At 71.1% G+C, this 227,848-nt stretch carries 210 protein-coding genes and 2 pseudogenes (2 of these 212 cut by a window edge); 108 read left to right on the plus strand and 104 right to left on the minus strand.

Annotated elements, in window-relative coordinates; genetic code table 11:
* The 4 genes from ACGFML_RS15955 to ACGFML_RS15970 all read right to left on the minus strand — a co-directional run.
* Positions 1–98, minus strand: the beginning of a protein-coding gene (locus ACGFML_RS15955; protein ID WP_393544045.1) for an NAD(P)/FAD-dependent oxidoreductase. It extends 1,171 nt beyond the left edge of the window; only the first 98 of its 1,269 coding nucleotides appear in the window; the start codon lies at positions 96–98; its stop codon lies beyond the left edge, outside the window.
* A gap of 213 nt (positions 99–311) precedes the next feature.
* Positions 312–1,058: an anti-sigma factor domain-containing protein gene (locus tag ACGFML_RS15960; RefSeq protein ID WP_393544047.1), complete on the minus strand. Its 747-nt coding sequence runs from the start codon at positions 1,056–1,058 to the stop codon at positions 312–314.
* Entirely contained in the window at positions 1,055–1,642 is a 588-nt protein-coding gene (sigK, locus tag ACGFML_RS15965) for an ECF RNA polymerase sigma factor SigK (RefSeq protein ID WP_393544049.1), read from the minus strand. Before sigK ends, ACGFML_RS15960 begins: the two co-directional genes overlap by 4 nt.
* A gap of 175 nt (positions 1,643–1,817) precedes the next feature.
* Positions 1,818–2,474, minus strand: coding sequence for a fasciclin domain-containing protein (locus ACGFML_RS15970; protein ID WP_393544679.1), 657 nt, complete (start codon positions 2,472–2,474; stop codon positions 1,818–1,820).
* An 803-nt stretch (positions 2,475–3,277) separates the two neighbouring features.
* On the opposite strand from ACGFML_RS15970, the gene ACGFML_RS15975 reads away from it, so the two are divergent.
* The 12 genes from ACGFML_RS15975 (at position 3,278) to ACGFML_RS16030 (ending at position 11,876) form a co-directional block, all read left to right on the plus strand.
* On the plus strand, positions 3,278–3,634 hold the full coding sequence (locus tag ACGFML_RS15975; RefSeq protein WP_393544051.1) for a hypothetical protein: 357 nt from the start codon (positions 3,278–3,280) through the stop codon (positions 3,632–3,634).
* 362 nt (positions 3,635–3,996) lie between these two features.
* On the plus strand, positions 3,997–4,869 hold the full coding sequence (locus ACGFML_RS15980) for an STAS domain-containing protein (RefSeq protein ID WP_393544053.1): 873 nt from the start codon (positions 3,997–3,999) through the stop codon (positions 4,867–4,869).
* On the plus strand, positions 4,866–5,273 hold the full coding sequence (locus ACGFML_RS15985) for an STAS domain-containing protein (RefSeq protein WP_393544055.1): 408 nt from the start codon (positions 4,866–4,868) through the stop codon (positions 5,271–5,273). Before ACGFML_RS15980 ends, ACGFML_RS15985 begins: the two co-directional genes overlap by 4 nt.
* Entirely contained in the window at positions 5,257–5,721 is a 465-nt protein-coding gene (locus tag ACGFML_RS15990) for an ATP-binding protein (RefSeq protein WP_393544057.1), read from the plus strand. Before ACGFML_RS15985 ends, ACGFML_RS15990 begins: the two co-directional genes overlap by 17 nt.
* A complete protein-coding gene (locus ACGFML_RS15995; RefSeq protein WP_393544059.1) occupies positions 5,718–6,725 on the plus strand; it encodes a SpoIIE family protein phosphatase in 1,008 nt (335 codons plus the stop codon). The genes ACGFML_RS15990 and ACGFML_RS15995 overlap by 4 nt, the downstream gene beginning before the upstream one ends.
* A complete protein-coding gene (locus ACGFML_RS16000; protein WP_393544061.1) occupies positions 6,722–7,999 on the plus strand; it encodes a PP2C family protein-serine/threonine phosphatase in 1,278 nt (425 codons plus the stop codon). The genes ACGFML_RS15995 and ACGFML_RS16000 overlap by 4 nt, the downstream gene beginning before the upstream one ends.
* 147 nt (positions 8,000–8,146) lie before the next feature.
* Positions 8,147–8,758 (plus strand): TetR family transcriptional regulator, encoded by a 612-nt coding sequence (locus tag ACGFML_RS16005; RefSeq protein WP_393544062.1) that lies wholly within the window; start codon positions 8,147–8,149, stop codon positions 8,756–8,758.
* A 1-nt stretch (position 8,759) separates the two neighbouring features.
* Positions 8,760–9,701: a hypothetical protein gene (locus ACGFML_RS16010; protein WP_393544064.1), complete on the plus strand. Its 942-nt coding sequence runs from the start codon at positions 8,760–8,762 to the stop codon at positions 9,699–9,701.
* A 293-nt stretch (positions 9,702–9,994) separates the two neighbouring features.
* Positions 9,995–10,348, plus strand: a complete 354-nt coding sequence (locus ACGFML_RS16015) for a PRC-barrel domain containing protein (RefSeq protein ID WP_393544066.1) — start codon at positions 9,995–9,997, stop codon at positions 10,346–10,348.
* A 221-nt stretch (positions 10,349–10,569) separates the two neighbouring features.
* Positions 10,570–10,962 carry an ATP-binding protein gene (locus tag ACGFML_RS16020; protein WP_393544068.1) on the plus strand — a complete coding sequence of 131 codons (393 nt, stop codon included), beginning with the start codon at positions 10,570–10,572 and terminating at the stop codon, positions 10,960–10,962.
* Between the two features lie 163 nt (positions 10,963–11,125).
* The gene (locus ACGFML_RS16025; protein WP_393544070.1) at positions 11,126–11,479 is read left to right on the plus strand and encodes an STAS domain-containing protein; all 354 of its coding nucleotides are present in this window, start codon (positions 11,126–11,128) and stop codon (positions 11,477–11,479) included.
* 52 nt (positions 11,480–11,531) lie between these two features.
* Positions 11,532–11,876 (plus strand): ATP-binding protein, encoded by a 345-nt coding sequence (locus ACGFML_RS16030; RefSeq protein WP_393544072.1) that lies wholly within the window; start codon positions 11,532–11,534, stop codon positions 11,874–11,876.
* An 82-nt stretch (positions 11,877–11,958) separates the two neighbouring features.
* On the opposite strand, the gene ACGFML_RS16035 is transcribed toward ACGFML_RS16030, so the two are convergent.
* Complete coding sequence (locus ACGFML_RS16035) at positions 11,959–12,309, minus strand: STAS domain-containing protein (RefSeq protein WP_393544074.1); 351 nt, start codon at positions 12,307–12,309, stop codon at positions 11,959–11,961.
* A gap of 388 nt (positions 12,310–12,697) precedes the next feature.
* Positions 12,698–13,456: a DeoR/GlpR family DNA-binding transcription regulator gene (locus ACGFML_RS16040; protein WP_393544076.1), complete on the minus strand. Its 759-nt coding sequence runs from the start codon at positions 13,454–13,456 to the stop codon at positions 12,698–12,700.
* 73 nt (positions 13,457–13,529) lie between these two features.
* Here ACGFML_RS16040 and ACGFML_RS16045 point away from each other — a divergent pair, with 73 nt between their 5' ends.
* Together ACGFML_RS16045 and ACGFML_RS16050 are read left to right on the plus strand one after the other, a co-directional pair.
* The gene (locus tag ACGFML_RS16045; protein ID WP_393544078.1) at positions 13,530–14,717 is read left to right on the plus strand and encodes an MFS transporter; all 1,188 of its coding nucleotides are present in this window, start codon (positions 13,530–13,532) and stop codon (positions 14,715–14,717) included.
* Complete coding sequence (locus tag ACGFML_RS16050) at positions 14,714–15,508, plus strand: alpha/beta hydrolase (RefSeq protein WP_393544080.1); 795 nt, start codon at positions 14,714–14,716, stop codon at positions 15,506–15,508. Before ACGFML_RS16045 ends, ACGFML_RS16050 begins: the two co-directional genes overlap by 4 nt.
* 111 nt (positions 15,509–15,619) lie before the next feature.
* Here ACGFML_RS16050 and ACGFML_RS16055 read toward each other — a convergent pair whose 3' ends face one another.
* Entirely contained in the window at positions 15,620–15,967 is a 348-nt protein-coding gene (locus ACGFML_RS16055) for a hypothetical protein (RefSeq protein ID WP_393544082.1), read from the minus strand.
* Positions 15,968–16,210: 243 nt separating this feature from the next.
* Here ACGFML_RS16055 and ACGFML_RS16060 point away from each other — a divergent pair, with 243 nt between their 5' ends.
* The 6 genes from ACGFML_RS16060 (at position 16,211) to ACGFML_RS16085 (ending at position 23,251) form a co-directional block, all read left to right on the plus strand.
* Positions 16,211–16,540, plus strand: a complete 330-nt coding sequence (locus ACGFML_RS16060; RefSeq protein WP_393544084.1) for a hypothetical protein — start codon at positions 16,211–16,213, stop codon at positions 16,538–16,540.
* A gap of 540 nt (positions 16,541–17,080) precedes the next feature.
* Entirely contained in the window at positions 17,081–18,295 is a 1,215-nt protein-coding gene (locus ACGFML_RS16065; RefSeq protein WP_393544086.1) for an EfeM/EfeO family lipoprotein, read from the plus strand.
* Positions 18,292–19,569, plus strand: coding sequence for an iron uptake transporter deferrochelatase/peroxidase subunit (gene efeB / locus ACGFML_RS16070; protein WP_393544088.1), 1,278 nt, complete (start codon positions 18,292–18,294; stop codon positions 19,567–19,569). The genes ACGFML_RS16065 and efeB overlap by 4 nt, the downstream gene beginning before the upstream one ends.
* 171 nt (positions 19,570–19,740) lie before the next feature.
* Complete coding sequence (locus tag ACGFML_RS16075; RefSeq protein ID WP_393544090.1) at positions 19,741–21,594, plus strand: phospholipase C; 1,854 nt, start codon at positions 19,741–19,743, stop codon at positions 21,592–21,594.
* Between the two features lie 182 nt (positions 21,595–21,776).
* A complete protein-coding gene (locus ACGFML_RS16080) occupies positions 21,777–22,328 on the plus strand; it encodes a cysteine hydrolase family protein (protein ID WP_393544091.1) in 552 nt (183 codons plus the stop codon).
* On the plus strand, positions 22,325–23,251 hold the full coding sequence (locus ACGFML_RS16085; RefSeq protein ID WP_393544093.1) for a GlxA family transcriptional regulator: 927 nt from the start codon (positions 22,325–22,327) through the stop codon (positions 23,249–23,251). The genes ACGFML_RS16080 and ACGFML_RS16085 overlap by 4 nt, the downstream gene beginning before the upstream one ends.
* Positions 23,252–23,358: 107 nt before the next feature.
* On the opposite strand, the gene ACGFML_RS16090 is transcribed toward ACGFML_RS16085, so the two are convergent.
* Positions 23,359–23,649 carry a hypothetical protein gene (locus tag ACGFML_RS16090; protein WP_393544095.1) on the minus strand — a complete coding sequence of 97 codons (291 nt, stop codon included), beginning with the start codon at positions 23,647–23,649 and terminating at the stop codon, positions 23,359–23,361.
* A gap of 217 nt (positions 23,650–23,866) precedes the next feature.
* Here ACGFML_RS16090 and ACGFML_RS16095 point away from each other — a divergent pair, with 217 nt between their 5' ends.
* Entirely contained in the window at positions 23,867–25,342 is a 1,476-nt protein-coding gene (locus ACGFML_RS16095) for a hypothetical protein (protein ID WP_393544096.1), read from the plus strand.
* A 135-nt stretch (positions 25,343–25,477) separates the two neighbouring features.
* Here the strand turns inward: ACGFML_RS16095 and ACGFML_RS16100 are convergent, their stop codons facing one another.
* Positions 25,478–27,580, minus strand: a complete 2,103-nt coding sequence (locus ACGFML_RS16100; RefSeq protein ID WP_393544098.1) for an AAA family ATPase — start codon at positions 27,578–27,580, stop codon at positions 25,478–25,480.
* A 251-nt stretch (positions 27,581–27,831) separates the two neighbouring features.
* Here ACGFML_RS16100 and ACGFML_RS16105 point away from each other — a divergent pair, with 251 nt between their 5' ends.
* Entirely contained in the window at positions 27,832–28,497 is a 666-nt protein-coding gene (locus ACGFML_RS16105) for a response regulator transcription factor (RefSeq protein WP_393544100.1), read from the plus strand.
* Positions 28,498–28,929: 432 nt separating this feature from the next.
* Positions 28,930–30,195 carry a sialidase family protein gene (locus ACGFML_RS16110; RefSeq protein ID WP_393544102.1) on the plus strand — a complete coding sequence of 422 codons (1,266 nt, stop codon included), beginning with the start codon at positions 28,930–28,932 and terminating at the stop codon, positions 30,193–30,195.
* 103 nt (positions 30,196–30,298) lie between these two features.
* Here ACGFML_RS16110 and ACGFML_RS16115 read toward each other — a convergent pair whose 3' ends face one another.
* Positions 30,299–31,306 (minus strand): mechanosensitive ion channel family protein, encoded by a 1,008-nt coding sequence (locus ACGFML_RS16115; protein WP_393544105.1) that lies wholly within the window; start codon positions 31,304–31,306, stop codon positions 30,299–30,301.
* Between the two features lie 1,972 nt (positions 31,307–33,278).
* Between ACGFML_RS16115 and ACGFML_RS16120 the strand changes: the two genes are divergently transcribed.
* From ACGFML_RS16120 to ACGFML_RS16140, 5 genes are all read left to right on the plus strand, one after another.
* Entirely contained in the window at positions 33,279–33,509 is a 231-nt protein-coding gene (locus tag ACGFML_RS16120; RefSeq protein WP_393544107.1) for a hypothetical protein, read from the plus strand.
* 153 nt (positions 33,510–33,662) lie between these two features.
* Positions 33,663–35,756: a bifunctional polysaccharide deacetylase/glycosyltransferase family 2 protein gene (locus tag ACGFML_RS16125; protein ID WP_393544109.1), complete on the plus strand. Its 2,094-nt coding sequence runs from the start codon at positions 33,663–33,665 to the stop codon at positions 35,754–35,756.
* Between the two features lie 17 nt (positions 35,757–35,773).
* On the plus strand, positions 35,774–36,982 hold the full coding sequence (locus ACGFML_RS16130) for an LCP family protein (RefSeq protein WP_393544111.1): 1,209 nt from the start codon (positions 35,774–35,776) through the stop codon (positions 36,980–36,982).
* A gap of 329 nt (positions 36,983–37,311) precedes the next feature.
* Positions 37,312–37,539, plus strand: coding sequence for a DUF5133 domain-containing protein (locus ACGFML_RS16135; RefSeq protein WP_393544680.1), 228 nt, complete (start codon positions 37,312–37,314; stop codon positions 37,537–37,539).
* A gap of 395 nt (positions 37,540–37,934) precedes the next feature.
* Entirely contained in the window at positions 37,935–39,164 is a 1,230-nt protein-coding gene (locus ACGFML_RS16140) for a PP2C family protein-serine/threonine phosphatase (protein WP_393544113.1), read from the plus strand.
* 112 nt (positions 39,165–39,276) lie between these two features.
* On the opposite strand, the gene ACGFML_RS16145 is transcribed toward ACGFML_RS16140, so the two are convergent.
* Entirely contained in the window at positions 39,277–39,873 is a 597-nt protein-coding gene (locus ACGFML_RS16145; protein ID WP_393544114.1) for a Type-2Aa cytolytic delta-endotoxin, read from the minus strand.
* Positions 39,874–40,006: 133 nt separating this feature from the next.
* A complete protein-coding gene (locus tag ACGFML_RS16150) occupies positions 40,007–40,210 on the minus strand; it encodes a hypothetical protein (RefSeq protein WP_393544115.1) in 204 nt (67 codons plus the stop codon).
* Positions 40,211–40,487: 277 nt separating this feature from the next.
* Here ACGFML_RS16150 and ACGFML_RS16155 point away from each other — a divergent pair, with 277 nt between their 5' ends.
* Entirely contained in the window at positions 40,488–41,705 is a 1,218-nt protein-coding gene (locus ACGFML_RS16155; RefSeq protein ID WP_393544117.1) for an AI-2E family transporter, read from the plus strand.
* Between the two features lie 65 nt (positions 41,706–41,770).
* Here ACGFML_RS16155 and ACGFML_RS16160 read toward each other — a convergent pair whose 3' ends face one another.
* Together ACGFML_RS16160 and ACGFML_RS16165 are read right to left on the minus strand one after the other, a co-directional pair.
* Positions 41,771–42,013 (minus strand): hypothetical protein, encoded by a 243-nt coding sequence (locus ACGFML_RS16160; protein WP_393544118.1) that lies wholly within the window; start codon positions 42,011–42,013, stop codon positions 41,771–41,773.
* 222 nt (positions 42,014–42,235) lie between these two features.
* Entirely contained in the window at positions 42,236–43,465 is a 1,230-nt protein-coding gene (locus ACGFML_RS16165) for an ROK family protein (protein WP_393544119.1), read from the minus strand.
* A gap of 364 nt (positions 43,466–43,829) precedes the next feature.
* On the opposite strand from ACGFML_RS16165, the gene ACGFML_RS16170 reads away from it, so the two are divergent.
* Complete coding sequence (locus tag ACGFML_RS16170; protein ID WP_393544121.1) at positions 43,830–44,813, plus strand: TauD/TfdA dioxygenase family protein; 984 nt, start codon at positions 43,830–43,832, stop codon at positions 44,811–44,813.
* A 535-nt stretch (positions 44,814–45,348) separates the two neighbouring features.
* Positions 45,349–45,936 carry a LuxR C-terminal-related transcriptional regulator gene (locus tag ACGFML_RS16175; protein ID WP_393544122.1) on the plus strand — a complete coding sequence of 196 codons (588 nt, stop codon included), beginning with the start codon at positions 45,349–45,351 and terminating at the stop codon, positions 45,934–45,936.
* Positions 45,937–46,036: 100 nt separating this feature from the next.
* On the opposite strand, the gene ACGFML_RS16180 is transcribed toward ACGFML_RS16175, so the two are convergent.
* The 4 genes from ACGFML_RS16180 to lanKC all read right to left on the minus strand — a co-directional run bounded on the left by ACGFML_RS16180 (position 46,037) and on the right by lanKC (position 52,474).
* Positions 46,037–47,728 carry an ATP-binding cassette domain-containing protein gene (locus ACGFML_RS16180; protein WP_393544681.1) on the minus strand — a complete coding sequence of 564 codons (1,692 nt, stop codon included), beginning with the start codon at positions 47,726–47,728 and terminating at the stop codon, positions 46,037–46,039.
* 68 nt (positions 47,729–47,796) lie between these two features.
* A complete protein-coding gene (locus ACGFML_RS16185; RefSeq protein WP_393544124.1) occupies positions 47,797–49,569 on the minus strand; it encodes an ABC transporter ATP-binding protein in 1,773 nt (590 codons plus the stop codon).
* 118 nt (positions 49,570–49,687) lie between these two features.
* Complete coding sequence (locus ACGFML_RS16190; RefSeq protein ID WP_393544125.1) at positions 49,688–49,825, minus strand: SapB/AmfS family lanthipeptide; 138 nt, start codon at positions 49,823–49,825, stop codon at positions 49,688–49,690.
* Between the two features lie 60 nt (positions 49,826–49,885).
* On the minus strand, positions 49,886–52,474 hold the full coding sequence (gene lanKC / locus ACGFML_RS16195) for a class III lanthionine synthetase LanKC (protein ID WP_393544126.1): 2,589 nt from the start codon (positions 52,472–52,474) through the stop codon (positions 49,886–49,888).
* 301 nt (positions 52,475–52,775) lie between these two features.
* Between lanKC and bglX the strand changes: the two genes are divergently transcribed.
* From bglX to ACGFML_RS16215, 4 genes are all read left to right on the plus strand, one after another.
* The gene (gene bglX / locus ACGFML_RS16200; protein WP_393544127.1) at positions 52,776–55,082 is read left to right on the plus strand and encodes a beta-glucosidase BglX; all 2,307 of its coding nucleotides are present in this window, start codon (positions 52,776–52,778) and stop codon (positions 55,080–55,082) included.
* 190 nt (positions 55,083–55,272) lie between these two features.
* Positions 55,273–56,775, plus strand: coding sequence for a sodium/proline symporter PutP (gene putP, locus ACGFML_RS16205; RefSeq protein WP_393544129.1), 1,503 nt, complete (start codon positions 55,273–55,275; stop codon positions 56,773–56,775).
* Positions 56,776–56,966: 191 nt separating this feature from the next.
* Positions 56,967–57,785 carry a lipase family protein gene (locus ACGFML_RS16210; RefSeq protein WP_393544130.1) on the plus strand — a complete coding sequence of 273 codons (819 nt, stop codon included), beginning with the start codon at positions 56,967–56,969 and terminating at the stop codon, positions 57,783–57,785.
* 352 nt (positions 57,786–58,137) lie between these two features.
* The gene (locus ACGFML_RS16215) at positions 58,138–58,452 is read left to right on the plus strand and encodes an STAS domain-containing protein (protein ID WP_393544132.1); all 315 of its coding nucleotides are present in this window, start codon (positions 58,138–58,140) and stop codon (positions 58,450–58,452) included.
* A 63-nt stretch (positions 58,453–58,515) separates the two neighbouring features.
* Here the strand turns inward: ACGFML_RS16215 and ACGFML_RS16220 are convergent, their stop codons facing one another.
* Positions 58,516–58,875: a PRC-barrel domain containing protein gene (locus ACGFML_RS16220; RefSeq protein WP_393544134.1), complete on the minus strand. Its 360-nt coding sequence runs from the start codon at positions 58,873–58,875 to the stop codon at positions 58,516–58,518.
* A gap of 328 nt (positions 58,876–59,203) precedes the next feature.
* On the opposite strand from ACGFML_RS16220, the gene ACGFML_RS16225 reads away from it, so the two are divergent.
* Together ACGFML_RS16225 and ACGFML_RS16230 are read left to right on the plus strand one after the other, a co-directional pair.
* Positions 59,204–59,608, plus strand: coding sequence for an ATP-binding protein (locus ACGFML_RS16225; protein ID WP_393544683.1), 405 nt, complete (start codon positions 59,204–59,206; stop codon positions 59,606–59,608).
* A gap of 148 nt (positions 59,609–59,756) precedes the next feature.
* Entirely contained in the window at positions 59,757–60,134 is a 378-nt protein-coding gene (locus ACGFML_RS16230) for a DUF6303 family protein (protein WP_393544136.1), read from the plus strand.
* Between the two features lie 9 nt (positions 60,135–60,143).
* Here the strand turns inward: ACGFML_RS16230 and ACGFML_RS16235 are convergent, their stop codons facing one another.
* The 5 genes from ACGFML_RS16235 to sfnG all read right to left on the minus strand — a co-directional run bounded on the left by ACGFML_RS16235 (position 60,144) and on the right by sfnG (position 65,687).
* A complete protein-coding gene (locus ACGFML_RS16235; protein WP_393544138.1) occupies positions 60,144–61,310 on the minus strand; it encodes an LLM class flavin-dependent oxidoreductase in 1,167 nt (388 codons plus the stop codon).
* A gap of 69 nt (positions 61,311–61,379) precedes the next feature.
* A complete protein-coding gene (locus ACGFML_RS16240; RefSeq protein ID WP_393544140.1) occupies positions 61,380–62,585 on the minus strand; it encodes an SfnB family sulfur acquisition oxidoreductase in 1,206 nt (401 codons plus the stop codon).
* Positions 62,586–62,617: 32 nt separating this feature from the next.
* Positions 62,618–63,172: an NADPH-dependent FMN reductase gene (gene ssuE, locus ACGFML_RS16245; RefSeq protein WP_393544142.1), complete on the minus strand. Its 555-nt coding sequence runs from the start codon at positions 63,170–63,172 to the stop codon at positions 62,618–62,620.
* 94 nt (positions 63,173–63,266) lie between these two features.
* Entirely contained in the window at positions 63,267–64,484 is a 1,218-nt protein-coding gene (locus ACGFML_RS16250) for an acyl-CoA dehydrogenase family protein (RefSeq protein ID WP_393544144.1), read from the minus strand.
* Between the two features lie 60 nt (positions 64,485–64,544).
* Positions 64,545–65,687 carry a dimethylsulfone monooxygenase SfnG gene (sfnG, locus tag ACGFML_RS16255; RefSeq protein WP_393544145.1) on the minus strand — a complete coding sequence of 381 codons (1,143 nt, stop codon included), beginning with the start codon at positions 65,685–65,687 and terminating at the stop codon, positions 64,545–64,547.
* Between the two features lie 541 nt (positions 65,688–66,228).
* Here sfnG and ACGFML_RS16260 point away from each other — a divergent pair.
* Positions 66,229–67,167: a LysR family transcriptional regulator gene (locus ACGFML_RS16260; protein ID WP_393544147.1), complete on the plus strand. Its 939-nt coding sequence runs from the start codon at positions 66,229–66,231 to the stop codon at positions 67,165–67,167.
* Positions 67,168–67,266: 99 nt separating this feature from the next.
* Here ACGFML_RS16260 and ACGFML_RS16265 read toward each other — a convergent pair whose 3' ends face one another.
* Together ACGFML_RS16265 and ACGFML_RS16270 are read right to left on the minus strand one after the other, a co-directional pair.
* On the minus strand, positions 67,267–68,829 hold the full coding sequence (locus tag ACGFML_RS16265; protein ID WP_393544149.1) for a hypothetical protein: 1,563 nt from the start codon (positions 68,827–68,829) through the stop codon (positions 67,267–67,269).
* A 256-nt stretch (positions 68,830–69,085) separates the two neighbouring features.
* Positions 69,086–69,923 (minus strand): annotated as a pseudogene (locus ACGFML_RS16270) (carbohydrate-binding protein); the annotation flags it as partial.
* Between the two features lie 402 nt (positions 69,924–70,325).
* Between ACGFML_RS16270 and ACGFML_RS16275 the strand changes: the two are divergent.
* Both ACGFML_RS16275 and ACGFML_RS16280 read left to right on the plus strand, forming a co-directional pair.
* Positions 70,326–70,646 carry a hypothetical protein gene (locus ACGFML_RS16275; protein WP_393544151.1) on the plus strand — a complete coding sequence of 107 codons (321 nt, stop codon included), beginning with the start codon at positions 70,326–70,328 and terminating at the stop codon, positions 70,644–70,646.
* A 227-nt stretch (positions 70,647–70,873) separates the two neighbouring features.
* Positions 70,874–71,197 carry an STAS domain-containing protein gene (locus ACGFML_RS16280; RefSeq protein WP_393544152.1) on the plus strand — a complete coding sequence of 108 codons (324 nt, stop codon included), beginning with the start codon at positions 70,874–70,876 and terminating at the stop codon, positions 71,195–71,197.
* Between the two features lie 82 nt (positions 71,198–71,279).
* Here ACGFML_RS16280 and ACGFML_RS16285 read toward each other — a convergent pair whose 3' ends face one another.
* From ACGFML_RS16285 to ACGFML_RS16315, 7 genes are all read right to left on the minus strand, one after another.
* A complete protein-coding gene (locus ACGFML_RS16285) occupies positions 71,280–72,140 on the minus strand; it encodes an RNA polymerase sigma factor SigF (protein ID WP_393544154.1) in 861 nt (286 codons plus the stop codon).
* Between the two features lie 187 nt (positions 72,141–72,327).
* Complete coding sequence (locus tag ACGFML_RS16290; RefSeq protein ID WP_393544156.1) at positions 72,328–72,699, minus strand: ATP-binding protein; 372 nt, start codon at positions 72,697–72,699, stop codon at positions 72,328–72,330.
* Positions 72,700–73,034: 335 nt separating this feature from the next.
* The gene (locus tag ACGFML_RS16295) at positions 73,035–73,208 is read right to left on the minus strand and encodes a CsbD family protein (RefSeq protein WP_393544157.1); all 174 of its coding nucleotides are present in this window, start codon (positions 73,206–73,208) and stop codon (positions 73,035–73,037) included.
* A gap of 262 nt (positions 73,209–73,470) precedes the next feature.
* Positions 73,471–73,641 (minus strand): hydrophobic protein, encoded by a 171-nt coding sequence (locus ACGFML_RS16300; protein WP_393544159.1) that lies wholly within the window; start codon positions 73,639–73,641, stop codon positions 73,471–73,473.
* A 190-nt stretch (positions 73,642–73,831) separates the two neighbouring features.
* Positions 73,832–75,565: a thiamine pyrophosphate-dependent enzyme gene (locus tag ACGFML_RS16305; protein ID WP_393544161.1), complete on the minus strand. Its 1,734-nt coding sequence runs from the start codon at positions 75,563–75,565 to the stop codon at positions 73,832–73,834.
* A 13-nt stretch (positions 75,566–75,578) separates the two neighbouring features.
* The gene (locus ACGFML_RS16310) at positions 75,579–77,144 is read right to left on the minus strand and encodes an FMN-binding glutamate synthase family protein (RefSeq protein WP_393544684.1); all 1,566 of its coding nucleotides are present in this window, start codon (positions 77,142–77,144) and stop codon (positions 75,579–75,581) included.
* Between the two features lie 156 nt (positions 77,145–77,300).
* Complete coding sequence (locus ACGFML_RS16315) at positions 77,301–77,846, minus strand: bacterioferritin (RefSeq protein WP_393544163.1); 546 nt, start codon at positions 77,844–77,846, stop codon at positions 77,301–77,303.
* A gap of 409 nt (positions 77,847–78,255) precedes the next feature.
* On the opposite strand from ACGFML_RS16315, the gene ACGFML_RS16320 reads away from it, so the two are divergent.
* Positions 78,256–79,302 (plus strand): cation diffusion facilitator family transporter, encoded by a 1,047-nt coding sequence (locus ACGFML_RS16320; protein WP_393544165.1) that lies wholly within the window; start codon positions 78,256–78,258, stop codon positions 79,300–79,302.
* 345 nt (positions 79,303–79,647) lie between these two features.
* On the opposite strand, the gene ACGFML_RS16325 is transcribed toward ACGFML_RS16320, so the two are convergent.
* Together ACGFML_RS16325 and ACGFML_RS16330 are read right to left on the minus strand one after the other, a co-directional pair.
* A complete protein-coding gene (locus ACGFML_RS16325) occupies positions 79,648–81,552 on the minus strand; it encodes a glycoside hydrolase family 15 protein (protein WP_393544167.1) in 1,905 nt (634 codons plus the stop codon).
* A 131-nt stretch (positions 81,553–81,683) separates the two neighbouring features.
* Positions 81,684–81,911, minus strand: a complete 228-nt coding sequence (locus ACGFML_RS16330; protein ID WP_393544168.1) for a DUF6458 family protein — start codon at positions 81,909–81,911, stop codon at positions 81,684–81,686.
* 677 nt (positions 81,912–82,588) lie between these two features.
* Between ACGFML_RS16330 and ACGFML_RS16335 the strand changes: the two genes are divergently transcribed.
* The 4 genes from ACGFML_RS16335 to ACGFML_RS16350 all read left to right on the plus strand — a co-directional run bounded on the left by ACGFML_RS16335 (position 82,589) and on the right by ACGFML_RS16350 (position 88,590).
* Complete coding sequence (locus ACGFML_RS16335) at positions 82,589–84,283, plus strand: purine-cytosine permease family protein (RefSeq protein ID WP_393544170.1); 1,695 nt, start codon at positions 82,589–82,591, stop codon at positions 84,281–84,283.
* A gap of 475 nt (positions 84,284–84,758) precedes the next feature.
* Entirely contained in the window at positions 84,759–85,718 is a 960-nt protein-coding gene (locus ACGFML_RS16340) for a carbohydrate kinase family protein (RefSeq protein WP_393544172.1), read from the plus strand.
* A 41-nt stretch (positions 85,719–85,759) separates the two neighbouring features.
* Positions 85,760–87,856 carry a trehalose-6-phosphate synthase gene (locus ACGFML_RS16345; protein WP_393544174.1) on the plus strand — a complete coding sequence of 699 codons (2,097 nt, stop codon included), beginning with the start codon at positions 85,760–85,762 and terminating at the stop codon, positions 87,854–87,856.
* 113 nt (positions 87,857–87,969) lie between these two features.
* Positions 87,970–88,590 (plus strand): L-threonylcarbamoyladenylate synthase, encoded by a 621-nt coding sequence (locus ACGFML_RS16350; RefSeq protein WP_393544176.1) that lies wholly within the window; start codon positions 87,970–87,972, stop codon positions 88,588–88,590.
* A 110-nt stretch (positions 88,591–88,700) separates the two neighbouring features.
* Here ACGFML_RS16350 and ACGFML_RS16355 read toward each other — a convergent pair whose 3' ends face one another.
* On the minus strand, positions 88,701–89,660 hold the full coding sequence (locus ACGFML_RS16355; RefSeq protein WP_393544178.1) for a GlxA family transcriptional regulator: 960 nt from the start codon (positions 89,658–89,660) through the stop codon (positions 88,701–88,703).
* 71 nt (positions 89,661–89,731) lie between these two features.
* On the opposite strand from ACGFML_RS16355, the gene ACGFML_RS16360 reads away from it, so the two are divergent.
* From ACGFML_RS16360 to ACGFML_RS16370, 3 genes are all read left to right on the plus strand, one after another.
* Positions 89,732–90,064: a cupin domain-containing protein gene (locus ACGFML_RS16360; RefSeq protein ID WP_393544180.1), complete on the plus strand. Its 333-nt coding sequence runs from the start codon at positions 89,732–89,734 to the stop codon at positions 90,062–90,064.
* A 472-nt stretch (positions 90,065–90,536) separates the two neighbouring features.
* Positions 90,537–92,162 (plus strand): TROVE domain-containing protein, encoded by a 1,626-nt coding sequence (locus ACGFML_RS16365; RefSeq protein WP_393544182.1) that lies wholly within the window; start codon positions 90,537–90,539, stop codon positions 92,160–92,162.
* A gap of 138 nt (positions 92,163–92,300) precedes the next feature.
* Positions 92,301–93,224: a PhzF family phenazine biosynthesis protein gene (locus ACGFML_RS16370; RefSeq protein WP_393544183.1), complete on the plus strand. Its 924-nt coding sequence runs from the start codon at positions 92,301–92,303 to the stop codon at positions 93,222–93,224.
* A 17-nt stretch (positions 93,225–93,241) separates the two neighbouring features.
* Here ACGFML_RS16370 and ACGFML_RS16375 read toward each other — a convergent pair whose 3' ends face one another.
* The 16 genes from ACGFML_RS16375 to ACGFML_RS16450 form a co-directional block, all read right to left on the minus strand.
* Positions 93,242–93,943 carry a haloacid dehalogenase type II gene (locus tag ACGFML_RS16375; RefSeq protein ID WP_393544686.1) on the minus strand — a complete coding sequence of 234 codons (702 nt, stop codon included), beginning with the start codon at positions 93,941–93,943 and terminating at the stop codon, positions 93,242–93,244.
* Positions 93,898–94,248 carry a PRC-barrel domain-containing protein gene (locus ACGFML_RS16380; RefSeq protein WP_393544185.1) on the minus strand — a complete coding sequence of 117 codons (351 nt, stop codon included), beginning with the start codon at positions 94,246–94,248 and terminating at the stop codon, positions 93,898–93,900. Before ACGFML_RS16380 ends, ACGFML_RS16375 begins: the two co-directional genes overlap by 46 nt.
* Positions 94,249–94,436: 188 nt before the next feature.
* Entirely contained in the window at positions 94,437–94,607 is a 171-nt protein-coding gene (locus ACGFML_RS16385) for a hydrophobic protein (protein ID WP_393544187.1), read from the minus strand.
* A gap of 132 nt (positions 94,608–94,739) precedes the next feature.
* Positions 94,740–95,105 carry a hypothetical protein gene (locus ACGFML_RS16390; RefSeq protein WP_393544189.1) on the minus strand — a complete coding sequence of 122 codons (366 nt, stop codon included), beginning with the start codon at positions 95,103–95,105 and terminating at the stop codon, positions 94,740–94,742.
* A gap of 255 nt (positions 95,106–95,360) precedes the next feature.
* Positions 95,361–95,780, minus strand: a complete 420-nt coding sequence (locus tag ACGFML_RS16395; RefSeq protein ID WP_393544191.1) for a gas vesicle protein K — start codon at positions 95,778–95,780, stop codon at positions 95,361–95,363.
* 85 nt (positions 95,781–95,865) lie between these two features.
* Complete coding sequence (locus ACGFML_RS16400; RefSeq protein ID WP_393544193.1) at positions 95,866–96,213, minus strand: gas vesicle protein; 348 nt, start codon at positions 96,211–96,213, stop codon at positions 95,866–95,868.
* The gene (locus tag ACGFML_RS16405) at positions 96,213–97,064 is read right to left on the minus strand and encodes a GvpL/GvpF family gas vesicle protein (RefSeq protein WP_393544195.1); all 852 of its coding nucleotides are present in this window, start codon (positions 97,062–97,064) and stop codon (positions 96,213–96,215) included. Before ACGFML_RS16405 ends, ACGFML_RS16400 begins: the two co-directional genes overlap by 1 nt.
* Complete coding sequence (locus ACGFML_RS16410; protein WP_393544197.1) at positions 97,061–97,528, minus strand: gas vesicle protein; 468 nt, start codon at positions 97,526–97,528, stop codon at positions 97,061–97,063. The genes ACGFML_RS16405 and ACGFML_RS16410 overlap by 4 nt, the downstream gene beginning before the upstream one ends.
* Positions 97,529–97,560: 32 nt before the next feature.
* Positions 97,561–98,757: an SRPBCC family protein gene (locus ACGFML_RS16415; protein ID WP_393544198.1), complete on the minus strand. Its 1,197-nt coding sequence runs from the start codon at positions 98,755–98,757 to the stop codon at positions 97,561–97,563.
* Positions 98,750–99,421, minus strand: coding sequence for a hypothetical protein (locus tag ACGFML_RS16420; protein ID WP_393544199.1), 672 nt, complete (start codon positions 99,419–99,421; stop codon positions 98,750–98,752). The genes ACGFML_RS16415 and ACGFML_RS16420 overlap by 8 nt, the downstream gene beginning before the upstream one ends.
* A gap of 27 nt (positions 99,422–99,448) precedes the next feature.
* Positions 99,449–99,706, minus strand: a complete 258-nt coding sequence (locus ACGFML_RS16425; protein WP_393544201.1) for a gas vesicle protein GvpG — start codon at positions 99,704–99,706, stop codon at positions 99,449–99,451.
* Positions 99,707–99,867: 161 nt separating this feature from the next.
* The gene (locus ACGFML_RS16430; RefSeq protein WP_393544203.1) at positions 99,868–100,581 is read right to left on the minus strand and encodes a GvpL/GvpF family gas vesicle protein; all 714 of its coding nucleotides are present in this window, start codon (positions 100,579–100,581) and stop codon (positions 99,868–99,870) included.
* 3 nt (positions 100,582–100,584) lie between these two features.
* Positions 100,585–101,025 (minus strand): gas vesicle structural protein GvpA, encoded by a 441-nt coding sequence (locus ACGFML_RS16435; protein WP_393544205.1) that lies wholly within the window; start codon positions 101,023–101,025, stop codon positions 100,585–100,587.
* Positions 101,026–101,097: 72 nt separating this feature from the next.
* The gene (locus ACGFML_RS16440) at positions 101,098–101,394 is read right to left on the minus strand and encodes a gas vesicle protein (RefSeq protein WP_393544207.1); all 297 of its coding nucleotides are present in this window, start codon (positions 101,392–101,394) and stop codon (positions 101,098–101,100) included.
* 589 nt (positions 101,395–101,983) lie between these two features.
* The gene (locus ACGFML_RS16445) at positions 101,984–103,411 is read right to left on the minus strand and encodes an MFS transporter (RefSeq protein ID WP_393544209.1); all 1,428 of its coding nucleotides are present in this window, start codon (positions 103,409–103,411) and stop codon (positions 101,984–101,986) included.
* A 348-nt stretch (positions 103,412–103,759) separates the two neighbouring features.
* Complete coding sequence (locus ACGFML_RS16450; protein WP_393544211.1) at positions 103,760–104,311, minus strand: YciI family protein; 552 nt, start codon at positions 104,309–104,311, stop codon at positions 103,760–103,762.
* Positions 104,312–104,605: 294 nt separating this feature from the next.
* Here ACGFML_RS16450 and ACGFML_RS16455 point away from each other — a divergent pair, with 294 nt between their 5' ends.
* The 3 genes from ACGFML_RS16455 (at position 104,606) to ACGFML_RS16465 (ending at position 106,812) form a co-directional block, all read left to right on the plus strand.
* A complete protein-coding gene (locus ACGFML_RS16455) occupies positions 104,606–105,565 on the plus strand; it encodes a DUF5996 family protein (RefSeq protein ID WP_393544213.1) in 960 nt (319 codons plus the stop codon).
* 5 nt (positions 105,566–105,570) lie between these two features.
* Positions 105,571–106,038, plus strand: a complete 468-nt coding sequence (locus ACGFML_RS16460) for a VOC family protein (protein ID WP_393544214.1) — start codon at positions 105,571–105,573, stop codon at positions 106,036–106,038.
* A gap of 114 nt (positions 106,039–106,152) precedes the next feature.
* The gene (locus ACGFML_RS16465; RefSeq protein WP_393544217.1) at positions 106,153–106,812 is read left to right on the plus strand and encodes an endonuclease; all 660 of its coding nucleotides are present in this window, start codon (positions 106,153–106,155) and stop codon (positions 106,810–106,812) included.
* Between the two features lie 75 nt (positions 106,813–106,887).
* Here ACGFML_RS16465 and ACGFML_RS16470 read toward each other — a convergent pair whose 3' ends face one another.
* From ACGFML_RS16470 to ACGFML_RS16525, 12 genes are all read right to left on the minus strand, one after another.
* Entirely contained in the window at positions 106,888–107,316 is a 429-nt protein-coding gene (locus tag ACGFML_RS16470) for a MarR family winged helix-turn-helix transcriptional regulator (RefSeq protein ID WP_393544218.1), read from the minus strand.
* A 27-nt stretch (positions 107,317–107,343) separates the two neighbouring features.
* Positions 107,344–109,188: an asparagine synthase (glutamine-hydrolyzing) gene (asnB, locus tag ACGFML_RS16475; protein ID WP_393544220.1), complete on the minus strand. Its 1,845-nt coding sequence runs from the start codon at positions 109,186–109,188 to the stop codon at positions 107,344–107,346.
* A 341-nt stretch (positions 109,189–109,529) separates the two neighbouring features.
* Positions 109,530–111,791, minus strand: coding sequence for an FUSC family protein (locus ACGFML_RS16480; RefSeq protein WP_393544222.1), 2,262 nt, complete (start codon positions 111,789–111,791; stop codon positions 109,530–109,532).
* A gap of 279 nt (positions 111,792–112,070) precedes the next feature.
* Positions 112,071–113,033, minus strand: coding sequence for an ornithine cyclodeaminase family protein (locus ACGFML_RS16485; RefSeq protein WP_393544224.1), 963 nt, complete (start codon positions 113,031–113,033; stop codon positions 112,071–112,073).
* Between the two features lie 366 nt (positions 113,034–113,399).
* A complete protein-coding gene (locus tag ACGFML_RS16490) occupies positions 113,400–114,623 on the minus strand; it encodes a carbohydrate-binding protein (protein ID WP_393544226.1) in 1,224 nt (407 codons plus the stop codon).
* A 185-nt stretch (positions 114,624–114,808) separates the two neighbouring features.
* Positions 114,809–116,890, minus strand: a complete 2,082-nt coding sequence (locus ACGFML_RS16495) for a SpoIIE family protein phosphatase (RefSeq protein ID WP_393544228.1) — start codon at positions 116,888–116,890, stop codon at positions 114,809–114,811.
* 291 nt (positions 116,891–117,181) lie between these two features.
* On the minus strand, positions 117,182–117,937 hold the full coding sequence (locus ACGFML_RS16500; protein ID WP_393544230.1) for a dienelactone hydrolase family protein: 756 nt from the start codon (positions 117,935–117,937) through the stop codon (positions 117,182–117,184).
* 212 nt (positions 117,938–118,149) lie between these two features.
* Positions 118,150–119,004 carry an alpha/beta fold hydrolase gene (locus ACGFML_RS16505; RefSeq protein WP_393544232.1) on the minus strand — a complete coding sequence of 285 codons (855 nt, stop codon included), beginning with the start codon at positions 119,002–119,004 and terminating at the stop codon, positions 118,150–118,152.
* Between the two features lie 246 nt (positions 119,005–119,250).
* A complete protein-coding gene (locus tag ACGFML_RS16510) occupies positions 119,251–120,942 on the minus strand; it encodes an ABC transporter family substrate-binding protein (RefSeq protein ID WP_393544234.1) in 1,692 nt (563 codons plus the stop codon).
* 90 nt (positions 120,943–121,032) lie between these two features.
* Complete coding sequence (locus tag ACGFML_RS16515) at positions 121,033–123,168, minus strand: dipeptide ABC transporter ATP-binding protein (RefSeq protein WP_393544236.1); 2,136 nt, start codon at positions 123,166–123,168, stop codon at positions 121,033–121,035.
* A 64-nt stretch (positions 123,169–123,232) separates the two neighbouring features.
* Positions 123,233–124,324 (minus strand): ABC transporter permease, encoded by a 1,092-nt coding sequence (locus ACGFML_RS16520; RefSeq protein WP_393544238.1) that lies wholly within the window; start codon positions 124,322–124,324, stop codon positions 123,233–123,235.
* Between the two features lie 100 nt (positions 124,325–124,424).
* A complete protein-coding gene (locus ACGFML_RS16525) occupies positions 124,425–125,405 on the minus strand; it encodes an ABC transporter permease (protein WP_393544239.1) in 981 nt (326 codons plus the stop codon).
* A gap of 717 nt (positions 125,406–126,122) precedes the next feature.
* Here ACGFML_RS16525 and ACGFML_RS16530 point away from each other — a divergent pair.
* Complete coding sequence (locus tag ACGFML_RS16530) at positions 126,123–127,934, plus strand: M28 family peptidase (RefSeq protein ID WP_393544241.1); 1,812 nt, start codon at positions 126,123–126,125, stop codon at positions 127,932–127,934.
* A 227-nt stretch (positions 127,935–128,161) separates the two neighbouring features.
* Positions 128,162–130,147 (plus strand): ATP-binding protein, encoded by a 1,986-nt coding sequence (locus ACGFML_RS16535; RefSeq protein ID WP_393544243.1) that lies wholly within the window; start codon positions 128,162–128,164, stop codon positions 130,145–130,147.
* Positions 130,148–130,224: 77 nt separating this feature from the next.
* Here the strand turns inward: ACGFML_RS16535 and ACGFML_RS16540 are convergent, their stop codons facing one another.
* The 10 genes from ACGFML_RS16540 to ACGFML_RS16585 form a co-directional block, all read right to left on the minus strand.
* Positions 130,225–131,775: a M4 family metallopeptidase gene (locus tag ACGFML_RS16540; RefSeq protein ID WP_393544687.1), complete on the minus strand. Its 1,551-nt coding sequence runs from the start codon at positions 131,773–131,775 to the stop codon at positions 130,225–130,227.
* A 611-nt stretch (positions 131,776–132,386) separates the two neighbouring features.
* On the minus strand, positions 132,387–132,572 hold the full coding sequence (locus ACGFML_RS16545; RefSeq protein WP_393544245.1) for a hypothetical protein: 186 nt from the start codon (positions 132,570–132,572) through the stop codon (positions 132,387–132,389).
* A 127-nt stretch (positions 132,573–132,699) separates the two neighbouring features.
* The gene (locus tag ACGFML_RS16550) at positions 132,700–133,821 is read right to left on the minus strand and encodes a PP2C family protein-serine/threonine phosphatase (RefSeq protein WP_393544247.1); all 1,122 of its coding nucleotides are present in this window, start codon (positions 133,819–133,821) and stop codon (positions 132,700–132,702) included.
* 277 nt (positions 133,822–134,098) lie between these two features.
* Positions 134,099–135,532 (minus strand): aminobutyraldehyde dehydrogenase, encoded by a 1,434-nt coding sequence (locus ACGFML_RS16555; RefSeq protein ID WP_393544249.1) that lies wholly within the window; start codon positions 135,530–135,532, stop codon positions 134,099–134,101.
* On the minus strand, positions 135,525–136,838 hold the full coding sequence (locus ACGFML_RS16560) for a flavin monoamine oxidase family protein (protein WP_393544251.1): 1,314 nt from the start codon (positions 136,836–136,838) through the stop codon (positions 135,525–135,527). Before ACGFML_RS16560 ends, ACGFML_RS16555 begins: the two co-directional genes overlap by 8 nt.
* Before the next feature lie 48 nt (positions 136,839–136,886).
* Complete coding sequence (locus ACGFML_RS16565; RefSeq protein ID WP_393544253.1) at positions 136,887–138,002, minus strand: ABC transporter ATP-binding protein; 1,116 nt, start codon at positions 138,000–138,002, stop codon at positions 136,887–136,889.
* A 3-nt stretch (positions 138,003–138,005) separates the two neighbouring features.
* Positions 138,006–138,851 carry an ABC transporter permease gene (locus tag ACGFML_RS16570; RefSeq protein WP_393544255.1) on the minus strand — a complete coding sequence of 282 codons (846 nt, stop codon included), beginning with the start codon at positions 138,849–138,851 and terminating at the stop codon, positions 138,006–138,008.
* Positions 138,848–139,669: an ABC transporter permease gene (locus ACGFML_RS16575; RefSeq protein WP_393544257.1), complete on the minus strand. Its 822-nt coding sequence runs from the start codon at positions 139,667–139,669 to the stop codon at positions 138,848–138,850. The genes ACGFML_RS16570 and ACGFML_RS16575 overlap by 4 nt, the downstream gene beginning before the upstream one ends.
* An 88-nt stretch (positions 139,670–139,757) precedes the next feature.
* Positions 139,758–140,891, minus strand: coding sequence for a spermidine/putrescine ABC transporter substrate-binding protein (locus ACGFML_RS16580; protein ID WP_393544259.1), 1,134 nt, complete (start codon positions 140,889–140,891; stop codon positions 139,758–139,760).
* 150 nt (positions 140,892–141,041) lie between these two features.
* Positions 141,042–142,193 (minus strand): aromatic ring-hydroxylating dioxygenase subunit alpha, encoded by a 1,152-nt coding sequence (locus tag ACGFML_RS16585; protein WP_393544261.1) that lies wholly within the window; start codon positions 142,191–142,193, stop codon positions 141,042–141,044.
* Positions 142,194–142,542: 349 nt separating this feature from the next.
* Here ACGFML_RS16585 and ACGFML_RS16590 point away from each other — a divergent pair, with 349 nt between their 5' ends.
* From ACGFML_RS16590 to ACGFML_RS16630, 9 genes are all read left to right on the plus strand, one after another.
* Positions 142,543–142,953, plus strand: a complete 411-nt coding sequence (locus ACGFML_RS16590; RefSeq protein WP_393544263.1) for a hypothetical protein — start codon at positions 142,543–142,545, stop codon at positions 142,951–142,953.
* Entirely contained in the window at positions 142,950–144,224 is a 1,275-nt protein-coding gene (locus ACGFML_RS16595; RefSeq protein ID WP_393544265.1) for an NADH-ubiquinone oxidoreductase-F iron-sulfur binding region domain-containing protein, read from the plus strand. Before ACGFML_RS16590 ends, ACGFML_RS16595 begins: the two co-directional genes overlap by 4 nt.
* Before the next feature lie 13 nt (positions 144,225–144,237).
* Complete coding sequence (locus ACGFML_RS16600; RefSeq protein WP_393544267.1) at positions 144,238–144,429, plus strand: ferredoxin; 192 nt, start codon at positions 144,238–144,240, stop codon at positions 144,427–144,429.
* 2 nt (positions 144,430–144,431) lie between these two features.
* Positions 144,432–146,519, plus strand: coding sequence for an acetate--CoA ligase family protein (locus ACGFML_RS16605; RefSeq protein WP_393544269.1), 2,088 nt, complete (start codon positions 144,432–144,434; stop codon positions 146,517–146,519).
* A 48-nt stretch (positions 146,520–146,567) separates the two neighbouring features.
* Positions 146,568–147,740, plus strand: coding sequence for an acyl-CoA dehydrogenase family protein (locus tag ACGFML_RS16610; RefSeq protein ID WP_393544270.1), 1,173 nt, complete (start codon positions 146,568–146,570; stop codon positions 147,738–147,740).
* 48 nt (positions 147,741–147,788) lie between these two features.
* Positions 147,789–148,961 carry an acyl-CoA dehydrogenase family protein gene (locus ACGFML_RS16615; protein WP_393544272.1) on the plus strand — a complete coding sequence of 391 codons (1,173 nt, stop codon included), beginning with the start codon at positions 147,789–147,791 and terminating at the stop codon, positions 148,959–148,961.
* A gap of 180 nt (positions 148,962–149,141) precedes the next feature.
* Positions 149,142–149,960, plus strand: coding sequence for a 3-hydroxybutyryl-CoA dehydrogenase (locus ACGFML_RS16620; RefSeq protein WP_393544688.1), 819 nt, complete (start codon positions 149,142–149,144; stop codon positions 149,958–149,960).
* Positions 149,961–150,109: 149 nt separating this feature from the next.
* Entirely contained in the window at positions 150,110–150,721 is a 612-nt protein-coding gene (locus tag ACGFML_RS16625) for a TetR/AcrR family transcriptional regulator (protein WP_393544274.1), read from the plus strand.
* A 234-nt stretch (positions 150,722–150,955) separates the two neighbouring features.
* Entirely contained in the window at positions 150,956–152,032 is a 1,077-nt protein-coding gene (locus tag ACGFML_RS16630) for a mechanosensitive ion channel family protein (protein WP_393544276.1), read from the plus strand.
* 86 nt (positions 152,033–152,118) lie between these two features.
* Here ACGFML_RS16630 and ACGFML_RS16635 read toward each other — a convergent pair whose 3' ends face one another.
* The 7 genes from ACGFML_RS16635 to ACGFML_RS16665 form a co-directional block, all read right to left on the minus strand.
* The gene (locus tag ACGFML_RS16635; protein ID WP_393544278.1) at positions 152,119–153,120 is read right to left on the minus strand and encodes a DUF1259 domain-containing protein; all 1,002 of its coding nucleotides are present in this window, start codon (positions 153,118–153,120) and stop codon (positions 152,119–152,121) included.
* A 356-nt stretch (positions 153,121–153,476) separates the two neighbouring features.
* Positions 153,477–153,653 (minus strand): hypothetical protein, encoded by a 177-nt coding sequence (locus ACGFML_RS16640; RefSeq protein WP_393544280.1) that lies wholly within the window; start codon positions 153,651–153,653, stop codon positions 153,477–153,479.
* A 50-nt stretch (positions 153,654–153,703) separates the two neighbouring features.
* The gene (locus ACGFML_RS16645; protein ID WP_393544282.1) at positions 153,704–153,877 is read right to left on the minus strand and encodes a hypothetical protein; all 174 of its coding nucleotides are present in this window, start codon (positions 153,875–153,877) and stop codon (positions 153,704–153,706) included.
* A gap of 279 nt (positions 153,878–154,156) precedes the next feature.
* On the minus strand, positions 154,157–154,318 hold the full coding sequence (locus tag ACGFML_RS16650) for a hypothetical protein (protein ID WP_393544284.1): 162 nt from the start codon (positions 154,316–154,318) through the stop codon (positions 154,157–154,159).
* A gap of 94 nt (positions 154,319–154,412) precedes the next feature.
* Complete coding sequence (locus ACGFML_RS16655) at positions 154,413–154,727, minus strand: sulfurtransferase TusA family protein (protein ID WP_393544286.1); 315 nt, start codon at positions 154,725–154,727, stop codon at positions 154,413–154,415.
* Between the two features lie 95 nt (positions 154,728–154,822).
* Positions 154,823–155,785, minus strand: coding sequence for a zinc-binding alcohol dehydrogenase family protein (locus tag ACGFML_RS16660; RefSeq protein WP_393544288.1), 963 nt, complete (start codon positions 155,783–155,785; stop codon positions 154,823–154,825).
* A gap of 107 nt (positions 155,786–155,892) precedes the next feature.
* Positions 155,893–157,428 carry a purine-cytosine permease family protein gene (locus ACGFML_RS16665; protein ID WP_393544289.1) on the minus strand — a complete coding sequence of 512 codons (1,536 nt, stop codon included), beginning with the start codon at positions 157,426–157,428 and terminating at the stop codon, positions 155,893–155,895.
* Between the two features lie 285 nt (positions 157,429–157,713).
* Between ACGFML_RS16665 and ACGFML_RS16670 the strand changes: the two genes are divergently transcribed.
* Positions 157,714–158,430, plus strand: coding sequence for a hypothetical protein (locus ACGFML_RS16670; protein WP_393544291.1), 717 nt, complete (start codon positions 157,714–157,716; stop codon positions 158,428–158,430).
* A gap of 215 nt (positions 158,431–158,645) precedes the next feature.
* On the opposite strand, the gene rpmF is transcribed toward ACGFML_RS16670, so the two are convergent.
* Positions 158,646–158,816, minus strand: coding sequence for a 50S ribosomal protein L32 (gene rpmF, locus ACGFML_RS16675; RefSeq protein WP_393544690.1), 171 nt, complete (start codon positions 158,814–158,816; stop codon positions 158,646–158,648).
* A 233-nt stretch (positions 158,817–159,049) separates the two neighbouring features.
* Positions 159,050–159,619, minus strand: a complete 570-nt coding sequence (locus ACGFML_RS16680; RefSeq protein ID WP_393544293.1) for a hypothetical protein — start codon at positions 159,617–159,619, stop codon at positions 159,050–159,052.
* Positions 159,620–159,853: 234 nt separating this feature from the next.
* On the opposite strand from ACGFML_RS16680, the gene ACGFML_RS16685 reads away from it, so the two are divergent.
* Entirely contained in the window at positions 159,854–160,015 is a 162-nt protein-coding gene (locus tag ACGFML_RS16685) for a hypothetical protein (RefSeq protein ID WP_393544295.1), read from the plus strand.
* A 42-nt stretch (positions 160,016–160,057) separates the two neighbouring features.
* Here the strand turns inward: ACGFML_RS16685 and ACGFML_RS16690 are convergent, their stop codons facing one another.
* Positions 160,058–160,984 (minus strand): hypothetical protein, encoded by a 927-nt coding sequence (locus ACGFML_RS16690; RefSeq protein WP_393544296.1) that lies wholly within the window; start codon positions 160,982–160,984, stop codon positions 160,058–160,060.
* Between the two features lie 59 nt (positions 160,985–161,043).
* Here ACGFML_RS16690 and ACGFML_RS16695 point away from each other — a divergent pair, with 59 nt between their 5' ends.
* From ACGFML_RS16695 to ACGFML_RS16720, 6 genes are all read left to right on the plus strand, one after another.
* Positions 161,044–162,258: a CapA family protein gene (locus tag ACGFML_RS16695; protein ID WP_393544298.1), complete on the plus strand. Its 1,215-nt coding sequence runs from the start codon at positions 161,044–161,046 to the stop codon at positions 162,256–162,258.
* Positions 162,259–162,470: 212 nt separating this feature from the next.
* A complete protein-coding gene (locus ACGFML_RS16700; RefSeq protein WP_393544692.1) occupies positions 162,471–164,717 on the plus strand; it encodes a HAMP domain-containing protein in 2,247 nt (748 codons plus the stop codon).
* A gap of 8 nt (positions 164,718–164,725) precedes the next feature.
* Positions 164,726–166,243, plus strand: coding sequence for a poly-gamma-glutamate synthase PgsB (pgsB, locus tag ACGFML_RS16705; protein WP_393544300.1), 1,518 nt, complete (start codon positions 164,726–164,728; stop codon positions 166,241–166,243).
* Positions 166,240–166,722, plus strand: coding sequence for a poly-gamma-glutamate biosynthesis protein PgsC/CapC (locus ACGFML_RS16710; RefSeq protein WP_393544301.1), 483 nt, complete (start codon positions 166,240–166,242; stop codon positions 166,720–166,722). Before pgsB ends, ACGFML_RS16710 begins: the two co-directional genes overlap by 4 nt.
* Positions 166,723–166,741: 19 nt before the next feature.
* Entirely contained in the window at positions 166,742–167,812 is a 1,071-nt protein-coding gene (locus ACGFML_RS16715) for an NlpC/P60 family protein (protein WP_393544303.1), read from the plus strand.
* Positions 167,813–168,084: 272 nt separating this feature from the next.
* Positions 168,085–168,993: a universal stress protein gene (locus ACGFML_RS16720; RefSeq protein WP_393544304.1), complete on the plus strand. Its 909-nt coding sequence runs from the start codon at positions 168,085–168,087 to the stop codon at positions 168,991–168,993.
* 12 nt (positions 168,994–169,005) lie between these two features.
* Here the strand turns inward: ACGFML_RS16720 and ppk2 are convergent, their stop codons facing one another.
* Positions 169,006–169,824 (minus strand): polyphosphate kinase 2, encoded by an 819-nt coding sequence (ppk2, locus tag ACGFML_RS16725; RefSeq protein WP_393544306.1) that lies wholly within the window; start codon positions 169,822–169,824, stop codon positions 169,006–169,008.
* A 190-nt stretch (positions 169,825–170,014) separates the two neighbouring features.
* Between ppk2 and ACGFML_RS16730 the strand changes: the two genes are divergently transcribed.
* Positions 170,015–170,206 (plus strand): CBS domain-containing protein, encoded by a 192-nt coding sequence (locus ACGFML_RS16730; RefSeq protein WP_393544308.1) that lies wholly within the window; start codon positions 170,015–170,017, stop codon positions 170,204–170,206.
* Positions 170,203–170,820 (plus strand): CBS domain-containing protein, encoded by a 618-nt coding sequence (locus ACGFML_RS16735; protein WP_393544310.1) that lies wholly within the window; start codon positions 170,203–170,205, stop codon positions 170,818–170,820. Before ACGFML_RS16730 ends, ACGFML_RS16735 begins: the two co-directional genes overlap by 4 nt.
* 145 nt (positions 170,821–170,965) lie before the next feature.
* Here the strand turns inward: ACGFML_RS16735 and ACGFML_RS16740 are convergent, their stop codons facing one another.
* The gene (locus ACGFML_RS16740; RefSeq protein WP_393544311.1) at positions 170,966–171,541 is read right to left on the minus strand and encodes a hypothetical protein; all 576 of its coding nucleotides are present in this window, start codon (positions 171,539–171,541) and stop codon (positions 170,966–170,968) included.
* Between the two features lie 182 nt (positions 171,542–171,723).
* Here ACGFML_RS16740 and ACGFML_RS16745 point away from each other — a divergent pair, with 182 nt between their 5' ends.
* A complete protein-coding gene (locus ACGFML_RS16745; protein WP_393544313.1) occupies positions 171,724–172,446 on the plus strand; it encodes a response regulator in 723 nt (240 codons plus the stop codon).
* A gap of 39 nt (positions 172,447–172,485) precedes the next feature.
* Here the strand turns inward: ACGFML_RS16745 and ACGFML_RS16750 are convergent, their stop codons facing one another.
* On the minus strand, positions 172,486–174,195 hold the full coding sequence (locus ACGFML_RS16750; RefSeq protein WP_393544315.1) for a GAF domain-containing protein: 1,710 nt from the start codon (positions 174,193–174,195) through the stop codon (positions 172,486–172,488).
* 396 nt (positions 174,196–174,591) lie between these two features.
* On the opposite strand from ACGFML_RS16750, the gene ACGFML_RS16755 reads away from it, so the two are divergent.
* The 3 genes from ACGFML_RS16755 to ACGFML_RS16765 are packed head-to-tail and all read left to right on the plus strand — an operon-like array spanning position 174,592 to position 177,427.
* Positions 174,592–175,488 carry a universal stress protein gene (locus tag ACGFML_RS16755; RefSeq protein WP_393544317.1) on the plus strand — a complete coding sequence of 299 codons (897 nt, stop codon included), beginning with the start codon at positions 174,592–174,594 and terminating at the stop codon, positions 175,486–175,488.
* Positions 175,489–175,544: 56 nt separating this feature from the next.
* Entirely contained in the window at positions 175,545–176,249 is a 705-nt protein-coding gene (locus tag ACGFML_RS16760; RefSeq protein WP_393544319.1) for a TetR/AcrR family transcriptional regulator, read from the plus strand.
* A gap of 14 nt (positions 176,250–176,263) precedes the next feature.
* The gene (locus ACGFML_RS16765; protein WP_393544321.1) at positions 176,264–177,427 is read left to right on the plus strand and encodes an FAD-dependent oxidoreductase; all 1,164 of its coding nucleotides are present in this window, start codon (positions 176,264–176,266) and stop codon (positions 177,425–177,427) included.
* A gap of 162 nt (positions 177,428–177,589) precedes the next feature.
* Here ACGFML_RS16765 and ACGFML_RS16770 read toward each other — a convergent pair whose 3' ends face one another.
* The 4 genes from ACGFML_RS16770 to ACGFML_RS16785 form a co-directional block, all read right to left on the minus strand.
* Positions 177,590–178,870, minus strand: a complete 1,281-nt coding sequence (locus tag ACGFML_RS16770; RefSeq protein WP_393544323.1) for an ATP-binding protein — start codon at positions 178,868–178,870, stop codon at positions 177,590–177,592.
* Between the two features lie 344 nt (positions 178,871–179,214).
* Positions 179,215–180,750 (minus strand): amino acid permease, encoded by a 1,536-nt coding sequence (locus tag ACGFML_RS16775; RefSeq protein WP_393544324.1) that lies wholly within the window; start codon positions 180,748–180,750, stop codon positions 179,215–179,217.
* Positions 180,751–180,821: 71 nt separating this feature from the next.
* Positions 180,822–181,685 carry a hypothetical protein gene (locus ACGFML_RS16780; RefSeq protein ID WP_393544326.1) on the minus strand — a complete coding sequence of 288 codons (864 nt, stop codon included), beginning with the start codon at positions 181,683–181,685 and terminating at the stop codon, positions 180,822–180,824.
* A 715-nt stretch (positions 181,686–182,400) separates the two neighbouring features.
* Positions 182,401–183,384: an Lrp/AsnC family transcriptional regulator gene (locus tag ACGFML_RS16785; protein ID WP_393544328.1), complete on the minus strand. Its 984-nt coding sequence runs from the start codon at positions 183,382–183,384 to the stop codon at positions 182,401–182,403.
* Between the two features lie 213 nt (positions 183,385–183,597).
* Here ACGFML_RS16785 and ACGFML_RS16790 point away from each other — a divergent pair, with 213 nt between their 5' ends.
* The 4 genes from ACGFML_RS16790 (at position 183,598) to ACGFML_RS16805 (ending at position 187,689) form a co-directional block, all read left to right on the plus strand.
* Positions 183,598–184,305 (plus strand): maleylpyruvate isomerase family mycothiol-dependent enzyme, encoded by a 708-nt coding sequence (locus tag ACGFML_RS16790; protein ID WP_393544330.1) that lies wholly within the window; start codon positions 183,598–183,600, stop codon positions 184,303–184,305.
* 163 nt (positions 184,306–184,468) lie between these two features.
* Entirely contained in the window at positions 184,469–184,705 is a 237-nt protein-coding gene (gene rpmB, locus ACGFML_RS16795) for a 50S ribosomal protein L28 (RefSeq protein WP_393544332.1), read from the plus strand.
* A complete protein-coding gene (rpsN, locus tag ACGFML_RS16800; protein WP_393544334.1) occupies positions 184,705–185,010 on the plus strand; it encodes a 30S ribosomal protein S14 in 306 nt (101 codons plus the stop codon). Before rpmB ends, rpsN begins: the two co-directional genes overlap by 1 nt.
* A gap of 1,041 nt (positions 185,011–186,051) precedes the next feature.
* Positions 186,052–187,689, plus strand: coding sequence for an APC family permease (locus ACGFML_RS16805; RefSeq protein ID WP_393544336.1), 1,638 nt, complete (start codon positions 186,052–186,054; stop codon positions 187,687–187,689).
* Between the two features lie 114 nt (positions 187,690–187,803).
* Here the strand turns inward: ACGFML_RS16805 and ACGFML_RS16810 are convergent, their stop codons facing one another.
* The 3 genes from ACGFML_RS16810 to ACGFML_RS16820 all read right to left on the minus strand — a co-directional run bounded on the left by ACGFML_RS16810 (position 187,804) and on the right by ACGFML_RS16820 (position 190,560).
* Positions 187,804–188,559 carry a PE-PPE domain-containing protein gene (locus ACGFML_RS16810; protein WP_393544338.1) on the minus strand — a complete coding sequence of 252 codons (756 nt, stop codon included), beginning with the start codon at positions 188,557–188,559 and terminating at the stop codon, positions 187,804–187,806.
* A gap of 178 nt (positions 188,560–188,737) precedes the next feature.
* On the minus strand, positions 188,738–189,502 hold the full coding sequence (locus ACGFML_RS16815; RefSeq protein WP_393544340.1) for a DUF6585 family protein: 765 nt from the start codon (positions 189,500–189,502) through the stop codon (positions 188,738–188,740).
* On the minus strand, positions 189,499–190,560 hold the full coding sequence (locus tag ACGFML_RS16820) for a BTAD domain-containing putative transcriptional regulator (protein WP_393544342.1): 1,062 nt from the start codon (positions 190,558–190,560) through the stop codon (positions 189,499–189,501). The genes ACGFML_RS16815 and ACGFML_RS16820 overlap by 4 nt, the downstream gene beginning before the upstream one ends.
* 161 nt (positions 190,561–190,721) lie before the next feature.
* On the opposite strand from ACGFML_RS16820, the gene ACGFML_RS16825 reads away from it, so the two are divergent.
* From ACGFML_RS16825 to ACGFML_RS16845, 5 genes are all read left to right on the plus strand, one after another.
* Positions 190,722–193,130, plus strand: coding sequence for a helix-turn-helix domain-containing protein (locus ACGFML_RS16825; RefSeq protein WP_393544344.1), 2,409 nt, complete (start codon positions 190,722–190,724; stop codon positions 193,128–193,130).
* Between the two features lie 292 nt (positions 193,131–193,422).
* A complete protein-coding gene (locus ACGFML_RS16830; RefSeq protein ID WP_393544346.1) occupies positions 193,423–195,744 on the plus strand; it encodes a hypothetical protein in 2,322 nt (773 codons plus the stop codon).
* A complete protein-coding gene (locus ACGFML_RS16835; RefSeq protein WP_393544348.1) occupies positions 195,741–196,160 on the plus strand; it encodes a hypothetical protein in 420 nt (139 codons plus the stop codon). The genes ACGFML_RS16830 and ACGFML_RS16835 overlap by 4 nt, the downstream gene beginning before the upstream one ends.
* Complete coding sequence (locus tag ACGFML_RS16840) at positions 196,157–197,650, plus strand: PrsW family glutamic-type intramembrane protease (protein WP_393544350.1); 1,494 nt, start codon at positions 196,157–196,159, stop codon at positions 197,648–197,650. The genes ACGFML_RS16835 and ACGFML_RS16840 overlap by 4 nt, the downstream gene beginning before the upstream one ends.
* A complete protein-coding gene (locus ACGFML_RS16845) occupies positions 197,647–198,063 on the plus strand; it encodes a hypothetical protein (RefSeq protein ID WP_393544352.1) in 417 nt (138 codons plus the stop codon). Before ACGFML_RS16840 ends, ACGFML_RS16845 begins: the two co-directional genes overlap by 4 nt.
* Before the next feature lie 198 nt (positions 198,064–198,261).
* Here the strand turns inward: ACGFML_RS16845 and ACGFML_RS16850 are convergent, their stop codons facing one another.
* From ACGFML_RS16850 to ACGFML_RS16865, 4 genes are all read right to left on the minus strand, one after another.
* Positions 198,262–198,672 (minus strand): VOC family protein, encoded by a 411-nt coding sequence (locus ACGFML_RS16850; RefSeq protein ID WP_393544354.1) that lies wholly within the window; start codon positions 198,670–198,672, stop codon positions 198,262–198,264.
* Between the two features lie 173 nt (positions 198,673–198,845).
* Positions 198,846–199,583: a flavodoxin family protein gene (locus ACGFML_RS16855; protein ID WP_393544355.1), complete on the minus strand. Its 738-nt coding sequence runs from the start codon at positions 199,581–199,583 to the stop codon at positions 198,846–198,848.
* A gap of 267 nt (positions 199,584–199,850) precedes the next feature.
* Positions 199,851–200,180, minus strand: a complete 330-nt coding sequence (locus tag ACGFML_RS16860; RefSeq protein WP_393544357.1) for a branched-chain amino acid transporter permease — start codon at positions 200,178–200,180, stop codon at positions 199,851–199,853.
* Positions 200,173–200,922: an AzlC family ABC transporter permease gene (locus ACGFML_RS16865; RefSeq protein ID WP_393544359.1), complete on the minus strand. Its 750-nt coding sequence runs from the start codon at positions 200,920–200,922 to the stop codon at positions 200,173–200,175. Before ACGFML_RS16865 ends, ACGFML_RS16860 begins: the two co-directional genes overlap by 8 nt.
* A gap of 62 nt (positions 200,923–200,984) precedes the next feature.
* Here ACGFML_RS16865 and ACGFML_RS16870 point away from each other — a divergent pair, with 62 nt between their 5' ends.
* Both ACGFML_RS16870 and ACGFML_RS16875 read left to right on the plus strand, forming a co-directional pair.
* Positions 200,985–201,443, plus strand: coding sequence for an Lrp/AsnC family transcriptional regulator (locus ACGFML_RS16870; protein ID WP_393544361.1), 459 nt, complete (start codon positions 200,985–200,987; stop codon positions 201,441–201,443).
* Positions 201,444–201,792: 349 nt separating this feature from the next.
* Positions 201,793–202,470, plus strand: a complete 678-nt coding sequence (locus ACGFML_RS16875; RefSeq protein WP_393544363.1) for an HdeD family acid-resistance protein — start codon at positions 201,793–201,795, stop codon at positions 202,468–202,470.
* A 391-nt stretch (positions 202,471–202,861) separates the two neighbouring features.
* Here ACGFML_RS16875 and ACGFML_RS16880 read toward each other — a convergent pair whose 3' ends face one another.
* Entirely contained in the window at positions 202,862–203,452 is a 591-nt protein-coding gene (locus ACGFML_RS16880; protein WP_393544365.1) for a TetR/AcrR family transcriptional regulator, read from the minus strand.
* 160 nt (positions 203,453–203,612) lie between these two features.
* Here ACGFML_RS16880 and ACGFML_RS16885 point away from each other — a divergent pair, with 160 nt between their 5' ends.
* From ACGFML_RS16885 to ACGFML_RS16940, 12 genes and pseudogenes are all read left to right on the plus strand, one after another.
* A complete protein-coding gene (locus ACGFML_RS16885) occupies positions 203,613–204,650 on the plus strand; it encodes an agmatine/peptidylarginine deiminase (protein ID WP_393544367.1) in 1,038 nt (345 codons plus the stop codon).
* On the plus strand, positions 204,647–205,627 hold the full coding sequence (locus ACGFML_RS16890) for a nitrilase-related carbon-nitrogen hydrolase (RefSeq protein ID WP_393544369.1): 981 nt from the start codon (positions 204,647–204,649) through the stop codon (positions 205,625–205,627). Before ACGFML_RS16885 ends, ACGFML_RS16890 begins: the two co-directional genes overlap by 4 nt.
* 130 nt (positions 205,628–205,757) lie before the next feature.
* On the plus strand, positions 205,758–207,404 hold the full coding sequence (locus ACGFML_RS16895) for an ABC transporter substrate-binding protein (RefSeq protein ID WP_393544370.1): 1,647 nt from the start codon (positions 205,758–205,760) through the stop codon (positions 207,402–207,404).
* Positions 207,401–208,351, plus strand: a complete 951-nt coding sequence (locus tag ACGFML_RS16900; protein ID WP_393544372.1) for an ABC transporter permease — start codon at positions 207,401–207,403, stop codon at positions 208,349–208,351. Before ACGFML_RS16895 ends, ACGFML_RS16900 begins: the two co-directional genes overlap by 4 nt.
* A complete protein-coding gene (locus ACGFML_RS16905; protein ID WP_393544374.1) occupies positions 208,348–209,232 on the plus strand; it encodes an ABC transporter permease in 885 nt (294 codons plus the stop codon). The genes ACGFML_RS16900 and ACGFML_RS16905 overlap by 4 nt, the downstream gene beginning before the upstream one ends.
* Positions 209,232–210,203: an ABC transporter ATP-binding protein gene (locus ACGFML_RS16910; protein ID WP_393544376.1), complete on the plus strand. Its 972-nt coding sequence runs from the start codon at positions 209,232–209,234 to the stop codon at positions 210,201–210,203. The genes ACGFML_RS16905 and ACGFML_RS16910 overlap by 1 nt, the downstream gene beginning before the upstream one ends.
* Positions 210,196–211,047 carry an ABC transporter ATP-binding protein gene (locus ACGFML_RS16915; RefSeq protein ID WP_393544378.1) on the plus strand — a complete coding sequence of 284 codons (852 nt, stop codon included), beginning with the start codon at positions 210,196–210,198 and terminating at the stop codon, positions 211,045–211,047. The genes ACGFML_RS16910 and ACGFML_RS16915 overlap by 8 nt, the downstream gene beginning before the upstream one ends.
* Positions 211,048–211,221: 174 nt before the next feature.
* A complete protein-coding gene (locus ACGFML_RS16920; protein WP_393544380.1) occupies positions 211,222–213,201 on the plus strand; it encodes a protein kinase in 1,980 nt (659 codons plus the stop codon).
* 65 nt (positions 213,202–213,266) lie between these two features.
* Positions 213,267–214,043, plus strand: a complete 777-nt coding sequence (locus ACGFML_RS16925) for an FHA domain-containing protein (RefSeq protein WP_393544382.1) — start codon at positions 213,267–213,269, stop codon at positions 214,041–214,043.
* A 140-nt stretch (positions 214,044–214,183) separates the two neighbouring features.
* Positions 214,184–215,032, plus strand: coding sequence for a right-handed parallel beta-helix repeat-containing protein (locus ACGFML_RS16930; protein ID WP_393544384.1), 849 nt, complete (start codon positions 214,184–214,186; stop codon positions 215,030–215,032).
* A gap of 89 nt (positions 215,033–215,121) precedes the next feature.
* Positions 215,122–215,391: pseudogene (locus tag ACGFML_RS16935) on the plus strand (aldo/keto reductase); the annotation flags it as partial.
* Between the two features lie 161 nt (positions 215,392–215,552).
* Positions 215,553–216,743 (plus strand): PP2C family protein-serine/threonine phosphatase, encoded by a 1,191-nt coding sequence (locus tag ACGFML_RS16940; protein ID WP_393544386.1) that lies wholly within the window; start codon positions 215,553–215,555, stop codon positions 216,741–216,743.
* A gap of 19 nt (positions 216,744–216,762) precedes the next feature.
* Here ACGFML_RS16940 and ACGFML_RS16945 read toward each other — a convergent pair whose 3' ends face one another.
* The gene (locus ACGFML_RS16945) at positions 216,763–216,945 is read right to left on the minus strand and encodes a pentapeptide repeat-containing protein (RefSeq protein WP_393544693.1); all 183 of its coding nucleotides are present in this window, start codon (positions 216,943–216,945) and stop codon (positions 216,763–216,765) included.
* Positions 216,946–217,378: 433 nt separating this feature from the next.
* Between ACGFML_RS16945 and ACGFML_RS16950 the strand changes: the two genes are divergently transcribed.
* Positions 217,379–218,638, plus strand: coding sequence for a sensor histidine kinase (locus ACGFML_RS16950; RefSeq protein WP_393544388.1), 1,260 nt, complete (start codon positions 217,379–217,381; stop codon positions 218,636–218,638).
* Positions 218,639–218,818: 180 nt separating this feature from the next.
* Here ACGFML_RS16950 and ACGFML_RS16955 read toward each other — a convergent pair whose 3' ends face one another.
* Positions 218,819–219,664, minus strand: a complete 846-nt coding sequence (locus ACGFML_RS16955; RefSeq protein WP_393544390.1) for an NAD(P)H-binding protein — start codon at positions 219,662–219,664, stop codon at positions 218,819–218,821.
* A 150-nt stretch (positions 219,665–219,814) separates the two neighbouring features.
* Positions 219,815–221,155, minus strand: a complete 1,341-nt coding sequence (locus ACGFML_RS16960; RefSeq protein WP_393544392.1) for an aspartate aminotransferase family protein — start codon at positions 221,153–221,155, stop codon at positions 219,815–219,817.
* Between the two features lie 90 nt (positions 221,156–221,245).
* On the opposite strand from ACGFML_RS16960, the gene ACGFML_RS16965 reads away from it, so the two are divergent.
* Positions 221,246–222,154: a LysR substrate-binding domain-containing protein gene (locus ACGFML_RS16965; protein WP_393544394.1), complete on the plus strand. Its 909-nt coding sequence runs from the start codon at positions 221,246–221,248 to the stop codon at positions 222,152–222,154.
* Positions 222,155–222,285: 131 nt separating this feature from the next.
* On the opposite strand, the gene ACGFML_RS16970 is transcribed toward ACGFML_RS16965, so the two are convergent.
* The gene (locus tag ACGFML_RS16970) at positions 222,286–222,825 is read right to left on the minus strand and encodes a MarR family winged helix-turn-helix transcriptional regulator (protein ID WP_393544395.1); all 540 of its coding nucleotides are present in this window, start codon (positions 222,823–222,825) and stop codon (positions 222,286–222,288) included.
* A gap of 40 nt (positions 222,826–222,865) precedes the next feature.
* On the opposite strand from ACGFML_RS16970, the gene ACGFML_RS16975 reads away from it, so the two are divergent.
* From ACGFML_RS16975 to ACGFML_RS16985, 3 genes are read left to right on the plus strand one after another with little or no spacing between them, the layout of a single operon-like run.
* Positions 222,866–223,045, plus strand: a complete 180-nt coding sequence (locus ACGFML_RS16975; RefSeq protein WP_393544397.1) for a hypothetical protein — start codon at positions 222,866–222,868, stop codon at positions 223,043–223,045.
* The gene (locus ACGFML_RS16980) at positions 223,026–224,282 is read left to right on the plus strand and encodes an MFS transporter (protein ID WP_393544399.1); all 1,257 of its coding nucleotides are present in this window, start codon (positions 223,026–223,028) and stop codon (positions 224,280–224,282) included. Before ACGFML_RS16975 ends, ACGFML_RS16980 begins: the two co-directional genes overlap by 20 nt.
* An 8-nt stretch (positions 224,283–224,290) precedes the next feature.
* A complete protein-coding gene (locus ACGFML_RS16985; protein WP_393544401.1) occupies positions 224,291–224,536 on the plus strand; it encodes a hypothetical protein in 246 nt (81 codons plus the stop codon).
* A gap of 132 nt (positions 224,537–224,668) precedes the next feature.
* Here ACGFML_RS16985 and ACGFML_RS16990 read toward each other — a convergent pair whose 3' ends face one another.
* A complete protein-coding gene (locus tag ACGFML_RS16990; RefSeq protein WP_393544403.1) occupies positions 224,669–225,271 on the minus strand; it encodes a DUF2867 domain-containing protein in 603 nt (200 codons plus the stop codon).
* A 95-nt stretch (positions 225,272–225,366) separates the two neighbouring features.
* On the opposite strand from ACGFML_RS16990, the gene ACGFML_RS16995 reads away from it, so the two are divergent.
* From ACGFML_RS16995 to ACGFML_RS17010, 4 genes are all read left to right on the plus strand, one after another.
* Entirely contained in the window at positions 225,367–225,927 is a 561-nt protein-coding gene (locus ACGFML_RS16995) for a TetR/AcrR family transcriptional regulator (RefSeq protein ID WP_393544405.1), read from the plus strand.
* Positions 225,928–226,192: 265 nt separating this feature from the next.
* The gene (locus ACGFML_RS17000) at positions 226,193–226,276 is read left to right on the plus strand and encodes a putative leader peptide (protein WP_355790684.1); all 84 of its coding nucleotides are present in this window, start codon (positions 226,193–226,195) and stop codon (positions 226,274–226,276) included.
* Between the two features lie 436 nt (positions 226,277–226,712).
* Positions 226,713–227,777: an ABC transporter substrate-binding protein gene (locus ACGFML_RS17005; protein WP_393544407.1), complete on the plus strand. Its 1,065-nt coding sequence runs from the start codon at positions 226,713–226,715 to the stop codon at positions 227,775–227,777.
* A gap of 4 nt (positions 227,778–227,781) precedes the next feature.
* Positions 227,782–227,848, plus strand: the beginning of a protein-coding gene (locus tag ACGFML_RS17010; protein WP_393544409.1) for an ABC transporter ATP-binding protein. It continues 806 nt past the right edge of the window; the window shows 67 of its 873 coding nt (coding positions 1–67); the start codon lies at positions 227,782–227,784; its stop codon lies off the right edge, out of view.

Raw genomic sequence — 227,848 nt, forward strand, 5'->3', positions numbered from 1 at the left:
TCGTACAGCGACACCTCACGGCCACCCTGCTGCAGGACGTGGGCCGCGGTCAGCCCCGCCACCCCACTGCCCACCACAGCCACCTGTCGAGGGACCACGGCCACTCCTCCCTGCCGTTCGGGCCCGCTCCGGTCCTGCGGAACCCGCCTTTTGACACGAGTTCGGAGCCGCACGACGCACGGATTGGTGAACGGATCCCGGAAGTTGCCGGCAGCTGCCGAAGGACCCGCCCGATGCGGGCATGCCGCGGCGGCGGGCCGCAGCCATGAAAGGCCGTGGCCCGCCGCCGTCCCTGCGGCGAGCGCGGGCGGTTACACGGGGAGCAGCGCCAGCGGCGGGCTCGTCGGCCGACTGGAGCCGCCCGGAGGTTCCGCCGTCACACCGACACCGTCCGCGCCGCGCGGCCCGCCGGTCAGCAGCAGCGCGCCGCCGGCGTGACCGGTCTCGACGAGCCCGGCGGGCACCATCGTGCCGTTGCGGCTGTACCAGAGTTGATAGACCCGGGAGCCGGGCAGCTTGGGCAGACCGTGGTAGACGAAGGCGCTGCGGTTCTGCTGCCGGGAGGAGACCACCGTTCCGTTGCCCCCGCCCTTGAGTGCGGTGCGGTGGAAGGTGGCGTCCGGCGCCGCCATCAGCGCGCTCAGCGCGCTCGCCCGTTCCTCGGCGCGGGTGTTCCGGTCGCGCTGCTGATCGGCCTCGTGCTGGGCGTGGACGGCCAGCCCGCCGGTGACGGCCGCCAGGACGAGGCAGGCGGCGGCGGCCAGATAGGGCAGCCGGTGCCGCAGCCGCCGGGTCAGGGGCACCACCGTCGCCTCCTGCCGCACCGGCGGCAACTGGCGGACCTCGGGCAGTGCCGCCATCACCCGGGTCCGCAGTCCGGCCGGCGGCACCTCGGCGACGGCCAGCGCCAGCCGGGCCGCGGTCTCCCGCAGCTCCCGGACTTCCTGCGTGCACGCCGGGCAGTGCGCCAGGTGACGGGCGAACTCGTCCGCCTCGCGCCCGGACAGCGCGCCGAGGGCGTAGGCACCGGTCAGCGTGTGCAGATCGACGGTGTTCATGCCGATACCCCCAGGCAGTCACGGAGCCGGATCAGGCCGTCGCGCAGCCTGGTCTTGACGGTTCCCAGGGCCGAGCCCAGCAGGTCCGCGGTCTCCCGGTACGTGTACCCGCGGTAGTAGGCGAGCGTCACGGATTCCCGCTGCAGTGCGGTCAGCTGCTCCAGACAGCGCCTCACCTGCTCCCGCTCCAGGCGCCGCTCGACCTGCTCACTGACCTCGTCGAAGGGCGCGGTGTACGAGCGCGCCCCGGCCCGGTGCTCGCGGTCGGCGGCCGCCTGCGCGGAGCGCACCCGGTCCACCGCGCGCCGGTGTGCCAGCGTCATGATCCAGGCCATGGCGCTGCCCTGACGGGCGTCGTAGCGGGCGGCGGACCGCCACACATCGATGAGGACCTCCTGGGCGACCTCCTCGGACTGGGCCGGGTCCCTCACCACCCGGCGGACCAGGCCCAGCACGGCGCCGGCCACCGCGGTGTACAGACTCTCGAACGCCTGCTGGTCGCCGCGGGAGACGCGGTCGAGCAGGGACTCCAGGGCGCCATGGTGCGGCGCCGGGGACTGGTCGCCGCGTGCTGCGACGGGCATGGACACCTCCGGACAGTGACCTACGTGGACACTGCCGATTCGGAACCGGGCGGGATACGGATGGGTCGGCGCGCACATTCTTGCCTGAGCGGCGCGCACTTCCCGGGTGAGGTGTGCCGTGGGGCGGCCCCGGAGTGCCGGGGCCGCCCCACGGCACCGTTCCTTCGGTGACCGCCTACTTCTTGGGCAGCAGGACGCTGTCGATGATGTGGACGGTGGCGTTGGAGCTCCGGACGTTGCCGCAGACGATCTTGGCCGAGTCGTCGACCTGGTACGACTCGCCGGAGCCGGAGGTGGTCAGCGTGGTCTTGGCGAGGGTGTCGTAGGAGCCGCCGGCCAGCTTGTCGGGGGAGACCTTCTCGCCGACGACGTGGCCGGTGAGGATCTTGGTGAGCATGGCCTTGTCGGCGAGGACCTTGTCCAGCCGAGCCTTGGGGATCTTGCTGAAGGCGTCGTTGGTGGGAGCGAAGACGGTGATGTTCTTGGCGCTGTTGAGCGTGTCGACCAGGCCGGCCTTCTTGACGGCGGTGACCAGGGTGGACAGTGCCGGGTTGTGCGAGGCCGCGGTGGCCACCGGGTCCTTGGCCATGCCGTCGAAGTTGCCCTTGCCGTCCTTGGGCACCGTCGAACACGCCGGACCGAACGGCTTGGCCATGGCGTCCGTGCCGCCCTTGCCGGCGCTGCTGTCCTTCGACGGCTCGGACGCGGACGAGGACGTGTCGGACGCCTTGTCCTTGCTGCCCATGTCGTCGGAGCAGGCGGCCAGTGCGATCGGCAGGACCGCGGCGGCGGTGACGGCAAGAGCGGTACGGCGGAAACGCAGGGTGCTCACAGGGATCTCCCCGGGGTCCGGTGCGGTCGACGGGGACGGCCTCGTGGACGTGCTCGGCCGTCGCGCGAGCAGATGGAGCACCACGGCCGCGAGGAGCGCCCCCACGACGGAGGGAACGGCGTCCAGCGAGCCGGTGGAGTCCGGCCGCCCGGTCGCGGCCAGCGCGCCCACGGCGCCGAGGACCAGCACCCCTGCGGGCGCCGCCCTCCGGAACCGCGGTGCCAGCGTACCCAGCGTCATGGCGAAGAGCGCGAGCACCACGACGATGCCCAGTTGAAGGACGAACTTGTCGTTGCTCCCGAAGTTCCGGACGGCCCAGTCCTTGACGCCCGCCGGCGTGCGGTCGATGGCCGCACCGCCGACGGCCGTGACCGGGCTTGCCTCGGGGCGTACCGCGGCCGAGACCAACTCCGCGACGGCCAGCGCCGAGTACCCGGCGACCAGGCCGCTCAGCGCGCCCAGTGCCGTGTGCAGAAGAGTCTTCCGTCGCGAGCTCATACCCGTCATTCGGGCCGTCTCCCGAGGTGGATTGGTCGGCCGGCGAAAGGATTTCCGCCGGGGCGTGCCGGCCGGCTCGGACTCCCCACGGCGCGCCCCGGGCTTCGGGGAGAGCCGAGTGGCAAGCTGGTGCGTCCCACCGGCCGGCGCGCGGCAGCCGGCCGGGCGCAATAGCCTTGGGAAGCCGGTTCACTTGGGCGAGGGCCCACCTCACCGCGCACTGCCTTTGGGTCGGCCGGCCGAACCCCTGCGGCAGCGGCACCGGGCCCGGACCCACCACGCCACCAAGGGACGAAAAGGTCGTTATGGGAACTCAGCAGCCGGATGCGCACGGCGAATCAGCGGTCGGCATCCGGTCACGCGCGGAGGTCGTCCACGCCCGCGAGGCGCTGGAAGGACTCCCTCCCGGTCACTCCCGGCAGACCCGGATCGCCCAGGGTGCGCTGGCGGCCTACCGGTGGGCGCTGGGAGTCGAGGCGGCCTCTCCCATCACAGGCGCCCGCGGTGGCGGGTCGCCCGCCCTGCCGCTGCTGACGGCCGAGGTCGATGCGGCGGCGGTACAGCTGGAAGGCACCGCACGCGACACAGCGGCACGCGACTACATCCAGGGCGTCCACACGGCACTGGCCTGGATCTGCGGGCACATCGACCAGCGTCCCTGAGCGTCGCCGCCTCCCCGGTGCTCCGGACCCGAGCCGCGGGACGGCCCGACGGAGGGCAGGTGCCCCGGACCGGCAGCAGGCCGCGGACGGCCGGCTCCCGCGCAGGTGCCGTTCCGTTCCCACCCCGAGCGGGACCGAATCGTGCCGTTCTCCGCATGCCGACCGCGGTCCGGTACCGGCGGTGTCACCCGCCCCGCCGGCCTGCCGTAACGTACGAGGGCTCGCGGAAGGCGCGAGCGCGGTGACGTCTGTGTGCGGAATGCGGTCCGGGGCAGGCTGAACCCTGTGGTCGCGACCTGTTCGCGACCACGACAGTGTGTCGAAGTGGGCAGTTCTGCCCGTACCAGTGGAAGGACTACGCAGTGAGCGGGACCGAGGATGCCGTACGGACGCGGGTGACCGATGTGCTGCGTGCCGATGCCGACGCGATCTCCGATCACTGGGTACGGCTGCAGCTCGGGCGTGCCTCGGAAGCGGAAGTCCGCGAGGCGGAGCTGCGCGAGGAGGCCGACGCACTGATCGTGGCGCTCCTGGCCGGCCTGGAGAGCGGCACGCCGGTGGAGCGGGTGGTGGCCTCCCGTCGCGAACTGCACCAGACCGTGGTGGAGTTCGCGATGCGACGCGCCCGCCGCGGGGCCACCCCGACGGGGACCGCCCTGGCGGTGCTGGCGCTGAAGGAGGCCCTGCTGGCGGCCATGAAGCGGCAGACCGGCGATGCCGAGCAGCTTCTGGACTGCGCCATGCTGATCAACCGGCTGCTGGACAGCGCCGGTGCGCTGACCTTCGAGACGTTCGTGGAGGGCCGGGAAGAGATCATCCGGCGTCAGAGCAGACAACTGCTCGAGGTGTCGACGCCCGTCGTACAGCTGTGGCGCCAGGTCGTGGCGGTCCCGCTGATCGGCACGCTGGACACCGCGCGGGCGCAGGTGGTGATGGAGAACCTGCTGGAGGCGATCCAGGAGAAGGAGGCGCTGGTCGCCATCATCGACATCACCGGCGTCCCCACGGTCGACACCTCGGTCGCGCAGCATCTGATCCAGACCGTCAACGCCGTGCGGCTGATGGGCGCCGACTGCGTCATCAGCGGCATCCGGCCGCCCATCGCCCAGACCATCGCCCAGCTGGGAATCGATCTGTCGACCATCCTCACCCGCGCGACGCTGGCCGACGCCCTCGCGGCCGCGGTCAAGCTCACCGGGCCGGGGGCGGCCCTCGACACGGTGGCGGGCCGGTGAACGCTCCTTCGTCCGGCGTGCCGATCCTGCGCCTGGGGGATGTGCTGGTCACCGGACTCCTCAACGAGCTCGACGACACCTCGGCGGTGGTGTTCACCGAGGAACTCACCAGGCGGATCACCGACGACGGGGCGAGCGGTGTGCTCATCGACATCTCCAGGATGGAGATCATCGACTCCTTCGCGGCCCGCATGCTGATGGAACTGACGTCGATGGCCCGGCTGTTGGGGGCCCGAGTGATCGTCGCGGGCATGCGCCCACCGGTGGCGATCACCCTTGTGGAGCTGGGACTGAAGCTCACCGGCGTGGAGACCGCACTCAACGCCGAACAGGGCATGGCGGCCCTGGGCTGGAGCCAGACCCCCCGACCCTCCGAGGAGGATCTGCGTGACCTTCGCGGGTGAAGTGAACGCAGTGGACGCAGAGCTCACAGTGAGCGGCGACAACGGCACCACCGTCCACGACGTGCGTACGCAGGAAGACCTCCTCCTGCTCCGCCACGCGGTGCGCGCGGCGACCGTCCGCGCCGGTTTCAGCATCGTCGACCAGACGCGGGTCGTCACCGCGGCCAGCGAGCTGGCCCGCAACGCCTACATCCATGGCGGCGGCGGCACGATGAGCGTCGAGCTGCTGGCCGGGTCCGAAAGGCGTCCGCTAGGGGTGCGCCTGACGGTCCGCGACGACGGCCCCGGTATAGCCGACGTCGCGACGGCCCTGACCGACGGGTTCACCACGGGCCCGGGGCTGGGGCACGGACTCGGCGGCGCCAAGCGCCTGATGGACGAGTTCGAGGTCGATTCCGTTCCCGGGCAGGGCACCACGGTGGTCGCGACGCGCTGGGCAGCCCGTTGACGGGCTCCCCGGACGTGATCACGGCGCTGGTCCCCATCGACCACTACAGCGCGGTGCAACTGGCGGCGGACACCGCGAAGTCGGCCGCCAAGCGGTGCCCGCTGCCCGGTTCGATGCCGGACCAGGCCGCCGTCGTCGCCTCGGAACTCGCCAGCAACCTCGCCAACCACGCCGTCCAGGGCGCCTTGTACATCCACCAGCTCGCGCTCGGCACCGGCATCGAGATCGTCGCCGTGGACCGCGGGCCGGGGATTCGCGACGTCCAGGAGTGCCTGGCCGACGGCTACACGACCAACGGCACGCTCGGGGCCGGGCTGGGGGCGGTGATGCGTATCGCCACGGCCTTCACCATCCGTTCGCAGCCCGGACACGGCACCGTGGCCGGTGCCCGGCTCGCCGTCCCGCAGCAGTCGGAGGTCGACGGGATCGGGGCGGTGTGCGTGGCGGCCGACCGGGAGCAGGACTGCGGTGACGGCGTCGCCGCCGTGGAGCACGAGGGGATGCGCACCGCGGTGGTCGTGGACGGCCTCGGGCACGGGCAACTGGCATCGGAGGCCGCCCGGACGGCGCTCCGGGCCTTCCACCGGGCCCCCGACGCCCCGGTGCCCGACATCCTCACCACGATGCACCGCGCTCTGCGGCACACCCGCGGCGCGGCAGTCGGTGTGCTGCGTCTGGACGCCGGCTCGGCGCAGTACAGCGGCATCGGCAACATCCGTGCCCTGACCCTGGACCGGCACGACGTCGGCCATCGGCTCACCGGACAGCCGGGAGTCGTGGGTCTGAACATGACCGCCCCCCGTATCCACCGCTTCCCGCTGCCGCCCGATGCGACCGTGGTGCTGCACTCCGACGGAGTCGACCACCGGTGGGCCAGGACACCCACGCCGTTCCTCCATCGCCTGCCGCCGCCCCTGCTGGCGGCAGCGGTCCTCCACGACCACCGCCTCGTCCGCGACGACGCCACCGTGCTCGCCGTCCGCCCCCTCCAGAGCCAGCCGTGATCCCCCACACCTTCCACACACTGCCGGCCGTCCGCAGCGCCGTGCGCCGGATCAGCTCCACGCACCAGCTGCCGGCCGAGACCCGGGCCCGGCTTGCGCTCTCCGTGAGCGCCCTCGCGGCTCCCGTGCTCCGGGCCGGACACCATGTCACCCTGCGCACCGCGTTGACGCCGGGGACGACCGACCACGAACTGCTGACCGTCACGATTCGGCCCGCCCGCCCCGACCAGAGGCTGCAACTGGACGGGCTGCCGCTGACCGCGCACGCCCTGGCCGACGGTGCGGCCGCCTGGCACATTCCCGTCACCGCGGAGCGGCCGAGCGTGCTGTCCGGGCCCCTGCCGCCCGCCGAAGCGCCGGGGGAGGAGGCGGACGCCACGGCCACCGGCGGACCCGAGGCGGAGATCAAGGAGCTGGAGGCGGAGCTGGCGGCGGCTCTGAAGAGCGTCGACTCCCTCACCTCCCAGCTGCAGCGTCTCCAGAGCGAGCTGAACGAGACCAACAGCGGGGTGCTCGCCCTCTACGTCCAGCTGGAAGAGCGCGACGAGCAACTACGGCTGGCACACGGCCAGATGCTGCGGGAACTCGAGGACGCCCTGCGGCCCTCGCCACCCGTCATCGACGGACTCGAACTCGCCGTCCACTACGCGCCCGCCGGCACCGACGCCCCCACCGGCGGAGATCACTACGACTGGTTCCGGCTGCCCGACGGCAGCGTCCACATCACCGTCGTGGACGCCCTCGGCCACGGGATACGGAGTACCGGCAGCGCGCTGAACGTCACCCACGCCGTGCGCACCCTCGCCCTGGAAGGCCACCCCCTGGCGTCGATCGTCGCCCGTACCGACGAAATCCTCGCCCCCTTCGATCCGGAGCTGATGGCCACGCTCGCGCTGGTCCGGATCGATCCCGGCACAGGGGAGATGCAGCTGGCCAACGGCAGCCACCCGCCCCCGCTGCTGCTGCGCGGCGACGGGAGCCACGAATACCTCACCGTCCGCGGACGCGGCGTGGGCTATCCGCTGCCGGGGAGCGACGCCGTACTGCGCAGGCGGCTCGCGGAGGACGATCTGCTGCTGCTCTACACCGACGGTCTCACCGAGAGCCGACGGGACCCGATCGAGGGCGAGAAGCGTCTCGTCCGGAGCGCGAAGGCGCATACGCAGCACCGCATCGAGGACATCCCCGGGCGTATCGGGCGGGATATGCACACCCTCATCCTGCACGCCGACGACACCCTCGCCCTCGCCGTCCGTCGCACCTGCGCTCGGTGAACCCCCTGGCGCCTTCGTGACCGGCGCGCGGTGGCCGCGGGGGCGGTAGCCCTCCTCGCGCCCGCCGCCGCCCGCTGCGGTGCCCCGGTGCGAGTGCAAAAACCAGACCGAGTTTGTTTTTGAACTCGGTCTGGTTAGTCTGGTGTCATGACAGGGCTTCGGGAACGCAAGAAGGAACAGACCCGGCAGCGGATCGGCGCGGTGGCCCGGCGGCTGTTCGTCGAGCGCGGCTTCGACGCGGTGACGGTCAACGAAATCGCCGAGGCCGCGGAGGTGGCCAAGGCGACGCTGTTCACGTACTTCCCCACGAAGGAGTCGCTCGCCCTACAGGGGGTGGGGGAGCACGACTTGGCCGAGATCGTCGCCCGGCGCCCGCCGGAACAGTCCCCCCTGGAGGCGCTGCGCGCCCACCACCGCGCTGTCGCCTCCCGGCACGTGTCGGCAGAGGAGACCGAGGCCCTGATCGCCTCGGTGCGGGTGATCTTCGACAGCTCCGTCCTCAGCAGCGCCGCCAACGGCCTGCGCTACCAGCAGCGCCAGGCCCTGGCCGAGGTGCTGGCCGAGGAGCACGGCCGGACGGCGGCTGCGCTCATGGCGGCGCAGATCGCCGCGTCCCTGCTCACCCTCCAGGAGTCGTACTTCCAGCGCCTGCTCGACGGCGGATCCCCGCAGCAAGCGGGCCGCGCGCTGGTCGAAGACGTCGAGCTCGCCTTCGACCTGCTGGAACACGGTCTCGACCCGGCACGAAAGAGGACATGACATGCGCGCCCGCGGCATCAACTACGACACCGGCATCTTCCCCGGCGACCACTTCACCCGGAAGACCTTCACCCCCGAGGCGGTCCGCGACGAAATGCGGGTGATCGCCGACGAGCTGCACTGCGACGCTATCCGCATCTCCGGCCGCGAGCCGGAGCGGCTGGGCACCGCCGCCCGCCTGGCCGCGGAAGCCGGCCTCGAGGTCTGGTTCGCGCCCTTCCCCGTGGACGTCCCGCCCGAGCAGGTGCTGCCGCTCTTCGCCGACTGCGCGCGGCGGGCCGAGGAGATCCGGCAGACCGGCGCCGAGGTGGTGTTCGTCGCCGGATGCGAGATGAGCGCCTTCTGCAGCGGCTTCCTCCCCGGGGACACCTATGTCGACCGGATTCGGTCGATGGTCTCCGCCGACCTGACGTGGTGGACCTCCCTGGGGCCGGTGCAAGAACGCCTCAACGAGTTCCTGGCCCAGGCGGCCGCCACCGTCCGCGCCCATTTCGGGGGCCGGATCACCTACGCCTCCGGCCCCTGGGAGTCCGTCGACTGGCAGCCGTTCGACCTGGTCAGCGTCGACGCCTACCGGACCGGCGACGACGGCGACAGCTTCCGTGGCCACCTGCGCGAGTTCTTCTCCCACGGCAAGCCCGTGGCGATCACCGAATACGGCACCTGCGCCTACCGCGGGGCCGGTGAACTGGGCGGCATGGCCTGGCAGCCGCCGGCGGGAGCGGTCCCGGACGAGGGCGAGCAGGTGCGCTACCTCACCGACCTGCTGGACCTCTTCGAGGAGGAAGGGGTGGACACCGCCCTCTGGTTCATCTTCGCCAACTACGACAAACCCGGCGACCGCGACATCGCCTCCTACGGCGTGGTCCGGATGCTCGACGAGACGCGCTGGGAGCCGAAGCAGGTCTTCCGGACGATGGCCGCGAGGTACGCCCGCGACTGAGGGGGGCGGACGCACCGTAGCGAGGCCGCATGCACGGTGGTGCCGTGGGCCGGCAACCACGCCTGGACCGCGGGAGTTTCCGGACGGCCGCGACGGCCGGCGGGGTCGGCGGCGCCCCGGCCGCAGAGCACCTTCGGCGGCATCGCCCTTTCGCCGGGCGTGCCGCGGCACGCCGCAGAGCGAAATCACCTTCACCGCTCCGCCGTTTTGGATACCGATGTCGGGGCAGCAGAGCTGTTGTCGGGACAACAGCTCACGACCTGCTTGTTCGCGCCGCACAGAAGGGATGTCTTATGAGCACCAATGTCTGGGGATACCTGCCGGATTCCGGATACATGGCGGGCACGGTCCTTCTGGGGTACGGCGTCGAGGCGCTCGACGGGAGTATCGGGAAGGTGGACAAGCATTCCGACGAGGTGGATTCCCAACATCTCGTCGTCGATACGGGCCCTTGGCTCATCGGTCGGCGTGTGGTGCTGCCGGCCGGAGTGGTGACCGGAATCGACGAGGACGAGAAGAAAGTCTTCGTCGGCCGCACAAAGGAAGAGGTCGAGGGAGCGCCGCCCTTCGAGAGCGGCAAGCAGGAGGTCGGCGCCGACTATCTGCAGCAGATCGGGACCTACTTCGGTGGATTTCCGCTCATGTGATGCCGAAAATTCCGGTGGCAGGTCTGGTGAGGCAAGAGGGGGGCGGGGGCGGGGCCGGCCGGTGGCCGGCCCGACGCCCGCACCGTGGGGCGTCGCCGCGCGATCCGGGTGAGGAAGAGTACGGCGTGAAATCCCCGAAAGGGGGAAGCCCCCGAAGGGAACGTCTCCGCACCCCGCGCAGGCGAATGCCGGGCACGAGTCGACAAGGGGAGGTGAGAGGTGTGACGGAAACGCAGCAGGTCCCGGTGAACGCGGCGGCCGACGGGCGGGACCACGTCCGGGATCTCATCGCCGCTCACCGTCCGCAGGTCGACGAACTCTCCGTGATGGACGCGCTACTGGTCACGTCGGAATTGGTGACCAATGCACAGAGGCACGGAGGTGGAATTGCCGGATTCTTTGCCCGGATTGTCGCCGATTGCCTGGAAGTGACGGTCATCGACTACAGTCCCCGTCATCCCAGCACGGTCGCCGGACGGGAAAAGTACGCGGTCGGGGGGTACGGGTGGCCGATGATCCAGCAACTCGCCACCGGCATCGCCATCGCCCGCACGGCGGACGGCAAGGCCATTACCGTGACGATGTCTCTCGCCGGTGACCGCTCGCCCGGCTGAGCCGTCACAGAAGGGAAAAGCCACCGCGCACGGACCCGAATCCGGGCAACCTGCGCCCGCCCCGCCGCAATGCCGGCCCCTTTCGAAGAACGTGGGAGAAGGCGAGGCCGCCGGGTGCCGGGGGCCTCGCGGGTTCATCCGGGGCCGTGGCATCCTGAAGGATATGATGATGGGGAATTCACCGGCCGAGGTCACTGCCTCCGTCGAGGGCGAGTGCCGCGTGATCCGGGTGTCCGGCGGCCTCGACTACGACAGCGCCTCACTTCTCGGAGCGGCGCTCACCGAATCCCTCCAGGGCGACACCGCGCGCACGGTGATCGATCTGTCGGCAACCGATTTCGCGGACTCCACCTTTCTCCATGTGCTGCTCAGCGCGCACCGCAAACACCAGCGAGCGCAGCGGGAATTGGTGATGGCCGGTCCTTTCCATGCGGTCGTCGACCGGCTTTTTGAGATCACCGGTACGGCCGGTCACTTCACATTCGTCGACAGCGTCTCGCGTGCGCTTCGTGCATGACGGTGCGGCCCTCGCGGCGGCGCCCGGGGCCGGACGGACGCACGGAGTGCCCGTGACGGCGGCCGAAGCGCGTCACCTGGTGTCCCATGCGCTGCAGCGGGCGAGCGCGGCGGTAGCCGAACGGGCCCTCGTCGATGCCCTCCTGGTGGCCACGGAGCTGTTCACCAATGCGCAGCGGCACGGCGGCGGCCTCGTCGACTTCACCGTCCGCGTCGTCCGAGGTCACCTGGAACTCTCCGTCGAGGACGGGAACGTCCTGGTGCCCGCCACTGCCGCCGCGCGCGCTCCCGACGCTCCGGGCGGCTACGGCTGGCCCCTCGTGCAGCGGCTCGCTCGCACCGTCGACGTCGCCGTGACCGCGACGGGCAAGACCATTCGGGTCACGCTGCCGTTGTGACCTAGCGGCCGGGCGGCATGCCCCGTCGCCGGAATCCTGGATTTCCCGGCCCTCTTGCCGTCCGTCCCGGAGGCTGTGCCGCTCAGCGGTTCACGGCGTCGAGCATGGTGTCGGCAAGTGTGAAGTATCCGGTGGTGCCGGTGACATCGAAGAGCCTGCCGATGATCTCGTGGAACGGGCCCGCGACGATCAGCTTGCGTGCCTCGCGGTGATGGGCACGCTGGGCGGCGAGCAGCACATGCAGCACGGTGGAGTCGGCGAAGTCGGTGAGCGACAGATCGACGACGGTACGGGGCGCACCGGAATCCTTTGCCAGCGCGCACGCCTCTTTGAGGAGGGCGGAACTGTCGTCATCGAGGGACCCGCTGACACGGATGACGAAGACGTCGCCCTCGACCGCATGGGTCACCACAACCGGCGTGTGAACGTGCATGGGCGACAGCATGCCATGAGGTTCGGACAAAGGTTCTGGACAGCCCACTGTTCGGCCATATCGACAACTCGTCAAGAATTCGACGACTCCCCCCGGCAATCGACAACTCCTCAGCCGGCGGGCGGGTGTTGCCGCCGCTTCGTCGAGCGCCGGGCCACCGGCCGGCGGGCCTCCTTCGCTCCTGGCTCCCGGACAACTCCCGTACGCATTGCCGGCCTTGTGCGCCCGTTCCGAGTTCCTTTATCCACACCTCCGGCGCGGGAAAGGCGCGGTATCGGAAGGCCGAAAAGGAACAGTCCGGAGTGCGGGAAGGAGTACGGCGTCGGCCTGCCCCGGTGTCGCCTCCGGGCATGACGGGAGCAGACCGAACCGGACGAGCCGCTGCCGGTCACACCCGCCGCACGGCCACCCCCGCGGCGGCCAGCGCATCGGTCTCCTGGCTCGGTGCGGCCTCGTCGGTGACGACGGCGTGCAGAGCGGCTGCGGGAGTGACGAACGCGAGGGCGGTACGGGAGAACTTCGCCGCCTCCGCGACGGCGATGACGCGCCGGGACGAAGCGATCGCGGCGCGCTTCACGGCAGCGTCGTCGAGGTCGTACGCGGTCAGACCGTCCGCCGCGGTCAGGCCGCAGCAGCCGAGAACGGCCGTGTCGAAGCGTAGGGCGCCCAGCGACGCATGGGTGAGCGGGCCGGTCAGCGCCAACTCTCCCGGCCGGGGCCGTCCGCCGGGCACCAGCAGCGTCAAGTGGGCCGCTCCGGTGAGGGCATTGGCCGCATGCAGGGAGAGCGGCATCACGGTCAGACGGCGGTGCTCCAGCGCGCGGGCCACCTCCAGGCAGGTGGTGCCGCTGTCCAGGACGACGGACTCGCCGTCCGCGATCAGCCCAGCGACCTCGGCGGCGATGCGCCGCTTGCGTTCCTGACCCTCCTGCACCCGTAGGGCGAAGGGGGGTTCGGCGCCGCGCAGCAGCAGGCTCCGCGCTCCGCCGCGGTAGCGCTCGAGGACACCCTGCTCGGCCAGGACCTCCAGGTCGCGGCGGATGGTCATCTCCGAGGCGCCGGTGAGCGCGGCGAGTTCCGAAACGCCGAGGCGGCCCGCCTCGCGCACCGCGTCGGTGATCTGTCTCAGTCGGTCTGTGCTCGCCATGGCCGGATTGAACATCGATCTCGCGTGAAAAGCAATCTTACGAACAAGAAACTTGTTCGCTATGTTCGTTCCCATGGAAAGATCACTGCGGATCGGCAGGCTGGCCACCTTCGCCTGCTTCGTCCTGAACGGCTTCCTCATGGGGATGTGGGTCGTCCACATCCCCGTCGTCGAGCACCGTGCCGGGATCAGCCACGCCGTGCTCGGCTGGCTCCTCCTGCTGCTCGGCGCGGGAGCCGTTGCCGGCATGGGAATCGCGGGTCCGCTCGCCGACCGCTTCGGCGCCCGCACGGTCGTCCCGGCCGGTGCGGCCCTGTGCAGCGCCACGCTCGTTCTGCCGGGCCTGGCGACCGACGTCTGGACGCTGGGGGCGGCGCTGCTGGCACTCGGGTTCGGCAACGGCTGCCTGGACGTCGGGATGAACGCCCACGCCGTGCAGGTGGAGCGCGGCTACCGACGGCCCGTCATGTCCGCCTTCCATGTCACGTTCTCCCTCGGCGGGGTCCTTGCCGCACTGGTCGGCGCCCGCGCACTCGACCGCGGCTGGAGCCCGACGGTGACCCTCGGCGCGGCGGCGCTCGCCGGCCTCGTCGTCACCGTACTGACCGCCCCCGCACTGCTGCGGCCCGAGCCCGCCGGGCAAGCCGCACCGGCGGCCGCCGGGCAGCGCACCCGGCGCCGTACTCCCCGGCGTATCTGGACGCTGGCCGCCTTGGCACTGATGCTCATGCTCTGTGAAGGCGTGGCGAACGACTGGAGCGTGTTGCATCTGCGGGACGTCCTGGGCGCGCCCGCCGCCACTGCCGCCCTCGCCTACGGGGCGTTCGCCACCGCCATGACCATCGGCCGTCTGCTGACCGACCGGGTGGCCGCGCGCTTCGGGCCGGTGGCCGTGCTCCGGCACGGCGCGTCGGTGGCCGCGCTCGGCCTGACGGCGGTCGCACTCTCCCCGTGGACACCCCTCGCACTGACCGGCTGGGCGCTGTTCGGGGCCGGGCTGTCCGGCTGCATCCCCCAACTCTTCAGCGCCGCGGGCCATGCCGACCAGGACGCGGCCGGCGCCAACGTCTCACGCGTCGCCGGCCTCGGCTACCTGGGCATGCTCGCCGGACCCGCCGTCATCGGACCGCTGACGCACGCCGTCCCGCTCAACCTGACATTCTTCCTGCCCGTGACGTGCTGCCTCGTCGCCGCCTGCGCGGCGGGCATCCTGCGGTCCGGGCGTCGCACCCCCACCCTCCTGGAGGCTGAGACCGTATGACCGACACGCACCGTGCGAGCGGAGAGCGCACCGTCTTCCGGTATTCCACCGTGGAGTGCGACGGCGAACGCCTCAGCTGCACCGTCGCGGTCCCGTCGACGGTCCCGTCGACGGACCCGGCGACGCCCTCCCCGCCCCTGACGGCCGTCCTGCTGCACGGCGCCGGCACCAGCGACTCGGCACGCCTGACCGGTCTGCTGGCCGACTTCGCCGCCCGCGGGCACCACGCGCTCGCCTTCGACTTCTCCGGGCACGGCGACAGCTCCGGCCGCCTTGGGGAACTGAGCCTGCAACGCCGGTTCACGCAGGCCAAAGCCGTGATCGACCATCATGCGGGGCCCGGGCACCGGCTGGCGCCGATCGGGTTCAGCATGAGCGGGCAGACCGTCGCCGACCTGGTGACGCACTACGGATCACGGGTCACCGCCATCGGGCTGTGCGCCCCCGCGGTGTACGCGGCCCAGGCGTGGTCCGTCCCCTTCGCCGCGGGCTTCACCGGGATCATCCGCACACCGGACAGCTGGCGGCGGTCCTCCGCACTCGACGTCTTCCGGTCGCTGGCCACCCGCTCGGTGCTCGTCACGCCCGGTACCGACGCGGTCATCCCCCCGGCCGTCACCGAGGCCGTCGCCGCCGCCCTCGGCGCCTCCCGCTCGCACCACACCCGGCTCGTCCACCACGAAGCCGATCACCGGCTGGGCCTGTGGTTCGCCGACCACGCCGTCCCACGCCGCCGCTTCGTCGACACCGTACTGCGCGGTACCCCGTACGAGACGGCGCGGACGACCTGACCGGAGACGGCACACGACGTGCGCTTCCGGTGAGGGCCCACGGCCCCGCCGAAGCACCTGCTGAGCGCCGCCCGGCCCGGACTCGCCCCGCACGGGCCCCGGACGACACCGCTACGCGGCCTCGTCGCCGACGCCGTTCCCTTCGCCTTCCTCCCCTTCCTCCTCGTCCGCGTAGAAGTACTCGTCGAGTGCGGCGATCGCGTCCTGGGCCCGCCGGGCCAAGTGGCGGGAGCAGAGCCACCGTTCACGGGCCGCGGCATCGGAGGGCGCGGGGAACTCGTCCGGCGCGTAGAGGTGGCCGAGCAGGGACGGCAGGGCGTCATCGCTCTCGGGGTGGCCGTCGTCGCCGTGCGGGCACTCGGCGTCGAGAGGGGCGGTGTCCACCGTGCGCAGGGCGGTCCGCAGCTCCTTGCCCACGCTGTAGGGCATCTCGTCCAGATCGTCCGCGTACCACGCCATCACCAACAGCAGAACGGCTCGTTCACGGGGGTCGTCGGCGGCGCCGCCGAGACACCGACGGGCCGCCCATGCGGCGTGAACGGCAAGCGCATACGCTCGGCGTTCGCCGCCGGGTAGGAAGTGAAGCCGGGCGCCGCCGCCGTCGACGCGGGTGGCGAGCGACCGTCCCGCGGTCGTTCTCGATCTGGCGGGCCCCGGACCCGGAGCCCTGGCGGGTCGCCCGGCCCGGAAGGCGGGTTGGAGGTGCTCAACGTGGTGCCGGCCCGGCGGCTGCCCGTCGAGTACCTCTCGGCTGTGCGGGCGGGCCTGGTGGCGGGGCTCGGCGGGGTGGCCGCCGCGGTGCTGCTCACGGACGGTGGCTTCCACGAGGTGGACTCCTCCGAGTACGGGTACGGGATCGCCGGACAACAGGCCGGCCGGGCCGCACTCATCGGCGCGGGGGTGCTGCCACCGGAGGCGGCCGACACGCTGCGTTGGGCGACCTGGCCGGGTCGACGCCGCCCCCGGCGGGGCGACCGTTCGGCCGGGCGGTCCGGAGAGCCGGGCGGCGGCGTACGGCGGACCGGCGGGTGAAGAGGCGGGTGCCGCGCGGCCTCCGGAGGCGGCCCGCGCGGGGTGAGCCGCTCCGCGGCGGTAGCGACACCCGGGCCGGACCGCGCCGTTGAGCCGTGTGCTCGGGCACCATGCACAGGTGGGGGCGCGGCTCGACTCCGTACTCGTCTGACCGGCCCTGTCCGGTGGATCACGAACGAAGCCAGCCAGCCAGACCCCGATCACGGCGAGTGTGAGGGCGAGGGCGAGTGCGAGTGCGAAGGCGGCGTTCCTGCGTTCCTCGACCCTCGGCCCCGAGGGATGAGCAGGGCGAGGGGCGGCGTCCACTCTCACCAGCGAGCCGTTGAACTGCCGAAAAATTCTCGGCATCTCCTCCAGAGGAAAGGGTGTTCGGGAGTTCCGGGCTGTCTAGCATGGACGCACTGATGCTGCCGGGCACGGTGCACGGACGCTGTGGCTGTGGCTGTGGCTGTGGCTGTGGCTGTGGCTGTGTCCGGGGCCGGACCTACGTCCCGCGCCAAGGGCTGCGGCCGCATTCCGAACGACCTCGGGAGGCGTGGAGTGCCGCGACCCGGCCTCAAGGAACTGTCCTCGCCCCGGGTGTGGGGGCCCGGAGGTGTTCTTCTCGCGGGCGGCCTGCTGGTGGGGCTGGTGCTGACCGGTGGACCGGAGGGCGCCGGCCGGTCCGTGCCGGCCACGGCGGACGGACTGCCGCACACCACCGTCGACGTGTCGCCGGGCGGTTGCGGCCGGGGGTGGGTGCATCCCCGGCCCGGCGCCCAGGTCTTCGACCTGCACAACACGTCCGCTACGGCTGCGGAGGTCTATCTCAAGGCCGCGGGAAGCGGGGCCGTGTACGGCGAGGCGGAGGGGATCGGCCCCGGAACCACGCGGCAGCTGCGGGTCCGGCTCGGCCGGGGTGCGTACGCCTTCATGTGTCTGCCGGACGATGCCGAAGCGGTCACCGGGCCGACGGTCCGCATCCACGGTGGCGGCCGCGGGGGACCGGCGGCGGCACCGGTCACCGAGCACGACCTCATCCCCCCGACGCTGGGCTACCAGAAGTGGGTCGCGCGCGGCCTCAACGGCCTCGTCGACCGGGCCGCGAGACTGCGGGACGCGATCGGGCGCGGGGACCTGCCGGCCGCTCGGCGGGACTGGCTGTCCGCGCATCTCGCCTACGAGCGGCTCGGCGCCGCGTACGGGGCGTTCGGTGACGCGGACCAGAAGATCAACGGCACCGGGGCCGGTCTGCCGGACGGCGACCAGGACCCGGCCTTCACCGGATTCCACCGCATCGAGTACGGGCTGTGGCACGGTCGTTCCGCCGACACCCTGCGCGGCCCGGCCGCCGCGCTCGCCGACGATGTGCAGCGGCTTCGCGACGATTGGGCGCAGGCGCGGATGGACCCTGCGGAACTCGGCCTGCGGGCGCACGAGATCCTGGAGAACACCCTGCAGTTCGAGCTGACCGGGCGCACCGACTACGGCAGCGGCACCAGCCTGGCCACCGCCCGCGCCAACCTCGACGGAACCCGGGCCGTCCTCGTCCGGCTGCGCCCCCTGTTGGTGACCCGGTACCCCGATGTCCCCGCGCTGGAGGACGAGTTGAGCCGGGCGCAGCGCATGCTCGACGGCTTTCGGCAGGGCGGGCGGTGGACTCCACAGGCCCGCCTCGACCGTACGCAGCGGGAGCGGACCGACGCGCTGCTCGGGGATCTGGTGGAGCGGCTGGCGTCGGTGGCGACGCTGTGCGATGTGCGGAGAATGGTGTGAGCGGTGTGAGCGGTGTGAGCGATCTGCACGGCGTCGGCAGGCGGCGGTTCCTGCGCGGTGCGGCCCTGGCCGGGGCCGGTCTCGCGGCCGGTGGTGCCGCGCCCGCCGACGGTACGCAGCAGGCCGGCGTGACGGTCCCGATGCCCGGCCCCGGCCTGGCCCCGAGGACCCCGACGCCGATTCCCTTCCACGGCGCCCGTCAGGCGTCGGTCCTGGCGCCGCCCTGCCGGGTCACCGCGTTCACCGCGTTCGACGTCACCGCCGAGAACCGCCACGAGCTGGCCGATCTGCTGCGTGGTCTCACCGCACGCGCGCGGTTTCTGACCGGCGGCGGTGCACCGGCTTCCGTCGGCATCACCGGCCCGCCCACCGACTCCGGCATCCTGGGGCCGCAGGTGCCGGCCGGTGCGCTGTCGGTGACGGTCGGCCTGGGGGCGTCGTTGTTCGACGACCGCTTCGCGCTGCACGGCCGCGCGCCGCGCCGCCTGAAGGCGATGCCCTCGTTCCCCGACGACGACCTGCGGCCCGAGTGGTGCCACGGCGACCTGAGCCTCCAACTGTGCGCCGATGACGCGGACACCGTGCTGCACGCCCTGCGCGACATCGCGCGGCACACCCGGGGCGGGATGCAGGTCCGCTGGCGGCTGGACGGCTTCAGCAGTCCGCCCCGGCCGTCCGGTACGCCCCGCAACCTCATGGGGTTCAAGGACGGCACGGCCAATCCGGACGGGCGCAGTGCCCGGGAGATGGACCGGCTGGTGTGGGTGGGACGCGGCGCCGGCGAGCCGGACTGGGCGGTCGGCGGCAGCTATCAGGTCGTGCGCCTGATCCGCATGCTGGTGGAGTTCTGGGACCGGGTCTCGCTGACGGAGCAGGAGCGGATGTTCGGCCGCGCCCGGGAGACGGGAGCGCCCCTCGACGGCGACGCCGAACACGACACACCCGACTATCCCCTCGACCCCAAGGGCGATGTGATCCCCCTGGACAGCCACATCCGGTTGGCCAATCCCCGTACCGCGGCCACGGCCGACCAGCGGATCCTGCGGCGGGCCTACAACTACGACAAGGGCGTGGACGGCAACGGCAACCTCGACATGGGCCTGCTGTTCTGCTGCTACCAGCGGGACCTGGTCCGCCAGTTCGAAACCGTCCAGCACCGGCTGGCCGGCGAGCCGCTGACGGACTACATCACGCCCTTCGGCGGCGGCTACTTCTTCGCGCTGCCGGGGGTGCGTGAGGCAGCGGACTGGTACGGCCGGGCATTGCTCGGCTGAACAGTGGGCGAGAAGAGTCACGAAGAGTCAATACACGGTCAAAGATTGACCTTGCATACCTGACTCGGTGTTCACTCCGGCGTCATGATGGCTCTGCCGGGCCGCCGTCCGCCCGGCAGAACATCCCGGCCGTACCGCACCACCACGTCCCTGTCCGGAGGGTGAACCAGCATGGCCAGTAGGGGAAGAACAGCAGCACTGAGGAGCCTGGGAGCCCTCACGGGCGCCGCGGCCCTCGCGGTCCTGGGCGCGGGGGCCCCCTCGTGGGCCGCCGACGGGCAGCACCCCGGCTCCTCGCCGGGCACAGCCACCCCGATCAAGCATCTGGTCGTGCTCTTCGACGAGAACATCTCGTTCGACCACTACTTCGCGACCTACCCCGAGGCCGCCAACACCGACGGCACCAGGTTCACCGCCGCTCCGGGGACGCCCCGGCGCATCGACAACCTGCGCACCGCCGGGCTGCTCAAGCACAACCCCAACCAGTACCTCCCCAAGCGGCTCACCCCCGAACAGGCCATGACCTGCGACCAGAACCACGACTACGGGCCCGAGCAGTACGCGTACAACGGAGGCAAGGCCGACCGGTTCGTCGAGAACACCGACTCCGGCAAGTGCTCCGGCGGTCTCTTCGGCGAGCCCGGGCTGGTGATGGACTACTACGACGGCAACACCGTCACCGGACTGTGGAACTACGCCCAGCACTACACGCTCAACGACCGTTCCTTCGGCTCGGTCTACGGCCCGTCCACGCCGGGAGCGATCGACCTGGTCTCCGGGCAGACCCACGGCATCGTCTCCATGGACCCGGCCTCCGGCACGGAGAACCCCCGGCAGACCGACAAGCCCGACCCGCACGTCGTGAAGTCGCCCGACGCGAAGGGCGTCGGCACGATGGTCACCGACCCGGAGCCGGCGTACGACGACTGCTCCAACAAGGACCACACCGGCAAGAGCGCGCTCGGCGCGATGCAGGGGCGCAACATCGGTGACCTTCTCAACTCCCGGAAGGTGAGCTGGGGTTGGTTCCAGGGCGGCTTCCGGCCCAGCACCCCGTGGGACGGCCGGCCGGACCACTTCGCCGAGTGCGGCGGGACCACCCACACCAACGTCGGGGGAGCGGCGGTCGTCGACTACAGCCCGCACCACGCGCCCTTCGAGTACTACCGGTCGACGTCCAACCCGCACCACCTGCCGCCGAAGAGCGTCGACGAGATCGGCCACGCCGGACCGGCCAACCACAACTACGACCTGACCGACTTCGACGCCGCACTCAAGGCGGGCAAGTTGCCGGCCGTCAGCTTCCTCAAGGCCCCCGAGTACCAGGACGCGCACGCCGGCTACTCCGACCCGATCGACGAACAGCACTTCCTGGTCGGCCAGATCAACCGCATCCAGCAGTCGCCGCAGTGGAAGGACACCGCCGTCGTCATCGCCTACGACGACTCCGACGGCTGGTACGACCACACCTACGCCCGGCCCCGCAACGGCTCCAAGGACACCTCGACCGGCTCCAACGGCAAGCCCACCGACAGCCCGGCCTGCCAGGCGGGCCCCGTGGCCGCCGGCGGATACCCGGACCGGTGCGGCCCCGGCACCCGGCAGCCGCTGCTGGTGATCTCCCCGTACAGCAAGGTCAACAAGATCGACCACACCCGGACCGAGCAGACCTCGATCATCAAATTCATCGAGGACAACTGGCACACCGGCCGGATCGGCGACGCCGCCTTCGACACCCGCGCCGGCTCGCTGGCGGGCATGTTCGACTTCCGGCACCCCAACAACCGTCAGGTGCTGCTCAACCCTGACGGTTCGGTGAAGTCGGTCGGTCCGGTCCGGCACGTCGATCCGGTCGTGACGAAGATCGCCCCCGGCCCCGCCATGCGGAACGTGGCGCTGGAGGGTGACTCCGCCGGCTTCCCGGTGCTCCCGGCCGGCGTCGGCGCGGCCGTGCTGGCGGGCGGCGTCACCGGCACCTTCTTCGTGCTGCGCCGCCGCAAGGAGCGAGGTGCCGCCCGCCCCTGAGGACGGGGGAACACCGGCGGAGCCGGGTGAACCGACAGGGACGATCCGCCGGGTGGCGCCGCGGTTGCGCGGAGGCGGTGCCCGGCCCCGGCCCGGGAGGTGGACGAGCTGCCCGGATCGTTCCGCCGGCTGCCCGGATCGTCCCTGCCGTTGCGGCATCACCCCTGGTCAGAATGGGTGACATGAACCGAGCGCTGATCGTCATCGATGTCCAGGAATCCTTCCGTGCCCGTCCGTTGTGGGAGCGGATCGCCAACCCGCAGATCGCGGAGCCCGTCAACAGGCTGGTCGGCCTGGCGCGTGCGGCCGGTGACCTGGTGGTCTGGGTGCTGCACACCGAGCCCGGCAGCGGGGACGTCTTCGATCCGACGCAGGGGCACGTGCGGCTGCTGGACGAGCTGGAGCGGCCCGAGCCCGGCGAGCCGGTACTGCACAAGACCTCCCACAACGCCTTCACCACCACCCCCCTGCAACAGCTGCTGACCTGGGCGGGGGTGCGGGAGCTCCGCGTCTGCGGCATCCGCACCGAGCAGTGCGTGGAGACCACCACCCGGTTGGGCAGCGACCTCGGATACGACATGGTCTTCGTCGCCGACGCCACCACGACGAACCCGGTCGGCGGGCTCAGCGCCGAGGAGATCATCGAGCGTACGACCACGGTCCTCCGCGACCGGTTCGCGCGCATCGCCACGGTGGCCGAACTGGAGGCACAGGTGGGAGCCTCAACGGCGTGAGCCACGTCGTCTTCCTGCTGCTGTCCGGAGTCCACCTGCTCGATCTGGCCGGTCCCGCCCAGGTCTTCAGCACCGCGGCGGACTTCGGGCACCCCTACCGGCTCGGCTATGTCGCCGAACAGGAGCTGGTGCCCAGCGCCCAAGGAGTGCCGCTCACCGCGCGCACCACCTGGCCGGAGCTGGGGCCCCGCGATCTGATCGTGGTGCCCGGCTGGCGGGCACCCACCCTGCGGAGGGCGCCGGAGCTGAGCCCGGACATACGGGCACGGCTGCGGGCCCATCACGCCGCCGGGGGCACCCTGGCAAGCGTGTGTGCCGGGGCGGAAGCGCTGGGCCAGGCCGGGCTGCTGGACGGGCGCCGGTGCACCACGCACCACCAGCTCCAGGAGGAACTGGCCGCCCGTCACCCCCGCGCGACGGTGGTACGCGACGTGCTGTTCACCATGGACGACGGGGTGGTGACCGCCGCGGGCATCGCCAGCGGCATCGACCTGGCGCTGCACCTGCTGGCCCTGCGGCACGGACCGGCCCTGGCCGCTCAGGTGGCCCGGAACATGGTCGTCTACGCCCGCCGCAACGGTCACGAACAGCAGGCCGGCGCCATGCTGCGGCACCGCTCACACCTGAACGACACCGTCCACCGCGTCCAGGACCTCATCGACGCCCGGTTCGCCGAACCGCTGCCCCTGGCCCGTCTGGCTGCTCACGCGGGCGTGAGCGAACGCACGCTGACCCGGCTGTTCAGCCGGGCCACCGGCGGCCTGACCCCGCTGCGCTACCAGCAGACACTACGACTGGAGCGTGCCGAACACCTCATCAGCCACGGCAGGATGAGGGAGGCCGCGGCCCGCGAGGTGGGCTTCGACGACGCCCGGATGCTGCGCCGACTCCGCGCCCGGAAGCCGTCCGCACCGCTGCCGTAGGACGCCGGACGGGGGCACGGTCGGCGGGGCGGCCCGGCGCAGCGCGGAGTGGCCGGTTTGTGCGACTGTGCCCGCAGCGCGTCCCCCCAGCTGCGCCCGCCGAACGGCTACCGGCGCCGGCGGATCAGACAGCCGCCGACACCCAGGCCGCCGGCCACCGCCAGCATGACCGCCCCGGCGAGGGTGGCCGGTCCGGGCGGGGTTTCGCGATCCGGTTCGTCCCGGGTGAGGACCGTCACCACCGTCGGGACGTGCTGCGGGGGCAGGCGGGGCAGTGGCGCGAACGGAGGCGGTGCGGCGTCCCGCAGCAGCAGTGCGGCACCGGCCGCGGCGAGCACCAGGACGGCACACGTCACCGCCAGCCTGGCGCGCCAGGGGCGCCGTAACCGGATCAGCATGCGGTCGACCCTATCCGTGCGCGGACCGTCGTGCGCCGTTACGCCTCCATCGCTTCTTCTTCACCATTTCACTACAACCATTCTCTTTCCCCGAAGGTCTCCTGACCGCCAACTGCCGTTCAGGCAACGGGAGAACACCCGCCCCGGACGCGCGGTTCCGGCACACCATTCCGCTGTGGATGCCCCGCGCATCCCACAGGCAGCAGGAGAGCCCCGCATGTCCAAGCAGCTCCGCACGACCCTGGCCACCGCGGCCGCCACCGCCGTGGCGGCCGGGCTGCTGACGGCCGTCCCCGGCACCGCAGCCGCCGCCGCCCCCGCCGGACCGGCCGCCAACGGCCGCCAGGGAGACTTCAACGGCGACGGCTACCGCGACCTCGCGATCGCCGCGCCGGCCGCCACCGTCGACGGCAGGAAGAGCGCCGGCGCCGTCACCGTGCTCTACGGATCGCCGCAGGGCCTGGACGCCTCCCGGCGGGCCACGCTGAGCCAGAACGCACCGGGAGTTCCGGGCGCGGCCGAGGCCGGCGACCTCTTCGGCGCCGCCCTCGCCGCCGGGGACTTCGACTCCGACGGCTTCGCCGACCTCGCCGTCGCCGCCCCGAAGGAGGACGTCTCGGGCGACGTCGACGGCGGCACGGTACAGATCCTGTGGGGCGCGGCGGGCGGCCTCTCCGGCAAGGGCGCCGCCACGCTCGCCGACCCGGCGCCCACGCAGCACGACCGCCTCGGGACGGCACTGGCCGCGGGCGACTTCGACCGCGACGGCGCCGCGGACCTGGCGGTCGGCACCTCGTCCTCGACACTCCACGTCTTCAAGCGGGGCATTGCCAGGTCCGGGGCACCGGGCGCCCACTCGGCCATCGGCCTGCCCGTCCTGGGCGGGGCCACCAACGGCATTCTCCAGATGACGTCGGGCGAGGTCACCGACCAGGGCTACGCCGACCTCGTCGTCAGCGCCTACGACAGCAAGACCCCGTACGCCAGCGTCAATTACTTCCTTCCCGGCACGGCGTCCGGCCTCTCCGGCACCCGCGCCGAGCGGCTGCCGGGCGGTTTCATCACGGCCATCGGCGACGTCGACGGCGACGGCTTCGGTGACCTGGTCACCGGCATGCACTTCGACGACGGCATCCCCGGCGCCACCAAGGGCGGCAAGGTGAGTGTCATCCACGGCTCGGCGGACGGCCCGCGGGTGGACCGTGTCGACACCATCACCCAGGAGTCCGGTGCGATACCGGGCAGCTCCGAGAAGGGCGACAAGTTCGGGTACGAGGTGTCCCTCGGCGACATCAACGGCGACGGCCGACAGGACCTGGCCATCGGCGTCGCCCACGAGGCGCTCGACGGGGTGAGCGAGGCGGGCGCGGTGACCGTGCTGCGCGGCTCGCCGTCCGGCGTCGACACCACGCACCAGGTGCAGTACTTCCACCAGAACACCCCGGGGGTGCCGGGCACCGCGGAGAAGCAGGACCTCTTCGGCGGTGAGGTCTTCCTCTCCGACCTCAACGGCGACAAGAAGGCCGATCTGACCGTCGGAGCCGTCTACGAGGACGGCGGCGACGGCGCCGTCATCACGCTCCCCTCGGACGGTACCCGCCTCACCACCACCGGTTCCCGCTTCTTCTCGGCGGCCTCGGCCGGCGTCTCCACCGCCGGCGCACCGGAGTTCGGCGCCATCATGGCCGGCTGAGATCCGGGCGAGTGCCACGGACCGGCTGCCACGGACGGCTGCCACAGAACGGGTGCCACGGACGGGTGCCGCGCCCCAGAGGGAGGCGTGGCACCCGTCGCCGGTCCCGCGTCGGATGACCGGCCGCGGGCCGGTTCAGCCGCTTCCGCCCCGCTCGCCGGGCGGTTCACGGTGCCACAGCAGCTCGCAGACCCGGGCGATGCCACGGGCGAGATGACGGCGGTAGGTGCCGTAGGGCAGGCCGAGCCGTTCGGCGGCGGCCTCCTGGGTCGGGGCGTCCGCGAAGAACGTCATTATCACCGCGCGGTGCGGCTTTTCCCCTTGGGGGTCGTCGCGCAGTCTGTCGACCGCTTCCGTCAGCGCCTTCTGCAGCGCCTCCACCGGGGTGGCGCGGCCGTCGGCCGCCACCGCCCCGCTGCGGACGAGTGGGCTGGCCGACAGCGCGTCGGGCCGGTGCCACGAGCGCAGCGCCTTGCGTACCGCCGCGTCGAACTCGGGCCGTGCCAGCGCGGCGGGCGCAGGCGGGGCGGGCGCAGGCGCCGCGGGGCCGCGCTCAGTCCGTTCCGCACCCCCGGCGTTCGGGAACTGTGCCAGCGCCATCTGCTCGAGGAACGACTCGGGCGGCATCACCCGCCGGTCGGAGCCGAAGAGTCCGTAGCGCCGGTCGCCGACGCCGACCGGAGGCAGCGCGACGAGGCGCGTGGCGGAGGAGGACTGTTGGAACGTCGCGAAATCCTCGATGACGACGAACGACCACGCCAGCCCGACGCTCGTGAAGACCTCGGACATGATCCGCGCGCTCATGAGATCTGCCGTGGGCGACGGGTCCGGAGCCCGACGCACCGTGAACCGGGCCACCGCCAGATGCTCTCCGGCCCGCAGCGGCGCCGTCCGGCGCTGATGTGCCCACGCCGCAGCCACCACGGGATCCGCCTCGGTGTCCGAGGCCCGGGGGGCGGCGAGCCGCAGCCACGACATGAAGCCGAGCGGCTCCCCGGAGACCGCATGCCGGTAGACGGAGAACGACTCGGGCTGTCGGTCCAGCCAGTGGCGCACGAGGGCCACGGACTCTTCGGGGCCGTCCTCGGCGGCCAACTCCAGCACCACGTCCCGGTCGCCGCTCCTGAGCGTGTCCTCGTAGACCTCGTGCGGTCTGTTGCTCCCGTTCCCGTCGCTGCCGAAGCCGTCGCGCTGGAGGTACAGCACCGCGGCCGACAGGGAGCGCGCGGCAGGGCCGGAAACCGGGTCGGGAGCCGCGCGTGCCTCTCGGATGCGCTCGATGAGATGGGCGTGGATGCCCTGGTGCATCGCCTCGTAGCGCTGCGGGTCGCGCCACCGCAGATCGGCGTCCAGGACCTCGCGCACCACGTCGTGCGGAAAGACTCCGAACGGGCCCGTCTCCATGAACGGCAGTCCGCGCAACCAGGCGAACAGCGTGCCCGCGTCGGCCTGCGGGAGGGTGGCCCGTAACAACTCCTCGGTCGTCATGTGGACATGGGCGCAGATCTCCAGTGCCTGCCCGTGCAGCCGCGAAGGCACCTCGCCGACCAGCCGCGACACCAGCGTGCCGATCACGTCCTGGGTCGGCGCCCAGGCGCCCGTACCGTCGAAGTCCCGTGGCCCGGCGAGCTCCGCGGCCAGGCAGAGGGCCAGCGGATTGCCGCCCGCGAAGGCCAGCACGGCGGGCTGTTCCTCCGGCGGCACGCCGCGGGCCGCGAGCATGGTGCCCGCATCGTCGGGACACAGCTCCGGCAGGCTGACGACCTGGAGGACCTCGTCCCAGCCGGGAGCGGCCCGCCAACTGTCCTCCGGGGGCTGCCGCCCCGCGAAGACCACCACCGCTCCCGCGGGCAGCCGGGGAAGGAAGTGGTCGCGTAGCCAGCCTTCGAGCGGCCGGTACTCCTCGAACGTGTCGACCAGCAGTACTGCCCGGTCGTCGGTGAAGACCTGTGCCGCGTCGGCCTCGAAGGCCGCCGGGCAGGGCTCGCCGCTCCGCGCGTCGATTTCCACCACGGTGCGCCCCGCCGCAGCGGCTTCGTCGGCGAAGCGCCGAAGCAGCGTCGACTTGCCGATTCCGCCCGGACCGGTGAGGAAGAGCACGGTGAAGGAGTCCGCGCCGCGCCCGAGCGCCGAGCGGAAAAGGGCCAACTCGTGGGCCCGCCCGACGAAGGCGCGCCGCCGTGCGATGCGCAGATGCTCACCGAGGCTGGTGGGTGAGCTTTTGTCCGTGTGAGCCATCTCAACCCCCTTGCTGACCTGCCCATTTGACCACAGGGGGAGGCGGGGCGGCGCCCGGGGGGTGGGGCGGAGGCACTCGTCCCGCAGCCACCGCGCCACATCGATCGAGCAGTTGCGCGGACATTTTCTGAGCATTTTCGTGGGCTATTTGTGAGCGGTATCCGGACAATGCAGAAATGGCAAAGAGAATTCCCTTCGCCCTGTCCTGATACGAATCTGCCGTACGATTCCACTCGATAGGGGGATGGAAATTGCATGGCTCTTGTCGCTCGGTGGCGACGGAAGTGGGAAAGAGAATTCCGGTAGTGGTGCACGCCCCGGACCCCATCTCACGAGAGGGAACGATCAGCCAGCTGCGGCGGCACCCCGAGGTCGAACTCATCGATGACGACGGTGCCCATCAGGGCGACGGTGTGGCCGTCCTGCTCGCCGAATCGCTCGACCGAACCATGCTCTCCTCGCTGCGCAGACTCGTACGGAGCGAGGGACTGCACGCCGTCCTGGTCGTGAGCCTGATCCGCGAGGCCGATCTCCTCGAAGTCGTCGAGTGCGGTGTCGGGGCCATCGTCTGGCGCCACGAGGCCACCGGGCAGCGGCTGTTGCAGGCGGTGCTCGCGGCCTCCCGCGGCGACGGCGACCTGCCCGCCGATCTGATCGGCCGGCTGATCAGCCAGGTCCGCACCTTGCGGCCCGGCGCGGTCGGGAGCTCCGACGTACAGGCATCCGGCCTGACGCCACGCGAGACCGACGTTCTGCGGCTGGTGGCCGACGGCATGGGCACCGGCGAGATCGCCACCAAACTCTCGTATTCCGAACGGACCGTAAAAAACATCCTGCAAGGACTGACAACCCGCATGGAACTGCGCAACCGCGCACACGCCGTGGCCTATGCCCTGCGCGAGGGATACATCTCATGAGGGCCGCGTCCAGGAGCGAGGAGCGAGGAGCGGCGGCGATGATTCACGAAGTGGACGAGGATCTGCGGCGGATAGGGAATGAATCGGCGGGAACGCGGCACGACCGCCGTCCGCGACGACCGCGGAACCGTCGTACGCCGCCGGCAGCCGCCCCGTCGGCAACAGCCGGTGGGCCCCGGGCGTCTCCCCGTCCGGTACCGGAGAACGGCAGGACCACGACCAAGGGACTCACCCCGGACCGGGCCGGCGGCTTCCAGCGGCGCACCTTCCGGTTCCCGCACGTCACAACGGTACGGTTCACTCTGCGTTCCGCCTGCGGCGTCGGGCCGAAGAGGCACGTGGCCACCGCCGAGATCGAGCTCTTCGGGCCCGCCCCGTCCGACGGCGCCTGACGACTCGCCCGTACCGCCAACTCCCACCTCAGGAAGGCTCATGCCAGGGAGCACCCACTTCCGCACCCGCCTGCGCAGCCCGGCTGCCATCGTGGCGCTCGCCCTCGCCCTCGCCGTTCTCGTCGCACTGGGCGTCGCGCTGCAGCTCCACCGTGCGGAGCCGCCGCGGCCCGGACACGCCGGCGCGCAGCCTCCGAAACCCGGACCACGCGGTACGCAGTCCGTGCGGGACACCGCCCCGGCCCCGCTGCGCGACGGCAGTGCCCTCTACCCCCGGGCGATCCGTCTGCAGCACAGCGGCAGCGCCAACGGGCGGGTGCTCGTCGCGACGGTCGTCCACCACGGCGAGGACGGCGTCGGCGCCGTCCAGGAAAGCACCGACGGGGGCGTGCGCTTCCACTCGGTGGGCTCCGCCACCGCACCCCAGTCGGCGGCCGGCCGGGGGCTGTGCTGTGCCACCCTCTACGAACTGCCGCAGCGCATCGGCGAACTGCCGGCCGGCACGCTGTTGTGGGCCGCGTCCTTCGGCCTGACGGAGCACGACCGCCGGATGACGATCCGGGTGTTCAAGAGCACGGATCTGGGACGGAAGTGGACCCGGCTGTCCACGGTCGCCGCCGCATCGGACACCCGGGGGCTGTGGGAGCCGGAGTTCTCCGTGGACCGCGAGGGGAACCTGGTCTGCCACTACTCCGACGAGACCGATCCACGGCACAGTCAGAAACTCGTCGCCGCGCGCTCACCGGACGGCGTGACGTGGCACGACCGCCGCGACACCGTCGCCGGCACGCCGGCTTCCGACCGCCCCGGCATGGCAGTCGTACGGAAGCTGCCGGACGGCACGTACGTCATGGCCTACGAAATCTGTGCCGCGGCGGGTCGGTTCTCCTGCGTGGTGCACTACCGCACCTCGTCCGACGGTTGGGACTGGGGCGACCCCGCCTACCTCGGTATCCGGCCCGAGACGGCCGACGGCAAGTACTTCAAGCACGCACCGAATCTGGCCTGGGCGCCGGAGGCCGGGAACCCGCGGGGCGAACTGCTGCTGATCGGGCAGGTGATGTACGACCGGGACGGCACCAGGGCCAAGGGCAGCGGGCGCACCGTCTGGGCGAACAGCAAGGGCGGTGCCGGTCCTTGGCGGGAGACCCGCGCGCCCCTCGCCGTCACGTCCGGCAAGGTCGACTTCTGCCCCAACTACAGCTCCAGCCTGCTGCCGTCACCCGACGCCCGCCGGGTCCTGGAGGTCGCGACCGACTACCACAAGGGAGTGTGCCGGGCGTACTACGCCACCAGCGGCCGGTGAACCGGTCGGCTGTGCCCGCCGGTTCACCGGCGGGCACAGCGGCGGGCACAGCGGCGGCGGCCCGACCGACGACCCTCCGTCGGCCGCGCCGCCGCGCTTCTCGCTACCGCGGCACCGGAACGTCGGAAGCGTGCCGGTCGTCGTCCTCCCTGGTACGCATCCACACGGTGCGCTGCGGCAGGGGGATTTCGATGCCGGCGGCGTCGAGGGCCTCCTTCACCCGCCGACGCAGCTCGCGGGTGATGCCCCACTGTTGGAGCGGGACGGTCTTGACGGCGAGGCGGACCACGATGCCGTCGGCGTCGAGCGACTGCACGCCCCACACCGAGGGGTCCTCCAGCAGGAGGCCGGCGAACTCCGGGTCCTCGCGCAGCGCCAGGCCGGTCTCCTCCAGGACCCGGTGGACGGTGTCGAGGTTCGATTCGTAGGCCACCGAGACGTCCAGGACGGCGCGGGCCCATTCCTGGCTGTCGTTGCGGACCCGCAGGATCTCGCCGTTGCGGATGTGCCACAGGCCGCCGTTGAGGTCACGGACCTGGGTGAGTCGCAGGCCGACGTGCTCCACCTCGCCGACGGCTTCGCCGAGGTCGACCGAGTCGCCGACCCCGTACTGGTCCTCGACCATGATGAGCATGCCGGACAGGTAGTCGGCAACCAGGCTCTGGGCACCGAATCCGATGGCCAGACCGACGACGCCCGCGCTGGCGAGCAGCGGGCCCAGGGCGATCCCGATCTGATCGAGGATCATCGCCAGTCCCATCACGGCGACGACGATGGTGACGATGCTGCTCAGCACCGAGCCGATGGTGCGGGCCCGCTGCTCCCGCCGTTCGCTGGCACGCGAACGGTCGCGTTGCCGTACCGCCGGCCCCCGGTTGGTGCGGCGGGGCTCCCGGTCCCCGTCCGAGGGCTGCAGGATGCGCTGAACGACCCGGGTGATGGCCCGCTTCGCCACCACCCGGACGAGCGCCGCCCCGACGATGATCAGCAGGATCCGCAACGGCACGCCGATCAAGGTGTCGGCGTTGTCCGGTAGCCGGCCCGGCAGGGCCATCGCCCGCGCGGCGGGGCCGGCGAGGGCGGTCGACGCGGATGCGTCCAGAGGTGACAAGGGGAAACTCTCCAGTTCTCTTCGGTGCAGGAAGCGTCGACGGCTCGGACGGCCGCGCACCGCTCGGTGAAACCGCCGTGCACCGCTTTGTGAGCGGGGCACGGGTCGCGGCAGCCGGTGCGCGGGCGTGGTGACGTCCCGGAGACGTCTGCCGGATGGCGTGAACGGTCTCTCGCCTCACCGGATTCGGCGCGCCTATGCCTGACCGGGCCGTACACTCCCGGCCGTTGTGGTGGCCGGCGCCCGTCGCGCGGCGTTGCCGGGGCGCCCTCCCGCGGCGGTGGGTATGCGGCGGGCCGGAGGGCGGCCGGACCCCACTCGTTGCGCAGGGAACCGCACACGTTGTGAACATGGATGACACGTGACGGTGACACACCAATTCCCGGTTATCGGACGGTCATCGGCCGCTTCCTGTCCCCTTCAGGGTGTATGGACCCACCGCCGAGAACAGCTCAGGCGTTCGGCAGACAGTGATATTGCCGGGACGCAGAGGAGAGGTTTGGGCGGGCGGTCGGTGGGAACTGTGGGACGGGTGGCAGGGCGGTCGTTCGGAATTCCGGGCCGTCGGGCCGCCCGGTCCCGACCGTCGATGGTGCACATCCCTCCGACCGGTGCGGAAATCCCGACAACGGCGGGCATCGGGTCGCCGAGTGCGCTTTCTTCCGGGCCGTCCACGACACCGGGCAAAACATCAGGAGAACAACGGGTAAACGATGCCGGGGCGGCGTTCGGTCGGCGGAACCGGAACCCCGTCGCGCCACGTCGGCGCTGCTCCGGGCCGCCTGCGGCGCTTACCGGAACATGCCGCATGACCTCGGCGGCAGGCTCGTCCCAGGCTGCCACGGCGGCGCCGGGACGGCCCGATCAAGGGCCGGCGCCCGGCTCGGCGGCCGACGGCCCGGGTGGCTTCCGGCGCTGTGCCCGACCGGCCACCCGTCGCGAAGGAGCCGCCGTCGAGGGGTGTCGTGGGCCGTACGCCGGGAAATGCTTCCCACGCGTCTCGGCCGGCTCGTTTCGGCATCATGTCGGTGACGGCATCGCTCGGCGCTTTCCCGATACTCCGGCCTTGCGGCCGGGCGGAGCGGGCCAGGGAGAAGGCGGTCGGAGAAGACGGTCGTACGGACACCCGAAACGTTCTGGCGACACCTGCCGGCGCCATGGGCCGAAGGGCGGCGGAAGTCGACTTTCCGGCGTTCACAAACGTAAAGACCCATGGGCTTTTTTGTGTCCGGGGAATCAATTGCGATATCCCGGATGCGGCTCGTGCTGCAGTTCATCGGGATGCCTTGCCGGGAATTCCTGGGTGTCTCATTTCCCCTTCCTCTGTTCCGTCAGGATGTCATCCGGGTTACGGGAGGGTGTATGCCGCCCGTGTCGCCGGGGGTGGCGCTCCGCGCCCCCGGGGGCGCCACCTCCCCGTATGGGGAGCGTCGCGGGGTGGGTTCGGTGCGGCCCGGCGGCGGGGTGGCGCGGGGGTCGGGGTCGGTGCTCGGGGCGAGGCGGCGCGAGGTCGGCGGCGTCGCGCGCAAGCGTCCCGTTCCAGGTCAGCTGGGGCGAAAACGAACACGGCTTGTAGTAAGCGCTTCAATTACTCGGCGCTAACACCGGGTCAAGTGAGTTACTTCACAGTACGAATCGGTCGTCGACGGCACCCCGAGGGTCTCGGGCGGGGCCTCGTGCCGGCCCGGTACCGGCCAGTGCGGTGCGTGAATAGGTATGTTGACGAGTGAGACGGTAATTGGCGGGTAGGAGCCACGCCTGGTCCTGTGGTCTTTACCACCGGCCGGCCGGAGAAGCCGCTGGCTCTTCTTTCCTATTCTCTTTCGTGGTTATCTGGTTACACTCACGCTCCATGCGAACCGCTACCCCCCACAGCAGTCGCCCCGGTAAGCAACGGAATCGTCCCGTATTCGTCGACGCCTCAGGCCGGCGCCGACGCTTCCTGGGGCACGCAGCCTTGACCGTAGGGTGCATGTGCACCGGATATCTCGTGCTCCTCGTCGTCGTGTTCGGCGGCCTCCTGCAACCGGCCCAGAAGCCGGTGCCGGGACGCGCCGACCCGCTCCCGGAGCACACCGCACCGCACCCGTCCGGCGACCCGGGTGACGCCCGCCCGCCGGCACCTTCCAGCAACCCCGGGGCGGCCATGCCCGTTGGCCACCACTCGTCCCCGGCTCCCGCGCACACCGCTCCTGTCCCGTGACGGACACCGGACCGGCAAGGCCACCCACCAGGTGTGAAGCCTCGCCGGCACGGATCCGAAGCGTGCCCGCCCGCGCCGGCCGCCATGGCGCGCCGGCGCGGGCGCACGCCGCACACGTGGCATGTCCCCCGACAGAAAGGGCCCATTGTGGCGATGTCAGGGCTGGGGCGGCACGCGCTACGTCGCCCCCCACGCTGGCACTGGTTACTGCTGCTGCTCATCCTCCCCATAGTCGCTACGTCGCTGCTCTTCGAGGGCTGGAACACCCACGAGGTCGACGGAGCCCGGACGAGACGCGCGTGCACCAGCCCCATACCCAAGTCCGCGGACAACGGAGACCCGGTCCTGCGCATCACGGCCCACGGCGCGGAGACCGCGCAGATGCCGCACCGGACCGCCGCGCTCACCTTCGACGGCGGGCCCGACGCGGTGTGGACCCCGCGGCTGCTCGACCTGCTGCGGCGACACCACGCGCACGCCACCTTCTTCCTCTACGGGAACCAGGTGGCACGCCACCCGGAACTGGTGCAACGGATCCGCGACGAGGGCCACGAGATCGGCTCGTACACCTACACCGGTGGCGACCTCGGCAGCGCCTCGTCCATTCGCTCCCAGCTGGAACTGTCGCTCACGCAGACCGCCTTGGCGGGCTCCGCGGACGTCACCACCCGGCTGCTGCGGCTGCCGCACACCACCACCGCCGACACGATGTGCGGCGCCGAGTGGTCGGCCGCGCGGCGCGCCTCGGCGCAGGGCTATGTGCTCGTCGCCGCCACCCACCACTCCCGGAAACCACCGCAGGGTGTGGTGCGGCAGTACAGCCACACCGCTCTGGGATACCAGGAGGCGTCGAAACTGCTCGCCGACCCGGACGTGGAGCGGTTCACCACCGTCACGGGCGGGCTCGGTCGGCCCTCGCTCACCACCCCTGCGGCCCTGCCCGAGCGCGCTCAGGGCAAGGCGCTGATCTGGACCCAGTCCATCGGGCACACCTTCGCGCGCTCCATGACGTGGGTGCTGGGGATCGCGGGCGGGCTGGGCATCCTCCGGCTGCTGATGCTCGCCGCCCTCGCCCGCGTACACGTGCGGCGAAGGCGCCGGCACCGATCCGGTGCGCCCTGGCAGTACGAAGTGAACGAACCGGTGACGGTGCTGGTCCCCGCGCACAACGAAGAGGCGGGCATCGAGGCCACCGTGCGCTCGCTCCTCGCCTCCACCCACCGGGACCTGCAGATCATCGTCATCGACGACGGGTCGACGGACCGGACCGCCGAGATCGCCCGGGGCATCCGTGACCCTCGGGTGTCCGTGGTGCAACAGCCCAACTCCGGTAAGCCGGGGGCGCTCAGCACGGGCTTGAACTACGCGCGTTGCGAGATCATCGTCATGATCGACGCGGACACGGTGTTCGAGCCGGAAGCCCTGCACCGGCTCATCCAGCCGCTCGCCGACCCGTCGATCGGTGCGGTCAGCGGCAACACCAAGGTCGGCAACAGGCAACGCCTGCTGGGCCGATGGCAGCACCTCGAGTACGTCCTCGGCTTCAACCTGGACCGGCGCATGTTCGAGGTGCTGGAGTGCATGCCGACGGTGCCCGGCGCCATCGGTGCCTTCCGCCGGGACGCACTGACGGCCATCGGCGGTGTCAGCGACGACACTCTCGCCGAGGACACCGATCTGACGATGGCACTGTGGCGGGTGGGCCGGCGCGTGGTCTACGAGGAGACGGCCATCGCCTGGACCGAAGTGCCCAGCACTTTCAGCCAGTTGTGGCGGCAGCGCTACCGCTGGTGCTACGGAACGCTCCAGTCGATGTGGAAGCACCGCCACGCCGTGGTGGAGACGGGGCCGGCCGGGCGCTTCGGGCGCCGCGGCCTGACCTATCTCGCGCTGTTCCAGATAGTCCTGCCGCTGTTCGCGCCGGTCGTCGACATCTTCGCCCTCTACGGAGTGTGTTTCGGGGAGACCGCGCAGGCGGTCGGGATCTGGCTCGGCTTCCTCGCCGTACAGGTGATCACCGCGGGATACGCGCTGCGGCTGGACCACGAAAGGCTCCGGGCGCTGTGGGCACTGCCGCTCCAGCTGTTCTTCTACCGGCAGCTGCTGTACCTCGTGGTCATCCAGTCCGTGGTCACCGCCCTGCTCGGCACCCGGCTGAAGTGGCATCGCATGCAACGCTCCGGCACCGCCGATCAGCACCTGCTCAAGGAATCCGTCCCGTACCCGACCGGCGTTCCGTCGAAGTGACCGAGGAGAGTGAGCACATGAGAGAACCGCGGGTCCCCTCGTGGGCCGTCCGCGACGCGGCGGACGACGGGGCGGATCGCGGGCCGGGGCGGGAGCGCCGACGGCGTCCCCGGCAGGGCGGGGACGGGCAGTCCCCGCCCCCGCCCGGGCCGGCGGAGCGCCGCCCGGGCCCGGGCCCCGCCGCCGACGGCGCCGCTCCCCGGCCGGCCGCCCGGCGGCGGGCCCACCGCGCCCGCCGCCGGCGGCCCCTGCGCCGGGCGGCCGTCGCCGTGCTCGTCACGCTCGTGGCCATTCCCGCCGGCACCGCGGCCTGGGCCGACACCGAGCTCAACAGCGGGGTCGATCTCGGCGCGTCGGAGCCACAGCTGCGTCCGGGCAAGGGGACCAACTATCTCCTCGTCGGATCCGACAGCCGCGAGGGCCTCACCGACCAGGAGAAGCGCGATCTGCACACCGGATCGGCCGGCGGCCGCCGTACGGACTCGATGATCCTGCTCCACACCGGCTCCCACGGCACCACGATGATGAGCCTGCCGCGCGACTCCTGGCTGACCATCCCGGGCTACACCAGCCCCATGACCGGCAAGCGGCACGCTCCGGCGAAGAACAAACTGAACGCGGCGTTCGCTCTGGGCGGCCCCAAAATGCTCGTCCACACCATCGAGCGCAACACCGGCCTGAGGATCGACCACTATGTGGAGGTCGGCTTCGCGGGCTTCGTGAACCTCGTCGACGCGGTCGGCGGTGTCCCGATGTGCCTCGACCGGGACCTCAAGGACAAGAAGTCGGGCGCCGATCTCAAGAAGGGCTGCCAGACCCTCAACGGCCCCGAAGCGCTCGCCTTCGTCCGGCAGCGCCATCAGGAGGCCCGCGGCGACCTGGGCCGCACCCGCAACCAGCAGAAGTTCCTGTCCGCCCTCGCCCACCGGGCGGGGGCGCCCGGCACCGTCCTCAACCCGCTCGCGATCTATCCCGCGCTGGACGCCGGGCTGAACACGCTCATCGTCGACCGGAACACCGGGCTGCTGGACCTCGCGTCGATGTTCCGTGCGGTCCATGGCGTCACCCGCGGCCGCGGAAAGCAGATCAACGTGCCCGTGGCCAGCGTCGGGTTTCCCACCTCGAAGGGCAGCGCCGTGCTCTGGGACAGGGCACGGGCCCGGCAGGTGTTCCACGACATCCGCGACGACCGGCCGGTACACCCCGGCGGGGGAGGGAGGAGATGAGCGCGTGAACCGCCCCCGATGACACCGCGCCCGGGCCGCGACCGGCGCCCACCGCGGTTCCGGCCGCCGGTCATCGGGACGGCTTCGGCCAACAGGCGTCGCACCGGCATCGCTTGCCGAAGTGCGACGCCTGCGCTGTGCCCGTCGTCGGACCCGGAACGGCGGCCACACCCGGCCCGGGTGTCCTCCGCCGCGCACCTGACCGGGCCGCGCGCCCGCCCGCACGGGGACGGCGGCGCCGGCCGTCCCGACCTCCCGTCAGGTGTAGGGAGGCGATCGCGGGGCAACCGCAGCGGTGAACACTCCGCTCGATGAAAGGGAACCGCACGATGCTGATGGCCCACCCCGCCGTGTTGCTGGAACTCATCGAGGAGTACGAGACGTTGGAGCTGCTGCACGCTCGGCAGGGCCGTCCCGAGGTGCGCCGGAGGATGGACGACCTCGCCTACACCCTGTGCGTTTCCACCGGCACCCGCGACGTGGACGCGGCGCTGATCGCCGGCCGCCATCGGCTGCCCGGCTCCCGCACGGCAGACGATTCGCTCCTGGCCGGCTGACGGGCCGCCTGCGCCCTCCGCTCCGGCACCGGCCGAAGTCCGGCGCCCACCCGCCCTCCCAGGGCCCCCTTCCTCTGGGAGGGCGCCTTCATGGGCGCCCGCCGCGCCATCTGACATGCCGCCGACGGCGTAATCATCGGGTGGGGCCGTTCGACTCGGTCAGGCTATGGCCCTTGGTCACGTTCGTACCAGGAGCCCGTGTGCGCAGGCCGCACGTAGGGCCTTGAGCGGATCTCCCGTGGTCGCCGGTGGCACCATCCGGTCCCGGGGCGGACGCCGGCGCGGTGGGACAAGGTGTCGCGGAAGACGGTGGTGAAGGCGTTGACGTGTCCTGTTCCTGCGACGCGGGGGAAGCCGCCGCCCGGACAGCGCGAGCCGGGGGCCACGAAGGGCCGGTGGCGTCCGGCACGTCCCGGCCCCCAGGGCGCGCCATGATGGGCGCCGGCCACAGCCCCGGCCCCGGTCACGGTCCGGCCACCGGTCACGGTCACCTGGCCGGGCGGCGGCCGGTGCTGGTGGACAACAACGGCTTCGAGGTGCTGCGCCCGCCCGCGTGGATGCGCTGGCTGCCGCCCGCCTACGTCGCGGTCGTCCTGCTGCTGGAACCGCTGACCCCCACACCGTGGCCGGTGAGCTTCCTGCTCGTCGCCCTGCCGGTGACCGCCGCCTACACCCTCGGTCCGGTGAGCGTCGCCGCGGTCACGGTCTTCGCCGTGGTGTTCGAAGGCGTCCTGGCGGGAACCCCGTGCTGTACCGGCCACAACCTCCATCAGCTGTGGGAGAGCCACCATGTCGCCGCGTACATCTCCACCACCCTGGTCGGTGTGCTCGGCGTGGCCCTGGCTGCCCACCGCCAGCGCCAGGAGCGCCACCTGGTACGCGCCAACACCGTGGCCGAAGCCCTGATGCGCACTCTGCTCAGGCCGGTGCCGCACCAGGTGGGGCAGGTGCTCGCGGCAGGGCTGTACCGGTCCGGCGAGGTCGGCACCATGGTCGGCGGCGACCTCTACGACATCCGCGCCACCGACGCCGGCGAGCGCGCCATCATCGGCGATGTCCGCGGCAAGGGGCTGAAGGCCGTACGCACCGTCGCCGACCTCCTGGGCACCTTCCGGGAGGCCGCCTACGAACAGGGGGACCTGCGGGCCGTCGCCCGGCGCATGGAACGGAGCATGGCCCGCGAGGCCGAAGAGATCCGGGACGACGAACTGTTCGTCACCGCCGCGCTGGTCGAGTACGACGCCCCCGCCCGACGGATCACCATCGTCAACCACGGACACATCGAACCGATCCTGATCGCCCACGGTGAGGTGACCGCACTCATCGGACCCCCCGCCCTCCCGCTCGGCCTGGGCACCCTGGCAGAGGAGGAACCCGTCGCCTACTCCCATCCCTTCACCCCCGGCGACGTCCTCCTGCTCTGCACCGACGGCCTGATCGAGGCCCGTGACCACACCGGCGCCTTCTACCCCCTCCTCGACCGGCTCCGCCACCGCTTCGCCGGCGAGTCCGCACCCGGCCCGGCCGATGTCATCGACTTCCTCAACACCGACCTGCCGCGCCACACCCACGTCTTCCACGACGACGTGGCCATCCTCGCCATCGCTCCGGGCGGAACCCCGTAGGACTGACTCTCCGGCGGGGCCGTCAGCTCCCGTGTGACGGCGGGGCGGGGCGGGGCCGGCGCCGCCGACGGGCCGGGGTGTGGAGCGGTCCCCTCCACACCCCGACCGGTGATCAGGCGGCGGGACGGAGCCCTTGGCGTACGGAGATCGCGTTCAGCCGGATCGCGCAGTGGACGACGTCGTCGAGGGTCAGCACACGGGCCTTCTCCGGGGCCAGCGCGATCGTCACATCGACGCAGAGGGCGACGGCGTAGAGGAAGCCGGCGGTCTCCTCGTCCTGGAGCGCGAACAGCAGGTTGTAGTAGTAGCTCGTGCTCTCGGCCGCGTCCCCGTAGAACGAGAGGTGTGTGCCCTCCTGCTCCCCGAGGCCGACGAACGCGTCGGCGAGCGCCGTCTCGGCCTTCTCCCAGAAGACGGGGTTGGTGAAGGGATGCGTCAGCGCCTGGCGGACGGCCTCCCTGAGCGAGAGCGCCATGACGCCGACGGGGGCCGTCTCCTGGAGCCCCCAGCCACGGATGATCTTCACCGTCGAGCTGTCGGGGACGGCGCCCGCCGCCCGGCTGATCTCACCGAAGTCGTGGTCCACGGTCGCCGGGGCGATCGCGTGCTGGAACTTCTCGGCCATGTCCTGCGTTTGTTCCAGTGCCGCGGTGTCCACCTCGAAGACCGTCCGGAAAGTCGTCTTCTCGGCGGCGGACTGCTCGGCCATGACTGCTCCTCACATGCGGGAAAGATCACGTCGCGCCGACGGGCAAGTATGCCGTCCGCCCGCCCGGCCGTGAGCGGCGGCTCGACATCGGTGCGAAACGGTGCCGCCCGCGCAGTTCGAAGAGGCGTGTCGGTCAGCCGTCCGCCGGCAACCGGCGGGCGAGGTTTCCCGCCAGGCGGCGGGCGGCATGGGCTCCTTCGCCGTCCCTGGAGCCCAGCAGCCGTAGGAGCTCAACCGCCGCACGCGCCTCCCGGAGCGTCAGCAGCGGTGCCCGCTCCTCGTCGAAATCCACCACGCCGTCCACCAGCGCCAACAGGCGGTCATCCATGTCGCTCATGCCCGGCACAACGGGGAGCGGTTCGACATGGTCACGGCGACGTGCGGCCGAGCATGCGGCGCTCCGTGCCGCGCGTGGTCCGGACGGGCGGTGGGCTCCGGCGCGCGGGTGCGCACGCCTTCGGGGGAATGCGCGCCCGCACGCGTTCGAAGAGTGCCGCCCGGTGATACGTCATCTCGGGTAGGCGCGCGTGGGCCGGAGCCTGCCTTTCGCGTGGCAGTCGTCCCCCGCCGGGCCCGGGCCTGGGTACGGCGGGGTGGGAGGCGGTGGCGGCCAGGTGCGGAACCGACTCGGCAAGGAGCGGGACGACGCGTCCGCCACCCAAGGAAGCCGGGCCCGGTGGCGCCGGCGCAGGGCGGCGCTCACGGCCCGGGTCGGCCCGAAGCCCGTCGGCGGGCGACGTGCGGTGAGCGGAGCGGGGGGCCGTCGCAGCGGCGCGGCCGTTCGTGTCTCCCCGGTGCTGAGTGCGGCGGCGGCCTACGCGTGGCGGCTGATCATCGTGGGTGCGGCCGTCTACGCGATCTTCGTGGCACTGGGGCGGTTCCACCTGGTCACGCTGGCGGTGTTCCTGGCCTTGGTGCTGACGGCTCTGCTGGGCCCGCTGACCGGCCTGCTCAGCCGCTGGATGCCCCGCTCGGCCGCGGTCGCCACCGGATTGCTGCTCGGTATCGTCGTTCTCCTGGGCGTCCTGAGCCTGATCGGCGCGAATGTCGCAGGTGAATGGGACGGACTCCGCCAGGAGTTCGACGGGGGCGTGGCGCGGATCGAGCGGTGGCTCGCGGAGCCGCCGTTCCACCTTCGCCGGGCGACGCTCTCGCATCTGCAGAGCTGGGTGCAGCGGTTCGTGACGAGCCATCGGTCGGCGCTGATCAGCACGGCGCTCAGCGGCGTGAACCGGGTGGTGGAAGTGCTGACGGTGGCGGTGCTGGCGTTGTTCTGCTCGATCTTCTTCCTGCATTCGGGTGAACGGATGTGGCGCTGGTTCGGCGACCAACTGCCCGCGGGCCGCCGCCGGCCCGTCCATGCCGCGGGATGCGCCGCGTGGACGACCTTCACCGGCTACACCCGCGGCATTGTGCTGGTCGCCGCCATCAACGCCGTACTCGTCGGGACGGCGCTGTTCGTCCTGGGAGTGCCGCTCGCCCTCCCGCTGGCCGTACTGGAGTTCTTCGCCGCCTTCATCCCGCTGGTCGGCTCACCCGTGGCGCTGGCCATCGCAGCCGTGGTGGCACTGGCCGCGAAGGGACCGCTGGTGGCCGTGATCGTCATCTTGCTGATCGTGGTCATCGGACAGATCGAGGGGCATGTGCTGCACCCCCTGGTGATGAGCCGGGCCGTCCGTCTGCATCCCGTCGTGGTGGCCCTCTCGGTCATCTGCGGTGCGGTCACCGCGGGGGTGTCCGGGGCGGTCGTCGCCGTACCCTTGGTGTCGGTGATCTGGTCCGTCCACTCCGTGCTCCGCGCCTTCCCGGCCCGGCCCCGGCGGGACCGCTGAGGCGGCCCTGCGGCACGCCGCGGCCCGGCCGGACCGGCGGCAGGGCCGGGGCCTGCCACCGCGGGTCAGCGACCGTGTGCCGCGCTCCGCTGCCGGCCGCGGTCGGGGCTCGGTTGCGGCTCCGGTGAGGGGTCCGGGACCGGCGGCGGCTGGGGGTCCGGGTGGACGGGATCGAGCGGCCCGGGCGGCGGCGGGTCCGGTGCGTCGGGGCGGGGCCGCAGCGGCGGTTCGCCGGGCGTGGGGACGGGCGGCGGCGCCGGTTCGGCCGGCGCGGTGCCGGTGGTGACGACGGTCGGGGCGAAACTCATGTTCCCTCCGGTGTGTCGGGGCGTCTGTCGCGCGGGCGTCTCATGAGCGGGCGCCTCACGAGTGGCCGGCTCTGCGGCCCGTCGACGTCGGTGCGCGTCCTGGCCGGCAGCTCGGCCGGGGTCCTGGCGTCCACCTCCAGTCTCCTGTTCAGGATCACCCTGTCCATCCCGCTACCCGGCTGCGGCTGCCGAATGCGCGAAAGTCCGCATCGAGGCCGGTCCTCAGGAAACGGATGTCGCTCCCGTGCCGCCGAGAGCTCGCAGCGGGTTTCCGAACAGCGGATTCAGCAGCACCGTGACGGCCGCCACGGGAAGGACCGCGGGCCCGGCATGCGGGCCCACGATCCGCTCCGGGTCGTCGCAGAGATGTGAATGCTCCGTAGCGGCCGCCCGGATCTCCTCCAGATACTCCGGGTTGAGCAGGCTCGACTGCTCGGTGACCACCACCAGCTCCGGGTTGAGCACATCGAGCAACAACCCCGTCGCGCGGCCCACCGCACGGGCCCGCTCCCGCAGCAGGGTGTCGGCACGCCGGTCCCCGGCAGCCGCCGCGTCCACCAGCAGCGCGGCGCTGGGTTCCGGCACGATGCCGCGCGCCGTGGCGAGCCGGGCGAGCACCGTGTCGGAGGCGGTCGCCTCCAGGCAGCCGATGCGGCCACAGGGGCACTCGACCGTGCTGTCGGGTACCGGCAGATGTGCCACCTCGCCCGCGCCCGACCGCGGACCGCGGTGTACCACCCCGGCGATGGCGAGCGCGGCGTCGACGACATCGCCGACGAAGAGGTGGAGCAGGGATCGGCGGGCCGCCGACCGCCCGAGGAGCAGCTCGGACTGCGCCACCGCCCGGGCGTGATCGTCGATCCGGACCGGGAGCCCGGTGTGCCGCCGCAGTTCGGCACCGAGCGGATACTGATGCCAGCCCAGCGCGTCATGACGTACGACCGTGGCGGAGCCGGGATCCACCCGGCCGCCGATGGCGGCACCCACCCCCAGCACCGGACCGCCCGTGGCGTGCCGCGCGAGGAACGCGGCCAGCCCGCGCCCCACTTCGCCCGGCAGGGCGCCCGGCGGCAGCCCGTCGTGCCGGAACGTCCGCCGGGCCAGTACCCGGCCCCTCAGGTCCGCCAGGCAGAAGGTGGACTGGGGTACGCCGATGTGCACACCCGCCGCCACCGGGCCGTCGGCGTGGCCCGGGGCCAGGTCCACCGGAATCTGCGGCCTGCCCACACCTTCGGCCGCCACCAGCTCCGGCATCTCCCGGACCAACCCGAGCCGCGCCAGGTCGGTGCACTGCCGGGAGACCGCGGCCGGGCTCAGTCCGGCCAGTCGGGCGATCCCGCTGCGGGCCACCGGCCCGTGGTCGAGCACGGCCCGCAGTACCGCGGCGGCATTCGCCTCGCGGCGCCCGTCACCGAAGGTGTGCGGAGGGGCCGGGGGAGGGGTGTTCCGCATGACGCCCTTTCTGCCTGCCTGACGTGGCGCGCACCAACCTGCCGTGGGGACAGGGGGTTTGGCGAGTACGCAAGGGCCTGGGGTGCGGTCGCGTGTCAACCGCATTGCAGGGTCCTGTAGTGCAACGGCTGGACCTTGACCCGTCTTCGGGCTTCAGGCCATGCTCCTGGACATGACACCCGTGCGGACGCGCCCGTCCCGCGGCACCCCTCCCGGCCCGGCCCCGGGAGAGCCCGGCGCCGCTCGGGCCGAGCCACCGCCCCTCGCCTCCCGTACGAAACTCGGCTGCGCGGACTTCATTCCGCTCCGAGAACAATTATTCCGAGAACATTTAATAGCCGCCCATCGAAAGGGACCAGACCCCATGACGTCCGCCCCCGTCACGGAAGCCGAAGCCGTCACCACTCCTCACGCCGCGCCGCTCACCCTCCGGAAGGTCGGCGGCCGGCTCGGCGCCGTGATCTCCGGAGTCCGCCTCGGCGGCGATCTGGACGACGCCACCGTGGCCGCCGTACGCGCCGCGATCCTCGAGCACAAGGTGGTCTTCTTCCGCAACCAGCAGCACCTCGACGGGGAGAGCCACGAGGCGTTCGGCCGGCGGCTCGGCGCCCTCGTCGCCCACCCCACCGTCCCCTCCGTCGACGGTCGTTACGCCTACGGCGTCGACAACGCGCACGGCGGCCGGGCGAACCGGTGGCACACCGACATCACTTTCGTCCCCGCCTATCCGGCGTTCTCCATCCTCCGCGCCGAGGTCGCCCCGCCGTACGGCGGCAACACCCTCTGGGCCAACACCGCGGCGGCCTACGCCGGGCTTCCCGAGCCGCTGCGGACGCTCGCCGACGGTCTCCGCGGTGTGCACACCAACGACTTCGACTACGCGGCGGTGCGCCCCAACGCCCCCTCGGCGGCGCTGGAGCACCACCGGAAGGTCTACGCCGCGGTCACCTTCCAGACGGAGCACCCGGTGGTGCGCGTCCACCCCGAGACCGGCGAACGCACCCTGGTCCTCGGCAACTTCGTGCAGAAGCTCACCGGCCTGGGCAGCCGGGACTCCCGCGGCTTGATCGACATCTTCCAGTCGCACATCGAACGCCCGGAGAACACCGTCCGCTGGCAGTGGAGTGCAGGCGACGTGGCGATCTGGGACAACCGCGCCACGCAGCACTACGGCGTGGACGACTCCGACGACCACGAGCGCACCCTGCGCCGCGTCACCATCGACGGTGAGGTGCCGGTCGGCGTGGACGGCCGACGCTCGGTGCTGATCGCACCGGAGTCCCTGCCGGAGCCCGCGTACGGCTTCGCCTCCGGCGCCTCCACGGACGGCTCGCCGGCCGCGTCCTGATCCCGAGGACCGGCCCGCATCCGGGTCCCGATGTCTGCCGCCCCGCCGTCCGCCTCCGCCCCGCCGTCCGCCTCCGCGCTGTCGGCGGGGCGGGGTCGTGTTCGGGGTGGCGGGTGGCTGTCCCCGGCGATGGCGCCCGGCCGGAGGCCGAGGTGCTCGCCCCGACGCATCGGCCTCAGGGGCCGCGGAGCCCCTCCACGACCCAACCTGCGCACCCGTCACATCCGCACCGGGACCCGGAAGCAGGGCGCTAAACGGCCAACGGCGGCATGGCGGGAAGTCACTGTTTGCGGTGGTGTGTCTTTGCCGGAAACAAGACCCGTGGGTGTGTGAAGTTCCTACCAAGCCGCCGCTGCCATCGACGGCTTGGCGTCGGCCTGCTTGTGGACTCCTGCCATGAGCCCGCCGGACACCCCCTGCGCCGGCGGGGCGGGCGGCCACCGTTTCCGGTCAGATACTCCGAAGCGACATCTGGCGAGAATGCCAGCCGTGACAATTCAGCAGTGCAAACCGCAGGCCGGCAGGAGGGGCGAGCGTGATCCGGGTCCTGGTCGTACATGAGACGCGGCTGATGCGTTCGGCGCTCGCCGCACTGCTGCGCGACGAGAGCGACATCGACGCGGTCGCCGCCTGCTGGGGGACCGCGCCCGGCCGCGCCCGCTCCTTCCGCCCCCAGGTATGCGTCGTGGACGGCGACTGCGCGGGCTCCGTCCAGGCGACGGGGCACCCGGGCGGGCCGGGCTGCGCCCTGCTCGTGCTCGTCAGCGTCTGCCGGCCGGGTACCCTCCGGCGGCCCGTCGCCGCCCAGGCGCGGGGGTTCGTGGACAAGGACGCCCCACCGGCCCGATTACGGCATGCCATCAGCCTGGTGGCGGCGGGCAAACGCTACGTCGACCACTCGCTGATGCCGGACTTCCTCCAGGCCGCCGACATGCCGCTGACCCCGAGGGAACTGAGCGTGCTCTCGCTCGCGGCGGGGGGCGCCTCCGTCCCCGAGATAGCCCGCGAACTGCATCTGAGCAGCGGGACCGTGCGCAACTACATGGCGGCGATCAACCGCAAGACCGGTGCCCGGAACCGCGTCGACGCCATCCGCATATCGCAGGGTGCGGGATGGGTGTAGTCGAGCGGGGCCCGGACCGCTCCCGCCGGACTCATGGCCGCTGCCGGTCTCACCGGCCCCATGGCCGCCGGTCTCACCGGCCGCACGACCCCGGCCGGTCTCACCGCCCGGGCGCCCCCCGATCCGGCTCCAGCGCATCCGGTTGCCAGTTCCCGGCCAGGTCGCGGTAGAGCGCCGAGCGTCCGAGCAGCTCGTCATGGCTGCCCCAGGCGGCCCGGACGCCGTCGAGCACCAGGATGCGATCGGCCCGCCGGGCAGAGCTGATCCGGTGGGCCACCACGATCAGCGTGCCGGGCCGCTCGGCGAAGGCCCGCTCGGCCCGCCGTTCCGCCGCCGGGTCGAGGTGGCAGGTGGCCTCATCGAGGATCAGCAGCGGCGCGGGGGAGAGGTGGGCCCGGCCGAGCGCGACGAGCTGGCGCTCCCCCTGGGACAGCGCCGCCGGGTCGATCCGTGCGTCCAGGCCGCCGAGCCGGTCCACCAGAGGGCCCAGGCCGACGGCGTCCGCGGACGTCGCCAAGGCCGCTGCCGACGCACCGTCAGGACAGAGGTAGAGCAGGTTCTCCCGCAGGGTCCCGGAGAACACATACGCCTGCTGCGGTATGAGGACCCGCCGCCGGGAAGGCGCCGCACCGGCTCCCGCACCGGCCGGACGGCCGTCCACCCGCACCTCGCCGGAAGTGGGTTCCAGCAGCCCGGCGACGAGCCCGGCCAGGGTCGACTTGCCGATGCCGCTGGGGCCGACGACCACGAGGTGCTCGCCCCGTTCGACGGTGAGATCGAGGTCGCGCAGCACCGGTTGGGCACCGGGGCCGTAGGCGAACGTCACCGCGCGCAGCGCGACCTCCGGCCCGGCCGGCGCGCCCTGGGCGGGTGCGGGCGGCTCCGGGGCAGGTGCGGCCGCCGGCGCCCCCGGGTCCCGGGTGAGGCGGTCCAGCACGATCAGGAGCCGGGTGCCCGCCGAGCCGAGCGCGTTCATCAGGGTGTGCAGGGCGGGCAGCAGGGACTGGGTCAGATAGGTCAGTGCGCCCAGCACTGCGCCCGCCGTGAGCCCGCCGCGCAGCAGCCAGGGGGTGGTGACCAGCAGTACGAGCACCGGCAACTGGCCGGCCACACCGAGTGCGAGACAGCGGACGGCGGCCCACCGCGCAAGCCGCCGCCCCGCTCGTGCCCCGTCCTCGATCAGGGCGTACGCCTGGGCGGCGACCGGCTGCCGCGCCCCGGACGCCGCGATGTCGCGCAGTCCCTCCGCGACGGCGCCGAACCGCGTCGACAGCGCCTCGTCGGCGCGCAGAAAGTCGCGCTGATGGTGCGCCATCGGCACGAGGGTGGCCGCGAACAGCAGCAGGCCCGCGACGAGGGGAGGCAGCACGATCAGCAGCAGCCGAGGGGCCAGCGAGAACAGGCCGAGCAGCGCGCCGGCCAGGGTGAACACGAAGGAACGGGCCACCAGCACCAGTCCGGCGAAGCTGTCCCGCGCGATCTCCGTCTGGTTGGTCAGCCGGGAGACCGCCGCGCTGTCCGCCGCTCGTGCCGGGTCCGCCAGCGCCCGGGCCAGCGACCGTGACACGACGGCCCGCACCAGACCGTCGCGGAGCGGCTCGACCAGGTCCGCCAGCCCACGGAAGACGCCGCGGCCCGCCGCTCCGCCGATGACGACGGCCACCGCGGCGACGGCCAGCCACGCCAGACCGGTGCCGGTGCGGCCCGCCAGGAAGCCGTCGTCCAGCGCCCTGGCCACGCCGTAGCCGCCGAGGAAGGTGTGCGCGGACTCCAGCAGCGACCAGCCGCCCATCAGGAGCAGCACACGGGTGCGGGCCCGCAGAAAGCGGACGGCGCGCGGCAGCAGCCGGGCGGTCGCGCTCACGGGACGGGCCGGGGGGCGTGGTCCGCCGGGGCGAAGACCGCTCGGTAGCGGGAGTCCTGCCAGAGCACGGCGTGCGGGGCGACGGCACGGATGCGGCCGCCCTCCATCCAGGCGACGAGATCGGCGCTGGCTGCGGTGGAGACCCGGTGGGCGATCAACAGCCGGCTGCCCGCCCGCACGTCCCGCAGCAGGGCCCGGCTCACATGGTGCTCGGTGACGCTGTCCAGGCTGGAGGTGGCGTCGTCGAGGACGAGCAGCCGACCGGCGTGCGCGAAGGCCCTTGCCAGACCGAGGCGTTGGAACTCTCCGCCGGAGAGCGGGGCGTCGGCCGGCGGCGTCGCATAGCCCTGGGGCAGCAGCCGGACGAACGCATCGGCGCCGGCCGCACGGGCGGCGGCCTCGATGGCGGGGTCCGGGGGTCGGAAGGGCCCGAAACCGATCGCCGCGCCGATGGTGTCGCCGAAGAGCACCGGCCGTTCGAAGGCATAGCCGATCTCGCGGCGCAGCCCGTCCGGCTCGGCCTCGTCGAGCGGCACCCCGTCCAGCAGTACCTGCCCGCTGTCGGGGTCGGTGAGCCGCCCCGCGACGGCGGCCAGCAGCGACTTCCCGGCGCCCGAGTGCCCGACTACCGCCATCGTCGTCCCCCCGGGTACGACCAGATCGACGCCGCGCAGCACCGGGGCGCCGCCGCGGGTGACGGTGACCGCGCGCAGTTCGAGCCGTCCGCGGCCGTCGGCGGGCAGCGGCCGGGTGCCGTGCCCCGCCGGGGGCAGCGCGAGCAGTGCGGCGGTGCGCCCGGCCGCGGCGCGGCTGCGCACCAGGGCGTTGAGCTGACCGACCACTCCGCCCAGGCCCGCGGTGAGCGCGGCGTAGCGGGCGGCCGCCAGCAACTCGCCGACGGACAGGGCGCCGTGGGCGAGCCGGAGCCCGCCGACCGCGAGGACCGCGGTGGTCAGCAGCGGCACCAGGATGCCGCTGCCGACCACCGCCCGGCCGTAGACCTCCCACATGCGGCGTCCCTGGGTGCCGAGTTCGGGCAGCGGTGCCAGGACGCGGTCGCGTTCGTGCTGCTCGGTGCCCGCCGCGGCGATCGTCCGGGCGCCGCCGAGCGCTTCGACGAGGCGGGTGGCGATCTCCGCCTGCACCCGCTGGTACTGCCGGACGCTGTCGGCGGAACCTCGGGCGAAGGAACGCAACAGCCGGGTCAGCAGGGGGAGTCCGGCGAGGAGGACGACCGCCGGCCAGATGTCGGTGAGCGCCAGTGCCACCAGCGCGCCGACCGGGGTGAGCAGTGCGGCCAGGCCGTTGGCGGCGGTGGTCGGGGCCGTTCCGGCCTCGGCGGCGTTCCCCGTCAGCCGGGTCACCAGGTCGCCGGGGGTGAAGTGGCCGGTGGCACGGTGCGGGGCGAGGGCGAGCAGATGGTCGATGCCGCGCCGGCGCAGCCAGGCGGTGCTGCGGGCCGTGGTGACGCCCCCGGTGAGTGCCACCAGGGCGTCGAGGAGTACCTCCGCCGTCAGGAGGGCGGCGCACAGGAGGACGGCATCGGCCACGCCGGGGTCCGCGCGGAGCACCAGGTCGAGGGTGTGCCCGAGCACTGCGGGCAGTGCGACGGCCGTGGCCGCGGCGGCCGCGCCGAAGAGGCAGACGGCGACGGTGTGCACGGGGCTGTGCCGGAAGGCGCCGGTCAGGACGGGACCGGCGCCGGCGTCCGGCGTCCGCTCGGCGGCCGGTGGCCGCGCGGGTGAGGAGGGCCCGGGTGGGGTGGACATGGGGGACCTCGCCTCCGTCGGACGGATCTGAGCGGGTTGGCGGGCCCCGGGCGAGGTGCTCCCGGGGCCCGCCATGACCTCGTCGCTACGGGGCCCGAGGGCCCGTGGCGTCCGGTGGTCAGTTACAGGTGGTGACGCTCAGGCTGCTGTCGCCGCAGAGGAGCAGGCTCGCGCGGCTGCCGCCACCACCGGTGTACGACTCCTCCGTGGTCTCGGGCTTGGGGGTCTCCAGCGTCTGCAGGTCGAGAATCGACATGATCGGTCCTTTCGTCATGGGGACGGGGGTGTTTCTCGTTCGGCCCCGGTGGGGCCGGCTTCAGGGCCGCCTGGGCGGCGGGAGGAAGGGCAGGTGCACGGGCTTGTCGTGCAGCGCGCTGCCCAGCGCGAGCAGGCATCCGGCGGTGCCGGTGCTCAGGTCCATGGAGAGTCGCATCATCTGCTCCCCGGCGAAGGCCAGATGCCCTTGGTAGGGGACGGCTCCCCAGGAGAGGGAGTCGATCTGGCGCCGCAGGTCGGCGGCGCCGGTGCCGGGCCCGGTGGCGGTGGTGCGGCCGAGGTGGAGCACCATGCCCGCCGCGCCGCGGAAGAGCCCGGGCTGGGCGTAGAACTTGGCCTGGGCGGCCTGCACGATCTCCCCCCGTGCCCGCTCGAAGTCGTCGTCCGGACGGTGGGCGAGGTAGTCGTCGAGCACCATGCCGATACCGACGCTGCCGGCGCCGAGGTAGGGCATGGTCCGCCGGCCTTCGTCGACCTGGAGAGCGCCGCCGACGGCGGTGACACAGCGCGCCAGGTCCCGGCGCAGGGCGTCGGCGGCCAGGTCCAGCAGTTGGGTGTCGCCGGTGCGTTCGTACCACCGCACGAAGAGCAGGGCGGCGCCGCTGTTGCCGTGCAGCAGTCCGGCGCGGGGCGGCGCCGCGGCGCCACCGGGCGGACGGGCGGCCCAGAATCTGCCGGCGACCAGCTCCACGCAGCGCCGGGCCTGGTCCAGCAGCCCGCTCTCACCGGTGGAGTCGGCCAGTTCGCCCAGTGCCAGGCCCAGGCCGGCCAGACCGCCGTGCAGATCCGGCGCGATGTCCTGCCAGCGCCGGGTGGCTGCCATGTCGACCAGATCCAGGGCGCGTTCGCGGTGCCCGAGCCGGTCCAGGACCCAGGCGACGCCGGAGAGGCCGTCGTAGAAGCCGACCGGGCTGCCGGACGGAGGGTTCTTCGTCCGCTGCAGTAGCCATTCCTCCGCCTCCGGGCATCGCTCGGCACCGGTTTCGGCCAGGGCGTAGAGGACGCCGGCCGCGCCGTAGGCGAAGCAGGTGCCGCCCCCGGAGGTGGCGAACTGGGCGATGTCGCCGGGGAAGAAGCGGTCCTCCCGGTCCGGGGTGGCCGAGGCGAGCACGGCGCGGACCGCGGAGTCCCGGCTGTGCGGCCAGTCGGCCAGGGAGACCGGCAGGTAGTCGTCCTCCGCGGTCGCCGGGGTGCTCGGGGCGGGCCGACCGCGCAGGATCTCCGTGACGGCGGCGTCGAGGAACTCCCGGGGGACCGGGAACTGTGCGGCGGCGATCCGCGCCAGATGCGCGGCCTTGCGCCGATCCACCGCGAACAGGCTGGTCAGCGGCAGGAACAGGGCCAGGCGCAGACAGGCCAGCGCGTAGCGGTCGACGTCCCGGCCGCGGCGGTCGGCGGGGGCGACGAAGCCGGGGTTGGCGATCACCTGCCGACTGGCGGGGTCGTCGACGGAGGCGGCCTCGAAGTCCAGCAGCACCACCGAGGATTCGTCCTCGGACATCATGATGTTGAACAGATGCAGGTCGTTGAAGAGCACGCCGCGCGAGTGGATCGCCTCGACCGCCTCCGCCACCAGCCGGTGGACGCGCAGGGCCCACGCGGTGTACTCGGCGAGCCGCTGCGGGCTCGGGTCGGCCTCGATCAGCGGATGGCGATGGGCGAAGAAGCTGTTCAGGGGCCGGCCTTCGATGTGTTCCAGCACCAGGAAGGTGTGCTCGCCGAGCGTGAACCAGTCGAGTACCTCGGGAGCGCAGCCCAGCCCGGACAGCCTTCGCAGGGCGTCCCGTTCGCGCTCCAGCCGGGTCACGGCGTCGGCTCCGTCGGCGGCCAGGCCGGCGTGGGGCCGTGCCTCCTTGAGCACCACCCGCCGGTCCGTCCGCAGCTCCCGGCCGAGGTAGACGCCGCCGCCGTTCGAGAAGTGCAGCGCCTGATCGATGCGGTACGGCAGGTCGGTGACGGTGGTGGCGGAACGCGCGGCCAGATGCGGTTCGAGGAAGTCGGGGAGGGTGATCCACTCCGGCACCCGGAACGCCGGCTCCCGGCGGTCGGGAACCAGCTCTCCGCGGTCGTTCTCGATCGCGGGGCAGAGCTCGCCCTGGTCGTCGTAGCAGTGCCGCTCGGTGAAACTGCCGTAGCGCACATGGACCGGACCGGCGCCCCAGCGGAGGTCGCTGAGGATGTACGGGCCGGGCTCGCCGGCGAGGAGTTCGGCCAGGTCCTCGGCGATGACGCGACATCGCTCCGGGTCGGCCGGGTAGAGGGTGAGGAACTTTCCGCTCGCGCCCCGGTCCGTGTACTTGGCGTTGCGGAGGTGCAGCAGATAGCGGCTCGGCATGCATTTGAAGGCGATCGACCGCGGTACGCAGTAGTCCCAGACCTTGGCGAGCACCCGCTCGGCGTTGTCCAGGCAGGCCGAGACGTGGATCTTCCATCCCTGGCTGGGCAGTTCACGGTCGAGCGGGCGGAACGCCAGCCAGTCGCCCGAGCGATGGCGCTGCCAGCCCTCGGGCAGTTCACGGCCGAGCGTGGCGTACGGGGTGTTGCGGCCCGTGGTGTCCGCCGACAGCCGGTGCGGAGCGTCGTAGAACTGGCGGTCGGCGTCGCAGAAGACCGCGTAACCCTTGTTCATCCCGCTCCCTCGTTCGTCCCACTCCGTCGGCCGCTGACACGCAGACGCTGTCACCTCGCGGAGTCGTGAAACAGTCATGAATGTCACGAAGGGGGCGTGAGAAATGCATGTTTTCTGTGAAGACACCCGTGCGTCGGCGGTCGGTACAGGCCATGAAGCGACCGGCGCCCGATTTGCCTGCCCCGTGTTCAATCTCTTGACGCCGTAACGCGTGGATGACTTAACTTCCGTACGCCATCAGCGGGTTGATCGGCCACCCCGGCCCACGTCGGCGGTGTGCCCACGCAGCGAGGAGTCGCCGGTGTCCGGTCCCGGATCCATCAGCCGCCGTCACATCTTCAAGGCATCCGCGGGAGCCGCGGTCCTCGCGGGTACCGGAGCGTCCGTGTCACTGCCGGCCCCCGCCGCCGCGGCCACCCCCACCAGGGCACGCCCGCCCCGCGATCCGAAGACCGAACGCCGGGTCCGCGCGCTGCTGGCCAAGATGACCGTCGAGGAGAAGTTCGGTCAGCTCCAGCAGCTGACCTGGCAGGCGGACACCGGACCGGGCGAGGGCCAGAACAAGAAGTGCGCCGAGCTCGCCGCGAAGGGCCTGCTGGGCTCGGTGCTCAACCTCGTCGGCGCCAAGAAGTGCAACGACCTCCAGCGCGCGGCCGTGGAGAAGTCCCGGCTGGGCATCCCGCTGCTCTTCGGCCAGGACGTCATCCACGGCTACCTCACCACCTTCCCGATACCCCTCGCCCAGGGCAGCAGCTTCGACCCGGCCGTGGCCGCCTCCGACGCCGAGACCAGCGCCCGCGAGGCCGCCTCCCAGGGCATCCACTGGACGTTCGCCCCGATGGCGGACGTGAGCCGGGAGCCGCGCTGGGGCCGGGTGGCCGAAGGCAGCGGCGAGGACCCGTATCTGACGGCGAAGCTCACCGCCGCCAAGGTCCGCGGCTATCAGGGCGAGGACTACGGAGCCAAGGACCGGCTCGCCGCCTGCGCCAAGCACTTCGTCGGCTACGGCTTCCCCGAGGGCGGCCGCGACTACAACACCGCCGACGTCTCCGAGCGGCGGCTCCGCGATGTCTGCCTGCCGCCCTTCAAGGCGGCCGTCGACGCCGGCGTCGCCACCGTCATGGCGTCCTTCAACACGGTGAACGGCGTGCCCGCGCACGCCAACCGACACACCCTGACCGACATCCTGCACGAGGAGTTCGGCTTCGACGGCTTCGTCGTCGGCGACTACACCGGCGTCCAGGAGCTCATCGCCCACGGCATCGCGGCCGACGGCGCCGACGCCGCCCGCCTCGCCCTGGGCGCCGGCGTCGACATGGAAATGGTCTCCACCACCTATGCGGAGCACGGCAGGCGACTGCTGGCGGCCGGGAAGATCAGCCGGCAGCGGCTGGACGACGCCGTCGCCCGCATCCTGCGTGTCAAGTTCCGCGCCGGACTCTTCGAGCACCCCTACGCCGACGAGGCCGCGGAGATCACCGAACCGAGCGCGGCGGCCCGAGCGGCGGCCCGGACCGCGGCCACCCGCTCCATGGTCCTGCTGCGCAACGAGCACAAGACCCTGCCGCTGTCACCGAAGACCCCCTCCCTCGCGGTCATCGGCCCGCTCGCCGACGACACCAAGGAACTCCACGGCACCTGGGCGAGCATCGGCGCCGCGCTCTTCCCCGCGGTCTCCGTACTGGACGGCATCAAGCAGGCCGCCCCCGAAGCCACCGTGCGCTTCGCCCGCGGCTGCGCCGTGGAGGGCGACGACACCAGCTCCTTCGGCGAAGCGGTCGCCGCGGCCAGGGCCGCCGATGCCGTGGTCGTCGTCGTGGGGGAAAAGGCCGCGCAGAGCGGCGAGGCCGCCGCCCGCAGCGACATCACCCTCCCGGGCGTCCAGGCCCAGTTGGTGGCGAAGGTCGCCGCCACCGGAAAGCCGGTGGCCGTCGTCGTCCTCTCGGGCCGCCCCCTGGTGCTCACCGCCATCGCCGACCGGGCCGACGCGATCCTGCAGGCGTGGCACCCCGGCATCGAGGGCGGCCATGCCGTCGCCGACCTCCTCTTCGGCAAGGTCAACCCCGGTGGCAAGCTGCCGGCGACCTTGCCCCGCTCCACCGGACAGCTCCCGCTCCACTACGCGCACGAGAACACCGGCCGCCCCTTCGACCCCGACAACAAGTACACCTCGAAGTACCTGGACCTCCCGCACACTCCGCTCTATCCCTTCGGGCACGGCCTCAGCTACACCACCTTCACCCTCACCGCCCCGAAGCTCGCCACCGAGGTGCTGCGCGCGAAGAGCGTCGCCGACGGCCGGGCCACGGTCCGGGCCACCGTCGAGGTCGAGAACACGGGCACGCGCGCGGGCGACGAAGTCGTCCAGCTCTACCTCCGCGACAAGGTCGCCAGCGTCGTCCAGCCGGTCCGCAGGCTGGTCGGCTTCACCCGGCTGCATCTTGAGCCGGGGGAGCGCCGAACGGTCGCCTTCACTCTCGGTCGCCGGGAACTGGGCTTCCACACCAACGACCCGCACGGTGAATTCCTCGTGGAGCCGGGCGAGTTCGACGTGTACGCGGGCAACAGCTCGGACGCCACGCTCAAGACCGGGCTCACCTTGACCTGACGGCGCCGGAGAGGTCGCGATCGCCAGGCACATCCGTCAAAGGGGTGCCGCTCCCGAAGGCGGATCCGTAGGGTCTGCTGGCACCGGAGCCTTCTCACCCGGGGCCTCCTCGAAGGAGGCCCCAAGGCCCCGCAATTCATGGCAGCGCCGCACCGTTGGAGCAGTGGTGACACTCCTGATCGTACCGGTCATGATCACATTCGGGATCTTCCTGCTCGCCCTGGTGGCCGTGGGCATCTGGAGCTATCAGGAAACCCAGACGTTCTCCGAGTTCGCCCTGGGCGGGCGCCGGCTGAGCGCCCCCCTGGCCGCCCTGTCCGCGGAGGCCAGCGACATGTCCGGCTGGCTGTTCCTGGGACTGCCCGGGGCCGTGTACGCGGCCGGCATCGGTGCCACGTGGATAGCCGTCGGCCTGGCCGTCGGCACCTACCTCAACTGGCGGCTGGTCGCGCCGCGCCTGCGCACGTACACCGAACTGGCCGGCGACGCCAAGACGCTGTCGGCCTATCTCGAAGAGCGCTTCGAGGACGGCAGCAGGATGCTGCGCCTGGTCTCGGCAACCGTCACCGTCGTGTTCTTCACCGTCTACGTCGCCAGCGGACTCCTGGCCGGGGGCGTGCTGTTCGAGGGGATCTTCGGGGGCGGCTTCGAGTTCGCGCTCACCGTCTTCGCCGTGGTGATCGTGGTCTACACCGTCCTGGGCGGGTTCCGTGCGCTGAGCGTGACACACACCGTGCAGGCCACCCTGATGTTCTGCGCGGCCGTGGCCCTTCCGACGATCGGGATCGGACTACTGGGCGGCTTCGGGGCCCTGCACCGGGTGCTCAGCCACAAGAGCCCGTCCCTCGTGGACATGGGAGTCCGGGCCACCTTCGACGGCAGCCGCTGGGTGACCGGCGCGCCGCTCGGCGCGGTGGCGGTGATCTCCCTGCTCGCCTGGGGCCTGGGGTACTTCGGCCAACCCCACATCCTGGTCCGCTTCATGAGTATCCGCAGCGCCCGCGAGATTCCCCTGGCCCGCCGCATCGGCGTGGGCTGGGTCGTCATCTGTCTGACCGGCGCCTCCCTGGTGGGGCTGGTGGGCATCGCCGCCCTCGACCACCCCCTGGAGAACCCGGAGACCGTCTTCATCGAGCTCTGCGCCCAGTTGGTCAACCCCTGGGTCGCGGGCCTCCTCCTGGTCGGCGTGCTGGCCGCCATCAAGTCCACAGCGGACAGTCAGCTGCTGGTCTCCGCGATGGCCCTGACCGAGGACTTCTACCGGGCGTTCGTCAAGCGGCGGGCCTCGGACGCGTCGATGCTGCTGGCGGCCCGCGCCACGGTGGTGGCCGTCGCGCTGGTGGCGTACGTCATCGCGCTCAGCGGCGGTGCCGTACTCGACATCGTCGCGTACGCCTGGGCGGGCTTCGGCGCCGCCTTCGGCCCGGTGATCCTGCTCTCGCTCTACTGGCCGCGCATGACCCGGGCCGGGGCGATGGCGGGCATCGTGACGGGAGCGGCCACCGTGGTCCTGTGGAAGCACATCGACCCCCTCCTCGGGCCGCTCCGGTCGGGCATCTACGAGATGGTCCCCGGGGTGCTCGCCGCCACGGCGGCCGCGCTGCTGTTCGGGAGGTTCGTCGGCCGCCCGCCCCGGCGCAACTGGTCGGGTTCCGGAGAGCGGACGGGGAGCGCCTCGGTGCCGGTCGCCTGAGCTCCCTGCCGCCCCGTCCGGGCGGTCGACGCCGGCGAAGCGTCTGCGACGTCGCGTTCCGGTGGCGCCACGCCTGGAGAAATGAGGGGCCGCACGAGGGGTGGGCGCTACGTTCTGTGGTCGACGGCAGCGCTGCGTGACCGCCGCTGCCGGTCGCCGTCGATCCCGCGTCGCCCCGAGGAGCCACCCCCATGACCGCCCCCACGATCGACCACCATGCCACCGGATACAGCCTCGGCCACGCCCTGTGCATGGCCCACGCCGCCGGTCTCGCCTACAAGGACGAGAGCACCATCGAGAGCACGGCCCGCGAGTGGGGCTTCGACCGGGTGCGCCACCACCACACCCGGTTCCGTCCCCCGTTCCCCCTGGAGGACACCCAGGCGTACACCATCGCCGGGGAGCGCATGATCATCACCGGCTTCCGTGGCACGGAGCCGGCGCAGCTGCGCGATTGGCTGTCCGACACCACCACCCCGCCCTGGCCCGGCCCCGGCGGCAAGGGATACATGCACTACGGCTTCGGCGAGGCGCTGGACTCCATCTGGCCGCAGGTGCACGCGGCCGTCGACGAGTTCCGTGACAACGGCCAGACGATCTGGTTCACCGGCCACAGCCTCGGCGGCGCCCTCGCGATGCTCGCGGGCGCCCGCCTCCACTTCGAGGCGCCCGGCCTGACGGCCGACGGCATCTACACCTTCGGTCAGCCACGCACCTGCGACCGCCTTCTGGCCCAGGAGTTCAACACGGCGTTCGCCGACCGGATGTACCGCTTCGTGAACAACAACGACGTCGTGCCCCATCTCCCGCCGGAGCCGGTCTTCCACCATGTCGACGCCCTGCGGTACATCGATTCCAAGGGCACCCTGCACGACGCCCTGCCCGTGATCGGCGGCCTCTTCGACCGTGCCAAGGGCTTCACCGCCGATGCGCTCGCCCCCGCCTCCGACGGGGTCCGCGACCATTTCATCGACAACTACATCGGTGCCCTGGAGAAGAACCAGCACTGAACCGGAGCCGGTTGTACGCCACCGGCCGGGCGCGTGCCGCTCGCGGCCCGCGCCCGGCCGGTGGCCTCCCGACGCCGCGTCACGTACACCGGGGACCGGCGGCCCGCCCGGAGTGGCCGGGTTTCGCCAAAAGGCCGGGGTGTGGGATGGTGAGGAATCGACCAGCCCGGGTCGGCGCGGGTGAGCCTCATACGATGCCTGGCGATCCGGGGTCTACGCCCCGGCACGAACGGGGCAATCCGGGTAGCTGGACCTATGTGGCCGCTGCCGCGTGCAGGGCAGCGCCACGGCTGCTGTTCGCTGCCCCCGATCGTCTGAGGACATTATTCTTTTCACCGTCAACACCCAGTACGTGGGTGACACTGTCCTGCTCGTGCTCAACGGAGAACTCGACCACGAGACCGAGCCCGCCCTGAGACGCACGCTCGCCGCGCTGCCGGGAACGCTGTCCAGCGTGGTCCTGGACATGCAGCATGTGCCGTTCATGGATTCCGCTGGGCTGCACTTCCTGCGCGGGATGCACCGGCACACCGCCCGCCACGGCATCAGCCTCTTCACCCGCGGCTGGCAGGCCCAGCCACGGTTCGTCCTGGAGGCGGCCCTCCATCTCGACCTGACGGGTGCCGACCTGAGCAGCGCCGTCCGCGCAGCCCTCGACCCGTTCTGACGGAGCGCAGAACGGGTCGAGGACGAGCGCGCCGGACAGCCGCCCGGACAGAGCCGCCGCTCCTCACAGGAGGGCAGGCGCCCCCAAGGCGGCGTAGTAGGCCCCGACCTCCGTGAGGTAGCCGGCCTCGGTGGTCTGACTGTCGAGGACGAAGCGGGGTGCGGCCTTGATCTCGTCCTTGGTGCGCGTGACGGTGACCGTTTTGGCGGATGTGTCGATGGCGTGCACGACGCCCGCCGGGATCAGAACGCTTTTGCCGAAGACCCATACTCCGGTGTCGACGACGAGGTGCTGCCTTCCGGGAACGTCCATCTGACGTTCCACCTGCCCGAGCGTCCCGTCGGGCGTCTCCACGCTGTACCCCGCCAGCGACGTGTGGCCCAGGTGGCCGATGTCTGCCGGGTAGGCCCAAATGCTCTTCATGACGGGTGAGTCCTTTCTCGCTCGGCTCTGTCGGGCCGGGGCGGGCCGCGAGGTTGACCGCCGCCGCTGCGCCGCCCCGGCACGTTCTGCCCGTACCCGCGTAACGGAGCGTCACACCACCGGATCCCGAGACCTCCGTCAGAGCGGCGCCGCTGCGACGTGCCCGGCGGCGTCGGACGGGGCCCCACCTGCGACGGTGTTCGCTCCCACGACCGCGGGCGGGGATCCGCGGTAGGCCGGAAGAGGTCGGATCCTTTAATGCCGGCGTGTCCGGGTAGGCGCGGCGTAACGCCAGTCGCCCGAAGGTTCCACTGATGGGGTGAAGGACATGCACCACCCGTACGCGGTCCAGGAGTACGAGCCGGCCCGGTACGTATGCCGACCACAGAGGGCCGCCGACGCCCGGGACGCGGCCGACGGCTTTCTCGCAGGTCTCCATCCGGCTCTCTCCGCGCCCGCCGCCCAGGACCTGATACTGCTGGTGTCCGAACTCGTCACCAACGCCCTGCGCCACGCGGGCGAGGTCACGGATCTACGGCTGACCGCGGACCGGCACAGCATCCAGGTCACCGTGCACGACCCCAGTCCCGCGCAGCCCCAGGACCGCAGCCCGGACCTGACCGGCCGCACGGGCGGCTTCGGCTGGCCGATGATCTGCCGGCTGGCCCGCACCGTCATCGTCCGCCCGCTGCCCGGCGGCGGAAAGGCCGTTCATGCGACCTTGCCCCGCTGACGGCCATTCGGCCGCGCCGCACGGGGGTGCCGGATCGGGTGGTTTGTGGTTCGCGGTTCGCGCGCCGGGCACGCTCACCGGCCACAGGCCACGCCCACGGCACGGACGAGGTGCCCGAGCCCCGTGCCGCCCGTAGTGAGGAGAACCGGTGACCGCTGAGTTTCCCGTCCCCCAGCCCGACATCCCCGAGCCCGAGGCCGAACTGCCCGGACCCCAGCCGGATCCGGTCGCCCAAGGCCATCCCACCCGCGCTCAGCTGACCCTCTCGCCGGGCGACACGAGCTGGGAGGTCGCCGTGGTGCTCTACGGCGTCCCCGCGGACGAGTGGCCCACCACGCAGCTGCCCGGCCCCGAAGCGCCGACCCTCGCGGCCCGCGGCGAGGCGCTCGCCCTCCTGGCGTACGTCCAGACCGGCCCCGGCCCGCACTACTGGGAATGGGCCGAGTGCCAGGACGGCGACCACGACGCCGTACGGCTGATGGCCCACACCGAAGTCCGGCCCGTCGGCACCCCCGAGGCCGGCTGAGGCCCGGGTTCAGGCCCCGACGGTGCTCTTCGTGGCGAAGGGGATCTGGTCGGGCGGTTCCGGTGCGGCCGGGCCGCCCGACGGGTGCGTCCAGAGGCCGTCCGCGGCCAGCAGCGGCAGCACGCCCTCGCCGAACCAGTACGCCTCCTCCACATGGGGGTGGCCCGACAGGATGAACTCGTCGATGCCGAGGCGGTGGTACTCGGCGATGCGGTCGGCGACCTCGCGGTGGCTGCCGACCAGGGCCGTCCCCGCGCCGCCGCGCACCAGGCCGATCCCCGCCCAGAGGTTGGGGGAGACCTCCAGGCCGTCGCTGCTGCCTCCGTGCAGGGCGAGCATCCGGCGCTGGCCCTCGGACTCGCTGCGCGCCAGCCCCGTCTGGACGGCTCGGACGGCCTCCGGGGAGAAGCCGCTGAGCAGCCGTTCGGCTTCGGCCCAAGCGGCGTCGGCGGTGTCCCGCGCGATGACGTGCAGCCGTATCCCGAACCGCACCGTGCGTCCCTCGGCCGCCGCCAGCCCGCGGATCCAGGCGATCTTCTCGGCCACCTTGGCGGGCGGTTCCCCCCAGGTCAGATAGACATCGGTGTGCCGGGCGGCGACGTTGCCGGCGGCCGGCGACGAGCCGCCGAAGTAGATCTCGGGCACCGGATCGGGCAGTCGCGCCAGCCGGGCGTCCGCGACCCGCAGATGCTCACCGGTGAAGTCCACCGATGCGCCCCGCCACAGCGACCGGACGATGGACAGGAACTCGCCGGTGCGGACGTAGCGGGCGTCCTTGTCCAGGAAGTCCCCGTAGGCGCGCTGCTCGTGGCTCTCACCGCCGGTGACCACATTGAGCAGGAGTCTGCCCTGAGAGTGGCGTTGGAAGGTGGCCGCCATCTGGGCGGCCAGGGTGGGAGCGATCATGCCGGGCCGGAAGGCCACCAGAAACTTCAGGCGCTCGGTCTCCCGGGCGAGCATGGCGGTCGTGAGCCAGGCGTCCTCACACCAGGCGCCAGTGGGCGTGAGGGCCCCGACGAACCCCAAATCCTCGGCGGCCCGGGCGATTTGCGTGAGGTAGCCGAGGGTGGCGGGCCGGTTTCCGCCGGCGGCTCCGGCGGGCAGGCCGTGGCCGCCGCCGACCACATGACGGCTGTCGCCGTAGGTGGGCAGGAACCAGTGGAAGGTGAGGGGCATGGGTGTCTCCGTTCGGCCGCGGCGGCAGGGGAGTGAGGGGAAGGGACGGGGCGTGGCGGGCGCGGCGGCTCAGAGCAGGCCGTGGCGGGGCGGCAGGGTGGCGTTGAGTACGTAGCGGCCGATGTGCTGGACCTTCCAGCGGGCCGGGTCGTGCAGGGTGTGCGTGCGGGCGTCGCGCCAGTGCCGGTCGAGGTTCAGTCCGCTCAGCGCCGACCGGGTGCCCGAGACCTCGAACACCGCGCTGCCGCTCTCCACGGCGACGTCGGCGGCGAACGCCCTGGCCGCCGCGACCGCGATCGAGGCATCGGCCGCGCTCTCGTCGGTGAGATCGGCCGCGGCCGCGTCCACCGCCCGGCCCGCGGACGTCAACAACGCCTCGGCGGCCCGTAGGCGAAGGGAGAGTTCGCCGAACCGCTGGATCAGCAACGGGTCCTGGTCGGCCCGCTCGAAGCCGCTCTCGAACCAGGGGCGGCTCTTGGTGCGGACGAACTCCACCGCCTCGGCCAGCGCGCCGCCGGCGATCCCGACGTCGATCGCCGCATGGAGCAACTGCGCAAGGGCGCCGTGCAGTTGTGGTCCGGTGAAGGTCAGATGATGGGGAACCACTCGGTCGGCGGGCACCACGACACCCTCCAGCCGGACGGAACCGCTGGCGGTGGTGCGCTGCCCCATCCCGTCCCAGTCGTCCACCACCGTCAGCCCGGGAGCGTCCCGCGGTACGTACGCCACGTGCAGTTCCTCGCCGGCCGTCCGGGCCAGCACCGGAATCCAGTCGGCGAACAGCGCACCGGTGGCGTAGTGCTTGACCCCGGTCAGCCGGTACGCGCCGTCGGGGAGCGGGTCGAGCCGGGTGCGGATGTCCTGGATGTGCTGGGTGCCGGCCTCCGACTGCGCGTTGCCGAACCGGCGGCCCGCCAGCAACTCGGCGAAGAAGAACTTCCGTTGTTCCTCGGTGCCCTGCCGGCGCAGCACGTTGACGTACGCGAAGTGGCTCTGCGGGATCTGCGCGAGGCTGGAGTCGGCCGTCGCCAGCAGCCGGAAGACCTCGGCCAGCGTCTCGGCCCCTACGTCGGCGCCCCCGTAGGCGGCCGGGACGGTGACGGCCAGCAGCCCACTGGCCGAGAGGCGGTCGAGTTCCGCGCGGGGCAGCCGCCGTGCCGCGTCCCGTTCGGCCGCGCCGGAGCGGAACTCGACGGCAAGTGCGGTGGCGGCGCGCAGCGCCTCGGCGTCGTCGGCGATCACCTGGGCGGGGGAGGAGGGGTGCGGAGTGCTCACAGCGGTTCTCCTGGGTGCGGGGCGCGGTCGGGTCAGTGGGTGCCGGCCAGCAGCGAGCTGCGGCCCAGGGCGGCGGAGAACGTGCCGAGCACCTGGTCGAGGGCGGCGGCGGTGCTCTCCTCGACCTGCACGGAGCCGTCCTGGGCGACGTCGATGTGCCGGTCCAGCACGAACCAGCCGGGGACGATGTGGTCCGCGCCCATCGACGACAGCACCGGGCGCAGTGCGTAGTCGATGGCCAGCACATGCGCGGTGGAGCCGCCGGTGGCGAGCGGCAGCACGGTCTTGCCGGCGAGCGCGTACTGCGGGAGCAGGTCGAGCAGCGACTTGAGCAGGCCGGAGTAGGCGGCCTTGTAGACCGGAGTGCCGATCACGACGCCGTCGGCCCGGTCGAACAGCTCGGCGGTACGCACGATGTCCGGATGGTTGAACTGGGCGCCCAGCAGGGCTTGCGGGGACAGCGTCCGCACGTCCAGCGGGACGACCTGGTGCCCTTGGGCCGTCAGCTCCTCGTCCAGGTGGCGCAGGAGGCGGGCGGTGCGCGAGGTGGGGGAGGGACTTCCGGAGACGGACAGGACGGTGGCCATGGATGCTCTCGCTTCGGGGGTGTCGGCGGGGTGTCGGCAGGGGAGGGCCCGGTGTGCCGCCCGCGGTGGGCGGCACACCGGGGACCTGGGCGGGTCAGGAGTACCAGGTCGGCTCGGGCAGCTCTCCGGTGAGCACATGCCGGCCGACCTCACGGCGCTTGTACGCCACGGGGTCGTGCAGGGTGTGGGTGCGCACATTGCGCCAGAAGCGGTCCAGGCCCTCGCTGCTCGCGGTGGCCCGCGCACCGGTCACCTCGAAGATCCCGTTGGTGATCTCCAGCGCGACGTCGGTGGCTCGGGCCTTCACCGCGGCCACCCGGACCTCGAACTCCCCGCGGGCGCGCGGGGTGACGTCGTCCGGGGCGTCGTGCAGCCGCTGCCCCTCCTCCGCCACCTTGTCGGCCAGCGCCTCGACCGCCCACAGCTTCGCGGTCAGGTCGCCGTAGGCGTCGACGACGTAGGGCTCGTCGACCGCCTTCGCGTGGCCCCCGTGCAGCCACGAGCGGGACTTGGTGCGGGTGTAGGTGGCGGCGGTCTCCAGCGCTCCCGCCGCGATGCCCAGATAGAAGCTGACGAAGACCAACTGGATGGTGGGAACGTTGAGGGTGTTGTAGACCCTCGGCTGGAACTCCTTGTCTACGAACCCGGCGGCATCGGTCCAGGGGACGCGGACACCGTCGAGGGTGACACTGCCGGATTCGGTCAGCCGCTGGCCGATGTTGTCCCAGTCGTCGTGGAAGGTCAGCCCTTCGCTGTCGGACGGCACGATGGCGAAGAGGTGCTTGTCGGTGCCCTCCAGCACCCCTTCCAGCACGGTGACGTCGGAGACCTTGCTGCCCGTGGAGAAGGTCTTGCCGCCGGTGAAAGTGAGGGTGTCGCCCTCGTCGCGGACCACGACGTCGTTGTCCCGGGGGTTCACCGCGCCCCCGAAGAACCAGCGGTTGCGGGCGGCCTCGGCCTCCACGTGCTCCCACTGCGCGCGGGTGGCGACCAGTCGGGCCGCCCAGTTCCACAGGTAGTGGTAGCCGAGCAGCTGCCCGAGGGAGCCGTCGGCCTTGGCGACCTCACGGATCACCCGGTACGCGGTCGTCCAGTCCTGGCCCGCGCCGCCGTGATCCACGGGGCCGAGCAGGGTGACCAGGCCGGCGTCCTTGAGCAGCTGGATCTCGGTGTGCGGAGTGGCGCCCGCCTTGTCGCGGGCCGCGGCGTCGGTGGCCAGGACGGCGGCGGCCTCGGCGGCCCGTTCGATCCAGCCCTGCGGGCCGGCGGGGGCCGGACGGGTCTGCCACTCGGACGGTGCGACGGTGCTCATGGATCCTCCTGAAGGGGTGCGGGGGAGGGGCGTGCGGAAGCGCACGCGGGGGCGGGAAGGTCAGGACAGTGCGGAGGAGGCGGGATGTCCGGCCGGTTCCCCGTCGGGCAGATCGGCCTCCAGTTCGCGGACGAGCGGGAGCACGCGCTTGCCGAAGTACTCCACCTCCTCCAGGTAGTGCAGAAAGCCGAGGAGGAAGAGGTCCACGCCGAGCCGCTTGTACGCGACGATGCGCTCGGCGATCTGTTCCGGCGTGCCGATCAGGCCGGTGCGGAAACCGTCGTTGTACTGGACGAGGTCTTCGAACGAGGAGTCCTGCCACATGCCCTTGCCGTCGGCGGACGACCGGCCGGCCTGTTTGACGGCGGCGCCGAACCCTTCGACCGCCTCGGTGTCTGCCTTGGCCACGATCTCCCGCAGCGTCTCGCGGGCCTCGGCCTCGGTGTCGCGGGCGATGAGGAAGCCGTTGAGCCCGAAGCGGGGCCGGGGCCGGCCCGCCTGCGCGGCGGATGCGGCGACGTCGTTCAGCTGCTCGGTGACGCCGGCGAAGTCCTTGCCGTTGCTGAAGTACCAGTCGGAGACCCGTCCCGCCATGGACCTGGCGGCGGTGGAGTTGCCGCCCTGGAAGATCTCCGGGTGCGGCCGGTCCGCCGTGTTGACCGGTTTGGGCTTGAGCGAGAAGTCCCGGATCCGGTAGAAATCGCCGGCCAGCTCGGCGTGGTCCTCGGTCCAGATGGTGCGCAGCGCGGTGATGAACTCCTCCGCGCGCCGGTAGCGCTCGTCGTGCTCCAGCCAGGGTTCGCCGAGCGCGGTGAACTCGCCCTTGAACCAGCCGCTGACCACGTTCACGGCGAACCGGCCGCCGGAGATCTGATCGGCGGTCGCCCCCAGCTTGGCCAGCACCCCCGGATGCCAGAGGCCGGGATGCACGGCGGCGATGACCTTGAGTTTCTGGGTTGCCAGCAGCAGGGCGAGGCTGAAGCCGGTGGACTCGTGCTGGAACTCGGCGCCGTAACTGGCCATGTAGCGCACTTGGCTGAGCGCGTACTCGAAGCCGTTGTTCTCGGCGAGCCGGGCCAGTTCGCGGTTGTACTCGTAACTCCAGTCGGTGCGTTGCTCGATGCGGCTGGTGACCAGGCCACCGCTGACGTTGGGCACCCAGTAGGCGAAGCGGGCCGGCTCTGTGGACGGCGGGACGGACATGGGGGACTCCTGGTACGTGTGCGAGAAGGCGGGCGCGGCGGAACGCGGCCCGGCGCTCGTGTGCGGACACGGCGAAAGGTGCCGAGGAGAAAGGTGCGAAGGAGGAAGGTGCGAAGGAGGGAGGCGCCTGGCGGGAGGCGCCTGGCGGGAGGGGGCTGCGGTCGGCCCTACGGCCGGTGGCCGCCCGCGCGGCGGCGATACACGGCCCGGTCGGGCCGGGCGGGCATCACGGAGGCGGGCACGTGGGACCGGTGGGAGATCCGGATCGTTCCGGTCGTCCGGGCGGCCGGACGGGCCGAGAGAGCGAAGGGGGAGTTGTCCCTCAGGCTTCGCAACAACAGAAGGCGCTGAAGACGCGCGCGAGGTCGATGTGACGTCGCTGCGTCAGAGGCCGTTGCGCCGTGATCGGTGCAGACTGGGAGATGCGCACGGCACCGAGGTTACGCACCGGGTGGCATCCGGGTCGAGTAGGCATTCACGAGGGACTGATAGGTTTTCCCTTCCACTCCGAGCCGGTTCCCCATCTCCTGCGAGGCGCACCGTGCGGATCGAACAGCTTCAGTACATCGAGGCGGTCACCCGCCTGGGATCGCTGCGCCGGGCGGCCGAGGAGCTGCACCTGTCCCAACCGGCCCTGAGCGAGACGGTCCGCAATCTGGAACGTGAGCTGGGTGTCGCACTGCTGGACCGGAAGCGGTCCGGGGCGAAGATCAGCGAGGACGGCCGGGAGCTGCTGCCGTACATCATCGACGTACTGGAATCGGTCGACAGGCTGCGCGGCGCCGCCGACCACCAGCACCACACCACGCGGATGGTCCGGCTCGGCACGGTCAACGCCGCGACCGTGCCACTGCTGGTACCGGTGGTGCGCGAGTTCCGCGAGCGGCACCCGGAGACCCAGGTCGAGGTGGTCGGAGCGCAGCAGGCCGACATCCATCGGGCACTGCTGGAGGGCAGCTACGACCTCGGGCTGGTGAACTACCTGGAGGGCGACGATCCCCCGCCGGACGTCGAGACGACCGAACTGCTGCGCGCCCGGGCGGTGGTGTGCATGCGCCCGGACAGCCCGCTGGCCGCACTGAGCACCGTCCGCGTCGCCGACCTCCTCACGGAGCCGCTGATCACGATGCGCTCCGGCTATGTCATGCACCGATACGTCCACCGGCTGCTGCGTGGCCGCACGCCCTCCTTCTCGTACTCCACGGACGGTGCCGAGATGGGCAAGCTGATGGTGGCCGAAGGTCTCGGCTCGACGGTGCTGCCCGCGTACAGCGTGGTGGGTGATCCCCTGGAGCGGCAGGGCTCCCTCACCTGGCGACCGCTGGCGGACGACGCCACGGACGTACTGATGGTGATCCAGCGCCGCCCGTCCGGTTCCGTACCGCGGGCGGTGCGCACCCTGCACCAGCTCTTCGTACGCCACGGCGCGGCGCACGGCGATGCGGCCGGCAAGCCGGGCCGGGTGACCGGGACGGCTTGAGCGGCGGGGCGCTCGCGGGACGCCGCGGATGAGGTCCGCCATGGCCGACGAGGTGCGCAGGCTGTCCAGGGGCCATCGGGCAGGCGTGTTCGGGGGTGATCACCGCGTCCGCTCGTACACGGTCACCCGGCGTCCCCCGGTCCCGGTGCCGGCGGACCGGGTGAAGTGGCTCCTGAGAACGGCGCGTTTGACCAGGTCGCGGGGTGTCGACGGCGCCGGCGAGGAGACGATGTCACTGACCACGACGATGCGCCGGTGGGCCAGCATGGCGGCCCGTATGCGTCCGGGTGCCGCCTCCACGCCGTACAGGGTCCCCGAGGCGACGGGGTCCTGGCCCAGCGCGAGATCGTCCAGTCCGCGGAAGGCGGCGGGCGTGACGAGTGCGGCGTCCCGTCGCTGGTCGGGCAGGAACACCAGGCCGTCTCCAGGGCGGGCGAGCGCCGCGACCGCGCGGGCCGTCACCCGGACGTCGTCCGTCCGGCTCGTCGGGGACCGCAGCCCCAGTTCCAGGGGCAGCAGCGCCACGAAGACGATGGCCACGACCCCGGCGAGCAGCGCTTCGCCGCGCACCCGCGTCCAGCCGCGGCCCCGGCAGTACGCCAGGGCCGCCTGCACCGTCCAGGCGACGGCGGGGCCGACGAGGAGCGCCACCCCGAGGTAGGCGAAGAGGACATAGCGGTCGACGTACAGCGGTTCGACGAGAAAGGAGGCGAGCAGCAGGCCGAGTTGCGGAACGGCCAGGAGCGGCAGCCCCACCGACGCCGGCGACAGTGTCGTACCTCCGGGGTGCGGCACCCGGGCACACACCAGCGCGATCACCAGCATCGCGGTCACCCCCAGCAGGGTGACCGCCGAGGCGGGCTCTATCCACGCCACCTGATCCGCCTGCGGACGGCTGGCGAGAACGAGCGGCAGCGTACCCGCCACCGTCACGATGCCGGCCGCCAACCACCGCTTCGCCGAAGAGCGTTCACCGGCACGCCAGGCGTGGGCGACGATCACGCCGTGCGCCGCCAACGCGAGGAGCGAGAGCCAGTTGAGCAGTCCGGTGACGAGCATGACAGCGGCATAGCCGGTCCAGCGCCGGCCCCATGTGGCCCGCCGCCCTCGGCCGCCGGTCGACGGTACGGGCCCCGCCGCCCCCACCGCGCCCACCAGGAGCCAGGTGGCCACCGCGACCCCCGCCGTCACCAGACCGAAGGAACGCCCCTCCTGTGCATACCGCTGCATCACCGGGAGCAGCGCCACGACCAGGCCGGCTGCGAGGCCGCCCATGGGCCCGGCGAGCCGGCGGCCGGTCGCCGCGGTGGCGGACGCGGCGACGACCACGCCGAGCACCGAGGGCAGCCGCAGGGCCGCCGGACTCGCTCCGAAGACCTCGAACACGACGTGCATCAGCAGGTAGTAGAGCCCGTGGACGATGTCCACATGGTCGGTCAGATGCCCTATCGCGGGTATGGACCGCTGGGCCGCTTCCCAAGTGGCCGCCTCGTCCCGCCATATCGCGCCCTGTCGGGACAGGCCCCACAGGCCCAGCCCGAGTGCCAGCAGTGCGGGCGTCCCGGGCACCACCCAGGCCGGCCACCGGTGTGCTCCGACGGCGGTCGGCGCGGCCCTTCGTGCGAGGGCGGTGGTGGATCCGGCATCGAGATCGAAAGACATGTCGGACACTCTATGCTTCATCTATACATCAGGTGTATAGGTGGAGTGCCGTTCGGTGTCGACGGCGACCGGAGCGGCGATGGTGCGGGGCGGGGCGGTGCAGGGCGGGGCGGTCGCATCATCGCGGCATCGTACGGCGGGACGGGCAACTTCCCCGATTCCGCTCGCCGTTGGGGTGCGGTTCAAGCACCTCTGCGGCCGACGTACGGTGTCCGGCCGGCGAGTTGCCCCGGTCGCCGCTCCGGAGGTGCCCGGTTCAGCAGGCGCCGAGGTCCTGCCAGACGCCCCATTCACCGGTGGTGCCGGGCTCCTCGCCCGTCGTCCACCACTTGGCCTGCCAGCCGTGGCCCTGGTGCGAGACCTTCTGGCCGCCGGTGTAGACCGTGCCGGTGGCCCACGGGGCGGCGGTGCACGGGTCGCCGGTCCCGCCCGTGACCGTCAGGGCGTAGGTCGTCGTATGACCGCCCGAGGGGCCCGTTCCAGGTGGCCCAGTCGTAGACCTCGGCCGCGTCGGCCGGTGTGAACGTCTCGGCCGGGCCGAAGTCGTCGACGCCGGGCATCTCGGTGACGCCGATCATGCCCCACAGCTGGGCGGCGGACCTGTTCGGGTAGAGCCGCGCGAGCTGGTCGTACAGCCCCTGGGCCGCGGTCCGGGTGTCGTCGGCCATGTCGTGGGTGGCGTTGTCGTAGTAGTCGAACGTCATGATGTTCGCGACGTCGACCCGCGCGCCGTTGCGCACCGCGTTCTCGAGTACGGCGAGCCAGCTGGAGGCGAGGCCGCGGGTGGTCGTCGGCAGCGTGTAGGAGATCTCGACCTTGCGCCCGTCGGCCGCCGCCCAGTCCTGGACGAGCTTGATCGCCTTGTTCCGCCGGTCGATACCGGCGGCGTTGTCCAGGGAGTCGACCTCCACGTCCATGTCGAGCCGGGAGACGTCGTAGGTCGTGATGACCTTCTCGTAGGCGGCGGCGATCCGGTGGACATCGGTGCAGCTGTCGGCGATCTCGGTGCCGGTGGTGTCCGCCGCGTAGCCGCCGAACGACGGGATGGCGTCGCCGCCGTTCGCCTGGAGGGTCTCGATGTCGCCGCCGAAGGCAAGAGAGGACTAGACCAATCGGTCTGAGGGGTGGTCGCGCTCCTGACCAGGGCACGCTCGGCGGACTGGACCACCCCGCTCGCGATCGGCGGCCGGCGGGCCCCTTCGCTCGGGTCGGACCGGAACAGGGACCGGGCCCGGACCGCGATGCGGTGGTTTCCCGGGATTCATGCCGCGTGCCCGGGGCAGACGAAGTTCACCCTCGACGGCGGGCAGAGACACCCCTGGAGGCACCGACGGACTCGACAACTGCGATACCGCGCATCGGGCGGCACGCCGCCCGGCGAGGCGCCCACCGCACCGCGGTCCGGCGTCGCGGGTACCCGACCCCGACCTGACCACGTACCACGTACCTCATACCTCCCACCCGACCGTGTACCTCGTCGAAGGGATCCCCACCGCATGACCGAGACCCGTCGCACCGCCCCGACAGCCCCCGTCTACCAGGCGGACGCCTTCCTCCGCGACGGCCGCTGGCATCTCGAAGTGTCCGGCCTCGAGAGCGAACTCGACACGGGCGACACCGAAGCGCTGCTCGTCACCCTCTGGCCCGCCACCGCGACACCCGACGGCGACGCCTTCCCGGCAAGCGCCCTCCGCGACCAGCTGCTCGACAACGGCTTCACCATCGCCGACCGGGACGAGGTCGACGCCGGCTGGAAGTCCACCGGTGACCAGGGGCGTTACACCGTCCGCTGCCGTCGCACACGCCGAGCGGCCTGAGCCGCTTCCCGCCGTCGGGCGCCGGCCCTGGCCGGTGAAGTCCTGGCCGCGTGCAGAAATGCGTGCGATGGTGGGGGGCAAATGAGTCTTTCCTGGCCCGTGACGATGCGGGTGCCAGGTCACCGGAGCTGCCGATCGCCCTCCCCGGGCCGTCAGCGCCGCCATCGTCGGCCGGCCCCGGAGCCGGTCGCTTTGGGCTCCCGAACCTCACCAAAGGGGGCGTCCACATGCTGCACCACACCACCACCGTTGAGGGCACCACGGCAATCGTCGCCGTGCACACCGACATCGACTACGACATGTGCGCGGAGCTCCAGAGCACCACGGCGGGCCTGCCGCCCGCGGTCACACAGATTTCGCTGCGGATGGACGACGTCTCGTTCATGGACATCTCCGGGCTGCACCTTCTTGAGGGGCTGCGGTCCCGCACCCGGGCACTGGACGGCCGGCTGGTGGTCGACGGGATGGGCCGTCAGCCCGTGAGCCTGCTGCGGCACGCCGCCGCCGCCTTTCCCGGCCACGGCTGGGAGGAGTTCCTCCGCGCCGGCTGACCCGAGGTGATCCCGGCCCGCCGGGAACGCCGACGGGCGCCGGGCCACGAACGCCCGGCGCCCGCCCGAAGCGGTCGGCCCGTCAGTACCGGTCGACGAGCAGGCCGTCGCGGAGCTTGGTCAGGGTGCGGTTGAGCAGCCGGGAGACGTGCATCTGGGAAACGCCCAGTTCGTCACCGATCTGGGACTGCGTCATCTCCTGCCCGAAGCGCAGCTCGATCAGATGGCGCTCGCGCTCGTCGAGCTTCTGCACCAGCGGCGCGAGGGCGTGGAGGTTCTCGACGGTCTCCATCGCCGGATCGTCCTCGCCCAGCACATCGGCGAGGGGGCGGCGCTGGTCCGAAGGGGAGGGGTCGGCGGGTGTGTCGAGGGAGCCCGCGGTGTAGCCGTTGGCCGCGACGACGCCCTCGATGACCTCTTCCTCCGACAGCTCCAGATGAGCCGCCAGTTCACGGACCGTCGGGTCGCGGTCGAGCTTGATGTGCAGCTCTTCCTTGGCCTTGGCCAGGTCGCTGCGCAGCTCCTGCAGGCGGCGGGGGACGTGCACGGCCCAGCCGGTGTCCCGGAAGAACCGCTTCATCTCGCCGAGGATGTAAGGGACGGCGAAGGTGGAGAACTCCACCTCACGCGAGAGGTCGAACCGGTCGATGGCCTTGATCAGGCCGATGGTGCCGACCTGGATGATGTCCTCCATGTCGTCGCCGCGGTTGCGGTAGCGGCGGGCCACATAGCGCACCATCGACATGTTCATCTCAATGAGGGTGTTACGTGCGTACTGGTACTCGTGGGTGCCCTCTTCGAGTACCTGGAGCCGGTCGAAGAACCGCTTCGAGAGCTCGCGCGCGTCCCGCGGCGCCACCGCGCTCGGGCACACGATCTCCGGGAGGCCCACGGCCGGTTCCAAGTCCTGCTCGATCACGCTGTCGTTCACGACGGTGGTCATCTCGCCCTCCTGCTCACCCGACACGCTCGGGTGTTGCAGCGCGCGCCTACCCGCAAAGTGCCGGGTAATGCACACGATGTTGTTCTTCGGTGATGTGATCTACCCCGCACTCGGCCGGACGGGCCTCCCGGGGAGGTGTTCCGCTCCGGGAGGCCGTGCCGTCAGCGGGCTGTGGGAGCGGGGCCGTTCACCACAGCCGAAGCGCGGCGTGGATGCATTTGCCCCCGGCCGTCGGCGTGATGGCGAGGGACGTCGCGAGTTGGCGCACCATCGGCCAGCCGTAGCCACCGATGGCCGCCACCGGGCGGTCGCCGGGAAGCGAGGGGTGGACGGGGCTGGCGTCCTCGACCGCTACTTCGAATCGGTCGTCCACGACGCGGGCCGTGAAGGCGGTGAGGCCACCGGCGTGGCGCAGGGCGTTGGTGACGAGTTCCGAGGTGATCAGCAAGGCGTCGGTGAGCACCACCTCGTCGACGGTCCGGAGGCAGATCTCCAAGAGGTCATGGACACGATCGCGCGCTTCGGCTGCCGTCGTGGGTATCTCCGCTGCCCGTGTCACCCTTCACCTCCTCCGCGGCGCATGCATCGGCCTCTGCCTGCTCGCCTACCCGCCCCATGGCGAATCCTGCACCGGCCACCAGCCTGCCACACGACCGAATCCGGATCGCGGTCGCGCCGAGCCGCCGCCGGGCCCCCGTGCGGTCGGTCGCGCCGCAACCTGATTCCGCTGGACAGGTCGCAGAGCCCTGGACACCCCCGGCGACCAGGGGCGGTCGGGGATGTCCAGGGCGACATATGTGCCTCCGCTTTGCGGAGTCGAGGCGGTGGGCGCCGGTCCGGAGACGGACGGGTGGGCCACAGCGTCACGCTGTGGCCCACCCGCACCTCTTACGGTCAGTCCTTGAAGGCGTCCTTGACCTTTTCCTTGGCCGCACGCAGATCCCCCTTGGACTTCCGGGCGGATCCTTCGGCGGTGGCGCTTTCGTTGCCGGCCGCGCGGGCCGCCTCCTTTTTGGCCTTGCCGGTGAGCTGCTCCGCCTTGGCCTTTGCCTTTTCTTCCGCGCTCATTTCTGAGTCCTTTCGCTGTCGAAAGTCTTCCGCCTCGAATGCTGTGGCTGACGGCCGGAACTCCGGAAACGACTGTGGAATCGGCCGATGGTGCACGCAGGGAACGGGGGGTTTTCCCGTCGAGCTGTTCACTGTGGAGCTCTCCGTGAGCCGGACGGCTCGCGGCGGCATCGGCTCCGCACCACATGATTCCCTATGTGCGCGGAATCGCAACCGCGGCGGGAGAGCACGCGCCGTACGGCGCCGCAATCGTCGCGCCCGGCTACCAGCGATACCAGCGGCCACGCTTCCCGCCGGCGCCGGCCGAGCGCATCACGAACCCCAGTGCCCAGATGACGAGCACCACCACGGCGACGATCCACAGGGCCTTGAGGGCGAATCCGGCACCGAAAAGCAGCAGTGCGAGAAGAAGAACGAGCAGCAGGGGAACCATGGTTATCAACCTCCAAGACCACGTGTGCCCCCCTTTTGAATTACCACACTGGCGAGGGGCGAGTGAGGTCCGCACTCGCCCGGGAGCGAAGACCATTTCAGCGCCGCTGCCGCTGCCGCTGCCGCTGCCGAATGCCGCGCCGCAGTGCGGTGCCGTGTCCCCGCCGCCGCCCCCGCCCGGCATCGGCCCCTCAGCCGGTGTCGCCCGCGCTGCGGATGAATTCCTTGGCCTTCGCTATGGCGAAACCCCAGCCCTGCTCCACGGTGGGTTTGGGCGGCAGGGAGATTTCGTCGGGGTTGGTGAGCACGTCCAGGAGCACCGGACCGTCGGTGGCGAACGCCTTCCGCACGCCGTCGGCGAGATGCGCGGGATCGGTCACGCTGATGCCCGTGATCCCCAGTGCCGTGGCGAGGGCCGCGAAGTCGGGGTTGTCGAGCTCCGTTCCGAACTCCGGCAGACCCGCCTGCTCCTGCTCCAGTTTGACCATGCCCAGGCGCCGGTTGTCGAAGAGCACGAGCTTCACCGGCAGGCGGTAGGTGCGGATGGTCAGCAGATCACCCAGCAGCATGCTCAGCCCGCCGTCACCGCAGAACGCCACGACCTGCCGGTCGCGGTCGAGGAACTGCGCCCCCAGCGCCTGCGGCATCGCGTTCGCCATCGACCCGAGGTTGTAGGAACCCAGCAGGCGTCGCGATCCGCGCATGCGGACGAAACGGGAGAGCCAGACGGTGGCCATGCCGGTGTCGGACGTGAACACGGCGTCGTCGGCGGCGACCTGGTCGACGGCCGACGCCAGGGCCTCCGGCCGGACCAGATGCCGGCGGTTGTCCAGCTTGGACCGCACCTTGCCGAGGAGCCCGTTGTCGTGGCCGGGCGCGGCCAGCTTCAGCTGCGACCGCTGCCACTGCTCGAAACGGCCTCGGGCCTGCTCCAGATGGTCCGCCGCCTTCCGCTCCGTCACCTGGCCGAGCAGGCCGCGCACGGTCGGCCCGACGTCCCCGACCAGCGCGACGTCCACGGGCACCCGCCGGCCTATGTGCTCGGCCTCGACATCGACCTGGATGACCTTCTTGCCCGTCGGATACCACTCCCGGTACGGAAAGTCCGTGCCCAGCATCAGCAGCACATCGGCGTCGTCCAGCGCCTTCGCGGCCGCGGGATTCCCGATCAGGCCGGTCTGGCCGACCTCGAACGGATTGCCGTCCTCGAACCCCTCCTTGGCCTTCAGGGTCAGCACCATGGGCGCGGCCAGCCGTTCGGCGAGCCGCAGTACGTCTTCGCGCGCGTCCCGGGCGCCGCGGCCGACCAGCAGGGTGACCCGGTCGGCCGCGTCCAGGAGACCGGCGGCCTCCTCGAGCACGGGGTCGTCGGGACGGCTGCTCGCCCGAGGCGACGCGAAGCGGGGCTCCCGGTCGTCCGGGACCTCCCGGTCGCCGATGTCCCCGGGCACGGTCAGCACCGCCACGCCCTTACGCGTCAGCGCCGCGCGCACCGCACTCTCCAGCAGGGCGGGCAACTGGTCCGGGGACGCGACCGTGGCGCGGAAGACGGCGACGTCCCGGAACAGCAGATCGTTGTCCACCTCCTGGAACGCGTCGCTGCCCAGTTCGGCCAGCGGCACCTGCCCGGCGATGGCCAGGACGGGGGTGTGGCTCTTGGCCGCGTCGTAAAGGCCGTTGAGCAGATGCACGGACCCCGGCCCGACGGTCCCCATGCACACTCCCAGGGTCCCGGTCAGCTGGGACTGCGCCCCCGCGGCGAAGGCCGCCACCTCCTCGTGCCGGCAGCCGACCCACTCCGGGCCGTCGGCACGCCTGATGGCGTCCGTCAGCGGGTTGAGAGCATCCCCGACCACCCCGAACACCTGCTGAACCTGCAGCTGGGCCAGTGCGTCGACGATGACCTGGGCGACGGTGCGAGGCATGGAAGGTCCCTTCTCAGACGGTGAAGCGATCGGGATGGGCCGCCGCCCAGTCCGCGGCCCAGGCCGGCGGCGGGCCGGCCCGCAACTCGCCGGGAGCCAGCCAGTCGTAGAGCTCCGCGTACGAGCGGACGGTGAGCGCGTCGATGCGGCGGCGCAGCATGTGCGGCCTGAGCTCGTCCGGGTGCTGGACACCCATGGACGCCATGATCCGTGCAGCGCTGTCCACCGTCGCCCGCTGGAACCTGTGGACGCGCGCGGATTTGTCACCGACGTCCAGCGCACGGGCCCGGCGGGGATCCTGGGTCGCCACGCCGACCGGGCAGGTGTTGGTGTGGCAGCGCTGCGCCTGGATGCAGCCGACGGCCATCATCATGGCTCGCGCCGCGTTGGTGTAGTCCGCACCCTGCACCAGGCGCTTGACCACGTCCGCGCCGGTGGCGACCTTGCCGCTCGCGCCTATCTTGATGCGGTCGCGCAGGCCGCAGCCGACCAGCGCGTTGTGCACCGTGATCAGCCCTTCGGTCAGCGGAGAGCCCAGGTGGTCGGCGAACTCCGGGGGAGCGGCGCCGGTGCCGCCCTCCGCGCCGTCCACGATGATGAAGTCGGGGGTCACGCCCTCCGCCAGCATGGCCTTGCAGACCGAGAGGAACTGCGCCCGGGAACCGACGCACAGCTTGAATCCGGTCGGCTTGCCGCCGGCCAGCTCTCGCATCCTGGCGAGGAAACGGACCAGCTCACGCGGGGTGGAGAAGGTCCGGTGGTAGGGCGGGGACACCACTGTCCGGCCCTGCGGCACCTCGCGCACCCGGGCGATCTCGGAACTGACCTTGCCGCCGGGCAGTACGCCGCCGATGCCCGGCTTCGCCCCCTGGGAGAGCTTCAGCGACACACACTTGATGTGCTCGTGGGCGGCCTTGTCGGCGAACTCGGACGGTGCGAACTCCCCGTTCCCGGTCCGGCATCCGAAGTAGCCGGTGCCGATCTCCCAGACGAGGTCGCCGCCGTGTCGCAGGTGGTACTCGGACAGACCGCCCTCACCGGTGTCATGTGCGAACCCGCCCATGGCGGCCCCGTGGTTCAGGGCGAGCAGGGCGTTGGCCGACAGCGACCCGAAGCTCATGGCCGAGACGTTCAGCAGCGCCATGTCGTACGGCTCGGTGCAGTCGGGGCCACCGATCCGGACCGTGGGCGGGGGATCGGGCACCGGCTTGGGAGCCATGGACGGCACCATGAACTCGTAGCCGGTGGCGTAGACGTCCCGTTCGGTGCCGAACGGCGCCTCCGCCTCGGTGCCCTTGGCGCGCTCGTAGACCATGCTGCGCACATCACGGTCGAAGGGGCGGCCGTCGAAGTTGCGCTCGATGAAGTACTGCTGCAGCTCCGGCCTGAGGGCCTCCAGCACGAACCGCAGATGGCCCAGAACCGGGTAGTTGCGGAGCACCGAGTGGGTGCGCTGCGTCAGATCGGCCACGCCGAGTGCACCGAGTGCCAGGAACAGCAGGGCCGGTGGCCACCACCAGGGCGACGCCTGCACCGACGCTGTCACCAGGACGGCGGCCAGGAGCAGCAGCGCACCCACCGCCGCCTGCCGCACCAGATGGGGAGCGCGGCGTATCGCCCGGCCGGGCCTCCGTATGCCGGAGGCGGTCGGGGCCCCACCGGTACCACCGTTGTCGGACACGATCGCTCCTGAGAAGTAGTACGGCGGCGGTGGCCCCGCCCCTCCGGCGCGGCGTCAGCCCTTCTTGTGCTGCGGCATCCGCTCCAGCAGGCCGCGCAGATCGTCGGCGTGCTCCTCCTCCTGGGCGAGGAGCTCCTCGAACACGCGCCGCGTGGTGGGGTCGCCGTCACCCAGCCACTTCGTGATCTCCGTGTAGGAAGCGATGGCCACGCGCTCCGCGACCAGGTCTTCCTTGATCATCGCTACCAGGTCGAGGTTCTCGTCGTACCCCGAGTGCGAGCGCTTCGTCAGCGTGTCCGGGTTGAAATCGGGCTCGCCGCCGAGCTGAACGATGCGCTTCGCCAGCTTGTCGGCGTGCTGCTGTTCCTCCGTGGCATGCTCCAGGAACTCCGCGGCGACCGGTTCGGAATAGAGACCGGAAGCGGTGTAGTAGTGCCGCTTGTACCGCAGGGTGCACACGATTTCGGTGGCCAAGGCTTCGTTCAGCACCTGTAGGACGCGCTTCAGGTCGGCGCCGTACGCGTCGGTGACCGGACCCTTTTCGATTTCGTGGCGCGCCCGCTCCCGAATGGTCTCGATGTCGGTAAGGAATTCAGCCATGACTCTCCATCCTTCTGCTTGGCCTGGTTTCCGTGATTTCACCGTCTCGGGCCTTCGCGTGCCCGGGATGACCTGGTGTCATGCCCCGACGAAAGGTCGTCGGACGTTTCGGTGGAATGGGACACCGGCAACGTACATCGCGTCGCGCCGGAGCGGCGATCAGCTCGCGGTGAGCGCGGCGCAGTGGTTCCGAATTCATGCCCAGGTGTTTCGGCCAGGCTGTGTCTGCTTCGTGTTCCACTTCGTGACGAGATGGCGTGCCACTCCGTGACGGAGTGTCGCCTGCCCCGATGGCATCCGAGTATTCCTGGTCCGCAGGAAGCGGCGGAGGAATGGTGCCGGCATTGCGGGGAACCCTTGCTGGGGACCGTAGTTCGGACCCGGAGCCGGGAAGGAGAACAGGTTTCACATGAGCCGTGACCGTGAGCGGGACCCTGCCGGATCGACATCCGGCGGGCGCGACGGGGAGACCCGGAAAACGGTGTGGGTGGCTCTCGCCGCCAACCTCGGAATTGCCGTGGCCAAGACGGTCGGTGGCCTGGTGGCCGCCTCCCCGGCCCTGCTGTCCGAAGCCGCTCACTCGGTGGCCGACAGTCTCAACGAGGTCTTCCTGTTGGCCGCCCTGAAACGCAGCGAGCGTCCGGCGGACCGCCTCCACCCGTTCGGCTACGGAAAGGAAAGGTTCTTCTGGTCCCTCCTCGCGGCCGTCGGGATCTTCGTGACGGGCGGTTGTTTCTCGTTCTTCCAGGGCATCGAGGCATTCGGTGCCGGGGAGTCGGAATCACGCGAGGGCTATCTCATCGGCCTGATCGTCCTGACCGTCGCCCTGCTGGCCGAGGGCACCTCGCTGCTCAGGGCCCTGACACAGGTACGGGCTCAGGCGAAGTCCCACCGGCGCGGCATGCTGGGCGAGATCCGGGCCACCGACGATCCGACCCTGCGCACCGTCCTGGCGGAGGACAGCACCGCCTGCCTCGGAGTCCTGCTGGCCATGCTCGGCATGGCACTCCACATGGTGACCGGTAACGGCGCCTACGAGGCGTGGGCTTCGCTGCTGATCGGCGCTCTGCTGGTCTACGTGGCGTACATGCTCGGCAAGAGCGCCCGGGCACAGCTGATCGGCGAGGCGGCCGCCCCCGAGCTGCAACAGCAGGTCATCACCTTTCTGCATACGCGGCCCGAGATCGACACCGTCACCGCGGCCATGACGATGCGGCTCGGACCGGACTCGGTGATGCTCGCGGCACGCATCGACCTGGTGGCCGGCCTCGACAGCGAGCAGGTCGAGGAGGCCCTGGTGCGGACGAAGGCCGAGCTCCGCGCGGACTGGCCGGAGCTCGACCAACTGTTCCTCGACGTCACGGACGCCTCCCCCGCCGACCGGAGTCGGGCCGGCCGCGCCCGTCGCCAACTGGACGACGTGGTGGCCGGCCGCCGGCAGGACGACGCCCGCTAACGGCTGTCGCTGGGCGGAGCGCTGCCCGGGGCCCTCCCCTGCCGGTGCCCACGGGTGAGCGGGGGCGTGCCCGAGCGGCGCCGGCGGCCGGGGGCAGGGCCGGTGGGTCAGAAGTTCAGAGCCGGTTTGGGGGGACTTGGAAGAAAGCCCCGGGAAGCGCCTCGGGCAGCCTCGTGCGGACCCCGTACGCCCCCACTGCCGGACACACCCGCAAACGGCCCCCCCCCCGCACGCCGCCGCCACTTTCCGAAGCCGCCGGGCCCATGGCCGCGCAGCGGCCGCAGGATCCGCCGGACGGTCCCTGGAGGCGCTCCCCGCGCCACGTCGGCGGGCCCCTGAGATGGGTTACTTCAGGAAACCGTCCAGGCTCGTGGCGGCACTGATCAGCGCGAGATGGGTGAGGGCCTGCGGGAAGTTGCCCAGGTGCTCGCCGGTCATCCCGATCTGCTCCGCGTACAGGCCGAGGTGGTTGGCGTAGGTGAACATCTTCTCCAGCGCCAGCCTCGCGTCTTCGAGCCGGCCGCTGCGGGCCAGCGCCTCCACCCACCAGAACGAGCAGATCGAGAAGGTGCCTTCCGTACCGTCCAGCCCGTCGGGCGACTGCTTCGGGTCGTAGCGGAAGACCAGGCTGTCCGTGACGAGATTCGCCTCGATCGCGCGCACCGTGGAACAGAACCGGGGATCCTCCGGCGACAGGAATTTGACCATTGGCATCACGAGCAGCGACGCGTCCAGGATGCTCGCAGGCGGTTCGTCGGCGCCGTCACCGAGCCGCTGGACGAACGTCCGGTCCTGCTCGCTCCATCCGTGCTCCATGATCTGGTGGTAGATCGTGTCGCGCACGGACATCCAGCGTTCGAGGTCACCGGGCAGCCCGCGCCGCCGGGCGATCCGGATCATCCGCTCGACGGCCACCCAGCACATCAACCGTGAATAGGTGTGACGCTGTTGTCCGGCGCGGGTTTCCCAGATGCCCGCGTCGGGGCTGTCCCAGTGCTCCAGCAGCCAGTCCAGGATCGTGCACAGATCCCGCCAGCTCTCGTGGGAGATGCCGGCGCCGTGTTTGTCGAAGAGGTAGACGGAGTCGAAGAGTTCGCCATAGATGTCCAGCTGGAGCTGGTCGGCCGCTCCGTTGCCCACCCGCACCGGGTGCGACCCCTGGTAGCCCTCCCAGTGGTCCAGGACGGTCTCGGGCAGGTCGGCATCGCCGTCTATGGAGTAGAGCACCCGCAACGGCCCGCGGTCGCCGTCGTGGGCGCCGCGCAGGCACGCGGTCAGCCAGCCGATGAAGGCTTCCGCCTCGCGGGTGAAGCCGAGGCGCAGCAGGGCGTGGAGGGAGAAGGCCGCATCGCGGATCCAGACGTAGCGGTAGTCCCAGTTGCGCTCGCCGCCGATCTGTTCGGGGAGGCCGAGCGTGGGGGCGGCCACGATGGCGCCGGTGGGTTCATGGGTGAGCAGTTTGAGTGTCAGTGCCGACCGGTGGACGCGCTCGCGCCAGCGCCCCGTGTACGTGGACCGGCTCAGCCATCCCCGCCAGAATCGCGTGGTGGACTGGAACAGCTCCTCGGCCGCCTGCGCATCGACCAGGTCGACGGCGGGGTCACCGCCGACCGTCTCCGCGGATTCCAGGACGAAGAGCACCGATTGCCCTTCGGCCAGGCCGAATTCTCCGACTGCATCCCGGCCCTCGACCCGCAGTGTCGCGCTGGCCTGGAGGGAGAGGGCCTGCGCGGCACTGGTGAAGCGCACGCCGTGCGGCTGGAGTTCGGCGGTGTGCTCGTCACGGCCGTAGTTCATCCGCGGGGCGATGACGGTCCGGATGCGGGTGCTGCCGCGGACGCTGATCACCCGTCGCACCAGGCGCTGCCGGTGGTGCCGGTCGTTTTCCCGGACGACCGGCATGAAGTCCTGGATCTCGACGATGCCGCTTCCGGTCAGCATCCGGGTGATCAGGATGTTGGTGTCGGGCAGGTAGTACTGCTGGTGCCTGGCGACACCGTCCACGGGGCCGAGGTGCCAGCAGCCGCCGTTCTCCGCGTCGAGCAGCGCCCCGAAGATGCTCGGCGAATCGAAGCGCGGGGCACAGAACCAGTTGATCCGGCCGTCCGTCCCCACCAGCGACGCCGTCCGCAGATCCCCGATAAGTCCGTGGTCGGCGATGGGCAGATAGCGCGCCCCGGGGGCGTCGTTCCGCCCTGCCTGCCGGTCACTCCCGTCGGCCCCGTCCGCTGCGGTGCGGTCGCCTGCCATCGTTCTGCCCTCCTCGGTCCCTGCGTGCCGTCCGCGGAGTCGAGCGGCGACGGCGGGGACCGCAGCTGCCTTCTTCGAAGCGGACGACGACGAAGTGAAGGCGTCCGCGCAGGTGCGGTGCCCGCCGTCGGTCAGCGGTAGGTCCGCGTCTCCTCGACGTCCACCACGGGCGCCCCGGGAGCCGGGGGCTGGACCCGGCGGCGCTTGAGGATGTTCACGTAGGCCGCGAGACCGATCACGCCGACGACCATCATGATGATCCCCACCAGGTCGACGTTGACCCCGGATATGTGCCAGTCGACGGCAAACGTCAAAATGGCGCCCACCGCGAGCAGTCCTATGCATCCACCGATACCCATGGCTTCCTCTCCGTCGTGGTCAGTAGGGAATACCTGCTGGCTTGGCGTATGCCCACGGGAGAGACGTTCATGGGCGGACGACGGGGCGTTGCGGACACCCCCTGGTCGTCCGACGCCGCTCAAGTCCGTCCCGTGCGGCTCTCGTTCGGTGCGCGGTAGTTCAACGGCGGAACACGCCGGCATGACGACCGACCCGCGTTCTGCACCGTGCCGGCGTGCGCAACCGGTGGCATCCCAGGCTCGGGGGCGGGCTACGCCCCGGGCCCGCTCCCTCGCCCGGCTCCAGGCCGGTCCGGCCGGAGCGCGGGCATGAGGCGCGGCGCCCGCCACCCGCCGCACTCGGTGAGACCCCGGAAACCTCCCGTTCACCGGGGGAGCGGGGGCGCGAAATACGCCGTGCCTAGCGTTCGTGTCACGGACACCGAAACGGACCCACCGGTCCGGCACGGTCCGTCCTGACGCAGGGGCCCCGGAGACCCGCACCGGTACGCGCCGCACTGCCGTCTTGAGCTGCCCGCGCCCGGATGTTCCCGAGCGGGCTTCCCCTCCCTCCCCTCCTGCCAACGGTGCCAAGCGGGGACGCGTACGGCCGGCGGCTGCCCGCCTCGCGCAGGCCCGTGGCTGTCTGCCCGGCCGTACGGCACAGCACAGGGCCGATCACCCCCAGGAGGCGCGGCATGAGTGTTTCACCACAACCGGCAGTGGACGACGTCCGGAGCGGTCCGGCGCCCGAAGAGCGGCCTGCCGCCGAGAAGCCGGCAGCCTCCGAGACGCTGGAGGACTACACCCTCCGGTTCGCTCCGCGCAGCTACCGCCGGTGGACCCCGATGGTGGTGGCGACCACCGCCCTCGGCGGCATCGCCTACATGGCCGATTTCTCGATCGGGGCCGGCATCGGTCTGGCCCACGGCACCGGCAACGCGCTCGCGGCGATCGCCGTCGCGGCCGCGGTCATCTTCGTCACCGGCTTTCCCCTCGCCTACTACGGCGCCCGCTACAACATCGACCTGGACCTGATCACCCGTGGCTCCGGCTTCGGCTATTACGGCTCGGTGCTGACCGGCGTCATCTTCGCCAGTTTCACCTTCATCTTCTTCGCGCTGGAGGGCTCGATCATGGCCCAGGGCCTGAAACTGGGCCTCGGGCTGCCGTTGTGGCTGGGATACCTGGTCTCCACCCTGATGGTGATCCCCTTGGTGATCTACGGGATGAAGGCACTCAGCACACTCCAGGTGTGGACCACGCCGATCTGGCTGCTCCTGATGGTGGGCCCCCTGCTGTACCTGATCGGCACCGACCCCGGCACGGTCGACCGTTTCCTGTCCTACACGGGTGGCGGCGACGGCGGTATCGACACCGCCTCGGTGCTGCTGGGTGCGGGAGTGTGCCTCTCGCTGATCGCGCAGATCGGCGAACAGATCGACTATCTGCGGTTCATGCCGCCCAAGACCCCCCAGAACCGCCGCAGTTGGTGGACCGCCGTGGTCATGGCCGGCCCCGGTTGGGTGGTGCTCGGTGCCGTGAAGCAGGCCATCGGGGTGTTCCTGGCGGTCTACATCCTCGCCGAGGTGGGCCCGGCCGCGGCCACCGAGCCGATCCAGCAGTTCCGGGGAGCGTTCGATGCGATGCTGCCCTCCTGGCTGGTGATCCCGCTGGCCGTGGTCCTGGTCGTGATCAGTCAGATCAAGATCAACGTGACCAACGCGTACTCGGGGTCGCTGGCGTGGACCAACTCCGTCACCCGCATCACCAAGCACTATCCGGGCCGTATGGTCTTCGTGCTGCTCAACCTGGCCTTCGCCCTGGCGCTGATGGAGACGGACATGTTCAGCGTCCTGAACTCCGTGCTCGGCTTCTACTCCAACTGCGCCATCGCGTGGGTCGTCACCGTCGCCACCGACATCATCGTCAACAAGTACCTGCTCAAACTCTCCCCGCAGGCGCCCGAGTTCCGACGCGGCATGCTCTACGCCGTCAACCCCGTGGGCGTGGTGGCCTTCGTCGCCGCCTCCGGCCTGTCGATCGCCATGTACTTCCATGCCCTCGGCGATGCCCTCCAGCCCTACTCGCCGGTCGCTGCGGCCGTGATCGCCTTCGTGCTCACCCCGGTCATGGCGGTGTTGACCAAGGGCCGGTACTACCTGCGCCGCGCCGACGACGGCATCGCGGAGCCGCTCCTCGACGACGACGGCAACCCGAGCGCCGGCCTCTACGCGTGCCATGTGTGCCACCAGACCTTCGAGCGGCCGGACCTGGCGGCCTGTCACACCCATGACGCGATGGTCTGCTCCCTCTGCCTGACCATCGACAAGACCGGCGACCACCTCCTGCCCGCGGCCCCGGCCGCGGTCGGCGCGCCGCGGGAGGCATGACGACGAGCCCGATCACGGCCGCTTCCCGGGACGCCTGCGGGCGGCGGGGAGCGGAACGGGCAGCGGAAGGGCAGCGGAAGGGCAGCGGAACGGGCTGCGGTCCGGGCACCACGGTGCCGGCCACCGTTCCCGATGCCTCCGATCGTGAGGCGACGGTGTCGCCGGGCCGCAGTGGGGGCGGGTCGGGCCGCAGCGGGGCGGGTCGAGCCGACCCCCGCTGCGGCCCACCGTTGTGGAGACGGCAGGAGCGGATCGCTTCGAGCCGCACGCGGTCATCCCTTTTCGGACATCCCTTTCCGTTATCGGCGTCGTTCACTGACTGTTTGCCTACAGTCCCGCCATGATGCACAGGCCTCGTGGCTCCCGGGCCCGGGAGCGCCTGGTGCTGACTGTTCGACCGCCGCCCGTCGGGAGTGGCGGCGAATCGGGGTGGGGGTGGCTGCTGGTGGACGTGAGCGGATCACATCGTGCGGCGGTGGCAGGGGTACCGGAGCCGGACGCGCCGGCTGACCCGGTGCGCTCGCCCGCGGCCGACGGCCGGGTACTGGTGGCCGGGGCGTACTCCGTCGACCTCGTGTTCCGCGGACTGGCAGGTCCGGTGGCGTTCGGCCACGAGGTGTGGGCCGACGGGTTCGGCATGGTGCCCGGCGGGGCGTTCACCTTGGCCATGGGGCTGCGCCGACTGGGACGCGCGGCGGTGTGGGCCGCGGACTTCGGCACGGACGTCTTCAGCCGTCAGGTTCTCGAGGTGGCCCGCGGGGAGGACCTGGACGAGCAGGGCTTCCGGCACCATCCTCGCCCGGTGCGCAATGTCACCGTCGCGCTGTCCCGCCCGGACGACCGGGCGATGATCACCTATGAGGACCCGGTGGCCGCGCGCCCGCTCGCTGAACTGGTCGAGACCTACCGGCCGGTGGCGCTGATGCTGCCGTACCTGCACTACGGCCCGGACGTCTCCGAGGCGCTGGAGGTCGCGGAGCGGCTGGGGGTGACGGTGTTCATGGACTGCCAGGACCACCCCGGCAGCGTCGCCATGCCCGCCGTGCAGAAGGTGCTCGGACAGGTCGACGTCTTCGCGCCCAACACGGCGGAGGCGCTGCGGATGACCGGGACCGCCACCGTCGACGAGGCCCTGGAGGTGCTGGCGGACCTGGTTCCCACGGTGGTCGTCAAACGCGGCAGCCAGGGCGCCGTCGCCGTGCACGACGGTGAGCGCGTGGCGCAGGCGTCGCCGCCGGTGGAGGTCGTGGACACCACCGGAGCGGGTGACTGCTTCAACGTGGGATTCCTGCACCGCCGGCTGGCGGGGGCCGGACTCGCCGGCTGCCTGGCCGCGGGCGTCGCCTGCGGAGCGGCATCGGTCACGGCCACTGGCTCCAGCGCGGCTCCGGACGCGACGGAGCTGGAGCAGTGGGTGGCGCGCCTTCCGGCGTGACCCGAACACCTTCCGACGAGGGCAGGGGAAGCATGGCTGGCGTGCTGACGAGCAAACAGGCGGCGTACGGGCCGGCGCCCGCGGACGGCGTCCGGGTACTGGTGACAGACCTGGACGGGACCCTCCTGGGCGGGGACCGCACCGACCGCCGGCGGCTGCGGGAGGCGCTGGACCGCCACCCGGAGATCACCGTGGTGTTCGCGACCGGCCGCGGGCTGCCCTCCGTCGAGGAGATCCTCGCGCGCGACCCGGTCGTTCCGCGTCCCCGGTGGATCATCGCGGACGTCGGTGCCAGCGTCATCGACGCCACCGACATGAGCCCCCTCGACGTCCTCCAGAACCAGCTGCGCACCGGATGGCCAGGAGGGGCGCAGGTACGGGCAACCCTGGGGCGCTTCCCCGAACTCGTCCACCAGGACGGGGTGGCTCAGGACGGGCGCTGCTCGTTCTATCTCCGCCCGGAGCTGCTGTCGCCGCGGATCACCGCCGCGGTGGCGGAGCTGGGCTGCGGCTGGGCCTACTCCGCCCACCGCTACTTCGACGTACTGCCCGCCGCGGCGAGCAAGGGCAACGCCCTCGCCCTACTGGCGGGCAAGCTCCAATGGCCCATGGGCTCCCTGCTGGTGGCCGGCGACTCGCTCAACGACCTCTCGCTGTTTCGACTGGGCGCCCACGGCGTGCTCATGGGAAATGCCGAGCCCGCCCTCCGCGAGCGACTGTCGTCCGTCCCCGCCGTGCACCGGCCGGACCGGCAGGGCGCGGGCGCGATCCTGTCCGCCCTGGAGCACCTGGGCTGGGTGGAACCCACCTTCGCCACCGTGGTCGGCTATCACCGACCGCCGGTGCGCTGGGCCGACGGAGCATGGCACCGGCCGGTCAGCCCCAACGGAATCCTGCCCAGCCTTCAGGGCCTGTTCCACGCCGGCGCCGACCGCCTGGACGCCGTCTGGACCGCAGCCCTGGTCGACGACGCCTCCGGCACCCGACCGGGCCCGCACGGCACCGGCCTGCCCCTGGCCCTGCTGCCGGTGACGCCCGCGCAATGGACCGGCTACTTCCACCGCGCGTGCAAGGAGACGCTCTGGCCCGCCCTGATGTCCCAGCCCGACCTCCTGCGGCCCGACCCCGCGGCCTGGGCCGCGTACGAGCGGTTCAACGCGGCGTTCGCCGACCACATCAGTGCCCACGCGGCCCGCGGCGCCACCATCTGGCTCCACGACTACAACCTCTGGCTGGTGCCCGGCATGCTGCGGGCGGCGCGGCCGGACCTGCGTCTGGGCCTGTTCCACCACACCCCCTTCCCGCCGCCGGAGGTGTTCGCCCGCATCCCCGCCGCCGAACGGATCCGCGCCTCCCTCGCCCATCTGGACTGGGCCGGATTCCACACGGCCGGCTTCGGCGCCCATTTCCGGCAGGCACTCGCCGGGAGCCGGCGCCCACCCCGCGTGGGCGTGCATCCCCTGCCCATCGACCGCCGCACGGTCGAGACCCTGGTGCGCGCCCGCCCGCACCGGCGCCCGGACGACGGCACCGCGCTGGTGCTGTCGGTGGAGCGCCTCGACTACACCAAGGCCCCCTGGCAGAAGGTGCAGGCCGTGTCGGCCCTGCTCTCCCGGCGTCCCGAGCTCCGCGGCCGGCTGCGCTTCCGCCTCGTCTGTCCGCCGCCGGAACCGGGAATCCACGCCTACGACACCACCCGCAGCCGCCTGGAACACGCCATCGGAGACGTCAACCGGTCCTGGAGGCAGGGGAGTTGGGAGCCCGTCGACTACATTCCCACGGCCCTGCCCTTCGCCGAGGTGGTGGACCACTATCTCGCCGCCGACGTCTTCTGGGTGACGTCACTGGCAGACGGCATGAACCTCACCGCCAAGGAGTTCATCGCCGCCCAGGCCGCCGCCGGCCTGTCCGGAGTCCTCGTCCTCTCCCGCCGTACCGGCGCCGCCGCCCAGTTCGGCGCCGCCGCCCTCCTCACGGACCCGAGCTCACCCCGAGACCTGGCAGACACCCTCGACCACGCCCTGGCCATGCCCCCCGACGAGCGACGGGCCCACCTCACCCGGCTCGCCGGCCTGCTCGACGACCACACCCCCGTCGAGTGGGCCCGTCGGATCATCGCGGCCATCCGGAACGCCTGACGCGTCCGGGGCGATCGCCCCGGACGCGGATGTCCCTCCGCCGTACGAGGCACCGCGTCTGATGCCGCGCGCTGACCCGCCAGAGATTTCCGGACACCCCGTAGACTCACCGGATGGCGAAGTATTTCGACGTGCACCCCGAGAACCCTCAGCGGCGCACCATCAGCAGCGTGGCTGACAGCATCCGCTCCGGCGCGCTCGTCGTATATCCGACGGACTCCTGTTTCGCACTGGGATGCCAGCTGGGCAGCCGTGACGGCATCAGCCGGATCCGGTCGATCCGGAACCTCGACGACCGCCACCACTTCACACTCGTGTGCCAGAACTTCGCCCAGCTCGGGCAGTTCGTGCACATCGACAACGACGTCTTCCGCGCCATCAAGGCCGCGACGCCCGGCAGCTACACCTTCATCCTCCCGGCGACGAAGGAGGTGCCGCGCCAGCTGCTGCACCCCAAGAAGAAGACGGTCGGGGTCCGCATCCCGGACCACACCGTCGCCCAGGCGCTGCTCACCGAGCTCGGCCAGCCGTTGCTCTCCAGCACCCTGCTGCTGCCCGACGAGGACGAGCCGATGACGCAGGGCTGGGAGATCAAGGAACGGCTCGACCACGTCGTGGACGCCGTACTCGACTCCGGTGACTGCGGTACCGAACCGACCACGGTCCTCGACTTCTCCGGCGGCGAACTGGAGATCGTACGCCGAGGGGCGGGCGACACCACGCGGTTCGAGTAGCCGCGCCGGTCGACCGGGCCGGACGGACCGGCCGGGCGGTCGAACCGTTTCGGCCGCTCCGGCGTCCCGGCGTCCCGGCAGCCCGAGCGACGTCGGCGCCGGACGGGCACTCATGCCTGCGGCGTTTCGCCGAACGCCCGTCGATACGCACCGGGTGTGGTGCCGAGGGCCGCCCGGAAGCGACGCCGCAGGTTGACGGCCGAGGCGAGCCCGACGCGGGTGGCGATGGCCTCCACCGGTAGGTCGGTCTGCTCCAGCAGTACCCGGGCCGCGTCGAGGCGCCGGCCGAGCAACCACTGTCCCGGGCTGGTGCCGAGCTGTTCGGTGAACCGCCGGGCGAGGGTTCGGCTCGACAGTCCGGCGCGTTCGGCGAGGCCGCCCAGGGTCAGTCGGGTGTCGAGCCGGGAGGTGGCCCACTCCAGCAGCGGTGCCAATGACTCGTCCGCCCTGGCGGGGGCGGGCTGTGCGGCGTACTGGAGTTGGCTGCCCTCCCTGTGGGGCGGCAGCACCATGTGCCGGGCGATCTGGGCGGCGTATGCCGCGCCGTGGTCGGAGCGCACGAGGTGCAGGCACAGGTCGATGCCCGCGCCGCTGCCGGCGCTGGTCGCCACGTCGCCGTGGTCGACGTACAGCACGTCCAGGTCCACCTGCACCTCGGGGAAGGCGGCGGCGAGTTGGGCGGTGCGGCGCCAATGGGTGGTGGCGCGGCGGCCGTCGAGCAGTCCGGCCTGGGCGAGGACGAACGCCCCCGTGCAGATGGCGACGATCCTCGCCCCGCGCCGGTGGGCGGCCCGCAGCGCCTCCAGGACGGTCGGCGGCACCGGTGTGCCGGGCGGCTGCCAACCAGGGACGATCACCGTGTCCGCGTCCTCCAGGGCCGGCAGCCCCGCGTCGACGAGCATCGCGTAGCCGAGGGTGGTCTGCAGCGGGCCGGGGCGCTCGGCGCAGACCAGGAAGTCGTAGTGGACCGGCAGGTCCTGCCGGGCGGTGCCGAAGACCTCGGCGGCGCAGGCGACTTCGAAGGGGGACTGGGGCGGGTTGAGGAGGGCCACCACCCGATGACGGTTCATGGCAGAAAGATACCCATGGATGTCCATCTGGACTCTCGGGCCGGGAGGCCGGCCCGGGCCACAGTGGTCCCATGAGTGAAACCACGGAAACGGGCGCGCTGAAGACCGCCGTCCAGGTCGATGAGGTCGCACCGGTCGAGGTCACCCCCGGCATCGTGCGCCGCAGGCTGCCGAGGACCGAATACGCCGGTGGCTGGCTGATCGACTTCGCCCCGGGAACCGAATGGCCGGAGGTCGACGTGCACGCCACCGAAGAGCGCTACTACGTGCTGAGCGGCGAGGTGATCGAAGGGGCGGAACGCCACGGGGCCGGCACGTACGTGGTGTTCGCACCGGGCAGCCGCCACCGGCCCCGTACCGAGAGGGGAGCACGGATGCTCGGGATCACCGTGCTGCCCCGCTGACCCGCACGGCTCCGCCGGCGGCGGAACCAGTGCAGGTGGGCGACCGCGCGCTCACGGCCCGGCGTCGGGTTTCCGGACCGGCTCCGTGCCCAGCGCCGCGGCCGGCGAGCGGCGGCTCTCCCTCGCGGAGAAACCCAGTGGCGTTGTCGGCAGGGCGAGTTACAGTGGATCCGCAACGTCATGCACCTCCCGGTGCGCAGGCCGCGGTTACTTCTTTTGGCAGAACCACTTAGGTGGGTGGGTTCGATCCCCACAGACCGCAGCCGTCTTGATCTCGGGAGGCACAGCATCGGGGTGCCCGGTGCGCGCAGGCAGGGGATACTTCCACTCCTAATGGGGCGGTCGCGGGTTCGAGTCCCGTCGTCGACTACCGGTCGGCGTAGCTCAGTTGGTAGAGCACCTTGTTTCCTCAGCCGATTCTGACCTCGGGCACCCCACTGCTGAGCTTCCCCTCCAGGTGAGGGGCTCTCTCTTGTCTCGCTTCAACTCCCGCACGGGCCGCCCGGCCGCCGGCTCGCCCGTGGCCACGACCGGGGAGCGCACCACCACCCACGAAGGCGGCGCCGGCCACCTGCGCGATGCCAAGTCGGAGCTCTTCCTCCTCGCTGTCGCCAACTTCGTCGGCACCGACACCTTCTACGAGAAGGCGACAGAGCGCGACGACCGCTACACCCAGCTCGTGCGGCGGCTCGCCGTCGAGGACCCGCAGTGGACCGCGGGTCTCCTGCGCTGGCTCCGCGGCGAGGGCAACATGCGCACCGCGGCGCTCGTGGGCGCGGCCGAGTTCACCAAGGCGCGACTCGATGCTCAGCTTCCCGGTCACTCCCGGCAGGTCATCGACGCTGTGCTCCAGCGCCCCGACGAGCCCGGGGAGATGCTGGGCTACTGGGCAACCCAGTACGGCCGCAAGCTGCCCAAGCCGGTGAAGCGCGGCATCGCCGACGCCGTGCAGCGCCTGTACAGCGAGCGGTCGCTCCTCAAGTACGACACCGAGTCGAAGGACTACCGGTTCGGCGACGTCCTCAACCTCGTGCACCCCACGCCTGCCGACGACAAGCCGTGGCAGGGAGACCTGTTCAAGCACGCCCTCGACCGGCGCAAGAAGCGCGACGAGGAGATTCCCGCCCGGCTCCTCACCCTGCACGCCCGAGACTCGCTCATGAGGATGCCGGTCGACCGGAGGCGTGCCGTGCTCAGCGACCCCGACGTCACCGATCTGCTCCGTGAGGCGGGCATGACGTGGGAGGCGCTGGCCGGCTGGCTCCAGGGGCCGATGGACGCCGCGGCATGGGAGGCGGTCATCCCGTCCATGGGCTACACGGCCCTGCTGCGGAACCTGCGCAACTTCGACGAGGCGGGTGTCTCCGACGAGGTCGCCGACACGGTCGCGCGGAAGCTCGCCGCTCCCGAGCAGGTCGCCCGCTCCCGGCAGTTGCCGATGCGCTTCTACTCGGCGTACCGGGCCGCGCCGTCCCTGCGCTGGGGCCACGCCATCGAGAAGGCCCTGACCGCGTCGCTGACGAACATTCCGAAGCTCCGAGGCCGGACGCTGGTCCTGGTTGACACGTCCAGCTCGATGGAAGCCGGATTCTCCCGCGACGGGACCCTGATGCGGTGGGACGCGGCAGCCCTGTTCGGCGTCGCGCTGGGGCAGCGGTGCGAGCGCGCGGATGTCGTCTCGTTCTCCTCCGCCCGCCGGTACGTGGGCGATGAGCCCGGCGCGGCCACGAAGAGGTTCCCGCTGGAGCGCGGCGAGTCGCTGCTGCGCGCGGTCGGCCGTTGGAAGGACGGCGGTTGGTTCCTCGGCGGTGGCACCGACACGGCCCTCGCGCTCCGGCAGAAGTTCAAGGGCCACGACAGGGTCGTCATCGTCACCGACGAGCAGGCCGGGCACGACGCCCGCGAGGTCACCGAGTCCGCACCGGCGACGGTCCCGATGTACACCTGGAACCTCGCCGGATACGAGGCCGGACACGCTCCGTCAGGCGGCCGGAATCGGCACACCTTCGGCGGGCTCACGGACCAGGCGTTCCGCATGATCCCGCTCCTGGAAGCCGGTCGGGATGCCACGTTCCCGTGGGCGGCTGCGAACGGCTGACCCCCAACGTGTTGGGTGACGTTCGCATCCGCCATCCGCCATCCGCCATCCGCCTTCCGCCTTCCGCCTTCCGCTTTCCGCTTTCCGCCTTCCGCCTTCCATCGTCCATCGTCCATCGTCCGTCGACAGGAGCAGAGCATGGCCGACAGCACTCCGTTCGCCTTGGTTGACGTCTTCACCGACCAGCCCCTGGCGGGCAACCCACTGGCTCTCGTGCCCGGCGCGGACGCGCTGCCGGAGGAGCTGCTGCCGCGCATCGCCCGCGAGTTCAACCAGGCGGAGACGACGTTTCTGCTGCGTCCGACACAGCCCGGGGCCACCTGGCGGCTGCGTTCCTTCACCGCGGCGGGCGTCGAGGTGTTCGGGGCGGGCCACAACGCGCTCGGTGCCTGGTGGTGGCTGGCCGCCACCGAGCTGCTCGGCCCCCGCCGTGGCGTGGGCCGCTGGTACCAGCAGCTGGGTTCCGCGGTGTTGCCGGTCGAGGTCACCGTGGACGGCAGCGGTCGCGTGGAGGTGGCCATGGAGCAACAGGCCGTCGAGTACGGGGGCCTCCTGGCGGATCGGGCCGCGCTTGCCGACGCGCTCGGAGTCGACGGCGAAGCACTCGGCGCAGCCGCCGAACTGCCCGTGGCGCAGGTCGTCTCCACCGGCGCCGCGCACCTGATGGTCGGGCTCCGCGACCGAGACGTGGTCGACGGTGCGCGTCCGGACGCCGCACGGCTGCGGACGCTGTTGACCGACGTCGGAGGACAGGGGGTGTACCTGTACGCCCTCGACCCGGCGGAGGCCGACGCCGATGTGCATGCCCGCTTCGTCAATCCGGTCGCCGGCATCACGGAGGACCCGGCAACCGGAAGCGCCGCCGGCCCCCTCGCGTGCCTCCTGAGCGACCACGGGCGGGCCGATGACCAGGTCACCATCGTGCAGGGGCACGTGCTGGACCGGCCCTCCCGCATCAAGGTCACCGTCGCCGACGGCATCCCGCGCCTCACCGGCCGAGCGGCCTTGGCCGCGACGGGCGAGCTCCGCCTGCCGACCACCCACCCCGTGGCAGCCCCCTGACACCACCGGACGAAGCCCTATGAGGCCCTGTCGAGTTGGTCGGCCAGGTCCGCCAGGCCGTCGGCGTGCAGGTCGAACCGGTCCGAGGAGGTGGGCGGGTCGCCGACGGGGCGGGCGACATAGGCGGTGCGCAGGCCGAGGCCCTGCGCACCGCGCAGGTCCCAGGCGTGGGCGGCGACCATCAACAGCCGCTCCGGCGGTCGTCCGGAGACGGCGACGGCCAGCTGGTAGACCGCTGGGTCCGGCTTGTAGGCCCGGGCGTCTTCGGCGGACAGGGCCTGGTGCCAGCGCAGTCCGGCGTGGGGGTTGAGTCCCAGCAGCGCCGTCCGGCTCGCGTTGGAGAGTCCGATCAGCGGGAACCGTTCGGCCAGTCGGGCGAGCCCTGCCACGGTGTCGGGCCACGGCGGCAGCCGGCGACCTGACAGGGCCAGCGCCGCTACGGCGGCCGGGTCGTCGACTCCGGCGGCGTCGGCGACGAGCCGGGCGGGCCGCATCGAGTCCGGCGCCACCACCGGCAAACTGGTTTTCGCGGTCGGGGCCGCCGAAACGGTCTGACCTGCTCGCGAGGCGGGCTCGAACGGGGGCTCCGACGGGGGCTCGAACGGCGGGACCCGGCTCTTCGGCCGGGCGGCCCGGCCAGTGGGGTGGCGCGGCTCGCGTCCCGGCGGCGCGGTCAGGAGTGCGGCGCGCCGTAGTAGCCGGCCAGCTGCTGATGGTATTCGTCGTTGTCCAGGTGCTTTTCCTGGTCGAACTCCGGGGCCTGCTCGATGTCGTCCTTGGTGAGGGCGAGGTAGATCGTGGTCTCTTCGAGGTCGATGGAGGAGATCGTCCCGGCCGGCACCAGAACATGCCTGCCGAAGATCCACACTCCGGTGTCGACGACCAGGTAGGCGGCGCCGACCTCGTCGGAGTGCTTGTCGACCGTGCCGATCCGACCGTCGATCGCCTCGACATGGAAGCCGATCAGGTCGGTACCCGCCTGGTAGCCCGTTTCTTCCTTGAAGCCCCACAAGTTGTCCGTCATGAGAAACCTCCGTGGTGCGGTGGGTGGTCCGGCGGCCGGAATTCTACGGAATTCCCACAGCCGTGTGGTGCGATATTGCCGGTGTTCTTCCTCTGTTCAACCTCTCTCGGTTCTTCTTATTTTCCTCCGGCGAACCGGAGCCCCGCCGTGTTGATCGGCGGGGCTCCGGCTGAGGGGATGCGAGACGGCTACCAGCGATACCAGCGCCCCCGTCGGCCGCCGGCGCCGGCGGACCGCATGACGAAGCCGAGAAGCCAGACGGCCAGCACGACCACGGCCACGATCCATAGCGCCTTCAAGGCGAATCCGGCGCCGAACAGCAGCAGTGCGAGGAGTAGTACGAGAAGCAGGGGGACCATAAGGATCAACCTCCGAACCGGGTATTCTCCGCGCGGCGGGGGTGTGTCCCACCGGCCGAGAGCGCCGATTGGTCTGATCGGGAATTGTCGTGTTCCTCGATGGGGGAGAAGGGGAGAGGGGGAGGGCAGGCCCTAGATACGCCCGTGGGCGAGCCGTGTCAGCGGCCCGGTTCGCGGCCTCGCGGTGGCGCGGCCTGCGGCGAACGCGGCGGAGACGATGCCGATCAGCCCGGCGCCGGCGCCCGCGGCGACGACCTTGCGGTTCTTGACGGCCGTCCATACGGTGCCGGCTGCGGCGGCGCACTTCTCCGACGCGGCCACCGCGGCCCGTCGACCGCTTTCGATGCTCGTCTTGGCCTGCCCGCCGGCCGCCGCGGTTTCCTCTGTGGCGACACCGCCCGAGCGCTCCACGCTTTTCCGGCCCTTGGAAGCGGTCTCCCTGGTATCGCGAGACAGCTTTCCGGCGGGGCCTTCGGAATTCTTGCGTTCGGTACTCATACCATTCGTCTCGCCGCTCAAGTCGCTTTGAAACCTCGGGAGTTTTCCTACCGTCAACAGCAGCACTCGACGGCGAAATCGTCGGGCACTGCCGGCGTCAGGCATCACAGGCTTCCTCACCAGCGTCGTCGGACATCCCCGAGCGTCCCCGGGCATGGGCATGGGCATGGGCATGGGCATGGGTAGGGGCACGGGCACGGGCATGAGAAATGGGCATGGTCAGGCGTCGAAAGCGTCATCTGTCGTCATCCACTGTCATCCGCCGCCATCAGCGACATCGGGTGTCGTTCGGGGCAGCAAGGAGCCCAGCGGGCCCAGATTCAGATTGAGGTCGTTCATGGTGAGCCCGTAGCGGCCGCAGAGTTCCGACATCCGGTCCTGGAGAATCATCAGCGTCAGCCCGACCCGTTCTTCCTGTTCCTCGCTCAGGTCGCCTTGGTCGACGCGGTGCAGAGCGGTGCGCTCCATGAGCTGCCGCAAGAGCTCGACGATGGTCAGCACCAAGGCGATGAGATCACGTTCGACGGATTCCGGATCGGTCCTCAGCCGCTGGGCCGGGTCACTGCCCGACCGCTGATCCTCTCCTTCGGCCGGCGCCACAGCGAATGCCTGTGCCGCTGCGCGGGCGACTTCCACCAAGGCGGGTTCCGGCACTGCGGGTTCGTCTTCCGTCACGAGGCCTCCTCCTGGGGGTCTTCTCGGCGTTGTGGCGAACTGCTGTGTCGTGCAGCGAAGTTCCCCTCGCTCCCTCGGCCTTGCATCACCACGGTGCCGGGTCGTCGGGCGTGATGGAGTGGATGACCGCCCGCAGGTTGATCCGGACCAGGTCCACATCGGCGACCGACAGGACGAGGTCACCGGTGAGGACGGCGCCGCCGTTGAGGAGTCGGTCCAGGAGGTCGATCAGTGCGACCTGCCGGCCGGCGAGAGACTCTTCCTCGGAGGGACCGGTGACGCCATGGTCACCAGGAACGCCGGAGCCACCAGGGAGGCCGAAGCTGCCCATGACGTCAGGGGCGTCAGGGATGTCAGGGGCACCGGGGGCGCCGGGGGCCCCGGCGGACTCGGTGGACTCGGTGAGGGCGCCCGCCGGTACGTCGTCGCCCATTACGCGCTCCCGCCCGCCGCGGGTGGCGTTGCGAAGGAGTACGGCGCCCACGGGCCGGTGATCTCGATACGTACGCCGGGTACGCCGTCAGCCAGGCCCGCCAACACCTGACGGAATTCCGTGGTCCGCTCGGCGGGAACCAGATAAGCATCGTTGGTGATGTTCTCGCCGGCCCCCGACGCCAGTTCGCCTTGCTGCGGACGGTGCGCGCACCTGGCCCGGGCGACGGCGGCCACCCGGCCCGGTATGTCGGCCGCGACCGCCCCCGCCGCGCGGTACACGTCCCGCTGGGAGCGCTGCTGCGCCCGACGTCGCTGCAGGTAGGCTCGGCCGGGGCTGACCGATGCGGGGGAGGGCGCCTCGGTGGCCGCCTCACGCGGATCCGCGTAGATCTTCACCCCCAGCTCGACATGCCCTTCGAGCCAGCTGAGCAGTTCGACGAAGGCCGCACCGCGTTCGCGGAGCATCGACCGGACCCGGGCGTCATCGCGGTAGACCGTCGCCAGCCGCATGGGCAGGGCGGTCGTCCTGGCGTAGGCAGCGTCGACCACCGCGTGGTGCGTGCGGGCGATGACCTCCAGGGCGGACAGATTCCCCAGCTGCGCCTTCATGCCCTCCTCGCTGTACATGCCGGCGGGCACCGAGGAGACAAGAGCCGCCAGCCCGCCCGAGACGACTGTCCGGAGGGGGCGACCTTCCAACCCGGTGAGCTGCGGGGCCGTCGTGTCGAGCGCGGTACCGGCGCGGCTGACGGCGTAGGCGTAGGAGACCGTGGCGCCTGGCGCCTCGGACGTGTCCGGCCGGTCGGGCGGCGTGTCGGCCGCTTCGGTGATCCGGGCTTGCGCGTTCACCGTTCCTCCTCGGGCGCCGTCCGCGGGGTGCCGTCGTGTCGGGTGTCGTCGAGTGGGGCGTCGTCGCGTGGGGCCGACCCCTTCGGCAGGCCGGCCGCGGCCCGTAGCTCGGCGAGTTCGGCGCGCAGCCTGGCGTTCTCCTCGGTCAGGCGGCCGTCGTCCGCCGCCGGGGGGCGCGCGTCGGCGACCTGCGTGCGCGCGCGGCCGCCCGAAGAGAGCGAGGGGTCGTGCTCCCACCAGTCGATGCCCATCTCCTTGGCCTTGTCGACGGAAGCGATGAGCAGCCGCAGTTTGATCGTGAGCAGCTCGATGTCGAGCAGGTTGATCTGGATGTCGCCCGCGATCACGACGCCCTTGTCCAGGACGCGTTCGAGGATGTCGGCCAGGTTGGCGGAGGAACCTTGCCCGCCGTACGGGGACGTCGCGGAGGACGGCCCCATACGGCCGGCCAGTGAATCGGACACGTGATCAGCCTCGTCTGTGCGGTGGGAACGGGTCAGCGCCGGGATACCGCGGGTCGGCGCCGGGGACGGCCGCCGGAGGGGGCGTCGTCGTCGACCGCGTCCGAGAACTCGTCGCTCTCGTCGCTCTCGTCCACGAGTGCGTCGTCGTCGGCCTCGTCTTCTCCGTCGGCCCCTTCGTCCTCCTCTTCGTCCGTCTCCTCTTCGAGGTCGGGCTCGTCGTCCCGCTCGTCCTCGTCCCGGTCGTCCGCGCGCTCGTCGTCGCCCTCATAGGCGTCCTCGTCCCCGAACGCCTCGTCCTCGTATGCCTCGTCGTCCGGGGCCTCGTCCTCGGCGACGGCGGGCTCGCGCTCGTCCGGTTCGTCGTCGCCGGTGTGCTCCTCCTCGGCTACGGCGTCCGCGTGCGCGACGACGACCTTGCCGTCCTGGATCTCGCCCCGCCAGCCGTCGGTGGCCTCGCCGCGCATCATGAGGAACTTGCGGTAGAGCTTGAGGTCGAGACGGGCGCGGCGGCCCTGGGCGCGCCAGATGTTGCCCGTCTTCTCGAAGAGGCCCTTGGGGAAGTACTCCAGGACCAGCAGAACGCGCGTCAGGTCGTCGGTGAGGCGGTGGAAGGTCACCACGCCCTTGACCGTGCCCTTCGCGCCCTCGGTGGTCCATGTGATGCGCTCGTCGGGCACCTGCTCGGTGACGTTCGCCCGCCAGCTCCTGGTGGATTTGGCGACCTTCACCTTCCAGTTGCTGGTGGTGTCGTCGGACTTCTCGACGCTGACGACGCCCTTGGCGAAGGTGCTGAAGTCCTGGAACTGCGTCCACTGGTCGTACGCCTCACGCACCGGCACACCCACGTCGATGTCCTCGACGATGGTCACGCTCTTGGACTTGCCGCCGCCGCCCTTGCGGCCCTTGCCGAACAGTCCCTTGACCTTGTCCTTGACCTTGCCCTTGAGGGTGTCCTTGAGGTGCGTGGTGCCGGTGACCAGTGCGGCCTGGGCCGGCGATGCCCCTTTGCCGAGCGCCTGTCCGCCCTTCGCCAGGCTGTTGACGAGCCCGCCCGCGCCCTGGCCGGGCTCGCCGAGTGTGGCGACGCGCTCGCCCAGCTTGTGTCCGAGGCTGGTGACGGCGTGCTGCGCACGTGCCTGGAGATACTTCTGGAACTCCTCCTTGAGCTCTTCGGTGGCCGGATGCTTCGCCACCTCGCCCTTCACCCGGCTGAACGTGGACTCAGTCATCGCGGCCTCCGCGGTCGGACGTCCGGCGCGCCGAGGGGGCCTTGCGCGCCGCGGCGGTGGCAGTCTTCCGGGCAGCGGACGTGGACGTGCGCGCTCCGGAGGCGGCCTTCCGGGCTCCTGAGGCGGACTTCCCGGCCCCCGAGGCGGACTTCCGAGCCCCCGAGGCTGATTTCCGTGCTGTCGACGTGGACCGTTTCCCATGGGGGGCCGACTTGGCCGGTGCCTTACGACGCGGCGGGTTTGCCTCGCCCCGAGGCTCATCCGCCTCATTCATCGCGTCCGCCTCGGCCGCCTCGTCCGCCTGGCCGTGTGGTTCGTCCTCCGTGCTCCTCGGTTCGTCGTCCTTCGTGTTCCCGGCCTCGGCCTCCGCGCCGTCGAGCTCCAGGGTCCGGTCGTGGAGGGAGTCGGCGAGAGCGGACATGCGCTGCGTGAGCGCGGAGGTGGCTGCCGACTTCGTGGCGTCCACGAGCTCCCGGCGCACCTGGTCGTTGAGGGGCCCGAGGACCGGTGAATTGGCCACCAGTTTGCCCAACTGCCTCGGGTCCAGGCTCAATCTCCGGCCGGCGAGATACATGCCCAGGCCGATGGCCATCTTCGCTTTCTTCGTGCGTCCCAGAAAGTAGCCCCCTACGAGGGCCACACCCAGTTTGGCGTTGTTCATCATCTGTCGTACACCTCGTTCTCCCCGTGATCAGGAGTCGGCGGGTAGCTGCTGCCGGCGGGCCTCCAGCCATTCCAGGCGATCGAGGAGTTCGTCCTCGCGTCGGTCGAACTCCTCGGCCTCGATGCTTCCGTCCAGCAACTGCTGCTCCAGTTGTGCCAGTTCCTCGCGAACGGGCGCCGGGTCGTAGTACTCCCGCTCCGCGGTGCGCAGGACCTGGTCGAGTACCCAGGCCGTGCCCCGCACCGGAGCGAGCGGGAGGGTCAGGATGTGCGTGATGAGGCCCATGGCGGAACTCCGCTCGGCGAGGTCGGTCGTCCGTATCGGATGTGTCGTCCGTGTCGTCCGCGTCGTCCGTGTCGTCCGTGTCGTCCGTGTCGTCCGCGTCGTCCGTGTCGGATGCGGACGACGCGTCGATGTGTCGGAAGTATCGGACGCGTCGGGACGCGTCAGACGAAGCTGTACGGCGGCAGTGGCCCGTTCAGGGTGAAGGTGTAGGCGTCACCGCGCTGCCCGGCTTCCTCATGGACCGCCGCGGAGAAGGCTCCGGCCTTCTCTCGTCGGACCAGAAACGACACGTTCAGGAAGTGGTTCTTGGTCGGGTCGGCGACCGCGGTACGTTCCGCGGCGGGTGCGAGACGGGCCACCACGTCGGTGCCCGTGCGGTCCTGGCGCGCCTGGACCTCCCGCGAGACCAGCTCGCCGAGCGCCATCCTGTCGTGGTGTGCACCGGGGTCCTGCCGGGTGCGGTCGTTGAGCCGCTGGATCTCGGCGGACTCCGCCACGATGTCCCGTAGCAGATCGTCCTCGTCGCGGGCGACCTTGAGGTTGTACTCCACACATCCACCGACCTCCGTGAGGCGCTCGGTGTAGGTGTCGCGCTGCTCCTCCAGGGCGGCTGCGACCTGGTCGTCGTCGGCGCCCACCAGGCCGAACCGCATCGGCAACGCGGCACCGTCGGCCAGCAGTCGCTCCTGCACGTTCTGGTGGGCGGCCAGGTCCCGGCGCTTGGCCCGCAGATGCGGCGGCGCGTCGCTGACCACCGCGCTCAGGCCCTCGGCCCTGACGGTGCGCAGCTCCGCCGCGGGGTCGCCGACCCCCTCGATGCCGTCCAGGCGGAGCGGATGGCCGGCTTCGGTGATGGCGTAGACGTAAGTCGGCATTCCCTACTCCTCCCGGCGGCGGGACGTACGGCGGCTGCTGGATGCGGAGGATTTGCGCGCCGGGCGGGCGTCTTCCTCCTCGGGTTCCTCGTGCCCCTTCTGGAAGGAGTCGGTGAAAGCCTCGACGGCGCCTGTCAGTGCACCTTTCGACTTTCCTTTGGCGCCGTTCTCGGTCACCTCGCCGACCAGGTCGGTGAGCTGGCTGGGCGCCTTTCGGCCCGATTCCAGATCCAGCCGGTTGCATGCCTCGGCGAAGCGCAGATAGGTGTCCACGCTGGCGACGACGACACGTACGTCGATCTTGAGGATTTCGATACCGACGAGGGAGACGCGGACAAAGGCGTCGATGACGAGCCCTCGATCGAGGATGAGCTCAAGGACATCGTAGAGATTGCCCGAGCCACTTCCCGTGTTCGGTGCGTTGGATTGCTGAACGACGGTCACGGTCTGTCTTCCCTTCCAGTTGGCTGGAGCGGGTACGGGGCCGTTCGTGACAATTGACGAGCGCGTTTCCGCTCATCGGTCGATCTGGCCCCTCGCATAGCGGCGAACCCGCTCGTATCCCACGAGTTCGCCCTGTTCGTCGAGATGGACACGGTACGAAGCCATGACGCTCGCGGTATCCGGGATCCTCTCGATCTCCACCACTTCCACGTCCGCCGACCAACCGTTGTCCGTGGCTTTGAGTGCGGATACCGAGCCGGGCTCGCATCGGAGCATCTGCGCGAGTTGTGCGGCTGCGAGGCGCATTGCCTTGGGAGCGCCCATGCGCGTCGATTCGGTTTTGCCTTCCTTGCTTTCCGCTGTCGCCATGATCCCGCCTGTGGTGCGTCGTAGCGATACCTATGAAAGCGCCAAGTACGGCTGGCCGTAACGGCGATGGAACTCCGCCTGCCCCTCGGAGTCGAACGTATGCGTGGTGGCAGTGCCGGAACTTTCCACCCTCCGGAAAAAGACCACCATCGATCAAGTACTCTTCTCGTTTCCCCAGTTCAGATGGTGTGAGTCGGCCCTGTTCCCGATCACCGAGAAATCGACAGGGCGAGAACTTCGGCGCAATGTGCGCTGGCGGGTGGAGCGTTGTGCGGCGGCGCGTGCATGATGGAGCTACAGATGGTGGAGTGTGCGGGAAGCCTGCGGGCCCGGAGCGTCAGGCGGCGAATGCCAGGAATCGGCGGCGAATCCGGGAGGGGCCGGAACGCCGGGAGAAGGAAAGTCCGCGACGGCAGAGAATCCGTGAAAGCGGAAGAGCGTGAGCGCGGAAAGGCGTGCGCAGGGAGAGCCCTGGACGACGCCCCACCGCCCGCTGGGAACGTCGCCCCGAACTCCACGATGCTTTCGTCTCCCTGGCCTGCAGCCCGACCTGTCGGCCATGCCGCAGGAGACACCACGCCTGGTCGTGTTACGCGTGCTGAGTCCTTCCGGGCTTTGCCGGAATGCACCGCCATGCGAGGACTGCGGCGATCAGGTAGGCGAGCGCGCCGATGGCCATGCTGAGGCGTGTCCCCGCGTTGTAGTCGGTGGCGGTGGCCAGCAGGGTGCCGCCCAACGCTACGCCGGTGGCGCTGCCGATCTGGCGGGTGGTGTTGAACAGGGCGGAGGCGGTCCCCGAGTACGCCGTCGGTGCGGCGCCCATCACGGTGGAGGTGGCGCCGGTGAGGGCGAAGGAGGTGCCGAAGCCCGCGGCCATCATCGGGGCCACCAGCAGCAGGTAGGCCGGATCGACTCCCGCCACGACCCAGCCCGCCAGCCCCAGGGCAGCCAGCAGCATGCCGGAGACCACCAGGGGACGGTCGCCGGTGGTGCGGGCCAGCCGCCCGGACAGGACGGAGGCGAACATGGTCATCGCCACCGCCGGAAGGAGGGCCGCCCCTGTGCCGAGGGCGCTGAAACCGCGCTGGTGCTGGAAGTCCAGGCTGGTGGTGAACACCATGCCGTAGAACCCGAAGTTGAACAGCAGGCCGATCAGGGCACCGCCGCTCAGCGCACGTGAGCGCAGCAGGCTGGGCGGCAGGGCGGGAGACCGGGCCAGCCGCTCACGCACCGCGAGCGCCAAGACGGCCATCACGGACAGACCCAGCCCGGCGGCCACGACCGGATCGGACCAGCCCCGACGCCCGGCCTCGTTGAGCGCGGCCGTCACCAGCGCCACCGCCGCCACGACCAGGCATTGCGCCGGCCAGTCCAGGGTTCGGCCGGCGTGCCGGGGCGAGGCGGCCACATGCCTTAGCGTCAGCACCAGGCAGGCCACACCGACGGGCAGGTTGATGAGGAAGACCCATCGCCACCCCGCCGTGGACACCAGCAGCCCGCCCAGCAACGGTCCGGCGGAGGCCGCGATGCCCGCCATGGAACCCCACAGCCCGAAGGCCCGTGAGCGTGCGGCGGGCGCCGGGTAGGCCTGCTGGAGCAGGGCCAGGGAACCGGGCACGATCAGCGCCGCGCCGAGCCCTTCCAGCAGCCGGGCGGCAACCAGGAAGGAGGTGCTCGGCGCGAGCGCGCACGCGGCCGAGGACGCGGTGAACACGGCCACGCCCGTGCAGAAGACCCGCCGGTTCCCCAGCCGGTCGCCCAGCGCCCCGCCGGTCAGCAGGAAGCCGGCGAAGACCAGGGTGTACCCGTCGGTGATCCACTGGATGCCGGTGAGCGACGCCGACAGGTCCCGGCCCACCACCGGCACGGCGACATTGATGATCGTCACGTCCAGGATCACCATGAAATACCCGGCACACACCGCCAGCAGCGGCGCCAGGGACCGCCACCTGGACTCCGGGGCCGCCCCGGGAGGGGGCCCGGACACACCGCCGCCGGCCGTCGCAGCGAACCCCACGTCGCCCACTCCATCCCGTTCGCAGAGGACCTCTGCCAAAGAGAGCGGAGGGTGTGCACCGGAAGAAACAGCAAGGAACCGAAGAAACAGCAAGGAACCGAAGAAACAGCAAGGAACCCAAGAGACAGCAAGGCACTGAAGGAACTGGAGGAAACAGTACGGTGCGCATGGTTCACATTGCGGTAGCCGGGGTGTCGCAGCTCGCTTCTTGCCCGGAGGGAGGGGGTGATGCGTTCCTGGGGGTGCCGTGGCGTGTCGCCAGGCCGGAATTTCCGTATTCCAGTAAACAACCCATATAACGCGGATAAAATATCGAGAAAAAGGCTAAAGGCCGGCGGCGCCCTCAGCTCACGACGGCCGCCCGCCGAACTGCCAGCTGTGGACCTCTATGCCGGCATACAGACCCGAGGTGAGGACGGCGCGTGCCGTGTCCGGGTCCGGCGCCCGGACCAGTGCCGCCGTACCGAGCCAGATGGTGCCGTCGTCGGACAGCAGCGGCCCGTACGCGATCAGCTCGTCCCGGTCGGGCGGCACGGCGAGGTCGGCGCCCTGCCCCGTGCCCAGGCCGAGCACCAGGTAGCGGTTGCCACCCGTCCGGCCGGCGGGGGAATCCCACATGGTGCGCCCCAGCATGTTGCGCCACCGGCGCAGCAGCACGTCCCGGTACACGCCGGCCTGGTAGCCGGGCTCGTCGAAGGCGAACGCGCGGGCGGCGGCGGGATCCGGCAGGTCGACGATGTGCATGCTGCCGGTGGGCATGCCCTCGTCACCGGTGAGGGTGGGGCCGCGGGCGATCATCTCCTCCTCATAGCGGTCCATGTAGGTCCAGTGCTCTTCCAGCAACTCGTGGCGCAGTGCCACGGAGCCGGGCCGATCGCGGTGATAGCAGAAGAACTCCATGGCCACACTCTGCACCGAGGGGCGCCCCGGGCCCGTCGAGTTGCCGGAGGTCAGTGGTCCTGGGCACGCTGGACAGAGCGGCAACGGCCGTCCCACGACGGCCTCCCACGGCACTCGCCCGGCACCCGCCCGGCGGCCGGTGCGCCAGGTACCACCGCGCCGCTCGGGCAGCGGAACGGGCGACGGTGAGTGACGGTGCACGCCTCGCCGCCGCCCAGCGACTGGGCGGCGGCACATCGGCAGTGCCCGCGCGGCACAGGCGGGGCCGTCCGGCCGCTACGGAGCGGAGGAGCCATGGGGACGACGGAAACCTCCCGGGCAGGTACGGCGTGGCCGTCGCTGCGCGTCGCGGACTGGACCGAGACCCGCGAAACACTGCACATGTGGACGCAGATCGTCGGCAAGATCCGGCTGGCGCACGCTCCGCTGGTCAACCACTGGTGGCAGGTGACGCTGTATGTCAGCCCACGAGGTCTGACCACGTCCGCCATTCCGCACGGCGCGGGCGCCTTCGACATCGAATTCGACTTCGTCGATCACACGCTTCGCCTGCGGACCAGCGACGGCGGCGCCCGCCATCTCGCACTGGAATCCATGCCGGTGGCCGACTTCTACGGCCGCGTCCGGCGGGTGCTGGAGGAGCTGGGCGTGCCCACCACCATCCAGGGGCACCCGAACGAGGTGGAGCCGGCGACACCGTTCGCCGAGGACTACCGGCACCACACCTACGACCCGTCCGCCGCGCAGCTGTTCTGGCGCCAACTCCTGCACGCCAACCGGGTGCTGGGGGAGTTCCGGGCGAGCTTCGCAGGGAAGGTCAGCCCGGTCCACTTCTTCTGGGGAGCCATGGACCTGGCGTGTACCCGCTTCTCCGGACGCCGCGCCCCGCGCCATCCCGGAGGGGCGCCGAACTGCGGCGACTGGGTCATGGTGGAGGGCTACTCACATGAGTTGAGCAGCTGCGGCTTCTGGCCCGGCGGCGGGGACGAAGGGGCCTTCTACTCCTACGCCTACCCCGAACCGGACGGCTACGCCGACAGCCCGGTCGTCCCCGACGAGGCGTTCTACAGCCAGGAGAACGGCCAGTTCCTGCTGCCGTACGAAGCCGTCCGCACAGCCGGCGACCCCGACCGGGCGCTCTCCGGCTTCCTGCACAGCACCTACGAGGCGGCCGCCGAGCGGGCCGGATGGGACCGGGCCGCACTCGAGGTCGACCCGGCACGTTGGTCCCACGGCGCCCAGGCGAAGGGGTGACTCCGATGACGCACCGGGACGACTGGCCGGTACCCGCGCAGGGGCTGGTGCTGACGCACTTCCTGACCGTGCGCGATGTGGCGGTCTCGCGTCGCTTCTATGCGGACGTGTTCGGCGGGGAGGTGGTGCTGGCGGAGAATCCCTGCATCGTGAAGATCGCCAACGGCTGGATCATCATGAACCCCGGCGGCGGCCCCACCCCCGACAAGCCCGACGTCACCCTCACCGCACCCGAACCCGGCGATCCCGTCTCGTCCTTCCTCAACGTACGGGTGGCCGACATCGCCGCCTTCTACGAGCAAGCGACCGCCAAGGGCGCGCAGTTCCTGACCGAGCCCCTCGACCGCAAGGCCGAACTCCGCTGCTACCTCCGCGATCCGGACGGCCATCTGATCGAGGTGGGACAGGCCACCGGCATGCTGGAGGGCATTTTCGCGGATCCCACCGGCCCACCCGGCGGACAGGACGCGTGAGGTGCTCCGCACAGGAGGTGAAGACGTGGTTGTCACCCAAGGGAAGGACATGCCCAGGGGCAGCCGGGAGGGCCGCGTCGCGGAGTCCACCGGTGCGCATGCCGGCGGCCGGTCATGAGTGGTGGCGGCGGGCACCGGGCCATCGCCCGAGCCCTGTTGGACGGGTACGGCGAGACCTACGCCGAACAGTGCGGCATCAGGGTCCGGAACACCCCGCAGCCGCTCTACCAGGTCCTGGTACTGGCCGATCTGCTCAGTACACGGATCCGCGCGTCGGTGGCGGTGGCGTCGGCGCGAGCCCTGTTCGACGCGGGGATGAGCACTCCGCGCCGCATGCTGGACGCCACCTGGCAGCAGCGCGTGGACGCGCTCGGCGCGGGCGGTTACCGCCGCTACGACGAGAGCACCGCCACCCGGCTCGGCGAGGGTGCCACGCTGCTGCTGGACGACTACGGCGGCGATCTGCGGCGGATGCGGCAGCGCGCCGACGGCGATACCGGCACGCTGCGCCGAGCGCTTCAGGAGCTGCCCGGCGTCGGGCCCACGGGATCCGCCATCTTCCTGCGGGAGGTGCAGGGGGTCTGGACGGAGTTCGCGCCGTTCCTCGACCCGAAGGCCGTACAGGGTGCGGAGCGGCTGGGCCTGCCGGGTGACCGTACGAAGCTGTCGCGGCTGGTCACGGCGGACGAGGCCGCCGCGTTCGCCTCGGCGTTGGTGCGTGCGGCGCTGGACCGCGAGATCGCCGAGGAGGTCCGGGCGGCCGCTGCGGGCTGACCCTGCCGGCCGAGGCGACGGGGGCGTGTGACGCTCCTTCAGGGAAGGCGGACCGGGCCCGGCGCGTGCCCCGCCTCAGTCCGTCGCCTCCGCGAGCCGGCGCAGCAGCGGTTCCACCGCCGCGAGTTGGCGGACCTCCTCGGGGCGGAGCGCGGCGAGGCGGGTGGCGAGCACCTCGGCCTCGCCACGTGCGACGTCCGCCAGTGCGGCGGTGCCGCGTTCGGTGAGCAGAACGCGGCTGACCCGCTTGTCCTTGGGGTCGCCCTCGCGGCGGACCAGGCCCGCCGCCTCCAGCCCGAGGACCGTCGCGGTGGCGGTCGGCTGGGAGCAGGGCACCCACTGGGCGATCTCGCCGATCCGGGACGGGCCCTGCTGGGTGAGCAGGGCCAGCACGGCGATGTGGGTCAGCTGGATACTGCCCGCCGTGGCGGACCGGCGCAGGCTCCGGGTGAGCCGGTGCAGGGAGATCACCAGCTGCAGTGCCTCGTTGTCACCGATCGTCATCGCTCACCCATCGCCTGCCGGATCAGGTCAAGAGAGCGTAACGGTGGGGGAGTACATGTCCCACCACACGGCGAGATCGAGCGTCCTCTCCAAGCAGTGCCGGGACGCCTGGGTGATCTGCCGGGTGTGGTTGTTCACCGCGCGCCGCAGACAGTCGCGGTCGACGAGGTCGAACACCGGGTGCGAGGTCCGCGACAGCAGGTCCTTGGCGTGCTGCTGGAGCGCGACCGCGTACTGGGGGTCCTGGGTGGAGGGGTAGGGGCTCTTCACGCGGTCGTACACGGACCTGGGCAGCACATCGGCGGTGGCCTCGCGCAGCAGGCTCTTCTCCCGTCCGTCGAACGACTTCAGCGACCACGGTGCGTTGTAGACGTACTCGACCAGCCGGTGGTCGCAGAACGGCACCCGCACCTCCAGACCGACCGCCATGCTGGCGCGGTCCTTGCGGTCGAGGAGAATCCGTACGAAGCGCGTCAGGTGCAGGTAGGAGATCTTGCGCATCCGGAACTCGAAGTCGCTCTCGCCGTCGAGGCGTTCGACATCCTTGACGGCGGAGTGGTAGCCGTCCTGGATGTAGGCCGGCAGGTCGAGGGCGTCGGTGAGGCCGGGGGTGAGGATGTCACCGTCGTCGCCCATGTGCCGGGTGTGGCGGACGAGCCAGGGGAAGGTGTCGGCCCGGCGCGCCTCCTCGTCGAAGAACTGCTGGTAGCCGCCGAAGACCTCGTCGGCCGACTCGCCGGACAGGGCGACCGTCGAGTGCCGGCGGATCGCCTTGAACAGCAGGTAGAGGGAGGCGTCCAGGTCGCCCAGGCCCATGGGGATGTCCCGGGCCCGGATGACCGCGGCCCGTACCTCGGGATCGGCCAGTTCCGCCGAGTCCAGGACGATGTCCTCGTGTTGGGTGCCGGAGAGGCGGGCCACGTCGTGGACGTACGGGGTGTCGGGGGTGGCGCGCAGCTCGTCGGCCACGAAGTTCTCGGTCCGGCCGACGAAGTCGACGGCGAAGCTCCGTACCGTCTCGCCCACCTCGCCCAGTTGGCGTGCTGCCAGCGCGGTCATGGCCGAGGAGTCCAGGCCGCCGGAGAGCAGGGTGCAGCGCGGCACGTCGGAGACCAACTGGCGACGGACGATGTCGTCGAGCAGGGTACGGACCTGTGCGACGGAGGTGTCGCGGTCGTCGTGGTGCGCCTGGGTCCGCAGCGCCCAGTAGGTGTGCCGGCGCAGCCCGTTGCGGTCGACGGTGACCACCGTGCCCGGCTCGACCTCGTACATGCCGTCCCAGATGGCGTGGCCGGGTGTCTTGACGAAGGCGAAGAGCTCGCGGATGCCGTCGAGGCCGACGTTCCGCTTGGCGAGCGGGTTGGCGAGGATCGCCTTCGGCTCGGAGCCGAACAGCACGCCGTCGGGGGTCGGGTAGTAGGAGAACGGCTTGATGCCCATCCGGTCGCGGACCATGACGAGCCGCTGACGCTGTTCGTCCCAGACCGCGAACGCGAACATCCCGTTGAGCCGTTCGGCGACCGCCTCGCCCCACTCCAGGTAGCCGCGCAGCACGACCTCGGTGTCGGAATCGGTAGCGAAACGGTGGCCCCTGGAGGCGAGCTCCGCCTGCAGTTCACCGAAGTTGTACGTCTCGCCGGAGTACACGAGGGCGACCTGCGTCCCGTCCGCCCGCTCGGCGGTCATCGGCTGACGCCCACCGGGCAGATCGATGATCGCGAGGCGGCGATGGCCGAGCGCGGCGGGCCCCTGCACCCAGATGCCGCGGTCGTCGGGCCCGCGGCAGGACATCGTCTCGGTCATCGCGTCCACGGTCCCCTGCTGGGAGCGCAGATCGCGGTCGAAGGAAACCCAGCCGGTGATGCCACACATGCCATGTCCTCCTGATCCGACTCCGGAGCTGCCGGACACGACGAGAGGGCACGCCGATGCCCGATCGATGCCCGACCACGCCGTCGGAGGCAGTTGTATCGAGCATCTATGTAACGAGCGTGGTCCTCGGGCGCCGCTTCGTCAACCGGCCCGTCACCCGACCTGAGGCCCGAGAGCGCGCGCCGCAGCGTCCGGGAGGAGCCGGTGAGGGGTGCCTGAGCTGCGATGTCAACGGGTTTCGAGGCCCAGGGGGCAGGCCGGCGAACGGTTGCGCCATACGAGGAGGAGAGGACGCTTTACCCGATACGGCGGGGGAGCGGGCCCGCCTCGGGGAGGGCGCGTCAGCCGCTCCTGCGTCCGCCGCGCCCTGCCACCGGTACCTCAAGGGCGCGGGCGATACCCACCACACCCTCGTCGAGGCGCTGGAGGTGCCGCAGCACGCGGAAGGTGACGGTGCCCGACGTCGGGGCCGGGGCGCCGTCCGCCTCCAGCAGCGAGGCGATGCTGGCGCCGGACTCGACCTCGTCCTCGGTGTGCTCGTCCGCCACCCGTGCGGCGATGAGATCGATGTTGCGCGCGATGCGCCGGCCGACGCGTTCGAGCCGGGGGTCGGGGGTCACGGTCCTGCTCGCCGGCAGGAGTTCGGCCGTGGCCGCCAGGGAGCGGGCGTGATAGGCGCAGGTCTCCAGGAGCGCCACCAGATAGCGGGCGGTCTGCCGGCGCCCGCGCAGCGGCGTGATGGGATGCGTCAACGGCTGGGTGGAGTCGCGCAGATCGTTCAGGGCGGTGTCCAGGTCGCGGGCTCCGCTCAGCAGGTCGGCGGCCGGCCCGCCACTGAGCTGCGCCACCGCCGCGGACACCGACTCGCGCAGCCGGGTCAGGACGGTGCCCAGGTGCTCGTCCGTACGGCGGTCCGTGTGCACCGGCAGCACCAGTACGGCCGCGATGATCCCGCAGGCCGCGCCCAGCGCCGTCTCCTCGATGCGCAGCACCAGTGTGGCGAGGCTGTAGGTGTTGAGGAGGGTGTAGAGCAGGCCGAGCATCGCGGTGACGAAGAAGGACATCAGCGCGTACGACAGCGGTGCGGTGAAGAACATCCCGAAGACGCAGAGCAGGACCAGCGCGAACGCGGTCCAGGTGTGGTTGCCCACCAGGCCGGCGAGTCCGACACCGGCGACCACGCCGAGCGCCGTGCCCAACAGCCGGCGATAGCCCTTGACCAGGATCTCGCCCGTGGATGCGGTGTTGAGGAACACCACCCAGCAGGTCAGCACCGCCCAGTACCAGCGCTGGCTGGAGAGGAACTCGCCGCCGACGATGGCCAGCGCCGAACCCACCGCGACCTGGAACGCGGCCCGGGTGGTGGGCCGCTGCAGCCCGGTGCGGTCGTCCTCGTCCTCGTCCTCCTGCTCCGCTCCGACGATCGCGAGATCCTCGGCGTCGAACTCCTCCCGCGAACGTGTGGTGGCCGAGGTGTCGTCGGACTCGTCCTGCGGCCCGTCCAGCGCCAGCCGCAGGCCCAGGACGGCGCGTGCGGCCTCGCCGAGACCGCGGAAGGCATCCTGGACCGCCGGCGAGGCGCGGGGCAGGCTGTCCTCGTCGCGATAGCCGAGCAGCCTGTTCCGTACGTGGGCCAGCGCCGTGCCGCGGTCGCCGGGTGCCTGTCGCGCGACCATCAGGTGCAGCGCTTCGAGGTCCCGGCGCAGCGTGGCCACGGCATCGCCTTCGACGTGCATCCGGTTGACCGTGGCCGGTACGGGCGCATGCGGCAGATGCAGGGTGAGGGTGTCCGTACGCTCCGCACTGCGGGCGTTGAGCAGCATCATCCCCAGCCGTTCGGCGGCGATCTCCGCGTCCGCGACCCGGCGCTGCAGCAGCCCCGCGGTGGCCGCGTCGCGGGTTCCCTCCTCCAGGCGGCCCTGGATCATCAGCGCCGCTTCGTGCAGCCGGGAGGTGTGCCGCCGCAGGTCGTCCAGGACGCCGTCCAGCTGCTTCGGCCCGGCGTCCACAAGCTCCCGATGGGTGGCGACCAGCTGCGCGAGGCGTGCCCGGAACGCCTCACGCAGCCGGCCCAGGGTGCGTTCGGGGGTGTCGGGCACGATGGCGAACCGGGCGACCGCGCTGCACGCGAAGGCGAGGCTCAGGGTCAGGAACAGCTGCGGCAGGGCGGGCACGGTGGCTTGTACGAACAGCGAGACGAAGTAGACCTGGAAGCCGATCAGTCCCAGCGCCATGCCGCGGTCGCCGAAGCGGCGGGCGTAGACGGCGCCGAAGATCAGGGCGAGGAAGAACAGGTCGCCCGCGATGATCCTGCTGTGGAGCAGAGCGCCCAGCGTCACGGCGGCGAGCGCGACGGGCAGGCCGAGGGCGAGGGTGATCGCCTGGCCGCGCACCTCCTTCTCCCTGATGGCGAACGTCGCGACCATGGCCGCCATGGCGCCCGCGACCATGAGGGTGACGCCGGTGTGGAGCAGGGCGAGGGAGATGAGGGTGAGCACGATCGCACCCACCGTCCGCAACCCCGCCATCAGCCGCAGGAGCCCCGGGTCGGATGCCGCGAAGCGGTTCCAGGTGCGGGTCGCAGTTCGTCGTATCGCTGCCATCACGCTGCCGTACGCTCCCCATTCTCGGCATCGGCCGAGGTCATGTGCGCCGTCGGCCGGGGCACCCCCAGCATTGCACGACGCCCCTCCGGGGCCGGCGTCGGTCGCTTCGCGGTGGTACGTCCGGACCTCACCGGTGTCGCTGCCCGCCCCGCACCACTCGGCGGTGCCGGTCGCCCGGGACCGTTGGGCGGTTTCGGCCACCCGACGTCTGCGACGGCGGGTGCACCTGACGCCCCGTCGCGGGAGCGGACGGCGACACCCTCCGGGCCGGCCTCCTCAGCCGATTCCCGCGGACGGGCCCGAGCGGCCGTCCTCCTCGGCGGCCTCGTAGGCGGCGCCCGCCACGGCGAGGTCCTCCCACGCCATGCCCACGCTCTTGAAGAACCTGGGGCGCGCCGGGTCCGCGGTCGCGACTCCGGTGGCCAGGTCGGCGAGCGGCACCAGCGAGGTCGGGTCGAGCCGGCCGCTGTCCAGCTCCGGGATGAGATCGCCGGCCTCCCGCGCGGCGGCCGCCCGGGACTCGACCACGACCGTGCAGCGGCGGACGGTGGCGCTGTCCACCTCCCGGCTGTCGCGTTCGTGGGATCCGACCGCCATGACCGTGGTGTGGGGCGCGAGCAGGGTGCCGTCGAACAGCGGCGTTCTGGCGGTGGTGCAGCAGGCGACGAGGTCGGCGGTGGCGACGGCGGTCGGATCGCCGGGTTCGACGGTGAGTCCGGTGTCCCGGCGGGCGGCTTCGACGAACCGCTCGACGTTGGCGGGCGTCCGCCCCACGACGGTGACATGGGTGAGCGGGCGGACCACCCGCAGCGCGTCCAGGTGCCCACGCGCCTGGGGGCCGGTGCCGAACACCACCAGCCGGCGGGCGTCGGGTGCGGCGAGCAGGTCGGCGGCGAGGGCGGACACGGCGGCGGTGCGCACGGTGGTCAGCGCGATCCCGTCGAGCAGCGCCACCGGAGTGAGCGTCGGGGCGTCGAACAGCAGGTACTGGCCCTGCACGCGGGGGAGCCCGGCGCCCGGGTTGTCCGGCGCGACGGTGGCGATCTTGACCCCCGCGTACCGGTTCCGGTGTGCGGGCATCAGGAGCAGTTGGCCGTGCTCGACGGGCACGATGGTGCGCGGCGGGTCGGACTCGGGATCCGTCCCCGCTCGCAGGGCGGCGCGCAGCGCGTCGATGGCCGCGGCCATCGGCAGTGCGCTCAGGAGGCCGGTCTCGCTGATGATGCGGGGAGCTGTCATGGGGCGAAGCCTTCGGGGGAGAGGCGCTGGGGACACGGTGGCAGGGGCGGCGCCGGCGGGTCGTGCGCGGCCCGACAGGGTGGGGGAACGGAGCTCATGGCGACGAGTCTGCCCCAGCGGGGTGCGCCCCTCACCCCGTGCCGTCGTCGGCGGCGCCGGACTCCGTCTCTTCGCCGTCGAGGGCGGAACGGCCACTGCGTCGGACGATACCGAGGCGGCGGGACCGGGCGGCCGGTGGATGGCTTCCGCCGGGTGAACGCTCATCGCGCACACCGCCGTACCCGATCCGAGCCGTCCGCGGGGGAGGCGTGCCGGAGCACTGGTCAGGCGCGGCGCTCCTCCCCCGCGGCACTCCCCCCCGCGGAGTCAGCAGGCGCCCAGGTCCTGCCAGACTCCCGAACCGCCGGTGGAGGGCGCCTCACCCTGCGTCCACCATTTCGCCTTCCAGGTGTGGCCGTTGTACGCGACCGTGTCGCCGCCCACGTAGACCCTGCCGGCGCTGTACGCGTCGGCGGTGCAGCTGCCGTTGCCCGGTGGTGTGGTGGGCGGTGGTGTGGTGGGCGGTGTGGCCCCGGCGAACCTCACCGAGTACGTGGTGAAGTCGTACGCGCCCTGCGGAACGCTGCTGCACGTACCGGACGTCTTGCCGTTGTTGTCCGGCGGGGAGCACTGGCGGTCCCGGTTGACGGACCAGTTCGTGAACCGCGCCATGTGGTGGGCGGTCGCGAAGTCCAGCACCGTCTGGAAGTCGGCCTGGGTGAAGTACTCACCGGTGTCGCTGCGGCCGTTCATCTGCGAAACGCCCTCGTGGGCGTAGGCGGTGGCCTCGTCCCAGCCGAAGGTCGACCGCAGGAGGGCGTTGAAGTTCGTCAGGGCCGCGGTCTGTGAGGCGGCGCCGTTGAAGCCTCCGTCGAAGGGCATGATCGAGAAGTTGTCCGGGGTGAAGGACTGGGACTTGGCCTCGCCCAGCATCTGCTTGCCGAACCATCCGGTACCGTCGGCCGTCCCGGCGGTGGTGACGGAGAGGTAGAGGCCCGGATTCCGCTGCTGAAGGATCTTGGCGGCCCCGATCTCGTTGTGAATGGCGGCGGTGTTCTCGTACTCCGGCTCCTCCAGGTCGAAGTCGAGCGCCTTGAGGCCGTACTTGTCGACGACCTGCTGGTACGCGGCGGCCGTCGCCTCGGGTGTGGCGCAGCTCTGTCCGAGCTTGGTGCCGCCGTATCCGCCGATGGAGGCGGACACGTCGCCGCCCTTCGCGCGGATCGCGGAGATCACGCCGGCGACCGCGGTGTCCGACCCGACCGGGTTGGTGCCGCCCCATGTCGGCGAACAGCCACCGGCGTTCGGCGCCAGGATGAAGGCGAGCTGGAACGCCTTGAGGCCGGTGGCGTCCATCACGGCGCCCGCGTCCGGCGGGTCGTTGTCGAGCGGCATGAGGTAGGGCGCAGCCGCATACCAGTTGTTGCCCACGGCCTTCGGGGCCGGGGGAGCGGCGCGGTGTCCGGCGGCCACAGCCGTGCCGGCCGCCGCGAGCGCGAGGCAGGCCGCCGAGACGGCGGCGGCGAGAGATCTGATGTTGCGAGGTGGCACAAGCCCTCCCACGAACCGAAGGTGGTCCAGACCAATTGCCCCATAGGGTGACCCCTGGCCACGAGCGCGTCAACACTTTGGACTGGACCAGCGCCGAACGGAACTGCCCGCACCCGGTTCGGCGTTGGGCCTCTCCGCTGGGGACCCCGGGGCGCGGGACCCGCGCGCCGACGGCCGCCGCACGGCTACGAGTCGGCGTCGAAGGGCTCGATGCGCGCGATCAGCAGGGCGACGTCGTCCGGGTCGTCGGGGCGCCGGAGTTCGCGAAGCAGCCGGTCGCAGGTGGCTTCCAGCGTCCGGTCGGGCGCATCGAGCAACTGGCGCAGGACTTCCAGCCGTTCGTCGATGGCGTGGTGGCGGGTCTCCACCAGGCCGTCGGTGTACAGGACCAGTTGGTCGCCGGGGGCGAGCGTGAAAGTGGTGGTCTCGAAGGGGACGCCGCCGACCCCGAGCGGCGTGCCGCTGGGCAGGTAGAGGAGTTCGGGGGGCCTGCCGCGGCGCACGAGGGCCGGGGGCAGGTGGCCGGCGGTGGCGATGTGGCACTCGGCGCGGTGCGGATCGTAGGTGGCGTAGACGCAGGTGGCGATGTAGTGCTCCAGCCCCGAAGTGATCTTGTCAAGGTGCTGGAGCACCTGGGCGGGGTCCAGGTCGAGATCGGCGAAGGCGCTGGTGGCGGTGCGCAGCCGGCCCATGGTGGCGGCGGCGTCGATCCCGCTGCCCATGACGTCGCCCACGACGAGGGCGGTCTTGTCGCCGTCGAGGGGGAGGACGTCGTACCAGTCGCCGCCGATCTCGTACGTCGCCTGCGCGGGCCGGTAGCGGGAGGCGATCCGCAGCCCGGGGAGCGACGGCGGGTGATCGGGGAGCAGGCTGCGCTGGAGGGTCACGGCGGCGGAGCGCACGCTCTGGTGCGAGCGGGCGTTGTCGATGCACACCGCGGTACGCGACGCCAGCTCGGCCGCGAGGGCGAGGTCGTCCTCGTCGAAGGGCACCGGATTGCGGGCGCGGCTGAGGCCCAGAAAGCCGAGGATGCGACCGCGGGCGGTGAGCGGGACCAGCATGTAGGAGTGCACCCCGGAGGCGGCCAGCAGCGCGGCGGCGCGGTCGTCGCGGGCGATCCGCGCCAGGTCCCCCACGTCGGCGTGCGAGATCAGGATCGGGCGGCCCGTGCGCACGCACTGGGTTGCCAGGCGGTCGGCGTCGTAGGTGGCCATCTGGCCGGGGGGATCGACGGCGCGGGCGGCGTCGGTGGGGTAGGCGGCCTTCACCGCGAGGGCGCGGAAGGTCGCGGGGCCGTTCCTGCTGGCCGGACGGTGCTCGTCCAGGACGGAGTCGAGCACATCGACCGTGACCACGTCGGCGAGCTCGGGAACGGCGACCTCGGCCAGCTCCCGGGCGGTCTGGCCCACCTCCAGGGTGGTGCCGATACGGACGGAGCCGTCGGCGATCAGCGCCAGGCGCCGGCGTGCCTCGGCGGCCTCCATGGCGGACTGGTACCGGTCGGTGACGTCCACCACCAGGTCGGCCACGCCCAGGACGCGCCCCTGAGGGTCCTCCAGCCGGTACAGCGAGATCGACCAGGCGTGCTTGTGCGGGTCGGCCGGGGTGTGGCCGACGATGGTCGCCTGGTCGACCATGGGCACCCCGGTCTCCAGGACCTTCCGCATCGCGGCCTCGGGCACCGCGAACTTCGCGGATCTCATGATCTCGCGGTAGTGCCGGCCCAGATGATCTTTCGCGGGGATGCCGTGCATCCGCTCCAGGGCCGGGTTGACGGCCACGTACCGCAGATCCGTGTCGAGCATTGCCAGCCCGATCGGGGACTGCGAGATCAGCCGGGTGGACAGGGCGACGTCCCGCTCCACCTCGCGCAGCGTCGACGAGTCGGTGGCGAGCCCCAGGGCGTAGAAGTCGCCGCGGTCGTCCAGCAGCCGCATGTTGCGCAGCTCCACCAGGCGCGCGCTGCCGTCCTTGTGGCGGACGGGGAACACCCCGCCCCAGCTCTGCCCGGTCTCCATGACCTCGGCGAACTTCTTGATCACGAGATCCCAGTGCGTCCGGTCGACGAGCAGCGGCGCGGCGGCCTGCCCGAGCGCCTCCGCGGCCGTGTAGCCGTACAGGTCCTCGGCCTGCGGACTCCACAGGACGATCCGCCCCTCGGCGTCCACCAGGACCGCGGCGACGCCGAGGAGGTCCAGCAGCCCGCTCGGCTGCGACCTCTCCTCCGGCTCCCCGGCGTCCGCCGGCGGCCCCTCGGCTGCGCTCACCCGGGCCCTCCTTCCGCGCGACGGACCGTGTGGGCAAGTGCCCCCGCGCCGGTCCGTGGCGGCCTGCCCCTCGTACGGTGAGAGTGCTTCGGCTTCCATGGTCCCTCTGGACGGGCCGACCGCCCACCTCAGGCCCTCCGGCATCGGTCGGGCCCGGCCGCCGGCGGTTGCCCCAGGGCTCCCACGGGGGCCGGGCAGCGCTACCGGAGGAAGGCTCCGGACAGGTGCCCGGCCGCACCGGCCCCCGTCGGCGCGGGACTGCGCGGCCGCCGGGCCACCCCCGGCATCGCGTCAGAGCGTGCGCGCGAAGAGTTCCAGCAGGTCGCGCCAGTGCCGCTCGTCCGCCTCGGCGTCGTACGCGGCGGTGTCGGCCTGGGTGTATCCGTGGTGGGCGCCTTCGTACAGTTCGCTGCGGTAGCGCACGCCCGCGGCGTCCAGGGCCTGCTCCAGCTTCTTGATCTGGTCGGCCGGCATCGACGAGTCGTGGTCGGCGTGGCCGAAATACAGCTCTGCCGTGATGCGGTCGACGAGCCGGTGCGGGCTGTCCTCGGCATCCGTGGCCAGACGGCCGGCGTGGAAGGCGGCCGCGGCCGCGATCCGGTCCGGGAAGGCCGCGGCGGTCCGGACCCCGAGCATGCCGCCCAGGCAGTAGCCGGTGGTGCCCACCGGGCCGTCGGTGACCAGGGGCGAGGCGGCCAGGTGGGCCAGGTAGGCGCCGGCGTCCCGCATCGCCGGTTCGGGAGTGAGGGCCTGCAGGAGGGGGGTGAGCTGCGCGAAGATCTCCGGCCGCTGGGAGGGGTCGATGTGATCGGGCAGCTCGATCACCGGGGCGCGCCCGGAGCGGTAGAAGACGTTGGGCACCAGCACGGTGTAGCCGTGCTCGGCCAGGCGCCTGGCCATCGCCTTCAGCGAGGGGCGCAGCCCGAAGGCGTCCATGTACAGCAGCACCCCGGGATGTGGCTCGCCGTCGTCGGGGTGGGCGAGATAGGCGTCGGCGACACCGTCCGGCGTGGGGATGTCCAGGGCCATATCGCGCACGATCGTCATGTCCGTACCTTTCATCGGGCTCCCCGGCGGCGCACGAGAGGCGGCCGCCCGTCCGCCGGATGCCACGGCCGGCGGACTCCCCCACACTAACCACCCACCCGGACAGGACCCGTTGTGGGATGGGGCGCCCCGCCGAGCCCCGGGCAGGGCCACCCGCGCCGGCTCGCCACCACCGTCCTCACGCCATGCGACCAGGCACGCCCTGCCGCGCCTCAGCGCAGGAAGTCGAGCAACAGGCGGACCATCTCCTCCGGTCGCTCCTCGAAGATCCAGTGTCCGCTGTCGGCGATCACCTCGCTCCTGACGTCGGTGGCGTACCGGCGGACCTGATCGGGTACGGCCTCGCCGAGGCTCTCCTCGGCGCCCACGGCGAGCACCGGCACGGTCAGCGGTTGCCCGGCGAACTCGCGGTTGTCGGCCACGTCCTGACCCAGCGCCCGGAACCATTCGAACCCGGCCCGCAGCCGGGCCGGGTCCGCGAGGTGCCGGGCGTACTCGCGCACGGCGGCGGGCTCGGTGGCCCGGTCGTGGTGGACGGCGAGCCAGGCGATGAACTTCTCCACCCACACCTGCTCCCGGCCCTGGACCATCGCCTCCGGCAGCCCGTTCTCGAGACCGAAGAACCCGAAGTTCCAAAAGCCCGGGCCGGACGGGGTCAGCGACGGGAACCGGTAGATGCCCGGGTCGGGGATCGGAGCCTCGCTCAGCACCAATTTGGCCACGCCGTCGCGGTACTGCGCCGCATACGCGTAGGCGACCATGGTGCCGATGTCGTGGCCGACCAGGCTGATCCGCCGCTCCAGGCCGAGGTCGCTCAGCAGGGCCCGCAGGTCCTGGGCCATCGTCTTCTTGTCGTAGCCGCCGGCGGGCGCGCTCGATCCGCCCGCCCCGCGCAGCGCCGGTGCGATCACCGTGAAGTGCTCGGCCAGCGCGGGCATGACGGCCCGGTACTCGTACCAGGTCTGGGGGTAGCCGTGCAGCAGCACGAGCGTCGGCCCGTCGCCGTCCCGGACATACTCGATGGTCTGGCCGTTGACGTGGGCCGAACGGGGCGAGGGTGCGGTCATGGGGCGAACGTACGCGGCCTCGCGGGCCGTCACCGGGCTCGTGCGCATGTCGCCGGCGGACTTGCTCCGCCCGTGTGTACGCCGCCGGCCGGGGGAGCGTTCGTCGTTCCGCCCGGCATCGGCGCTCCCCCGGGACGGCCGCGCGGCCCGGGCGCCGGACAGCGCCTGCGGCCGCCCCGGACAAGGCCGAGGGCCGGACCCGTACGAAAGGGGTCCGGCCCTCGGCTCGGGGCGGTGCTCCAGCAGCTACTTGGTGAAGCCGATGTGCTCGTAGACCGGGTCGGTCATGCCGAGAGCGCCCATGTTGGCGAGGTTCTTCTTGATGGCCGCGATGTCGGGGCGCTGGTAGAGCGGCAGGACTCCGGCGATCTGCCACGCCTCGGCGTCGGCCTGGTTGGCCTGCTCGAGCGCGCCGGCCGGGTCGGCGGCGTTGGTGCTGGCCGCGTTGAGCAGGCCGTCCAGCTTCTTGTTGCCGACCCTGGAGTAGTTGTTGCCGCCCTTGGAGTTGTAGACGTTGGTGGATCCGCTCGCGGGGAACGGCGTGCCGAGCAGGGTGTAGGGCGTCACGTCGAAGTCGCCCGGGCTGATGTACTTGTCGAAGAAGTCGTTGGTCGGCACCGTCTGGACCTGCAGCTTGACGCCGATCTGCTGGTACATCTGCGTCAGCATCGACCCCTCGTTGGTGGAAGCGGGAGTGCCGGACGGGATGATGAACCGCAGGGACAGCTCCTGGCCGCCCTTCTTGCGGATCTTCCCGCTGAGCTTCCAGCCCGCCTCGTCCAGCAGCTTCCCGGCCGCCTTCGGGTCGTACTTGCCGAGCTTGCCGCCGTTGTCCTGGTACCCCTTCTGGTTGCCGACGAAGAGGTGGTTGTCCATGGTGGCGGGCTTCCAACCCAGGCCCTTGAGGTCCGACTTGGCGATCGTCTCGCGGTCGGTGGCCATGAAGAGCGCCTGACGGACCTTCGGGTCCTTGAGCTTGGCGCTCTTGCCGTTGAACGTGAACTGACGGTAGTTGGGGCCGCCCGCCTCACGGATCTCGCCGGCCGACACCTTGGACGCCTGCTTGTAGGCGGAGGCGTTGCCGCCGACGTCGAAGTAGTCCACCTCACCGTTGGCGAAGGCGCCCGGCATCGACGCCTGGTCCATCGCATGGAAGACGATCTTGTCCAACTTGGGCTTGTCGCCCCACCACTTCGGATCGGCCACCACCGTGATCGTCTTGGCGGACTTGTCGATGCTGCCCAGCTTGAAGGCGTTGCCGGTGACCGGGATCTTGTTGACGTAGGCCGTGTTGAAGGTCTTCGCGTCGGACACGTACTTCGCCGGGTACAGCGGCTGGTTGGTCGCCGCGTTGAACATGCCCTTCCAGTCCGCGAACGGCTTGTCGAAGGTCATGACGGCCTCGTGGTCGTCCTTGCCCTTCCTGACGTCCGCCACCTGGTCGAACCCGACCGTGGACGTCACCTTGAACGCCTTGTCGTGGCCGTCCAGGGCACGGGTGTTGGCCGCCACGTCCTTCCAGGTGATCGGCGTGCCGTCGGACCACTTCGCCTTGGGGTTCAGGTGCCAGGTCACGACCTGCTTGCCCTTCACGGTCCTGGAGTCGGCGCCCAGCAGGTACGCCTTGTTCGGGGACTGCTGGGCGTGCGCGTCGGTGTGCCAGAAGCTCGGCATGAGGGCCTTCATCACCTCGGTGGGGCCGGTCTGCAGACCGTCGATCTCGACGATGTTCCACTGGGTGGCGAACGTCTGGATGGCCCAGTTCATCGTCCCGCCCTGCGTGAGCTTCGCGGGGTCGGTGGCCTTGATGTTCAGGGCGGTCGACTTCTGCGGGGCCTTCTCCGCCGCGTCGTCGTCCGAGCCGCCACAGGCGGTCAGTGCCGGTGACGACACGGCGAGGGTCGCGACCAGGGCGAGTGGATATCGGGAGACCTTCACGAGTTCCTCTTCCTCGGTGGCCGCGGGATGCCGGCCACGGATGTGTGGGAGTGCAGTGGACGTGTGGGTGTGGCGCGCGGGTACGGGTGATCAGTGCGGTGCGGACCGGACGACATCGAGCGCGGTCGCGAAGTGGCAGGCTGCGGTGTGGTCCGGTCCGAGGACGGCCGTGGCCGGGTCCTCGTCCCGGCAGCGCGCCTGCTCGCTCTCGTCGAGCTCGGCGTACTTCGGGCAACGGCCCGCGAACCGGCAGCCGGCCGGCACGTCCGCCGGGCTGGGCAGATCGCCGCTGAGCAGGACCCGGGTGCGCTCCCGCTCCTTGCGCGGGTCGGGCAGCGGGACCGCGGACAGCAGCGCCTGGGTGTACGGATGGGAGGGCGCGGCGAAGACGTCGTCGGCCGCGCCGAGTTCCACGATCCGACCGAGGTACATCACCGCGATGCGGTCGGCGATGTGCCGTACGACGGACAGATCGTGCGCGACGAAGAGATAACTGAGCCCGAGGCGGGTCTTCAGCGCGTCGAGGAGGTTGAGAACGCCCGCCTGGATGGAGACGTCGAGCGCGGAGACCGGCTCGTCGAGGATGACCAGCTTGGGCTCCAGCGCGAGGGCGCGCGCGATGGAGATGCGCTGGCGCTGGCCGCCGGAGAACTCCTGCGGATAGCGCTCGGCGTGCTCGGCCTCCAGGCCGACCATCTCGAGGAGTTCGGGCACCCGGGCGGCGATCCGCGTCCTGTCCCAGCCATGGGTCTTCAGCGGCTCGGCGAGGATGTCGCCGACCGGCATCCGGGCGTCGAGCGCCGCCATCGGATCCTGGAAGACGATCTGCATGTCGCGGCGCAGGCCCTTGCGGTCCGCCCGGCTCAGGCCGCGGATGTCCTTGCCGAAGACGGTGACGGTGCCGGCCTGGCCACTGGGCAGATCGAGGATCTCCAGCAGGGTGGTGGTCTTGCCGCAGCCGGATTCGCCGACCAGGCCGAGCGTCTCGCCCTCGCGGATGTCGAGGCTGATGCCGTCGACCGCCCGTACGGTGCCGACCGTGCGCTTGACGATCGCGCCCTTGGTCAGCGGGAAGTGCTTGACGAGTCCGTCGAGTTCGAGGACGGTGGCGCGCTCCGCACGCGGCAGCCGCTCGATCGCACCGGTCTCCGGCAGCACCGGCAGTGGATAGACCGTGTCCCGGTCGAGCCCGGCGCCGATCTCGTGTGCGCGGTGGCAGGCAGTGGGGTGCCCGGCCCCCTCGGCCACCGCCAACTCCGGTTCCACCGTGTGGCAGGGCTCGATCGCGAGGGGGCAGCGCGGCGCGAAGGGGCAGCCGGGCGCCAGGTCGACCATCTTGGGCGGGTTGCCGTCGATGGGGGTGAGGGCACGGCGTGCGGTGCCCTCCGCCCGCGCCTCGTCCAGCCGGGGGATCGAGCCGAGCAGGCCGATGGTGTACGGCATCCGCGGCCGGTAGTAGACCTCGTCCACCGGGCCCGCCTCGACCGGCCGGCCCGCGTACATCACCTGCACCCGGTCCGCGAAGCCGGCGATCACTCCGAGGTCGTGGGTGATCATGACGATGGCGGCGCCGGTGACCTCCTGGGCGGTCTTGAGCACCTCCAGGACCTGGGCCTGGATGGTCACATCGAGGGCGGTGGTGGGCTCGTCGGCGATGATGACCTTGGGGTCGTTGGCGATGGCCATGGCGATCATCGCGCGCTGCCGCATACCACCGGAGAACTCGTGCGGGAACGCGTTCACCCGGCGCTTCGCGTCGGGGATGCCGACCACGTCGAGGAGGTCGACGGCCCGCTTGCGGGCGACGCCCTTGTCCAGCGACTGGTGGACCTGGATGGCCTCGACGATCTGGTCGCCGATGGAGTAGACGGGTGTCAGGGCGGACAGCGGGTCCTGGAAGACCATGCCGATGTCGTTGCCGCGGATCTTCGACAGGGCGGCGTCGCCGAGGCCGAGGAGCTCCCGCCCGGCGAGTCGGACGGACCCGGCGACGTCGGCGCTCTCGGGGAGCAGACCGAGTACGGCCATGGAGGAGACGGACTTGCCGGAGCCGGACTCGCCGACGATGCCGAGGACCTCCCCGGGGCGCACGGCGTAGGAGACGCCGCGTACGGCCTGCACGTCGCCCGCTTCGCTCGGGAAGGAGACCGTCAGGTCGCTCACGTCGAGGGCGGGCTGCGTCGCGTCGGCGGCCTCGGTGGGCTGCGCCGGGCTGGTCTCGGTCACCGTCGGGGTCCTTCCTGGGGCGCGCGGTGCGCGGAGGTCTGGTGCTGGGGGCGGGCTGCGCGCTTCACGAGGCGGCGCCCTTGCTGCCCGCGGACGTCCCGGGGCCGGTGTGCCGGTCGTCGGCGGCGACCGGCACACCGGCGGTGGCCGTGGCCTGCGTCGGAACCGCCGGGGCCGCGGTCGCCCGGACCTTCGGCTGCTTCCGCTTGCGGGGTGAACGTGCCTTCGCACCCGACGCGTTGGGGTCGAGTGCGTCGCGCAGACCGTCACCGATGAAGGAGATGGAGACGCCGATCAGCACCAGGCAGCCGGCCGGGAAGAGGAACAGCCACGGGTAGGTGGTGGCGTTGGTGGTGTTGTCGGCGATGACCGTACCGAGGGAGACGTCGGGCGCCTGCACACCGAATCCGAAGTACGACAGGCTGCTTTCACCGATGACCGCCGCGCCCACCTGGATCACCGCGTCGATGATCAGCATCGAGGCCATGTTGGGCAGGATGTGCCGGAAGATGATGACCGGCGCGGGGACGCCCATGTACTTGGCGGCCTTGACGAATTCCCGGTCCTTGAGCGTGAAGGTCATGGACCGCACGACGCGGCCGGTGACCATCCAGCTGAAGGCGCCCAGCAGGACCACGAAGATCAGCCAGGTGGAGCCGCGGAACGCGGGCGACAGGACGGCGATGATCAGGAACGAGGGCATCACCAGCAGCAGGTCGACGATCCACATCAGCACCCGGTCGGTCCAGCCGCCGAAGTACGCGGCGAAGGCGCCGACGGTGGCGGCCAGGACCGTCGAGACGACGCCGACCAGCAGACCGATGATCAGCGACTTCTGCAGACCGCGCATGGTCAGCGAGAAGAGGTCGACGCCGGCTTGTGTGGTGCCCCACCAGTGGTCCCCGGAGGGGCTGGAGAGGAAGCTCAGGTAGTCGTGCTGCTGGTAGTCCCACTTGGTGAGGAACGGGCCGCCGTAGGCACCGAGGAACAGCAGCACGAGCAGGCACAGCCCGAACAGCGCCAGGCGGTTCCGGGTGAAGCGGCGGACGGTCAACCGCAGCCGTGAGGTACGGGCCTCGGCCGGGCGGCCATCGGTCTCGACGGAGGGGACGGGGCCGGGGGCGGGTTCGGACGCGGGGGGCAGCTGGACGCTCATCGCGCGCTCTCCTGAGGTGCGGTGGGTGGGGTTCGGTCGGCGACGGGGGCCTCCCAGCAGTAGCTGGGATGGGGGCACCTCCCAGCGGTGGCTGGGGAAGTCAGCGGACCCGTACGCGCGGATCGAGCGCCGCGTACAGCAGGTCGGACAGCACTCCGGCGATCAGCACCAGCACGGCGGTGAACAGGCCCACCGTGGCCACGGAGTTGACGTCCTGCTTGTTGATCGAGTCGACGAGCAGCTCGCCCATGCCGTGCCAGCCGAAGGTCTTCTCGGTGAAGGTGGCGCCGGTGAAGAGCAGCACGATGTTGTAGACGAGCAGCGGCACCACGGGCAGGATCGCTGTGCGCAGGCCGTGTTTGACCAGGGCCGTTCGTCGGCGGAGTCCCTTGGCGCGAGCCGTTCGCAGGAAGTCGCTGCCGAGGACGTCGAGCATGGTGGAACGCTGGTAGCGGCTGTAGAGCGCGATCTGCAGGATGATCAGGGTGAGCGCCGGGAGCAGCATGTGCTGGGCGCGGTTGACGAGGGCGTCGAGATTCCACTGCCCCGCGTACTGCGGGTCGTACTCGCCGAGCACCTTGATGGTCTGTGAGCCGTCGTTGACGGCGGTGGCACCGATCTTCAGCGCGACGCCGATCACGAAAACGGGCATGGCCAGCACGAAGAACGAGCCCAGGGTGGTGAAGCGGTCGAAGAGCCGGTACTGGCGGATGGCCCCGAACGCGCCGAGGGCGACACCGCCCAGCGAGCCGACGAGGGTGGCGATCAGCAGCAGCCTGGTGGAGACGCCCACCCGTCGGCCGAAGTCGTCGTTGACGCTGTCGCCGTCGATGGTCTTGCCGAGGTCTCCGTGCACGACGCCGTCCGCCCAGTGCCCGAACCGGGTCAGGACGGGGGTGTCCGGGTTCATGTTGTAGTCGTCGAGCGTCTTGGTGATGGACGACGCGGGCAGCGGTGGGTTGCGGCCCTCGAACTTGGCGCGGGGGTTGAGGCTGAGCCCCGCGAGGAAGTACGTCAGTGCCGCCGCGACGACCACCAGGACCAGATAGTTCGCCAGTCGGCGCAGCAGATACCGGCCCATGTTTCGATGCCTCTCCCTCGTGCGCACCGCATCAGCGCGTGACGGCCGTGGTGGGGGCGGTGCTGGTCGAGCGTCATCTTTTAGCGATAAGACCTGATTGTCGATCACGGGATGTTCACGGAGCGATAACGCCAACTCTCGCAAGTCAGGGAGGCGTTCCGGTATGAGTCGATGAACCTGGGGGTCAGAGTGCGCATTTGCCTCTCATTCGTAGGTGCGACCGCTCTCCGTGAGGAGATGCCCGGTATACGGACATCGCCTCGAACGTCACGGCACTCCATGCTAATTGACGAAGAATTTACATACGTGGACGCTTCGTTGAGGGCCCGTGCGGACCGCGAGCGGTGCGGAACGTGCTGTCCCAACGGTCCGCACGGGGCCGCCCGGGCGGACCGGGGTCGTCCGGCTGTCGGGGGTGGGCGGCGACCGGGGGTGGGCGGTGCAGGCGGAACCGCCAGGTGCCCGGATATCGGTCGGCATCTACGGCTTTACGACAAACACCGCCCCATGCCGGGACATCTGTTGACGTCGGGGGTGTGGGGGTGTGATGGTGCGGCCGCCTGGGTCATGGACATGCCGCCCGCGTGTCGCTTCCCGGCCTCCCGCACGCCACCAGTGCGCAGTCGGCGGGACGTCGCGACGGCAGGGCGCGCTGCCGCGGTCCGGTGCTCCACCAGAACCTCCATCGGTAGAACTCCCCACCCCCCTCGAGGAGTCATGGTGATACGAAGACTCGCGGTGGCCGGCGCATCCCTTGCCGCCACCCTCTCCGCGGCCGCGCTGGTCGCGGCTCCGGCAGTCGCGGCCCCACCGGCGGACCCGGCCGCCGCTCCGCTCGTCCGCCTCGTCTCCGCGGACGGCAGGACCACCGGCGGTGCGGCCGACAGCCCGCCCCGCGGGACGGCCGCCGGCAGCTCCCCGGACATCGACGTCACCAAGGTCCAGGCCCATCTGGCCGAGTTGAACGCCATCGCGACCCGCAACGGCGGCACCCGGAAATCCAGCGGACAGGGTTATCGGGACTCCGTCGCCTACGTCAAGAGCAAGCTCCAGGCGGCCGGTTACACCGTCACCGAGCAGCCCTGTACCTCCGGCTGCGCCTCCGGAGCCGGTCCCAACCTGATCGCCGAGTGGCCGCAGGGCGACGCCGCCAAGGTGTACATGTTCGGCTCCCACCTCGACAGCGTCGGGGCCGGGCCCGGCATCAACGACAACGGCTCGGGCTCGGCCGCCCTGCTGGAGACGGCGCTCACGCTCGCCGAGCGGAACCCCGCCATGGCGGCCCGGGTCCGCTTCGGCTGGTGGACGGACGAGGAGCAGGGCCTCAACGGCTCCGACTTCTACGTCAACTCCCTTGCCTCCGCCGAGCGTTCGAGGATCAAGGCGTACTACAACTTCGACATGATCGCCTCGCTCAACGGCGGCTACTTCATCAACCACATCACCTCCGCCGCCGCCCAGCCGATGAAGGCGTACTGGGACTCCCTCGGCCTCCAGCCGGAGGAGAACACCGAAGGTGCCGGCCGCTCCGACGACTACTCCTTCGAACGGGCGGGCATCGCGACCTCCGGGTACGCGATGGGCGCCGGAGCCCGGAAGACCTCGTCCCAGGCGGCCAAATGGGGCGGCACGGCCAACCGTGCCTATGACTCCTGCTACCACCAGTCCTGCGACACCACCAGCAACATCAACAGCACCGGCCTGGACCGCAGCGTCGACGGCATCGCCGCCACCCTGTGGCAGGTCGCCGTCGCGAACTCCACCCCGGCGAACGACTTCTCCCTGAGCGCCGGGCCCGCCACCGGCACCGTCGAGCCGGGCACGTCGGCCACCAGTACCGTCACGACCGCCACCACCAGCGGCTCCGCCCAGTCGGTGAAGCTCTCGGCGTCGGGCGCCCCCTCGGGCGTGACCGTCTCCTTCAGCCCGGGCACGGTGACCTCCGGCGGCAGCTCCACCATGACGGTCGCCACGGCTTCGGGCACGGCCCCGGGCAGCTACCCACTGACCGTCACCGGCACCGGATCCGTCACCCACACCACGACCTACACCCTCACGGTCGACGGAGCCGGCGGCTGCACCACCCAACAGCTCCTCGGCAACGGCGGATTCGAGAGCGGCACCGCCCCGTGGACGGGCGACACCGGAACCATCGGCGCCCACTCGGGCCAGTCCGCCCACGGCGGCAGCCGGTTCGCCTGGCTCGGCGGCTACGGCTCCACCGCCACCGAATCGATCGGCCAGACGGTGACCGTGCCCACCGGCTGCCACCGGGCCACCCTGACGTACTGGCTGCACATCGACACCGAGGAGAACCCGAGGGCCGCCTACGACACCCTCAAGCTCAAGGTGGGCGGCACCAGCGTGGCCACCCTGTCCAACACCGACGCCGCCACCGGCTACACCCAGCGCACCGTCGACCTCACGCCCTACATCGGACAGCGCATCACCCTGACCTTCACCGCCACCGAGGACGCCACCCTCCAGAGCAGCTTCGTCATCGACGACGCCACGCTGCAGACGGGCTGACCTCCCGGAACACGGCCGGAGGGGAGGCGCGCCGCCGCTTCTCCCCTCCGGCCTCCGGCACCCCGGCTGCGGTGGACCGACGAGGGCGGCGACGCGGTCCGCCGCGGGCGCCCGACGAGCCGGTGGCCCGGCCCGGCTCCGCACGGCGGGCGTACAGCCCGTCGTCGAAGGACGCCGGTCCGGGAGATACCTTCCTCCCCACTTCGCCGGTGGGCTAGAAAGGGGATGTGAATCAGTCGTCCAACGATCTGAGCGGGAACGTCACCGGCCCGGTCGTCCAAGCGGGCCACGTCGGCCAGTTGCACCTCGCTCCTCCCGTGCCCACCGCGCTGGCGGGCCTGCCGCCGGCGGTACCGGAGTTCACGGGCAGAGCCCACGCCCTGCGCCGGGTGACCGAGGCACTGCGTCCCGGGTCCGGCGCCTCGCCGCTCGTGGTGTCCACGCTGGCGGGCACCGCAGGCGTCGGCAAGACGGCCCTGGCGCTGCGCGCCGCCCATGACGCGGTGGCGGCGGGCTGGTTCCCCGGCGGCGTGCTCTTCATCAATCTCCAGGGCTATGACGGAACCCGCTACGTCCAGCCCGACATCGCGGTGTCCGTCTTCCTGAGCGCCCTGGGCGTCCCCGCCGAACTCTTTCCGTCGACCTTCGAAGGGCGGCTGTCGCTCTACCGCTCGAAGCTCGCGGAGCTCGCCTCCGGGCACGGCGCCGCCCTGATCGTGTTCGACAACGCGTCCTCGACGGAACAGATCCGCCCCCTGCTGCCCGGGTCCCCCGTCCACCGGGTCGTGGTGACCAGCCGCCACACCCTCGGCGATCTGCCCGGATCCCGGATCGTGGACGTCGGCGTACTGGAACCGCCCGAGGCCGCCGCCCTGATCGCCCGTACGCTGCGCATGCGCCGCTCCGACGACACGCGTGCCCAAGACGAGCCCGCAGCCGTCCACGACCTCACCGCGCTCTGCGGCCGCCTCCCCCTGGCCCTCGCCGTCGTGGCCTCGATACTCGCCGGCGACCCGGACCAGACCATCGGCGAACTCACCGCGGCGTTACGCGACCGCGCCACCCGGCTGGAGGAGCTCTCCTACGGGGACCGCCGCTCGGTCACCGCCGCCTTCGGCCTCTCCTACGCCCGACTCGGCCCCGAGGAAGCCCGGATGTTCCGGTACCTGTCCCTCAACCCCGGGCAGCAGGTGAGCGTGCAGGCGGCCGCCGCGCTCACCGGGCGTTCCGTGCCGCAGGCCGGGAAGCTGCTCCGCGCGCTGCGCGACGTCCACATGCTCGAGCACGGCAAACCACGGGGCTGGGTCCGCTTCCACGACCTGCTGCGGCTGTTCGCCGAGCGGTGCAGTGAGGAGGAGGACGACGCGGCGAGTGTGCAGGCCGCCGTCGACCGGCTGCTCGCCCACTATCGTGACGCCGCCCGGGACGCCACGGAGCGCATCGTGGAGGCGGCCCGGCTGCGCCGGCGTGCCGACGCCGCGGAGGACTGGCTGGACACCGAGCGCCTGAATCTGCGCTCGGCCCTGCATCTGGCCCACCGGCACGATCGGCCCGCCATGGTGCTGCCCCTGGCGCACAACGTCAGCTGGTTTCTCCGCCGACAGCAGGACTGGGCCGCCGGCCTGGAGGTGTGCGACATGGCCGTGGAGTTCGCCGACTCCGTTGCCGACGGCGCAGAGCTGGCACTGGCGCTGTACAACAAGGGCGACTTCCTCAAGCACAAGCAGGACTTCGACCTGGCGCTGCCCGTGTTCGCCGAGGCCCTCGACCGCTACCACGAGCTGGGCGATCGCACCGGCGAGGCCCGGACGCTGCACAGCATGGGCACGGTCGCCCGACGCATCGGCCGGTACGCCCAGGCGGAGAGCCATTACGCCGCCGCCCTGCCGCTCTTCCGCGTGCTCGACGACCAGCCGGGAAGCGGGCACACCCTGTTCAACCTGGGGTACACCGCCCGGAAGCAGGGAGACCACGCGGCGGCCCTGGACCACTACGAGTCCGCCCTGGACGTCTACGAGCGGCTCGGCAACTCCGCCGGCCGGGCGCGCACCCTGCACCACCTCGGCCATCTGGCCGTCGCCACGGAACGGCCGGACGCGGCACGCCGCCACTGGGAGCAGGCCCGGTCGGCGTACGAGGAGGCGGGACTTCCCCCGTCCGCCCAGGAGGTCGCCGAGCTGTTGGACGCGCTGAGTGCATCAGAGGCCGGGTAGCGGCGGGGCGTCGTCCGGGGGTGTACGCGAGCGTCCCGACACCGGCGCCGGTGTCGGGACGCTCGCGCGAGGGGCTCCTACTTCACGTTGACGCCCGACCAGGCGGCGCCGACCGCCTTGTACTCGGCGCCGGTCGTGCCGTACAGGTCACCCGCCGCCTTCAGGGTCGCGGCGCGCGCGGCCTTGTAGTTGGTGGTGGAGGTCATGTACGTGGTGAGCGCCTTGTACCAGATCTTCTCGGCCTTGTCCCGGCCGATGCCGGTGACCTTGGAGCCGTTGGAGGTGGGGCTGTTGTAGCTGACGCCGTTGATGGTCTTGGCGCCGCTGCCCTCGGACAGCAGGTAGAAGAAGTGGTTGGCGACACCGGACGAGTAGTGGACGTCCTTGTTGCCGACGGTGCTCGACCAGTAGTCGGCCGAGGCGCCGTCCTTGGACGGCTTGTCCATGTAGCGCAGCGGGCTGCCGTCGCCGTTGATGTCGATCTTCTCGCCGATGAGGTAGTCACCCACGTCCGAGGCGTTCTTGGCGTAGAACTCGGCCGATGTGCCGAAGATGTCGGACGTGGCTTCGTTGAGGCCGCCCGACTCGCCGCTGTAGTTGAGATCCGCGGTGGCCGCGGTGACGCCGTGGCTCATTTCGTGGGCGGCCACGTCGAGGGCGGTGAGCGGGTGGGTGTTCCCCTCGCCGTCGCCGTAGGTCATGCAGAAGCAGCTGTCGTCCCAGAAGGCGTTGACGTAGCCGTTGCCGTAGTGGACGCGGGAGTAGGCGCCCTTGCCGTCGTTGCGGATGCCGTTCCGGCCGAAGGTGCTCTTGTAGAAGTCCCAGGTGACGGCCGCTCCGTAGTGCGCGTCGACGCCGGCGGTCTGGCGGCCACCGCCCCATACGTCGTCCGCGTCGGTGAAGAGCGTGCCGGTGCCCGACGTCCCCTGCTTGAGGTCGTACGTCTTGTGGCCGCCGCGGGCGCCGTCGGTGAGCTGGTAGGTCGATCCGCTCTTGGTGGTGGTGAGCGCGACCTTGCCACTGTAGGTGCTGGTACCGGTGCCGGTCTCGATGGCCTCGTGCTGGAACAGCTTCTTGCCGGTGGTCGCGTCGGTGACGACGTGCAGTTCGCTGGGCGTGCCGTCCTTCTGCACGCCGGTGACGACGGTCTCGTAGGCGAGAACGGGCTTGCCGGTGGCGGCCCAGATCACCTTGCGCGGCGCGGCGGAGGCACTGGCCTTGGTGTTCTTCTCCGCGACGGCAGCGCCGAGTGCGCTCTTCTTCGCGGCGGAGGGCGCGAGGGCGGCGGTGGTCCCGGCCACGGATATCCGGGCTCCGACCGCCTTGGTGACGCTGTGGGTGCCGTTCTTGGCCTGGTGTACCACCAGGTCGCCGCCGAGGACGGGCAGCCCGGCGTAGGTGCGCTCGTAGCGGGTGTGCACCGTGCCGTCCGCGTCCTTGACGACGTCCTTGACGATGAGCTTCTCCTGTCCGCCGAGGCCGATCTTCGCGGCCGTGGCGGAGGCGTCGTGTCGGGCATCCTGAAGAGCGGATGCCCGCTGTGCGGAGGAGAGGTGGACCGCCGATGCGCCGACAGCGCGGTCCTGCTGCGCGCTGGCCGAACCGGCCTGGACGCCGACCGCCACCATGGCGGCGGAGGCGACCAGCGCGGCAGCGCGCAGAGTGTTCTTGCGGGGGGTGGACGAGATCCGTCTCAACTCGGTCTCCCTTGTGCGGGCCGCGGGGTCGCGGTCCCCAGAGGTGGCCGGGCAACCGAGGGGTGGGGTGCCCGGTGGAGCAGGAGTGAATCGAGGGGAAGAGTGCCACTAGTTGACTTCTTTTGACAGATGTCCAACGCGCAAGAAACAGTAATTTCACAGTTTCCGTCGCTTCATGGTGCCAAGTCGGCAGCGGACAACCGCCCTTGGGCGTCGCCGGTCCCGCCCCGCACGCCCTGCCCCGCACCTCTTGAGCAGCCCCGAATCCCGCGGGCCCGTCGTGGCGGACACCGTCCGTGGGCAGTCCGGCCGCGCCGCCGCGGAACCCCCGGAAACCGCCGCGATGGTATGCCGAGCCGGTGGAGGCGGCGCCGGTCAGCAGGTCGGTGCGGCCGTCCCGCTCGCCGTCGAGAAGTCGGAGCGTGCCGCCCAACTCGGTCCGGGCGGCCGCGCCCGGGAGGCGCTTGTCCCCGACAGGGCCTCGGGATCGGGATGTACCCGCACCGGTGAAGCCGGTGACCGCGGTGACACCGGTGCGGGGATCAGTCGATGACGGTATGGAAGAAGGTGACGGCGGCGCCGAAGGCGGCACCGCCGACCAGGGCCGCGGACGCCGGTGTGCCGCCGTTGAGGCAGGTGAGCACACCGGCGCCGATGGCGGTGAGGGCGCCGAGCAGGAAGATGACGGCGGCGCGCTGACTCAGCAGGGCTGATCTGTTCTCGGACACATCAACTCCGATCTGCGCGGGAGCGGGGGTCGCTCTGGCGGATGCTGATGCTCTGACCGATCTTCTCATCTTCCCGGCGGATAGCTGTTATCACACGCTGTCGTCGTCGGTACTGCGGGCGGTCCGGTCACGCGGCGGGACGGCCGTCGCCGGGCCCCGCGGTCCGGGTGACCGCGAGGACCGCCATGTCGTCGTCGCGCGGTCCGCCGGTCCAGCGCTCGACCTCCCGGATCAGAAGGCCGATCAGTTCCTCGGGACCCCGGAACGGCCCGCGCCCCGCCAGTTCGATCACGGGGTCGTAGAACGTGCCCCTGCGGTCCCGGGCCTCGGTCACGCCGTCGGTGACCAGCAGCAGCGTGCTGCCCACCGGGAACGGCCAGTTGACCGTCGCCGGCCGGGGCACACCGAGCACGCCCATCCCCAGCGGAAGCCCCGGGTCCGCGGCCTCCAGGGCGCGCAGTTCGCCGTCGTGGCAGAGGTAGGGCGCGGGGTGGCCGCAGTTCAGCAGCCGCAGTCCGTCGCCGCCCGGGTGCACCTCACAGATCAGGGCGGTGATGAACCCCTCCAGCCGGTCCTCCTCGGAGGTCTGCTCGTCCTCGCGCAGCAGCGCGCGCTCCATCCGGTCCGCCAGCGCCGGCAACTCCGGCTCCTGCTCGGCCGCCTCGCGGAAGGCGCCGAGCAGCACCGACACCGCGCTCACCGCGCCCAGCCCCTTGCCGCGTACGTCGGCGATCAGCAGCCGCACGCCGAAGGGGGTCCGCTGCACGGCGTAGGCGTCACCGCCGATCCGGGCCTCGCTCTGGGCAGCCTGGTAGCGCGCCGCGATGGCCAGCGGGCCGATGTGTTCCGGCGGCGCCGGCAGCACCGCGAGCTGGGCGGCCTCCGCCACCGTCCGGACGAGATCCAGCCGGCGCCCGTGCCGGGCGATCACCCGGTTGACCCCCACGCCCATCAGCGCGGCGAACAGGGTGTTGATGAGCTCCAGGTGGCCCACGGCGGTGTCGGCGCTGCCGTCCTTCACCGTCAGCGCGAAGACGCCGCACAGGATGACGATGCCGATGGTGAGGGTGTGCCGCAGCGAGAGCAGGGCACCGGCTGTCACGCCGGCCGCCGTCAGCATCGGATCTCCCCAGTAGTCCTGAGGGGAGAACGCGTTCCACAGGAGACCGCCGGCCACCAGGACGCCCGGGGCGAGCTCGACGTAGCGGGGCCATCGCCTGGCGGCAGGCGGGCGAGGGGCGACCGTCACCGTGCCCGGCCGCGGGCGCTCAGCGATGCCCCGCGCCGGCAGCGCCCGCCCGGCAGCCGGCATCCCGCCCGGGGCGCTGGTCGCCGTGCTCGTCGTAGCGGTGTGTGGGGGCCATCGGGAACTCCTTGTGCGGACGGACGCGCACCCAGCCTTCAGCCACCGCGGCCCCGGGGCCACCCGGACGGCCCGAACGTGTGTCACTCCTTCGCCGACCGCTCCCGACCGCTCCCGACCGGCCGCCGGACATCCGCACGCGTCCGGCCGCGCACCGTGCGGGTCACAGCATGACGTGTTTGACCTGGGTGTAGTCCAACAGGCCCGCCAGGGACAGATCGCTGCCGTAACCGGAGTGCTTGACCCCGCCGTGCGGCATCTCGGACACCGTGGTGCCATGGGTGTTCACCCAGACGATGCCGGTGTGCAGGGCCCGGGTGGCCCGCAGGGCACGGTCGTGGCCGCCGGTCCACACGCTCGCCGCGAGACCGAAGCGCACCCCGTTGGCCAGCTGCAGGGCCTCCGCCTCGTCGGCGAAGCGCTGCACCGTGACGACCGGCCCGAAGATCTCCTCCTGCACGATCTCGTCGCCCTGCCGTACCCCGGCGACCACGGTGGGGGAGTGGAACCAGCCCGGCCGCCCCGTCGCCGCGCCTCCCGTCACCACCTCGGCGTGAGCCGGCAGGCGACTCAGCAGACCTTCCACGGAGGCGAGTTGGGTACGGCTGTTGAGCGGCCCGTAGTCCGCCGGCGGACCGTCGGGCGGCCCGGTCCGGAGGGTCCGCGCACAGGCCGCGAAAGCGGCCACGAAGGCGTCGTGCACGCGCTGGTGCACCAGCAGCCGGGTGGGCGCGGTGCAGTCCTGGCCCGCGTTGTAGTACGCGACGGCGGCGAGCTCGGCCGCGGTGGCCGCCACGTCCACGTCGTCATGGACGATGACCGGGGCGTTCCCGCCCAGTTCCAGGTGTACCCGTTTGAGGTCCGCGGCCGCCGCGGCGGCGATCTCCCGCCCGGCCCGGACACTGCCCGTGACGGCGAGGAGCCGGGGCACCGGGTGAGCCGTCAGGGAGCGTCCGGTGTCGCGGTCGCCGCAGACCACGTTCAGCACACCGGGCGGCAGGTGCTCCGCCGCGATCCGGGCCAGCAGTACGGCGGACGACGGGGTGGTGTCGGCGGGCTTGAGGATGCTGGTGTTGCCCGCCGCGAGGGCGGGCGCGACCTTCCAGGCGGCCATCATCAGCGGATAGTTCCAGGGGGTGATCTGCGCGCAGACCCCGACCGGTTCGCGCCGCAGCAGCGAGGTACGGCCCTCGGTGTATTCGGCGGCGGCCGCTCCCGGCAGGTTGCGCGCCGCCCCCGCGAAGTAGCGGAAGGTGTCGGTGACCGCGGGCAGTTCGTCGTCCCGGAACCGCTCGGGCGGCTTGCCGGTGTCCCCCACCTCGGCGGCCACCAGGGCGTCGGCATGCTCCTCCAGCGCATCGGCGATCCTCAGGAGCGCCCGCTGCCGCTCCGCGGGAGTGGTCAGCGACCAGCGGGCGAAGGCCGCCTCCGCCGCCGTGCACGCGGCGTCGGTGTCGGACGCGCCGGAGCGCGGGGCGCCGCCGTGCACCTCACCGGTGGCGGGGTCGACCAGTTCCATCGTCGCGCCGGAGGCCGCCGGGCGGTCCTTGCCCGCGATGTGGTTGAGGACGGGTGCGGGTGTGCCGGTCTCAGCCATGGCGCAGCACCTCCTGGGCCGCCGCCCGGCCGGTGCGTACCGCACCCTCCATGTAGCCGGCGACCCACTGGTCGGATCCGCAGACGTAGAAGGGCGGTTCATGGGTGCCGTGCAACGGGCCGACCGCCATCACGTCCCCGGGGTTCCACTGCGTGACATAGCCCTGGGTCCAGGGATCGGTGCCCCACAGCCGCAGGTACGACGTGAACGGCTGGAGGGCCTCGTCGCCGAAGAGGCGGGCCACGTCGCGCAGCAGCTCGTGGTCGCGGAGCGCCTCGGGCATGCCCAGGAGCACGCCGTAGCGTTCGGGCGGGATCAGTGCGGAGAGGATGCCCTCGCTCTGCGGCCAGGTGCTGCCGAGCACGCCCTCGCACTCGGAGAGACCGTTGAGGCCCTGGCTGCGCCAGAAGGGCTTGTCGTACGCCGCGGCGAACTTCGCCGCGACGGCCTGGCGCTGACGGTGCAAGGAGGCGAGCCGCGCGTCGGAGACCCCGGTGAGCGCGACCGAGCGCAGCGGGCCGACCGGCAGGGCGCTGACCACGGCGCCGGTCGTCAGCGTCTCCCCGCCCCGCAACCGCACCCGGCAGCCGCCCGGAGCCACCGCCACCTCTTCGGCGGGCGCGTCGAGCCGGATGTGCCGGCCCAGCTCGGCCGCCATGCGCAGCGCCACGGTCGCCGAGCCCTCGGCCACCCGCAGACCCTCCCAGTCCTCGTAGGAATAGGCGTCGTCACCGGGGACGGCGGCGTGTTTGCGCAGCGCGGCGAGCAGCGAGGTGCGTTCGCACGAACCGTCGGCCAGGGCGAGCCGGCCGATCTCCCACAGGCGCACGACGGCCGGGCTCGCTCCTTCGGAGCGCAGCCAGGCACCGACCGACAACCGGTCGAGGGCCTCGGCATGCGGATGGGACCAGGGATCGTGCGGGTCGACGGTCCCGGCCAGTGCGACGAACGCGTCGGTCACCCGCAGGTGGCAGGCGTCGTCACCGGGGCCGAACCAGTGCGGCGGATCGCCGGCCGAAACGCCCTCCGCGGTGGCCCGCACCATCCGGCCGGGCTCGGCCACATAGCTGGGGACCAGGGTCAGTCCGAGTTCCGCGGCCAGCGCGAGATAGGCGTCATGGGCCCGGCCGACCACCTCTCCGCCGAGTTGGACCAGCCGGCCGCCGGGCAGCACGGCCTGCTCGACGCGTCCGCCGACCCGGTCCCGGGCTTCGAGGACGAGGACGTCGGCACCGGCCGCGCTCAGGTCCCGTGCCGCGGCGAGACCGGCGAGGCCGGCGCCGAGCACGATGACGTCGTGGTTCATGGGGGAGCGTTCCTTTGCTGTCGGTGGGGCGGCTGCGGGCGGGCGAACTCAGTCCAGGACCAGACAGTGTTCGGGCCGCCAGCCGATCTCCACGCTCTCGCCGCCGCTCCAACGGTCCTCCATGCGCGAGCGGTCGGTGTTCTGCTCCAGCACGGACACCGTGACGCCGGGGGCGAGTTCGATCAGGTAGGTGGTGGTGGGGCCGGAGTAGACGGTCTCCCGGACCACGCCGCGTACCAGGGCCATGTCCGGTTCGAAGTCGGAGAGCCAGATCTTCTCGGGCCGGATCGACAGACTGACGCCGCTGCCGTCGGCGATCCCGCTCCGGGGCCCGACCGGCAGCGCGGGGCCGCAGTCCAGGACGACCTCGCCGTCGCGGTAGGTGCCCGGTACGAGGTTCGAGGTGCCCATGAACGAGGCGACGAAGCGGCTCGCGGGCCGCTCGTAGACGTCCTCCGGCGTCCCGCACTGCTCCACCCGGCCCTCGTTCATCACCGCCACCCGGTCCGACATGGTCAGCGCCTCGTCCTGGTCGTGGGTGACGAAGACGAAGGTGATACCGACCTCGCGCTGAATCTGCTTGAGCTCGACCTGCATCCGTCGCCGGAGCTTGAGGTCGAGCGCGGCCAGCGGCTCGTCGAGCAACAGCACCTGAGGACGGTTGACCAGGGCGCGCGCCAGCGCCACCCGCTGCCGCTGGCCCCCGGAGAGGGTGTGCGGTCTGCGGTCACCCAGGCCGCCGAGCTGCACCCGCTCCAGCATGGTGGCGACCCGCTCCCGCATCTCGGCCCTGGCCACGCCCTTGCGCTTGAGTCCGAAGGCCACGTTGTCGGCCACCGAAAGGTGGTCGAAGAGGGCGTAACTCTGGAAGACGGTGTTGACGTTGCGCTTGTCCGGCGGCAGCGCGGTCACGTCCGTGCCGCCGAGCAGCACGGAGCCGGCCGTCGGATCGGTGAAACCGCCGATCATCCGCAGCGAGGTGGTCTTGCCGCAGCCGGACGGCCCGAGGAGGGAGAAGAACTCACCGGGCGCGATGTCCAGGGAGAGGTCCTGCACTGCGCAGGAGGCGCCGTAGCTCTTGCTGACGCGGTCGAGCCGGACGGCGGGCCGGGCGTCGGCCGGGGCAGTGCCGGGAGAGGGGGAGGGGGCGGTCGATGAAGTCATGGGTCACTTCCCGGAGAGCAGGTCGAGGCCACCGCGGCGGCCGAACAGCCGCGGTATGGCCAGGGCGAGACCGATGAGGCCGATGGAGCCGGCCAGCATCAGCGTCCCGACGGCGTTGATGGTGGGCTGTACGCCGAACCGGATCGCCGAGTAGATGCGGACGGACAGCGGCTGGGGGTCCACGCCGGTGGTGAAGTAGGCGAGCACGAAGTCGTCGAAGACCAGGGCGAAGACGAGGACCGCCGCGGCCAGGATGCTGGGGAGCAGGGCGGGCAGGGTGACCAGCCGCAGTGCCTGCCAGCGGGTGGCGCCCAGATCCATCGCCGCCTCCTCGACCTCCGGGTTGAGGGCGGCGATCCGCGAACGCAGGATCACCGTCACATAGGAGATGGAGAAGGTGATCTCGGCGAGCATCACCGTGCCGGAGGAGAGGGTGATGCCCATGCCCTTGAAGAGCAGCATCGCGGCGACGCCGGTGACGATCTCCGGGGTGATCAGCGGTACGAGCATGATCAGGCCGGCCAGCGACCCGAGCCGGGTACGGCAGCGCACCAGGCCCAGGGCCAGCGCCACCCCGAGCAGCACCGAACCCGCCATGGCCACCAGGGAGACCCGCAGGCTCATGGCGAGCGAGTCGATCAGGACGTTGTCGTGGAAGAAGGCCGAGTACCAACGGAGGCTGAAGCCCTTGAGGACGGTGAGGGACTTCTGGGCGTTGAAGGAGAAGAGGACGACGACGCCGATGGGCAGGTAGAGGAGGAGGAAGAAGACGGCGGTGACGGCCAGGGCGGTGCGGGGCCTGCGGTCGGTGCCGCGGCGGTGCCGACGGTGCGGCGGGCGGAGCGTCATCGGGTGGCCTCCGCCTCGTCCTTGCGGGTCCGGCGCAGATAGCCCAGCATCCCGATGAAGAGGACGGCCATCATCAACATGGTCAGGGCGGAGCCCAGCGGCCAGTTCTGGCCCTGGAAGAACTTGTCCTGGATCAGGTTGCCGATCATGATCTGGTCCGGGCCTCCCATCAGCTGTGCACTCACGAAGTCCCCCATGGCGGGCAGGAAGACCAGCACCGCGCCCGCGGCGGCGCCCTGCCGGGTGGCCGGGAGGGTGACGAAGAAGAAGGTCCGCAGGGGCCCTCCGTAGAGGTCCCGGCCCGCTTCGATCAGCGACAGGTCCATGCGCTCCAGCGCCGCGTAGAGCGGGATGATCATGAAGACGATGAAGCCGTAGACGAGGCCCGCGATGACGCCGACGCCGCTCTGGAGGATCTTGGTGTGGTCGTCGGCCAGTCCGACCGCGCGCAGCACTTTCAGTACCGGGCCGCCGTCCGAGAGGACCACCGACCAGCCGTACATCCGCACCAGGTAGTTGGCGAAGAACGGTACGACGATCGCGGCGATCAGGAGGTTCTTGAACCGGCCGCCGTGCAGGGCGATGAAGTAGGCGACCGGGTACGCCACGATCAGGCACACCGCGCAGGCGATCAGGGCGAATCCCAGGGAGCGCAGCAGCACGATGCGGTACGCGGGGTCGGCCAGCGCCCGGATGTTGTCGAGGTCGAAACCGAACCGCGGGTTGCCGAGAGGGTCGGTGGTGCCCAGCGCCAGGGTGGCCACCAGGATCAGCGAGGCGATGAGGAAGCCGGTCATCCAAAGGGTGCCCGGGATCATGAGCCAGGTCCACAGCCGGGTGCCGGACGCGGCGCGACCGCGCGGTGCTCGGAGTGCCCTGGAGGGAGAGGGGGTGCGTTGTGCCATGTCAGCCGGCTTTCACGTGGGTCCAGGCGGTGTCGCGGGCCCGCTCGCCCTTCGAGGAGGCGTTGCGGAAGAAGAGCTCGGGCCTGAGGTCGTCGGGGCCGACCAGGCACTGGGGGAACGGCTTCACGATCGCGGCGTAGACGTCCTCGCTGCCGTGGACCGGCATGGGGTAGCCGATGTAGCGGATGTTCCGGCGGACGTTCTCCGGCCGGAGCATGTAGTCGATGAAGAGCATCGCCGTACCGGGGTGACGGGCGTTGGCCGGGATGGCGTAGCAGTCCGAGTTGATCGGCGCGCCCTCCCGGGCGACCTCGAAGCCGAGGACGGACGGGTCCTTGGCCTGCCCGAGCATCGCGGCCATGTCCCCGCTCCACGCCTGGGTCATCGCCGCGTTGCCGTTGAGCAGGTTGTTGTAGCTGTCGCTGGAGAAGCCGCGCAGCCGGGGGCGGAGGTTCTGCAGCGTCCTGGTGATCCGGGCGAGGTCGTGGGCGTCGGAGGTGTCGAGGTCCAGGCCGAGCTTCAGCGCGGCCAGGCCGAGCACCTCGTCGCGGTCGTCGAGCACGAAGACCTTGCCCTTGGCCCGGGGGTTCCACAGGTCGTCCCAGGAGTCGGTCAGATCGTCCCCGATCCGGTCCTTGCGCCAGCCGATGCCCGTCTTGTACATGGTGAACGGGACGGTGTGCGCGGAGCGGCGGTCGTACCAGGGGTCGGCGAAGTAGCGGTAGTGGCCGAACACCGCGTCGGCGTGCGGGAGCCGGGCACGGTCGATACGGCGCAGCCGGCGGCCGGCGGTCAGTCGCTGGGCCCATTTCGCGGTGGGGAAGATGATGTCGTAGCGGTTTCCGGCGTTGAGCTTGGCGGCCATGCCCTCCATCGAGTCGAAGTTCGACTGGATGACCTTGACGCCGTACTCCTTCTCGAAACCGTCGAAGACGGCGGGCGCGACGAAGTCCGCCCAGTTGAAATACACCAGGTCGCCGTCGACCTTGACGTCGATCGGCCGGTCCGGGTCGCCGAAGGCGTTGCGACCCTCCGGCAGAAAGCCGCATCCGGCGAGGCCGAGGCCGAGGGCCGCGGCGGCGCCCGAGCGCACGAACGCGCGCCGGGAGGGGGGTGGGGATTCCTCGGGGGACATCGGTGTCCTCTCCGTAGGGGGTGAGCGCTGGTTCAGGGCGCGGTCACAGCTGCACGGAGGCCCTGACCTCCGTGCGGACCGGTCGGCCGTGACGCGTGGGGCGGCGCGCGTCGAGGGGGACGGCTCGTACGGTGGCCTCGACGACGCGACTCAGCTCATCGCGTCACCGAGGTCGGCGCGTACCCGGTCGGCGAACCAGCCGACCGCGGCCTCGCGGCGGGACAGGGGGCCCGGCTCGAAGCCCGGCGTACCCAGGCCCTTTTGGACCCGGGCCACCAATTCGGCGTCTTCGTCATTGGTGATCCAGCCGATGTGGATGTTGAGCCGGCGGGCGAGCCGGGTGCGTGGACCGGTCCCGCGGCGTGTGTAGAAGGCGCCGGGGACGGCCACCCGGTCGACGGCCGTCGGGATGGCGGTCCAGGCAAGCACATGGTCGGGGTAGAAGTCGATGAGTGTGTTGGGGTAGATCACCGCGTACCGCCAGACCCGCCGGTCGGCCTCGGCCAGCCCCGGCATGGGGGAGGCCAGGCGCTGGTAGAGCCGCTCGGCCCAGTTCGCGGACGGTTTGTCGCGCAGCGGCGAGGCGAACAGCGCGTAGGAGGAGTCGATCTCGCAGGTGTAGCCCTGGTAGTCGAGCAGCCGCATCAGTCCGGGGTGGGCGACCGGTACGTGGTAGCCCTCCAGGTAGTTGTCGACCGCGACCTTCCAGTTGGCCTCCTGCACCTCGGCGCCTGCCAGGTCGTGGATACGGCTGCGGCCCACCGGGACGAGGTCGGCGCCCGCGTAGTGGCCGACGGCCTCGGCCAGCCCGGCGCACTGCTCGGCGAGTGGCACGGCGTCCGGATCGAGATTGGCGAAGACGAAACCGAGGAACGACTCGACCCGGACCGGGAAGAGGCCGAGGGCCGGCTTGTCGAGGCAGGGAATCTGCCGGGCTTCGGGTGCACCGACCAGGCGCCCGTCGAGTTTGTACGTCCAGCCGTGGTACGGGCAGCGGATGGCCCTGCCGTCCGGTTCGGGGGCGGCCACCAGGCGGGTGCCGCGGTGCCGGCACACGTTGAGATGGCCGGCTAGGGAGCCGTCCTCGGTGCGCACGACCAGCACCTCGCGGTCGGCGACGGTGGCGGCGAGCCGGGCGCCGGGACCCGGGAGGTCGGACTCGTGGCACACGAGCTGCCAGGACCTGGCAAAGATGTGCCGCGTCTCGGCGGTGGCGACGGCGGGGTCGGTGTAGTGGCGGGCGGACAGGGCGTGTCCGGGGGAGTCCTGCTGCGGGGGTGCTGTGGTGGCTTCGGGGTGCATCGGGTCACTCCTCTGTGCCGCACGGGCGTAGGGGGCGGAGGCGCCGGGGCGCGTGCTGGGCGGCCCGTGCCGGCGGATACGGATCCCGTGCTGACTAATTAGTCAGTCAGATTGCTGGCGGGTTTCGGGGAAGTCAAGACTTGTGTCCTGACTAATTGATTAGTTAGTTTAGTGGGAGAGCCGCTCCAGTGCCCCCTCGCACGGACACCGGAAGCGAGCGGGCGCCCCGCGCCCCGATCCTCCCGTCGATACCCACAACGGCACCTCACCCCGGCACCGAGCCCCCGCCCCGCACCCGGCGCGCAGGCCCGCACAGTGCCGGCACCCCACCCTCTCCCCGGAGGCACGCATGAGCGGTCGTCGGAGCCTGGTCTGGCTCGGGCTCACCCCCGAGCCGGAACGGGAACTGCCCGCCACCGTCGCCGCCCTGCGCACCGCGGCGGGGCACGCGACGGAAACACCCGCCCAGGCGATGCGGGACGAACGCGGCCGCGTGGAGCGCCTGGTGCTGCACGGCACCCAGCGCGGCTGGCTGCGCTACCTCACCGAGGTGACCCGCCTGGTGACGGCGGTCGCCGACGGATCCCGCCCCGGCGACCGGCACGCCGCGCTCCTGGCGGCCGAGGTCGTGCTCGACCACCACCGCATGCTGATCGGCCTCCCCGGCCCCGGGTACGGGCGGACGGCCGCGGACCGCACAGCGCTGGAGGGCGCGGTGCGCACCCTGCGCGCCGCCGCACCGGACGGAGACCGAGGATGACCGGGACCCACTCCCTGACGCGACCGGGAACCCCCACCGTGCTCGGCGCCGCCCCGGGGACGACCGAGGATGCCGGGACATACACGGCCACCGGCGGCTACGGCACGGCGACCGGGCCGGCCGAACTGCTGGAACTGATCGCCACCGCCGGGCTGCGCGGCCGCGGCGGCGCCGGCTTTCCCACCGCGGTGAAACTGCGTGCCGTCCGCGACGCCGGCACCCGCCCCGTCGTCGTCGCCAACGGTGAGGAGGGCGAGCCCGGCTCGGTCAAGGACCGCTGGCTGCTGCGCGCCCGCCCCCACCTGGTCCTGGACGGGCTGGAGCGCGCCGCACAGATCACCGGCGCGGACCGCGGCTACGTCTACCTCTCCGACGCCGCGGCCGGCGACCGGGTCCGCCGCGCCCTCGCCGAACGGGCACCGGGGCTGGAGGTGGAGGTCGTCGACACCCCGCACGCCTACGTCGCCGGGGAGGAGACCGCCGTGGTCCGGCGGATCAACGGCGGCCCAGCCCTCCCCACCGCCAAGCCGCCTCGACCCCACGAACAGGGCGTCGGCGACGCACCGACCCTCGTCGCCAACGTCGAGACGCTGGCCCGGATCGCGCTCATCGCCGCCCGGCCCGACCAGCGGCACCGAACGGCCCGCACCACACTGGTCACGCTCGCCGGCGGCGGCGCCGATCCGCTGCTCGCCGAGGTCCCCTACGGGCAGACGCTGCGGAGTCTGGCGGCTGCCCAGGGCAGCACCGAGCCGTCCGGCGCCCTGATGGGCGGCCTGTTCGGCGGGCTGATCGGCCCCGGCAGCCTCGGCCTCGCCCTGGACCCCGACACCCTCACGGCCGCGGGCACGGCACTGGGATGCGGGGCGCTCCGCTTCCTCGCCCCCGGCGAGTGCCCCGTCTCCCTCGCCTCCGCCGCCCTCGCCCATCTCGCCGCAGAAAGCGCCCGGCAGTGCGGCGTCTGCGTCGCGGGCACCGGAGCGATCCGCGACACGGTCGGCGCGCTGACCACCGGCACCGCAGCCCCTGACGTCGCCGACCGGCTGCACCGCTGGTCCACCTCGCTGCCCGGCCGCGGTGCCTGCGGCCTGCTCGACGCCGCGGCGGGCACCGCCGGCAGCCTCCTGCGCGCCTTCCCGCACCTCGTCCGCTCCCACCTCGGCAACGCCTGTCCCGCCTGTGCCGCGCCCGCCGCCCGGCTCACCGTCGCCGTACCCCTCGTCGTCGGCCCCGTCGTGCCGCACCAGCGAACCGCTCCCCGCTCCCGCTGAAAGGAAGCGCCCCGTGAAACTCCTCCTCGACTCCACCCGCTGCCAGGGCTACGGCCTGTGCCACGAACCCGCACCGGACCTCATCGACCTCGACGAGTGGGGCTATGCCTCCGTCGTCGCCGAGCCCGCACCGGGCCCTGCCGAGGACGTCGCACGCGACGCCGTCGCCGCCTGCCCCAACTCCGCGCTCCGACTGGCGAGGTGACCATGGGACGTGATCTGTCGGCCCTGTTCGACCCCACGTCGGTCGCGGTGGTCGGAGCCAGCGACGACCCGGCGAAGTACGGGCACGCGGTCGCCGCCCAGGCGCTGCGGGCACCCGGCCGCCGCCCGGTCCATCTCGTCAACCGCCGCGGCGGCACGGTCCTGGGGCACACCACCGCCCCCTCGCTCGCCGCCATCGGTGAACCCGTCGACCTGGTGGTGATCTCCGTACCGGGCCCCGGGTTCGAGGCGGCCGTCGACGACGCACTGGCCTGCGGGGCCCGCGCCCTCGTCGGCATCACCGCCGGCTTCGCCGAGACCGGTCCCGCGGGCCTCGCCCGCCAGCAGGCCATCGCCGCCCGGGTACGCGACGCCGGCGCCGTCCTCGTCGGGCCCAACTGCCTCGGCGTCGCCGACAACACCACGGAGCTGTACCTCGCCTCGGACCGCTTCGCGCCGGGTGACGTCACCCTGCTCAGCCAGAGCGGCAATCTCGCACTCGAGCTCCAACTCCGCTGCGCGCCCCACGGCCTGGGATTCGCGCGCTTCGTCTCCCTGGGCAACCAGGCCGATGTCACCCTCGTCGACCTCGTCGAGGACGCCGCCCGGCACGACGCCACTCGGGCCATCGCCGTGTACGCCGAGGACTTCGGCGACGGTCGCGCCTTCGCCGAGGCCGCCGCCGCTGCCGGCAAGCCCGTGGTCCTGCTCACCGCCGGACGGGGCACCGCCTCCGCCCGCAGCGCGCAGTCCCACACCGGTGCCCTGACCACCTCCGCCGACGTCGTGACCGCCGCCTGCCGCGACGCCGGGGTCGAACTGGTCGGCACGCCGAGGGAGATGGCCGTCGTCCTCGCCGCGCTGAACGGCCGCCGCCGCTCCGCCGGCCGCCGCACCGCGGTCTGCACGGACGGCGGTGGCCACGGAGCCATCGCCGCGGATGCCGCCGAGACCGCGGGGCTGGCCGTCCCCGAACTCACCGAGGAGGCCCAGCGCCAGCTCCGGACGCAGCTGTGGGAACAGTCCGCGGTCGGCAACCCCGTCGATCTGGCCGGCATGGGGGAACAGGACCCGCACTCCTACGGCGACACCGTCACCGCCCTGCTCGCCCTCGACGAGGTCGACTCCGTTCTGCTGACGGGGTACTTCGGCGGCTACTCGGCGGCCACCGGCGGCCTGGGCGGGCCGGCGGGCGAGACCGGCACCGCGGGCGGCGGCAGTGCGCTGGCCGCAGGCGAGCTGGAGACCGCGCGCCGGATGGCGGACCGAGTGACGAGCACGGCCAAACCCCTGGTGGTGCAGTCGATGTTCCCGGACTCGCCCAGCTGCCGGACGCTGGTCGAGGCCGGAATACCGGTCTTCGCCGCCACCGAGGACGCCGCCCGGGCACTGACGGCTCTGACCGTCCCCGCGCCCGGTGGCCCTCGCGGCGTGCGCCCGCTGCCCCCGGCGGCACCGCCGCTGCGCCACGCCGGATACCACGACGTGCGCGCGCTGCTCGGCGCCGCCGGCGTGCCGTTCCCGGAGGCGCGGGAGATCACCGACGAGGCCGGACTGCTCGCCGCCGCCGACGCGTTCCCCGGCCCGTACGTCCTCAAGGCCCTCCACCTCCTGCACAAGTCCGACGCCGGCGGAGTCGCCCTGGGCCTGCCGGACCGCGACGCCCTCCTGGCCGCCTACCGGGACATGCACGCCCGGCTCGGCGCCGGCTCCTACTCGGTCGAGGCGATGGCCGACCTCTCGGACGGCGTCGAGCTGATCGTGGGGGTCAACCGCGATCCCCGGTTCGGCCCGGTCGCCATGGTCGGCCTGGGCGGAGTGCTCACCGAGGCGCTGCACGATGTGGCTTTCGCGCTGGCGCCCCTCCCGGCGGCCCGCGCCGCACAGCTGCTGGCCGGGCTGCGGACCGCCTCGCTCCTGCAGGGCGTCCGCGGACGGCCCGCGGTCGACGTGGCCGCCGCGGCCGCCGTCATCGAACGCATCACCACGCTCGCCGCGGCCCACCCCGAGATCGCCGAGATCGAGGTCAATCCGCTGCTCGTCCGCCCGGACGGCGCCCTCGCCCTCGACGCCCGCGCCGTACTGGCCTGACATCCCGCCCCCCCCGCACCCCCGCCCGCCCGCCGCTCCGGAGGAGACATGGACTTCCGTTACACCCCCCGACAGGCCGATCTGAAGGCCCGCGCCGCCGCCTACACCGAGCTGCTGTACCCGTACGAGGACCAGGCCGAGCAGGCCGGCGGACCGCTGCCGGCCGAGACCGTCCGCGAGCTGACCCGCGCCGCCATCGACGCCGGTGTCTACGCCATCAACATGCCCGAGAAGTGGGGCGGCCCAGGGCTGTCCCTGCTCGACCAGGTCATCGTCGAGGAGGAGTTCGGCAAGGTCACCAACTGCCTGTGGGACATCCCCTGGCGTCCCGCCAACGTGCTGGCGTACGGCACCGAGGCCCAGCGGGAGAAGTATCTGCTCCCCGTCATCCGCGGTGAGCGCTTCGACGCCTTCGCGGTGACCGAGCCCGGCGCCGGCTCGGACCCCGGATCCGGCACCAGCACGGCCACCCGCACCGACGGCGGCTGGCTGCTCAACGGCGAGAAGTGGTTCGTGACCTGCGGCGACATCGCCGACTTCCTGCTGGTGCAGGCGGACGCCGGACCGGAGCGGGCCGCCACCCTCTTCTTCGTCGACAAGCAGGCACCGGGCCTGCGGATGACCCGCGTGCCCCGCTTCATGCACTCCGCCGTGAACGGGCACCCGGAGTTCACCTTCACCGATGTCTTCGTCCCCGACGACGACGTCCTCGGCGGCGTGGGCAACGGCTACGAGCTGACCAAGGAATGGTTCACCGACGAGCGGCTGATGATCGCGGCCCGTACGACGGGCGCCGCGGAACGGGCCCTGCAACTGGCTCGCGACTGGGCGGTGGAGCGCAAGCAGTTCGGTTCGCGGATCGCGGACTTCCAGCTGGTGCAGGGGATGCTCGCGGACTGCGCGGTCGACATCGCGGTGAACCGCGCCTACACGCACCAGGTCGCCTGGGAGGCCGACCAGCCGGGCGTCGACGGCAAGACGCTGCACGCGAAGGCCTCCACGGCCAAGCTCGCGGCCAGCGAGGCGGCGGGGCGGGTCATCGACCGCTGTGTGCAGATCTTCGGCGGGCGGGGCTACGACCGCTCCTACCCCGTCGAGCGGCTCTACCGCGAGCTGCGGGTGGACCGGATCTGGGAGGGCACCTCCGAGATCCAGCGCCTGATCATCGCCAACGAGCTCATCAAACGCGGCACCCGCGCCCTCAACCTCCCCCAGCCCTGAACCGCCGCCCGATGCCGACCCGGCCCACCACCACCTCCGAGGACTGACATGGACTTCCGTCTCACCCCGCGCCAGGCGGACCTCAAGCGCACCGCGCGCCAACTGACCGAGACCCTCACCGCCTACGAAACCGACTGCGAGGAGAACAACGGCCTCACCCCCCAGGACCACGCGGCCATCCGCGACGCCGTCCTCGCCAGCGGTCTGCAGGCCGTCAACATGCCGCAGGAGTGGGGCGGCGCCGGGCTCACCATCCTGGAACAGGCCATCGTCCAGGAGGAGTTGGGGCAGCTCACGGGCGCGCTGTGGGACACCGTCTGGCGTCCCGCCAACGCCCTGCGCTTCTGCACGCCCGAACAGCGCGCACGCTTCCTCGAACCGGTCATCCGCGGCGAGCGCCGGGACTGCTACGCGGTGACCGAACCCGGTGCCGGATCCGACCCGCAGAACCTGGCCACCGTCGCGACGCGCACCGCCGACGGCTGGACCCTCAACGGCGAGAAGTGGTTCGTCACCGTCGGCGACCACGCCGACTTCATGATCGTGCTGGCCGCGGCCGGCCCGGACCGGGAGCCGACGCTCTTCCTCGTCGACAAGGACACACCGGGCATCGAGATGACCCGGGTGCCCCGCTTCATGCACACCTTCGTCTACGAGCACCCCGAGTTCACCTTCACCGACGTCCGGGTCCCCGATGACACCGTCCTCGGAGGCATCGGCAAGGGCTACGACATCACCCGGTCCTGGTTCACCGAGGAGAGGCTGATGATCGCGGCCCGTACGACGGGCGCCGCGGAACGCGCCCTGCGGCTGGCCCGTGACTGGGCGGTGGAGCGCAAGCAGTTCGGTTCGCCGATCGCGGACTTCCAGCTGGTGCAGGGGATGCTCGCGGACTGCGCGGTCGACATCGCGGTGAACCGCGCCTACGCCCACCAGGTCGCCTGGGAAGTGGACGAGGGCTCCGCCGACGGCAAGACGCTGCACGCGAAGGCCGCCATCGCCAAGCTCGCGGCGAGCGAGGCGGCGGGGCGGGTCATCGACCGCTGTGTGCAGATCTTCGGCGGGCGGGGCTACGACCGCTCCTACCCCGTCGAGCGGCTCTACCGCGAGCTGCGGGTGGACCGGATCTGGGAGGGCACCTCCGAGATCCAGCGCCTGATCATCGCCGGTGAACTGGTCAAGCGCGGCACGGGCGTACTGCAACTTCCCACCGCCCCCTGACGGTTCCGGCGTGCCCCGGCCACCGGGGGAGGGGCACGCCGGAACCAACCCCGCGGCACCACCGCCGCACGCTCACCTGCCGGACCGTCAGCGCACCCGCCGGGCGGTCGGCGCACCTGTGGAGGAGGACCGTTGTCCGAGAATCCTGTCGAACGGATCGGCGTCGTGGGCTGCGGCCTGATGGGATCCGGAATCGCCGAGGTGTGCGCCCGCGCGGGCCGCGACGTGCTCGTCGTCGAGACCGGCTCGCGCGCGGCGGATGCCGGACGGGACCGGATCGCCCGCTCGCTCGAACGCGCCGCCACGGCCGGCAAGCTCTCCGCCCGGCAGCGGGACGACGCACTCGCCAGGGTCACCGTGGCCACCGACCACGATGCGCTGGCCGACCGCGATCTGATCGTCGAGGCCGTCGCCGAGGACGAGGCCGCGAAGCTGGCCGTCTTCGCGCGGCTGGACGCGACGGTACGGCGCCCGGACGCGATCCTGGCCACCAACACGTCGTCCCTGCCGGTCATCCGCCTGGCCGGCGCGACCGAGCGCCCCCAGCAGGTCATCGGCCTGCACTTCTTCAACCCCGTTCCGGTGCTGCCGCTCGTCGAGCTGGTGCCCTCCCTGCTGACCGGCGAGGACACCGTCAGCCGGACTCGGTCCTTCGCCGTGGACGTCCTGGGCAAGCAGGTCGTCCACACCGCGGACCGCGCCGGCTTCGTCGTCAACGCACTCCTCGTCCCCTACCTGCTGGACGCGGTGCGGATGGTGGAGTCCGGCGTGGCCACGGCGTCCGACATCGACCGGGGGATGCGCCTGGGCTGCGCCCATCCGCTGGGCCCGCTCGCACTGGCCGATCTGATCGGCCTCGACACGACGCGGGCCATCGCCGAGTCGCTCTACGCGGAGTTCCGCGAGCCGCGCTACGCGCCTCCGCCGCTGCTGGCCCGGATGGTCGACGCCGGACTGCTCGGCCGCAAGTCGGGCCGGGGCTTCCACCACTACCGATGAGTGAGTGTGCGACGACCGGATGACCGGGCCGCGACGACGACCGGCGGAGGCGACGTGCGAGAACGTGCGCGGGGGACGATGCGGGAAGATGGAAGGAGACGGGCCCATGGAGCCCGCCGAACGCCGACACCGACCCGGGGAGCACACACGTGGCCAAGGCTGAACGCACTCTCGAAACGCGGGAACGGATTCTCTCCGCCGCGTGCGAAGTGATCGCCGAGGTCGGCTTCGAGAAGATCCGCATGCGCATGGTCGCGGAACGCGCCGGGGTGTCCACGGCCCTGCTGCACTACCACTTCGAGAACCGCGAGCGGCTCTTCACCGAGGCGATGACCCACTCCTTCGGCCAGACCGGCACGGAACTGGAACGCGACGCCGACACCGTGCCCGCCTCCGTGGTCCTCGCCCGCATCCTGCACAACATGCTTCCCACGGACCCGGAGCTGCAACAGGACTGGCGTCTGTGGCAGGAGCTGTGGGTCAGGGCCCTGCGTGACGCGTCGGCCCAGCACCTCGCCGTCGACCTCTACGACCAACTGCACGCCTGGATCAGCCAGGCGATCCGCCGGGGCATCGACTCGGGCGAGTTCACCGACTGCGATGTCGAGGGGACCAGCACGCTGCTGCTGGCGCTGAGCGACGGCTTCGGCATCCGGCTGATGCTGGGCGACCCGCGGATCGACCTCCCTGCCGCCCAGGCCGCCATCTGGCGCGCCGTCGCGGGCACCCTCGGCGTGCCCGAGACCTTCCCCGACATCTGAGCCCGGGGTCCGGCCGGCGGCCCGGGCGGTTCGGGGCGGTTCGGCGGACCGGCGAGGACCTCCAGGGGTGCGCACCGCCCGCGACGCGGCGTGCGGCAGGATGGCAGCTGGCGCCGGGACGTCCACGGACGTCCCGGCGCATTCGCAGTCCTAGAGACAAGCAGGTGCCAAGATGACGAAACATCACATACCGCGCTCCGCAGGGCCATTTCACCGGACAGCGGGAGCCGGCCGGTGAACCGTGCTGTCACGCTGCACGACCTGATCGTCGCCGGGGCCGCACTGGTCGCCGGCGTGGCCGCCGGCCTGTTGCTGCGAGCGAGCCTGAAGTGGTTGGGGAAGCACGCCCGCAGGACGCGGTGGAGCGGGGACGACGTCATCGTCGATGCGTTGCGGGCCGTGGTGCCCTGGGCGGCGCTGTGCGCCGGCCTGGCGGCGGCGGCCGCGGCCCTGCCACTGGCGGCGACGGTCGGACGTACCGTCAACCGGACGCTGACCGTGCTGCTCATCCTGGTCGTGACCGTCACCGCGGCCCGGGTGATCACCGGTTTGGTGAAGACGCTGGCCCAGTCCCGGTCCGGCGTGGCCGGGTCGGCCACCATCTTCGCCAACATCACGCGGATCGTGGTGCTGGCGATGGGCATGCTCGTCGTGTTGCAGACCCTGGGCATTTCCATAGCCCCGCTCCTCACCGCCCTGGGGGTGGGTGGCCTCGCGGTCGCCCTGGCGTTGCAGGACACTCTCGCCAACCTCTTCGCCGGCGTGCACGTCCTCGCCTCGAAGACGGTCCAGCCCGGTGACTACATCCGGCTCAGCAGCGGCGAGGAGGGCTATGTCGTCGACATCAACTGGCGCAACACCGTGGTGCGTCAGCTCTCCAACAACCTGGTGATCATCCCCAACGCCCAGCTGTCCGGCACCAACATGACCAACTTCACCAGGCCGGAACAGCAGCTGTCGATCCTGGTGCAGGTGGGAGTCGGCTACGACAGCGACCTCGAACACGTCGAGCAGGTCACCACCGAGGTCGTCAAAAGCGTGATGACCGAAGTCAGCGGCGCGCTCCCCGACCACGAACCGGCCGTCCGCTTCCACACCTTCGGGGACTCCAGGATCGGCTTCACGGTGATCCTCGGGGTCGGCGAGTTCAGCGACCAGTACCGGATCAAGCACGAGTTCATCAAGCGCCTGCACCAGCGCTACCGGGCCGAGGGCATCAGGATTCCGGCCCCGAGGCGCACCGTGGCACTGCAGCAGGCCGACGGCCCCGCGATTCCGCACCAGCGCGGGACGTCGGACCCGGTGCTGTAGCGGGAGGCGGCCGCCCGACTCCGCTGACCGCCGCCCCTTCCGTACGGGCCCGATCGAGCCCGTGCGGAGGGGGGTGCGCGGGTCGGTCAGACGGCCGCCGGCACGACGTTGGTGGCGTCCACCGTGGTGCGCAGGGCCCGGGCGAGCCGGACGCCGTCACCGACGACCCAGAAATGGGTGAAGAACAGCCGGGGTTCGTCCCTCAGGCCGTGATTGTGCAGCTCGACGAGGTCGGCTCCGGCACGGCGCAGGGCCACCAGGACGTCCTGGACCTCGTCCGCGATCATGGCGCAGTCGCCGCTGATCGCGGCTCTCCCGCCGCCCAGCGGCTGGAAGTTGAACGAGCTGGTCGACCCCAGGCCCGGCGGGAGCACCAGGTCGCCGTCGGTGATGGTCTCCCGTCGGACGAAGATGCACTTGTAGATCCCGCCGTCGGTGGCACCGTTGACGCCCAGCGCGGCATCGATGCCGGCGGTGTCCAGGTCGACGGGCTGCGGTGGGGGCGACGGCAGCGGGGCAGGGGTGCCGGTGCGGTCGAACGCCGCCCGCAGGCCGCGGGCGAGGACCACCGGGTCGTGGCCGTGCCCGTGGATGTGGATCCACCAGACGTCGGGGCTCTGGGAGAGCAGATGCTTGTGGATCGCGGTCTGTTGGATCCCGTTCTCGTGCAGGGCGTCGGTGAACTGCTGCAGTTCATGCTCGGTGACCACCACATCGCCCATCACCAGCGTGCTGCCGTCGTCGTAGCGGACGAAGGACACGTGCGACCCCAGGGCGAGCGCCGGTTCGACGCGCACCCCACGGGAGACCACCAAGAGGTCCCGGCGGGGGAGGCCCGTGTGGTACATGACCTTCCGCTTCAAGTCGCCTGATCGTCCGAGGGCGTCGGCCACGCCACTCCAGTCCGATAGGGCGGTGGGCACCGGCCTGACCAGGCCGCTGCGCGCCTCGGTCGTCGTCCTGGTGGACAGGGCGTGAGCGGGGGTCGTCGTCCCGGCCAGGATCGGCGCCAGGGCCGCCGTGGCCAGTACGCGTCGCCGGGACGTCTCCACTCGCGGGCAGTTGTCCTGCTGTCGGTTCCGCGCCATCACGTGTGCATCTCCATGACGCGATGGAAGCACGGCGGACCGGTGACACCGGCATCACCGACACCCCATGGGGCCAAGTGGGCCAAGCAGTCATCGCGAAGGGTGAGTCCGCCGGGCGCGAGCGACGGCCGCCGACCGTCGCTCGCGGCCTCGCGCGGGTGCCGCGGTGGCGGGGCTGTGCCGTCGGGCGGAGGGCGAGGGCAGCCGGCGCCGGCGTGCCGTACGTCCTCCGCGTCGTCCTGTGCCGGTGCGGACGCATCGTCCTGTGCCGGTGCGGAATCGAGAAGCACGGCGATGCCGTCCTCCGCGCGCTGGTCGAACACGTCCGGCGCAGCCGCGCGTGTTCGGATCGTCCCTCAGGGCGAAGCCGATGACCCTCTTCGGGCAGGGGTGACGGGGGCGAGCCAGAGCCCGGTGAGCGCGTCGACGAGCCCGGTGGCGTACGCGGGCCAGCTGGGCCGGGCGGTGTGGGCGCCGTCCGCGAGGGCGCGTTCGCGTTCGGCGAGCATCTGCACCAGCAAGTGGCCTGCCATGTCACCGCATTCGAGGCGTACGGGGAGCGGCAGATCGGGCAGGCACCGGTTCAGGCCGTCGAGGTGCGCCGCACGGACGGGCCGAACGTCTCGTCGATCATGACCTCGCGCAGCACCGGATCGGTCATCACCTGGGCGGCGAACCGCCCGTACCAGGTGGGGCTGCCCAGCTCGGCCAGGTGCTCGGTGCCGGGACGGACCAGACAGGCCACCCAGTCGCGCACCTCTCCGGATCGCCGGTGTCCGTGAGCATCTGTTCCCGCAGTACGGTGCCGGACACCTCGACCTCCTCGCGTACGTACCGCGGCATCCCGAACCCGGGATTGGCGTCGAACCGCAGGACTTCCTCCACCGCCGTACGCGCCAGGGACGGGTCGGCCAGGAGCTGTTCCCACCGTCGGCGGTCGGCGAGGAGCAGGGCCGTCATCTTGCCGATCATGTTCGCCGTCGTCTCGTGCCCGGCGATCAGCACGCCTGGCCGGTGGCCACCAGTTCGGTGTCCGTCAGCCGCCCGCCGTCGGCGTGGTCGCGGTGGTCAGGGAGCTGAGCAGGTCCTCGCCCGGCTCGGCGCGCTTCGCTTCCAGATGCGCTGTCAGGTAGGCGTGGAACTCCGACTGCGCGGCGTCGATCTCGCTCTGTCCGTAACGGGTGAGGTTGAGGAGCATGTCGGACCATCGTGCGCGACGTCGCGTGCACTGCAGTTCAGCCCGTGGAGACACCCCCGCGTGATGATCTCGCCACCGAGGACCGGCCAAGCGACTATGGGGCGGGGTGCCAGGGGGCGTCGGTGCGGGTCGGGCGCGCGTGGGTGGCGAGTCGCAGGGCGTGGATGCTTCGGTACCCGTCGTCGGGTACCGGTCCCAGATAGTGATGGCCGGTCATGTGGCACCAGGCGGGCAGGTCGAGGGGTGCGGCCGGATCCGTCGTGATGACGTGCACGAGGGTCCCCGGCGGGGCCGGGTCGATGGCGGCGCGCAGGCGCAGGAGGAGCGCGACGCAGAGCAGTCCGGTGCCGTCGAGGGTGATGTCCGGTTCCGGCGCGGAGGCCGGGGGCATCGGTGACGAGGCGGTCATACGGCTGCCTTCCTGGTCGGTGGCATGGGCGGGAAGCCCATTGCGTTCCTCACTTCTGATCGGACTGATCGGACTGGTCGACCTGGCCTGGGACTTCAGGGGCGGAGGAGCAGCTTGCCCTTCGTCCGACGGCCCAGGAGGTCCTCGTGTGCATCGCGTGCCCGTCCGAGGTCGTACTCCGAACCGACCAGCGGCCGCAGGCGGCCCCGCGCCGTGAGGTCGAGCAGTTCTTCCAGTGCCTTACCGCCCGCCCCGTTGCGGGTGATGAGCGGAACGAGCCAGAACCCGCCGACCGTGATGCTCTCCACCGCGAGGCGGCTCGGCGGGAGCGGGGTGGCAGCCTGGCGGGACGAGGCGCCGTAGGTCACCAGCCTTCCGAGATACCCGAGTGCGTCCAGAGCGGAGTCGAGGACCGGACCCCCGACGGCATCCAGGATGACGTCGACCGGCTGCCCCTGGTTGGCGTCGAGGACTCGTTCCCGGTAGCCCGCCGCCTCGCCGTCGATGGCCACGTCGGCGCCGAGTTCGAGGGCGAAGGCACGCTTCTCCTCGGACGACGCCGTGGCGATGATGCGGCCTGCCCCGAACTCGCGGGCCAGTTGCACGGCGAGGCTGCCCGTCCCGCCCGCAGCGGCGTGGACCACGACGCTCTCCCCGGGCCGCACGCGGGCGACCGACCGCAGCAGATGCCACGCCGTCAGGCCCTGCACGAGCAGAGCCAGTGCCGCACCCGCGCTCACCTCCTGCGGCAGCACGACCAGATCGCGGTCGGCGACGACAGTCCTCGCGGCGTAGCCACCCTGCGGGACGTAACCGAGGACCCTCCGGCCGTCCTCGGTCCGGCCGACGACTTCCATGCCGGGGATGTGCGGCAGTGGCCCCTTCGGCGCATACGGTCCGTCGGTGTGCTCGCCCGCGATCTGCTTGATGTCGCCGAAGTTGACGCCTGCGGCCTCCACGGCGACCAGGGTCTCGCCCGGCCCCGCCACCGGGTCCGGCACCTCGGCCTCCTCCAGAACCTCGGGACCACCGAACCGCTCGAACCGCATGGCACGCATGAACGCCCCTCCCGCGTTGATCACCCTTGCCGCCAACCTATCGGCACTCGTCGGTCACGACGGAGAGAAGGGGCAGGCGTGCGACGAAACGGCCTGGGCGTGGGCGTTCAGGAGGCGTTGGCCGGTGCGTCCGCGTGCCGGTCAGGGCCGCCGATGATCGGCGGGACGTCGGCGGTGGACGCCTTGACGAAGCGCGGGCCGTCCGGTCCGTACACCGCGCGCGGCTCGGGGAAGACGGACAGCAGGGCGAGGTAGAGCACCGCCGCGAGGGCCAGGCCGACCGGCAGGGAGACATCGGCGCCGTTCGCGAGCTCGCCGAGTGGGCCGACGAACTGGCCGGGCAGATTGGTGAAGAGCAGCGCCACGACGGCGGACACCAGCCAGGCGGACATGCCGCGCCAGTTCCAGCCGTGCGTGAACCAGTACCGGCCGCCGCGCTGGCGGCGGTTGAAGACCTGGAGTGCGTCGGCGTCGTACCAGCCACGGCGGGTGGCGTAGCCGAGGACCATGACGATCATCCACGGCGCGCTGCAGGTGATGATCAGCGTGGCGAAGGTGGAGATGGACTGGGCGAGGTTCAGTGCGAAGCGGCCGACGAAGATGAACGCGATCGACAGGGCCCCGATGAAGAACGTCGCCTGGACGCGGCTGAAGCGCGGAAAGACGCTGGAGAAGTCCAGTCCCGTGCCGTAGAGCGACGTGGTGCCGGTGGACAGGCCGCCGATCAGAGCGATCAGGCAGAGCGGCAGGAAGTACCAGCCGGGTGAGACGGCGAGGAGTCCGCCGACGTAGTTGGGGGCGGCCGGGTCGACGTAGCGCGCGGCCCTTGTCGCGATGATCGATGCGGTGGCCAGCCCGAAGACGAACGGCAGAAGTGTGGCCAGCTGGGCGAGGAACGCGGCGCCCACCACCCGGCGACGCGGGGCCCCGGCCGGGATGTAGCGGGACCAGTCGCCGAGGAACGCGCCGAAGGACACCGGGTTGGACAGCACGATCAGCGCGGAGCCGATGAACGACGGCCAGAACAGCGGATCGGCCGTCGAAGCGAAGGAGCCCGCGTAGCCGGGATCGAAATCGCCCGCGAAGGCGACGGCGCCGAGGACGAAGAGGGCCGATGCCGCCACCACGGCGATCTTGTTGACCAGCAGCATGAAGCGGAAGCCGTAGACACAGACCACCAGGACGAGCCCGGCGAAAACCGCGTAGGCGATGCCGTAGGACACGTCCGACTCGGGGACACCGGCGAGTCGGTGGGCGCCGCCCACGAGCGCGTCGCCGGACGACCACACCGAGATCGAGAAGAACGCGACGGCGGTGAGCAGCGAGAGGAAGGAGCCGACGACCCGGCCGTGCACCCCCAAGTGGGCCGAGGAGGAGACGGCGTTGTTCGTGCCGTTCGCCGGGCCGAAGAGGGACATCGGGGCGAGCAGTATCGCGCCCGCGACCAGGCCGAGGACGGTCGCCGCGAGGCCCTGCCGAAAGGACAGCCCGAAGAGGATCGGGAAGGCGCCGAGGACACAGGTGGCGAAGGTGTTGGCACCGCCGAAGGCCAGCCGGAAGAGATCGAGGGGGCGGGCGGAACGGTCCGCGTCCGGGATGCGCTCGACGCCGTAGGTCTCGATTTCGGTGATCGACGTCGTCACGGGCGCCACCTTCTGTTCATGGACGGGGAACGGCCCCACAGTCTGTGGCACGCCGCTGACCAGCGACAACGGGTGACGGTCAGAGAAGCGTGAGGGTGTGGTGTGTGCCCGGTGACAAACCGAGGGCGGCGCCGGCGGACCGTCGCCCGGAGGCCGGGTGGCCGACCCCGCGCCACAGTGCGCGGCCATTCGGGGGTATGCACAACTCCTTTAAGGTTTCAGATCGTTCTTGGAGCGAAAAGAGGTGTGAACGGCGAACGGCAAGGATTGAAGAGGTGATCGCTGGTGGCGGTGAGCTGGGCCAAGAGAATTGTCATTGCCGAGCCCGCGCCGAAGCCGGCCCGGTTTGCCAGGTACCTTGCGCCTCATTGGAAGGGGCTGATGTGCCTGGAGAGTGAAAACGGCGTCGGGGTCATTCCGACGATCGCCTTTTTCATACTGATCGCCTCAGTCGTCTTCGGTGCAGGTGGAGCAGGGTTCGCAGGGCTCATTGAGGCGGTGTGGGGGTGTCACTGCCTGGCGCGTTCGTGGGTGGGTTTCGACATCGGCGTCGGATTCATTCTGAGCATCTCGTACTGGTTCGTGGGCCGATACGGATTGCGGTTCTACGAGGCCGATCCGGCTGCCAATCCACTATGGCGACTGGTATCCGTAGGAAATACTGCTTGGCGTTCGCTCCCCGGCCCGCACCGTGAGTCGCAGGTTCCGCGATTGCGGGCGCTCAATGCCGCCGCCCGAATCCTCCTGACGGATCCCGAGGATGTGCACACCCTGGCAGCGTTGACGGCGCACACGCAGGTACTGCGGCGCCTGTCCACCACCGTTCTCGGAGACATCGGGTCCGGGCCACCGGAGTCGGCCTCTCCTGCCCTGCCCGCCGCACCCGCCCCGTCCGGAACGCCGCCGGGCATCCGCATCAGCACCGCCCCGGCCACCGGGTGCGGCACCCGCTTCCCGTCCGTGCTTCTGCAGCGGACGACTCCCCCCGACAGCCCCGATTGAGGGCCCGGCGCAGCACCGGTTTCCAGGCCCCTGGCACCAGGTCGGGGCGCTCGTGTGCGCAGGCGTCGCCGAGTCCGAGGGCACGGTGCGCGCATCGACAGGTCGTTGACGGTGCGTTCGTCGCCGTCGAACAGGTGAGGGAGCAGGGCGGTCTTGCCCGCTCCGAGGGAGCCCGACCGGACGGTGACGGGCAGTCGGGTGTGCGTCGGGCCGCCTCAGCTCTCGGGTCGCAGCAGCCCACGCTCGTACGCCTTCGCCAGTCGCCGAGGCACCAGGTAGCCGGAGCCGTCGACCGTGATGGGCACGAGCTGGGGGGTGCCGGCCTTCCACTGGGCGCGGCGGTGGCGGGTGTTGCTGCGGGACATCTTCCGCTTGGGGACGGCTATGGCTCTCTCCTACGTGCGTGACGGGGGGACGGGGACGGCCACGTTATATGAAAATGGATTCCATGTTCAAATAGCGTCGGTGTCGGTGAGAGTCACCCCGCAGCAACAGACCCACCCTTCTCCGCCGACGCGGGCATCGGCGTGCGTCCCGGGCGCCGCGTGCGTCCCGGGCGCCCGACGGGCCGGGCGGACGGCCCGACCCGTCGGGCCCGGGAGCGGTCTTCGGGAGGTCTTCAGGCGGATGTGCCGGCCGCGACGGCGAAGTCGATGGTCGAGGAGATGGACCGGATCACCGCTCCGGGGGCGTCGAGCAGTTCACGCTCGCGCTCCGACAGCTGTTGACGTTCCCACCGCCTGGCGGCGTGATAGCGGAGGATGCCGTCGGCTTCCCGTGGATCGATGCTCAGGCGCCGGGCCTCCGTCTCGACGAGGTGCGCGGGCGGGTCTGCCGGCGGTGCGGACTCCCATGCGGTGAGCAGGCGTCGGGCGTAGGGAGCCAGCGCCCTGCCGGCTGACGTGTACGTCTCGACCAGATGCAGCATGGGCGTTCCCGAAAGCCGTTTGCGCCACGAGGGGAGGATCTGCGTCACCTCACGGACGAGCCGCTCCTCGCACACCAAGCGCTGTGTGAGCCAGCGACCGCCGGCACCGCTCAGGGGCGGCATCGCGGCCGGCAGGGGGTCGGCCTCCAGGGAATCATGGCACCAGCGAAACGCCTCGCCGAGGGCGATTTCGTCCTGGGTCGGCACCCAGGTACGCAACGCGAAGCTTCGCTCGATCTCGCTCAGCCTGTCGTTCATCATCCTGTGACTCCTCTACGGAAGAGCGCCGTTCACACGGAAATTGTCAGCCAATGTGGCGGGGATTCGCCGCGATGGGGCGTCGCAGTCCGAACGTTGGAAGGAAATGTCCGATTCGGTGCGGAGTGATGCGCCATAGCCCATCGACAGATTGCGATGTGGTCACGGCCCCGCATTGTTCCCGGTTGCCGGGGCACATGGGGTGAGCCTTGTCCGGACTGCAAGCAGGGGATTGTGATGACGAAGGCGTTGGCGTCGGCAATGGACCACGGAGCGCTCGACGCGCGTTCGGGGCGGGGTCCGGCAGGAGAAGCGGCGAGCGCGCTCCTGCTCACGCTGGCCGGAATGCGGCTGCGGGCCTGGTTCGTGCGGCTGCGCGAGGTCCCGACCCGCCGCTGAGCCGACGGCCTTGGCGCCGCCCACGGACAAGAAGCAGCGCCCTCAGCGCCGCCCCTTCTGCCACAGCGTGGTGATCCGGCCCATCGCGTCGACGGCACGGGCGGCGCGCCGGTCGTCCGTGCGCAGCCGGTTGCTGAACTCGACGTGCAGGAACGGCACATCCTCCGCCGCGGCCCTGGAACCCTGGACGTTGGTGTGCCCCTCCAGCGGGCACGAACGGGCCCACGCGCGGCACACCGCGAAGTCGTGTGCGCGCAGCGCGTCGGCGAGCGCGCGGCCGTCGCCGAGTGCCACCCGACCCCGCCCCGTCGAGGCGATCGCGTCGTAGCGGGGCGCCGACCCGTCGGCGAAGCCGTGCACCTGGAGGCCGGGCAGCCCGCGCCGGGCGAGTTCGGCGCAGACGGCGTCGAAGACGGTGTCGCGGCGATGTGCCACATCGGCCGCGTCACCGTCGCCGGCCTTGCGGTGTGCCCCGGCGATCACCAGTACGCCACCGGACGAGCCGCGCAGTACGCCCACACCGAGCCGCTCCGTCGCGCGGTCCGCGACCGGGTGCGGGATCTGCACGGACCAGCGGGCGGGGCCGTCGAGTCCGACGTACACGCGCCCCCAGCCCCGCGGCCGGGGACCGTCGTCGGTGGCGTCGGAGACTTCCGCGTACCGTCGCCCGGTGGTGCGTTCGGTGATCGTGCGCACCCTGAAGTCGACGTCGGAGAGGGTGCGTTCCGCCTGTCGGCGGTTGCCGTCCAGGAGCAGTGCGACCCCACCGGCGATCTTGGCGCGGTCCTGGCGCGACGGCCGCCGATAGCCGGTGTCCTCGCCGAACCGAGCCGTATAGTCCGTGACTCGGGCGAGCAGGTCCGCGCCGGCCGGGGCGCTGTTCGCGGCGCGGGGCCTGTCGTCGGCGCGGCGCGGACCCGGCGCGCACGACACCAGAGCGGTGAGCGCGGTGCCGACGACCAGCAGCATTGTTGCAATTGTTATCGTTTGTGTCCGATTGGCCGCCATAGTTGTATAAAGATAACCCGGTGACCAGACGCACCTCTCGCGCCGCCCGCCAGGCGCTGCCAGGCATAGCCCTCTTCGCGCTTCTTGTGGGGACGGCCGCCTGTGGACCCTTCGGCTCGGACGACGGCAAGTCGGCCGCCTCGGACGGCCCTTCGTTCACCGTCGCCGCGGCAGGTGACATCCTCGTCCACCCGCAGCTCACCGAGCAGGCGCGCAAGGATGCCAGGGCGACGGGCCACGGGGTGCGGGGCCTGGACTTCGATCCGCTGCTCGCCGGGGTCGAGCCCGTCATCAGCAAGGCCGATCTCGGCATCTGCCACTTCGAGGCGGTGGCGGGCAAGCCGGAGGGCCCCTTCGAGAGCTTCCCGACCTTCCGGGTGCCACCGCAGATCGCCACCGCGGTCAAGCACGTCGGCTACGACACCTGCTCCAGTGCCTCCAACCACACCTTGGACCATGGGGCCGGCGGTGTCACGAACACGCTGAACGTGCTGGACGAGGCCGGCCTGAAGCACACCGGCTCGGCCCGCAGCGCGGCGGAGGCGGCAAAGCCGCTGATCATGGACGTCAAGGGCGTCAAGGTCGCGCAGCTCTCGTACGCCTCCATGTTCAACGGCAACGAGATCCCCAAGGACAAGCCCTGGCTGACCAACCAGGCCGACTTCGAGAACATCGCCGCGGCCGAGAAGCGGGCCCGCAAGGCGGGCGCCGAAGTGGTGATCCTGAGCATCCACTGGGGCCGCGAGAACCAACCCAACCCGAGCCGGTCACAGCTGACCCTGGGCCGCAGGCTGGCCCGCGAAACCGGCATCGACCTGATCATCGGCCACCACGCGCACGTCGTGCAGCCGATGGAGAAGGTCGACGGCACCTGGATCGCGTACGGACTCGGCAACGAGATCGCCCGCCACGAGGTGCCCACCGGTCTGACGGAGGAAGGCATCATCGGGTGGTTCGAGTTCACCCGGCGGGGCGGTGAGTGGGACGTCCGGGCGAAGTACGTGCCGACCTTCCTCCAGATCCCGCCCGACCCGGACGAGTCGGGCGAGGTGCCCGACGGGGCGGTGCGCGACCACCGCCTGGTGGACCTCGCCGCCGCCCTCAGGGACGGCCGGGGCCTCACCGCACAGCAGCGCGCCCGCTATCGCCTCGCCTTCGAGCGGACCGAGGGCACCGTGTTGAACCTCGGCGCGACCAAGGACGGCCTGGAACCGCTGGAACAGCTTCCGCGCTGACCCGAGGGCCGGTGTGTCCGGCAATGAGGGTGTGCGTCGTCACATCCGACACCTCTTACTTTTTTCTCACTGTGCGCAACCTTTTGACCAAGTCATGGGTCAAAACGTTCTGGATCGCACGCCTGTGCGCTTCTTCAGGTTTCCCGGATTGGAGCTCTCCCTTGGCCGCTTCGCGTATGAAGCGGCGGCACAAGGTCCGCCGAAGGGCCGACATGTCCCTGCTGGGTGGCATCCGGCCGCCCATCGCCGTGCTGTCGGTTCTGCTCCTCGCCCTGGCGGGCATCACCGCCCTCACTCTCGGCCGCGTCGGACACGACCGCGTGCCCAAGGCCGTCCTGACCTCCCAGCAGCACTTCGCGGAGGACGGCGCGATCGCGCTGCGCGCCTCCGTCGACGAAGGCGTCACGGACCTCACCCGGACCGCCGCCCTCTTCAGCGCGGGAGCTCCGGTGCCGGCCGACGCGGTCCTCGACAAGATCGGCAACGTCTACCAGAAGTGGACGGGCACCGCCGTGGTCGAGATCAAGTCCGGCAGACTCCTCGCCGCCCGCGGCGAGAACGTCCCGCTGACCGTCGTCGACCGGGCCAGGCTCGGCGACAAGGACGGCCTGGCCCCGCGCATGGTACGGCTGCGGAACGGTGAGACCCGGCTGCTCACCTTCGCCCTGCTGACCTGGGAGGGCAGGCCGCAGCAGCTGCTCATCGCCTCCAGCAGCCTGAAGTTCCCCGGCATCAGCCTCGGCGAGTTCCGCACCATCGCGGTCATCGACCGGGCGGGCACGGTCCTGAGCAGCGACGGCATCCCCGAGCCCGAGCAGGTCAGCACCGATCTGCAGCGCAAGGAGGTCAAGGACTCCCACCGGCAGCTGCGGGCCTTCGCCGAGGCGGCATCGGGCAGGGCCGGGCAACACCCCCTCAAGGCCAAGGTGCCCGGCACCGGCGGCTTCCTCGGCGTCAGCGGCAGCCTCAGCGGCGACCGCTTTCTCGGCGAGCGCTCCGTCGCCGGATACGCCACGCTCGCTTCGCCCCAGCCGGGCGAGTCCACCGTCGCCACCGGTCTCGGCCTGACCGTCGTGGCCATAGTCAAAGTCGCCGAGGACCCGTCGACCGTCAGCAGCCCGGCCTTCGGGCTGCTCGCCGCGGGAGCCCTGCTGCTCATGGGCTGCCTCACCGTCGCCCTGCTGCTCGGCACGGTGCAGCGGCCCCTGCTGAGGCTGTTCCTGGAGAGCCGCCGCCTCACCCGCGGTGACCTCACCCGCCCGGTGACCGTGCCCCGGCGCGGCGAGGCCCGCCGCATCGGCGACGCCCTGGAGCGGCTGCGGGGCCAGCTCACCGGCGAGAGCCCCGCGGCCGAACGTGCCCGCAGGGCCCCGCGGTTCGGTGCCCGCACCCTGGTCGCCGCCGCAGGCGTGCTGCTGCTCCTGTGGTCCGGGCCGCTCCTGCTCCTGCTCAACCGCGCCGGCGACACCGTCGTCGTACCGCAGCAGATGGTCAACGACCAGCGCGAGCGCACCGACACCCTCACCGACCGGGTGCGCCGGGCCCTCAACGAGGGCCACGCCGACCTCGCGTCGGTGGCCTCGCTCATCGGAGACCGGACCGGGCCCGCGCAGATGACCGAGGTGCTGGAACGCACCATGAACGAGCACGAGCGCTACCAGAGCCTGTACGTGCTCGACGCCCGGGGCGAGGTCCTGGCGCGCGCCGGCGAACCGCCGCACGAGGACCGCGGCGAGGACCGCGGCGAGGGCCACGCCACCCGGCCGATGCGCGTCCTGGACGATCAGGGCAAGAAGCCCGTGATCGTCGGCAGGGCCGAGCTGTCCGGCCGCCACGGCGCCGCCGTGGTCGGCGAGTTCCGCATCGACTTCCTCAACGCCCTGCTCAAGCGGCCGGGGCTGGGCGAGGTACGGGTGGTCGACGCCAAGCGCCGCATCATCGGGGGAAACAACGGCTATCTGGCCTTCGGGAAGCTGCCGGGCGACCGCATCGACGAGCTCGTCGACGGCACCAACCAGAAGGTCGGCATGAACCCACGCCCCAGCGGCGTCCTCTTCCGGGAGGGCAGCGACATCCAGATCGCCGCCGCCGCGCCGTTCGTCGGCGGCGGTGCCGCCAAGACGCTCGGCTGGACCGTCGTCAGCTGGCAGCCCGCATCCGGACTCGCCATACCCGAGTACAGCTATCAGAACCGCACGGTCCTCGCGGGCTTGCTCGGCATCACCGCGGCCGCGGCCTGCCTGGGCTGGCTGCACATCGTCGTCGTACGTCCGCTGCGCGAACTGGCCCGCCAGGCCGAGGCGCTGGCCGCCGGCGACCGTAAGACCGTGCTCTACCCGCGCCATCACGACGAGGTCGGGGCCGTGGCCCGCAGCCTCGAACTGATCCGGCAGCAGCTCCAGGACCGGCAGCGCGCCCGCGAGCGCGGGCGTGCCCCGGTCGGTGCCGGAAGGAACTAGGACCACCCGTGCTCTTCCTCTACACCGTGCTCGTGGTGTGCGGAGTCATCCTGCTGATCGCCGGGATCGTCGAACAGCGGCGGCACTTCGTCAACCTCGACCACATACCGACCCGCGTGCTCGTCAACGGCATCCGAGGCAAGTCGTCGATCACCCGCCTGTGCGCGGGCGCCCTGCGCGGCGGCGGCCTGACCACGGTCGCCAAGACCACCGGCACCGCCGCCCGGTTCATCCACCCCGACGCCACCGAGGAGCCGGTCTACCGCAAGTTCGGCATCGCCAATGTCGTCGAGCAGATCGGCATCGTGCGCCGCGCGGCCGCATACGACCCGGACGCGCTCGTCATCGAGTGCATGGCCGTCATGCCGGCCCTCCAGGAGATCAACCAGTCGAAGCTGATCCGCTCCACGATCGGCGTCCTGTGCAACGTCCGTGAGGACCACCTCGCGGAGATGGGCCCGACCCTCGACGACGTGGCACGCTCCCTGTGCCGGTCCATGCCGGAGGGCGGCATCTGTGTCACCGCCGAGCAGGAACGCCTCCACATCCTCCAGGAGGAGGCCGACGCCCGCGACTGCAAGCTGATCTACGCCGATCCGGAGACGGTCAGCGACGAGGAGCTGCGCGGATTCAGCTGGTTCACCTTCAAGGAGAACGTGGCGATCGCGCTGACCGTCGCCGAACTCGTCGGCGTGGACCGCGAGACCGCTCTGAAGGGCATGTACGACGCCCCGCCGGACCCCGGTGTCCTCTCCGTCGAGCGCTACCTCACACCCGACGGCAAGAAGCTGCGCTTCGCCAACGTCTTCGCGGCCAACGACCCCGAGTCGACGCTGATGAACATCAACCAACTGCTCGGCCTCGGCGCCGTCCACCGGCCGCTGAACGTCGTCATCAACTGCCGCCCCGACCGGGTCGAGCGCAACGGCCAGATGGGCGAGATCATCCCCGACCTCGACCCGGACCAGGTGTTCGTGATCGGCCACCCGGCCAAGTCCGCCATCGACGCGATCCCGGCCGCCTACCGCGACCGCGCCGTCGACCTCGGTGGCGACCGCCGCGACCCCGAGGAGTTCATGGCGCAGCTCCTCGACCGGCTCGGCGCCGACTCCTCGCTCGTCGCCGTCGGCAACATCCACGGGCAGGGCGAGGTCCTCCTGGAGCACCTCGCCGAACTCCCCCCGGACGAGAGCGCCGACGGCGAAGCGGACGAACCGGCCCCGCTCGACCGGCACGTCGACACGGTGGCGCTGTACGCGCCGCACATCGACCCGTACGCGCAGTACTCGCCGGCGTACGAGATGCGGTACGCGCCGCAGGTCCCGGAGCTGTGCGGCCCGCGGGACCCGAATCCGCAGGCGACGTACGGGCAGGGCCCGCAGGAGAAGGCCGTCGGCGCTCCCCGGGCCCTGGCCGCCGCACCCCCGCAACAGGACCGCCCGCGCGGCCCGTTCGAGCCCCGTGTCCCGCCCGCCCCGCCCACCGAAGACCCCCAGCAGTGGCACAGCCCAGGAGAGCAGCGTTGATCCCCTCCGTCCTCACGCCCGAGATCGCCGCGGTCGGCATCGCCATCGGGTTGCTGTTCTCGCTGGTCTGCTATCTGACCACCAACCTCTCGCCCGGCGGCATGATCACCCCGGGCTGGCTGGCCCTGACGCTCGTCGAGGACCTGCAGCGCGCTGCCATGGTGGTCGGCGTCACGGTCCTGACCTACGTCGGCACGCTGCTGATGCAGAAGTTCGTGATCCTTTACGGCAAGCGGCTGTTCGCCGCCGTCGTACTGCTCGGCGTCACGCTCCAGGCGACGGTGATGATCGTGCTCGCGCTCGAGTTCCCGCTGATGTACGCCAACCAGACTCTCGGGTTCATCGTGCCGGGGCTGATCGCCTACCAACTGGTGCGCCAGCCCAAGGGCCCCACTCTGCTCGCCACCGGCTCGGTGACGCTCACGGCCTATGTCGTCCTCACCGCCGGCATCCTCCTCGGCGTCATGCCGTCCGTCTGACCCGATCGGAGCCGATCCCATGAGTCCCCGAAAGAAACGCCCCGTGCTGCACACCGTGACGGTGCTCGCGCTGCTCGGCACCAGCGGCTACCTGACCGTGGAACTGCGCAAGGACGAACAGGCCAAGGCGCCCGCCGTGCAGGCCGTCACCGACACCCCCGGCCTGGAGTCGAGTACCGGGCAGAAGGGCGGCAAGCTGAGCTGGGAGCGCCTGAAGAATCCCGAGCGTTCGGTGCTGCGCGGCGAGGGCGGGCAGGTGCTCGCCACCTTCACGGACAGCGCCCGCACCGCCACCCTCAAGGGCCCCAGCCGCACCTTCACCGAACCCGCCAACACCAAGTCCCGCGTGGTGACGGAGGACTGGGTGCGCCTGATGCCCGAACCCTGGCGCAAGGGTGCGGAGAAGGAGAAGTGGTTCAAGGACTGGTTCAAGGAGTTCTACGGCAGCGAGGAGGACGACGTCTTCGCCTACGCCTTCCAGTACGTCGAGGGCGCCCCGGTCAAGAAGGACGACGAGGGCGTCGCGTACGCCGGTGACGCGAACTTCGGCCCGCTGAACCCGAACGGCAGCGAGGGCAACGACCTGCGCGACGAACTCTCGGACTTCTACGACTACCTGGGCACCTCTTACAGCTTCCGCGACGGCGTGGCCCAGCGGCCGGAGACCGCGCGCGCCCGTTCCGTGGACTGCTCGGGTTTCCAGCGTCTGGTGTGGGGCTACCGCGCCCGCTACCCCCTGGCCTCCTCCGACACCTCGAGGGACGGCCTGCCCCGCACCGCCAACGGCATGGCCCGCTCGAAGGCCGGCGCCGACGTCATCCCGCTCAAGGGCGTCGGCGCGGCCGACCGCCCGCAGTCCATCGACGTCCTGCAACCGGGCGACCTGGTCTTCTTCAAGCTCGACCAGCGCACCAAGCAGCGCCTCGACCACGTCGGCATGTACATGGGCCACGACACCGAAGGCCACATGATCTTCGTGTCCAGCCGGGAAGAGGCCAACGGCCCGACCATCGGTGACAAGGGCGGCACGTCGCGCCTCGACGGCAACGGCTACTACGCGAGTACGTTGCGCAGCGCCAAGCGGCTGTGACCCGAGCGGGAACGGCAGAGAACGGCAGAGAACGCCAGGGAACGGCAGGGAACGCCAGGGCACGGCAGGGAACGGCGAGCAACGGGTGAGGGCCGTGCGGGGGGGGGGGGATCCCGGACGGCCCTCACCCATCAGCGGCACGTCGCACCGGACCGGACCGCAGCGGTAGGGGCCGGACGGCCCTGTGAAGAAGCTCCGGGGCCCTTCAGGCTGAAAGTGGCTCCTTGCCGTGGATACGGGGAAGAGAAGGGCGGTGGGGACAAGGAAGGGCGGTGGGGACAAGGGAGGTGATGGAGGCGATGGAGCATCCCCTGGTCGTGGGGGTCGACGGAACGGATGCCGCGCTGCGGGCGGTGGACTGGGCGACGGACGAGGCCGCACGTCGTGGACTGCCGCTGCGCATCGTCCACGCCTCCCGGTGGGAGCGGTACGAGGGCACCGCACCGGCGGACGACCCGGAACGCCCCGGCGAACAGATCCTTGCGGAGGACGCCGTGGGGTGCGCCGCCGAGCGTGTCCGGAGCCGCGCCGCGGATGTCGCGGTCGCGGCCGAGGTGGTCGCCGACGACCCGGTCACCGCGCTTCTCGACGCGGGACACTACGCGTCCATGCTGGTCCTGGGAACGAGCGGCCGCGGCGAGATCGCCGGTCTGCTGCTGGGCTCCGTCGGCCTGGCCATCGCGGCGCGAGCCCGGTGTCCGGTGATCGTGGTGCGCGGCGGAAGTCCCGCAGCGGTCGGTTCCGGTGGCCGCGTCCTCCTCGGGGTCGATGATCCGGCCAGGGCGTCGGAGGCCGTCCGCTTCGCCTTCCGCGAGGCCGAGATCCGCCACGGCACGCTGGAAGCCGTGCGCGCCTGGCGGCGTCCCGCCTCCTACCGGGCGAGCAACCGCCCGCTGCCGGCCGAAGCGGCCAGGCGCAGCCAGGAAGAGCAGGCGGCGGCACTGCTGGACGACGCGCTCGGTGAGGTGGTGGCCGACCACCCGGGCGTCCAGGTGTGCCGCGCCACCGTCGCGGGCCGCCCGCACAAAGTGCTGCTGCGCCGGAGCGGGAGTGCGGATCTGCTCGTCCTCGGCGCAGTGCACCGGCACGGCCACCACCCCGGCCTCCAGGTCGGGCGGGTGGCCCGCACCGCCCTCTGCCACGCCTCCTGCCCGGTGGCGGTCGTGGCCCAGCAGGCGTGAGAGGCGTGCTCGTCACCCGATGCCGGAGGCGTGGTCGGGCACATAGGTCTGCAGGTCCCGGGGCGGCCGCTGGTAGCCGGTGGCGGATGGGCGCGCGGGCAGTTCGAGCGTCGGGGGAGCGACGTCGCGATAGGGCACGGTGGAGAGCAGATGGGCGATCATGTTCAGCCGGGCCCGGCGCTTGACGTCGCTCTCGACGACGAACCACGGTGACTCGGCGACGTCCGTGTGGACGAACATCTCGTCCTTGGCGCGCGAGTACTCCTCCCAGCGCGTCAGCGACTGCAGATCCATGAGGGAGAGCTTCCAGCGCCGCGTCGGGTCCTCGAGCCGGCGCCGGAATCGTTGCTCCTGCACCTCGTCGCTCACCGAGAACCAGTATTTGCGCAGCAGGATCCCGTCCTCGACCAGCATCCGCTCGAAGACCGGGCACTGGCGCAGGAACAGCTGGTGCTCGGCGGGGGTGCAGAAGCCCATCACCCGCTCCACGCCGGCCCGGTTGTACCAGCTGCGGTCGAAGAGCACGATCTCGCCGGCGGCGGGAAGGTGCTCCGTGTACCGCTGGAAGTACCACTGGGTCCGCTCACGCTCGGTGGGCCGGGGCAGCGCCACGATCCGCGCCACCCGTGGGTTGAGGTACTGCGTGACGCGCTTGATCGTGCTGCCCTTGCCGGCCGCGTCCCGTCCCTCGAAAACGACGACCAGCCGGGCGCTTTCGGCACGTACCCATTCCTGGAGCTTCACCAGCTCCGTCTGCAACCGGTACAGCTCCCGCTCGTACAGCGGCCGTGGCAGCTTTCCCCGCCCGTCGCCGTCCCGCTTCTCCGCCATACGACGACGGTACGGAGAACCGCCGGGCCCGGCTCGGACGGGGGAGCCGAACGGGGCACGGCGCCGTCAGCCGTGCGGGACGGCGGCGACCGGGGCCGGACGGCCCCTGACCAGGAACGCACGGGACGGAGCAGGCTGAAGGTGAAGGTGTCGGTCCGGCCGTGAGGCCGGACCGTACCGAGGAGGAGTCGTGGAGCACACCCCGCACACCGTCGGCGATATGAGGACGCGGACCGTGGTCGCGATCGGTCAGGACGCGCCCTTCGCGGGGCTCGTCGAGACCATGCAGCAGCGGAAGGTGACCGCGCTGCCCGTGCTTGCGGGGGAGGGGCGGGCGATCGGATTGGTGCCGGTGGGCACGAGCCGGGGGAGGCGGAGATGAGACACCGACGGGTGGGCAGCATCATGACCGGCGACGTCGTCGCCGCGCGGCGCGAGACACCGGCCGATGAACTGGCACGGTGGCTCACGGAGTTCGACATCAACGGTGTGCCTGTGGTGGATGCCGACGACAAGGTGCTCGGGATCGTGTCCGCCACGGACCTGGCGCGGGTGCGACGAGTGTCCGGCGCCCGGGCGAACCCCGTCGCCGCTCTGGTGATGTCTGCTCCGGCCCATACGATCCGGGCCGACGACTCCGTCGTCCGGGCGGCACGCCTGATGAGTGCGAGCGGCGTCGAGCGGCTGCCCGTGGTGGACGAGGAGGCGCGTCTCGTGGGCATGGTCACCCGCCGTGATGTGCTGCGGATCTTCACCCCGCCGGACGCGGACATCCGCGATCAGGTGGTCGACGAGATCGTGGTGCGGACCCTGGAACTGAGCCCGCGGAGCGTGGACGTGTCCGTACACGACGGTGTGGTGACCCTCGTCGGACAGGTGGCGACCAGCGGGCAGGCGGTCGTCGTCGTGCGCATGGTGCGCCAGGTCGACGGCGTGGTCGCGGTCATCGATCGCCTCGCCCACCGGCACGAGACCGCGTACGAACAGCCCGTGTAGGCGAGCGGGACACCGGTCGCCCGCCCGACCACGGAGCACTGCCGGCCCGACCACGGAGCACTGCTCGCCACCCGTATACCGGTGCCCACCACCACGTCGTACCGGGGATCGGCGGCGCGCTGCCGTCGACCACCCATGCCGCGCTTCACTTCTGCGGGTGCCGCCAGTGGGCGTCCATGTCTGCCCACTCCTTCTCCCACTGCGTGTAGCGCCGACGCCGCAGTACGGCGGCACCGGCCCTTTCCGTGCCCACGAGCACCAGACCCGTGGCGGAAGCGGCCACGGTGCCGACGGCGATGCTCGCGGCCAGGGAGTCCACGGGGGAGACGGGATCCGGCACCAGGGAACCGTGCCGGTTCAGCCAGGCGGTCGTCCGGTCGCCGGCGTGCACCCCGGCCGGCACGGTCGTCTCCCCGGTGCGGACCGTGCCGTCCCGGGCGGTCCACCGGACGGTCGCTCGGGCCCGGCCGATCGTGCCGTCCCCGGAGCCGGTACCGATGGCAGCGGGCGGAGCATGTGCCACCACGGCGGAGACGGCGCGCCACTGCTGGGTCCGCAGCGGCGAGGCGGCGTCCACCGAGGCCGCCGCCACCCCGCCGGCGGTCGGCGCCAGTACGGCGATCAGCAGCCCCGTGACAATGACCATCCAGGACTCCGCCGCGTCGGTGCCACGCCAGAGCGGGCCGTGCTGCCATGGCCGGCGGATGTTCCACACAGACATGTCGGCCCTCCTTCGCCCCCTTCGACCGTCGCAGGTCCCGGCGGCGCAAGTGAGGGGCCGAACGGCCCATCCGGGGCCGGGCGTCCTCGACGAGGCGGCCTCGGGCCCCTTCCGCCCTGGCAGCGGTGAGAAATCGGGGTCACGATGGGGAGCGGGGGAGCCGTACGCAGCCGGAGGGCGCGATGAGCGACGCGGGCACCTTCTCACCGCAGCGGCCGATCCGCGTGTTCCTGCTCGACGACCATGAAGTGGTCCGCCGTGGTGTGCAGGATCTGCTCGAGGCCGAACCCGACATCGAAGTGGTGGGCGAGGCCGGCACGGCCGCCCACGCGCTCACCCGGGGGCCGGCGCTGCGTCCGGATGTCGCGGTGCTGGACGTGCGACTGCCGGACGGGGACGGGGTGTCCGTCTGCCGGGAGCTGCGCTCGCGCATGCCGGGGCTGGCGTGTTTGATGCTCACGTCGTTCGACGACGATGACGCGTTGCTCGACGCGATCATGGCCGGTGCGGCCGGTTATGCGCTGAAGGAGATCAAGGGCATCGATCTCGTTGCCGCGGTGCGCACGATCGCGTCCGGCCGTTCGATGCTCGATCCCGCGACGACGGCGCGGCTGATGACCAGTCTGCGGGGCGAGGAGGCGGAGACCGAACCCGAAGAGGATGCGCTGGCGACGCTGTCCCCCCGGGAGCGGGAGATCCTCGCCCTGATCGGCGAAGGCATGACCAACCGTCAAATCGGTAAGCGGCTCTATCTTTCCGAGAAGACCATCAAGAATCACATCTCCCGCCTGCTGGCCAAACTCGGCGTGGAACGGCGTATCCAGGCGGCGGTCCTCGCCACCCAGGCGTCGTCCCCGACCCCTGGAAGTCATGCCGGGCATCATGCCGGGCCGCACGGGCAGTGACTGCCGGGCCGCACGGGAAGCGACATGTGACGTCCGGCGTCATCCGGGCAGCGGAACGCGCCACACCAGGCGGGCCCCGCCGCCCGGTCGCGGCTCGACGGTCATCGCGCCGCCCGCACCCGCCGCCCGCTCCGCCAGGTTGTCCAGCCCGCTGCGGCGGCCGGTTCGCGAGAGGCCCACCCCGTCGTCGGTGACGGTCAGGGTGAGGTTCCCGTCGTGGACGATCAGTGCGACGTCCGCCGACCTCGCGTGCGCATGCCGCGCGGTGTTGCTCAGGGCCTCCTCCAGAACGGCCACCACGTGATCCGCGATCTCCGGCGGTACGTCCGTGTCGACGAGCCCCTCCATATGGAGGGACGGGGCGAACCCGAGCACACGAGACGCCTGGTCGACCACCGTGACGGCACGGACCCGCAGGCTGTGCCGAGCGCGGGCGGAGTCGTGGGCGCGGAGTCCGAAGATGGTGGTTCTGATGATCTTGATGGTGTCGTCCAGGTCGTCCACCGCCCGCAACAGGCGCTCCGTAGCCTGCGGATGGTCCACGAAGCGGACGGCGCTCTGCAGCGTCATGCCGGTCGCGAAGAGCCGTTGAATGGCAAGGTCGTGCAGGTCACGGGCGATCCGCTCACGGTCTGCGAGGACCGTCAGCTGCTCGGCGGCCTCGCGGCGCTCCGCCAGCTCGATCGCCAGTGCCGCCTGCCCGGCGAAGGTCAGCAGCGGTGCGGTCTCCGGGTCCGTGAACGGGCCGCGGCCGCTGAGCCGGGCCAGCAGCAGCACACCGCGCACCCGGTCGCCGGTGATCATCGGGACGGCGACGGCGGGGCCCAGGCCCTTCCAGCGGGGCGGGCCGACGGTGATCCTCGGGTCGTGCTGGACATCGGTGCTGACCAACAGGGCCCTGGCCGTGAGGGCAGCCCCCATGAACGATCCGCGACGCGGCAGGGCCAGCCCGTGATGCGCCTCGGCGTCCACACCCACGGCGAGTTCCACGCTCAGGCGGTCATCCTCGGCGGGCAGGGCCAGCACGCCCAGATCGGCCGAGAGGATGCGTACGGCGTGGCCGACGATGGTCGACAGGACGCCGGACTCCTCCACTCCGGGCAGCAGATCGGCGACGATCTCCGCGTTGGCCTCCAACCACCGCTGACGGTAACGGGCCTCCTCGTACAGCCGGGCGTGCTCGATCGCCATCCCGGCGGCCACTGCCAGCGCCGACAGTACGGTCTCGTCCTCCGCGTCGAATTCCCCGCCGCCACGTTTCTCGGTGAGATACAGGTTGCCGAACACTTCGTCCCGAACCCTGATCGGGACGCCGAGAAAGGAACGCATGGGCGGGTGATGCGGCGGGAATCCGTAGGCGGCCGGGTGCGCGCCCAGTTCCGCCAGTCGCAGCGGTGCGGGGTGGCGGATCAGCTCACCGAGAATCCCCTGTCCCTCCGGCAGCGGACCGATGGCTCCCCTCTGCTCCTCGGTGATTCCCACCGTGAGGAACCGGCTGAGCCGGGTGCCGTCACCGATCACGCCGATCGCGCCGTACTCCGCATCGACAAGCGTCGCGGCGGCTTCGACGATGCGGCGCAGCACCTGCGGCAGCTCCAGCCCCTTTCCCACGGACAGCACGGCCTCGAGCAGTGGATGGAGGGGGTGGCCGGCGGCCCGCTCCAGCGTGCGCAGGCGTTCCAGCAGATCGTCGGGGAGGGCCTCCGGGCGGAACGCACTCCCCGTCCGGCCCGGTTCCTCGGTTCTCACGGCGCCCTCCGTTGTGGCCGGCACCCTGGGCACGGCCACACGTTCCACGGTAAGCGCCGTGCGCACACAGGCACGTCGGGGCGAGGAAGGGCCACCCGGAGCGGCCGGCGGAACGGCCCGGCGGGGATCTTTCCGGTTGCGTATACAGGGCCGTTCGGCCCCCGCTCGGCGCCCATCGGCTCATTGGCCGACGGTCGGGCCGTCCGGGAAGCTCGATAACGCGGGAAACGGTGTTCCTGCGGAGCGTGCGCGTGGGTCGGAGCCGCGCGCACGCTCGCCGCATCGGAACGAATACGGCGAACTTCTCCCTCGTGGCGCCTCTCGCGTCGCTCGCGTGCCGCTCTCGTGCCCCCTCGGGCCGTCGAAAGGACGGTTCGCCGCGAAAGAAGGACAGCCATGGCACCGGAAATCATCACGGTGGGAATTGACGGTTCCCCCGAGAGCCTGGTGGCCGCGCAGTGGGCCGCCGACGAGGCGGACCGCCGGCAGTGGGTGCTGCGACTTCTCCACGCGTGGATCCTGCTCGCCGCGCAGGGGCCTGACACGCCCCCCGACCGTGACCGGAACGCCGTCGCCCGGCAGATCGTGCGCCAGGCGCTCGACGCGGTGCACCAGCGCCATCCGCAGTTGCAGGCGATCGAGGACCTGGTGGGTTCCGAAGCCGAACCGGCACTGCTGCGCGCGGCCGGGGAATCGCAGATGCTCGTGCTCGGGTCGAGAGCCGTGGGTGCCTGGGAAAGCTATGTACTCGGCGACGTCAGCCTGGATGTGGTGGGCCGGGCAGAGGGACCGGTCGTGCTCGTACGCGCGCCGAGGACCGCGCCGCCGAGGGATCCGGTCGGCGCCGAGGCGCCCCCGGTCGCCCGGGAGCCACGCATCGTCCTCGGGATGAGCCTGCGGGCTCCCTGCGAGCGCCTCCTGGCCTTCGCCTTCGATGCCGCAGCGGGCCGGGGGATCCCGCTGGCAGCCGTACACGGCCGTCCGCTCCCCCTCCACGCCTACGCGCCGTGGGGTGTCGACCCCGATGTCGCAGCCGACGTGGTCAAGGAGGCCGACGCCGAACTGCGTGCCGCCCTTCGGCCGTGGCGTGAGCGTTTCCCCGATGTGGCGGTGCAGATGACGGTGCTCCCCGAGAACCCGGCACGGGCCCTCGTGCAGACGGCTCCGGGTGCCGAACTCCTGGTGGTCGGGCGCAGGCCGCACAGTCGTGCGCCGGCGCCGCGCGTCGGTGCCGTCGCACACGCCGCCATCCACCACGTGACCTGCCCCGTGGCGGTGGTACCCCATGACTGAGGCGTGACCGAACTCCGAACTTGTTCGTAACGAACATGTTCGTTATCGTCCCGGACATGGCTTCGAAGACTCCCGCCCCGCGCAGTCGCCGTGAGCGGCCCGCCAAGCCCGCGCTCACCCACGAGGGGATCGTCGCCACCGCGGTGCGGCTGATGCGGGCCGAGGGCCTGCGGCGCGTCACCATGCGCCGCCTCGCCCAGGAGCTCGACACCGGCCCCGCCTCGCTGTACGTGTACGTGGCGAACACGGCCGAACTGCATGCGGCGATCCTCGACGAACTGCTCGGCGCCGTCGATCTCGGCCCCGCCACGGCCGAGGGGGAGTGGCGCGGCCGGCTGGCGGCCGTCCTGGCCTCTTACACCGGCGTCCTGTTCGCGCACCCCACCCTCGCCCCGTCCGCCTTGGTGGCCCGTCCGTCGGGGCCGAACTACCTGGACCTGGTCGAAGCGATCCTCGCCCTGCTGCATGAGGGCGGCGTCCCTGGCGCACAGGCCGCCTGGGGCGTGGACGTGCTGCTGCAGGTGGCCACCGCGACCGCCGCCGAGCACTCCACCCGCGACCGCTCGAGCGACGCCGAGGACGAACACCATGCGCTCGTCGACGCGTTGGGGCACGCCTCCGCCGAAAACCACCCAAGGATCGCCGGCCTCGGCGCCGATCTCCTGTCCGGCACCCCGGAGCAGCGTCTGGACTGGATCTTCCGCGTCGTCATCAACGGCGTGCTCGGCACGCCCCGCACGGCGGACCGAACCCACCCGTGAACGAGGGGACCACCATGAGCACCACCCACCACCCGATAGCCGTCATCGGCGCCGGTCTCGGCGGCCTGACCCTCGCCCGCATCCTGGCCGTGCACGGCATCGAAGCGGCGGTGTTCGACCTCGATGCGGACCGGTACGCCCGCGTCCAGGGCGGGATGCTCGACATCCATGAGGAGTCCGGTCAGGCGGCGCTGCGCGCCGCTCAACTCCACGCGGAATTCCGCAAGTTCGTCCTTCCCGGCGGAGAGGCGATGCGTATCCTCGACAAGTACGCCACCCTCCACACGGAGGAGAGCGACGAGGAGTCCACTCACACCCGACCCGAGATCGACCGCGGGCGGCTGCGCGACCTCCTGCTGGACTCCCTCCCCGCCGGCACGGTGCGCTGGGGAGCGAAGGTCACCGGCGCCCGCACACTGGACGACCGGCGCCACGAGGTCACTCTCGCCGACGGCACCGTGTTCACCGCCGACCTGCTCGTCGGCGCGGACGGGGCCTGGTCCAAGGTCCGCCCCCTCGTCTCCGCCGCCGTACCCGCCTACACCGGGGTGTCCGTCGTCGAAAGCGACCTGCTCGACGCCCTCACCCGCCACCCCGAAGCCGCGGCCGTGGTCGGTGGCGGCATGCTCTTCGCGCTCTCGGACGCCAAGGGCTTCCTCGCCCACCGCGAATCCGACGGCAGTCTCCGCATCTACACCGCCGTCAAGACCCCGCGGGCGTGGCTGGAGAGCATCGACTTCACCCGCACCGACCTCGCGAAGGAGCGCGTGCTGGAGCAGTTCACCGACTGGCACCCCAGCCTGACGGCCCTCCTCGCCGACGCCGACGGCCCGCTCGTACCGCGTCCGATCTTCGCGCTGCCCGTCGGGCACCGCTGGGACCGCGTTCCCGGGGTCACGCTTCTCGGTGACGCCGCGCACGTGATGTCGCCGTTTGCCGGCGAGGGCGCCAACAGCGCGATGCAGGACGCCGCCGAGCTCGCGCAGGCACTCATCGCCCACCCCGAAGACACCGAGACCGCGCTCGCCCGCTACGAGGCGGCCGCGTTCCCCCGCTCCCGCGCCGCCGCAGCCGACTCGGCCGCCGGCCTGGCCACGTGCTTCGCCGATGACGCGCCCGAGGGACTGATCGCCCAGTTCGCCTCCCACCACGAGGAGGACCGCATCTCCACCCGGTGAGGAGAAGCCACGAAGCCACGAAGCCACGAAGCCACGAAGCCACGAAGCCACGAAGCCACGGAGCCACACCGAGCGGCGCCCTCGCAGCGCGGCCCAAGGCGGCAGCGGTCGTCACACACATCGCCCCCCCGCGGCCCGTCCGTTCACCCGCCGACGGGGGCGTCACATGCGGGAGTGGTGCTCGATGTCCTCCCGGAACGCGGTGATCGCCTGGTCGGTGAGGGCGGGGCGGGTGTCGGCGATGGCGGCCAGGTAGTCCTCGGTGCTGGCGGGCGTGCCGTGCCGGTCGGCGACCTCGCGTTCGAACGCGGCGTGGGCGCCCTTGCGGGCGGCGAACTCGATGTCGGCGGGCGTGAACATCTCGCTGGCCGCCACCAGCCGGTGCAGCTCGACGCTGTCGGCGGCGGGGCCGAGGTAGCGCTGCCAGATCGCCGCCCGGGCCGCCGGGTCGGGCGGGCCGACCGGAATGACGTAGTCGAACCGGCCGGGGCGCAGGAAGGCCGGGTCGAGGGAGCGTACGGAGTTGGTCGCGCAGATCAGCAGGCGGTCGTCGTGGTCGCGGAAGCCCGGTATCAGCTTGAGCAGTTCGTTGGTGACGCCGTGGCCGGGGTCGACGGCCAGGCCGGACCGGATGCCGGCGATCTCCTCGACTTCGTCGATGAACAGCAGGACGGTGTCGAGCTCCGCCAGGTCGGCGAAGGTGTCCCGCAGCGAGGCGGCCAGGCCGCCGTCTCCGGTCGCCGCGAGCCGGGACGGGAAGAGCTCCACGAAGGGCCACTCGAGTCGGGAGGAGACGGCTTTGGCGAAGCTCGTCTTGCCGGTGCCCGGCGGGCCGAAGAGGATGACGGCCTTGGGCGGCGTGACCCCGTGCTTCTCGGCCAGCACGGGCTCGGCCAGCGGCAGCACCACCCGCCGCTCGATGGTCGCCTTCTCCCGCTCCATGCCGGAGAGGGCGGACCACAGCCCCGGAGGCAGTACCCGCCCGCCGAGTTCCGCCAGCAGACCCGCGTCGGCCGCGCCGAGGTGGTCGGCCTTCTCGTAGAAGACCAGTCCGTTCCGAGCCCGGTAACCGGAGTTCTCCAGGGCCGAGGTGCCCGTGGCCCCGGGGGCGAGCAGTGCGCTGATCCGCGATACGCCCCGTACCCGCAGCCGCCGTTCCAGTTCTGCGATCAGGGCGCTGCCGATGCCGCGGTTGCGCCACATACCGGCCAGCGCCACCAGGGTGATCCAGGCCCGTTCGCCCTGGACCTGGGCGACCGCCATGCCCACCAGCTCCTCGCCGACCACCGCCACCACGGCGGGCCCGCCGGACCGGGCCACGGCCACGACCTCGGAGATGGGAAACACCGGGGGCGACGCGTCCTGCTGCCGGTCCTGATCCCAGATCCGGATCGCCCGGTCCAGATCGTCGTCGTGGTAGTCCCGCAGTCGCCACGCGGCCATCGTCACCACCTTGCCGGCGGGCGGCCGACGCCGTACCGGAAGTCGGCCGCGCCCTCTCCCGGGCGGTCCCGGGCCCCATGGTCCGCATCGCCCGCGCCCGGGAGAACCGGCGAACAGAGGTCCTGAAAACCAGGCTACCGCCGCGGCCCGAGTACCTCATCCGCGCCATTCCATGGCGTGGGGCGGTGCACACGGGGCGCCGTCCGGCTGGGCGTCGCCGCCTCGAAGGGCCTGATCAACGGCGACCCCGGCGGGTGCGGTCGGCCACGCCGACGGCCCGCAGCCCGGTCCACAGGGCGGAGCCTGGGGCGGGGCCGCGGGCCGTCGGGGCGGGCCGGGCGGACCTAGCGCGAGCTGGAGGCCGCTCGCTCCGGCACGGACGTCTGCGGCGGGCTGTTCCTCGGGTGCTTGGGGTTGAGGAACCACTTGCGGGCGGAGACGAGCCACCAGGTGCCGGCGAAGACCAGCACCACACCCACCGTGATGGGCGCGTAGTTGAACGTCTCGATGGTCACCGGATTCAGCTGGGGCAGCATGAACAGCACGGTGATGACCACCACCCAGCCGACCGCGATCAGGCCCACGGGCCTGGACCAGCGCCCCAGGTGCCAGGGACCGCGCCGGAAGTTCTCTCCCTGGCGCAGCCGCAGCAGGGTGGGCACGACGTAGGCGATGTAGAGGCCGATCGTCGCGATGGAGGTGACGGCGGCGTACGCGGTCGTGTTGAACAGATAAGGCAGGCCGAGGACGAACGCACCGCCCGCGGCGAGCCACACCGCGTTGGTCGGGGTGCGGGTCCCCGGGTGGAGCTTGTGCCAGACGGAGGAGAACGGCAGTGCCCCGTCGCGGGAGAAGGCGTAGATCATGCGGGAGTTCGCGGTCACGGAGGCCATACCGCAGAACAGCTGGGCGCCGATGATGACGAGCAGCATCAGCTTGCCGGTGCTCGCGCCGAGGGCGTCCAGGAAGATCTGCGCCGGCGGCACACCGGTGCTCGACTCCAGGGCGCCGGTGTAGGACTGGATGGCGAAGGTCAGGCCGAAGAGCAGCACGAACCCGGCCGCCCAGGACACGACGATCGAGCGGACGATGCCCTTCGGCCCCTCGACCGAGGCGTTCTTCGTCTCCTCCGTCATATGGGCGGAGGCGTCATAGCCGGTGAAGGTGTACTGGGCCATCAGAAGACCGATGAGAGCGACGTAGACCGCGGAGCCCCAGCCGGTGTTGTTGACGAACTCGGTGAAGACGAAGCCGGGGGACTGGTGCTTGTCGGGGATCACCAGGAGGGCGCCGACGATCACGACGACGCCGATCAGATGCCACCACACCGAGACGGTGTTGAAGAAGCCGACGACGCGCACGCGGAAGGTGTTCACCACTGCGTGCAGCACGAGGATCACACCGAAGAGCGTGATCGTGTGGACGGGGGTGGCGGCGTAGCTGAACTGAAGGTTCAGGTAGGCGTTGAGGAACGACGCGGCACCGAAGTCGATTCCCGCGGTGACCGCCACTTGGCCGAGCGTGTTGAACCAGCCGGTGAACCAGGCCCAGGCGGGAGCAGACTTCTTCGGGGCGAGCTTGTGCGCCCAGAAGTAGAGCCCCGCGGAGGTCGGGTACGAGGAGCAGACCTCCGCCATGGCCAGGCCGACGAAGAGGGTCATCAGGCCGACGAGAACCCAGCCCCACATGATCAGGGCCGGCCCGCCGGTGTTCATGCCGAACCCGTACATCGTCAGGCAGCCGGACAGGATGCTGATGATGGTGAACGAGACGGCGAAGTTCTGCCGCCCGGACATGGAGCGGTCCAACGTCTGGGTGATGCCGAGTTCGGCGAGGCGTTCCTCCTCCGTCTGCGTAACGCTGGGTATGTCCAATGGCATGGCTGGACCCTCTCCTGTTGGTGGCGCGGCGAATTGCGGAACGGCATCGGCCCGCGGGCCTCGGCGCGGCGCTATGGCGCGGACGCCTTGACCGCCCAGTTCCGATGACGAGTGAAGAGCTGCTGGGCGTCTCCGCAGTAGCTCCACGGCACATCCGTGGCGTACGGGCCGATGGCGTCGAACACCTCGGCCGCCGCCCGGTGCTGATTCGCGAAGGACATCGCGTGGGCCAGGTAGTTGGCGTCCTCGTGGAAGGCGGCGTGCGGGCGGGACGGGGCCCGGTACGTCCACCAGTTCTCCCACGCCTGATGGGTCGACGGGTTGTCCGTCCAGGGGTGGACCGTCAGGCCGTACCGGTGCCCTTCCTTCTGCATCCGCAGGCGGTGCGACTCGGCGAGCGCGACCAGCGGCAGGGTGTGCAACGGCATCCCGCGGGGGACGTGGGCGCACCGGTCCTGCGCCCAGTGGAACATCTCCCCGGCCACGCCGTGCCAGTCGGGGAACATGTAGGTGAGGAGCTCGTGGTGCGCCTCTCTGTTCCACGGGTCGCGCTCCTCGACCTCCTGCCACACGCTCTGCACCGTGTCCCGCCACTGCCGGTCGCGGTCGGGGGAGTGGAAGCGCAGCAGGGCGAGCATGACGACGTACGGCGTCGGATCGGCGGGCAGGGCGTCACCGGCGGCATGGCACAGCTCCCACGCCGCTTCCATCTCCGTCCCGCTGCCCTGGCCCCGTGGTCCGGCCATCGAACGCAGGGCCTGGACGGTGGCGAGGAGGGCCAGGGCGTGCGGAGAGCGGGGTTCGGCCTGTGCCCAGGTGTCGGCGAAGGTGAGCCGCGCCCCGGCACGGGCGAGCACCTGCAGGCGGAAAATACGGCGGTCCCAGTCGGCGCCGGTCGCGACCAGCAGTTCGCGTGCGCCTTCCCATCTGCCCATCGCGGCGTCCTCCACCACTGTGCGCAATGGGGAGTCGTCCCGGGCCGGATTCCGGTCGAGCACCGGTCGGCGTCTCACGGCCTTCCCGCCGAGGTCTTCGCGGGCGAGCGGAGCAGTGGTGCACGATAAGCGCGAGCGGCATCAGCAGGCACTTTTCCGGCCTCCAGATGAGGGTCCACCGTGGCGGGACCCGGAGGCGGTGCCCGCGAGCCTCGGATCCGGCCCGTGCCGCGGTGCGTTCTCGTGCGGAGGCGAAAGCCCGATCCTGCCTTGAGGGGCGATCACCGGAATCTCCTGTATGTCGAGATGCGTGTCCTGTGCAACGTGTCTGTCAACTTCGCTCATGAAGTGCCGACTTGCGGAAGCAGAAGCAGACTATTCACTGAGGTGCGATCGCGCACATTCCTTTGGTGATAAATCTCGCCCGTTTTCGTTTCACGGGGATACGTGAGATCCGTTAATTCTCCCTAAAAGGGGCGATAGTGGAGGGAGTTGCTCGAATGCTCATCGGGCGGTCCCGGCGAATCCCGGAGAGTGCCCACAGTCGGCTGCGATGTTCCGCAACGCCGACTCGAACGGGCGTGTCCGACGAACTCCCGCAGTGCGGCGGGGCCCATGGATTCGCCCACGGCCGGGGCGTCATGGCGCACCGGGCGGGGTCCCTCGCCCGTCCTCCCTGCCCTACGGGCGGACGACGGGACGTTGCGGACGCCGCCTAGGCGCGCGGGAGCAGGGTGCCGGCCCGTTTGAGGGTGCGGATGACCGGTGCGGTCTCGATCGTGCGGATCGCGTCCAGGGACGCGATCCGTTCCGTGAGGTATCGGGAAAGGCCTTGCGTGTCACGGCAGTTGATGGCGGCGAGCAGGTTGGTCGGACCGGTGGTCAGCGCGACCAGCGAGACTTCCGGGTGATCGGCCATCGCGGCTGCCACGGCGGTGAGCTCCGAGGGTCGGACGGACATCCAGAGCCGGGCTTCGGCACGAAAGCCCAGGGCGGCGGAGGGGATGTCGACCAGGAAGACCAGGACTCCGGCTCTGCGCAGGGTGGCGATGCGGCGACGGACGGTCGCGTCCGACGAGCCGGTGGCAGCGGCGAGTTCGGTGTAGCCGGCCCGGCCGTCCCGGCCGAGGGCCCCGAGGAGGGCTCGGTCCCCTTGCCTCAGATCCATCGGTCCCTCCGAGGCCATGTCGACGGCGGGAGGCGGGGCGAGGAGTGCGACCTGTTCCGGGGTGAGCCCAGCAGGTCCCGCCCAGTCGTTGGGCAGGGCGTAGTGGTTGAGCAGGAGATGCGCCGAGACCGAAGTGACGCGAGCGGTGCGGGGCAGCTGGTGCAGGAGCAGTGCGTCGCTCTCGTCGCCGGAGCGGGTCTGCGTACTGAAGGAGATCTCCGTACCGCCGGACAGCAGATGCACGAAGGAGATGTCGTTGCGCTTGGCCAGCGCCGTGGCAATGGCTCCGGCCGCGTCGGGGGTGCAGCGCAGCCGGACCGTCCAGGCGCTGTAGCCGAGCCGGGCGCCGTTCAGGGTGCCGACCACACGCAGGATGCCGGCGGTACGCAGCCGCCGGTAGCGGCGGGCCACGGTGTTCTCGGAGAGGCCGAGGGCCTCGCCGATGGCGCGGAAAGCGGCCCGGCCGTCGATCTGCAGGGCGTGCACCAGCCCTCGATCGACCTCGTCGAGAATGACGGCATCTGCCTGCATCGGGCCAACCATGCCAGTAACCGGCACTGGCTGAGCGACGGCTGGTGGCTCCTGCGCAAAGAGTGGGGCGGACCCTTGCAGGGCAAGGCGCCTCGGCCCGACTCGGGAGTTCCTTCGCGGTGGTTGACTCCCCGGAGGCCCTCTGCCTACCTTCGCATCACCTATCGGTATACGAATCTTCAATTCCGCATGGCGAATGAGTGAGGGTGGAGCATGCAGGGCGTCGAGGCGCTGGGTCCGGTATCCGAGGCCACCGAGCGGCTCGTGGCCACCCTCGGCACCCTCACCGACGACCAGGTCGGCGGGTCGACGCTCGTGCCTCCGTGGACCCGCGGCCATGTGATCACCCATGTCGCGCGGGCGACCGACAGCCTCTGTCGGCTGCTGACCTGGGCACGCACCGGTGTGGAGACCCCGCAGTACGCGAGCATGGACGCGCGGGCGGCCGAGATCGAGGCGGGCGCGGCACGGCCGGTCGCCGCCCTGATCGCCGACGTCACCGACACCGCCGCACGTTTCGAGGAGGCGGTGCGCTCCCTGCCCGAAGCGGCATGGCGCGTGGAGGTGCGGATGCGTACCGGAGAACTGCGCACCCCCGCGACCCTGGTCCCCACCAGGCTGCGCGAACTCGAGGTGCACCACGCCGACCTGGCGGCCGGGTACACCTTCGCCGACGTGCCCCCCGCCGCGGCACGCTGGATCATCGACGACATCGTCGAGGCACTGCACCGGCGCGACGGCATCCCTGCCGTACGGATCGAGGCCACCGACACCGCCCTCTCCCATGAACTCGGCTCCGGCGGCCCGCTCGTCACGGGACCCCAGGCCGACCTGCTGGCCTGGCTCACAGGGCGCTCGCCCGGTACGGGCCTGACGGCCCCGGAAGCCGGCGAAGTGCCGTCGGCGCCGTACTGGATCTGACCGGCCGGCCCCCGGGCCGCCCCCGGGCCTCCATCCCCCCGCCCACGCCGCCCCGGGAGGGGGATTTTGGTGATCGGCGGCGCTTCGGAGCACGCCGCTGGCGGACCGTATTGGAAATGGTTACCATTGCCAACAACATCCCCGATGAAAGGTGCCCGGCGCCATGTCCGCCCACTGTCAACTGACCGGCGCCAAGCCGGGCTTCGGTAAGTCCATCTCCCACTCGCACCGCCGGACGCCTCGCCGGTTCGATCCGAACATCCAGCGCAAGCGCTACTGGCTGGCGGGCGAGGGTCGGCATGTCCGGCTCACGCTCAGCACCAAGGCGATCAAGACGGTCGATGCCATCGGTGTCGAGGTGGCGGTGGCGCGCATCCGCGCACGAGGAGGAAAGGTCTGATGGCGAAGCAGAGCAAGATCGCAAAGAACGAGCGGCGAAAGGCGATCGTCGAGCGATACGCCGCCCGGCGCGCCGAACTCAAGGAGGTCATCCGGCGGCCTTCGTCCACCGAGGCCGAACGGGTCGCCGCCCAGGCCGAACTGAGGCGCCAGCCACGCGACGCGAGTGCTACCCGGGTGCGCAACCGGGATGGCGTGGACGGCCGACCCCGCGGTCATCTGCGGAAGTTCGGCCTGTCCCGCGTGCGTGTACGGGAACAGGCGCACGCCGGGTTCCTTCCCGGGGTCACCAAGTCGTCCTGGTGATGCCCCGTCGTTGATGCCCGGGGTTCGCCTGGTGCGGGCTGCGGTGGTGGGGCGCGAGGGGTCATGAGGCGACTCACGTGGTGGTGTCCGCGGGCTCCGTCACCCTGCACGTCTCTGACCTGGGGGTGGCCCCGTGATCACGGTCGGGGGATCGCAAGCGTAGGGCGGATTGGATTCTGTGGAGATTTCCCGGTCCGCGAACCCCCGTTCATGGACGACGAGTTCACGGCAGGCGGCCCGTTGATCCGCGCAAAGAGATCAACGGGGCTTCTTCGGGTCCGCATTCGGGCGCCGGGAATGCGCGCGGAAACGGGGTTCGTGGGCCGTGCCGGATTCTTTGGTCGGGCAGTCCTCGAACGAACCCGGCGGCCGGCGTAGGCGCTCCTTCTGGAGCCTTCGTGTTCATGAGGTGGGCGGCGGCAATCCGGTGGGTGCCGATCGTCGGCCGGGTGCGGGGGAGCGCGGCCCGGCTCGCCGGAGACCCCTTGTGCGAACCGGCCGCCGAATTCGGCGAACCACTCCACGTCGGGCGCGGGCGGTGGCCGTCGGCCGGCCCGTACCAGCTGCGGCGGGCGGTCGACGACCCCGTCCGGTCGGCTGGTGACACGGCAGCCGGAGCCGGCGGAAGCCGATCAAGCCGTGTCGCCGGTCCCCCTGATCGTCCTTTCCGGTTCCGTCGTTCCGCCAACGGCCTTTCGGTGAGGGGGGATTCGGCTCGGTGGCGATCCGGTAAGGCGCCCAGTGGCCGCCGAAGCGGGCTGTCTACGAAATAGCAATTCCTCTCTGCGAAAGTTCAAATTTCCTTCAAGATGGCGCCGTGCAGGTAGTCGAAAGGGTAATCGTCCGGTCGCTATCCGCTGTTTTGCCCGCTCGCGGAGCCTGTCTGCGCACATTCGACGGAATATCCACAGTGACGGGCTGAAATTTAGGCAAGGAATCCTTCAAGGAATATATCTATTCAGTCGACGCCTCTTTGCAGGGCCGTAAATGCTCCCTAGCCTTAGGCAAATTTTCGGCCAGACCTGTCTTGAAAGGCCTCCTATGGCAAGCGTTGACGAGATCGCTCCCCCAAGGACGCGCGAATCCGGCTCCCTCCGCAGGGATGTGGGACTGATCGGTCTGATGTGGGCCTCGGTCGGTTCCATCATCGGATCCGGTTGGCTGTACGGAGCGCAGAAGGCCGTAGTGGTGGCGGGTCCTGCCGCGGTCATCTCCTGGGGCATCGGCGCGATCGCGATCGTCCTCCTGGCACTGGTGCACGCCGAGCTCGGAGGTCTCTTCCCGGTCGCCGGTGGAACGGCGCGGTATCCGCACTACGCCTTCGGTGGCCTGGCCGGCATGTCATTCGGCTGGTTCTCCTGGCTCCAGGCCGCGACAGTGGCCCCGATCGAGGTCGAGGCCATGATCGGCTACGCCGGTCACTGGTCATGGGCCCAGGGGTTCCTGCACGCGAACGGGACCCTCACCACGAGCGGCTTCATCGTCGCCGTCATCCTCATGGCGATTTTCGTAGCGGTGAACTTCCTCGGTGTGAAGGTGCTGGCGCACACCAACAGCGCCGCGACCTGGTGGAAAATCGCCGTACCCCTCGGGGCGATCTTCGTCATCGCGGCGACCAACTTCCACCCGCACAACTTCACCTCGCACGGCTTCGCGCCGTTCGGCGCCAAGGGCGTGCTCAGCGCCATCAGCACCAGCGGCATCATCTTCGCCCTGCTCGGCTTCGAACAGGCCATCCAGCTCGCGGGCGAGAGCCGCAACCCCAAGCGCGACCTGCCGCGCGCGACGATCGGGTCGGTCCTGATCGGCGCGGTCATCTACATCCTTCTCCAGGTCGTCTACATCGGCGCTCTCCCGCTGGCCTCCTTCGCACACGGCTGGGCCAAGCTGGACTATGCCGGCATCAGCGGCCCGTGGGCCGGTCTGGCCACCGTGGTGGGGCTGGGCTGGCTCGGATGGGTCCTCTACGCGGACGCGATCATCTCCCCGGGCGGCACCGGCCTGATCTACACGACCTCGACCTCGCGCATCTCCTACGGCCTGAGCAAGAACGGCTACGCGCCCAGACTGTTCGACAGGACCGACGCGCGCGGCGTGCCGTGGTTCGGCCTGATCATCTCGTTCGTCACCGGCGTGATCTGTTTCCTGCCCTTCCCGAGCTGGCAGGAGCTGGTCTCCTTCATCACCTCGGCGAGCGTCCTGATGTACGCCGGTGCGCCGCTGGCCTTCGGTGTGTTCCGTAACCGGCTGCCGCACCACGAGCGCCCGTACCGCCTGCCCGGCGGGCATGTGATCTCGCCGATGTCCTTCGTCGTCGCGAGCCTGATCATCTACTGGGCCGGCTGGGACACCCTCCAGCGGCTCGGCTGGGCGATCATCATCGGGTACGTGCTGCTCGGCAGCTACGCCTGGTACGCGACGAGGAAGCGGCTGCCGAACGCCCCGCGGCTGGACTGGAAGGCCGCGCAGTGGCTTCCGGTGTACCTGCTCGGCATGGGCCTCATCTCCTGGCAGGGCGGCTTCGGGGGCCAGAGCCACATCCCGCTGTGGTGGGACATGGTGATCGTCACGGCGTTCTCCGTGGCGATCTACTACTGGGCCCGCTCCACCGCCGTTTCCGGCGCGGCCATCGAGCAGAACATCGAGGAGGTCGCGGTCGTGGACGAGGGCGGCCACTGACCCACTGCCCCCACACCATGACCTGACCGCCCAACAAGCCGTGAGGTCGGCCGGACATCCGACCGACCTCACGGTTGCCGCTTCCGCCACCTGATAGGCGGCCTCCGGCGGACGTCAGGAGTCGTACCAGGCGATTCCGTCGCCGCCGTCGTGGCCGATGGTCTGCGTCATGACGTTGCCGTCCTGCCAGTACTTGGGGTGCTGTTTCAGGAAGCCGCCGATGGACTGGAGCGAGGTGGCGTCGCACACCCCGTCGGTGCGGATGCAGAATCGCTGCACGGGGACGCCGTCGAACCTCGCCGGGCCGGCGCCGGGAGAAGTGAAGCCCAAGGCGCTCCACCCCTTCGGGGTCCGGGCCCAGATGCCGGTGCCGGGCTGCAGGGGATCGGCATACAGCATGCCGTTCACCTGCGAACGGGGTATGTCGGTACCGCCGTTGGCGATCGTCTGGAGCACCTGGTCGGCCACATGCGCGCCCTGGGAGTAGCCGACGATCGTGAAGCGGGCACCCGGATCGCGGTGGTAGGTGTCCTCGGCGGCGGCCAGCAGATTGCGGTACCCCTCGCGCACGCTGGCGTCGAAGCTCGGTGCGTTGACGTCCGGGACGTTGTGGCCGTTGAGCCAGGGTCCGGCGCTCGCCGGATAGCACACCGGCACCGGAATGCCACCGTTGAGGTGCTTGTTGGCGAACGTGTAGGTGGAGGTGCAGTCGGGCGCGGGCGACGCCGAGCCCGTGCCGCCGACCTCCAGGTAGTAGTGGTGGACGGGATCGGCGTGGGCAACGGCGGGTGCGACGGTGGTGGCGGCCACTATGGCTGCCGTCGCACCGGCAGCGCCGATCGTCCTTCTCCACCTGCCGGACAGGGTCATGTTCCGCTTCCCTCGAGTTGACGTAGTGAACGACTGCTGTGCTCGGCCTTGACGTTAGCCACGGGGGCTGGAATCGCGATGAAACGCATCAGGTGCCGGGCCCACCCGATGTCACGCAGGTGGCGGCCAACCGGTTCGCCGGCGGGCACCGGCGGATGTCCTGCGGATCGGCTCGTCGTCATGAGTGCACGCCGTCGGTTCGCAAGCGCTCGACGAGCGTGCAGAAGAGGAGGAGATTCGGGACTTCGGAGGCGGTGTGCGCCAGAGCGTGCCAATCGCCATCGATGTTGAGCCTGATGGGCCCCTGCTGGATCTCGATCTGCTGCACCTGCGGCCACCGCGCGGACACCTCTGCGGACCCGACCTCCTCCCTGGTCAACCAGACGTCACCGAAGGTGAGCCGTTCGCCCCGGTTGAGCGCGGCTGTTGCCAGGGGCAGTCGGGCATGGGTGACGGCCCGTTGGATCTCGGGCCCCCACTCCTCCGCACCGCTGTCCTCCGGGCCGCCGTACAGCACGACCCGCTTCCCTTCGACGTCGGTGAGCGTATAGGTGCGCGTGGTACCGCCCCGGGCCGAGCGCTGGGGGAGCCGGAGGCTCTTCTGGGACGCGGACGCGGACGCGGACGCGGATACGGATACGGACACGGATACGGACGTGGTGTCGTAGCGGACGACGTGGATCCGCCCTTCGACGGCGACAGTCAACCCCTGGTCGTACATGTCCAATCGCGCGTCCGCGCACGTCGTCGTGGCAGACCGGCCGTACCGGGCGAAGGCCAGCAGCCCCCGGATCACCCGGACCGGGCCGGCGGGCGCGGGGGACGTGCGCGCGGCTCCCGCGTAGGTGGCGCGCCGCTTGCCGATGGACGCGCGGCCGGCCGCCGCTGAGATCCTCGCCAGCAGCAGTTCCGCACCGCGCGTACGCGGCGTCGGTCGGGTCATGGCGTGGTGCGGATGAGGCCGGCGTCGTACCCGCGCAGGATCATCTGGTGCGTCCGCCGCAGCAGCTGGCCCGGTGACACCCCCAGGTCATCGGCGAGGCGGCGGCGGGTGCGGTCGAACACGGCCAACGCGTCGGCCTGCCGGCCGCTCCGGTACAACGCACGCATCAGCATCGCGGCGACCGGCTCGTTCAGGGGCTGCGCCCCGCTCAGGGCCCACAGCTCGGCAAGCGCCTCGGAGTGCCGGCCCAGCCGCAGCTGCCAGTCCACCTTCCGCTGTACGAGGGCGATCCTGCGCGCGGTGAGCCGTAGCCGCTCCAGTTCGGCCAACGGTCCGGGCAGGCCGGCCAGGGGCTCCCCGCGGAACAGGCTCACCGCCTGGGAACAGGCACGGACCGCCTCGGTGAGTTCGCCGGCCCGCTCGGCCGCCCCGGCAGCGGTGACCAGTTCCTCCATGCGCGCCACGTCCACCTCGACCGCGCCGGGGACCAGCCGATAGCCGCACCGATCGCGCTGGATCACCGAGTTCGGGCTGTCCCCTGTGCGCACGACCTTCCGTAGTCGGTGGATGTACACCGGCACCACGTTCGTGATCGGCGGCTCCGTCCCCCATACCCCGCCGAGCAGTTCGTGTTGGCTGACCGTCCGGTCCGGGCACAGCGCCAGCGCTGCCAGCACGGCTTGCTGGCGGAGATGGCCCAGGTCCAGGGGCTGTTCGTCACGCCATGCCTGCAGCGGTCCGAGAAGGGAGATCCGCAACCGCGGTGCGTGCCCTTGGCGGGTCCGGGGCCGCGGCACCGGGCCTGCCCCCTTGCGGGGGCCGTGGCCGGGGACGACGAGGCCGCAGTCGAAGGCGTGGACGATGGCGGCGGCCCGGTCGCGCAGCCCGAGTTTGGCAAGGATCCGGGCGAGGTGCCCGGCCACGGCGTCCTTGGGAAGGGCGAGGACGGAGGCCACTTCGGTGTCTCTCAGGCCGCAGCCGACCGCGTGGAGCACCTCGCGCTCCTGATGTGTGAGCGTGGTGACGGTCGGTCGGCCGGTGGGTGTGGTCGTCGGCATCGCGGGCTCCCTGGCTCCGGGTGATCGGTCTGGCGGATGACGACGACGTTGGTCCCGGCACCGTGCAACGGACAGGCCAGCAGACCGGCCGTATCCGGCCGGTGCCGCGCTAGAGTCCCTCACCTGGGGAAATCGACTTGCCGGGGGAGAGGGCGCGAGCTGTGACCAGTGAGTTCAGCGCGCTGTTGCGGCGGCTGCGGCGCGAAGCGGGGATGACACAGGAGGTCTTGGCGGAGCGTGCCGGAGTGGGCGTGCGCACCATCCGCGGGTTGGAGACCGGCGAGCGCGCCGACCCCAGGGTGACCACGGTGCGGCTGCTGGCCGATGCGCTCGGGCTGAGCCCCGAGGCACGCGAGGGGCTCCTGGCGGCTGCCGTCCTCCGCACCGGGGTCGAGAGCCGTACGGAGTACCCGACGGGGGAGGGGGGCCGGCCGGAGGACTCGGCAGGGGAGGAGGGCCGACCGGACGACTCGACCGACCACGCCGAACCGCTCGCAGGCGACCAGCCGCGGTCGGCGCTCCACGAAACCCTGGCCGACGTCGCCGAGCAGCTCGCGCAGACGGTGGCCGCACGCTGGCAGCGCGAGGAAGAGCAGCGGCAGGTCCACGACCCCTACCCGCTGCCGGTGCAGTGGCGGCCGGTGGCCGAGGAACTGACCGATCACTGGGCCAACATCCGCCGGCTGCCCCCCGGGGGTACGCACGGCCCGCTGGACCTGAGCGGGCAACTGGACGAGATCGTGGGCGTGTACCGTCGCATCCCGTCCGGGCGGCTGGTGGTGCTGGGCCGGTCAGGCTCCGGGAAGACGATTCTCGCCGTGCGGTTCGTCCTGGACCACGTGAGATCGAGGCGCCGCGCCGAAGCCGTGCCGGTGATCTTCAGCATCGGCTCGTGGGATCCGACCGCCCTCACGTTCCGGGACTGGCTGACGGCGCAACTGACGCGCGATCACCCCGGACTCGCCGGCCCGGGCCCCGGCGGATCGAGCCTGGCCGCCGCACTGGTCGAGACCGGCCGGGTGCTCCCCGTGCTGGACGGCTTCGACGAGATTGCCGACGGCCTGCGGCGTCCCGCGCTGGAGGCGCTGAACGCCACCACCCTCCCCCTGCTGCTGACGAGCCGTCCGTCCGAGTACGCCGCCGCGGTGGCGGAGACCGACGTGCTCACCTCCGCCGCCGCGGTGGATCTGACCGATCTGACCCTGAGCGACCTTGCCGACTACCTGCCGCGCACCACGCGCAAGGCCCGCGGCGGGGACAACTCGGCGACCGCCTGGGATCCCGTACTGAGCGAGCTGCGCGAGCGGCCGCTCAGCCGGGCCGGAGCCAACCTCGCCGCGGTGCTGACCACCCCGCTGATGGTCACGCTCGCCCGCACCGTCTACAGCGACACCCCCGACCACGACCCGGCCTCGCTGCTGGACACCCGGCGATTCGGCAGCCCCGAAGAGTTGGAGGACCACCTCCTCGACAACTTCACCGCCACCGTCTACCGTCCCCGGCCCCAGCACCTCCTGGGCAGCGGGTCGCGACGCGACGTCGACCCGGAACGCGCCCAGTACTGGCTCGGCTACCTGGCCCACCACCTGACCCGGCTCGACACCCCCAACCTGGAGTGGTGGCGGCTCGGTTGCGGGTTGAGCCGCGTCACGCGCACTCTGGTGAGCGCGCTGGTGATCGCTCTGGCCATCGGACTCGCCGACTGTGTCGTCGGCACCCTCTTCGACTCCCTCGAATTCCAGCTCGCGGACGGGCCGGTGGCGGGAATCCTCTCCGGGCTCCTGTTCGGGGTCGCCTACTGGTTCCTGGTCGCGGCCAAGGATGCGGCCGTGGAGCCGTCCGGCGTGCGCATGAAGTTGTTCGGCGGGGAGGGGAGGACGAGGCGCAGAGCCCTCCCCCGGCTGGTGATCGGATTGCTGTGCGGCCTCGTGTTCGGCGTCGGCTACGGCTTCGTACGCGGAGCGCTCAACGGCGTCCTCTCGCACGTCGACCTCCCGACGGTCCTGGCCGTCGGCCTCGACGACGGCATCATCTACGGCCTGGTGTTCGCGCTGGCAGCCGGCCCCACCTTCGGCCTCCTGACCCTCTTCGAAGCCCCTCTCGACATCCGGTCCGCCGTCAATCCGGTCAGCCTCCTGCGGACGAACTGCCGGACGGCCGCCGCCCAACTCCTGGTCTGGGCGCCCACCTTCGGGCTCCTGGTCGGCTGCGTATCCGTGGTGGTGACCCAGCCGGTGATTCTGGGACCGGTCGTCTGGAATGTCACGGCCGCGCTCAAGCTCGGCGTCATCAGCGGGCTCGGCGGCGCCCTCGGCTACGTGCTCGGTCTGACCGCCTGGGGCCAGTGGGCGGTTTTCTCCCGGATCTGGCTGCCGCTGACCGGTCGGCTGCCCTGGTCCGTCGTCACCTTCCTCGAAGACGCCTACCAGCGGGGCGTGCTCCGCCAAGCCGGCGCGGTCTACCAGTTCCGCCACGCCCGCCTGCAACACCATCTCGCCGGCGCCTACCGGTCCTCCCGCCGCCCACGACAGCCCAGCGGACACGTGTCGGACGCCTTCCGCAGCGGGTAGGAGTACTTGGGCAGTACCCGGCGCGGTGCCCGGATTTCGGAAGCCGAGTACCCCACACGCCGCCGGGCACGCTGCTCGCGGCTGACCAGCGTGCTCGGACGCGGCACCAGTACGGCCGTCGCCGAAGCCGCTGAGGAGCCCCCCCCGGCCCATCCCGACGTCTCAGATCCCGTACAGGATCGGGATTTCACCGGCATTTCATCGCCTCCCGCGATCGTGGCACGTCATCAAGGAGAACTGCGCCGGCCAGGCCGGTACCCGGCGATGCGTGGCCGGATGCGGAAGGAGAGTCATGCCGTTGACCATGGGGCGCACCCGGCCCCGGAGCCTGGCCGCGCTCGGGCTGATACTCGGTCTTCTGCTCGGCGCGGTACAGCCGCGTACGGGCGCGGGCCACGACCCGGCGCCAGGGTCGGCTACCGGAGTGCAGATGCAGCCGCTGGCCCACACCCAGAACCTCATGGCCGACGGGGGGAAGAAGAAGCGCAAGCGCAAGCCGACCCCGTCCGGCAGATCGATGACACAGATCGACGGCGACTGGTACCGCGACCCCATCGGGCACCGGTCGTTCGTCTTCCGGCAGGCGGTGTGGGGGCACCGTTCGCAGCTCGAGGGCGGCAAGGACGGCCGCCGCATCGACGGACAGCGCAACGTCGCGATCGGGTTCGTGGACATCACGGGACTCGAGGACGTGGACACCCGGGGCTTGGAGGTGGTGGACACCGCCACGCTGAAACACCGCGACCCTGCGCTCTACCAGCGGCTGCGCATGGACGAGCGGCCGGAGGTCAAGAAGTTCGTCGTCGTCCCGAGCGCCAACGACGCCTCCGCGGGCACGGACGGCGCCCACTCCGAACTGCGCATCCTGATCTGGGACTTGGCCTTCCTCAGCCAGGACCTGCGGAATCCGGTCGCATCGGAACGGCTCTTCGCCCTCTACACCGACCGTTCGCCCTGCAAGCCACAGTGTGCCGGCAGGATCCCGGCCACCACCGACGTCCTCTACGGCGTCGTGGACGGCAAAGGCTCGGTCGACGAGCTGAACAGCCTGATCGACGGCGCCAAGGCGAAGGCCGCAGCCGAGGAAGCCACCGTGGCCCGGGAAGTGGCGGCGCAGAAGAAGCTGATCGCGGAGCGCAAAGCGGCGGAGAAGCAGCGCCGGCAACAGACGCGGAAGGACAACCAGTTCTTCCGCAACGCCCGTGCCGCCAAGCCCTGCGACGGCCAGGCCCTCGGCGCCCGCTCCCCGTTGACGACCGTGGCGGCGCTGAGCGCGTCGCGCAGCGCCCTTCGGGCGGCCGGACCGTGCGGAGAAGACGACGCCGCGGAGGACGCCGCGGGCGGCACCGCGGGCGGCCTGGCCCAGGCACTGACCCAACCCGTCCCCCAGGCACCTGGCGGCATCGACTTCTCGTCGCTGCAACTGCGCTATCTCTCCGACCCCGGCGACGGCAGCGGTCTGCAGTACTCCTTCCAGGCGCCGCTCTCGACCACCGGCGGCAGTTCCCCGGCGACGGGCCTGAACGCCGCCAAGGGCACTTCCCAGGCCTTCTTCGTCTGGCTGGCGCTCAACCCCTCCTCGTTCTGGGTCAACCTCAATCCCAACGAGCCCGATCGCATCGTCGATCCGCAACTGGGCCGCACCGACGCCGGCCGAGTCATGTTGGAGGCCGACCTGCGGATGAAGAAGACCGTCGGCAAACTGATCCACCCCGACAGCGCGCTCGGCCGCCGCTTCTGGGCCGGCGTCAGCGGCAACTGCCTGTCCTTCCGCAACTGGATCCTGCCCGCGCCCGCCACGGTCCGCGAGGACGGCGACAAGCTCTACATCATCGACGCACCGCTCGATGTCCGTATGGAGACCCAGTACCTCGCCCAGCGCGGCAAGTCGGCCGCCAGGTCGTGTCCGCAGCAGGACAAGGCCACCGAGGACCGCAACGAGCAGCTGTACCGCAGCCTGGTCCTCCCGGAACTCAAGCACGCGATCAACACCGCACCCGAGTACGCCGCAGTCCGCCGCGTCTACCTGGCACGGGTCGCCGCCGAGTGGTACCGCAACCTCAGCCGCACCCGGCACACCACCTACGGCGACCTCATCGACAAGGGAGACATCCAGAACTGGCGGACCACCAGCACGTGGAAGCCCACCGACACCTTCCAGAAGTACGTCGACTCGTACAAGAAGGGCGAGTTCCACGTCACGCACAAGACCACCAGCGGAAACAACGTCTACCTCCGCACCTACGTCTACGGCGGCGTCGACCTCACCCGGGTCCCGTTCGACAAGCTCTCCGACGACCGCTTCCGCAAGAAGGACGCCGGCCTGTCCAAGAACGTCGACAGCTCGCTGACCACCCCGGCAGCGGGCGGAGGGGACAACGCCATCCTGCTCGGTGCGCCCACGCCGCTCCAGGCATCCGGCGGCGGCACGTCCCAGGACACGTTGTCCGCGAGCGGACTCGCACTGCGGCTGCTGCCCCTGCTGATCCTCCCGGCGGGTGCCGTGCTGTGGTGGCGCCGACGCCGCCTCAACTCCGTCACCGCCACAAGTCCCCTACGTCGGGCGGCAGTCACCTCCTCGTCGACCCGGCACGACCCGCGGAGCCCGCGATGACCGACCCCACACCGGGGGCGTCCCGCCACCGCCCCTACGTACGGCTGATGACCGCCATCGGCGGGGTCGGGGTGATCGCCTCCGCCGTCGCCGCGATCGTCGGCTTCACCACCGACCCGGTCTTCCCGCTGCCCGAGAAGATGCCGAAGATGCCCTCCATCCCGGGCATGCCCACCGGCCCGGGCGGCCTCCCCAGCGGCTACCCCACCTCCGTCCCGACGGACTTCCCCACCGACCTGCCCACGAGCCTGCCGACCAACTTCCCGACGGATTTCCCGAGCGGCTTTCCGACCGGCATCCCCTCCGGCTTTCCGACCGGCATCCCCACCGACTTCCCGACCGGCATCCCCTCCGGCTTCCCGACCGGACTCCCCACCGGCATGCCTGACGTCCCGCGGCCCGGAGGTACCCCATGACGACCGCACACGAACCGGTCGCACTGTCCCCGGAGCCGCCGCCCGGCCCCCGGACCCCGCGCCCGGGACTGCCGGCCGCCATCGCGGTGGCGGCCGGGCTGTCCGTGGCCTTCGCGCTCGCACACGTCCTGTACTGGGCGCAGCCCGAAGTCACCTCGCCCCTGCCCTGGATGCGGATCTTCCTGCTGCCGGAGCCGGGGGAATTCCGGCTGACCCGGATTCTCCTCTACGCCGGCTGGGCCCTCGCCGCCCTGTTCGGTCTGATCCTCCTGCTTCGGCGCCGGGCCGTCAGCGCGGAACCGGCCGCCCGCGCCCCGAGCACCCGCGTCTGCCAGTTCGGCGTACTGGGCGCCCTGTTGCTGCCCTACGTCGTCATCCCGCTGGACATCCTCGGCAGTGCCCCGCTCGTCCTGCTGCTCTGCCTGCCCACCACCGCTGTGGCACTGCTGTGCGTACACCGCGCGCAGCTGTTCCGCCGGATGCCGGGATGGCTGCTGCTCGCCGGATTCGGCTGGGGGACCCTGATCGGCGGCGGCTTCGGCAACGCCATGATCATCTTCTTTCAGCGGTACGCACCGGGCTATCTGCTCGACTGGGAACGCCCCCGCGACGCCGTCCGATCGATCTACACCCTGGTCGACCTCAACGCCGCCCTCTTCTCCGAACTCGGCAAGGCGGCCGGGGTCGCCGTCCTCTTCTTCCTCTTCCGACGGCACTTCGACGGGGTCGTCTCCGGGGTCGCCCTCGGCGCCGCGGTGGGCCTCGGCTTCAACCTCACCGAGACCGTGCGCTACATGGACACCATCGAACCCGGCCAGGCGCCCGCACAGTTCTGGATCCGGCAGGTGGTCGGGCTGATGGCGGTACACGTGGCCTTCACCGCGCTCGCCGGAGCCGGCTTCGGGGCCGCCCGCCGACTGGTCGGTCGACGGGACCGGCTGCTGGTCGTCGCCGGCGGCCTCCTGGCCGCGATCGGCGGGCACTTCCTGACCGACGCCGTCGCCCCCCAGCTCGGAAAGGTGACGCAGAACCTCTTCTCCCACAACGAGACACTCGGCCTGCTCCTGGGCATACCACTCATCACGGCCCTCACCACGGGCGTGTTCGTCGTCCTGTACGTGTGGATCCTGCAGCGCGGCCTGAACGCCCAGGCCGCCGGCCTCGCCGACGCACTCCACAGCGAAGCGCAGGCCGACACCGGCGCGGTCACCGGACCCGAGGCCGGCCTGCTGCTCGATCCGCGTCGACGCCTCCTCCTGGAACTGCGCGTCTGGCGCCGCGACGGCACCGCCGGCCTTCGCCACCTCCTGCGCCTGCACCAGGCCCAACTCGACCTGGCCACCCAGCGCTGGCACCGCACCTCGCTCGGCGCCGATACCGCTGTTCCCGACGAGCCGGCACTCCGCGACCGGGTTCGGCGGCTGAAGGACCTCCCCTCGACCCCCGTCCAGCCCGCCACCGCCGCTCCAGCACCGGAGGTCCTGCCATGATCCGCTCGCGCGCCGTGCGGCTGACCACCCTGGCCGCCGCCACCGCCCTTCTCGTCCTGGCAACGCCCGCCACGGCGTCGGCACAGTGCTCGGGTCCCAACTACCGGGGCACCCGCACGTTCCCAGGCGGCGACTGCCCGGAACCGACCGCGATCGCCGCCTCGGGCACCGTCTGGGCCCTCCTCCTGCTGGCCGCCGGCCTCTGGCTCACGCTCGCCCGCCGCCGATCCCGTTCCGCAACCACCACCGATCTTGCGCTGGTCGACGCGACGTTCACACAGGCGGCGACCACCACCGCCACGACCGTCGCCGACCCGGCAGCCGCCCACCCCGTCGCCCCCACCCGGCCACCACCGGCGACCCCACCCACCACACCCCTGCGCCCCGACCATCCGCCGCAGCCGAAATCCTGAGGGAATCACTCTGCGTGGCTTGGCCTGGACCGGCCTGGCCAGGCCGGTCCGGTCCAGCCCGTTGGCGCGCAACGCGGTCTCCGCCCGCACCCGAGCATGTACGCGGTCCGTCCCGCACACCCGCGCGCAAGACACTGAACCTGGGCGTTGGCACGGGCAATTGGGCGAGTGGTGGTGATCAGCGGATTCGTGACGGTGTCACGAGTTGGACCAGGAGCGGCTGGACACCACCAGCACATAGCCATCCGGGTCTTGAACGGTGACGCCCCAGGTGTCCCAGTACGGATTGTGCGCCGGCACCCGCTTCCCACCGTGCTGTTCGAGTCTCTCTGTCAAGGAGTCCGGCACCGGTTCGCCGAGGTAGATCACCAAGAGGTCATCGGGAGTCGGCTGCGGATCCGTTGGCGCAAGGGGATCGTGGGTGAGCTCAAGGTGCCAGGCGCCATGCGGCCAGCCGACCATCAAGAGTGAATGCTGCCCAGGAGTGCCGTCCGCCGCATGCTGGTACAGGATGTCGAGGCCGAGACCGGAAACCCAGAACCTCTCCGCCGCTTGCAGATCACGTGACGGACGGGCGATGCGCACATGCGCACTGGCGTTGGCCGGCATTCTGTCGCCTCCTGCTGGAGCTGGCTGGTCGTTCGAGGAGAACCGTCATGCCGGAGAGTAGTTCGCAACAGGCCCTGAAGCGTGTGGCAAAAGGGCTGCGAGACGGGCATTTCCCTTGTCTGCACGGGGTGTTGCTTGTCTGCACGGGGTGTTGAGGGCGTTCCCGATGGCGCCTATCGGTGTTCCGGGTTTTCGAAGTCGTGCCGACAACCGGCGTCCCAGGCGGTGCGCTGGTTGCCATAGGCGGGGATGCCGCCGGCGTCCTTCAGCATTTTCGCCAGATGCAGCAGGTTCCAGGTCATGAAGGTGGTGTTGCGGTTCGTGAAGTCGTTCTCGGGGCCGCCCGAACCTGGGTCGAGGTAGGAGGGGCCGGGGCCCGCCTCGCCGATCCACCCGGCGTCGGCCTGCGGCGGAATGGTGTAGCCCAGGTGCTGAAGGCTGTAGAGGACGTTCATGGCGCAGTGCTTGACGCCGTCCTCGTTGCCGGTGATCAGGCAGCCGCCGACCCGCCCGTAATAGGCGTACTGGCCCGACTCGTTGAGAAGGCTGGAGCAGGCATAGAGACGTTCGATCACCCGCTTGGTCACGGAGCTGTTGTCGCCCAGCCAGATCGGGCCGGCCAGAACGAGGATGTCGGCCGCCATCACCTGCTCGAACAGCTGCGGCCAGGCGTCGCTCCGCCAGCCGTGTTCGGTCATGTCCGGCCAGACGCCGGTGGCGATGTCATGGTCGACGGCGCGCACGACATCGACGTGCACACCCTGCGCTTCCATGATGCCCGCACTGCGGTCGATGAGCCCCTGGGTGTTGCTCCGCTCCGGCGACCGCTTGAGGGTGCAGTTGAACACCAGGGCACGCAGGCCGCCGTAGTGGGCGGGGGGCGGATCGGCGGCGTGCGACTGCGCGGTCACGGAAGGCTCCCGGGAATCCTGCCGCCGTGCCGTTCACGGCGGATCAGCGCAGACCATCGTGCGCGTCCGGCGGCCACGCGAACCGCACCGGCACGTCCGGCCGGCGACGACCACCCCGACAGCCGAACAGGCTCGGTGTACCGCCGGTCCTGGGCCGTGCCGGCCGGTTGCCGCCTCTTCCCACCCACCTGTCGGTCATCGGCGGCCGTGCAGGCGGCCACCACCACGCATCACCACGGTCCCCTGGGTTCGGCCCGTCGGACCGTTCTAGGACGCGAGGATCGTGCTGGCCAGGATCACGTGGGCGGTCGTGCCGCCGAGGATGCTCAGCAGCGCGTTGCGGCGCCACAGGTGCAGGCCGACGGTGAGGGCGAGGGCGGCCAGCGGGGCCAGGGTGCGCGCGTGCGTGAGGGGGAGGTCGCGCAGACAGTAGGCGAGGAGGATCAGCATGACGCCGGCGGGCATCCGGGTGCTGAGGTACTGGACGGTGCTGCTGGCGCGCAGGGGCGTGAGCGCGGCGAAGGGGAGGGCTCGTAGGCCCCAGGTGACGGCGGCGGCGACGAGGACGGCGGCGATGGCGTAGCGCGTGTCAGGCATGGGTCGGGTTCCTGCCGGTGGTGAGGTGGCGGGCCAGGAGGGCGGCGGTGAACAGGGTGAAGCCGGCCAGGAGCATCTGGCCCGGGAGGAGGAGCCGGGCGGCCAGGGCGCTGAGCAGGGCGAGCGCGGGGGTGGGCAGGTCGCCGCGCAGGTCTCGGACGGCGTCGAGGGCGAGGACGGCGAACATGGCGGTGAGGGCGAATTCGAGGCCGGTGACGCCGTCCGGGATGAGGGAGCCGAGCAGGGCTCCGGCTATCGCGCTGCTTGCCCAGCACAGATGCAGGAAGAACTGCAGCCACAGGATGCGCCGGCTCGACCAGGTGCGGGCCTGCTTCCCGGTGGTCAGCGCGTACGCCTCGTCGCACAGGGCGAAGGTGGCGTACGTCTTGCCGAGGCGGCCGGTCACGCGGTGCAGGGGGAAGGACAGCGCGTAGAAGACGTGCCGGACGTTCACCATGAACGCGGACAGCGCGATGGCCGCCGGCGGGGCCGCGGCGGTGACCATGCCGATGAGCAGGAACTCGAACGATCCACCGAAGGCGAGCGCTGCGGACAGTCCGGCCCACCACCAGTCCAGGCCCGACTGGGTCGCGAGCGCCCCGAAGGCGAGTCCGAGCGGGACGAATCCCAGGACAGCGCCTGCGGAGTCCTTGAACGCCGCACGCGCCTCGGAAGGGCTCGCGGAGGGCGGGACGGGGGCAGGCCGAGGACGGCTCCCAGCAACGGCGGGGCTTGTTTCCATGGAGAAATCTTAGGAAGAATCCCGGCTCATATGGTTGCCACTTATCGCTCTACGATGGCACTATGAGCAATGAAGCGATCCTGGATGAGGTCGATCGTGAAATTTTGTTTCATCTCCGTCAGGACGGGCGGCTGACCAACGTCGAGCTGGCCAAGCGGGTCGGCCTGACCCCGCCGCCCTGCCTGCGCCGGGTCAAGCGGCTGGAAGAGGCCGGCGTCATCGCCGGGTACCGGGCCGTGATCAATCCCGAGTCCACGGGCCGCGGGCTGGAGGTACTCGTCGACGTCGAGATCTATGCCCAGGACCGCAAGAGCTTCGAGGAGTTCGAGGAGACCGTGGCCTCCTATGACGAGGTCGTCGAATTCCGCCGCATGTACGGGCGCCCCGACTACTTCATCCGCGTCGCCGTGGCCGACCACGCCGCCTACGAAGCCTTCCTCACCGGCAAGCTCAGCTGCTTGCCCGCCGTCCTCCGCCTCGAATCCCACCTGACCATGAAGGAGATCAAGACCAACCAGTAGGCGCGGCACGCGACAACCGCCGACGGCTGTCGTCCGGTGCCGGCAGAGGTGTCCTCGGCAGCCACCCGGTGCACCGGCACGTACGCCGAGAAGCCGGGCACGGCGGGGGGACCGGCCCTGTTGGTTCGTCATGCCATGGGAATCCGCCGCATCACGCGCCGTCAAGAGATGCGACATCAGTGGGCGCCCGGCCAGAGGCCGAGTCCGAGTGGCCTTCCGCCTCCTCGGGGGGTGTGGGCACGTGCAGCTACCAGCGGGACCGAACGCGCCTGCCAGGCGGGACGGGGCCAGGCGGGTGACGATGGAACCGGACCCACCTGACCGTGCACTTCCTGGAGGAGGCAGACGGATGACATACCCCTCCGATTCCTCAGGTACCGGCCCTCCGCACGGCACCGAACCACGAGATCCCTCCCCGGCCGGGCGGCTGGGCACCCTGGCGAACATGGGCTGGCAGTTCCTGCTCACCATGGGCCTGGCTGCGATCGCCCTGGGTGTCGTCGTCCTGGTCTGGCCCAGCCAGACCTTGCGGGTCGTCGGCGTGCTCTTCGGTATCTACCTGCTGGTCACCGGTGTCTTTCAACTGGCGGGTGCCTTCGGCACGCACGTCCCTCGGCATCTGCGGGTGTTGCATTTCGTCGCGGGCGCGCTCTTCATCCTGCTGGGCCTGGTCTGCTTCCGGGGCACCCTGGAATCGATCCTGCTGCTGGCCCTGTGGATCGGCTTCGGCTGGCTGCTGCGCGGCATCATGGTGACTGCCACGGCGGTCTCCGCCGAGGACATCCCGGCGCGCGGCTGGCAGCTCTTCTCGGGGATCGTCACCGCTCTGGCAGGCATCGTGCTGATCGTGTCGCCGTTCAGCTCGATCGCCGCGCTGACCTTGGTGGTGGGCATCATGGCCATCGTCGTGGGCGCTGTCGAGGTCTTCCACGCCATCAAGATGCGCGTCGAAGTCGGTCGCCTCACCCACGGCACCGCCACCAAGCGGCGGCCCATGTTCCACTCCCGCCCCCATCCCCAGCACTGATGACGGGGCGCGCGGCCACTCAGACAGCGCGTGGTTCAAGGGGCCGGCGGTCAGCCGACCCGTCGTACTCGAGGTGGGAGCCGACCCACGACGTCGGCTCCCACCTCACCTCTTCTGGGCGTAGCGGACCACCCAGCGTGGGGAACCACCCCCGGTGCCCGTCGGGTTGGAGACGCGGCCGGTTGGAGTCCCGCGCGAGGCACAGCTTCGTTGCCACGTGCCGTAGCGCGGCGCAGTCGTAGCGCGGTGCAGTCGTAGTCGTCGTCGTAGTGCCACTTCTGGTACGCGCCGAGGTTGTTGCAGGAGACGACGCACAGGCCGTCCGTCGGCCCGGAGGTCCAAGTACGCCCCTTTCCCGGCCGATTCCGTGTGCGCCGACGTGTGCAGCTGTTCAAGGGAGGCGGGACGGGGGCGGGCCCAGCTCTGCGTCGATGGCTCCGCGTAGCAGGAAGACGGCTCGCTCCTGGGTGAGGGAGCCGCTGAGCCAGCGTTCGCTGAGGCCCTCGATGAGGGAGGTGAGGCGCTCGGCGGCGGCCCGGGGGTCTATGTCCCGGCTGGCTTCCTGTGCCTGCTGTGCGGCTTGGATGGCCTCGTCGACCTCGTCGACCCATACCTGTGTCGAATCGGCCAGGGTCTGTTGCAGGCCGGGCTCGAAGACAGCGGCAGCGCGGAGCTCCCCCCATGCCGTGGAGTCCTCGCGGGCGGCCGGGGTGTCCTGGAGCTCCATCAGCAGCTGGTGCTCGATCATGCCGCGGGGGCTCTGGTCGGATGCGCCGCTGGGGTCGGTGGAGTCTCCGGTGCGCTCGTTGATGAACTCCAGCGTCCGGTGCACGAGTCCGGCGCGGTCCTTGAAGTGGTAGTACAGCAGCGATGTGGAGACGCCGGCCTCGGCTGCCACTTCCTCGACCCGCAGTCCGCGGACGCCGTTACGGGCGATGGTCCGTACGGCTGCTTCCAGAATCGTCCGCTGGCGGTCTGACACCCCGGGCCTCTCTCTCTGACGGTCGGCAGGCTCATTCTCACTCACCGAGCGACTGATCCTTGCGACGCCCAACATCTTGACTGAAATTTCAGTCAGGAGCATTCTGTGCGGGCACGTATCGGTTTTCGGCCACTGCGGTGGCCTGCGAGAGGAGTGCGCGATGACTGCACAGGCGCTGCGCGATGTGCGCATGCCAGGGGAGTGGGCCGAGCACGAGGGCTGTCTGATGGCCTGGCCCTACCGCAGCGAGCTGTGGGGCCGGCAGCTGGCGGCCGCGCAGCGGGAGTACGCGGCGGTGGCCAGGGCCGTCGCGGAGTTCGAGCCGGTCCTGATCGTGGCCGCGCCGGGGACCGCCGATGCGGTGCAGCAGCTCTTCGCGCAGGGGGAGACGGCGCAGGAGATCGAGGTCGTCGAGCTTCCGCTGGACGACTCGTGGACCCGGGACAGCGGGCCGATCTTCGTCTTCGACTCCGCGGGACGCCGGCTCGGCGTCGACTTCCGGTTCAACGCCTGGGGCGGCAAGCACTGGCCCTACGACGCGGACGACAAGCTGGCGGCGCGCGTTCTGGACCGACTCGGTGTCGAGCGGCTGCACTCGGGCATGGTGCTGGAGGGCGGTGCGATCACCGTCGACGGCGAGGGCACGCTCATCACCACCGAGCAGTGCCTGCTGCATCCCAATCGCAACCCTCAGTGGGACCGTGCGGGTATCGAGGCCGAGCTCGCCCGCACGCTCGGCGTCGAGAAGGTGATCTGGCTGCCCTACGGAGGGCTTGAGGACACCGAGACCGACGGGCACGTCGACGGGGTGGCCGCCTATATCGCGCCCGGCCGTGTGGTGGTCAGCCTGCCGGATGATCCGGAGCATCCCGACCACGCGCGGATGCGGGCCAACCTGGCCGTCCTGGAAGCGACCCGTGATGCCAAGGGCCGGTCGCTGGACATCGTGGTGCTGCCACAGACGGGCTACAGCGACGCCGACGGCGAGCGCGTCGAGGTCGGATACCTCAACTTCTATCTGGCCAACGGCGGTTGTGTCGTTCCCGTCGCCGGCGAGGCCCAGGACGAGGAGGCCGTGCGCGTGCTGGCCAAGGCCATGCCCGAGCGCAAGGTGGTTCCTGTGGTGGCGCCCACTCTCGCGTTCGGCGGCGGTGGCGTGCACTGCATCACGCAGCAGATCCCGCGGGAGACACGATGACCCACGCCACCCACGCCACCCACGCCACCCAAGGCACTTACGGCGGCTACGACCTGCTGACCTCGTTCGGCTCGCCCCTCGGCTCACCCATGCGCACACGGGAGCCGGAGCGCGGAATGCTGCGCGTCGGCCTGGTGCAGATGGCGTGGCACAGCGATGCGGCGGCACACGACCGGGCGCTGAGCGCCGGTGTGCGGACCGCGGCCGCGCAGGGTGCCCAACTCGTGGCGCTGCCCGAGCTGACGCGCTCGCCCTACTTCTGCAACGTCGACGACCCCATGGGCCAGGGGGCCGCCCGCTGGCAGGAGGAGGTGGAGTCGGGGCCCACCGTGCAGCTCATGTCCCAGTTGTCGACCGAGCTCGGCGTCCACGTCTCAGGGTCCCTGTACGAGCGGGCGGCCGACGGCGGTCTGGGCTACAACACCGCCGTGTGCACCGACCCCAGCGGACGGCTCGTCGCACGCACCCGCAAGAACCACATCCCCGCCTTCCCCGGCTACCGTGAGGACCTCTGCTTCCGACCCGGTGACAGTGACTTCCCGGTCACTCGGATCGAAGGCGCCCGGTTCGGGTTCCCGACCTGCTGGGACGAATGGTTTCCCGAACTGGCCCGCACCTACGCGCTGCGCGGTGCGGACGTGCTGTTGCACCCCACGGCCATCGGGTCCGAGATCGACCTCCCCGACTTCGACACCCGCCCGATGTGGGAGCAGGCGATCAGCGGCAACGGCCTGGCCAACGCCCTGTTCATGGTCGTGCCCAACCGCACGGGCCAGGAGGGAGTCTCGGCCTTCTACGGCTCGTCGTTCATCTCCGACCCCTACGGACGTGTGATGCTCCGCGCGCCACGGACCCGGCGCGCTGTCCTGGTCGCCGACCTGGATCTCGATCAACGGCGCGACTGGCTGGACTTCGGACTGATCGCCACGCGCCGCCCCGAGCTCTACGGCGAGCTCACCCGTCCGGCCACGGCGTGACCTGACCTCACGCGCCAGGGGGCTCCTGCTGTGCGAGAGGAGCAGGAGTCCCCGGCTCGCTTCCCGGCCCCTGCGGTGCACCAGTGCAGGCCCGCCCCCCAGACGCTCCCCCCATCACGCTGGAGCCCAGATGCCTCCACTCCTGCGCTACCTGCCCCGCGTTCGCCTCGTCCACCACGTCGCGGCCGCCACCGCGGTCCTCCTGCTGCTCGCCGGCTGCGGCCGCCCGCTGAGCGCCGACGCGCCACCCCGGCTGTCTGCCACGACACCGCCGGCACAGGCCGACACCGGAGACATCCGGTGGGCGCTCTACGCCGAACCGCCCGTCCTGGACTACGTCTACGCCTTCGACTACCCGCAGAACACCATCCTGTCCAACGTCTGCGAGAGCCTCATGCGGCTCACCCCCTCGCTGCGCACGGAACCGGGCCTGGCACGCACAGCCCGCCACCCCGACGCCCTCACCTGGGTCTACGACCTGCGCAGCGGCGTACGGTTCCAGCACGGCGGGGTGATGACCGCCGATGACGCGGTCCACTCCCTGCGCCGGCACATGGACAAGGAGACCGGCTCCTACTGGGCCGAGGACTTCCGCAAGGTCCGCTCCATCCGCAAGACCGGACCACTGCAGGTCACGGTCACACTCAAGGAACCCGACGCGCTGTTCCCGCAGGCCATGGCCAACAGCGCGGGCACAGTGGCCAGCGCCCGCACCCTGCGCGCCGAGAAGAACCGGTTCGGCACCGCCGACGGCTCGCTGAACTGCACCGGCCCCTACACCCTGTCCCGCTGGTCACGCGGCAGCTCCATCCGGCTGTCCCGCTTCGACGGCTACTGGGGCCGGGCGGCCAGGAACACGGGCATCACGTTCTCCTTCCTGTCCGACGCAACGGCCCGGACCAACGCGCTGCTCACCGGTGAAGTCGACGGGACCTTCCAGCCCCCGCCCGAGTCCCTGGCGCGGCTGAGAGCGAGCGACGAGGGACAGGTCTACTTCGGTGAAGGGCTGACGACCGTCAACCTCGCCGTCACCGACCTCCACGGCACGCTGCGCGACGTGCGGGTGCGACGCGCCCTGTCGCTGGCTCTGGACCGCGCCGGGTTCGCTCGCGTCGCCATGCGCAACTCCGCCACCCCCAGCACCTCACTCGTCACCTCCGCCGCCTGGCGCGGACTGCCCGAGGCCAGGAGCCGACACAGCCGGCCCTCCACACAACGGGACCTCCCCACAGCACGCCGGCTCATCCGGGAGGCCCACGCCACCGGCAAGAAGATCACCATCGCGACCAGCCCCGTCGGCCCTGACGTGTCGCAGCTGGCCACCGCCGTCCAGGACGCCGGGACGCGCATCGGACTCGACGTCGACCTCAAGACGATCGCCCCGGACGCCTACACCTCCCTGTTCAGCGACGCACAGGCACGCAAGGGCCTCGACCTGTTCCCCTACACCTACTACCAGTCGATCAACGATCCCCTCGACTTCTACACCACCGCGCGCACCGGGGAGTTCGCCAATTACGGAGACTTCTCCTCCCCGGCCTACGACAGACTCGCCGACGCGGCATCGGCCCGGGACTCCCTGGCCGAGCGCCGCGAACTCACCGCGGAACTCGAGCGCGTCGCCGATCGGCAGCTGCCCGTCATCCCCGTGGCCGACCTCCCCAACAGCGTCTTCCTGAACAAGCGGATCACCGGCGCCCCCACCACGATCGCCTACCTCTACTACCCCTGGGCGGCGGACATCGGCGCTGCTCACGCACGAAGGGCACGGCCATGATCCGGTTCCTGACACGCCGTCTCGTCGAACTGGCGGTGACCCTGCTGGCCGCATCCTTCCTGATCTTCGCCTCCGTGCAGATCGCTCCGGGCCGCCCGGAGACCTTCCTGCTCGGCGGCCGCGGCGCCGGCCCGGAAGCCCTGGCCGCCACCCGGGAGCGCTACCACCTCGATGCTCCCTTCTGGTCGCAGTACTGGCACTGGCTGACCGGCACACTCCACGGTGACCTCGGCATCTCCGTCCAATACCGGTCGGACGTCCTCTCGCTGATCACCGCACGACTGCCCGTCACCCTCGAACTGCTGGCCCTGTCCACCGTGCTCGTGTTCCTCGTCGGTATCGCGCTGGGAACCCTGGGCGCCGTGCGCGGCGGACACACCGACACCGCGGTGACCGTCGCCACCTCGACCGCGGTGGCCACCCCCTCGTTCATCGCGGGCATCGCCCTGCTGTCCGTGTTCTCGGTACAGTTGGGCTGGTTCCCGGCCCTGGGCAGCGGAGACGGCTGCACCGGCACTCTGTGGCACCTGACCCTGCCGGCGATCGCCCTGGCGCTTCCGTTCATCGGTGTGCTGTCGACCGTCACCCGCGCCAGCATCCTCGAGCAGGCCCAACTCGACCACACCACCGTGGCCCGCGCCCGCGGCGTACCCGAACGCGTCATCATTCGCCGGCACCTGCTGCGAGGCTCCCTGGGGGTCATTCTCACCCAGAGCGGACTCGCGGTCGCCAACCTCGTCGTGTCCACCGTGCTGGTCGAGTACGCCTTCGGCCTCGGCGGCCTGGGCGACCTTCTCGCCAAAGCCGTCACCGTCAAGGACTTTCCCGTCCTGCAGGCCATCTCCCTGCTCATCATCGCCCTGTTCATCAGCGTCAACGCCCTGATCGACCTGCTCCACCCCCTGGTCGACCCCCGCACGACGCTCGGCGCAAGGAACACCGCATGAGCACCCGGACGGCACCGGCCGCCGGGCCGCACGAACCGGCGGTGCGCCGACGCCCCCTGCTGCGTCGCCTCACCACCCGCAACAACGTGCTGTTCACCCTGTGCCTGTCCTGTCTGGCCCTGCTGGTACTCGCCGCGGTCCTGGCACCCTGGATCTCGCCGCACGACCCCAACAGCATCGACTTCTCCACCGCACTCGCCGACCCCTCGCCCCAACGGCTCCTCGGTGGCGACATCACCGGACGCGACACCCTCTCGCGTCTGCTGCTCGGCGCCCGCATCTCACTGCTCGGCCCCCTGTGCGTGGTGGTCCTGTCCACCGTCGCGGGCCTGCTCGTCGGCGTCACCGCCGCGTGGCGCGGCGGCATCGTGGACACCCTCCTCTCCCGAAGCAGCGAACTCGTCCTGGCCTTCCCCGGGCTCCTGCTGGCCATGCTCCTGGTCGCCCTGTACGGGCGCGGACCGGTCGCACCCGTCCTGGCCCTGTCCGTCGCCTACATTCCCTACGTCAGCCGCCTCGCCCGGTCCCTGGCCCTCAGCGAGATGAACAAGCCCTACCTCTCCGCCTACACCCTCCAGGGCTTCTCCGGCTGGTGGGTGTGCCTGCGCCACCTCCTGCCCAACATCGCCCCCGTGGTCCTGGCCCAGTCCGCCGTCAACTTCGGCTACGCCCTCCTGGATCTGGCGTCCCTCTCCTACCTCGGACTGGGCACCCCGCCGCTCGAGCCCGACTGGGGAACGATGGTCAACGAAGGCCAGTCCGCCATCCTCGACGGGCGCCCCCTGTCGGCCGCGATCCCCTGCCTCGCCATCGTCCTCACCGTGGTGACCTTCAACGTCGTCAGCGAACGCATCGCCGACACCGTGGCCAGGAGGCCCTGATGCCCAACCCGCCCACCGGCCACGGCTCCACGGTCCTCCACATCGACGCACTCACCGTGCACCTGCCCCACCAGTCCCGCCCCGTCCTCAACGGCGTCACCCTCACCGTGGCGGCCGGTGAGACCCTCTCCATCGTCGGCGAATCAGGCTCCGGCAAATCCCTGACCGCTCGCAGCGCCGTGGGCCTCCTGCCACCCCGGGCGCGAACCAGCGGAACCGTCACCGTCGCCGGACAGCCGGTCCTCACCGCCACCTCCGACCGGCTCCACTCCCTTCGAACCCACACCGCATCCATGGTCTTCCAGGACCCCAAGGCCGCCATCAACCCGCTGCACCGCATCGGCGACTTCCTCACCGAACCCGCCCGCCACGCCCGCCCGCCGTACGACGGCGATCCCCACACCCGCGCCCGCGAACTGTGCGAAGCCGTCCACCTGCCGCCCCGCGTCCTGAAGCAGTACCCGCACGAACTGTCCGGCGGCATGCTCCAACGCGTCGCGATCGCCGCAGCCCTCATGCCCAACCCGCAACTCCTCCTGGCGGACGAGCCCACGACAGCGCTCGACACCACCACGCAGGCGGAGATCATCGTGCTCCTGAGCGACCTACGGGAACGCTTCCGCACCGGCCTGCTGTTCATCACCCACGACCTCGACCTCGCCGCCGCCATCAGTGACCGCATCTGCGTTCTGTACGCCGGCCGCATCGTGGAGAGCGGCACCCCCCAAGAGCTGTTCGGCAACCCGCGCCATCCCTACACCGCGGCCCTCCTGCACGCCACACCGCGCCTGAACACCAGAGCCGGGCGCCTCACCCCCATCCCCGGCAGCCCACCCGACCTCCACACCCCTCTGCACGGCTGCGCCTTCGCCCCCCGCTGCCCCCACCGCACCGACATCTGCACCCGCCAGGCCCCGCCCGCCGACCCCGTCGCCTGCCACCACAGCGCCGAACTGGACCTCCATGCCTGACGACACCCAGCCCTCGGACCGCTCACCCGCACTGCTCCACGTACGCGGCCTCACCAAACACTTCGGAGCCTTTACGGCCGTGGACAACGTCTCCTTCACGGTCCCCGCAGGCGGCTCACTGGGCATCGTCGGCGAATCAGGCTCCGGCAAGACCACCACAGCCCGCATGATCACCGGCCTCGAGACCCCGACCAGGGGCACCATCACCATCGACGGCAGCCCCCGCACCACCAGCCGCCGCAAGGCACACCGACTGGCCCGCGCACGCCAGGTCCAGATCGTCTTCCAGGACCCGATGCACAGCCTGGACCCCCGTCTGACCACCCATGACGTACTCAACGAAACCCTGCGCCTGCACTACCCCGACATCAACCGGCCGCAGCGCATCACCGAACTCCTCGACCAGGTCCAGCTCAGCAGCCGCGATGCCGACGCCCGACCCCGCGAACTCTCAGGCGGGCAACGCCAGCGCGTCGCCATCGCCCGCGCACTCGCGGTCGACCCCACGGTCCTCGTCCTGGACGAGGCCGTCGCCGCCCTCGACGTCTCCGTACAAGCGCAGGTCCTCAACCTCCTCGCCGACATCCGCGCACACACCGGCATCTCCTACATCTTCATCACCCACGACCTGGGAGTCGTCCGAGCGGTGACCGATGACCTCCTCGTCATGAGGGCCGGCCGCACCGTCGAACACGGTCCGACCGACACGGTCCTCAGCAACCCGACGCACCCCTACACACGCGTACTGCTGCGCTGCGTCCCCCGGCCGGGCTGGGACCCGCGCGCCGCCATCCGCACCACAGCGGACGCGCAGACCGGCGAGCAGCCGTTCCACGACGTGTGAGGGAGCACGGCCTTACGGGGGACTGCCTCGGGCGTCGGGCCCGCTGCCGGTACCTGGCGCCTTGGGGCCCACCGAGGGGTCCCTGGGCAGTCCGCCCGAAGCGCTGTGCGCCGCCTCGGGGGTCGGTACACTCCGTCACTGTCCGCAACCACGTGTGGACCGAGGGGACTTGGAGTGGCGGTGCTGGTGACGCCGGAGGCCGGGGACAAGATCGCTGAGCGGTACCTCTTGGAGGAACCCATCGGCCAAGGCGGGATGGGCGTCGTCTGGCGGGCCTGGGACGAGACGCTGAAGCGGCGCGTTGCGGTCAAGTGCGCGCGCCCCGACGACGGCGAGGCCGCGAAGCGGCTCAAGAAGGAGGCGCAGTACGCCGCGCGGCTGCACCATCCGAACATCGTGCCCGTCTTCGACTTCGTCGAGGAGGAGACCGCCTGCTGGATCGTCATGGAGTACGTCCCCTCGCGCAGCCTCGCCCAACTGGTCGCGGAGCGCGGCCCGTTGACGCCCGAGGACGCCGGGTCGGTCGGCTGCCAGATCGCGGCGGCACTGGCCAGGTCCCACGCCGAGGGGGTGGTGCACGGCGACGTCACGCCGGAGAACGTCCTCGTCACCGAGGAGGGCGTCGCCCGGCTGATGGACTTCGGGATCGCCCGCGCCCTGTGGAGCGACACCACGCAGACACACACCATGACGGGCACTGTGTGGGGAAAGCCGAAGTACCTGGCGCCGGAGGTGGCCAAGGGCGGGCCCGGCGACGAGAAGGCCGACGTGTTCTCGCTGGGCGCGTCCCTGTTCGCAGCGGTCGAGGGCCGGTCCCCGTACGGAGAGGTCGAGCACCCCATGGCCTACCTGGCGCGGGCGATGGAGGGGCACATCGAGTCGGCGGAGCACGCGGGCCGGCTCGCCGCCCCGCTGACCGCGCTCCTCGCGACCGAGCCCCGGCGCCGTCCCAACGCCGCCGAGGCGCACAAGCTGCTGACGCGCACCGTGCCGCCACCCCCGCACGTCCGGGAGATGCTGCACGACGGCCGCACCCGGTCGCGGGCGCTCGATCCCCTGACGTTACGACTGCCGCGGCACCTGCGCCGTCGGCGCCGGCCCCTGACTCTCGCGGCGGTGGCGCTCATCGCGGTGGCGGCGCTCACGACGGGCCTCCTCGTCCTCCTCCCCGGCGACGACAACGGCGGCAGGAAGAGCGCGACCGGCAAGAACGGGCAGGGCAGGACCGATGCCAGGCCCTCGACGTCGACCCCGGTTTCGGGCCCGGGGGAGGCGGGCACCATCGGCGCCGCCCGTACGGCCGACCCCTGCGCACTCCTCGACGCACCCTCCCTGAGCCGTTTCGGAGACACCGAACGGGACCCGGACTACGGGCGGTTCGACCGCTGCGACGTCCTGGTGAAGAGCAGGAGCGGGGACGAAGTGGCCGGTGTCCAGGTGAACCTCGACAACGACCCGGCCGACTTCGGGGACGACGTGCCCACCAGGCGGGTCGGCAACGTCACGGTCGGGACGATGCAGCGCGACGGGGACGACTGCGAACGCGTCATCGCGACCGCCGACCGCAAGCAGATCGTGCTCGTCGGAGAGCGGTACGAGTCCCCGTCCCCCGACCCGTGCCGGCTGGCCGACGCGGCCACCGATCACGCCGTGGGCGTACTGGACCGGGGCGCCGTCCCCCGGCGCAGTGCGGAGCCCGCCGCGACGTCCCTGGCCCGGCTCGACGCCTGCGACCTGCTGGACGCCGCCGCATTCGAACGGCTGCCGGGCATCGACCCGCGCGATCCCGACCCCTACTTCGGTGACTGGGGTTGCGGTTGGAGCAGCCCGGACGGCGACACGGGGGCGGAGCTGGTGTTCAGCAGGGACAACACTCTGGAGGACGACGGAGATCCGACCGTCGTGGCGGGGCGCAGGAGTTACGTGTCGCCGCGGGAGTCCGGCGACGACGACTGCGTCGTACGGACGCCGCACCGCTCCTACACGAACTCCCTCGGGGACCAGACCGTCGAGCACCTGATGGTGACCGTGCACGGGCCGCAGTCGACCGGCCGGCTGTGCGGCGCGGCCAAGACGCTCGCGACCGCGGCCACGAAGAACATCACGAAGGACCTGAGGGACCTGAAGGGTCCGAAGGGTCGGAAGGGGAAGTGACGGTACGGGGAACCTCAGCAGGATCGACGGGGTCGGCTGGGGCTTCGGGGCGGGCCGGGCGGCCCGTGGCCGACGGACGGGTGCTGCCCGCCGGCCACGGCAGCCTCGCCCGCGGCGTCTGCGCGCCCGTGCCGGGCACGGTCTTCGCGCTCGCCCTGACCGGGGGCATGACGCTGGGGCCCGGGGACGGCCGCGAGATCCTGTTCGGCCGCAACAGGCCCCGGACGCACGTCTGTCTGGGCGAGGACGACGCCCAGGTCAGCCGCCACCAGGGCACGCTCACCCACCGTGGCGGCCAGTGGTGGGTGAGCAACGCCGGGCGGCTGCCGATCCGGTGCGCCGGCGGCCGGCTGCTGTTCCGGGGCGAGGAGCCGTTGCCGCTCGACGCCGGGTACACGCCGTTGTTCGTTCGGGGCTCGCGCGGGCGCGAGCACCTGATGGAGGTGTTCGTCAGCGGCCCCGAGGGCGTACGCCCGGTGCCGCTGCACGGCGATGTCACCCGCCCGCCCCGCGTATGGGTGCTCACCGAGCCGGAGAAGCTTGCCCTCGTCGTCCTCGGCCGGCGTTATCTGCTGCACGAGCCCCGGCCGCAGCCGCTGACGTGGAAGCAGACGGCCGCCCAACTCGCCGAGTTGCGGCCGACGGAGGGCTGGCGGGAGAAGCGCGTCGAGCACATGGTCAACGGGGTGCGCACCCGGCTGTCCCGCGACGGTGAGCCGTGGCTGACCCGGGAGGAGGTCGGCGAACCGGTCGGCAACGCCCTCAACGACCACCTGATCCGGGCCCTGCTGACGTCGACCACGCTCGTCCCGACGGACCTGGCACTGATCGACGCCATCTGACGTACGTCCACGCAGTGGGCATGCCCGTCGCCCCGCTCCCGCCCGCGATCTCCTACGGTTTCCTACGGTCTCCGAGGCCACGTCAGCCCGACGACCGGGCTCGGGACCCCTCCCCGGGAAGGCGCCTAGTGTCACGCGCCATGACGACTCACCATCACGCTCCCGCCCGGCGGGGGACTCGCGGACGGCTCGCTCTCACCGGCGTCGCGCTGCTCGTGGCTCTCGCCGTCGTGATCGCCCCGTCCCCGGCGCTGCCCGCCACGTCCGCGGCCTCCGCCGCCCAGGAAGGCGCCGCCCCCCGGCTGGTGATCACCGAGGGCGGTACCGCCGAGCACCCGGCCGTCTACCGAGGAGGCGGCCGCACCGTCGGCGACATCACCGTCGAGGCCGACCATGTCGTCGTGGAGGGCTATCGGGTCGACAGGCCAAAAGCCCCGGGCATCGAGATCACCGGACACGACATCACCGTGCGGGACAACACCGTCCGCCGTCCGCACGGCGGTGACGGCGACGGCCTGCGCTTCTTCGGCGACGACCTGAAGATCCAGCGCAACACCATCAGCGGAACGTCGAACCGTTACGGCCACGCCGACTGCATGCAGACCTTCGCCGACGACACCCCGCCCAGCCGACGGGTCCTGATCGAGGGCAACCGCTGCGAGGACATCGACAACATGTGCCTGATGGCCGAGGGCCCCAATGACGGCGAGGGCAACGGCCACGGCGTCACCTCCGACTTCACCATCCGGGACAACTACTGCGCGGCGCGCAAGGCCTCCCAGGCCCTGATGTTCGAGGACGTGCGGAACGCCACCATCACCGGCAACACCTTCCCCGCCGGACCGCACCACGCCATCGGCCTCGCCATCGGCTCGACCGGCGCCCACATCGGCGGCAACAAGGTGAGCCCGCACATCGCGTACGAGGTCGGCATCGACTCCTCCTCACGACCGGGCTACGCGGGACCGGAACCCGGCGGAGCCCCCTGAGCAGGCATCCGGGGTGACGACACCCCCCAGCCGGCTCCGCCGGGTGGAGAGAGTGAGTGAATGCAGCCAAGAGGGAATGGAGATAGGTCGGCAACAAGAAGGGGGTCGGCCAGGCGGTCCGGGACTCCGGTCTCGACCGTGCCGACGTCTTCGTGACCAGCAAACTGAACAACGGCGCCCACGCGCACGACGACGCCCTCGAAGCGTTCGACCACACCATGGCGGAACTGGGCCTGGAATACCTGGACCTCTTCCTCATCCACTGGCCCCTGCCCGACGAGGGGGACTTCGTGGAGACCCGGAAGGCCATGGAGGAGATCTACCGCTCCGGGCGGGCCAAATCCATCGGCGCCTCCAACAGTCCCCGGTGCAGGAACGGGCGGTGCGGTCCGTTGGGGAGCGAGAACCCCGCACCCGGGTCTTGCGCCGGATGGCGGCTTCGAATGGCGCGGGCCCCTGCGAGAGCAGTTGGCTGGAGGCGGGTGGCTGCCGCCGCCGGCGGTCGAGCGGGAGGTGACGCGTGGCGGATGTGGGCCCTACGACCGGTGAGGGCGAGGACCTTCTCCAGGAGTTCCTGGCGGAAATTCACACCATCGCGCCGACAAAGCTGACCGAGCTGGTCAACGCGTACGCCACCAAGCTGGGCCTGCAGCGGGTGGACATCTATCTGGTCGACCTCCAGCAGCGACGACTGACGCCGTTTGCCGACGGGGAGCAGCTCCCGGTCGACTCCTCGTTGGCCGGCTGGGCCTACCGCACCCTCTCGCTGCGGGTCGAGGAGACCACCACCGGCACTCTGGTCATCTGGCTTCCGCTCGTGGACGCCTTGGAACGGCTGGGAGTGCTCGGGATTCAGGTGGACTCCATGGACAGCCTCCGACTGCGCCGCTGCCGGACCCTGGCGGCCGTTCTCGCCATGGCGATCTCCTCCAAACGTGCAACCAGCGACCGCTTCGCCCAGAAGGCCCGCACCGAGCCGATGACCCTGCCTGCGGAAATGGTGCGCGCGCTCCTGCCGCCGCGCACCATCGGCAGCGATCACGCAGTCTCGACGGCCGTTCTGGAGCCCGCCTACGAGCTCGGAGGCGACTCCTTCGACCACTCCCTGACGGAATCGACACTCCACGCGGTGATCCTCGACGCGATGGGGCACAACCTCGCGTCGGGAATGACCACGGCCATCGCCATGGCCGGGTGCCGAAGTGCCCGTCGGATGGGTGCCACGCTCCCCGAACTCGTCAAGACCGTGGACGACGTACTCGCCACCTGGCTGCCCGACCAGTTCTGTACCGGGATCGCTGCCCAGTTGGACCTGGCCAGCGGCGTGCTGACCTGGTGCAACTGTGGTCATCCGCCTCCGCTTCTCATCCGTGATCATCAGGTCCTGGAGGCGGCGCTGGAACGTCCGGGTGAACCGCCGATGGGGATACCGGCCGAGCTTGCCGGTACAGACCGCGCGGTCCACGAGGTGGCGTTGGAGCCGCGGGACCGGGTCCTTTTCTACACCGACGGGGTGACGGAGGCCCGCATGGCCGGTGGTGCACGGTTCGGGCTGGCCGGCTTCTCCGAATCGATCATTCGCGCCACCGCTGCCGGCGAGCTCGCCGCCGAGGCGTTGCGGCAGTTGATCCACTCGATCCTGGACCACCAGGACGGCAAGATGAACGACGACGCCACCATCCTGTTGCTCGAATGGCGCCCTCCTTCGTAGCCGGGCAGACATCCCCTCATCACCCACCCGTGTTCCGCCAGGCGATCCGCCTTGGCGCTTTGGTGAACACTGCTTTGGTGAACACCGCGTTCGTGCACACCGCGTTCGTAAATACCGCGTTCGTGAACTCCGCGGCGGGAAGCGCCACGCCGACCACAGCGCCGAGGGTCACGGCGACGGCGGCCCCAACGCGACCACACATCACAGCAACGCCCTGGTGCTTCAACGGGTCCTCACCGAACCGGCGTGGGCGAAGAAAGCTCTCGGACGAGGACCGGCGCGGGCCGACAGCGCTCTTCCGGGTCGCCCCGGTCGAGCGTCAACCCTTACGGCGCTTTCCGTCTGGGCATGTGAGAAAGACCGTCATGCCTCAACGGATGACGGGTTTTGAATGGTCGGCGAGCACGAGCGTTCGCCTATCGTCGTGTGAATTTCTGGTACCCGCGTTCGGGCGGCGGCTCCCATGGGTGGGGTTTTCCCTTCACCCTGTTTCTCCTGCGGGCTCCCAGCCCGCACATGCGGCGGCAGGAATTCGTATCGCCATGCGGAACGAATTGAGGTTCCCCATTTCTCGGGATGCGTTCTGGCGCTTTTGGGGGAGGCGACCGCGGACGGTGCCGAGGTACGGTCCGACCGTGCGCATATCAATTCGCCCGCTTTCGCGCGGCACTGTGTTCCGGAACTGGGTGCACGCGGCCTTGGGCGCGGCCTTGAGCCTGCCGCCGCTGACGGCGGCGCTGCTGTTCGCGCCGCCGAGGTGGCCGGTGTGGCTCCGTGTGCTGGGCTTCGTGCTCGCGTTCGCCGTGGTGACCGTGGCCATGGGGGTTCCTCTGACGGCCAGGCGCGCGAGTGTGCGGCTGGCCAACGGGCTGCTGGGGGCCGGTCTGCCCGCGCCCGTGGACACGCGGGGGTCGCGCTGGGTCAACCGGCTGCGCACGGCGGTGTGGCTGATGCCGCACATGGTGCTCGGCGGGGTGGTGACGGCGTTCTCGTGCTTGGCCGTGTTCGGAGCCGTCGTGTTTCCCGCCGCCTGGTGGGGCGGTGAGGAGCGCATGGCCTTCTTCGGGCTGTCCCTGCGGATCGGGGAGGGCTGGCGGGGGATGTGGGCGTTGCTGCCGGCCGTGGGATGTCTGGCGCTGGCCGCCGGGGTCACACTCGGTGGCGCGGCCGTGCTTCGACCGCTCGCGTCGGTGCTCCTCGGCCACCGGCCCGGCGAGCGGCTTGCCGCCGTCGAGGCGCGGATGAACCTGCTGGCGCAGCGGAACCGGCTGGCGCAGGAGCTGCACGACTCGATCGGCCACACCCTGACGGCGTCCACGATCCAGGCGGCCGTGGCGGTGGAGCTGATGGGCAGTGACCCGGCGGGCGCCAGGCGCGCCCTGAACAGCATTGAGGAGACGTCGCGGGCCGCCATGGACGATCTCGATCACGTTCTTGGGATGCTGCGGGAGGAGCGGCCGTCCACAGCGCCCCGGCCGACCCTCGCGGACCTCGGCCCGCTGGTGGCGGGAGTCCGTGGAGCGGGCGCGGAGGTGGCGGTGGAGGTTGACGGCGACCTGGCCCGGGTGCCGGCCATGGTGTCGCGGGAGGCGTACCGGGTCGTCCAGGAGGGGCTGACCAATGCCCTGCGGCACGGCGGGAGGGCCGAGATCCGGCTGCGGACGACGGTGCGGGGCGGGTGGCTGGAGGTGGAGCTGACCAATCCGGTCGGGACGGGGGCACCTGCCCGCCGGCGGCCCGGAGGCCAGGGGGTGCGGGGAATCGGGGACCGGGTGCGACTGCTGGGGGGAACGACGCACGCCGGGGTTGTGGAGATCGGCGGCGGCGACGGCGGGGGCGCGGGGGGAGCGCGCTGGCGGCTCCTGGTCCGGATACCGCTACGGTCGGCGTCGTGAACGTCCCCACAGCCCGGCCCGGACGCCGATCCACCCGTGACCGTCGCGGCCTCGGCCTGGTCGGCTGCGCCCTTGGGCGGAGCGCACGATCAGGCCGAGGCCGCCCGCACGCCCGGCGAACGGCCAGGTGGGCGACCCCGGTTCGAGGACCGTTTCGGTCTGGGGCTTGAACGACAGGCCCTAGCGGAACTCGTCCGCATGCTCTTCCGCCCATGAGCGGAACGTGTGTGCCGGCGTTCCGGTGATCTCTTCCACCGTGGTGGTGATCACGTTCGATTGGGGCCGCTCTTCAGCGCTGGCCAGCAGCGCCTCGACGAGAGCAGGCGGCCTGCCGTCGGCGAGCATCTGCTGTCGTGCGACCTCTACGGGGACCTTCTCGAAGGTCACCGGGCGGCCGATCGCTTCCCCGATCGTACGTACCTGCTCGGCTCTGCTCACTACCTGCGGACCGGTCAGGACGTGCTTGGCGCCCACATGCCCGTCCTCGGTCAGCGCATGTACCGCCACGGCCGCGATATCGCGCTCGTGGATCACCGCCGTGGCGGCGATGTCGGGACCGCGAACGGCGCGCGTGGTGCGGATCTGGTGGGCCCACCCTCGCCCATTGGAGGCGATGGTGTTCGACCGCAGGATGGTCCACTCCAGGCCGGATCCTTCGATCAGGCGCTCCATGTCGGCGTGGAGTTGGTTGATCGGATCGGTTTGGCGTTCGGCGTCGTCGTTCACACCTGACGAGGAGAGATAGACGATGCGGCGGGCATGTCGTGCGATCGCCTCGAGCACGGCGGGCGCGCCCTCCGTCGTCAGGAAGGGCCAGATCAGGAACACCGTGTCGGCCCCCTTCAGCGCTCCCTCCAGCGTGTCCGGCCGGGACAGGTCCCCGCCGGCGACCCGGACTCCGTCCGGTAGTCCGGCTGTTGCGGGCTCACGCACCAATGCACGCACAGCGGTGCCCGTGGCCAGGAGCTGAGCAACGACCTGTCTGCCGACATTGCCGGTCGCGCCCGTTATAAGAATCTCACTCATGATCAGTTCAGCCTCGGCTCTGCTCGAAGTATTCCTTCCGGCCGACCCCGGTGCTCCGAGGCCGAGCCGCTCACCCGCTCGCCCGTCCGTCCATCCGGAGGCGGCGGATGCCCATACATCCCCCAACTCCTCGCGGCACCGGCCGCGTGATCAGCGGACGGCACAGGCGTCGCCGATCGCCGTATCCAACATCGCCAAGCCGAGCGAAAGCTCGTCTTCGGTGGCGGTCAGCGGCGGCGCTATCCGGAAGACCCCGCCCATGCCGGGGAGTTGGACGATGTTCATGTGCAGGCCGAGTTCGAGGCAGCGCCGGGTGACCCGCGCGCCCAGTTCGTCCGAGCTCTGCTTCGTCTCGCGGTCGACGACGAGTTCGAGCCCGGCCAGCAGGCCCCGGCCGCGGATGTCGCCGACGACCTCGTGGCGGTCGGCGATGTCCGCGAGACCGCGGCGGAGGAACGCGCCGAGCGAGCGCGCGCGCTCGTCGAGTTTGTTGTCGATCAGGACGTCGAGGACGGTGTTGCCGACCGCTGCCACCAGTGGGTCGGCGACGTGTGTGGTGAAGAACAGGAACCCGCGCTCGTGCGCCTCCTGCTCGATCTCGGCGCTGGTGACCACGGCCGCGAGGGGCAGTCCGGCACCGAGCGTCTTGGACAGGGTGAGGATGTCGGGGACGACACCGTCGCGTTCGAACGCGTACCAGGCCCCGGTGCGGCAGAGGCCGGTCTGGGCCTCGTCGAGGATCAGCAGCATGCCGCGTTCCCGGCATTTGGCCTGCAGGGCCGCGAAATACCCGACCGGCGGCTCGATGATGCCGCCCGAGCTGAGGATCGGTTCGACGAGGCACGCGGCCAGGCTGCCGGTCGACTGGGCGTCGATCAGGTCGAAGGCGAAGTCCAGCTGGCGTTGCCAGTCCAACGAGCCGTCGGCGGTGGTGAAGTCGGGCCGGTACGCGTTCGGCACCGGGATGGCGAAGTTGCCGGGCGCGCCCGGGCCGTAGCCCTTGCGTCCCGCGCTGTAGGTGGCGGATGCGGCGGCCTGCGTCATGCCGTGCCAGGACCGTGCGAACGAGACGATCTCGTGCCTGCCGGTGACGAGCTTGGCCATCCGGATTGCGGCCTCGTTCGACTCGGCGCCGGTCGTCAGCAGCAGGGCCTTCTCCAGCGGCGCGGGCAGCGTGTCGGCCAGCCGCCGGGCGAGGTCGACGACCGGGCGGCTGAGCATGCCGCTGTAGAGGTGATCGAGGGTCGCGACCTGTCGCTGGACGGTCGCGACGATGTCCGGGTGCGAGTGGCCGAGGATCGCGCTCATCTGTCCGGAGGTGAAGTCGAGGATCTTCCGGCCGTCCGCGGTGTACAGGAAGCTCCCGGCCGCTCGGTCGATGATCTCGCGGGTGAACTCGCCGCCGTAGCGTACGAGATGCCTCTCGGCATCGGCCCAGAAGGTCGGGGTGGACGGCGGGGTGGACGGTGGGGTGGTGGTCGAAGCAGCCATGTCCCAGACGTTAGGTCGCCCTCGAGCGACACGTCCATCTCACAATTCCGGCTGTCCTGTTCGGCAAAACCGCACAACAATGGGGGCGTGATGAACCCCTGGAGACTGCGGCTGCTGAGCCAGCTGGACACGCTGGGCACCGTCCGGGCAGTTGCCCAAGCTGCCAACCTGAGCCCGTCGAGCGTGTCTCAGCAACTCGCCGTGCTCGAGGCCGAGACGCGCACACAGCTCCTTGAACGGACGGGGCGCCGGGTGCGGCTGACCTCGGCCGGGCTGATCCTCGCGCGGCGGGCACGGGCGATCCTCGACCACATGGACAGCGTCGAGGTGGAGCTGCGCGGGTTCGGCGAGGAACCGGCCGGGCTGGTGCGGCTGGGGGCGTTCCAGAGCGCGATCCACTCCATGGCCGTGCCGGCGGTGACCCGGCTGGCGCGCGAGCATCCGCACCTTGAGATAGAGCTGCTCGAGCTGGAGCCGCACGAGAGCGTGCCCGCGCTGCGGGTCGGCGACGCGGACATCGTCATCACGACCACGGACTTCGACGAGCTGCCGTTGGGGCCGGACCTCGACCTCGTACCGCTGACCACGGACCCGATCCTGCTGGTGGTTCCGCCCGAGCATCCCGCGGCCGGGCGTGGCGCCGTGGACCTCGCGGCCTACGCGGACGAGCCGTGGGCGTTCGACATGCCCCAGTCGTACATGGCGAATCTCGCGCTGCGGCTGTGCCGTCAATCGAGGTTCGAGCCACGGGTGGTGTGCCGGTTCAGCAACTACATGATGACCCTGCAGCACGTCGAGGCCGGGCTGTCGATCGCGTTGCTGCCCGGCCTGGCGGTCGACGACCGCTATCGCGTCGCCACCCGGGAACTCGCGACTCCCGTGACGCGCGCGATCACGGCGGCGATGCGCCGCGGCTCACCACCGCGCGCGGCGGTGCGCGTCGTGCTGGACGCCCTGCGGCGCAATCCGGACCTGCCGCTGCTGGGTCGTCAGGGATAGGCCGAGGCCGTCGCCTTCCCGGGAACCGACATCCCGGAGCGCACGCTGTGGTGGTTCCCGGCGGGTGTGTGGGAGCTGCTCATGGGGAGCAGGCATGTCCACTTCCCGGGTATGTCCACTTCCCGGTATGTCTATTTTTTCCCGTGGCTTCCCGTGACCTCGCCTGCGGGCGATCGATCGCCCACGGCCAGCGTGGAGCCGAGCCGTTCGAGCAGGCCGGCAAGCTGGGTCTGCTCATCCCCGCTGAGCCCGGCGAGAAGCCGACGCTGGTTGTCCAGGTGGACGGCGATGAGCTCGTCCGTCAGTTTGACGCCCTCGGCGGTGAGGGTGACGAGACGTCCGCGCGAATCGGTCTCGGCTACGGATCTGCCGACCAGGCCACGGGCTTCGAGTCGATCGACCCGTTTGGTGATCGCGCCGGTGGTGACGAGGACGGTACGGCTGAGCTCGCCCGCTGACAGCGCGTGGGGCGCCCCGGAACGTCGTAGCGCCGCAAGCACGTCGAAGTCGCCGCTTCCCAGGTCTGCGGCGCCGAAGGGCGGGCGTAGCCGCTGGTCCAGTGCGTCGGTGAGCCGGAAGAGGCGGCCGATGACGAGCATCGGTGTCGCATCGAGATCGGGCCTCTCATGTGTCCACTGTTCGACCATGGCGGCGATGGAGTCGGGCTGCATGGCTTCCATTGTATCTTCCGCGGATGATAATTTACCTTCCATGGAAGATATCGATGCTCCTCGCGCCGCCGCGGCGGTTGTCTGCTACTTCGACCCCGTCCTCACCTCCATACCGAAGGGCGAGGGCGCGAGCCGGCCGTTCCGGGCCACTCGGACCCTTGCCGGGGTGGGAACGTTCGCCGAACCGAAGCGGGGACGCGGTGCGCTCGACGTCCGCTGAAACGGGCGCCGGCACCCGCCGCCGCCTCATCGCCGCAAGCCTGGTCGGCTCGATCGGCGACGGCATCTACGTGCCGCTGACGATGCTGTTCGTCCACTCGCTCACCGGCCTGTCGCTGACGGCGATCGGCGCGGGCCTGACCGTCGCCGGGCTCTGCGCCCTGGCGTTCATGCCCGTCGCCGGCGTCCTCATCGACCGGTTCGGCGGCCGACGCGTGCTCATCGCCGTGCTCGCGTTGCGGGCGGTCGGATTCGCCGCCTATCCGTTCGCCGACTCCTACCCCGCATTCCTGGCGATCGCCCTGGTGGTGGCGGTGGGGATGTGGGCCTCCTCGCCCAGCCAGCAGGCTCTCATCGGCGAGATCGCCGAAGGCGTCGAGCGTGACCGGCTGCTGGCGTGGGACCGTAGCCTGCGCAACGCCGGCATGGGATGCGGCAGCCTGGCGGCGGCGGGCATGCTGGCGTTGAACGGCAACGCCGGCTTCATCGGCGCCGCGGTGGTGCTGGCCACGGTCTTCGCCGTCGCCGCGGTGCTGGTGGCCCGGATCTCGGCCGTCCACGGCGGCGACAGGCGGCCGGAGGGGGCGCGGGACGGGTACCGGCAGGTGCTCGCCGACCGGCCCTACCTGCTCATCACGGCTGCCAATTTCCTGATCGCTTTCGGCTACACCACCCAGGCCATCGCCTTGCCGGTCTTCCTCACCCGCGACGTCGGCATGCCCGATTCCCTGGCCGGGGCCGTCTTCGCGGTCAATACCGTTCTGGTCGCCGCGCTCGGTGTCCCCATCGCCCGCCTGACCAGGCGCGGCAGGCGCACCCGCGCGGCCGCGCTCGGCGCCGTCATCTTTGCGCTCTCCTTCGCCGCCTTCGCGGTCCTTCCCCGGCTCGTCAGCGGTGCCGACGCCATCGTCGCCGTCCTGGCGGTCGCGGTCCTCTACACCGCCGGCGAGCTCGTCCACTCCGCACCCTCGCAGGGCCTGTCGGTCCAGGCTGCCCCCGATCACCTGCGGGGACGGTATCTGTCGATCTATCAGCTGTCCTGGTCGGTCTGTCGCACCGCCGCGCCCCTGCTGCTGGGCTTCCTGCTCGACGCCGGGCAATGGCAACTGTGGACGGTCCTGGGGCTGATGGTCCTGACCGGCGCGGCGGTCCTGCTGTATGTCGAGCGGATGCTGCCGACGCACGTGGTCAGTACCCGCGAAGCCACCATCACCGCTCCTCAGGAGGCCATGACCTGACGGCCGTAGTGGCCTTCCGCTCCGGCCTCGCCCTGGTAGCGGCCCAGGCCCCGGCAGGCCGCGCCGGCGAACTGGTCTCCGGCTGTTTCGTCGCCGTCTACCTGGGCCTGGCCCTTCCTGCCGTCGGCGTCGGTCTCCTCGTCACCGCCACCTCGCTCCGCATCGCCGCCACCCTCTTCGCCGCCGTGGTCACCGTCCTCGCCCTCTTCGGCATCACAGTGACGGCGCGGACGAGGGCGGCTACCGGCGGTTGAGCGCGACGCGGCCGAGAACACACCTCGCCCAGACGTACCGTCAACTGCCCGACGGCACGACGATCTCCATGGGAAGCGGTCGGTAAGCGGCCCGGCGAACTCCGCGCGGCGGCGGCAGTTTGCGGGGCCCGGTCAGTGCGCGCTCCGCCCGGCGGCGTTCGCCCGCCACTCGCGGCCGATGGAACGCATCAGCGCCGGGTAGACCGCGATGTACCGGAAGGGCTTGATGGCGGCCATGTAGAGGGTGCCGAACAGCCCGTTCGGCTTCACCAGGACGGCCATCTGGCCGCGATGGCCGCCGGCTCCGTCCGGGACCCAGCCGATGTGCATCACCGCGTGCACGGTCTTGTTGGCCATCTCGGCGGCCCACTCGTCGTCCCTCTCATAGAGGGAGGTGAACGCGGACGAGCCGAGGTCGGGGCCCTGGGGCCCCTCGCGAAGGTCCGCCGGCAACCGGTCGCGAAGGGAAGGCCGCCGGGTGCCGATACCGCTATCGGGCTTGTCCCAGCCGAGCAGCGCCCCGAGCTTCCAGCGGACGGTGAACAGCACGCGGGAGACGAGACCCTCGCCGTGCACCCCGCCCCTCATTCCCTCGGCGATCTGGCGCACCAGCCACACCAGGTCGTCCGGTCCGCCGGGGGTGGGCAGTGCCCATACGTCCTCGGTCGTGAAGTCGTCGGCGATCTCATGGATCCGCCAGGGGCGGTCGGTGTGGGCGGTTCGGGGAAGTCGCATCAGCAGGCCCCATATCTATACGGTGGCGTATAGATCGAGCATAGGCCCGTCTATACGCCGCCGTATACTCGGTACGACGTGAGGAGGCACACACCATGGGCGCGACCCGCACGCCACGCGGCAAGTGGATCGAGGAAGGCCTGCGGGCACTGGTCGCGGGCGGTCCGGATGCCGTCCGGATCGAGGCGTTGGCGCAGGCGCTCGGCGTCAGCAAGGGTGGCTTCTACGGGTACTTCCGCAACCGGGGCGCGCTGCTCACCGAGATGCTCGACACCTGGGAGCACGAGGTGACCGAGAGTGTGATCGAGCAGGTCGAGAGCGGCGGGGGAGACGCCAGGGCCCGGCTGGAGCGGCTGTTCGCCATCGTTGCCGCCGCCACCGACGGGCCGGTGCGGGGCACTACCGCCGACGTGGCGATCCGCGACTGGGCCCGGCGCGACGCGGCCGTCGCCGAGCGCCTGCGCCGCGTCGACAACCGTCGTATGGACTACCTGCGTTCCCTCTTCTCGTCCTTCTGCCCCGACGAGGACGAGGTCGAGGTTCGCTGCCTGCTCGCCGTCTCGGTGCGCATCGGCAATCACTTCAACGCCGCCGACAACGGCAGGCGCAGCCGCGCGGAAGTGATGGAACTGATCAGCCAACGACTGTTGGCGTAGCAGCCTCACCGTCGTTCACCCGAACTCTCACCCGAACTCGGCGTCATTCGCGCGGGGGCTGCGCGCGCCCTGCCGGCCGGCTGCGAGGCCGACCGGGCGGAGTGCTGTCCGTCCGTCGCGACGCTGTGCCGGGAGAGGCGCAGGAGGCCGCGCGCGGCCGCCATTGTGAACGAAATGCTGCGCGCGCGTGGCGGGAGAATCAGAAACTGCGGCAACGGCCGTCGTGTCATTGACGTGGCTGATTTTCACTGCCAGCCTCCCGAGTGTGAGCCACTCGGAGAACTTCACCGCACGCCTGCACGTCGATCTGCGACGCCAGGCCAGTGCCATCTGTGCCGCTGGCTGCTAGGGCTGTCCCCCAAGAGCTGCCGACCGGCGTCAGTTCCTGAGCGCCCCATGACCCCGGCGCACTCACTGGCGCGGGATGTCCCCACAGCCCGGTGATCTCGCCGCACACCCACCTGGAATCCGCCGGATTCGGTGCGCGAGCCGGGCTCGTCCCGCCCCACCCTGCGCATTGTCCTTTCCGTTTGCGCACCTCGGGTGATCTTTCCGCCCGCCGTAAGAGGAACTGCGGCTCTTGCACGCCGCGTATTGCTGCGCTCGCGCTCGACCTCCACGCACCGGTCATCGCCATCGCCGCCCGCCGCCCGCCGCCCGCCGCCCGCAGTCCCGCAGTCCCGCAGTCCACGCGATCCGCCTTCCCCACCCCTTCATCCGGCGTCCGTGGCACCCGCCGTACGCGTCCGACCGCGCTCCACCCACCACTCGAACAGGACCCCTCCATGAGCACGCTGATATCCCCATCGAGCCGTCGACAGTTCCTCACCCTGCTGGGCCTCTCGGCGGTCGCGGTCGGCTGCGGCTCCGGGGGTGGCGGCGCAACCAAGGATCAGGCCAAGACCCTGCGATACCAGGGTTGGGCGGGGACCGTCATCCTGCCCGAACTGGCCGAGGACCTCGGCTTCCTGGAGGACGTGAAGCTGAAGTGGGTCGGCAACACGATCAGTGGGCCGCAGGACATCCAGTCGGCGGCCACCGGGCAGGTCGACTTCGGCGGCGCGTTCAACGGAGCGGTCGTCAAACTCGCCGCGAGGAAGGCTCCCATCACGGCGGTCATCAGCTATTACGGCGTCGACAAGGCCGCCTACAACGGCTTCTACGTCCTCAAGGACAGCCCGATCCGCTCGGCCCGCGACCTGATCGGCGAGAAGGTCGGGATGAACACCCTCGGTGCGCACTCCGAGGCGATGCTCGACATCTATCTGCAACGCCACGGCCTGTCGCAGGCGGACCTCAAGAAGGTCGAGCCGTTGGTGGTGCCCCCGGTCAACACCGAGCAGTCGCTGCGGCAGAAGCAGATCCAGGTGGGTGTCCTCGGCGACATCCTGCGTGACAAGGCCCTGCAGACCGGCGGCATCAGGCCGCTGTTCACCGACCACCAGCTGCTCGGCGACTTCTCCGCCGGCACCTATGTGGTGAACGACCGGTTCCTCAAGGAGAACCCCGACACCGCGCGCACCTTCGTCACGGGCGTCGCCCGCGCCATCGAGTGGGCCCGTGCCAGACCACGCGACGAGGTCATCGCCCGGCAGGTCGAGATCGTCAAGAAGCGCGGCCGGAACGAGGGCACCGCCCCGCTGAAGTACTGGAAGTCGTTCGGCGTCGCCGAGACGGCCGGGCGCATCACCGACAAGGAGCTCCAGCTGTGGATCGACTGGCTCAGCAAACGCGGTGACATCGAGAAGGGCCAGGTCAAGGCGTCGGATCTCTACACCAACGAGTTCAACGCGTACAGCCGGAAGCACACACCGTCCGCGGCCAAGTCGACCTCCAGGAAGGGGAGCTGACGACATGTCGGAATCCAGCGAATCCGGCGCACCCAAGATCGAGTTCGAGCAGGTGCGCAAGACCTTTCCCG

Source organism: Streptomyces sp. NPDC048650 (genome assembly GCF_043199095.1).
In the GTDB taxonomy this organism is placed as follows: Bacteria; Actinomycetota; Actinomycetes; order Streptomycetales; family Streptomycetaceae; genus Streptomyces.

Coding starts and splice junctions, on each gene's coding strand:
- ACGFML_RS16465 (WP_393544217.1), top strand. CDS start 106,153: ATGAGTGGTGGCGGCGGGCACCGGGCCATCGCCCGAGCCCTGTTGGAC.
- ACGFML_RS16300 (WP_393544159.1), bottom strand. CDS start 73,641: ATGGTTCCCCTGCTGCTCGTTCTTCTTCTCGCACTGCTGCTTTTCGGT.
- ACGFML_RS16905 (WP_393544374.1), top strand. CDS start 208,348: ATGAGCACCCGGACGGCACCGGCCGCCGGGCCGCACGAACCGGCGGTG.
- ACGFML_RS16785 (WP_393544328.1), bottom strand. CDS start 183,384: ATGCAGGCAGATGCCGTCATTCTCGACGAGGTCGATCGAGGGCTGGTG.
- ppk2 (WP_393544306.1), bottom strand. CDS start 169,824: ATGGCGGAGAAGCGGGACGGCGACGGGCGGGGAAAGCTGCCACGGCCG.
- ACGFML_RS16945 (WP_393544693.1), bottom strand. CDS start 216,945: ATGTGTGGTCGCGTTGGGGCCGCCGTCGCCGTGACCCTCGGCGCTGTG.
- ACGFML_RS16280 (WP_393544152.1), top strand. CDS start 70,874: ATGCTGCACCACACCACCACCGTTGAGGGCACCACGGCAATCGTCGCC.
- ACGFML_RS16420 (WP_393544199.1), bottom strand. CDS start 99,421: ATGATGAACAACGCCAAACTGGGTGTGGCCCTCGTAGGGGGCTACTTT.
- ACGFML_RS16850 (WP_393544354.1), bottom strand. CDS start 198,672: ATGCCGGCCAACGCCAGTGCGCATGTGCGCATCGCCCGTCCGTCACGT.
- ACGFML_RS16075 (WP_393544090.1), top strand. CDS start 19,741: ATGGCCAGTAGGGGAAGAACAGCAGCACTGAGGAGCCTGGGAGCCCTC.
- ACGFML_RS16615 (WP_393544272.1), top strand. CDS start 147,789: ATGGACTTCCGTCTCACCCCGCGCCAGGCGGACCTCAAGCGCACCGCG.
- ACGFML_RS16810 (WP_393544338.1), bottom strand. CDS start 188,559: ATGACCCTGTCCGGCAGGTGGAGAAGGACGATCGGCGCTGCCGGTGCG.
- ACGFML_RS16335 (WP_393544170.1), top strand. CDS start 82,589: ATGAGTGTTTCACCACAACCGGCAGTGGACGACGTCCGGAGCGGTCCG.
- ACGFML_RS16775 (WP_393544324.1), bottom strand. CDS start 180,750: ATGCCATTGGACATACCCAGCGTTACGCAGACGGAGGAGGAACGCCTC.
- ACGFML_RS16285 (WP_393544154.1), bottom strand. CDS start 72,140: ATGACCACCGTCGTGAACGACAGCGTGATCGAGCAGGACTTGGAACCG.
- ACGFML_RS16370 (WP_393544183.1), top strand. CDS start 92,301: ATGGCCGACAGCACTCCGTTCGCCTTGGTTGACGTCTTCACCGACCAG.
- ACGFML_RS16975 (WP_393544397.1), top strand. CDS start 222,866: ATGGAAGATATCGATGCTCCTCGCGCCGCCGCGGCGGTTGTCTGCTAC.
- ACGFML_RS16180 (WP_393544681.1), bottom strand. CDS start 47,728: ATGGGCGGCTGGTCGCTGCTGGAGTCCGCGCACACCTTCCTCGGCGGC.
- ACGFML_RS16595 (WP_393544265.1), top strand. CDS start 142,950: ATGACCGGGACCCACTCCCTGACGCGACCGGGAACCCCCACCGTGCTC.
- ACGFML_RS16015 (WP_393544066.1), top strand. CDS start 9,995: ATGAGCACCAATGTCTGGGGATACCTGCCGGATTCCGGATACATGGCG.
- ACGFML_RS16530 (WP_393544241.1), top strand. CDS start 126,123: ATGGTGATACGAAGACTCGCGGTGGCCGGCGCATCCCTTGCCGCCACC.
- ACGFML_RS16540 (WP_393544687.1), bottom strand. CDS start 131,775: ATGGTGGCGGTCGGCGTCCAGGCCGGTTCGGCCAGCGCGCAGCAGGAC.
- ACGFML_RS15975 (WP_393544051.1), top strand. CDS start 3,278: ATGGGAACTCAGCAGCCGGATGCGCACGGCGAATCAGCGGTCGGCATC.
- ACGFML_RS16035 (WP_393544074.1), bottom strand. CDS start 12,309: ATGCACGTTCACACGCCGGTTGTGGTGACCCATGCGGTCGAGGGCGAC.
- ACGFML_RS16040 (WP_393544076.1), bottom strand. CDS start 13,456: ATGGCGAGCACAGACCGACTGAGACAGATCACCGACGCGGTGCGCGAG.
- asnB (WP_393544220.1), bottom strand. CDS start 109,188: ATGTGTGGCATCACCGGCTGGGTTTCCTTCGACCGCGATCTGCGCTCC.
- ACGFML_RS16875 (WP_393544363.1), top strand. CDS start 201,793: ATGACATACCCCTCCGATTCCTCAGGTACCGGCCCTCCGCACGGCACC.
- ACGFML_RS16120 (WP_393544107.1), top strand. CDS start 33,279: ATGTGCACCGGATATCTCGTGCTCCTCGTCGTCGTGTTCGGCGGCCTC.
- ACGFML_RS16210 (WP_393544130.1), top strand. CDS start 56,967: ATGACCGCCCCCACGATCGACCACCATGCCACCGGATACAGCCTCGGC.
- ACGFML_RS16045 (WP_393544078.1), top strand. CDS start 13,530: ATGGAAAGATCACTGCGGATCGGCAGGCTGGCCACCTTCGCCTGCTTC.
- rpsN (WP_393544334.1), top strand. CDS start 184,705: ATGGCGAAGCAGAGCAAGATCGCAAAGAACGAGCGGCGAAAGGCGATC.
- ACGFML_RS16110 (WP_393544102.1), top strand. CDS start 28,930: ATGCCAGGGAGCACCCACTTCCGCACCCGCCTGCGCAGCCCGGCTGCC.
- ACGFML_RS16755 (WP_393544317.1), top strand. CDS start 174,592: ATGGCACCGGAAATCATCACGGTGGGAATTGACGGTTCCCCCGAGAGC.
- ACGFML_RS16770 (WP_393544323.1), bottom strand. CDS start 178,870: ATGGCCGCGTGGCGACTGCGGGACTACCACGACGACGATCTGGACCGG.
- ACGFML_RS16570 (WP_393544255.1), bottom strand. CDS start 138,851: ATGACGCTCCGCCCGCCGCACCGTCGGCACCGCCGCGGCACCGACCGC.
- ACGFML_RS16790 (WP_393544330.1), top strand. CDS start 183,598: ATGCAGGGCGTCGAGGCGCTGGGTCCGGTATCCGAGGCCACCGAGCGG.
- ACGFML_RS16910 (WP_393544376.1), top strand. CDS start 209,232: ATGCCCAACCCGCCCACCGGCCACGGCTCCACGGTCCTCCACATCGAC.
- ACGFML_RS16815 (WP_393544340.1), bottom strand. CDS start 189,502: ATGACCCGACCGACGCCGCGTACGCGCGGTGCGGAACTGCTGCTGGCG.
- ACGFML_RS16360 (WP_393544180.1), top strand. CDS start 89,732: ATGAGTGAAACCACGGAAACGGGCGCGCTGAAGACCGCCGTCCAGGTC.
- ACGFML_RS16820 (WP_393544342.1), bottom strand. CDS start 190,560: ATGCCGACGACCACACCCACCGGCCGACCGACCGTCACCACGCTCACA.
- ACGFML_RS16165 (WP_393544119.1), bottom strand. CDS start 43,465: ATGCGGAACACCCCTCCCCCGGCCCCTCCGCACACCTTCGGTGACGGG.
- ACGFML_RS16620 (WP_393544688.1), top strand. CDS start 149,142: ATGGGATCCGGAATCGCCGAGGTGTGCGCCCGCGCGGGCCGCGACGTG.
- ACGFML_RS16585 (WP_393544261.1), bottom strand. CDS start 142,193: ATGCACCCCGAAGCCACCACAGCACCCCCGCAGCAGGACTCCCCCGGA.
- ACGFML_RS16930 (WP_393544384.1), top strand. CDS start 214,184: ATGACGACTCACCATCACGCTCCCGCCCGGCGGGGGACTCGCGGACGG.
- ACGFML_RS16605 (WP_393544269.1), top strand. CDS start 144,432: ATGGGACGTGATCTGTCGGCCCTGTTCGACCCCACGTCGGTCGCGGTG.
- ACGFML_RS16840 (WP_393544350.1), top strand. CDS start 196,157: ATGACGACCGCACACGAACCGGTCGCACTGTCCCCGGAGCCGCCGCCC.
- ACGFML_RS16440 (WP_393544207.1), bottom strand. CDS start 101,394: ATGGCGACAGCGGAAAGCAAGGAAGGCAAAACCGAATCGACGCGCATG.
- ACGFML_RS16505 (WP_393544232.1), bottom strand. CDS start 119,004: ATGACCGCACCCTCGCCCCGTTCGGCCCACGTCAACGGCCAGACCATC.
- ssuE (WP_393544142.1), bottom strand. CDS start 63,172: ATGGCCACCGTCCTGTCCGTCTCCGGAAGTCCCTCCCCCACCTCGCGC.
- ACGFML_RS16870 (WP_393544361.1), top strand. CDS start 200,985: ATGAGCAATGAAGCGATCCTGGATGAGGTCGATCGTGAAATTTTGTTT.
- ACGFML_RS16305 (WP_393544161.1), bottom strand. CDS start 75,565: ATGCCTCGCACCGTCGCCCAGGTCATCGTCGACGCACTGGCCCAGCTG.
- ACGFML_RS16765 (WP_393544321.1), top strand. CDS start 176,264: ATGAGCACCACCCACCACCCGATAGCCGTCATCGGCGCCGGTCTCGGC.
- ACGFML_RS16745 (WP_393544313.1), top strand. CDS start 171,724: ATGAGCGACGCGGGCACCTTCTCACCGCAGCGGCCGATCCGCGTGTTC.
- ACGFML_RS16225 (WP_393544683.1), top strand. CDS start 59,204: ATGCACCACCCGTACGCGGTCCAGGAGTACGAGCCGGCCCGGTACGTA.
- ACGFML_RS16735 (WP_393544310.1), top strand. CDS start 170,203: ATGAGACACCGACGGGTGGGCAGCATCATGACCGGCGACGTCGTCGCC.
- ACGFML_RS16135 (WP_393544680.1), top strand. CDS start 37,312: ATGCTGATGGCCCACCCCGCCGTGTTGCTGGAACTCATCGAGGAGTAC.
- ACGFML_RS16890 (WP_393544369.1), top strand. CDS start 204,647: ATGACCCACGCCACCCACGCCACCCACGCCACCCAAGGCACTTACGGC.
- ACGFML_RS16915 (WP_393544378.1), top strand. CDS start 210,196: ATGCCTGACGACACCCAGCCCTCGGACCGCTCACCCGCACTGCTCCAC.
- ACGFML_RS16160 (WP_393544118.1), bottom strand. CDS start 42,013: ATGAGTTTCGCCCCGACCGTCGTCACCACCGGCACCGCGCCGGCCGAA.
- ACGFML_RS16610 (WP_393544270.1), top strand. CDS start 146,568: ATGGACTTCCGTTACACCCCCCGACAGGCCGATCTGAAGGCCCGCGCC.
- ACGFML_RS16525 (WP_393544239.1), bottom strand. CDS start 125,405: ATGGGCCGGTATCTGCTGCGCCGACTGGCGAACTATCTGGTCCTGGTG.
- ACGFML_RS16845 (WP_393544352.1), top strand. CDS start 197,647: ATGATCCGCTCGCGCGCCGTGCGGCTGACCACCCTGGCCGCCGCCACC.
- ACGFML_RS16680 (WP_393544293.1), bottom strand. CDS start 159,619: ATGATGAACGACAGGCTGAGCGAGATCGAGCGAAGCTTCGCGTTGCGT.
- ACGFML_RS16480 (WP_393544222.1), bottom strand. CDS start 111,791: ATGGCAGCGATACGACGAACTGCGACCCGCACCTGGAACCGCTTCGCG.
- sfnG (WP_393544145.1), bottom strand. CDS start 65,687: ATGTCCGTCCCGCCGTCCACAGAGCCGGCCCGCTTCGCCTACTGGGTG.
- ACGFML_RS16235 (WP_393544138.1), bottom strand. CDS start 61,310: ATGCCCCTCACCTTCCACTGGTTCCTGCCCACCTACGGCGACAGCCGT.
- ACGFML_RS16575 (WP_393544257.1), bottom strand. CDS start 139,669: ATGATCCCGGGCACCCTTTGGATGACCGGCTTCCTCATCGCCTCGCTG.
- ACGFML_RS16100 (WP_393544098.1), bottom strand. CDS start 27,580: ATGGCTCACACGGACAAAAGCTCACCCACCAGCCTCGGTGAGCATCTG.
- ACGFML_RS16220 (WP_393544134.1), bottom strand. CDS start 58,875: ATGAAGAGCATTTGGGCCTACCCGGCAGACATCGGCCACCTGGGCCAC.
- ACGFML_RS16500 (WP_393544230.1), bottom strand. CDS start 117,937: ATGACGATCGTGCGCGATATGGCCCTGGACATCCCCACGCCGGACGGT.
- ACGFML_RS16970 (WP_393544395.1), bottom strand. CDS start 222,825: ATGCAGCCCGACTCCATCGCCGCCATGGTCGAACAGTGGACACATGAG.
- rpmB (WP_393544332.1), top strand. CDS start 184,469: ATGTCCGCCCACTGTCAACTGACCGGCGCCAAGCCGGGCTTCGGTAAG.
- ACGFML_RS16960 (WP_393544392.1), bottom strand. CDS start 221,155: ATGGCTGCTTCGACCACCACCCCACCGTCCACCCCGCCGTCCACCCCG.
- ACGFML_RS16460 (WP_393544214.1), top strand. CDS start 105,571: ATGACGCACCGGGACGACTGGCCGGTACCCGCGCAGGGGCTGGTGCTG.
- ACGFML_RS16865 (WP_393544359.1), bottom strand. CDS start 200,922: ATGGAAACAAGCCCCGCCGTTGCTGGGAGCCGTCCTCGGCCTGCCCCC.
- ACGFML_RS16320 (WP_393544165.1), top strand. CDS start 78,256: ATGAGCCGTGACCGTGAGCGGGACCCTGCCGGATCGACATCCGGCGGG.
- ACGFML_RS16760 (WP_393544319.1), top strand. CDS start 175,545: ATGGCTTCGAAGACTCCCGCCCCGCGCAGTCGCCGTGAGCGGCCCGCC.
- ACGFML_RS15960 (WP_393544047.1), bottom strand. CDS start 1,058: ATGAACACCGTCGATCTGCACACGCTGACCGGTGCCTACGCCCTCGGC.
- ACGFML_RS16955 (WP_393544390.1), bottom strand. CDS start 219,664: ATGAGTGAGATTCTTATAACGGGCGCGACCGGCAATGTCGGCAGACAG.
- ACGFML_RS16555 (WP_393544249.1), bottom strand. CDS start 135,532: ATGGCTGAGACCGGCACACCCGCACCCGTCCTCAACCACATCGCGGGC.
- ACGFML_RS16050 (WP_393544080.1), top strand. CDS start 14,714: ATGACCGACACGCACCGTGCGAGCGGAGAGCGCACCGTCTTCCGGTAT.
- ACGFML_RS16400 (WP_393544193.1), bottom strand. CDS start 96,213: ATGGGCGACGACGTACCGGCGGGCGCCCTCACCGAGTCCACCGAGTCC.
- ACGFML_RS16690 (WP_393544296.1), bottom strand. CDS start 160,984: ATGCTGCTGGTCGTCGGCACCGCGCTCACCGCTCTGGTGTCGTGCGCG.
- ACGFML_RS16145 (WP_393544114.1), bottom strand. CDS start 39,873: ATGGCCGAGCAGTCCGCCGCCGAGAAGACGACTTTCCGGACGGTCTTC.
- ACGFML_RS16565 (WP_393544253.1), bottom strand. CDS start 138,002: ATGACTTCATCGACCGCCCCCTCCCCCTCTCCCGGCACTGCCCCGGCC.
- ACGFML_RS16055 (WP_393544082.1), bottom strand. CDS start 15,967: ATGGCGTGGTACGCGGACGATCTGGACGAGATGCCCTACAGCGTGGGC.
- ACGFML_RS16470 (WP_393544218.1), bottom strand. CDS start 107,316: ATGACGATCGGTGACAACGAGGCACTGCAGCTGGTGATCTCCCTGCAC.
- ACGFML_RS16355 (WP_393544178.1), bottom strand. CDS start 89,660: ATGAACCGTCATCGGGTGGTGGCCCTCCTCAACCCGCCCCAGTCCCCC.
- ACGFML_RS16485 (WP_393544224.1), bottom strand. CDS start 113,033: ATGACAGCTCCCCGCATCATCAGCGAGACCGGCCTCCTGAGCGCACTG.
- ACGFML_RS16580 (WP_393544259.1), bottom strand. CDS start 140,891: ATGTCCCCCGAGGAATCCCCACCCCCCTCCCGGCGCGCGTTCGTGCGC.
- ACGFML_RS16590 (WP_393544263.1), top strand. CDS start 142,543: ATGAGCGGTCGTCGGAGCCTGGTCTGGCTCGGGCTCACCCCCGAGCCG.
- ACGFML_RS16965 (WP_393544394.1), top strand. CDS start 221,246: ATGAACCCCTGGAGACTGCGGCTGCTGAGCCAGCTGGACACGCTGGGC.
- ACGFML_RS17005 (WP_393544407.1), top strand. CDS start 226,713: ATGAGCACGCTGATATCCCCATCGAGCCGTCGACAGTTCCTCACCCTG.
- ACGFML_RS16685 (WP_393544295.1), top strand. CDS start 159,854: ATGACGAAGGCGTTGGCGTCGGCAATGGACCACGGAGCGCTCGACGCG.
- ACGFML_RS16430 (WP_393544203.1), bottom strand. CDS start 100,581: ATGCCGACTTACGTCTACGCCATCACCGAAGCCGGCCATCCGCTCCGC.
- putP (WP_393544129.1), top strand. CDS start 55,273: ATGATCACATTCGGGATCTTCCTGCTCGCCCTGGTGGCCGTGGGCATC.
- ACGFML_RS16455 (WP_393544213.1), top strand. CDS start 104,606: ATGGGGACGACGGAAACCTCCCGGGCAGGTACGGCGTGGCCGTCGCTG.
- ACGFML_RS16010 (WP_393544064.1), top strand. CDS start 8,760: ATGCGCGCCCGCGGCATCAACTACGACACCGGCATCTTCCCCGGCGAC.
- ACGFML_RS16700 (WP_393544692.1), top strand. CDS start 162,471: ATGTCCCTGCTGGGTGGCATCCGGCCGCCCATCGCCGTGCTGTCGGTT.
- ACGFML_RS16900 (WP_393544372.1), top strand. CDS start 207,401: ATGATCCGGTTCCTGACACGCCGTCTCGTCGAACTGGCGGTGACCCTG.
- ACGFML_RS16090 (WP_393544095.1), bottom strand. CDS start 23,649: ATGCTGATCCGGTTACGGCGCCCCTGGCGCGCCAGGCTGGCGGTGACG.
- ACGFML_RS16330 (WP_393544168.1), bottom strand. CDS start 81,911: ATGGGTATCGGTGGATGCATAGGACTGCTCGCGGTGGGCGCCATTTTG.
- ACGFML_RS16005 (WP_393544062.1), top strand. CDS start 8,147: ATGACAGGGCTTCGGGAACGCAAGAAGGAACAGACCCGGCAGCGGATC.
- ACGFML_RS16990 (WP_393544403.1), bottom strand. CDS start 225,271: ATGCGACTTCCCCGAACCGCCCACACCGACCGCCCCTGGCGGATCCAT.
- ACGFML_RS16425 (WP_393544201.1), bottom strand. CDS start 99,706: ATGGGCCTCATCACGCACATCCTGACCCTCCCGCTCGCTCCGGTGCGG.
- ACGFML_RS16080 (WP_393544091.1), top strand. CDS start 21,777: ATGAACCGAGCGCTGATCGTCATCGATGTCCAGGAATCCTTCCGTGCC.
- ACGFML_RS16390 (WP_393544189.1), bottom strand. CDS start 95,105: ATGAGTACCGAACGCAAGAATTCCGAAGGCCCCGCCGGAAAGCTGTCT.
- ACGFML_RS16895 (WP_393544370.1), top strand. CDS start 205,758: ATGCCTCCACTCCTGCGCTACCTGCCCCGCGTTCGCCTCGTCCACCAC.
- ACGFML_RS16835 (WP_393544348.1), top strand. CDS start 195,741: ATGACCGACCCCACACCGGGGGCGTCCCGCCACCGCCCCTACGTACGG.
- ACGFML_RS16415 (WP_393544198.1), bottom strand. CDS start 98,757: ATGACTGAGTCCACGTTCAGCCGGGTGAAGGGCGAGGTGGCGAAGCAT.
- ACGFML_RS16170 (WP_393544121.1), top strand. CDS start 43,830: ATGACGTCCGCCCCCGTCACGGAAGCCGAAGCCGTCACCACTCCTCAC.
- ACGFML_RS16250 (WP_393544144.1), bottom strand. CDS start 64,484: ATGAGCACCGTCGCACCGTCCGAGTGGCAGACCCGTCCGGCCCCCGCC.
- ACGFML_RS16740 (WP_393544311.1), bottom strand. CDS start 171,541: ATGTCTGTGTGGAACATCCGCCGGCCATGGCAGCACGGCCCGCTCTGG.
- ACGFML_RS16650 (WP_393544284.1), bottom strand. CDS start 154,318: ATGCTCCTCAACCTCACCCGTTACGGACAGAGCGAGATCGACGCCGCG.
- lanKC (WP_393544126.1), bottom strand. CDS start 52,474: ATGAACAAGGGTTACGCGGTCTTCTGCGACGCCGACCGCCAGTTCTAC.
- ACGFML_RS16560 (WP_393544251.1), bottom strand. CDS start 136,838: ATGAACCACGACGTCATCGTGCTCGGCGCCGGCCTCGCCGGTCTCGCC.
- ACGFML_RS16150 (WP_393544115.1), bottom strand. CDS start 40,210: ATGAGCGACATGGATGACCGCCTGTTGGCGCTGGTGGACGGCGTGGTG.
- ACGFML_RS16660 (WP_393544288.1), bottom strand. CDS start 155,785: ATGCGTGCCATGCGGTTCGAGCGGTTCGGTGGTCCCGAGGTTCTGGAG.
- ACGFML_RS16655 (WP_393544286.1), bottom strand. CDS start 154,727: ATGACCGCCTCGTCACCGATGCCCCCGGCCTCCGCGCCGGAACCGGAC.
- ACGFML_RS16640 (WP_393544280.1), bottom strand. CDS start 153,653: ATGGCAGGCCACTTGCTGGTGCAGATGCTCGCCGAACGCGAACGCGCC.
- ACGFML_RS16995 (WP_393544405.1), top strand. CDS start 225,367: ATGGGCGCGACCCGCACGCCACGCGGCAAGTGGATCGAGGAAGGCCTG.
- ACGFML_RS16190 (WP_393544125.1), bottom strand. CDS start 49,825: ATGTCGATTCTCGACCTGCAGACGCTGGAGACCCCCAAGCCCGAGACC.
- ACGFML_RS16125 (WP_393544109.1), top strand. CDS start 33,663: ATGTCAGGGCTGGGGCGGCACGCGCTACGTCGCCCCCCACGCTGGCAC.
- ACGFML_RS16520 (WP_393544238.1), bottom strand. CDS start 124,324: ATGAGCGTCCAGCTGCCCCCCGCGTCCGAACCCGCCCCCGGCCCCGTC.
- ACGFML_RS16715 (WP_393544303.1), top strand. CDS start 166,742: ATGAGTCCCCGAAAGAAACGCCCCGTGCTGCACACCGTGACGGTGCTC.
- ACGFML_RS16885 (WP_393544367.1), top strand. CDS start 203,613: ATGACTGCACAGGCGCTGCGCGATGTGCGCATGCCAGGGGAGTGGGCC.
- ACGFML_RS16860 (WP_393544357.1), bottom strand. CDS start 200,180: ATGCCTGACACGCGCTACGCCATCGCCGCCGTCCTCGTCGCCGCCGCC.
- ACGFML_RS16025 (WP_393544070.1), top strand. CDS start 11,126: ATGATGATGGGGAATTCACCGGCCGAGGTCACTGCCTCCGTCGAGGGC.
- ACGFML_RS16780 (WP_393544326.1), bottom strand. CDS start 181,685: ATGGGCAGATGGGAAGGCGCACGCGAACTGCTGGTCGCGACCGGCGCC.
- ACGFML_RS16635 (WP_393544278.1), bottom strand. CDS start 153,120: ATGGCGCGGAACCGACAGCAGGACAACTGCCCGCGAGTGGAGACGTCC.
- ACGFML_RS16315 (WP_393544163.1), bottom strand. CDS start 77,846: ATGGCTGAATTCCTTACCGACATCGAGACCATTCGGGAGCGGGCGCGC.
- ACGFML_RS16380 (WP_393544185.1), bottom strand. CDS start 94,248: ATGACGGACAACTTGTGGGGCTTCAAGGAAGAAACGGGCTACCAGGCG.
- ACGFML_RS16385 (WP_393544187.1), bottom strand. CDS start 94,607: ATGGTCCCCCTGCTTCTCGTACTACTCCTCGCACTGCTGCTGTTCGGC.
- ACGFML_RS16130 (WP_393544111.1), top strand. CDS start 35,774: ATGAGAGAACCGCGGGTCCCCTCGTGGGCCGTCCGCGACGCGGCGGAC.
- ACGFML_RS16450 (WP_393544211.1), bottom strand. CDS start 104,311: ATGGAGTTCTTCTGCTATCACCGCGATCGGCCCGGCTCCGTGGCACTG.
- ACGFML_RS16805 (WP_393544336.1), top strand. CDS start 186,052: ATGGCAAGCGTTGACGAGATCGCTCCCCCAAGGACGCGCGAATCCGGC.
- ACGFML_RS16325 (WP_393544167.1), bottom strand. CDS start 81,552: ATGGCAGGCGACCGCACCGCAGCGGACGGGGCCGACGGGAGTGACCGG.
- ACGFML_RS16830 (WP_393544346.1), top strand. CDS start 193,423: ATGCCGTTGACCATGGGGCGCACCCGGCCCCGGAGCCTGGCCGCGCTC.
- ACGFML_RS16185 (WP_393544124.1), bottom strand. CDS start 49,569: ATGTCCACCCCACCCGGGCCCTCCTCACCCGCGCGGCCACCGGCCGCC.
- ACGFML_RS16275 (WP_393544151.1), top strand. CDS start 70,326: ATGACCGAGACCCGTCGCACCGCCCCGACAGCCCCCGTCTACCAGGCG.
- ACGFML_RS16350 (WP_393544176.1), top strand. CDS start 87,970: ATGGCGAAGTATTTCGACGTGCACCCCGAGAACCCTCAGCGGCGCACC.
- ACGFML_RS16095 (WP_393544096.1), top strand. CDS start 23,867: ATGTCCAAGCAGCTCCGCACGACCCTGGCCACCGCGGCCGCCACCGCC.
- sigK (WP_393544049.1), bottom strand. CDS start 1,642: ATGCCCGTCGCAGCACGCGGCGACCAGTCCCCGGCGCCGCACCATGGC.
- ACGFML_RS16295 (WP_393544157.1), bottom strand. CDS start 73,208: ATGAGCGCGGAAGAAAAGGCAAAGGCCAAGGCGGAGCAGCTCACCGGC.
- ACGFML_RS16265 (WP_393544149.1), bottom strand. CDS start 68,829: ATGTCTTTCGATCTCGATGCCGGATCCACCACCGCCCTCGCACGAAGG.